This is a genomic window from Roseitalea porphyridii, assembly GCF_004331955.1.
GTDB classification, from domain to species: domain Bacteria; phylum Pseudomonadota; class Alphaproteobacteria; order Rhizobiales; family Rhizobiaceae; genus Roseitalea; species Roseitalea porphyridii.
In genome coordinates, this window is the sequence record NZ_CP036532.1 from 566,818 (window position 1) to 793,955 (window position 227,138).

Annotated in this window: 214 protein-coding genes, 2 tRNA genes, 1 other RNA gene and 2 pseudogenes (2 of these 219 only partly in view); 115 read left to right on the top strand and 104 right to left on the bottom strand. The window is 66.8% G+C overall.

The genetic code is table 11. The annotated features are described in order from the left end of the window. From E0E05_RS02630 to E0E05_RS02645, 4 genes are all read left to right on the top strand, one after another. On the top strand, positions 1–362 hold the 3' portion of the coding sequence (locus E0E05_RS02630) for an ATP-dependent zinc protease family protein (protein WP_131615301.1). The gene continues 145 nt to the left of window position 1, outside the view; only the last 362 of its 507 coding nucleotides appear in the window; its start codon lies beyond the left edge, outside the window; it ends in the stop codon at positions 360–362. Beyond that, positions 359–1,279 (top strand): 30S ribosomal protein S6--L-glutamate ligase, encoded by a 921-nt coding sequence (rimK, locus tag E0E05_RS02635; protein ID WP_131615302.1) that lies wholly within the window; start codon positions 359–361, stop codon positions 1,277–1,279. The genes E0E05_RS02630 and rimK overlap by 4 nt, the downstream gene beginning before the upstream one ends. Positions 1,280–1,353: 74 nt before the next feature. Next, entirely contained in the window at positions 1,354–1,743 is a 390-nt protein-coding gene (locus E0E05_RS02640; RefSeq protein WP_131615303.1) for a hypothetical protein, read from the top strand. Positions 1,744–1,821: 78 nt separating this feature from the next. Further along, entirely contained in the window at positions 1,822–2,310 is a 489-nt protein-coding gene (locus tag E0E05_RS02645; protein ID WP_131615304.1) for a copper chaperone PCu(A)C, read from the top strand. Positions 2,311–2,335: 25 nt separating this feature from the next. On the opposite strand, the gene E0E05_RS02650 is transcribed toward E0E05_RS02645, so the two are convergent. After that, positions 2,336–2,971 (bottom strand): cation efflux transmembrane domain-containing protein, encoded by a 636-nt coding sequence (locus E0E05_RS02650; RefSeq protein ID WP_131615305.1) that lies wholly within the window; start codon positions 2,969–2,971, stop codon positions 2,336–2,338. A gap of 72 nt (positions 2,972–3,043) precedes the next feature. On the opposite strand from E0E05_RS02650, the gene E0E05_RS02655 reads away from it, so the two are divergent. Both E0E05_RS02655 and E0E05_RS02660 read left to right on the top strand, forming a co-directional pair. Further along, positions 3,044–3,457 (top strand): MerR family transcriptional regulator, encoded by a 414-nt coding sequence (locus tag E0E05_RS02655; protein WP_131615306.1) that lies wholly within the window; start codon positions 3,044–3,046, stop codon positions 3,455–3,457. A gap of 137 nt (positions 3,458–3,594) precedes the next feature. After that, complete coding sequence (locus E0E05_RS02660; RefSeq protein WP_131615307.1) at positions 3,595–4,023, top strand: DUF4399 domain-containing protein; 429 nt, start codon at positions 3,595–3,597, stop codon at positions 4,021–4,023. Between the two features lie 89 nt (positions 4,024–4,112). Here the strand turns inward: E0E05_RS02660 and E0E05_RS17870 are convergent, their stop codons facing one another. The 7 genes and pseudogenes from E0E05_RS17870 to E0E05_RS02690 all read right to left on the bottom strand — a co-directional run bounded on the left by E0E05_RS17870 (position 4,113) and on the right by E0E05_RS02690 (position 10,277). After that, positions 4,113–4,265 carry a PIN domain-containing protein gene (locus tag E0E05_RS17870; protein ID WP_428977589.1) on the bottom strand — a complete coding sequence of 51 codons (153 nt, stop codon included), beginning with the start codon at positions 4,263–4,265 and terminating at the stop codon, positions 4,113–4,115. Between the two features lie 95 nt (positions 4,266–4,360). Continuing rightward, entirely contained in the window at positions 4,361–4,519 is a 159-nt protein-coding gene (locus tag E0E05_RS17875) for a PIN domain-containing protein (protein WP_428977590.1), read from the bottom strand. After that, the gene (locus E0E05_RS02670; RefSeq protein ID WP_131615309.1) at positions 4,516–4,815 is read right to left on the bottom strand and encodes an AbrB/MazE/SpoVT family DNA-binding domain-containing protein; all 300 of its coding nucleotides are present in this window, start codon (positions 4,813–4,815) and stop codon (positions 4,516–4,518) included. Before E0E05_RS02670 ends, E0E05_RS17875 begins: the two co-directional genes overlap by 4 nt. 139 nt (positions 4,816–4,954) lie before the next feature. Then, positions 4,955–6,778: pseudogene (edd, locus tag E0E05_RS02675) on the bottom strand (phosphogluconate dehydratase); the annotation flags it as partial. A 41-nt stretch (positions 6,779–6,819) separates the two neighbouring features. Further along, the gene (gene pgl / locus E0E05_RS02680; RefSeq protein ID WP_131615311.1) at positions 6,820–7,521 is read right to left on the bottom strand and encodes a 6-phosphogluconolactonase; all 702 of its coding nucleotides are present in this window, start codon (positions 7,519–7,521) and stop codon (positions 6,820–6,822) included. Between the two features lie 4 nt (positions 7,522–7,525). Continuing rightward, on the bottom strand, positions 7,526–8,998 hold the full coding sequence (gene zwf / locus E0E05_RS02685; protein WP_131615312.1) for a glucose-6-phosphate dehydrogenase: 1,473 nt from the start codon (positions 8,996–8,998) through the stop codon (positions 7,526–7,528). A 145-nt stretch (positions 8,999–9,143) separates the two neighbouring features. Further along, positions 9,144–10,277, bottom strand: coding sequence for a type III PLP-dependent enzyme (locus tag E0E05_RS02690; protein WP_131615313.1), 1,134 nt, complete (start codon positions 10,275–10,277; stop codon positions 9,144–9,146). Between the two features lie 574 nt (positions 10,278–10,851). Between E0E05_RS02690 and E0E05_RS02695 the strand changes: the two genes are divergently transcribed. From E0E05_RS02695 to E0E05_RS02705, 3 genes are read left to right on the top strand one after another with little or no spacing between them, the layout of a single operon-like run. Beyond that, positions 10,852–12,339, top strand: a complete 1,488-nt coding sequence (locus E0E05_RS02695) for an aldehyde dehydrogenase family protein (RefSeq protein ID WP_131615314.1) — start codon at positions 10,852–10,854, stop codon at positions 12,337–12,339. Between the two features lie 5 nt (positions 12,340–12,344). After that, positions 12,345–13,094 (top strand): SDR family oxidoreductase, encoded by a 750-nt coding sequence (locus tag E0E05_RS02700; protein WP_131615315.1) that lies wholly within the window; start codon positions 12,345–12,347, stop codon positions 13,092–13,094. A gap of 54 nt (positions 13,095–13,148) precedes the next feature. Beyond that, positions 13,149–14,108 (top strand): Gfo/Idh/MocA family protein, encoded by a 960-nt coding sequence (locus E0E05_RS02705; RefSeq protein WP_131615316.1) that lies wholly within the window; start codon positions 13,149–13,151, stop codon positions 14,106–14,108. Here the strand turns inward: E0E05_RS02705 and ligD are convergent. The 15 genes from ligD to E0E05_RS02780 form a co-directional block, all read right to left on the bottom strand. Beyond that, entirely contained in the window at positions 14,090–16,612 is a 2,523-nt protein-coding gene (gene ligD / locus E0E05_RS02710; protein ID WP_131615317.1) for a DNA ligase D, read from the bottom strand. The genes E0E05_RS02705 and ligD overlap by 19 nt on opposite strands. A 3-nt stretch (positions 16,613–16,615) precedes the next feature. Beyond that, positions 16,616–17,536 (bottom strand): non-homologous end joining protein Ku, encoded by a 921-nt coding sequence (gene ku / locus E0E05_RS02715; protein WP_131615318.1) that lies wholly within the window; start codon positions 17,534–17,536, stop codon positions 16,616–16,618. Between the two features lie 6 nt (positions 17,537–17,542). Beyond that, positions 17,543–17,965 carry a sugar dehydrogenase complex small subunit gene (locus E0E05_RS02720; protein WP_131615319.1) on the bottom strand — a complete coding sequence of 141 codons (423 nt, stop codon included), beginning with the start codon at positions 17,963–17,965 and terminating at the stop codon, positions 17,543–17,545. Continuing rightward, on the bottom strand, positions 17,962–18,612 hold the full coding sequence (locus E0E05_RS02725; protein ID WP_131615320.1) for a c-type cytochrome: 651 nt from the start codon (positions 18,610–18,612) through the stop codon (positions 17,962–17,964). The genes E0E05_RS02720 and E0E05_RS02725 overlap by 4 nt, the downstream gene beginning before the upstream one ends. After that, positions 18,609–20,231, bottom strand: coding sequence for a GMC family oxidoreductase (locus E0E05_RS02730; protein WP_131615321.1), 1,623 nt, complete (start codon positions 20,229–20,231; stop codon positions 18,609–18,611). The genes E0E05_RS02725 and E0E05_RS02730 overlap by 4 nt, the downstream gene beginning before the upstream one ends. A gap of 164 nt (positions 20,232–20,395) precedes the next feature. After that, positions 20,396–21,157 (bottom strand): cytochrome c oxidase assembly protein, encoded by a 762-nt coding sequence (locus E0E05_RS02735; RefSeq protein ID WP_131615322.1) that lies wholly within the window; start codon positions 21,155–21,157, stop codon positions 20,396–20,398. A gap of 1 nt (position 21,158) precedes the next feature. After that, positions 21,159–21,476, bottom strand: coding sequence for a hypothetical protein (locus E0E05_RS02740; protein ID WP_131615323.1), 318 nt, complete (start codon positions 21,474–21,476; stop codon positions 21,159–21,161). Next, positions 21,473–23,989, bottom strand: coding sequence for a cytochrome c oxidase subunit I (gene ctaD, locus E0E05_RS02745; RefSeq protein ID WP_131615324.1), 2,517 nt, complete (start codon positions 23,987–23,989; stop codon positions 21,473–21,475). Before ctaD ends, E0E05_RS02740 begins: the two co-directional genes overlap by 4 nt. Then, on the bottom strand, positions 23,986–24,915 hold the full coding sequence (gene coxB / locus E0E05_RS02750; protein ID WP_131615325.1) for a cytochrome c oxidase subunit II: 930 nt from the start codon (positions 24,913–24,915) through the stop codon (positions 23,986–23,988). The genes ctaD and coxB overlap by 4 nt, the downstream gene beginning before the upstream one ends. After that, complete coding sequence (locus tag E0E05_RS17525) at positions 24,912–25,445, bottom strand: c-type cytochrome (protein ID WP_244598031.1); 534 nt, start codon at positions 25,443–25,445, stop codon at positions 24,912–24,914. Before E0E05_RS17525 ends, coxB begins: the two co-directional genes overlap by 4 nt. A 9-nt stretch (positions 25,446–25,454) precedes the next feature. Further along, positions 25,455–26,255: a c-type cytochrome gene (locus E0E05_RS02760; protein ID WP_131615326.1), complete on the bottom strand. Its 801-nt coding sequence runs from the start codon at positions 26,253–26,255 to the stop codon at positions 25,455–25,457. 10 nt (positions 26,256–26,265) lie between these two features. Continuing rightward, positions 26,266–28,053, bottom strand: a complete 1,788-nt coding sequence (locus E0E05_RS02765) for a GMC family oxidoreductase (RefSeq protein WP_131615327.1) — start codon at positions 28,051–28,053, stop codon at positions 26,266–26,268. Continuing rightward, positions 28,054–28,758: a gluconate 2-dehydrogenase subunit 3 family protein gene (locus E0E05_RS02770; protein ID WP_131615328.1), complete on the bottom strand. Its 705-nt coding sequence runs from the start codon at positions 28,756–28,758 to the stop codon at positions 28,054–28,056. It abuts the gene before it with no gap. Positions 28,759–28,830: 72 nt separating this feature from the next. Continuing rightward, positions 28,831–29,490, bottom strand: coding sequence for a potassium channel family protein (locus E0E05_RS02775; RefSeq protein ID WP_131615329.1), 660 nt, complete (start codon positions 29,488–29,490; stop codon positions 28,831–28,833). 3 nt (positions 29,491–29,493) lie between these two features. Beyond that, entirely contained in the window at positions 29,494–30,942 is a 1,449-nt protein-coding gene (locus tag E0E05_RS02780; RefSeq protein WP_131615330.1) for a TrkH family potassium uptake protein, read from the bottom strand. A 165-nt stretch (positions 30,943–31,107) separates the two neighbouring features. Between E0E05_RS02780 and E0E05_RS02785 the strand changes: the two genes are divergently transcribed. The 4 genes from E0E05_RS02785 (at position 31,108) to E0E05_RS02800 (ending at position 35,823) form a co-directional block, all read left to right on the top strand. After that, the gene (locus E0E05_RS02785) at positions 31,108–32,100 is read left to right on the top strand and encodes a PRC-barrel domain-containing protein (RefSeq protein WP_158629257.1); all 993 of its coding nucleotides are present in this window, start codon (positions 31,108–31,110) and stop codon (positions 32,098–32,100) included. A 130-nt stretch (positions 32,101–32,230) separates the two neighbouring features. After that, positions 32,231–33,838, top strand: coding sequence for a sodium:solute symporter (locus E0E05_RS02790; protein ID WP_131615332.1), 1,608 nt, complete (start codon positions 32,231–32,233; stop codon positions 33,836–33,838). Between the two features lie 6 nt (positions 33,839–33,844). Then, complete coding sequence (locus E0E05_RS02795) at positions 33,845–34,960, top strand: mechanosensitive ion channel family protein (RefSeq protein WP_210215749.1); 1,116 nt, start codon at positions 33,845–33,847, stop codon at positions 34,958–34,960. A 65-nt stretch (positions 34,961–35,025) separates the two neighbouring features. Next, positions 35,026–35,823, top strand: coding sequence for an SDR family NAD(P)-dependent oxidoreductase (locus E0E05_RS02800; protein WP_131615333.1), 798 nt, complete (start codon positions 35,026–35,028; stop codon positions 35,821–35,823). Here the strand turns inward: E0E05_RS02800 and E0E05_RS02805 are convergent, their stop codons facing one another. Together E0E05_RS02805 and E0E05_RS02810 are read right to left on the bottom strand one after the other, a co-directional pair. Further along, positions 35,824–36,321: an MgtC/SapB family protein gene (locus tag E0E05_RS02805; RefSeq protein ID WP_131615334.1), complete on the bottom strand. Its 498-nt coding sequence runs from the start codon at positions 36,319–36,321 to the stop codon at positions 35,824–35,826. 124 nt (positions 36,322–36,445) lie between these two features. Further along, a tRNA-Leu gene (locus E0E05_RS02810) sits at positions 36,446–36,532 on the bottom strand. Positions 36,533–36,712: 180 nt separating this feature from the next. On the opposite strand from E0E05_RS02810, the gene E0E05_RS02815 reads away from it, so the two are divergent. Further along, positions 36,713–37,609, top strand: a complete 897-nt coding sequence (locus E0E05_RS02815) for a ribokinase (RefSeq protein ID WP_131615335.1) — start codon at positions 36,713–36,715, stop codon at positions 37,607–37,609. Between the two features lie 6 nt (positions 37,610–37,615). Here E0E05_RS02815 and E0E05_RS02820 read toward each other — a convergent pair whose 3' ends face one another. Next, the gene (locus E0E05_RS02820; protein ID WP_131615336.1) at positions 37,616–38,557 is read right to left on the bottom strand and encodes a nucleoside hydrolase; all 942 of its coding nucleotides are present in this window, start codon (positions 38,555–38,557) and stop codon (positions 37,616–37,618) included. A 153-nt stretch (positions 38,558–38,710) separates the two neighbouring features. On the opposite strand from E0E05_RS02820, the gene E0E05_RS02825 reads away from it, so the two are divergent. The 7 genes from E0E05_RS02825 (at position 38,711) to E0E05_RS02855 (ending at position 47,357) form a co-directional block, all read left to right on the top strand. Continuing rightward, positions 38,711–39,130, top strand: a complete 420-nt coding sequence (locus E0E05_RS02825; protein WP_131615337.1) for an Hsp20 family protein — start codon at positions 38,711–38,713, stop codon at positions 39,128–39,130. 149 nt (positions 39,131–39,279) lie between these two features. Then, a complete protein-coding gene (locus tag E0E05_RS02830) occupies positions 39,280–40,461 on the top strand; it encodes an ABC transporter substrate-binding protein (protein WP_428977599.1) in 1,182 nt (393 codons plus the stop codon). Between the two features lie 84 nt (positions 40,462–40,545). Continuing rightward, positions 40,546–42,225, top strand: a complete 1,680-nt coding sequence (locus E0E05_RS02835) for an ABC transporter permease (RefSeq protein ID WP_131615339.1) — start codon at positions 40,546–40,548, stop codon at positions 42,223–42,225. 11 nt (positions 42,226–42,236) lie between these two features. Continuing rightward, complete coding sequence (locus E0E05_RS02840; RefSeq protein WP_131615340.1) at positions 42,237–42,920, top strand: ATP-binding cassette domain-containing protein; 684 nt, start codon at positions 42,237–42,239, stop codon at positions 42,918–42,920. After that, positions 42,917–45,382, top strand: coding sequence for an ATP-dependent helicase HrpB (hrpB, locus tag E0E05_RS02845; protein ID WP_131615341.1), 2,466 nt, complete (start codon positions 42,917–42,919; stop codon positions 45,380–45,382). The genes E0E05_RS02840 and hrpB overlap by 4 nt, the downstream gene beginning before the upstream one ends. Positions 45,383–45,435: 53 nt before the next feature. After that, complete coding sequence (locus E0E05_RS02850) at positions 45,436–46,761, top strand: ActS/PrrB/RegB family redox-sensitive histidine kinase (protein WP_131615342.1); 1,326 nt, start codon at positions 45,436–45,438, stop codon at positions 46,759–46,761. A 23-nt stretch (positions 46,762–46,784) separates the two neighbouring features. Next, positions 46,785–47,357, top strand: a complete 573-nt coding sequence (locus E0E05_RS02855) for an ActR/PrrA/RegA family redox response regulator transcription factor (protein WP_131615343.1) — start codon at positions 46,785–46,787, stop codon at positions 47,355–47,357. Positions 47,358–47,373: 16 nt separating this feature from the next. On the opposite strand, the gene E0E05_RS02860 is transcribed toward E0E05_RS02855, so the two are convergent. Beyond that, positions 47,374–47,844 (bottom strand): MmcB family DNA repair protein, encoded by a 471-nt coding sequence (locus E0E05_RS02860; protein WP_131615344.1) that lies wholly within the window; start codon positions 47,842–47,844, stop codon positions 47,374–47,376. 174 nt (positions 47,845–48,018) lie between these two features. On the opposite strand from E0E05_RS02860, the gene E0E05_RS02865 reads away from it, so the two are divergent. Beyond that, positions 48,019–48,645: a L,D-transpeptidase gene (locus tag E0E05_RS02865; protein WP_131615345.1), complete on the top strand. Its 627-nt coding sequence runs from the start codon at positions 48,019–48,021 to the stop codon at positions 48,643–48,645. 93 nt (positions 48,646–48,738) lie between these two features. Here the strand turns inward: E0E05_RS02865 and E0E05_RS02870 are convergent, their stop codons facing one another. The 6 genes from E0E05_RS02870 to mutS form a co-directional block, all read right to left on the bottom strand. Beyond that, positions 48,739–49,308, bottom strand: coding sequence for a NifU family protein (locus E0E05_RS02870; protein ID WP_131615346.1), 570 nt, complete (start codon positions 49,306–49,308; stop codon positions 48,739–48,741). A 110-nt stretch (positions 49,309–49,418) separates the two neighbouring features. Further along, a complete protein-coding gene (locus E0E05_RS02875; RefSeq protein WP_131615347.1) occupies positions 49,419–49,910 on the bottom strand; it encodes a universal stress protein in 492 nt (163 codons plus the stop codon). Positions 49,911–49,964: 54 nt separating this feature from the next. Continuing rightward, on the bottom strand, positions 49,965–51,032 hold the full coding sequence (trpS, locus tag E0E05_RS02880) for a tryptophan--tRNA ligase (RefSeq protein ID WP_131615348.1): 1,068 nt from the start codon (positions 51,030–51,032) through the stop codon (positions 49,965–49,967). 77 nt (positions 51,033–51,109) lie between these two features. Continuing rightward, positions 51,110–52,675 carry a murein biosynthesis integral membrane protein MurJ gene (gene murJ / locus E0E05_RS02885; protein ID WP_131615349.1) on the bottom strand — a complete coding sequence of 522 codons (1,566 nt, stop codon included), beginning with the start codon at positions 52,673–52,675 and terminating at the stop codon, positions 51,110–51,112. A 3-nt stretch (positions 52,676–52,678) separates the two neighbouring features. Further along, positions 52,679–55,486 (bottom strand): [protein-PII] uridylyltransferase, encoded by a 2,808-nt coding sequence (locus tag E0E05_RS02890; RefSeq protein WP_131615350.1) that lies wholly within the window; start codon positions 55,484–55,486, stop codon positions 52,679–52,681. A gap of 2 nt (positions 55,487–55,488) precedes the next feature. After that, the gene (gene mutS, locus E0E05_RS02895) at positions 55,489–58,197 is read right to left on the bottom strand and encodes a DNA mismatch repair protein MutS (RefSeq protein WP_244598037.1); all 2,709 of its coding nucleotides are present in this window, start codon (positions 58,195–58,197) and stop codon (positions 55,489–55,491) included. Positions 58,198–58,339: 142 nt separating this feature from the next. Here mutS and E0E05_RS02900 point away from each other — a divergent pair, with 142 nt between their 5' ends. Continuing rightward, a complete protein-coding gene (locus E0E05_RS02900; RefSeq protein WP_131615352.1) occupies positions 58,340–60,637 on the top strand; it encodes an NADP-dependent malic enzyme in 2,298 nt (765 codons plus the stop codon). Here E0E05_RS02900 and olsB read toward each other — a convergent pair. The 10 genes from olsB to sppA form a co-directional block, all read right to left on the bottom strand. After that, positions 60,572–61,483, bottom strand: a complete 912-nt coding sequence (gene olsB / locus E0E05_RS02905; RefSeq protein WP_131615353.1) for a l-ornithine N(alpha)-acyltransferase — start codon at positions 61,481–61,483, stop codon at positions 60,572–60,574. The two genes, E0E05_RS02900 and olsB, sit on opposite strands and share 66 nt — an antisense overlap. A gap of 96 nt (positions 61,484–61,579) precedes the next feature. Continuing rightward, positions 61,580–63,136, bottom strand: a complete 1,557-nt coding sequence (locus tag E0E05_RS02910; protein WP_131615354.1) for an ATP-binding protein — start codon at positions 63,134–63,136, stop codon at positions 61,580–61,582. Positions 63,137–63,258: 122 nt separating this feature from the next. Then, positions 63,259–64,254, bottom strand: coding sequence for an acrylyl-CoA reductase (NADPH) (acuI, locus tag E0E05_RS02915; RefSeq protein ID WP_131615355.1), 996 nt, complete (start codon positions 64,252–64,254; stop codon positions 63,259–63,261). A 52-nt stretch (positions 64,255–64,306) separates the two neighbouring features. After that, positions 64,307–64,783, bottom strand: coding sequence for a signal peptidase II (lspA, locus tag E0E05_RS02920; protein ID WP_131615356.1), 477 nt, complete (start codon positions 64,781–64,783; stop codon positions 64,307–64,309). Continuing rightward, positions 64,780–65,631: a TrmH family RNA methyltransferase gene (locus E0E05_RS02925; protein WP_131615357.1), complete on the bottom strand. Its 852-nt coding sequence runs from the start codon at positions 65,629–65,631 to the stop codon at positions 64,780–64,782. Before E0E05_RS02925 ends, lspA begins: the two co-directional genes overlap by 4 nt. Beyond that, on the bottom strand, positions 65,628–66,728 hold the full coding sequence (locus tag E0E05_RS02930; RefSeq protein ID WP_131615358.1) for an RsmD family RNA methyltransferase: 1,101 nt from the start codon (positions 66,726–66,728) through the stop codon (positions 65,628–65,630). Before E0E05_RS02930 ends, E0E05_RS02925 begins: the two co-directional genes overlap by 4 nt. A gap of 46 nt (positions 66,729–66,774) precedes the next feature. Continuing rightward, a complete protein-coding gene (gene lhpI / locus E0E05_RS02935; protein ID WP_131615359.1) occupies positions 66,775–67,719 on the bottom strand; it encodes a bifunctional Delta(1)-pyrroline-2-carboxylate/Delta(1)-piperideine-2-carboxylate reductase in 945 nt (314 codons plus the stop codon). Further along, the gene (locus E0E05_RS02940; protein WP_131615360.1) at positions 67,719–68,066 is read right to left on the bottom strand and encodes a lipopolysaccharide assembly protein LapA domain-containing protein; all 348 of its coding nucleotides are present in this window, start codon (positions 68,064–68,066) and stop codon (positions 67,719–67,721) included. Before E0E05_RS02940 ends, lhpI begins: the two co-directional genes overlap by 1 nt. A 31-nt stretch (positions 68,067–68,097) precedes the next feature. Next, entirely contained in the window at positions 68,098–68,382 is a 285-nt protein-coding gene (locus tag E0E05_RS02945; protein WP_131615361.1) for an integration host factor subunit beta, read from the bottom strand. A gap of 22 nt (positions 68,383–68,404) precedes the next feature. Then, positions 68,405–69,394: a signal peptide peptidase SppA gene (gene sppA, locus E0E05_RS02950; protein WP_131615362.1), complete on the bottom strand. Its 990-nt coding sequence runs from the start codon at positions 69,392–69,394 to the stop codon at positions 68,405–68,407. Between the two features lie 213 nt (positions 69,395–69,607). Here sppA and lptC point away from each other — a divergent pair, with 213 nt between their 5' ends. The 6 genes and pseudogenes from lptC (at position 69,608) to ptsN (ending at position 74,525) form a co-directional block, all read left to right on the top strand. Continuing rightward, positions 69,608–70,276: an LPS export ABC transporter periplasmic protein LptC gene (gene lptC, locus E0E05_RS02955; protein WP_158629258.1), complete on the top strand. Its 669-nt coding sequence runs from the start codon at positions 69,608–69,610 to the stop codon at positions 70,274–70,276. A 5-nt stretch (positions 70,277–70,281) separates the two neighbouring features. After that, entirely contained in the window at positions 70,282–70,842 is a 561-nt protein-coding gene (locus tag E0E05_RS02960; RefSeq protein WP_210215750.1) for an LptA/OstA family protein, read from the top strand. Positions 70,843–70,949: 107 nt separating this feature from the next. Next, a pseudogene (gene lptB, locus E0E05_RS02965) lies at positions 70,950–71,672 on the top strand (LPS export ABC transporter ATP-binding protein); the annotation flags it as partial. A 104-nt stretch (positions 71,673–71,776) separates the two neighbouring features. Next, positions 71,777–73,258, top strand: coding sequence for an RNA polymerase factor sigma-54 (gene rpoN / locus E0E05_RS02970; RefSeq protein ID WP_131615365.1), 1,482 nt, complete (start codon positions 71,777–71,779; stop codon positions 73,256–73,258). Between the two features lie 142 nt (positions 73,259–73,400). After that, the gene (hpf, locus tag E0E05_RS02975; RefSeq protein WP_131615366.1) at positions 73,401–73,976 is read left to right on the top strand and encodes a ribosome hibernation-promoting factor, HPF/YfiA family; all 576 of its coding nucleotides are present in this window, start codon (positions 73,401–73,403) and stop codon (positions 73,974–73,976) included. An 84-nt stretch (positions 73,977–74,060) separates the two neighbouring features. Beyond that, complete coding sequence (gene ptsN, locus E0E05_RS02980; RefSeq protein ID WP_131615367.1) at positions 74,061–74,525, top strand: PTS IIA-like nitrogen regulatory protein PtsN; 465 nt, start codon at positions 74,061–74,063, stop codon at positions 74,523–74,525. Positions 74,526–74,534: 9 nt separating this feature from the next. Here the strand turns inward: ptsN and E0E05_RS02985 are convergent, their stop codons facing one another. Next, positions 74,535–75,617, bottom strand: coding sequence for an ABC transporter ATP-binding protein (locus tag E0E05_RS02985; protein WP_131615368.1), 1,083 nt, complete (start codon positions 75,615–75,617; stop codon positions 74,535–74,537). Between the two features lie 34 nt (positions 75,618–75,651). Further along, on the bottom strand, positions 75,652–76,458 hold the full coding sequence (locus E0E05_RS02990) for an IclR family transcriptional regulator (protein ID WP_131617868.1): 807 nt from the start codon (positions 76,456–76,458) through the stop codon (positions 75,652–75,654). A gap of 231 nt (positions 76,459–76,689) precedes the next feature. Between E0E05_RS02990 and E0E05_RS02995 the strand changes: the two genes are divergently transcribed. From E0E05_RS02995 to trmB, 21 genes are all read left to right on the top strand, one after another. Further along, positions 76,690–77,925: an ABC transporter substrate-binding protein gene (locus tag E0E05_RS02995; protein WP_131615369.1), complete on the top strand. Its 1,236-nt coding sequence runs from the start codon at positions 76,690–76,692 to the stop codon at positions 77,923–77,925. A gap of 58 nt (positions 77,926–77,983) precedes the next feature. After that, positions 77,984–78,928, top strand: a complete 945-nt coding sequence (locus tag E0E05_RS03000) for a carbohydrate ABC transporter permease (RefSeq protein WP_131615370.1) — start codon at positions 77,984–77,986, stop codon at positions 78,926–78,928. Continuing rightward, entirely contained in the window at positions 78,928–79,296 is a 369-nt protein-coding gene (locus tag E0E05_RS03005) for an MmcQ/YjbR family DNA-binding protein (protein WP_131615371.1), read from the top strand. The genes E0E05_RS03000 and E0E05_RS03005 overlap by 1 nt, the downstream gene beginning before the upstream one ends. Further along, positions 79,296–80,150: a carbohydrate ABC transporter permease gene (locus E0E05_RS03010; RefSeq protein ID WP_131615372.1), complete on the top strand. Its 855-nt coding sequence runs from the start codon at positions 79,296–79,298 to the stop codon at positions 80,148–80,150. Before E0E05_RS03005 ends, E0E05_RS03010 begins: the two co-directional genes overlap by 1 nt. 2 nt (positions 80,151–80,152) lie before the next feature. Then, positions 80,153–81,529: an alpha-glucosidase/alpha-galactosidase gene (melA, locus tag E0E05_RS03015; RefSeq protein ID WP_131615373.1), complete on the top strand. Its 1,377-nt coding sequence runs from the start codon at positions 80,153–80,155 to the stop codon at positions 81,527–81,529. Between the two features lie 30 nt (positions 81,530–81,559). Further along, a complete protein-coding gene (locus E0E05_RS03020; RefSeq protein WP_131615374.1) occupies positions 81,560–82,327 on the top strand; it encodes an SDR family NAD(P)-dependent oxidoreductase in 768 nt (255 codons plus the stop codon). Next, entirely contained in the window at positions 82,324–83,289 is a 966-nt protein-coding gene (locus tag E0E05_RS03025; protein ID WP_131615375.1) for a 2-dehydro-3-deoxygalactonokinase, read from the top strand. Before E0E05_RS03020 ends, E0E05_RS03025 begins: the two co-directional genes overlap by 4 nt. Beyond that, positions 83,289–83,957 (top strand): 2-dehydro-3-deoxy-6-phosphogalactonate aldolase, encoded by a 669-nt coding sequence (locus E0E05_RS03030; RefSeq protein WP_131615376.1) that lies wholly within the window; start codon positions 83,289–83,291, stop codon positions 83,955–83,957. The genes E0E05_RS03025 and E0E05_RS03030 overlap by 1 nt, the downstream gene beginning before the upstream one ends. Then, positions 83,944–84,813: an SMP-30/gluconolactonase/LRE family protein gene (locus tag E0E05_RS03035; RefSeq protein ID WP_131615377.1), complete on the top strand. Its 870-nt coding sequence runs from the start codon at positions 83,944–83,946 to the stop codon at positions 84,811–84,813. The genes E0E05_RS03030 and E0E05_RS03035 overlap by 14 nt, the downstream gene beginning before the upstream one ends. 20 nt (positions 84,814–84,833) lie before the next feature. After that, positions 84,834–86,825: a beta-galactosidase gene (locus E0E05_RS03040; RefSeq protein WP_131615378.1), complete on the top strand. Its 1,992-nt coding sequence runs from the start codon at positions 84,834–84,836 to the stop codon at positions 86,823–86,825. Positions 86,826–86,878: 53 nt separating this feature from the next. Further along, the gene (gene tsaB, locus E0E05_RS03045; protein ID WP_131615379.1) at positions 86,879–87,556 is read left to right on the top strand and encodes a tRNA (adenosine(37)-N6)-threonylcarbamoyltransferase complex dimerization subunit type 1 TsaB; all 678 of its coding nucleotides are present in this window, start codon (positions 86,879–86,881) and stop codon (positions 87,554–87,556) included. Continuing rightward, positions 87,553–88,062, top strand: a complete 510-nt coding sequence (rimI, locus tag E0E05_RS03050) for a ribosomal protein S18-alanine N-acetyltransferase (protein ID WP_131615380.1) — start codon at positions 87,553–87,555, stop codon at positions 88,060–88,062. Before tsaB ends, rimI begins: the two co-directional genes overlap by 4 nt. Further along, positions 88,062–88,892: a lyso-ornithine lipid O-acyltransferase gene (gene olsA / locus E0E05_RS03055; RefSeq protein ID WP_131615381.1), complete on the top strand. Its 831-nt coding sequence runs from the start codon at positions 88,062–88,064 to the stop codon at positions 88,890–88,892. Before rimI ends, olsA begins: the two co-directional genes overlap by 1 nt. Then, positions 88,889–90,286 carry a tRNA (N6-isopentenyl adenosine(37)-C2)-methylthiotransferase MiaB gene (gene miaB, locus E0E05_RS03060; RefSeq protein WP_131615382.1) on the top strand — a complete coding sequence of 466 codons (1,398 nt, stop codon included), beginning with the start codon at positions 88,889–88,891 and terminating at the stop codon, positions 90,284–90,286. The genes olsA and miaB overlap by 4 nt, the downstream gene beginning before the upstream one ends. Before the next feature lie 22 nt (positions 90,287–90,308). Beyond that, positions 90,309–91,337 carry a PhoH family protein gene (locus tag E0E05_RS03065; RefSeq protein WP_374729259.1) on the top strand — a complete coding sequence of 343 codons (1,029 nt, stop codon included), beginning with the start codon at positions 90,309–90,311 and terminating at the stop codon, positions 91,335–91,337. An 8-nt stretch (positions 91,338–91,345) separates the two neighbouring features. Continuing rightward, the gene (gene ybeY / locus E0E05_RS03070; protein WP_131615384.1) at positions 91,346–91,858 is read left to right on the top strand and encodes an rRNA maturation RNase YbeY; all 513 of its coding nucleotides are present in this window, start codon (positions 91,346–91,348) and stop codon (positions 91,856–91,858) included. Beyond that, positions 91,824–93,059, top strand: a complete 1,236-nt coding sequence (locus E0E05_RS03075) for a hemolysin family protein (RefSeq protein WP_428977591.1) — start codon at positions 91,824–91,826, stop codon at positions 93,057–93,059. Before ybeY ends, E0E05_RS03075 begins: the two co-directional genes overlap by 35 nt. Positions 93,060–93,132: 73 nt before the next feature. Then, positions 93,133–94,791, top strand: coding sequence for an apolipoprotein N-acyltransferase (gene lnt / locus E0E05_RS03080; RefSeq protein WP_131615386.1), 1,659 nt, complete (start codon positions 93,133–93,135; stop codon positions 94,789–94,791). A gap of 136 nt (positions 94,792–94,927) precedes the next feature. After that, a complete protein-coding gene (locus E0E05_RS03085) occupies positions 94,928–95,341 on the top strand; it encodes a helix-turn-helix domain-containing protein (RefSeq protein WP_131615387.1) in 414 nt (137 codons plus the stop codon). A gap of 220 nt (positions 95,342–95,561) precedes the next feature. Further along, entirely contained in the window at positions 95,562–96,836 is a 1,275-nt protein-coding gene (gene metK / locus E0E05_RS03090; RefSeq protein ID WP_131615388.1) for a methionine adenosyltransferase, read from the top strand. A 16-nt stretch (positions 96,837–96,852) separates the two neighbouring features. After that, a complete protein-coding gene (gene trmB / locus E0E05_RS03095) occupies positions 96,853–97,551 on the top strand; it encodes a tRNA (guanine(46)-N(7))-methyltransferase TrmB (protein ID WP_131615389.1) in 699 nt (232 codons plus the stop codon). On the opposite strand, the gene E0E05_RS03100 is transcribed toward trmB, so the two are convergent. Then, positions 97,552–98,388 (bottom strand): polysaccharide deacetylase family protein, encoded by an 837-nt coding sequence (locus tag E0E05_RS03100; RefSeq protein WP_131615390.1) that lies wholly within the window; start codon positions 98,386–98,388, stop codon positions 97,552–97,554. A 188-nt stretch (positions 98,389–98,576) separates the two neighbouring features. On the opposite strand from E0E05_RS03100, the gene rimP reads away from it, so the two are divergent. The 13 genes from rimP (at position 98,577) to E0E05_RS03165 (ending at position 113,128) form a co-directional block, all read left to right on the top strand. After that, entirely contained in the window at positions 98,577–99,218 is a 642-nt protein-coding gene (gene rimP / locus E0E05_RS03105) for a ribosome maturation factor RimP (RefSeq protein ID WP_244597895.1), read from the top strand. An 11-nt stretch (positions 99,219–99,229) separates the two neighbouring features. Continuing rightward, positions 99,230–100,867 carry a transcription termination factor NusA gene (gene nusA, locus E0E05_RS03110; RefSeq protein WP_131615391.1) on the top strand — a complete coding sequence of 546 codons (1,638 nt, stop codon included), beginning with the start codon at positions 99,230–99,232 and terminating at the stop codon, positions 100,865–100,867. A gap of 55 nt (positions 100,868–100,922) precedes the next feature. Beyond that, positions 100,923–101,600 (top strand): RNA-binding protein, encoded by a 678-nt coding sequence (locus E0E05_RS03115; protein ID WP_244598039.1) that lies wholly within the window; start codon positions 100,923–100,925, stop codon positions 101,598–101,600. Further along, the gene (gene infB / locus E0E05_RS03120; RefSeq protein WP_131615393.1) at positions 101,597–104,143 is read left to right on the top strand and encodes a translation initiation factor IF-2; all 2,547 of its coding nucleotides are present in this window, start codon (positions 101,597–101,599) and stop codon (positions 104,141–104,143) included. The genes E0E05_RS03115 and infB overlap by 4 nt, the downstream gene beginning before the upstream one ends. Before the next feature lie 9 nt (positions 104,144–104,152). Continuing rightward, positions 104,153–105,466: a hypothetical protein gene (locus E0E05_RS03125; protein WP_131615394.1), complete on the top strand. Its 1,314-nt coding sequence runs from the start codon at positions 104,153–104,155 to the stop codon at positions 105,464–105,466. 7 nt (positions 105,467–105,473) lie between these two features. After that, the gene (gene rbfA, locus E0E05_RS03130) at positions 105,474–105,860 is read left to right on the top strand and encodes a 30S ribosome-binding factor RbfA (protein WP_131615395.1); all 387 of its coding nucleotides are present in this window, start codon (positions 105,474–105,476) and stop codon (positions 105,858–105,860) included. Between the two features lie 6 nt (positions 105,861–105,866). Further along, positions 105,867–106,208, top strand: a complete 342-nt coding sequence (locus E0E05_RS03135) for an HNH endonuclease (protein WP_244597897.1) — start codon at positions 105,867–105,869, stop codon at positions 106,206–106,208. 39 nt (positions 106,209–106,247) lie between these two features. Beyond that, positions 106,248–107,186 (top strand): tRNA pseudouridine(55) synthase TruB, encoded by a 939-nt coding sequence (truB, locus tag E0E05_RS03140; protein WP_131615396.1) that lies wholly within the window; start codon positions 106,248–106,250, stop codon positions 107,184–107,186. Positions 107,187–107,279: 93 nt separating this feature from the next. Continuing rightward, entirely contained in the window at positions 107,280–108,710 is a 1,431-nt protein-coding gene (locus tag E0E05_RS03145) for an aldehyde dehydrogenase family protein (protein WP_131615397.1), read from the top strand. Between the two features lie 17 nt (positions 108,711–108,727). After that, entirely contained in the window at positions 108,728–109,195 is a 468-nt protein-coding gene (locus E0E05_RS03150) for a GNAT family N-acetyltransferase (RefSeq protein ID WP_131615398.1), read from the top strand. 138 nt (positions 109,196–109,333) lie between these two features. Beyond that, positions 109,334–109,603 carry a 30S ribosomal protein S15 gene (rpsO, locus tag E0E05_RS03155; RefSeq protein ID WP_131615399.1) on the top strand — a complete coding sequence of 90 codons (270 nt, stop codon included), beginning with the start codon at positions 109,334–109,336 and terminating at the stop codon, positions 109,601–109,603. A gap of 274 nt (positions 109,604–109,877) precedes the next feature. Beyond that, on the top strand, positions 109,878–112,016 hold the full coding sequence (gene pnp / locus E0E05_RS03160) for a polyribonucleotide nucleotidyltransferase (RefSeq protein WP_131615400.1): 2,139 nt from the start codon (positions 109,878–109,880) through the stop codon (positions 112,014–112,016). Positions 112,017–112,084: 68 nt separating this feature from the next. Beyond that, positions 112,085–113,128: a class I SAM-dependent methyltransferase gene (locus tag E0E05_RS03165; RefSeq protein WP_131615401.1), complete on the top strand. Its 1,044-nt coding sequence runs from the start codon at positions 112,085–112,087 to the stop codon at positions 113,126–113,128. Between the two features lie 6 nt (positions 113,129–113,134). Here E0E05_RS03165 and E0E05_RS03170 read toward each other — a convergent pair whose 3' ends face one another. The 4 genes from E0E05_RS03170 to fabA form a co-directional block, all read right to left on the bottom strand. Beyond that, on the bottom strand, positions 113,135–114,661 hold the full coding sequence (locus E0E05_RS03170) for a putative bifunctional diguanylate cyclase/phosphodiesterase (protein ID WP_158629259.1): 1,527 nt from the start codon (positions 114,659–114,661) through the stop codon (positions 113,135–113,137). 159 nt (positions 114,662–114,820) lie between these two features. Then, positions 114,821–115,627, bottom strand: a complete 807-nt coding sequence (fabI, locus tag E0E05_RS03175) for an enoyl-ACP reductase FabI (protein ID WP_131615403.1) — start codon at positions 115,625–115,627, stop codon at positions 114,821–114,823. A 26-nt stretch (positions 115,628–115,653) separates the two neighbouring features. Then, positions 115,654–116,874 (bottom strand): beta-ketoacyl-ACP synthase I, encoded by a 1,221-nt coding sequence (gene fabB / locus E0E05_RS03180; RefSeq protein WP_131615404.1) that lies wholly within the window; start codon positions 116,872–116,874, stop codon positions 115,654–115,656. 26 nt (positions 116,875–116,900) lie between these two features. Continuing rightward, entirely contained in the window at positions 116,901–117,407 is a 507-nt protein-coding gene (gene fabA, locus E0E05_RS03185) for a 3-hydroxyacyl-[acyl-carrier-protein] dehydratase FabA (RefSeq protein WP_131615405.1), read from the bottom strand. A 236-nt stretch (positions 117,408–117,643) separates the two neighbouring features. Here fabA and irrA point away from each other — a divergent pair, with 236 nt between their 5' ends. Beyond that, positions 117,644–118,087, top strand: coding sequence for an iron response transcriptional regulator IrrA (irrA, locus tag E0E05_RS03190; RefSeq protein ID WP_131615406.1), 444 nt, complete (start codon positions 117,644–117,646; stop codon positions 118,085–118,087). A 55-nt stretch (positions 118,088–118,142) separates the two neighbouring features. On the opposite strand, the gene E0E05_RS03195 is transcribed toward irrA, so the two are convergent. Continuing rightward, complete coding sequence (locus E0E05_RS03195) at positions 118,143–118,688, bottom strand: SH3 domain-containing protein (protein ID WP_131615407.1); 546 nt, start codon at positions 118,686–118,688, stop codon at positions 118,143–118,145. Positions 118,689–118,980: 292 nt separating this feature from the next. Between E0E05_RS03195 and E0E05_RS03200 the strand changes: the two genes are divergently transcribed. After that, on the top strand, positions 118,981–119,916 hold the full coding sequence (locus E0E05_RS03200; RefSeq protein ID WP_244598040.1) for a 2-hydroxyacid dehydrogenase: 936 nt from the start codon (positions 118,981–118,983) through the stop codon (positions 119,914–119,916). 150 nt (positions 119,917–120,066) lie between these two features. Here the strand turns inward: E0E05_RS03200 and E0E05_RS03205 are convergent, their stop codons facing one another. From E0E05_RS03205 to E0E05_RS03245, 9 genes are all read right to left on the bottom strand, one after another. Then, entirely contained in the window at positions 120,067–120,969 is a 903-nt protein-coding gene (locus tag E0E05_RS03205; RefSeq protein ID WP_244597899.1) for a helix-hairpin-helix domain-containing protein, read from the bottom strand. Positions 120,970–121,052: 83 nt separating this feature from the next. Then, positions 121,053–121,817, bottom strand: coding sequence for a HesA/MoeB/ThiF family protein (locus tag E0E05_RS03210; RefSeq protein WP_131615409.1), 765 nt, complete (start codon positions 121,815–121,817; stop codon positions 121,053–121,055). Further along, positions 121,810–122,964, bottom strand: a complete 1,155-nt coding sequence (recF, locus tag E0E05_RS03215) for a DNA replication/repair protein RecF (RefSeq protein ID WP_131615410.1) — start codon at positions 122,962–122,964, stop codon at positions 121,810–121,812. The genes E0E05_RS03210 and recF overlap by 8 nt, the downstream gene beginning before the upstream one ends. A gap of 54 nt (positions 122,965–123,018) precedes the next feature. Further along, positions 123,019–124,137 (bottom strand): DNA polymerase III subunit beta, encoded by a 1,119-nt coding sequence (gene dnaN / locus E0E05_RS03220; RefSeq protein WP_131615411.1) that lies wholly within the window; start codon positions 124,135–124,137, stop codon positions 123,019–123,021. Between the two features lie 225 nt (positions 124,138–124,362). Continuing rightward, a complete protein-coding gene (gene dnaA, locus E0E05_RS03225; protein ID WP_428977592.1) occupies positions 124,363–125,949 on the bottom strand; it encodes a chromosomal replication initiator protein DnaA in 1,587 nt (528 codons plus the stop codon). Between the two features lie 897 nt (positions 125,950–126,846). Continuing rightward, complete coding sequence (gene rpsT / locus E0E05_RS03230; RefSeq protein ID WP_131615413.1) at positions 126,847–127,113, bottom strand: 30S ribosomal protein S20; 267 nt, start codon at positions 127,111–127,113, stop codon at positions 126,847–126,849. Positions 127,114–127,296: 183 nt separating this feature from the next. Further along, the gene (locus tag E0E05_RS03235; RefSeq protein ID WP_131615414.1) at positions 127,297–128,070 is read right to left on the bottom strand and encodes an enoyl-CoA hydratase; all 774 of its coding nucleotides are present in this window, start codon (positions 128,068–128,070) and stop codon (positions 127,297–127,299) included. A 34-nt stretch (positions 128,071–128,104) separates the two neighbouring features. Next, complete coding sequence (gene mutM, locus E0E05_RS03240) at positions 128,105–128,998, bottom strand: bifunctional DNA-formamidopyrimidine glycosylase/DNA-(apurinic or apyrimidinic site) lyase (protein ID WP_131615415.1); 894 nt, start codon at positions 128,996–128,998, stop codon at positions 128,105–128,107. Further along, positions 128,991–130,229: a phosphopentomutase gene (locus E0E05_RS03245; protein WP_131615416.1), complete on the bottom strand. Its 1,239-nt coding sequence runs from the start codon at positions 130,227–130,229 to the stop codon at positions 128,991–128,993. Before E0E05_RS03245 ends, mutM begins: the two co-directional genes overlap by 8 nt. Positions 130,230–130,379: 150 nt before the next feature. Between E0E05_RS03245 and E0E05_RS03250 the strand changes: the two genes are divergently transcribed. Further along, entirely contained in the window at positions 130,380–131,267 is an 888-nt protein-coding gene (locus tag E0E05_RS03250; protein WP_158629260.1) for a phosphate/phosphite/phosphonate ABC transporter substrate-binding protein, read from the top strand. Between the two features lie 6 nt (positions 131,268–131,273). Here E0E05_RS03250 and E0E05_RS03255 read toward each other — a convergent pair whose 3' ends face one another. The 3 genes from E0E05_RS03255 to E0E05_RS03265 all read right to left on the bottom strand — a co-directional run bounded on the left by E0E05_RS03255 (position 131,274) and on the right by E0E05_RS03265 (position 133,078). After that, positions 131,274–131,912, bottom strand: a complete 639-nt coding sequence (locus tag E0E05_RS03255; protein ID WP_131615418.1) for a TadE/TadG family type IV pilus assembly protein — start codon at positions 131,910–131,912, stop codon at positions 131,274–131,276. Further along, positions 131,912–132,460, bottom strand: coding sequence for a TadE/TadG family type IV pilus assembly protein (locus E0E05_RS03260; protein ID WP_131615419.1), 549 nt, complete (start codon positions 132,458–132,460; stop codon positions 131,912–131,914). The genes E0E05_RS03255 and E0E05_RS03260 overlap by 1 nt, the downstream gene beginning before the upstream one ends. 147 nt (positions 132,461–132,607) lie before the next feature. Further along, positions 132,608–133,078 carry a pilus assembly protein N-terminal domain-containing protein gene (locus tag E0E05_RS03265; RefSeq protein ID WP_131615420.1) on the bottom strand — a complete coding sequence of 157 codons (471 nt, stop codon included), beginning with the start codon at positions 133,076–133,078 and terminating at the stop codon, positions 132,608–132,610. 261 nt (positions 133,079–133,339) lie between these two features. Between E0E05_RS03265 and E0E05_RS03270 the strand changes: the two genes are divergently transcribed. From E0E05_RS03270 to E0E05_RS03310, 9 genes are all read left to right on the top strand, one after another. After that, entirely contained in the window at positions 133,340–133,498 is a 159-nt protein-coding gene (locus tag E0E05_RS03270; protein WP_131615421.1) for a Flp family type IVb pilin, read from the top strand. 171 nt (positions 133,499–133,669) lie between these two features. Further along, the gene (locus E0E05_RS03275) at positions 133,670–134,179 is read left to right on the top strand and encodes an A24 family peptidase (RefSeq protein ID WP_131615422.1); all 510 of its coding nucleotides are present in this window, start codon (positions 133,670–133,672) and stop codon (positions 134,177–134,179) included. Positions 134,180–134,306: 127 nt separating this feature from the next. Next, positions 134,307–135,101: a Flp pilus assembly protein CpaB gene (cpaB, locus tag E0E05_RS03280; RefSeq protein WP_131615423.1), complete on the top strand. Its 795-nt coding sequence runs from the start codon at positions 134,307–134,309 to the stop codon at positions 135,099–135,101. Positions 135,102–135,175: 74 nt separating this feature from the next. After that, on the top strand, positions 135,176–136,657 hold the full coding sequence (locus E0E05_RS03285) for a type II and III secretion system protein family protein (RefSeq protein ID WP_131617872.1): 1,482 nt from the start codon (positions 135,176–135,178) through the stop codon (positions 136,655–136,657). A 17-nt stretch (positions 136,658–136,674) separates the two neighbouring features. Beyond that, a complete protein-coding gene (locus tag E0E05_RS03290; RefSeq protein ID WP_131615424.1) occupies positions 136,675–137,346 on the top strand; it encodes a CpaD family pilus assembly protein in 672 nt (223 codons plus the stop codon). A gap of 51 nt (positions 137,347–137,397) precedes the next feature. Further along, positions 137,398–138,681: a CpaE/TadZ family protein gene (locus E0E05_RS03295; protein WP_131615425.1), complete on the top strand. Its 1,284-nt coding sequence runs from the start codon at positions 137,398–137,400 to the stop codon at positions 138,679–138,681. A 9-nt stretch (positions 138,682–138,690) separates the two neighbouring features. Beyond that, positions 138,691–140,217: a TadA family conjugal transfer-associated ATPase gene (locus tag E0E05_RS03300; protein ID WP_131615426.1), complete on the top strand. Its 1,527-nt coding sequence runs from the start codon at positions 138,691–138,693 to the stop codon at positions 140,215–140,217. A 33-nt stretch (positions 140,218–140,250) separates the two neighbouring features. Beyond that, positions 140,251–141,270 carry a type II secretion system F family protein gene (locus E0E05_RS03305; RefSeq protein ID WP_131615427.1) on the top strand — a complete coding sequence of 340 codons (1,020 nt, stop codon included), beginning with the start codon at positions 140,251–140,253 and terminating at the stop codon, positions 141,268–141,270. A gap of 9 nt (positions 141,271–141,279) precedes the next feature. Continuing rightward, positions 141,280–142,287 (top strand): type II secretion system F family protein, encoded by a 1,008-nt coding sequence (locus tag E0E05_RS03310; RefSeq protein ID WP_131615428.1) that lies wholly within the window; start codon positions 141,280–141,282, stop codon positions 142,285–142,287. A gap of 88 nt (positions 142,288–142,375) precedes the next feature. On the opposite strand, the gene E0E05_RS03315 is transcribed toward E0E05_RS03310, so the two are convergent. Further along, positions 142,376–143,188, bottom strand: coding sequence for a tetratricopeptide repeat protein (locus E0E05_RS03315; protein WP_131615429.1), 813 nt, complete (start codon positions 143,186–143,188; stop codon positions 142,376–142,378). Positions 143,189–143,319: 131 nt separating this feature from the next. Here E0E05_RS03315 and E0E05_RS03320 point away from each other — a divergent pair, with 131 nt between their 5' ends. The 3 genes from E0E05_RS03320 (at position 143,320) to E0E05_RS03330 (ending at position 146,023) form a co-directional block, all read left to right on the top strand. After that, positions 143,320–144,714: a leucyl aminopeptidase family protein gene (locus tag E0E05_RS03320; protein ID WP_131615430.1), complete on the top strand. Its 1,395-nt coding sequence runs from the start codon at positions 143,320–143,322 to the stop codon at positions 144,712–144,714. Positions 144,715–144,788: 74 nt separating this feature from the next. Next, positions 144,789–145,139, top strand: coding sequence for a MarR family winged helix-turn-helix transcriptional regulator (locus tag E0E05_RS03325; protein WP_131615431.1), 351 nt, complete (start codon positions 144,789–144,791; stop codon positions 145,137–145,139). Then, positions 145,136–146,023, top strand: a complete 888-nt coding sequence (locus E0E05_RS03330; RefSeq protein ID WP_131615432.1) for a C40 family peptidase — start codon at positions 145,136–145,138, stop codon at positions 146,021–146,023. Before E0E05_RS03325 ends, E0E05_RS03330 begins: the two co-directional genes overlap by 4 nt. On the opposite strand, the gene E0E05_RS03335 is transcribed toward E0E05_RS03330, so the two are convergent. The 9 genes from E0E05_RS03335 to E0E05_RS03375 all read right to left on the bottom strand — a co-directional run bounded on the left by E0E05_RS03335 (position 146,017) and on the right by E0E05_RS03375 (position 156,209). Further along, on the bottom strand, positions 146,017–146,973 hold the full coding sequence (locus E0E05_RS03335; protein ID WP_131615433.1) for a 2-hydroxyacid dehydrogenase: 957 nt from the start codon (positions 146,971–146,973) through the stop codon (positions 146,017–146,019). The genes E0E05_RS03330 and E0E05_RS03335 overlap by 7 nt on opposite strands. Positions 146,974–146,997: 24 nt before the next feature. Continuing rightward, entirely contained in the window at positions 146,998–148,626 is a 1,629-nt protein-coding gene (locus E0E05_RS03340) for an ABC transporter ATP-binding protein (RefSeq protein WP_131615434.1), read from the bottom strand. Next, entirely contained in the window at positions 148,623–149,018 is a 396-nt protein-coding gene (locus tag E0E05_RS03345) for a type II toxin-antitoxin system VapC family toxin (protein WP_131615435.1), read from the bottom strand. The genes E0E05_RS03340 and E0E05_RS03345 overlap by 4 nt, the downstream gene beginning before the upstream one ends. Beyond that, a complete protein-coding gene (locus E0E05_RS03350; protein ID WP_158629261.1) occupies positions 149,015–149,278 on the bottom strand; it encodes a type II toxin-antitoxin system VapB family antitoxin in 264 nt (87 codons plus the stop codon). Before E0E05_RS03350 ends, E0E05_RS03345 begins: the two co-directional genes overlap by 4 nt. A 49-nt stretch (positions 149,279–149,327) precedes the next feature. Further along, positions 149,328–150,518 carry an ABC transporter permease gene (locus E0E05_RS03355; protein ID WP_210215752.1) on the bottom strand — a complete coding sequence of 397 codons (1,191 nt, stop codon included), beginning with the start codon at positions 150,516–150,518 and terminating at the stop codon, positions 149,328–149,330. 1 nt (position 150,519) lies between these two features. After that, positions 150,520–151,632, bottom strand: coding sequence for a microcin C ABC transporter permease YejB (locus tag E0E05_RS03360; RefSeq protein WP_131615437.1), 1,113 nt, complete (start codon positions 151,630–151,632; stop codon positions 150,520–150,522). Between the two features lie 49 nt (positions 151,633–151,681). Beyond that, on the bottom strand, positions 151,682–153,559 hold the full coding sequence (locus E0E05_RS03365; protein WP_131615438.1) for an extracellular solute-binding protein: 1,878 nt from the start codon (positions 153,557–153,559) through the stop codon (positions 151,682–151,684). Next, positions 153,556–155,412, bottom strand: a complete 1,857-nt coding sequence (locus tag E0E05_RS03370; protein ID WP_244597904.1) for an extracellular solute-binding protein — start codon at positions 155,410–155,412, stop codon at positions 153,556–153,558. Before E0E05_RS03370 ends, E0E05_RS03365 begins: the two co-directional genes overlap by 4 nt. A 122-nt stretch (positions 155,413–155,534) precedes the next feature. Then, positions 155,535–156,209 (bottom strand): c-type cytochrome, encoded by a 675-nt coding sequence (locus tag E0E05_RS03375; protein WP_131615439.1) that lies wholly within the window; start codon positions 156,207–156,209, stop codon positions 155,535–155,537. Between the two features lie 156 nt (positions 156,210–156,365). On the opposite strand from E0E05_RS03375, the gene E0E05_RS03380 reads away from it, so the two are divergent. Then, entirely contained in the window at positions 156,366–157,091 is a 726-nt protein-coding gene (locus tag E0E05_RS03380) for a 3-deoxy-manno-octulosonate cytidylyltransferase (protein WP_131615440.1), read from the top strand. 21 nt (positions 157,092–157,112) lie between these two features. Then, a complete protein-coding gene (locus E0E05_RS03385; RefSeq protein WP_131615441.1) occupies positions 157,113–157,979 on the top strand; it encodes a prephenate dehydratase in 867 nt (288 codons plus the stop codon). A gap of 2 nt (positions 157,980–157,981) precedes the next feature. Here the strand turns inward: E0E05_RS03385 and nudC are convergent, their stop codons facing one another. Beyond that, positions 157,982–158,926: an NAD(+) diphosphatase gene (nudC, locus tag E0E05_RS03390; protein WP_131615442.1), complete on the bottom strand. Its 945-nt coding sequence runs from the start codon at positions 158,924–158,926 to the stop codon at positions 157,982–157,984. 38 nt (positions 158,927–158,964) lie between these two features. Then, positions 158,965–159,369 carry an HIT domain-containing protein gene (locus E0E05_RS03395; RefSeq protein WP_131615443.1) on the bottom strand — a complete coding sequence of 135 codons (405 nt, stop codon included), beginning with the start codon at positions 159,367–159,369 and terminating at the stop codon, positions 158,965–158,967. A gap of 71 nt (positions 159,370–159,440) precedes the next feature. On the opposite strand from E0E05_RS03395, the gene ffs reads away from it, so the two are divergent. The 6 genes from ffs to E0E05_RS03425 all read left to right on the top strand — a co-directional run bounded on the left by ffs (position 159,441) and on the right by E0E05_RS03425 (position 164,283). Then, an RNA gene (ffs, locus tag E0E05_RS03400) (signal recognition particle sRNA small type) lies at positions 159,441–159,538 on the top strand. 24 nt (positions 159,539–159,562) lie between these two features. Next, positions 159,563–161,482, top strand: a complete 1,920-nt coding sequence (locus E0E05_RS03405) for a DNA polymerase III subunit gamma/tau (RefSeq protein WP_428977593.1) — start codon at positions 159,563–159,565, stop codon at positions 161,480–161,482. 14 nt (positions 161,483–161,496) lie between these two features. After that, the gene (locus E0E05_RS03410) at positions 161,497–161,820 is read left to right on the top strand and encodes a YbaB/EbfC family nucleoid-associated protein (protein WP_131615444.1); all 324 of its coding nucleotides are present in this window, start codon (positions 161,497–161,499) and stop codon (positions 161,818–161,820) included. 62 nt (positions 161,821–161,882) lie between these two features. Continuing rightward, complete coding sequence (gene recR / locus E0E05_RS03415; RefSeq protein WP_131615445.1) at positions 161,883–162,491, top strand: recombination mediator RecR; 609 nt, start codon at positions 161,883–161,885, stop codon at positions 162,489–162,491. A 148-nt stretch (positions 162,492–162,639) separates the two neighbouring features. Continuing rightward, entirely contained in the window at positions 162,640–163,860 is a 1,221-nt protein-coding gene (locus E0E05_RS03420; protein ID WP_244597906.1) for a lytic murein transglycosylase, read from the top strand. Between the two features lie 150 nt (positions 163,861–164,010). After that, positions 164,011–164,283: a hypothetical protein gene (locus tag E0E05_RS03425; protein ID WP_131615446.1), complete on the top strand. Its 273-nt coding sequence runs from the start codon at positions 164,011–164,013 to the stop codon at positions 164,281–164,283. On the opposite strand, the gene E0E05_RS03430 is transcribed toward E0E05_RS03425, so the two are convergent. After that, positions 164,252–165,124, bottom strand: coding sequence for a helix-turn-helix domain-containing protein (locus tag E0E05_RS03430; RefSeq protein ID WP_244597909.1), 873 nt, complete (start codon positions 165,122–165,124; stop codon positions 164,252–164,254). The two genes, E0E05_RS03425 and E0E05_RS03430, sit on opposite strands and share 32 nt — an antisense overlap. Positions 165,125–165,259: 135 nt before the next feature. On the opposite strand from E0E05_RS03430, the gene E0E05_RS03435 reads away from it, so the two are divergent. Both E0E05_RS03435 and E0E05_RS03440 read left to right on the top strand, forming a co-directional pair. After that, entirely contained in the window at positions 165,260–166,270 is a 1,011-nt protein-coding gene (locus tag E0E05_RS03435) for a fatty acid desaturase (RefSeq protein WP_131615447.1), read from the top strand. 6 nt (positions 166,271–166,276) lie between these two features. After that, positions 166,277–166,993 carry a phosphate/phosphite/phosphonate ABC transporter substrate-binding protein gene (locus E0E05_RS03440; protein WP_131615448.1) on the top strand — a complete coding sequence of 239 codons (717 nt, stop codon included), beginning with the start codon at positions 166,277–166,279 and terminating at the stop codon, positions 166,991–166,993. On the opposite strand, the gene E0E05_RS03445 is transcribed toward E0E05_RS03440, so the two are convergent. Further along, complete coding sequence (locus E0E05_RS03445) at positions 166,994–168,232, bottom strand: DNA recombination protein RmuC (RefSeq protein WP_131615449.1); 1,239 nt, start codon at positions 168,230–168,232, stop codon at positions 166,994–166,996. 74 nt (positions 168,233–168,306) lie between these two features. On the opposite strand from E0E05_RS03445, the gene def reads away from it, so the two are divergent. Together def and fmt are read left to right on the top strand one after the other, a co-directional pair. After that, positions 168,307–168,837, top strand: coding sequence for a peptide deformylase (def, locus tag E0E05_RS03450; RefSeq protein WP_131615450.1), 531 nt, complete (start codon positions 168,307–168,309; stop codon positions 168,835–168,837). Positions 168,838–168,861: 24 nt separating this feature from the next. After that, complete coding sequence (gene fmt, locus E0E05_RS03455; protein ID WP_131615451.1) at positions 168,862–169,791, top strand: methionyl-tRNA formyltransferase; 930 nt, start codon at positions 168,862–168,864, stop codon at positions 169,789–169,791. 5 nt (positions 169,792–169,796) lie between these two features. Here the strand turns inward: fmt and E0E05_RS03460 are convergent, their stop codons facing one another. Then, positions 169,797–171,374 carry a glycosyltransferase family 39 protein gene (locus tag E0E05_RS03460; protein ID WP_131615452.1) on the bottom strand — a complete coding sequence of 526 codons (1,578 nt, stop codon included), beginning with the start codon at positions 171,372–171,374 and terminating at the stop codon, positions 169,797–169,799. A 107-nt stretch (positions 171,375–171,481) separates the two neighbouring features. Here E0E05_RS03460 and truA point away from each other — a divergent pair, with 107 nt between their 5' ends. After that, entirely contained in the window at positions 171,482–172,252 is a 771-nt protein-coding gene (gene truA, locus E0E05_RS03465; RefSeq protein ID WP_131615453.1) for a tRNA pseudouridine(38-40) synthase TruA, read from the top strand. On the opposite strand, the gene E0E05_RS03470 is transcribed toward truA, so the two are convergent. Together E0E05_RS03470 and dapE are read right to left on the bottom strand one after the other, a co-directional pair. Beyond that, the gene (locus E0E05_RS03470; RefSeq protein ID WP_131615454.1) at positions 172,219–172,806 is read right to left on the bottom strand and encodes a hypothetical protein; all 588 of its coding nucleotides are present in this window, start codon (positions 172,804–172,806) and stop codon (positions 172,219–172,221) included. The two genes, truA and E0E05_RS03470, sit on opposite strands and share 34 nt — an antisense overlap. Next, positions 172,803–174,008, bottom strand: coding sequence for a succinyl-diaminopimelate desuccinylase (dapE, locus tag E0E05_RS03475; protein WP_131615455.1), 1,206 nt, complete (start codon positions 174,006–174,008; stop codon positions 172,803–172,805). Before dapE ends, E0E05_RS03470 begins: the two co-directional genes overlap by 4 nt. A 459-nt stretch (positions 174,009–174,467) precedes the next feature. On the opposite strand from dapE, the gene E0E05_RS03480 reads away from it, so the two are divergent. The 3 genes from E0E05_RS03480 to E0E05_RS03490 all read left to right on the top strand — a co-directional run bounded on the left by E0E05_RS03480 (position 174,468) and on the right by E0E05_RS03490 (position 175,880). Beyond that, complete coding sequence (locus E0E05_RS03480) at positions 174,468–174,770, top strand: hypothetical protein (protein ID WP_131615456.1); 303 nt, start codon at positions 174,468–174,470, stop codon at positions 174,768–174,770. Positions 174,771–174,819: 49 nt separating this feature from the next. Further along, positions 174,820–175,122, top strand: a complete 303-nt coding sequence (locus tag E0E05_RS03485) for a hypothetical protein (RefSeq protein WP_131615457.1) — start codon at positions 174,820–174,822, stop codon at positions 175,120–175,122. A 173-nt stretch (positions 175,123–175,295) separates the two neighbouring features. Continuing rightward, on the top strand, positions 175,296–175,880 hold the full coding sequence (locus E0E05_RS03490) for a transglutaminase-like cysteine peptidase (RefSeq protein ID WP_131615458.1): 585 nt from the start codon (positions 175,296–175,298) through the stop codon (positions 175,878–175,880). A 16-nt stretch (positions 175,881–175,896) separates the two neighbouring features. On the opposite strand, the gene E0E05_RS03495 is transcribed toward E0E05_RS03490, so the two are convergent. The 3 genes from E0E05_RS03495 to dapD are packed head-to-tail and all read right to left on the bottom strand — an operon-like array spanning position 175,897 to position 177,902. Then, positions 175,897–176,613: a hypothetical protein gene (locus tag E0E05_RS03495; RefSeq protein ID WP_131615459.1), complete on the bottom strand. Its 717-nt coding sequence runs from the start codon at positions 176,611–176,613 to the stop codon at positions 175,897–175,899. A gap of 33 nt (positions 176,614–176,646) precedes the next feature. Beyond that, a complete protein-coding gene (locus E0E05_RS17310; RefSeq protein WP_158629262.1) occupies positions 176,647–177,033 on the bottom strand; it encodes a DUF805 domain-containing protein in 387 nt (128 codons plus the stop codon). 5 nt (positions 177,034–177,038) lie between these two features. Then, on the bottom strand, positions 177,039–177,902 hold the full coding sequence (gene dapD, locus E0E05_RS03505; protein WP_131615461.1) for a 2,3,4,5-tetrahydropyridine-2,6-dicarboxylate N-succinyltransferase: 864 nt from the start codon (positions 177,900–177,902) through the stop codon (positions 177,039–177,041). Positions 177,903–178,042: 140 nt separating this feature from the next. Between dapD and E0E05_RS03510 the strand changes: the two genes are divergently transcribed. Further along, positions 178,043–178,888 (top strand): LOG family protein, encoded by an 846-nt coding sequence (locus E0E05_RS03510; protein WP_131615462.1) that lies wholly within the window; start codon positions 178,043–178,045, stop codon positions 178,886–178,888. A gap of 25 nt (positions 178,889–178,913) precedes the next feature. On the opposite strand, the gene E0E05_RS03515 is transcribed toward E0E05_RS03510, so the two are convergent. Continuing rightward, positions 178,914–179,801: a LysR family transcriptional regulator gene (locus E0E05_RS03515; RefSeq protein ID WP_131615463.1), complete on the bottom strand. Its 888-nt coding sequence runs from the start codon at positions 179,799–179,801 to the stop codon at positions 178,914–178,916. 120 nt (positions 179,802–179,921) lie between these two features. On the opposite strand from E0E05_RS03515, the gene E0E05_RS03520 reads away from it, so the two are divergent. The 8 genes from E0E05_RS03520 to ertE all read left to right on the top strand — a co-directional run bounded on the left by E0E05_RS03520 (position 179,922) and on the right by ertE (position 189,693). After that, positions 179,922–180,848, top strand: coding sequence for an N-carbamoyl-D-amino-acid hydrolase (locus E0E05_RS03520; RefSeq protein WP_131615464.1), 927 nt, complete (start codon positions 179,922–179,924; stop codon positions 180,846–180,848). 49 nt (positions 180,849–180,897) lie between these two features. Then, a complete protein-coding gene (locus E0E05_RS03525; protein WP_131615465.1) occupies positions 180,898–182,403 on the top strand; it encodes an amidohydrolase family protein in 1,506 nt (501 codons plus the stop codon). A 169-nt stretch (positions 182,404–182,572) separates the two neighbouring features. Beyond that, complete coding sequence (locus tag E0E05_RS03530; protein WP_131615466.1) at positions 182,573–183,562, top strand: TAXI family TRAP transporter solute-binding subunit; 990 nt, start codon at positions 182,573–182,575, stop codon at positions 183,560–183,562. Continuing rightward, positions 183,559–184,059 carry a DUF1850 domain-containing protein gene (locus tag E0E05_RS03535; protein ID WP_158629263.1) on the top strand — a complete coding sequence of 167 codons (501 nt, stop codon included), beginning with the start codon at positions 183,559–183,561 and terminating at the stop codon, positions 184,057–184,059. The genes E0E05_RS03530 and E0E05_RS03535 overlap by 4 nt, the downstream gene beginning before the upstream one ends. A gap of 47 nt (positions 184,060–184,106) precedes the next feature. Further along, positions 184,107–186,356: a TRAP transporter permease gene (locus tag E0E05_RS03540; RefSeq protein ID WP_131615468.1), complete on the top strand. Its 2,250-nt coding sequence runs from the start codon at positions 184,107–184,109 to the stop codon at positions 186,354–186,356. Between the two features lies 1 nt (position 186,357). After that, complete coding sequence (locus tag E0E05_RS03545; protein WP_131615469.1) at positions 186,358–187,026, top strand: aspartate/glutamate racemase family protein; 669 nt, start codon at positions 186,358–186,360, stop codon at positions 187,024–187,026. A 38-nt stretch (positions 187,027–187,064) separates the two neighbouring features. Next, on the top strand, positions 187,065–188,414 hold the full coding sequence (ertD, locus tag E0E05_RS03550; RefSeq protein WP_131615470.1) for a hydantoin-5-propionate amidohydrolase: 1,350 nt from the start codon (positions 187,065–187,067) through the stop codon (positions 188,412–188,414). Between the two features lie 10 nt (positions 188,415–188,424). After that, positions 188,425–189,693, top strand: a complete 1,269-nt coding sequence (ertE, locus tag E0E05_RS03555; RefSeq protein ID WP_244597911.1) for an N-carbamyl-l-glutamate amidohydrolase ErtE — start codon at positions 188,425–188,427, stop codon at positions 189,691–189,693. A 30-nt stretch (positions 189,694–189,723) separates the two neighbouring features. On the opposite strand, the gene E0E05_RS17315 is transcribed toward ertE, so the two are convergent. The 4 genes from E0E05_RS17315 to E0E05_RS03570 all read right to left on the bottom strand — a co-directional run bounded on the left by E0E05_RS17315 (position 189,724) and on the right by E0E05_RS03570 (position 192,331). After that, positions 189,724–189,873 (bottom strand): hypothetical protein, encoded by a 150-nt coding sequence (locus E0E05_RS17315; RefSeq protein WP_158629264.1) that lies wholly within the window; start codon positions 189,871–189,873, stop codon positions 189,724–189,726. A 102-nt stretch (positions 189,874–189,975) separates the two neighbouring features. Beyond that, the gene (locus tag E0E05_RS03560) at positions 189,976–191,319 is read right to left on the bottom strand and encodes a sensor histidine kinase (protein WP_131615472.1); all 1,344 of its coding nucleotides are present in this window, start codon (positions 191,317–191,319) and stop codon (positions 189,976–189,978) included. After that, positions 191,316–191,981, bottom strand: a complete 666-nt coding sequence (locus tag E0E05_RS03565; protein WP_131615473.1) for a response regulator transcription factor — start codon at positions 191,979–191,981, stop codon at positions 191,316–191,318. The genes E0E05_RS03560 and E0E05_RS03565 overlap by 4 nt, the downstream gene beginning before the upstream one ends. Beyond that, positions 191,981–192,331, bottom strand: a complete 351-nt coding sequence (locus E0E05_RS03570) for a PepSY domain-containing protein (RefSeq protein ID WP_131615474.1) — start codon at positions 192,329–192,331, stop codon at positions 191,981–191,983. The genes E0E05_RS03565 and E0E05_RS03570 overlap by 1 nt, the downstream gene beginning before the upstream one ends. Before the next feature lie 126 nt (positions 192,332–192,457). Between E0E05_RS03570 and E0E05_RS03575 the strand changes: the two genes are divergently transcribed. Continuing rightward, positions 192,458–192,751, top strand: coding sequence for a PepSY domain-containing protein (locus tag E0E05_RS03575; RefSeq protein WP_131615475.1), 294 nt, complete (start codon positions 192,458–192,460; stop codon positions 192,749–192,751). Positions 192,752–192,836: 85 nt separating this feature from the next. Here the strand turns inward: E0E05_RS03575 and E0E05_RS03580 are convergent, their stop codons facing one another. The 4 genes from E0E05_RS03580 to E0E05_RS03595 form a co-directional block, all read right to left on the bottom strand. Next, positions 192,837–195,959, bottom strand: a complete 3,123-nt coding sequence (locus E0E05_RS03580) for an efflux RND transporter permease subunit (RefSeq protein WP_131615476.1) — start codon at positions 195,957–195,959, stop codon at positions 192,837–192,839. 7 nt (positions 195,960–195,966) lie between these two features. Further along, positions 195,967–197,127, bottom strand: a complete 1,161-nt coding sequence (locus E0E05_RS03585; protein ID WP_131615477.1) for an efflux RND transporter periplasmic adaptor subunit — start codon at positions 197,125–197,127, stop codon at positions 195,967–195,969. A gap of 159 nt (positions 197,128–197,286) precedes the next feature. Further along, positions 197,287–197,361: transfer RNA gene (locus E0E05_RS03590), tRNA-Gln, on the bottom strand. Between the two features lie 74 nt (positions 197,362–197,435). Beyond that, positions 197,436–198,491: a LacI family DNA-binding transcriptional regulator gene (locus E0E05_RS03595; protein WP_244597913.1), complete on the bottom strand. Its 1,056-nt coding sequence runs from the start codon at positions 198,489–198,491 to the stop codon at positions 197,436–197,438. Positions 198,492–198,743: 252 nt separating this feature from the next. On the opposite strand from E0E05_RS03595, the gene E0E05_RS03600 reads away from it, so the two are divergent. From E0E05_RS03600 to E0E05_RS03625, 6 genes are all read left to right on the top strand, one after another. Further along, positions 198,744–200,102: an ABC transporter substrate-binding protein gene (locus tag E0E05_RS03600; protein WP_131615479.1), complete on the top strand. Its 1,359-nt coding sequence runs from the start codon at positions 198,744–198,746 to the stop codon at positions 200,100–200,102. A 110-nt stretch (positions 200,103–200,212) separates the two neighbouring features. Next, complete coding sequence (locus E0E05_RS03605) at positions 200,213–201,445, top strand: carbohydrate ABC transporter permease (RefSeq protein WP_131615480.1); 1,233 nt, start codon at positions 200,213–200,215, stop codon at positions 201,443–201,445. A gap of 119 nt (positions 201,446–201,564) precedes the next feature. Further along, on the top strand, positions 201,565–202,689 hold the full coding sequence (locus E0E05_RS03610; protein ID WP_131617878.1) for a carbohydrate ABC transporter permease: 1,125 nt from the start codon (positions 201,565–201,567) through the stop codon (positions 202,687–202,689). Between the two features lie 31 nt (positions 202,690–202,720). Then, positions 202,721–204,388: a beta-galactosidase BglA gene (bglA, locus tag E0E05_RS03615; RefSeq protein ID WP_131617879.1), complete on the top strand. Its 1,668-nt coding sequence runs from the start codon at positions 202,721–202,723 to the stop codon at positions 204,386–204,388. A gap of 36 nt (positions 204,389–204,424) precedes the next feature. Continuing rightward, positions 204,425–205,543, top strand: a complete 1,119-nt coding sequence (locus E0E05_RS03620) for an ABC transporter ATP-binding protein (RefSeq protein WP_131615481.1) — start codon at positions 204,425–204,427, stop codon at positions 205,541–205,543. A 316-nt stretch (positions 205,544–205,859) separates the two neighbouring features. Next, positions 205,860–206,546, top strand: a complete 687-nt coding sequence (locus E0E05_RS03625) for a hypothetical protein (protein WP_131615482.1) — start codon at positions 205,860–205,862, stop codon at positions 206,544–206,546. Positions 206,547–206,604: 58 nt separating this feature from the next. On the opposite strand, the gene E0E05_RS03630 is transcribed toward E0E05_RS03625, so the two are convergent. From E0E05_RS03630 to E0E05_RS03640, 3 genes are read right to left on the bottom strand one after another with little or no spacing between them, the layout of a single operon-like run. Further along, on the bottom strand, positions 206,605–208,404 hold the full coding sequence (locus E0E05_RS03630) for an IlvD/Edd family dehydratase (protein WP_131615483.1): 1,800 nt from the start codon (positions 208,402–208,404) through the stop codon (positions 206,605–206,607). A gap of 45 nt (positions 208,405–208,449) precedes the next feature. Further along, positions 208,450–208,662: a helix-turn-helix domain-containing protein gene (locus E0E05_RS03635; RefSeq protein ID WP_131615484.1), complete on the bottom strand. Its 213-nt coding sequence runs from the start codon at positions 208,660–208,662 to the stop codon at positions 208,450–208,452. 2 nt (positions 208,663–208,664) lie between these two features. Beyond that, positions 208,665–209,210 carry a DUF2975 domain-containing protein gene (locus E0E05_RS03640; protein WP_158629265.1) on the bottom strand — a complete coding sequence of 182 codons (546 nt, stop codon included), beginning with the start codon at positions 209,208–209,210 and terminating at the stop codon, positions 208,665–208,667. Between the two features lie 84 nt (positions 209,211–209,294). Between E0E05_RS03640 and E0E05_RS03645 the strand changes: the two genes are divergently transcribed. Then, complete coding sequence (locus tag E0E05_RS03645; RefSeq protein ID WP_131615486.1) at positions 209,295–209,897, top strand: hypothetical protein; 603 nt, start codon at positions 209,295–209,297, stop codon at positions 209,895–209,897. Here E0E05_RS03645 and pgi read toward each other — a convergent pair. The 3 genes from pgi to E0E05_RS03660 form a co-directional block, all read right to left on the bottom strand. Then, positions 209,894–211,534 (bottom strand): glucose-6-phosphate isomerase, encoded by a 1,641-nt coding sequence (gene pgi / locus E0E05_RS03650; protein ID WP_131615487.1) that lies wholly within the window; start codon positions 211,532–211,534, stop codon positions 209,894–209,896. The two genes, E0E05_RS03645 and pgi, sit on opposite strands and share 4 nt — an antisense overlap. Positions 211,535–211,613: 79 nt before the next feature. Further along, positions 211,614–213,344 carry a long-chain-fatty-acid--CoA ligase gene (locus E0E05_RS03655; protein ID WP_131615488.1) on the bottom strand — a complete coding sequence of 577 codons (1,731 nt, stop codon included), beginning with the start codon at positions 213,342–213,344 and terminating at the stop codon, positions 211,614–211,616. A gap of 196 nt (positions 213,345–213,540) precedes the next feature. Beyond that, entirely contained in the window at positions 213,541–214,086 is a 546-nt protein-coding gene (locus E0E05_RS03660; protein ID WP_428977594.1) for a DUF924 family protein, read from the bottom strand. Between the two features lie 363 nt (positions 214,087–214,449). Between E0E05_RS03660 and E0E05_RS03665 the strand changes: the two genes are divergently transcribed. After that, the gene (locus tag E0E05_RS03665) at positions 214,450–214,908 is read left to right on the top strand and encodes a plasmid mobilization protein (RefSeq protein WP_131615489.1); all 459 of its coding nucleotides are present in this window, start codon (positions 214,450–214,452) and stop codon (positions 214,906–214,908) included. After that, positions 214,905–216,176, top strand: a complete 1,272-nt coding sequence (locus tag E0E05_RS03670) for a relaxase/mobilization nuclease domain-containing protein (protein WP_131615490.1) — start codon at positions 214,905–214,907, stop codon at positions 216,174–216,176. The genes E0E05_RS03665 and E0E05_RS03670 overlap by 4 nt, the downstream gene beginning before the upstream one ends. Here E0E05_RS03670 and E0E05_RS03675 read toward each other — a convergent pair. After that, a complete protein-coding gene (locus tag E0E05_RS03675) occupies positions 216,161–216,667 on the bottom strand; it encodes an antirestriction protein ArdA (RefSeq protein WP_131615491.1) in 507 nt (168 codons plus the stop codon). The genes E0E05_RS03670 and E0E05_RS03675 overlap by 16 nt on opposite strands. Before the next feature lie 546 nt (positions 216,668–217,213). On the opposite strand from E0E05_RS03675, the gene E0E05_RS03680 reads away from it, so the two are divergent. Beyond that, complete coding sequence (locus E0E05_RS03680) at positions 217,214–219,772, top strand: SIR2 family protein (protein WP_131615492.1); 2,559 nt, start codon at positions 217,214–217,216, stop codon at positions 219,770–219,772. Next, on the top strand, positions 219,738–221,240 hold the full coding sequence (locus tag E0E05_RS03685) for an argonaute/piwi family protein (RefSeq protein WP_145964491.1): 1,503 nt from the start codon (positions 219,738–219,740) through the stop codon (positions 221,238–221,240). Before E0E05_RS03680 ends, E0E05_RS03685 begins: the two co-directional genes overlap by 35 nt. Before the next feature lie 12 nt (positions 221,241–221,252). Here E0E05_RS03685 and E0E05_RS03690 read toward each other — a convergent pair whose 3' ends face one another. The 5 genes in view from E0E05_RS03690 to E0E05_RS03710 are tightly spaced (each overlapping or abutting the next) and all read right to left on the bottom strand, a layout consistent with a single transcriptional unit that may run on beyond the window. Beyond that, the gene (locus tag E0E05_RS03690) at positions 221,253–222,458 is read right to left on the bottom strand and encodes a GIY-YIG nuclease family protein (RefSeq protein WP_131615494.1); all 1,206 of its coding nucleotides are present in this window, start codon (positions 222,456–222,458) and stop codon (positions 221,253–221,255) included. Beyond that, the gene (locus E0E05_RS03695) at positions 222,451–224,523 is read right to left on the bottom strand and encodes a pseudomurein-binding repeat-containing protein (RefSeq protein ID WP_131615495.1); all 2,073 of its coding nucleotides are present in this window, start codon (positions 224,521–224,523) and stop codon (positions 222,451–222,453) included. The genes E0E05_RS03690 and E0E05_RS03695 overlap by 8 nt, the downstream gene beginning before the upstream one ends. Next, positions 224,520–225,698: a hypothetical protein gene (locus E0E05_RS03700; RefSeq protein ID WP_131615496.1), complete on the bottom strand. Its 1,179-nt coding sequence runs from the start codon at positions 225,696–225,698 to the stop codon at positions 224,520–224,522. The genes E0E05_RS03695 and E0E05_RS03700 overlap by 4 nt, the downstream gene beginning before the upstream one ends. Next, a complete protein-coding gene (locus E0E05_RS03705; RefSeq protein WP_131615497.1) occupies positions 225,698–226,552 on the bottom strand; it encodes a hypothetical protein in 855 nt (284 codons plus the stop codon). Before E0E05_RS03705 ends, E0E05_RS03700 begins: the two co-directional genes overlap by 1 nt. Beyond that, positions 226,549–227,138: the 3' end of a class I SAM-dependent DNA methyltransferase gene (locus E0E05_RS03710; RefSeq protein WP_131615498.1), read on the bottom strand. Its footprint extends 2,173 nt past the window's final position; only the last 590 of its 2,763 coding nucleotides appear in the window; its start codon lies off the right edge, out of view; it ends in the stop codon at positions 226,549–226,551. Before E0E05_RS03710 ends, E0E05_RS03705 begins: the two co-directional genes overlap by 4 nt.

The following is a 227,138-nucleotide window of genomic DNA, read 5'->3' on the forward strand; positions in this document are numbered from 1 at the left end:
CGGCCCTTCATGTCGAGGATCTCGCCTATTTCGAGCGCAACGGCCGGCGCTGGGTGCGTTTCCACCCGCCCGGGCCGGACGGCAGGCCGCTGGCTAAGCCGGCCGAGGCGCGCCTGCGCGATTCGCGCGAGGTGCGTTCGAGCAGCGGTCAGGTCGAGCGCCGCTGCGTCATCGCCACGCCGTTCGTCATCGGCGCGGAAATGTTCCGCGCCGAGGTGACGCTGACCGACAGGACCGATATGGTCTACAACATGCTGGTCGGGCGCAGCGCGATGCGGATCGGCAAGCTGATCGTCGATCCGACCCGCTCGTGGATGGCCGGATCGCCCCGCCTCGAACCGCAGGCCAGTGAGTCCCCATGAAGATCGTCATGCTCGCCCGCAACGCCGACCTTTATTCGCACAGGCGTCTGAAGGAGGTCGCCGAGTCGCGCGGGCACACGTTCGACATCGTCAACACGCTGCACTGCTACATGAACATCACGTCGCGGCGGCCTTCGGTCTATTACAATGGCGAGAAGATGACCGGCTACGACGCGATCATCCCGCGCATCGGCGCCTCGATCACCTTCTACGGCATGGCGGTGCTGCGCCAGTTTGAGATGATGGGCGTCTATCCGCTCAACGAATCGGTCGCCATCGGCCGCTCGCGCGACAAGCTGCGCTCGATGCAGCTTCTCGCCCGCGACGGGGTCGGCCTGCCAGTCACCGCCTTCGCCTATGATCCCAAGCGCGCCGAGGACATCATCCGCATGACCGGCGGCCCGCCGGTGGTGATCAAGCTTCTGGAGGGCACGCAGGGCATCGGCGTCGTGCTGGCCGAGACGATGCAGTCGGCCAAGTCGGTGATCGAGGCGTTTCGCGGCGCCAAGGTGCACATCATGGCGCAGGAGTTCATCCGCGAGGCCGGCGGCACCGACATTCGCGCGCTCGTCGTCGGCGGCAAGGTCGTCGCGACCATGAAACGCTCGGGCAAGGCCGGCGAGTTCCGCTCCAACCTGCACCGGGGCGGCGCCGCCGAGACCGTGCGCATCACCCCGGTCGAGCGCGCCACCGCCGTGCAGGCGGCCAAGACGATGGGCCTGAACGTGTGCGGCGTCGACATGCTGCGCTCGAACCACGGCCCGGTCGTCATGGAGGTCAATTCCTCGCCCGGCCTCGAGGGCGTCGAAAAGGCGACCGGCAAGGACGTCGCCGGGCGCATCATCGACCTTCTGGAAGCCAATGCCGAGCGCGCCAGGGCCAAGCGCGTCAAGTCCAAGACGCGCGGGCAGGGCTGATCGCGCCTGCGGTCCGCTGCCGCAGCGCGGAGCGGCCGCTTGCGCGCGCCGCGCTTTCGCGCCAGACAGCCTTCATGAACGCCCGCCATCGCATCGCACGCCCCGGCACACGCGCCATCGCGGCGCGGCTGGCGCTCGTCATGGCGCTGGTGCTTGCCGCCTTCGCCCACCGGCCCGCCGCCGCGACGCCATCGGGCATGACGGCGCTGCAGATCGCCCGATACGTGCTGCCGGACGGCTCGCTTCCGGTGCTGTGCCTGCCCGGCCACGAGGGCGTCACCGCCGATGTCTGCGAGTTCTGCCTGATTGCCGGAAGCGCTGCTCCGCCGGGTCCGGGCGCCTGCCTTCCGGTCCGGCATCGTTGCGTCGCGGGCGCAGTCGGCGCGTTTGCGCAGGCGGGCCCGCCGGTGGCGGCCACCCATCTTCAGACGGCGCCCTCGCGCGGCCCGCCGCCCGCCGCCTGACGCGCCTCCGACCCACGATCCCTTTGAAGGCCGGCGCCACCGAGCGGTGGCCGGCACCTCATCCATGAGAGAACGACCATGAAGAGAACCATACTGACCCTCGCCGCCGCCCTGATGACGATCGGCGCTGCCTTCGCGCATGAAGAACACACGGCCGGCGATCTGGTCATCGACCATCCGATCGCGCGCGCGACGCCGGCCGGGGCCCCCGTCTCCGGCGGCTATATGACGATCCGCAACACGGGCGATCAGGCCGACCGGCTGGTCGGCGGCAGCGCCGGTTTCGCCGGCAAGGTGGAGATCCACGAAATGGCCATGGACGGCGACGTCATGAAGATGCGCGAGATCGAAGGCGGCATCGAAATCCCCGCCGGCGGCGAGATCGTGCTGAAGCCGGGCGGCCTGCACGTGATGTTCATGCAGCTCGGCGAACAGCTCGAGGAGGGCGCCGAACTGCCGGCGACGCTGACCTTCGAAAGGGCCGGCGATGTCGACGTCGTCTTCAGCGTCGAAAGCCTTGCCACGATCCGTGAGCACATGGACGGCGGCATGGATGACGCCGACTGACCGACCGGACCGGCCGTGGCGGCGCCTACTCAGCCGCCACGGCCGGCGTCTCTCGACGCTTTTCGGCGAGCGCCTGGCGGACGATCTGGAACGCCGAGGACAGAAACAGCGCCGCCATCAGCCCGGCGACGATCAGGTCGGGCCAGCCGGTCGCCGTGCCCCAGACGCCGAGCGCGGCGACCATGACCGCCACATTGCCGATCGCATCGTTGCGCGAGCACAGCCACACCGAGCGCACATTGGCGTCGCCATCCTTGTAGGCGACCAGCAGCAGCACCGATGCCAAATTGGCGGCCAGCGCGACGAAGCCGATCGCGCCCATGATCGGCGCCGAGGGCACGCCGGCGACGAACACCTGATGGACCGTCGAGCCGAACACCCAAAGGCCCATCACGAGCAGGCTGAAGCCCTTGAACAGCGCCGCGTTGGCGCGCACCGACAGCGACGAACCGATCACCGCCAGCGAGATGCCGTAGGTCAGGGCGTCGCCGAAGAAGTCGAGCGCGTCGGCCTTCAGCGCCTGCGACCCGGCCATGTAGCCCGCGCCCATCTCGACCGCGAACATGGTCGCGTTGATCGCGATGACGGCCCAAAGGCGCCGCTTGTAGTCGGCCGACATGCCGTCGAACGGTGCGGGATCGTGGTTGCAGCAGCCGGCCATGGAACGCTCCTTGATTGGCGGTTGCAGCCAACCTAATCTCTCTAGCGACTAGAGCTTCAAGAGGGTCCTGTCATGTATTCGATCGGTGAACTGTCCCGGCGCACCGGCGTGAAGGTGCCGACCATCCGCTATTACGAGCAGATGGGACTGCTCGCCGCCGCCGGTCGCACCGAGGGCAACCAGCGCCGGTATGACCGGGCCGGCCTGGAGCGGCTGAGCTTCATCCGGCACGCGCGCGATCTGGGCCTTTCGATCGAGGCCATTCGCGAACTGGCGGACCTGTCCGCACGGCCCGACGCGCCCTGCGCCGACGCGCACCGGATCGCCCGCGCGCACCGGTCGGCGATCCGCGCCCGGATCGACAAGCTGACCCGGCTCGAGGCCGAGCTCGGCCGGATCGAGACGGTGTGCGACGCCGACACGGTCGGCGAATGCCGGATCATCGAGGCGCTGGCCGACCATGGCCTGTGCGCGGGAGAGCATTGACGCAAGTGTCTCGTGCGGCGGCCCGGCACCGCCTCTGTCACAGGCGAGGCGACATCTGTACCATGGCGGGACGGCACTGCCGCCTTTGCCTCGCGCTGGCGGGCCCTATCTGTGGTGTCTCAAGGGAGGAGAAAACCATGATCAAACAGCTCAGTCTCGCCATTCCGCTTGCCGCCGCGTGCCTTGCGCCGGCCTTCGCCCAGCAGACGCCGGCGCCCGAAAACGCCGAGGTCTATTTCATCGCGCCCGAGGACGGCGCGACGGTGCAGGCCCCGGTGACCGTCCTGTTCGGGTTGCGCAACGCGGGCGTTGCTCCGGCCGGCGTCGAGATGGAAGGCACGCTCCACCATCATCTGTTCGTCAATCGCGCCCCGTTCGGCGAGGACGACGCGGCGATGAACATTCCGTCCGATGACAATCATCGGCACTTCGGCGGCGGACAGACCCAGACCACGCTCGATCTGGAACCGGGAGAGCACACGCTGCAACTCGTCGGCGGCGATCACAACCACATCCCGCACGACCCGCCGGTCGTCTCGGACGTGATCACGATCACGGTGGAGTAAGCCGGCGCGCGGCAGAACCGCGAGCGCCATTGCGCGGGCTGTTCCGGCGACCAGCCGGAACCCGGAGGCACCTCAAATCGCCTCGCAGTTCACGCAGCGGCGTCGAGCAACAGGGTTTCGTGACCGCTTTGCGTCAGGAGCCGGACGGCCTCTCGGTCGAAGCTGGCGAAGACGGTGCCGCACATTGCCTTGCCCCGGGCCGCGATCGCGCCATCGGCGAAGTCGCCGCCGGCATCGAGCACGGCAAGGCCGGCATTGACAGCGGCGCGGTCGACGATGAGCGCATGATCGTCGACAATAGCCGGATCGATGCGGCAATCTGGACACGTGTCTTGCGTTATGCACTGCGGGCAACCCAGACGAACTCGCACAGAACCGGGAGCGGGACGAACAGTTCGTCGGCACGCATGATCGTCTCCAGCGCCGCGCGCGCCTGATCGACATCGTCCTGCAAAGCGACCCTCAAGAGGACGTTGGTATCGAGCGTCGGTCTCAACGCTCGCCGGCCCAGGCACGTTCGGTCGCTTCCTTGATCTCTTCGATCGTCAGCTTGATGCCGTCGTCGCTCTTCAGCGAGCCGGCGAACTTGCTGATACCCCGCTTGGGCGTGCCTTCCGTCGTGTCGGGCATGAACGATTCGATTTCGGCGTGCTCGTTCGTGGCCGAGACGAGCGCCACGCCGTCTTCCTCAAGCGACACATCGACCTTGTCGCCGGGCTTGACGCCCAGATGCTTCAGCACTTCCTTCTTGAGCGTGATCTGGCCCTTGGCCGTGACCGTCAGTTTCGCCATTACCTTACTCCTTGCGAAAAAGTAAGGCACCCGGCCTGTCTTCGCAAGGCGACGCCGCTTACCGAAACGCGTCGTCGGCGAGCTTGACGTCGACCGCGCGGTCCTGGGGCGCCGGTCCGGTCGCGGCGGGCGCGGGCATGAACACGCTGGCGCCCTGGTCGGCGCGGCTCGCCACCCGGCGGAACGTCTCGAACAGTTCACGCCCCACGCCATGCGTGTTGCCCGAAAGATCGGCTTGCGCCGGCGCGCGCGCCTCGAACTCGGCCTGATCGACCAGGACGTCGAGCCGGCCCGTCGCCGCGTCGACGCGCACCATGTCGCCCTCGCGGACCCGGGCGATCGGCCCGCCATCGACGGCCTCTGGCGTCACATGGATCGCAGCCGGCACCTTGCCCGAGGCGCCCGACATGCGCCCGTCGGTGACCAGCGCCACCATGTGCCCGCGATCCTGCAGAATGCCGAGCACCGGCGTGAGCTTGTGCAGTTCGGGCATGCCGTTCGCCTTGGGCCCCTGAAAGCGGATCACCGCGACCATGTCGCCGTCGAGTTCCCCGGCCTTGAAGGCGGCCTGCAATTCGCTCTGATCGTGGAAGATCTTCGCCGGCGCCTCGATGACGTGGCGCTCGGGCTTGACCGCCGAGACCTTGATGACGGCGTGGCCCAGATTGCCGGTCAGCATCTGCAGCCCGCCGGTCGGCTGGAACGCCTTGGCGAACGGGGCCAGCACCTTCTCGTCGCCCGAGACCTTCGGCGCGGGCCGGCGCGTGACGGTTCCGTCCTCGGCGCCGAGCCCCGGTTCGATCATGTAGGGATCGAGCCCGTGCCCCCAGACGGTGCGCACGTCGCGGTGCAGAAGGCCCGCATCGGCCAGTTCGCGGATCATGAAGCCCAGCCCGCCTGCGGCGTGGAAATGGTTCACGTCGGCAAGCCCGTTCGGATAGACCCGCGCCAGCAGCGGCGTGACGTCGGACAGGTCCGAAATGTCCTGCCATGTCAGCGTGATGCCGGCCGCGGCGGCCATCGCGATCAGGTGGATGGTGTGGTTGGTCGACCCGCCGGTCGCGTGCAGGCCGACGACGCCGTTGACGACGGACCTCTCGTCGATCATCTCGCCGACGGGCGTATATTCGTTGCCGAGCGCGGTGATCGCCAGCGCCCGTTTGGTCGCCTCGCGGGTCAGCGCCTCGCGCAGCGGCGTGTTGGGGTTGACGAAGCTGGCGCCGGGAATGTGCAGGCCCATGATCTCCATGAGCATCTGGTTGGAGTTCGCCGTGCCGTAGAAGGTGCAGGTGCCCGGCCCGTGATAGGAGGCGCTTTCGGCTTCGAGCAGTTCGTCGCGGCCGACCTTGCCTTCCGCATAGAGCTGGCGGATGCGCGCCTTCTCGTCGTTCGGCAGGCCCGAGGTCATCGGCCCGGCCGGGATGAACACCGCCGGCAGATGGCCGAAGGTGAGCGCGGCGATGACGAGGCCCGGGACGATCTTGTCGCATACGCCCAGATAGACCGCCGCGTCGAACATGTCGTGCGACAGGCCGACGCCGGCGGCCAGCGCGATCACGTCGCGCGAGAACAGCGACAGTTCCATGCCGGCCTGCCCTTGCGTGACGCCGTCGCACATGGCCGGAACGCCGCCGGCGACCTGGGCCACCGCGCCGGCCTCGCGCGCGGCCTGCTTGATCACCTGCGGAAAGGTCTCGAAGGGCTGATGCGCCGACAGCATGTCGTTGTAGGCGGTGATGATGCCCAGATTGGCGACCACGTCCCCCTTCAGGTTCGCCTTGTCGGTGGTCCCGCAGGCGGCGAACCCGTGCGCGAGGTTGCCGCAGGACAGTTTCGTGCGCTTGGGTCCCTGGCTGGCGCGTTCCGAAAGCCGTTCGAGATAGATCTCGCGCCCGGCGCGCGAGCGCTCGCGAATGCGATCGGTCACGGCGGCGATGGTGGCGTTGACGTCCTGGGCGGTCATATCGGGTCTCCAGCGAGCGTTTGCGGCAGCCTATCGGGCGCTTATGGCGCCCAGAAGACATGGACGGGTGCGGCGCTCTGGTGCAGCACGGCGCGCACGGGCATTTCGGCCGTTTCGGTCCCCGCCAGCGCGGTTTCGAGCACGCCGCGCTTTTCGTCACCCTCGATATGGAGCGCGACGAAGCGTGCATCGAGGATCGGCCCGAGCGTCAGGGTCAGGCGCGGCTCGCCGGCCCCTTGCGCGTAGATCGGCAGGACCTTGCGGTGCGACCGGGTGTCGAGCGCCTCGGTCAGAAGATCGCCGCCGGGAAAGAACGAGGCGGTGTGCCCGTCCGTGCCCATGCCGAGCACGCAGGCATCCAGCCGGTGGCCGTCCTGGGCGAACGCTTCCTCGGACAGGCGGGCGCACTCGGCCGGCGTGTGCGCGTCCACCACATAGGGCACGAAGCGGGCGTCGGCGGCGCGGTTCTGCAGAAGGTGCCGGCGCACCAGGCCCGCATTGGCGCGCTCATGGTCCGGCGGCACCAGCCGTTCGTCGACCAGCAGCACCATGACCGAGCCCCAGTCCAGATCGGCCCGCGAGAGCGCCTCGAAGAAGCGCCGGGGCGTCGAGCCGCCCGAGACGGCAAGCGACGCGTGGCCGCGCGTGGCGAGCCCGCCGGCCAGCTTGGCGGCGACGCCGGCGGCCAGCGCCTCGGCCAGTCTCTCGCGATCGGCATAGTCGTGGCGGTGGATGTCGGCCATCGCCTCACACGCTCTCGTGCCAGGTGCGCCCGTCGCGCTCGATCAGCGCGATCGAGGCGGACGGGCCCCAGGTGCCGGCGGTGTAGCGCTGGCACTGCTGGCCGGTGTCCTCCCAGGCCGACAGGATCGGGTCGATCCAGCGCCAGGCGGCCTCCACCTCGTCGCGCCGCATGAACAGCGTCTGATTGCCGCGGATCACGTCCATGATCAGCCGTTCATAGGCGTCCGGATTGCGCACGTTGAAGGCCGACGCGAAGCTCATGTCGAGCGGCACGTGCCTGAGGCGCATGCCGCCGGGGCCGGGGTCCTTGATCATGATCCACTGCTTGACGCCCTCGTCGGGCTGCAGGCGGATGACCAGATTGTTGGCCAGCAGCCGCCCGGCGCCGTCGCCGAAGATCGAGTGTGGCACCGGCTTGAAGGCGATGACGATCTCGGAGACGCGCGTGGTCATGCGCTTGCCGGTGCGCAGGTAGAACGGCACGCCGGCCCAGCGCCAGTTGCCGATTTCCGCCTTCACCGCGACGAAGGTCTCGGTGTTGGAAGCCCCGCCCTCGATCTCGTCGAGATAGCCGGGCACCGGCCCGCCGGCCGAGGCGCCGGGCCCGTACTGGCCGCGCACGGTGAGCTTTTCGACATTGGCCTCGTCGATCGGTTCGAGCCCGCGCAGCACCTTCAGCTTCTCGTCGCGCACGGCGTTGGCGTCCATCGAGGAGGGCGGCTCCATCGCGACCAGGCACAGAAGCTGCAGCAGATGGTTCTGCACCATGTCGCGCAGCGCGCCGGCCTTGTCGTAATAGTCCGCCCGGCCCTCGACGCCGACGCCCTCGGCGACAGTGATCTGCACATGGTCGATATGGGCCGAGTTCCACAGCGGCTCGTAGAGCGTGTTGGCAAAGCGCAGCGCCATCAGGTTCTGCACCGTCTCCTTGCCCAGATAATGGTCGATCCGGAACGTCTGGTACTCGTCGAACACGCTGCCGAGCGTGTCGTTGAGTTCGCGCGCCGACTTCAGATCGCGGCCGATCGGCTTTTCGACGATGATCCGCGTCTCCGGCGTGATCAGGCCGTGATCGCGCAGCCGCGTGGCGATGTCGCCGAACAGCGACGGGCCGACGGCCAGATAGCAGGCGCGCTTCTTGCCGGTATCGGCGCCCAGAACCGCGCCGAGCGAATCCCAGCCGCGCTCGGATTTGACGTCGACCGACACATAGTCGAGCTTGCCGAGGAACTTCTCCACCTCGTCACTGTCGAGATCGTCCTTGACGTGCGTCTTCAGCGCCTCGTGCGCGAAGGCGCGGTATTCGTTCGTCGAAAGGTCCGACCGTGAGGCGCCGATGATGCGCGTCGGCTCGGTCATCTGGCCGTCCTTCTGACGATGGTAGAGCGCCGGCAGCAGCTTGCGCTCTGCAAGGTCGCCGGTGCCGCCGAAGATGATGCAGTCGAACGGATCGACGGGAATGATCTGGCTGGACATGGTTCCGTCCGGGGTGCGGGATTTCGGCCCGAGCATAATCTAATCGATTTAGTCCGACCAGACCCCGTCACGAAAAAAGGCGGGCCGGAGCCCGCCTTTCGTCTGCCGTCTGGTCGGAACGCCCTCCGTCGGGCGCGTCCGCGCCTCAGATCACGTAGGTCGCAAGCGGCGAAAAACCGTTGAACGCGACAGTCGAATAGGTCGTCGTGTAGGCGCCCGTGCCGTCGATCAGGATCTCGTCGCCGGCGGTCAGCGTGATCGGCAGCGCATAGGGCGTGCGCTCGTAGAGCACATCCGCGCTGTCGCAGGTCGGCCCGGCGACAATGCACGGCGCGTGCGGGTCGGCGTCCTTTTCCGTCAGCAGCGGGTAACGGATCGCCTCCTCCATGGTTTCGGCGAGCCCGCCGAACTTGCCGATGTCCAGATAGACCCAGCGCGCCTGATCGGTGTCGGATTTGCGCGAGACCAGCACGATCTCTGCCTTGATCGTGCCCGCCGCGCCGACCAGGCCCCGGCCGGGCTCCATGATGGTCTCGGGAATGCGGTTGCCGAAATGCCGGCGCAGGGCGCCCGAAATCGCCTGGCCGTACTCCCGCGCCGCCGGCACGTCGTTCAGGTACCGGGCCGGAAAGCCGCCGCCCAGATTGACCATCCCGAGTTCGACGCCGCGCCCGGCCATCTCGCCGAAGATCGCGGCGGCCGAAGCGAGCGCGCTGTCCCAGGCGTCGGGATCGGTCTGCTGCGAGCCGACATGGAACGAGATGCCGTACGGTGTCAGGCCGTGATGGCGCGCATATTCGAGCACCGACACGGCCATCGCGGGCTCGCAGCCGAACTTGCGCGACAGCGGCCAGTCGGCGCCGGCGCCGTCGCACAGGATGCGGCAGAACACGCGCGCGCCCGGTGCGGCACGGCCGAGCTTTTCGACTTCCTCATATGCGTCGACGGCAAACAGGCGTACGCCGAGCGCGAAGGCGCGCGCGATGTCGCGTTCCTTCTTGATCGTGTTGCCATAGGAGATGCGGGCCGGCGGGGCACCGGCTGCCAGCGCCATCTCGATCTCCGGCACCGAGGCGCAGTCGAAGCTCGAGCCCATCGATGCGAGCAGTTCGAGCACTTCCGGCGCCGGGTTGGCCTTTACCGCGTAGAAGATCGCCGTGTCCGGCATCGCCTTGCGGAAGGTCCGGTAGTTGTCGCGCACGACATCGAGGTCGATGACGAGGCAGGGTCCCTCCGGCCGGCGCTCGGCGAGGAAGGAGCGGATGCGTTGGGTGGTCATGGTCGGTCCTCCGGACCCACGATTGGCGTTACGGGCTCGTGCCGCCGGCGATCGTGATCCTGCGGGTGAACCCCGCGCGGAATCCGATACCGGCGACATCGGGACGAGCCCCGCGAGCGGGGACCGTCCCTTGCGTCGAATTGCCAATGCGTCATCCGGAGCGAACCGGCCGCTTCACTTGGCAAGACTGTGTGTTGCCTCTTCGATCCTGCGCGGTGGAGACGCAGGTCCAGCAAAAGGCCCTCACCGTCGTTGCTTCAAGGCGCCCGGCGGGACATACGACCTTCCCGCCGCAATCCCGGTCATCGCCGGGCTTGCTTGTACCTTCGCCTGACATCGCCTCCTGTCCCTCCCCCTCGCCGGAAACCAGCTTTCGGGGGCGACCCACCCGCCTTCGCGGTTGCGAGGCGGATCGACGAGCCCTGCGTGGGCGCCCATGGGGCACGTGCGACCTTGGGCTGATGCGACAAATGCTCCAGAACGGGCGGAAATTCAAGTCCGCCTTGCATTGAGCGGGTTGCAAAGCACGCAATTGCGGGCACTGTGGCGCGACCATCACATCGGGAGGTTTTCCATGCTCGATACAGTCGACCGATCGACGGCCAGGACCGCCGGCGAGGGCCTTGCGGCCGGCAACGTCATCGACGGACGCACAATCCCGGCGCGTTCGGGCGCGACGATCGATGTCACCTGCCCGTCCGACGGCGCGGTCTTCGCGACCATCGCGCGCTCGGATGCGGCTGACGTCGACGCAGCCGTCGCCAGCGCCCGCGCCGCCTTCGAGACCGGCCCTTGGGCCCGCATGAGCGCGCTCGAACGGGGCCGGCTGCTGTTCGCGCTGATGGACCGGATCGAGCAGAACGCGGCAGAACTCGCCGCGCTCGAAAGCCGCGATACCGGCAAGCCGGTCCGCCAGGGCATCGCGGACGTGAAGGGCGCGATGCGCTATTTCGAGTTCAACGCCGGCGCCGCCGACAAGCTGAACGGCGACCAGATCCCGTTCCTGGACGGCTACACCGCGCTCGCCCTGCGCGAGCCGCACGGCGTCGTCGCCGGCATCATCCCGTGGAACTACCCCATGCAGATCCTCGGCCGCGTCGCCGGTGCGGCGCTCGCCATGGGCAACACGCTGGTGATCAAGCCCGCCGAGGACGCCTCGCTGACCACGGTGCGGATCGCCGAACTGGCGCTCGAGGCGGGCTTTCCGCCAGGCGTCTTCAACGTCGTCACCGGCTACGGGCAGGAGGCCGGCGCGCCGCTGTCGGCCCACCAGGACGTCGATTACGTCACCTTCACCGGCTCGCCCGTGACCGGCACCGCGATCCAGCAGGCCGCCGCCGTCAACAATCGCGGCGTGACGATGGAGCTGGGCGGCAAGTCCCCGCAGATCGTCTTCGCCGACGCCGATCTGGACGCGGCGATGCCGGTTCTGGTCAATGCGATCATCCAGAATGGCGGCCAGACCTGTTCGGCCGGCAGCCGCATCCTGGTCGAACGTCCGCTCCATGACGAGGTCGCCGGCCGGCTCGCCGAACGCTTTGCCGGACTGGTCGCCGAGCCGCACTGGGCCGACGGCGATCTGGGCCCGCTCGTCAACGCGACCCAGGCCGAACGGGTCAACCGCTTCGTCGCCGCGGCGCGCGCGGCCGGAACGCCGGTGCTGGCCGAAGGCCGGATCGCCGACGACGCGCCCGCCGCCGGCCACTATGTCGCGCCGGTCCTGTTCGGCGGCGTCGATCCGCAAAGCGATCTGGCGCGCGAGGAGGTGTTCGGCCCGGTCCTGTCGATGCTCGCCTTCGACGACGAGGCCGAGGCGATCCGGCTAGCCAACGCGACCGATTACGGGCTCGTCGCGGCGGTGTGGACACGCGACGGCGGCCGCCAGTTCCGCGTCGCCCGCGCGATCCGGTCGGGCCAGGTCTTCGTCAACTGCTTCGGCGCGGGCGGTGGCGTCGAACTGCCGTTCGGCGGGGTCAAGAAGTCGGGCCATGGCCGCGAGAAGGGGCTCGAGGCCCTGCGCGACATGAGCGCGACCAAGGCGATCGTCTTCAACCACGGATAGCATGCATGGGAAGACTTGAAGGCAAGGTCGCCATCGTCACCGGCGGTGCCGGCGGCTTCGGCGAGGGCATGGTGCGGCGCTTTGTCGAGGAGGGCGCGCGGGTGCTGATCGCCGATCTGAACGGCAAGCGGGCCGAAACGCTCGCCGCCGAACTGGGTTCGGCGACGGTGCCGCTGAAGGTCGATGTCTCGCTCGGTTCGGACATCGCGGCCATGGTCGAGACCGCGCACGACGCCTTCGGCCGCATCGACATCATGGTCAACAATGCCGGCTACAGCCATCGCAACGGCGATCTGGCCGCCGTCAGCGAGGACGATTTCGATCTCATCTTCGCGGTCAACATGAAGGCGATCTACCGCTCGACGCTCGCCGTGGTGCCGATCATGGAGGGCCAGGGCGGCGGCGCGATCATCACCACCGCCTCGACCGCCGGGCTCCGGCCGCGTCCGGGCCTGACCTGGTACAACGCCTCCAAGGGCTGGGCGATCACCGCGACCAAGTCGATGGCCGTCGAGCTTGCGCCCAGGAACATCCGCGTCAACTGCCTGGCGCCCGTCGCCGGCGAAACCGGCATGCTGGCCACCTTCATGGGCACCGACACGCCCGAAATGCGCGAGAAGTTCAAGTCGGTGATCCCGCTGGGGCGCTTTTCGACGCCCGCCGACATCGCCAACGCCGCGCTCTATCTGGCCTCGGACGAAGCCGCCTTCATCACCGGCGTGGCGCTGGAGGTCGATGGCGGCCGCTGCGTCTGACCGGGCGGCGGCCTCGTCGCGGGAACCCGGGCCCGCCGGCCGCGTTCTGTCGCAATGCGCGACAAGACCCTCGCCATCGTCGGTGCCGCCCACGTCCACCTGCCCGATCATGTGCGGGTGGCGGGCGAGGCCGGCTTTGCGATCGGCGCCGTCTTCGACCGGAACGCGGCACGCGCCGAGCACTGGTCCGGCGAAACCGGCGCCCCCGCCGTCGCCGACCGCGCCGCGATCACGTCTGGCGACATCGCCGGCGCCGTCGTGTGTTCGGAGACCGCCCATCACGAGGCCGACATCGCGTTCCTGCTCGAGGCGGGCATTCCGGTCTTCACCGAAAAGCCGCTCGCCGGCGACGCCGCCGCCGCGCGCCGGATCGCCGAGGCGGCCGCGCGCACCGGCACGCTGCTGCATACCGGCTTCTTCATGCGCACCAATCCGCCTCTCGCCGAACTGCGCGACAGGGTTCGGGGCGGCGAACTGGGCGATGTCGTCGAAGCGCGCGGGCGCTTCGCCCATGACGGCGCCTACGCCGACTGGCTCGACCTGTCCGGCTGGATGACGACGCCCGATCTGGCCTGCTATGGCGGGTTCGCCGACGAGGGAGTTCATGTCATCGATCTTCTGATGTGGATGGCCGGGCCGGTCGCCGGCGGCGCGGCATGCCTGGGCCACGCGCGCGGCTTTCCGGTCGACGACCATGGCGCGGCCGCGCTGAGCTTCAAGAGCGGCGCAACCGGGGCGGTGCAGGCCGGATGGACGGACCGCACGATGCGGCTCGAGATCGAACTGATCGGCACCGAGGCCGGCGCGACGGTCGGCGACGGCAAGGTCGCGATCACGGGCAGGGGCGAGGAAACGCCGCACTGGTCCGCCGGGTTGAGCCCGCTCGATGCGGGCCAGGGCTTGGTGCCCTTTCTCGCCGCCCTCGAGGGCCGTCCAGCCGACGCGCTTGTGACGCCCGACGAGGCGGCCGCCGTCAACGCCGTGCTCGACCTGCTCTACGACCGCGAGGCCTGACCGGCCTGCTCTTCCAGTTTCGTGATGATGTCGCGTGTGATCGCCTGATCGGCGTCCGCCGCCTCGAGCGGGCACGGCTTCGAAAGCCGCTCTCGGGCGCTTTTCATCGTAAAGGCGTTGGCCGCCTTCAACTGGCCGAGCGCCCGCCAGGTGACGGGCATGGCGACTGGTGCGCCCGGTCGCGACCGCACCGAATAGGGCGCGATCGCCGTCGATCCCCGCTCGTTGCGCAGCCAGTCGATGAACACCTTGCCCTTGCGCTTGGCCTTGGACATCGTGGCGACATAGCGGTCGGGCTCGGCCTCGGCGAAGATCGTCGCGACGGTCCGGGCGAACAGCGTCACGGTCTCCCAGCCGGCCGTGCGGCGCAGCGGCACGATGACGTGCACGCCCTTGCCGCCGGTGACCATGGCGACGCTTTCAAGGCCGAGCCCGGACAGGAAATCGCGCACGTCCTTGGCCGCGTGCCTGACCGCGTCGAAGTCGACGCCGTCGCCCGGATCGAGGTCGAAGACGACCCGGTCGGGCTTTTCGAGATTGTCGGTCCGCGCGCCCCAGACATGGAATTCGATCGCCCCCATCTGCGCGGCGGCGACGAACCCCTCCGGCCGGTCGATGACCAGATAGTCTTCGGTGTCGCCGGACTTCTCCTCGATCGGCACCGATGCGATCTCGTCGGGAAAGCCCTTGCCCGCATGCTTCTGGAAGAAGCAGTCCCCCTCGATGCCGCGCGGGCAGCGCACCAGCGAGACAGGACGGCCGCCGGCGAGCGCCAGCATGCGTTCGGCCACCGCGCCATAGTATCGGGCGACGTCGGCCTTGGTGCAGCCGGCCTCGGGGAAGACCGTGCGGTCGCCGCTCGAAATGGCGATCGACCGGACGGTCAGCGTCCCGTCGTCGCCGCCGGCATTGTCCGCTTCGGCCTGCGTGTCGTTGTCCATGCTCACGGTCCCGGCCTCCTTGTCCTCGCGCAGGCCCTCGAAGCGGCCGTGCCGGATGCGTCCGTCGGCGGTCAGTTCGGCATAGCCGATCTCGGCGACCAGCTTCGGCGTCAGCCAGCGCGCGTCGCGGGCGATCTCGCGCGGCACCTCGTCGTCGAACGGCGCGGTCTTGCGTTCGAGCCTTGCGAAACGGCTCTCGAGCCGGTCGAGCGTCGCCGCGTCGTACCCCGTGCCCACGCGCCCGCGATAGACGAGCCTGCCGTTGTCACGCGTGCCAAGCAGGATCGAGGCGAAGGGCCGCCCCTTTGCTGACGACGGCGTCGTGCCGGCGATCACGAACTCACGCCGCCGTTCGGCCTTGACCTTGCGCCACTTGCCCGACCGCTTGCCCGTATAGAGGCTGTCGGCGCGCTTTGAGATGATGCCCTCGGCGCCGCCGTCCGCAAAGCCAGCAAAGACCTGGCGCCCGCGCCCGCGAATATGGTCGGTATAGCGCACCGGTCCGCCCCCGGGCGCGCTGTCGAGCAGTGCGGCGAGCTTTTCCTTGCGCTCGGCGAGCGGCGTCTTCTTCAGCGATGCGCCGTCCAGTTCGATCAGGTCGAACGCCATGAACCGCACCGGCCGGCCGGTCTTCAGATCGGACTGCAGATCGGAAAAGCCCGCCGTCGCCGGATCGCCGGCCTGACCCGAAACCACCTCGCCATCGATCAGCGCGCTGTCGCAGTCGATGAACGCGAACGCCTCGGCGAGCCCGTGAAACCGGTCGGTCCAGTCCTTGCCCGAGCGCGTGTAAAGGCGCACCCCGCCCGTGCCGAGCGCGGCGAGGCAGCGATAGCCGTCGAACTTGGGTTCATGCAGCCAGTCGTCGCCCTCGGGCGCCTCGTCGACGAGGACGGCCAGTTCCGGCGCGGTGAATTTCGGCGTCTTCTTGCGGAAATGCTCGGCCGGATCGGGCGGCTTGCCATGATCGCCGGCGGGGACGTCCTCGGCGATCTCGTCCATCGTCCGGCCGGTCAGCGCGCTGGTGTCGAACGCCTCGGTCAGGTGATCCTCGTCTTCGGTCGCCGCCGCGTCGCGCTCCTTGATCAGGAGCCAGTTCTCGCGCTTTTCGCCCTTGCGGCGGCGCATCCGCACCAGCGCCCAGGCGCCGCTCATCCGCGCGCCGTGCAGGTCGAACCCAAGCTTGCCCTTGTCGAGGCCCTCCTCGACATCGCCGTGCGGCGCCCACCAGCCCTTGTCCCAGACCATGACGGTGCCCCCGCCATACTCGTCCTTGGGGATGGTGCCCTCGAAGTCCTGATAGTCGAGCGGGTGGTCCTCGGTGCGCACGGCCAGCCGCTTGACCGACGGATCGTCGCTCGGCCCCTTCGTCACCGCCCAGCTCAGCAGCACGCCGTCCCATTCCAGCCGGAAATCGAAATGCAGGCGGGTCGCATCGTGCTTCTGGACGACGAAGACGGGCTTGCCGCGCTTTTTGGGTATCGCTTCCCCGGACGGTTCGCGCGTGACCGAGAAATCGCGCCTGGCCGCATAGTCGGACAGCCTGTCGGACTTCTGCGCCATCGCTCAGGCCGATTTCTTCTTCTGCGAGCCCGAAGAGCGCGACGATTTGGTGCCGCCCTTGGACGAGGACTTCGACCTTGACGACGCTTTGGACGACGAACCGGACGACCGCTTGCCGCGCGCCTTGCCCGGTTCGGCCTCGTCGAGGCTTTCCTTGAGCGCGCTCATCAGGTCGACCACATTGTCGCCGCGCGGGCGCGGTTCGGCGTCCTCGGATTCGACGCGCCTTGTCGACTTGTTCTTGAGTTTCCGGTCGATCAGCGCCCGCAGCGCTTCCTCGTAGCTGTTGGTGAAGGCCGACGCGTCGAACGGCGCGGTCTTCCGGTCGATCAGCGAGGTGGCGACGTCGAGCAGTTCGGCGTCCGGCTCGGCATCGCCGACCGACGAGAACATCGGCTCGGCCTCGCGGATTTCCTCCTCATAGTGCAGCGTCTCCATCAGCAGCCCGTCGCCGCACGGGCGGATCGCCGCCAGATATTCCTTGCCGCGCATGGTGATCTGGCAAAGGCCGGTCCTGGAACTGTCGCGCAGCGCGTCGCGCACCACGCGGTAGGCGTCCTCGGCGAGCTCGTCGGCCGGCGTGATGTAGTAGGGCTTGTTGAAGTAGATCGGCGGGATTTCGCCCTGCTCGACGAACTGGACGATCTCCATCGTCTTCTTCGTCTCCAGCTTGATCGCGTCGATCTCGTCGGGGTCGAGCAGGATGTAGCTGTCGTCGTCATATTCGAAGCCCTTGACGATCTCGTCGCGATCGACGGGCCCCATGCCGGGCACGGTCTTTTCGTAGCGGATCGGCTTGCCCGACGGCTCGTGGATCTGCCGGAAGCGGATCTTCGCCGACGATTTCGTCGCCGAATAGACCTCGACCGGGATCGAGACGAGCGAGAGCCGCAACTGGCCCTTCCAGATCGGCCGCGCCGCCATGACGCCTCAGGCCATTTCCGGCTTCTGCGCCCAGAAGCCTGGCAGGCCGCCGCAATAGCTCGGCACGTTGATCGTGTCCTCGACGGTCGCATACATCAGCGCGTCGGGATAGGCGATGCGCTCGCCCTCGTCTTCGCCGCGCGGCGTGTAGACGCCCGTATAGAGCGCGGTGAGCACCCGCTTGCGCAATTCGTCCGGCAGCGCATCGCGCCCGATGATCGCGCGCTTTTCCAGTTCGCTCATCCTGTCGGCCAGCGCGGCGACCAGCGGCCGGGGCAGGGGATCGAACCCGGAAAGCTCCCTGAGCCGGGCGGCGAACCGTTCGAACTCGGCAAAAGGCTGCGCGCGCGCGGCGGCGGTCGGCGCCAGCATGGCCGCGGTCGTCAGGAGCGCGAAGCGGCGCCGTGTCAGGGGTGCGATGGTGCTCATGGTTCGTCCTCCTGCGAACGCCAGGCTCCGTAATAGTCGGCGACCGCGTCGATCTCGGAAGGGGTCAGTTGCGCGGCGAACGCGCGCATCCGGCCCATCGTGTCCGACCGGCGGTCGCTATCGGCATAGGCGCGCAGTTCGTGCGCCAGATAGGCGGGATCGCGGCCGATCAGGATCGGCGCGAGGCGGCCGGTATCGTCGGCCGAAACCCCGTGGCACGAGGCGCAGGGCGGCACGCCGCGCTCCCAGGCGCCGTTGACGACGAGCGACCAGCCGGTCGTGTCGGCCTCTTCGCGCGCGGGCGGACGAAGGTCTGGCTGCGGCGCGTCGGCATAAAGCCGTGCCATCGCCGCCGCCCCGCCCTCGCCGAGCGCGGTGGCGGTCTTTTCCATCTGGCGATGCTGCCTGAGCCCCTTGCGGTAGGCTTCGAGCTGATGGGCGATGTAGCGCGCCGGCTGGCCGGACAGGTCCGGGAACGGGCCGGGCACGGAGGGGCGCGCCGGCGTCGAGGCGGTGCTGTCATGGCAGGCCGAACAGTCGAGCAGCACATCGGCCGACTGGGCGTGTGCGGTGCCGACGGCGGAAAGGGACACCGCGGCGGCGGCAAGGGCGATCGGCGCAAAACGGGAAGGCAAGCGGCAGGTCATTGCGTCCGCGCCTCCGCGACGATGTGTGCGGCCATGCGCGTGGCGAGCGCGGCGATGGTCAGCGTCGAATTGACCGACGAGCCCGACGGGAAGGTGCTGGACGAGGAGATCCACAGGTTCGGGTGATCGTGGGTGCGACAATCGCCGTCGACGACGCTGTCGCGCGGATCATCGCCCATGATGGTCGCGCCCATGATGTGGTTGTTGGGATAAAAGCCCTCATTGTGCCGGACGCTTTCGGGCTTGGCACCGAACAGCGGCATCATCGCCTCGACGCGGCGACGCGTGTCTTCGGCCGCCCGGCGCACATAGTCGTCGATGGCATAGTGAATTTCCGGGCGTGGTATGCCGAGCTTGTCGGTGAGTTTTTCGGTCGATGGCACGATCCGGTTGGCCGGATCGGGGAGCTGTTCGTTGAACGAATAGATGATCTGCCGGCGCGCGGCGCGATAGCGCACCGCCTCGCGCAGTTCGTCACCGGTCAGCCCTTCCTCGATGGCCTCGCTGGTGACTTCGCCGACATGGGTCTTGTTGTCGGGCATGAGCTTGCGGGCGGCATGGTCGCGGCGGAACTCGCCGTCGCGCAGATTGACGATGCCCGAAAGGATGTTCGGTCCGCGCCCGGGCCACAGCGGCATCTCACTGTCGAACGTGTGGCCGGTGCCGGGGTGATCCATCAGGTTGCGGCCCACCATGTCCGACGAGTTGCCCACGCCATCCGGCGCGTTCTCCTGCGTCGACATCAGCATGATCTTCGGTGTCTCTATGCCGTTGGCCGCCAGGACGAAGCGTTCGGCCTCGATGCGGAACTCCTCGCCGTCGGGCGTCAGGTAGCGGGCGGCGGCGATGCGCCCGTCCTCGCCGACCTCGAGGAAATGGACGACCGCGTTGACGATCAACTCCGCGCCGGCGGCCTCGGCCTTTTCGACCGACATGTTGCCCGAATATTGCGCCCCGATCGGACAGATCGGCATGCAGTTGGCGTTGCCGCAGCACGGCGGCCGGCCGTCATAGACCTGCTGGTTGTTGCGGCATTGCGGGGCGGGGATGAGGGTGTATCCGGCCGAGGTCAGCTTTTCCGCAAAGACCTGGTCGAGATAGGAATAGGGCGCCGGCGGCATCGGATAGGGCTTGGAGCGCGGCGCATCGAACGGCGCGTTCTCCGGACCGGCGACGCCCAGTTCGACTTCCGCTTCATAGTACCAGGGCTCGATGTCATCGTACGAGATCGGCCAGTCGCGGCCGACGCCGTAGAGCGACTTGATGCGCATGTCGTTGGGCAGGTAGCGCCAGGTCGCCGCGCCCCAGTGCCAGGTGGTGCCGCCGACCGCGCGGATATATTGCTGCTCGTAGGGGTCAGGCCCTTTCTGGATCAGATAGGCGCCCGGGTCGGACGGGTCAGGCTGCGGTGCGTGATCATTTTCCGGATATGGCGACATCAGGTCCTGGGGGTGGGCCTGCCGGAACCGCTTGACGAGTTCGGCGCGGTCGAGCCGCGGGCCGCAATCGAGGATCGTCACGCGCATGCCGGCCTCGGCGGCGCGCTTGGCCACCAGCCCGCCGGCGACGCCCGCGCCGATGACGCACAGTTGCGGGCTTTGCGGCAGTGTCGTGACCATCTGATAACTCCCTCCGGCTCCGGTCAAACGCGCGTCGTTCCGTCCGGTTCCCGGTTCGTCGCCCCATACGCGCGTGCTGGAACCGAATCCGGCCGGTGAAGTTGACGCGGCGCGGTCGTCACGGTCATGGTTGGCGTAAACGAGACGATTGCCGGCGACGCCCTTCACCCGGCGCGGTTGGGGGCGGGGCGGCCATCGCCGTCCTCGGCCTGCACCAGAACCCGTACGATCAGAAGGCCGATCGCGGCGACGAACACAGCCGCGCCGAACACCCACATCATCCCGCCGGCGAGCGCCTGATCGGTCAGCGCCGTCAGCCCGTAGGGCGGTGTGGTCGCCTCGTGCCACAGGTGCCAGGGCTCGCCGGAAAAGACCAGCAACGCCGACAGCACCGACATCTGCGTGCCGACCACGATGGCCGACAGGAAGCTCTGGAGCGGCCGAGGTTCCATCTGCGTGATGATGGCGGCCCAGTACGCCACCGCCGCGCCGAGAAGGCTCAGATGCATGGCCCAGTAGGTCCAGTCGCTCTCCAGCGTCGCCTGGTACGGCGTCGGCAGATGCCAGAACCAGAAAAAGCCCGAAAAGACGATCGCGGCCGCCATCGGCGACACGCGGCGGCCGTTGAAGGCGCGGGCAAGCAGCGGCGCGGCGATCAGCGTCAGCACCAGGTGCTGGCCGACGCGGGCGGAGAACAGCGCCATGGACAGGGCGCAAAGCGGCGAGACGAACATGATCGCGGTGATCGCCAGCCCGGCGAAGTAGCTCGTGCGGCGCGGGCCCTTGGCCAGGCGCCAGAACCCGAATGCCCATGCGGCGGCGAGGCCGGCCAGCAGGAACGGGTCCAGCGTCCAGCGCGCCATCAGTTCGGCCGGCACCGGTGGCATGCCGCAGAAGGGAACATAGTCGGGATCGGCGGTGAACATGTCAGCCTCCGCAGTTGGCAAAGAAGGGAAAGGCGACCGCATTGAGCACGATGGCGATCACCGCGATGACCGCCGCCAGCCGGATCGCGGTCGCCATGTCGTCGTTCTTGCGGCGCACGGGCACGCGCACGATCGGCAGGCCCGCGCCGATCAGCGCGATGATCGTGGCGATGAAGCTGAGCGTCTGCATCGTCGCTATCGACATCAGCGCGCGCGGCGAGCAGGCCGCCGAGACCAGCGCGTAGAGGATGGTGAAATGGATCGCCCACAGCGTGATCGGCGCTGCGAGCGCCAGAACCTGGTTGCGACGTATCGTCATGGGATCACTCCATGGGCGGCCAGCAGCAGCCCGCCGGTGATGACGGCGAACAGCGCGACGCCCTTCGCATAGGGTGAGAGGTTGAAGTCGGCGACGTGCTGGCCGGGCCGGGTCTGCCCGGTCAGCTTGCGCAGCGCGTTGAACAGCGCCCACCAGACCAGCACGAACACGAGCACGCCGACATAGGCGACGATCGCCCAGGCGGTCGCGCCGAGCGCGGTCGCCTCGCGGTCGATGTGCGCGATGGCGAGATAGAGAAGCCCGCCCATTGCGCCGCCGAGCGCGGCCGTGACGAGGCCGGACAGCGCGGCCGGGATGAGGCTGTCGCGCAGCGTCAGGGCCCGGGTCAGCGTGGCAAAGCCGACCATGAAGATCGCCGCGACGATCGCGCCTGCGGCCATCAGCGGGTCGGGCCGCGCCACTTGGTCGGCGAAGGCCGGGAACGTCAGCCACAGATAAAGAAGGCCAAACACCAGCGAGAAGTAGAGCGCGCCCAGGATCAAGAGCGTGCCGATCACGGCGATATAGGTGTGGCTGCGCCGGTCCGCCTTGTCGACCGGAAGCCGGTAGCCGAGCCCGGCGTCACGCGTCACGCCGCTGTCGGACGGCTCCCACGCCCAGGCGGTGAAGCCGGCCATCATGGCGACGAAGCCGGCCGCCGTGACCCAGTAGGCGCTGGCGAGCGTCGCGCCGAACATCACAGCGACCGCAAAGGCGGTGAAGAGCGGCACCCATGTCGGGTGTGGCAGGCGGGCGATGTGCAGCGGTTCGCCGGTCAGCGGATCGCAGCCGAGCGTCTCGCGGCGATGGTCCGGATAGGCGCGCAGGACACCGTTCACGCGGGCCGGATCGGTGCCGGTCAGCTCGGGCTGGTCCCACAGCGGCTCGCGGCTGGTCACCGGCGGGATCGCGCGGAAATTGTAGCCCGGCGCGACGGTCGGATAGAGCCATTCCATCGTGCCGGCACCCCACGGGTTGCGGCCGGCCGGCGCGCCACGCGACAGGTGGCGGAAGAAGTCGAAGATGAACAGCGCCACGCCGGCGGCGAGAATGTACGAGCCGATCGAGGACAGCATGTTCAGCCGGTCCCAGCCGATGTCCTCGGGATAGGTGGCGATGCGGCGTGGCATGCCGCGCAGGCCTGTGACGTGCATCAGGAAGAAGGTGGCGTTGAAGCCGATGAACATCAGCCAGAACACCCATTTGCCGAGCGCCTCCGACATCATCCGCCCGGTGAAGTGCGGCACCCAGTAGTAGAACGCGCCGAACAGTGGGAACACCATGCCGCCGATCAGCACATAGTGCAGGTGCGCGACGACGAAATAGCTGTCATGGGCCTGGAAATTGAACGGCACCGAGGCGAGCATGACCCCGGTCAGCCCGCCCAGCACGAAGATGAACAGGAAGCCGAAGATGAACAGCATCGGCGTGGTGATACGCGGGCGCGCCTGGGCCAGCGTCGCGATGAAACAGAAGATCTGTATCCCGGTCGGGATCGCCACCATGGTCGATGCGGCCGAAAACAGCGACAGCGATATCGCCGGAATGCCGGTCGTGAACATGTGGTGGGCCCAAAGGCCGAAGCTGATGAAGCCCATGGTGACGACGGCCGCGACCGTGAAGCCGTAGCCGAACAGCGGCCGGCCGACGAAGGTCGGCAGCATGGTCGCGACCATGCCGGCGGCGGGCAGGAAGATGATGTAGACTTCCGGGTGTCCGAAGATCCAGAACAGGTGCTGCCACAGGAGCGGATCGCCGCCGGCGGCCGGATCGAAGAAGGGCAGGCCGAGCAGGCGCTGGCTTTCGAGCAGGATCGAACCGATGATCAGCGGCGGAAAGCCGATCGCGATCATGAAGGCGGTGATCAGCAGATACCAGGCGAAGATCGGCATCCTCGTCAGGCTCATGCCCGGCGCGCGGGCGCACAGGATCGCCGCGATCAGCTCGACCGCCGCGGTCACCGAGGCGATCTCGGCGAACGTGATGCCGATCAGCCAGAAGTCGGCCGAAAGGCCGGGCGTGTATTCCTTGGTCGAAAGCGGGGTGTACATGAACCAGCCGCCGGCCGGCGCCGCATCGAACAGGAACGACGACAGCACGATGATGCCGCCGAACAGGTAGCAGAAATAGCCGAATGCCCCCAGACGCGGGAAGATCAGGTCGCGTGCGCCCAGCATCAGCGGCAGGAAGTAGACGCCGAACCCCTCAAGAATCGGAATCGCGAACAGGAACATCATCAGTGTTCCGTGCATCGTGAAGAACTGGTTGTAGGTCTCGCTGTCCAGGAACGTGTTGCCCGGCACGATGAGCTGGGTGCGCACGCCGAGCGCCAGAAGCCCGGCGATCAGGAAGAAGATGAAGCCGGTGACGATGAACCGCTTGCCGACGACGCGGTGCGAGACCGAGGTCAGCGCGCGGATGCCGGAGGGCTGCGCCCAGATCTCCTCGAAGTTCTTGTCCGGCTCGCCCTTGCGCGCGCCGGTATAGTCCTGGCGTTCGGCGCTGGCGCTCATTTCAGGCTCTCCAGCCAGGCGGCCAGCGCGCGCAGATCGGGCCCGCTCAGATGGTTGTAGTCGGGCATCTGTGCGCCGGGCTTCATGTCGGAGACATCGGCGATCCAGCCGGCGAGATTGCCCTTGTTCATGCGCCACATGCCGGCCCCGAGCGCGGCCCGTCCGCCGACGCGGGTCAGGTCCGGACCGATCCTGGCGCCCTCGGCGACGCCCCTGATCTGGTGGCAGGCCGCGCAGCCGGCATCGAGGAAGACCTGCTTGCCGTCGAGCAGTTCCGGCCTTGCCGCGTCACGCGCCTCGCCTTCGAGGCGATCGAGGAAGGCGGCAAAGTCCTCCGGCGGCACGGCGACCACCTCGAACGCCATCTTGGGGTGCGACAGGCCGCAGAACTCGGCGCACTGGCCACGGAACCGGCCGGCCTCGGACGCGGTCAGCGTGAAGCTGTTCGTGCGGCCGGGGATCATGTCGAGCTTGCCGCCGAGCGAGGGCACCCAGAACGAGTGGATGACGTCGGCGGTCTTCAGGCGGAAGGTGACGGGCTCGCCGACCGGAACGACGATCTCGTTGGCGTCGCGGATCGCCCGACCGTCCGGATCGTAGATCACGTCCCACCAATATTGATGGCCGGTCACCTCGATCACCGTGGCGTCTGGATCGGTGCGTGCGATCGCGCGCAGCGTGATCGACGAGAACACGAACAGGGCCAGGATCGTCACCAGCGGAAAGACGAGCCCGCCGCCCCAGATCCACCAGGTGCGCGGCTGGCCGCCGCGCCGCGCCGCCAGCCAGACGAACGCCATGACCAGCGCGAAGATGGCAAGCCCGACCGCCGTCATGATGACGGTCAGCAGCAGCGCCGCCTCGGCGTTGGGACCGAAGACACGCAGTGCCGACTGCGCGCCGAATTCGCCCAGTTCGGAGGTCATCGGGCGTCACCGAGCGTATAGAGATAGGCCGCCATGTCGCGCGCCTCGTCCTCGGTCAGGCCCAGATCGGGCATCGCGGTATCGGGCGCGTGGACGGTCGGCTGCACCAGCCAGCTCGTCAGGTCGCCGGGGCGGTTCGGCAGGATGCCGGCGACATAGGCGCGCTCGGCGAAATCGGTCAGGTTGGGTCCGACGCTGCCTCGGGCGTTGGCCACACCCGGTATGGTGTGGCAGGACCCGCACCCGTTCTCGGCGATCAGTTGCCGGCCGCGCGCGGGGTCTGCGCCGGGGATGTCGAGGCTCTGCGCCTCCCAGTTCAGCGGCTGTCTGGGCGCGACCGGCCAGTATCGCGCGATGAGCGGAACGATATCGTCGCGCCATGCGGCGTAGACCGGCGCCAGCGGACCGTCGTCGGGATCGGCGAGCGCCCAGATGCCCACGAGCACGGCCACGGCGATGCCGGCCAGCGCCGTCAACGCCGTGATCGCTGTCGCCCGCCGGCTGCGGTGCGGCCTGTCCTCCACCGCCACGGCCAAGACCTACTCCGCGATCACGATGTCGGGGCGATCGTCCTGGACGCGCTCGGCGCGCACGCGGGCGTAATACTCGCTGACCGCGCGCATGTCCTCGCGGGTCATCTTCTGGGCGATGGCCGACATCACGTTGAGCGGATCGTTGTCGCGGATGCCCTCTTTCCAGAGCTGGAGCTGATACTCCATGTAGCGGGCGTACTGGCCGGCCAGATACGGAACCGACGGCGCAAGGCCGGTGCCGTTCGGCCCGTGGCAGTTGACGCAGGCCGGAATGCCGGCCTCGGCCGAACCGGCCGCGCCCAGTTGCGCGCCCCATTGCAGCAGTTCGCCGTCGATCTGGCCAAGCACCGGCGCGTGCGGCGCTTCGAGCACGGAATAATAGGCGCTGACCGCCTCCATCTCGTATTCGGTCAGGCGCTGGGCGATGCCGGTCATGACGCGGTTCGGGCGGTCGCCGGATGCGTAGTCGACAAGCTGCTTGTACATGTACCAGGCCGGTTGGCCCGTCAGGCGCGGAAAGGCGCCGGAGCCGTCGCCTTCCCCTTGCGCCCCGTGGCAGGTGATGCAGGCCATCCCCGAGCCGCCGTTCTCGGCGCCGCCCATGGCGACCAGCTGCCCTGCCTCCAGAAGATCATCGTCGACGGGCTGGTTGACGCGGGCGTTGAACATCGTTTCGTCCGATTGAAGGCTCGCCTCCAGCGTCGCCGCACCGGGCGCTTCCTCGAAGTTCTGCGCGCTGGCGACCATGGTCAGCCCGATGGCGGCGGCGGCCGTGGTTGCGATCAGTGTCTGGACAAGCGTCCTCATGGCGAACTCCTTACGCGTCCATCAGCGGGCGCGGGTTTTCGAGATAGTCGGTCTTCATGTAATGCAGCGTCCAGTAGGCCAGCCCCATCAGCGGGCCGGTCGGGTTGTAGCCGAGGTTCTGCGGGAACAGGCAGGCGCCGAAGACGAAGACGTTGTGGTGGTCCCACATCTGGCCGTAGCGGTTGACGACGCTGGTCGCCGGATCGGTGCCGATCACCGCCCCGCCCGTGTTGTGCGTGGTCTGGTAGGGCACGATCGAATAGGACTGGCCGGGCGCGGCGCGGTTCCAGTCCGCGATGGTTTCGACATGCCCCATCGCTTCGGCGATCTCGCGCGCTCTGGCCTGACCCCACTGGGCCATCCGCCGGTCGTTCTCGGGGAAGTCGAAGGTCATCCGCAACAGCGGCCGGCCGAACGCGTCGACATAGGTCGGATCGAGGTCGAGATAGTTGTTGGGCGAGGCGACGGACGAGCCGTGCAGCAGCACCCCGCCGCTGCGGGAATAGTATTCGCGCACCGCCCGTTTCCACTCGGCGCCGTAGGCGGGCGTGTCCGGCGGTGTCGGCTGGTGGCCGATCGGCCGGCCGTTGGTCTGCGTCGAACCGATATAGCCGCCGCCCACGAAGCCCAGTTCGGCCGCGTCGTAATTGCCGGTGTTGAACTCGTCGATCGCCATGCCGAGCGCGCCGGCGCCCATGAACGGGTTGGTGATGATCTCCTCGTCGAACAGCACGTTCGCACCGGCCAGCGTCTGGTAGGCGTAGTTGCGGCCGACCGTTCCGGTGCGGCTTTGCGGGTCGTACGGCGTGCCAAGGCCCGAAACGAGCATCAGGTGCACGTTCCACAGCCCGTAGGCGTTCATGCAGACGATGTCGGCGGGCTGGAAGACCTCGCGGCCGTCCTCGTCCAGATAGGTCACGCCGGTCGCCGTCTTGCCGTCGGACGATTTATCGACCCGCATGACCCAGGAATTGAACCGGATCTCGAAGTTCTCGTGATCCCTGATGCGGTCGTAGATGCAGATGATCGGGTCGGCCTTGGCATAGTAGCCGCAGCCGAAGCGCTCGCAGAACCCGCAATAGGTGCACGGGTGAAGCTGCGCGCCATAGGGGTTCTCGTAGGCGCGGGTCATGTTGGCCGACGGGATCGGGAACGGCTTGTAGCCCAGTTCGGCCGCGCCTTCCGCAAAGAGGGTGGTTGCGACCGGCTGCTTCATCGCCGGGTTCGGATAGTCCTCCGAGCGCGGCCCCTCGAACGGGTTGCCGCCGTCGCGGATCTCGCCGTTCAGATTGCCGGCATTGCCGCCGATGCCAGCGACCTTCTCGTAGAAGTCGAGGAACGGTTCGAGTTCGTCATAGCTGACGCCCCAGTCCTGCACGGTCATGTCGTCATCGTCGAGAAACTGCTCGCCGTAGCGCTCGACATAGTGGCTGCGCATTTCGAGGTCGGCCGGCAGCGGCCGCCAGCTTTGCCCGTTCCAGTGGATGCCGGCACCGCCAAGTCCCTGGCCGGGCAGGAACGAGCCGAGCCGCCGCATCGGCAGCGCGGTCTGGTCGGAATTGTTGCGGAAGGTGAGCGTCTGTTCCCTGACGTCCATCATGTGCCCGTACTGGTGGGCGTATTTGAGGTCGTCATGCTCTTCGGGACCGGCGAAGCTGGTTGCGTCATGGCGCGGCTTGCCGCGTTCGAGGACCACACAGCGCTGGCCGGCCTGGGCCAGTTCGTAGGCGGCGGCAAGGCCGGTCCAGCCGCTGCCGATGATCACCACGTCGGTCTTTGGCAGTGTGCGCGCGGCCATTCAGCCCTCCCTTCCGTTCGTGCGCAGGAATTGCGCCGGCCCCTGGCCGGGAACGTGCGCGATGCCCTTGGGCGGCATGTCGAAGGGCCGGTTGTGGTCGTCGACGAAGCTCGTGTAGTAGGCGTGCGCCCCCGGGAACCCGACCATTTCCCAGCCGGCATAGTCCTTGTTGCCGCCATAGATCGGGTCGGCGAAATAGCCCCAGTTCGCCAGCTTCAGCAGTTCCTCGTAGAACGCGGACTGGAACACGTCCTCGGACTGCGACAGCGAGCCGACGAAGGCGCGCCGCCCTTCCGCGTCGCGATCGACCAGCTTGAGCCCGCCGTCGGCCTGATCGGTCTCGGCGATGCCCCGGCGGATCAGCGCGGCCGGCACATGTTCGGCCTGATAGCCCTGGGTCGGTTCGCCCTCGCGGAACGGGCCTTCCATGTAGAGCCCAGCGCCCCGGCCGTAGGGGCCGGCCAGTTGCAGGTCGATGAAGTCGACGACGCCGGCCTGGCTGGCCGACGGAAATTCGTCCTCGGGAATGAAGATGTCGGTGACGGCGGCGAGATAGCGCGCCTCGTCGTCGGTCAGGAAGAACCAGGGCCGGCCTTCCAGTTCGGCATAGGCGTTCTGGGCGATGGCGCGGACCGGAAGTGCGGCGCTGACGCCGGCCGCGCCGATATGGGCGAGGATTGCCCGGCGTGAAAACTGCGTGACCATGGATCCCCCGCGACGGTTCGTAGGTAAGTGTGCGACCAACGCGCGTTCGCCGGCCCGGTTCCATGCAAGGGGCTATTCGTCCGTGTCCGGCGCGAGCGCCTTTTCGAGCGCGTCGACCGCCTCGGTCGCCACCGCGACGATCAGATGGTCGCCCTCCGCGAGCCGGGTCTCGTCGTCGACCAGGCTCTCCTCCTCGCCGTGCGCGCGGGCGATCACGCGGCTCGCCGCGGGCAGGTCCAGTTCGCCGACGGTCTGGCCGTCATGGGCGGCGGTGATCGCGTAGCCGACCACGCGTATGCCCTTGTGAAGACGAAGGTCCACCGAGGTGTCGGACTTGTCCTTGAGCGCCTGCACGATCGAGCGGGCCACCGTCGAATGCGGGGTGATGACGTCGTTCAGTTCCAGCTCGTCGCACACCGAAAGGAGTTCGGCCCTGACGATCTGCGGTATCACCCGTTCGAAGCCGATCGACCGGCCGACCAGCGCTGCGAGGATGTTGACGTCGTCCTCGTTGGTCAGCAGCACGAGCGAGTCGGCGTGATCGCCGAACGCGTCGCGCAGCACCGACGGCAGCGTGCCGTCGCCATGGATGAAGCCGCAGTCGAGCTGGTCGGCGAGCTGTTCGAGCTTGGCCTCGTCGGTGTCGACGATGACGACCTCGTGGCCGTCATCGGTCAGTTCCCGCGCCGTCGCGATGCCGAACCGCGAGGCGCCCACGATTACCGTGCGCATGGTCTATGCCCTCCTTTTCCAGGTGGCGGGGAGAATGACGGCGAGCAGGGCGAGAAATTCGAGACGGCCCGCCAGCATCGCCACGATCAGATAGGCCTTCAGGTGGGCCGGCAGGTCCGGCCCGACGACGCCGGTGCTGAGCCCGACGGTCGACAGCGCCGAGACGATGTCGAACACCGACGCAAGCGGGGCCAGCCCCGCGGTCAGGAACAGCAGCCAGCCGATCAGGCCGGTCAGCGTGTAGAGCGCAAGGATCGCCGCGATGGAGATGACCCGGTCGGCGGCGACCGTCTTGCCGTTCGACTCGAGCCGCGTCACCGAGCGGCGCGGCGAACGCAGCCGCAACAGGCTCAGTCCGACCATGCCGCCCAGCGTCATCACGCGGTCGAGCTTGATGCCGCCGGCGGTCGAGCCGATGCCGCCGCCGACGACCATCGCAAACAGGATCAGCGCGACGAGCGCGTCGGCCTGGGCGATCGGGGCGACGGCGAAGCCGGCGGTGGTGAAGCCGCTGAGGAAGTTGAGTGCCGTGTCGAGCACGCCCTCGGTTTCCCAGCCGTTCAGCGCCGCCGCCGCAAGCGCGACAAGGGCCGTGCCGGTGCCGAGCGCGACAAGGACCGCGCCTGCATTGCTGCTTGAGAGCGCGCGCCGCACGCCGGACTGGCGGGCGACGACATAGGCGTAGAGCGAGACCGTCGTGGCGACGCACACGGCCATGACCGCCGACTGCGCCAGCGGCGAATAGCTCGCAAGGCTGTCGGCGCGCGGCGTGAAGCCGCCCGTCGATGCGGCGCTCAGCGCGACGACGACGCCCTCCCACCAGCTTGGCAGCAGCGCGGCGAGAATGGCGATGGCGATCAGCGTGATCACGCAATAGGCCGCCAGCAACTGGCGCGCCTGGGCGCGGGTCGAGGCGACGAGGTCGCGACCGTTGATGCCCACTTCGCCCATTTCGTGCGAGGCGGCGCCGGGACCGAGGATCAGCGCGACGCCGGCGACCGCGATCGCGAAACCGCCGGTCCATTGCAGCCAGGCCCTCAGGAAATGGCCGGCGATCGGCCAGTCCATGGTCGCTTCGGCCACCGTCAGACCCGTGGAGGTGACGCCCGACACGCTCTCGAACAGCGCATCGAGCGGCGTCATGCCGAGGGCGAGAAAACCGGGCGCGGCGAACACGCTGACGATGAGGAAAAGCGCGACGAAGGCGGCGACCGCCTCGATCTGGCGGACATTGTCCAAGCGCGGGCGATAGTGCGCCACGAGCGCACCGGCCAGACACAGGACGACGGCCGGCACGAGCGCCAGCGCGAGGTCGGTCGCGCCCTCGAGGGCTGCGACCAGAAGCGGCGGGCCGACGGCGGCGAGCATGATCAGCGAATGGGCCGCCACCGTGCGCGCGACCACGCCCGGCCGCGCCGTCCAGGCGACACTGGCCTGTCCCCGTGCCGTCACGATGCCTGCCGAACCAATCTCTCGCCCCTGATGCGGTTGAAACCCCCTCGATAACGAACGGCGCGGCGCCCGGTTCCGTGCCGGGGCGCCATGCAACTTCGGTCGGTCTTGTCCGTTCTGGCTGCAGCGACATCCGAATTGGACACCGAGAAGGAGGACCCACACATGAAACGTCTGCTTGCCACAACCGCACTTTGTTTCGCCATGGCCGTGCCGGCGATGGCCGACAGCCACACCGGCGGCGCGATGGCGACGCCCGAACAGGTCAATGCGGCCGAATACGGCGCCGGCGACATGACCGTCGGCGTGCCCGACCTGATGGGGCGCACGCTCTACATGTCCGAGCAGGGTGCCGACGAAGGCCCCTACGAAGAAGCGTCCGACCAGTGGCGCACGATCGGCGAGATCGGCGACGTGCTGATCACGTCCGAAGGCCAGATCAGCGCCGTCGTGGTCGACGCGGGCGCGGTGATCGGCTCCAACGATGCCCGCAAGCGCATCGCCATCGAAGACCTGAACCTGGTTCCGGACGCCGACGATGAGGGCGAATTCTTCGCCGTGTTCACCGGCGACCGCAGCCTGCTCGAGGAGGCGCGCACCTTCCTCGACGGCCGGGATGTCTCGGACATCGACCCCGAGGAGACGGGCTACGCCGAGCTTTCGACGCGCGACACCTATGCCCGCACCGAGGGCGACACGCTCGGCGAGGGCGAGATGACCGGCGACGGTGTCGCCGCCCCGACCGCCGACGAAAACACGATGACGGCCGAGAGTGACAACTCCGATGCCGGCAGCAATCCGGACGGCGAGCGTCTCAACGCCGACCAGCAGGTGGCCGAAGGCGAACGTGGCCGCGAGCCGCAGATGCTCGAGCCGGTCGATATCGCCGACCTGACGGCCGAGGACCTCGAAGGCGTGCGCGTCTTCGGCGCCAACAATGACTGGATCGGCGATGTCGGTGAACTGGTGATCTCCGAGGACGGTCGCATCAGCCACGCCATCGTCGATGTCGGCGGCTTTCTCGGCATCGGCGAGAAGCCCGTCGCGGTCTCGTTCGACGAGGTCGACATCCGCAGCAACGGACGTGCCGGCGGCGTCAGCGTCTATCTCGACGCCACCGAGCAGGAACTCGATGCCATGGAACGCTGGGACGGCTGACCGCCAACTGGCGTCCGCAACGGAGGGGCTTCGGCTCCTCCGTTTTTTTTGGCCTCGGGCGGATCGGGGGCGGGAACGGTCCGCAGGGGGTCGCGTTGAGGGCACACTCTGAAAAGGCGGGAGATGATCGATGGAAGAAGCCAGATTTGACCTTCACTGGATCGACTACGCCATTGTCGTCATCTACTTCCTCGGCATCGTTGCCCACGGCGTCTATGTCTCGCGCAAGAATTCGGGCGGCGGGTCGGATGGCTATTTCCTGGCTGGCCGCACCATCCCCTGGTACCTGATCGGCTTCTCGCTGTTTGCGTCCAACATGTCCGGCTCCAGTTTTGTCGGTCTGATGGGCGGCGCCTATGACAACGGCGTCGTCATCTTCAACTATGAGTGGACGGCAGCCTTCGTCCTGATCATCTTCGCGGTTTTTGTTCTGCCTTCCTATCTGCGGGCGAAGGTCTCGACGGTTCCCGAGTTCCTCGAAGAACGCTACGACGTGCGCTCGCGTCGCGCCTTCTCGGTCTTCACGATCCTCGCCATCATGTTCATCGACACCGCTGGCGCGCTCTATGCGGGCGGGCTGGTGATTGCCAACGTCACGGGCTTCCTCAACCTCTGGACGGCGGTGGCGGTGCTGGCGCTGGTCGCCGGGCTCTATACGATCCTGGGCGGACTATCGGCGGTCGTCGTCACCGACACGGTGCAGGCGATCCTCCTGATCGCCGGCGCGGCGGCGCTGTTCTGGCTCGGGCTCGATGCGGTCGGCGGCTGGGAGGAACTGTTTGTCGATCTCGACGACAGCAAGACCCATCTGATCCTGCCCGCCAGCAATGATTTTCTTCCCTGGACCGGTCTTTGGGGTGTCGTGCTGCTCGGCTTTTACTACTGGACGATCAACCAGTTCGTCGTGCAGCGCACGCTGGGCGCAAAGAACCTCAAGGAAGGCCAGATCGGCGCGATCTTTGCCGGTTTCCTGAAGCTGCCCAACCTGTTCCTGATGATTCTGCCCGGCCTGATCGCCCTGAAACTCTATCCCGATCTGGAGACACCCGATCTGGCCTTTCCGACGCTGGCTTTCGAACTGATGCCGATCGGCTTGCGCGGCCTGATCATGGCGGCGCTGATTGCCGCGATCATGTCCTCGCTCGACTCCGCGCTCAACTCGGCGGGCACGCTGGTCGTCAAGGATTTCATCGAGCCGCTCAAGCCCGATCTGAGCGAGGACACGCTGGTCAAGATCGGACGGATCGTCACGGGCATCGCCATGGTGATCGGCGCCGTCTATGCGCCGATGATCGCCGGCTTCGAGAGCCTGTTCAGCTACTTCCAGTCGTCGCTGTCCTACATCATTCCGACGATCGTCGTGGTTTATATGGCGGGGCTGTTCGTGCCCTGGCTGAACGGCAACGGCGCATTCTACACGATCCTTCTGGGCCTGGTTGTCGGCATCCCGCTGTTCATCCTCAAGGAAGTCACGGGGATCTGGGAGAGCTGGGGCCTGCCGGCGATCCACTACACGATCATGTCGACGATCATGATGTTCATCGGCATTGCCACCCATTTCGGCATCAGCGCGGCGACGCGTCGCAAGGACAAGGAAGGCATCGACAAGCTGGTCTGGTCGGGCGCCGAGGCCAAGCAGGTCTTCACGCAATGGGAAGAACCTATCTGGCTCGACCGGACGCTTCTGTCGGGTCTGCTGATCGTCTCGATGGTCGGCTTCATCATCTGGTTCTGGTAGGCGCGCATGGCCGGCCTCGAAGCGGTCATCGCGAGGATCGAGGCGTTCGCCGGCTCCGTGCCGGCGTTCGCCGTTCCGCCGCTGGTGCTCGTGCTGACGGTGGCCGCCGGGCTCTTCGCCCACTGGCTCACCTTCCGGCTTGCCCTGCGCTGGGCGGAGGGCCGCACCGGCGCCTGGTCGTCCGTTGTGCGCAAGGCGCGCCGGCCGATGCGGCTGGCGTTCGTGCTGGCCGCGCTGGTGCTGGTCATGCCGCGCGTGCGGCTGCCCTTCGTCTGGAACGAGACGATCCAGCACGGCGCGCTGATCGTGCTGATCATCCTCGTCGGCTGGACGGTCGTGCTGCTGACCGACCATTTCGGCGAACGGGCCGTGCGCCGCTTCCGGATCGACACCGACGACAATCTGGCCGCGCGCAAATACGTCACCCAGGTGCGCGTGCTGCGGCGTGCGGTCAACATCATCGTCGTCATCGCCACCATCGGCGCGGTGCTGCTGACGTTCGAGAGCGTGCAGCGCTACGGCGTGAGCCTGTTTGCCTCGGCCGGTGCCGCCGGCCTGATCCTCGGCCTTGCCGCCCGGCCGGTTCTGGCCAATCTGATCGCGGGCATCCAGATCGCCGTGACCCAGCCGATCCGGATCGAGGACGTTGTCATCGTCGAAGGCGAGTGGGGCTGGATCGAGGAGATCTTCTCGACCTACGTCGTCGTGCGCCTGTGGGACTGGCGGCGCATGGTCGTGCCGCTGAGCTATTTTATCGAGGAGCCGTTCCAGAACTGGACGCGCGAAACTGCGTCGATCCTCGGCGCGGTCCACTGGCACGTCGACTACACGGTGCCGGTCGACCGGGTCCGCGAGAAGATGACCGAACTGGTCGAGAACTCGCCCTACTGGGACGGCCAGGCGGTGGTCCTGCAGGTGACCGACACCGACAAGGACACGATGACCCTGCGCGGTCTGATGAGTTCGCGCACGGCGCCGCAATCGTGGGACATGCGCTGCGAAATCCGCGAGAAGCTGCTGGCCTGGCTGCAGGCGGAATATCCCCAGGCGCTGCCGCGCCTGCGCGGTGAACTGCGCCTTCAGAACGACGCGCACACCGGCGCGCGCGACGTTTCGGCCTGACGGTGCTTCGGAACCGGCGCATGCTGCCTGCGTTGGCCCCGAAACCGCAATCATCGGAGATCATCATGGACATGGGCATCAGCGGCAAGACCGCGCTCGTCACCGGCGGCGCATCGGGTATCGGCCGGGCTACGGCCCGGGCGCTGCTGGACGAGGGCGCCTCCGTGATCCTGGTCGATCTGAAGGGAGACGCGGTCTCGCGCGCCGCCGACGAACTGGGCGACAATTGCCACGGCCTGCAGGCCGACCTGCGCGAGGCCGGCCAGGTCTCGGGCCTCGCCGAGACCGTGCGCGAGCGCTTTGCCATGCCCGACATCGCCGTGTGCGCGGCCGGCGTGACCGGCGCCAAGGGACATCCGTTGGAGCTCAAGGACGCCGACTGGCAGGAGGCGTGGGAGGCCGACTTCATGTCGGTCGTGCGCACCCTGCGGGTCTTCGTGCCCACCATGACGCAGCGCGGCTGGGGCCGGGTGGTCGTCGTCACCAGCGAGAACGCGGTCCAGCCCTATTGGGAGGAGGCGGTCTACAACGTCGCCAAGGCGGCGCTGCTGAACTTCTCCAAGGGCCTGTCCCGGGTCTGCGCCCGGGACAATGTGCTCGTCAACGCGGTGTCGCCGGCCTTCATCGAGACCCCGATGACCGACGCGATGATGAAGAAGAAGGCTGAGAACGAGAATGTCTCGAAGGATGCGGCGATCGCCGACTTCCTCGAAAACGAGCGCCCGTTCCTCGAGCTGGGCCGGCGCGGCAAGCCCGAGGAGGCGGCCGCCGCGATCGCGTTCCTGTGTTCGGAGAAGGCGAGCTTCGTGGTCGGCGCCAACTATCGTGTCGATGGCGGATCCGTCGCGGCGATTGCGACCTGATCAGTCCTCGCCGTCCTTTTCCTTGAAGCCGGCGCGCGCCTCGACGGCGCGGACGACGCGCATGATCAGCAGCGACAGCAGCGTGGTCAGCGACGCGATCGCCCAAAGGCCGAGACCGCAGGCAAGGCCGACCGACGCCGACAGCCAAAGGCTGGCGCCCGTGGTCAGGCCGCGCACCTTGCCGCTGGCGAAGATGATCATGCCCGCCGCAAGGAACGCAACGCCGCTCGTCACCGCCTCGATGATGCGCACCGGATCGACGCGCACCGGATCGGGATAGTCGGCGGCGCGGTCGAGCAGTTCGAGCATCAACATGCAGTAGACGCTGGCGGCGAGGCCGACCAGCATGTGCGTGCGCAGGCCCGCCGGCCGGTCCTGGCTCTCGCGCTCGAAGCCGATCAGCCCGCACAGGACCACCGCGCCGCCAAGCCGCACGATCAGCACCGGCCAGGCCTGCGTCGGCGAATTCGCCAGTTCGTTGAGAAGCGTCTCGAACACCGGCCCCTCCGTGAAACGATACGGAGAAAACCCGTCCGGCCGGCGTTCGTTCCCGCACGACGGCTCGCCGCATCCCACAGCAAAGAGGGGCACGAACGGTCGATCGGCAGTGATCGGAGATAGATGGTGCCCAGAAGAGGACTCGAACCTCCACGGCCTTGCGGCCACTGGCACCTGAAGCCAGCGCGTCTACCAATTCCGCCATCTGGGCACGAAATCGAGCCGTCACATATGCGGTCGGCCGGGGGCTGTCAACCAAACAGCGCACGCCCGCCACCGGTTTCCCTTGCCCGGCGCGGGCCGCTTCGCTAACGCCTCCCATCGGGCCATGTCGGGCTGTCGAACGCGCCGGTCGGACGGGCCGGAAGCCGCAGCGCAGGGGGACGTCGCCATGATCACCATCGCCGGATCGGTCAATCTCGACCTCGTCGCCCGCGTCGAGCGGCTGCCTGGTCCCGGCGAGACGGTGACGGGCGTCGCCTATGCGGAGGCGCCCGGAGGCAAGGGCGCCAACCAGGCGCTCGCCGCGCGCCGGGCCGGCCACGCGGTCGCCATGGCCGGCGCGGTCGGCGACGACGCCAACGCCATCGCCGCGCTGTCGCTGCTGCAGGTGGCCGGCGTCGATCTGTCCGGCGTCGAGCGGCTGGCGGCGGTGCCGACCGGCGTCGCGCTGATCCTGGTCGACGACCGGACCGGCGAGAACCAGATCGCCGTGGTGCCGGGCGCCAACGGGCGAGCGATGGAAAACGGCGCGCCCGAAGCGCCGGGCGCCGGCGCCTGGCTCCTGCAGATGGAAATCCCGGACCAGGCGATCGCCGCCGCGCTCGATGCGGCGGCCGCGGCGGGGGCGACACGCTATCTGAACATCGCGCCCTATCGCGCCTCCGCGGGCGAACTCGCCCGCAAGGCGGACGTCGTCATCGCCAACGAGACCGAGTTCGACGCGCTGGCCGCCTCGCTCGGCATCGAGCCGGGCCGTGTCGAAGACCGCATGGCCGGGGCCGCCAACGCGTTGGGCGTCGTTCTGGTTCTGACGCTGGGCGCTGACGGCGCGCTGGCGGTGACGGGCGAGGGGATGGTTCGCGCCACGGCGCCGGCGATCGAACCGGTCGATACGGTCGGCGCGGGCGACACTTTCTGCGGCTATCTGGCCGCCGCCCGGGCCGAGGGCATGGCCTGGCCCGATGCGCTCGATCTGGCCTGCCGCGCCGGCGCGCTCGCCTGCCTGACGCAAGGCGCCCAGCCCTCGATCCCAGAACGCGCCGCCGTCGACGCGTTCACCGGCTGACGGGCCTTAAAGCCGCGCCAGCCGCTCGGTGATCAGATCGAAGAACCCGGCCGCATCGATATCGCCGAGCACATGGGCGTTCGGCGCCTTGCCGGTCACGCCCCACCAGTCGATCACCGTCATGCCGAGCGTCAGCTCCGAGCCGGTCTCGATCGCCACATGGCAGTCGCGGCCGGTGAACAGCTCCGGCTTGAGAAGGTAAGCGATCACACACGGATCGTGCAGCGGTCCGCCATCGGTGCCGTACTTGTCCTCGTCGAACCGCTCGAAGAAGTCGATCAGCGACGCCGCCGCATCGCACACCGGCGTGCGCTTGGCGCGCAGCGCGTCGATGCGCGCCTGCGTCGTCAGCGCCTTGTGGGTGACGTCGAGCGGCGCCATGACGATCGGCACGCCCGAGGTGAAGACCGTGTGCGCCGCCTCGGGGTCGACATAGATGTTGAATTCGGCCGTCGGCGTGACGTTGCCGCCCTCGAAGAAGCCGCCGCCCATCAGCACGATCCGGTCGATCCTGGCCGCGATGTCGGGCGCCTTGATCAGCGCCAGCGCGATGTTGGTCAGCGGGCCGAGCGGGCACAGCGTCACCGTTCCCTCCGGGCGGTCGCGGATCGCCTCGATGATGAAGTCCGGTGCGAACTGGTCCTCAAGCGCCATGGTCGGCTCGGGCAGGTCCGGGCCGTCGAGACCGGTCTTGCCGTGCACATATTCGGCCGTCACCAGCTTGCGCATCAGCGGCCGCTCGGCGCCGGCAAAGACGCGCGTGTCCGGTTTGCCGGCCAGTTCGCAGATCTTGCGCGCGTTCTTCTCGGTCAGCGCCAGAGGCACGTTGCCGGCGACCGCCGTGACGCCGAGCACGTCCAGTTCGTCGCTGGCGAGCGCCAGCAAAAGCGCGATCGCATCGTCCTGGCCCGGATCGGTGTCGATGATGATGGCGCGTTTTCCGGTCATGCCGCTCCCCCGGGAATTCCTTGATCAACGGCCGGCGACCCCGCATAACGGGGCCGGCGGATGCCGAACGGGTTCGCCGCGCCGGGCGCCGATTGCAAGCAAAATCGTGTCACCGCGGCAAAGTCGCTTGATGAGGACGAAAGGGCCGAGCCCATGACCAACTTCTCCAGCCCGCTGCTGGTCGGCTTCGAGACGATCGAGAAATCGCTCGAACGCGTCGCCAAGTCCGGCGAGGGCTATCCGCCCTACAACATCGAGCGCATCCGCGACCCGGACGGCAAGACCGTCATGCGGATCACGCTGGCCGTCGCCGGCTTTTCCGCCGACGATCTCGAGGTCAGCACCGAGGAGAGCCAGCTCGTCATTCGCGGCAAGCGGGCCGAGGCCGACGATCCGGGCCGCGAGTTCCTGCACCGGGGCATCGCCGCGCGCCAGTTCCAGCGCGCCTTCGTGCTCGCCGACGGCATGCGTGTCATCGGCGCCGATCTGGAGAACGGGCTGCTAATGATCGATCTCGAACGGCCAGAGCCCGAGCGCCTGGTCCGAAGGATCGCGATCAACGATCGCGGCTGAGCCGCTCGGGTCACTCGTTTGTGAGGGGTGGTGAACAGGGCTTTGTTGACCTTGCACGCCGGCGCGTGATGTCTTCGCGCACCAGGATCAACGGAGTGACCAGCGTGTCCCATTTTCTGCGCGCCACCGCCCTTTCGCTTGCCGTCATGATGCCCGCCGCGACGGCCCTGGCCGAACCGGATCCGTCCGACTGGCAGGGCGTGCTCGACGCGGCGCGCGGTCAGACGGTCTACTTCAACGCCTGGGGCGGCTCGACGCAGATCAACGCCTATATCGAATGGGTCGCCGCGACGGTCGGGGAGCGCTTCGGCGTCGAACTCGAGCACGTCAAGCTCGAGGACACGGCCAACGCGGTCGCCACGGTCGTCGCCGAAAAGGCTGCCGGCCGGGAGACGGGCGGCTCGATCGATCTGATCTGGATCAACGGCGAGAATTTCGCCTCGATGAAGCAGCAGGACCTGCTTTTTGCGCCCGACTGGACGACGAAGCTGCCCAACTGGGCCTATGTCGATCACGAGACCAAGCCCACCATCACCGTCGATTTCACCCTGCCGACCGACGGGCTCGAATCGCCCTGGGGCATGGCCAAGCTGGTCTTCTTCTACGACAGCGCGCGCACCGACGCCGCTGATCTGCCGGACAGCGCGTCCGGGCTTCTTGCGTGGGCCAGCGCCAATCCGGGCCGGTTCTCCTATCCGCAGCCGCCGGACTTCATCGGTTCGAGCTTTCTCAAGCAGGTTCTGATCGAGACGGTCGACGATCCCTCCGTGCTGCAGGAGCCGGTCGACGAGGCGAGCTTCGAAACGGTCACCGCGCCCCTTTTTGCCTATCTCGACGACCTGCACCCGCATCTGTGGCGCGGGGCGCGCACCTTCCCGAAGGACTATCCGTCGATGAGCCAGCTTCTGGCCGACGGTGAACTCGACATCACGTTCGCCTTCAACCCGGCCGAAGCCTCGAACGCGATCGCCAACCAGCTTCTGCCGGACACGGTCCGCTCCTTCACATTCTCGGGCGGCACGCTCGCCAACACGCACTTCGTCGCCATCCCCTACAACGCCAACGCCAAGGCCGGCGCGCTGGTCGTCGCCGACTTCCTGATCTCGCCCGAGGCCCAGGCGCGCAAGCAGGACCCGAACGTGTGGGGCGATCCGACCGTGCTCGCCATGGACAAGTTGTCCGAGGACGACCGGGCGCGGTTCGAGGCGCTTGATCTCGGCGTCGCCACGCTCAGGCCCGACGAACTCGGCCCGGCGCTCGAAGAGCCGCATCCGAGCTGGATGACCCGGATCGAGCAGAAATGGACCGCCCGCTACGCGGTCGGCAATTGACGGGCGGCCGGTGACGCCGCGCCGTGCCGACGCACCTGCCGAGCTTCTTGCTGCCTGGCTTCTTGATGCATTGAGTGCCCGCTGATGCTGCGTCTGGCGCCGCCGCTCGCCCTGTTCGTGCTGGCGGTGCCGCTCGCCTGCGGCCTGTTCGGCACGATCCTGCCGGCCTTCGGCTTCCTGCCGGCGATCGGCGGCACGACCCTGACGCTCGATCCGTTCGCCGACCTGTTCGCCCAGCCCGGCATCGCACGCTCGGCCGTCCAGTCCCTGCTGATCGGGCTCGTCACCACGGCGATCTCGCTCGCCATGGTGGCGGGCTTCGTCTGCGCCTGGTACGGCACCCGCGCCTTCGCGCTGATCCAGCATCTGGTCTCGCCGCTGCTGGCCGTGCCGCACGCGGCCGCCGCCTTCGGCTTTGCCTTCATGATCGCCCCGTCGGGCTATCTGGCGCGGCTCTTCTCGCCCTGGGCGACCGGCTGGGAACGGCCGCCCGACGCACTGATCGTCAACGATCCGATGGGCCTGGCGCTGATCGGCGGCCTCGTCATCAAGGAAGTGCCGTTCCTTTTGCTGATCACCCTCGCCGCCCTGCCGCAGGTGCCGGCCATGCGCGCGCTGAACCTTGGCCAGTCGCTCGGCTATGGCCGGCTGATGGGCTTCATGTTCACAACCTGGCCGGCGCTCTACGGCCAGATCCGGCTCGCCGTCTTCGCCGTGATCGCCTACGCCTCGGCCAATGTCGACGTCGCCTTCATCCTCGGCCCGACGACGCCGGCCACGCTGCCGGTACGGCTGGTCGACTGGATGAACGATCCCGACCTTTCCATGCGCTTCATGGCCTGCGCCGGCGCGGTGCTGCAGGTCGCCGTTACGGGCGCGGCGCTTGTGATCTGGGTCGGGCTCGAACGCGTGGTGGGCGCGCTCGCCGAACGGGTCTGCGAGACCGGACGCCGCTTCCGGCGCGACGGCTGGGCGCGCACGGCCGCCGGCGGCGCGATGACCATCTCGGCGTTGCTCGTGTTCGGCGGGCTTGCCGTTCTGGCGCTGTGGTCGGTGGCCGGCCTTTGGCAGTTTCCGGACGCGCTGCCGGACGGGCTCTCGCTGCGCGCCTGGATGCGCAGCGCGCCCGCGCTCGCCGAACCGTTCGCGACGACCGTCATCATCGGGCTGGCGGCGACGCTCATCTCGGTGGCGATCGCGCTCGCCTGCCTGCAGCGCGAGAACCAGACCGGCCGCACCGGCGGCAGCCGGGCGCTGGCGCTCGTCTATCTGCCGCTGGTCGTCCCGCAGATCGGCTTCCTGTTCGGCCTGCAACTGCTGCTGGTCGCCGCCGATGCCGACAAGAGCTGGGCGGCGCTGATCTTCGTGCACACCATCTTCGTGCTGCCTTACGTGTTCCTGTCCCTGTCGGCGCCCTGGCGCGCCTATGACCGGCGCTACGAGGCGCTCGCCATGGCGCTCGGCGCGGGCGAGGCGCGCACCTTCTGGCGTATCCGCCTGCCGATGCTTACGCGCGCCGTGCTCGCCGCCGGTGCGGTCGGCTTTGCCGTCTCCGTCGGCCAGTACCTGCCGACCCTGCTGATCGGCGCCGGCCGCTTTCCGACGATCACCACCGAGGCCGTCGCGCTCGGCTCGGGCGGCGACCGGCGGGTGATCGGCGTCTATGCGTTCCTGCAGATGCTGCTGCCGCTGATCGGCTTTGCCCTCGCCAGCCTCGTGCCGGCCTTGCTTTTCCGCAATCGCCGGGCAATCAGGGCGATGTGAGAACGCGCCCCATGCCCGATACGCACACCGAGCAAGCCGCCGGCCTCAGGCTCGACGGGATCGCCATTTCGCTCGATGGCCGCACGCTGGTAGAGGCCGATCACACGATCGGGCCCGGCGAGGTGCTCACCGTTATGGGGCCCTCGGGATCGGGCAAGTCGACGCTTCTGGCTTTCATCGGCGGCTTTCTCGATCCCGCTTTTGCTGCGTGCGGCCGCGTCATCTGCGAGGGCGTCGACATCACCGACGCGCCGCCGCAGGAGCGCCATGCCGGCCTCCTGTTCCAGGATCCGCTCCTGTTCCCGCACATGTCGGTCGGCGGCAATCTGGTGTTCGCGGTGCCGCAGACAGTCAGGGGTCGCGCCGCGCGCCGCGCCGTGGCCGAGGCCGCGCTCGGCGACGTGGAGCTCGAAGGGTTCTTCGACCGCGATCCGGACACGCTGTCGGGCGGCCAGAAGGCGCGCGTGGCGCTGGCCCGCGTGCTGGTGTCCGAGCCCCGCTTCATGCTGCTGGACGAGCCCTTCTCCAAGCTCGACGCGGGCCTGCGCGATCAGGTGCGCCGGCTGGTGTTCGAGCGGGCAGGCGTCCGCCGCCTGCCGGTGCTGCTGGTCACCCATGACGAGGCGGACGCCAAGGCGGCCGGCGGCGCGCTGATCGAGGTCGAACCCGCGCCGGGCCCCGGCAACGGCTCATGATCGACGCCGCTTCAACCGGCCTGCCCGTCGCCGAGGTGCTCGGCGCGCTGACCGGCGCGCTCGAAGGGGGCCCGAACGCGGTGCTGGTCGCGCCGCCCGGCGCCGGCAAGACGACGCTCGTCCCGCTGGTGCTGCTTGATGCACCCTGGGTCGAGGGCCGGCGGATCGTCATGCTCGAACCGCGCCGGCTCGCCGCACGCGCCGCCGCCCGGCGCATGGCCGCCATGCTCGGCGAGACCGTCGGCGAGACGGTCGGCTACCGGATGCGGCTCGACAGCAGGGTCGGCCCGGCCACGCGCATCGAAGTGGTCACCGAGGGCGTGTTCGCGCGCATGATCCTCGTCGATCCCGAACTGACCGGCATCGCCGCGGTGATCTTCGACGAGTTCCACGAACGCTCGCTCGATGCCGACTTTTCGCTGGCGCTGGCGCTCGACGTGCAGTCTGCGCTGCGCGACGATCTGCGGCTTGTGGTCATGTCGGCAACGCTCGACGGCGGCCGCGTCGCCGCGCTGATGGACAAGGCGCCGCTCGTCGAAAGCGCCGGCCGGTCCCATCCCGTCGACATCCGTCATGCCCCGCGCCGGCCCGACCAGCGGATCGAGGATGCCGTGGCCGAGGCGATCCGCGCCGCGCTGCGCGACGAACAGGGCAGCATCCTCGCCTTCCTGCCCGGACAGGCCGAAATCCGCCGTACCGCCGAGCGGCTCGAGGGCGCGCTGCCGGCCAGCGCCTATCTGGCGCCGCTGTTCGGCGCCATGGACATAAGGGACCAGGATGCGGCGATCCTGCCGCCCGAGCCCGGCCGCCGGAAGATCGTGCTGGCGACCGCGATCGCCGAAAGCTCGGTCACCATCGACGGGGTGCGCGTGGTCGTCGATTCCGGCCTTGCGCGCCAGCCCGCCTTCGAACCCGGCATGGCGATCACCCGGCTTCAGACGGTCCGGGTCAGCCGCGCCTCGGCCGATCAGCGCGCCGGCCGCGCCGGGCGCACGCAGCCGGGCGTCGCGATCCGCCTGTGGCACGAGGGGCAGACTGCAGCGCTCGAACCGTTCGATCCGCCCGAGATCGCCCGCACGGACCTGTCACGCCTTCTGCTCGATTGCCTGGCATGGGGCGTTTCCGACCCGCGCACGCTGCGCTTTCTCGACGCGCCGCCCGAGCCGGCGCTGAACGAGGCGCGCGCGGGGCTCGCCGCGCTCGGCGCCATCGACGGGCAGGGCGGCCGTCTCACCGCAAAGGGCGAGCGCCTGCGCGCCATTCCATTGCCGGTGCCGCTTGCCGCCATGGTCGCCGAAGCGGGCACGGTCGCCGATGCCGAACGCCGCGCCCGGCTCGCCGTGCTGATCACCGAGCGCGGTCTTGGCGGGACATCGACCGATCTCGATCGACGCCTTGCGGCATTTGACGCCGACCGGTCGCCGCGCGGCAGGCAAAGCCGCCAACTGGCCGAGCGGATCGCCGGACAGCTCGACCTGCCGGGCGGCAAGACCGAGGACAACGCGACGGCCGGCAACATGCTGCTCGATGCCTTTCCGGACCGCGTGGCGCGGGCGCGGCCGGGTCGGCCGGGCCATTTTGTCATGGCCGGCGGGCGCGGCGTCGTCGCCGACGAGGCCGATCCGCTGGCGGGCGCGCCCTTCATCGTCGCCGCCGATGTGTCCGGCGCGGCCGCGGGCGCACGCCTTCTGGCCGGCGCGGCGATCGCCGAAGCCCAGATCGAGGATCGTCTCGGCGACCGGATCGAAACGCGAACCGAGATGCGCTTCGACGCGCGCACCGGTCGTCTCGCCGCGCGCCGGGTGCGGACCCTTGGGGCGATCACCCTGTCTTCGGCGCCGCGCCCGGTCGAACCCGGCCCGGAAGCGGAAGCGGCCCTGCTCGAAGGCGTGCGCGGGCATGGCCTCGGCAGCCTTCCATGGGACAAGGCGACCGAGAGCCTGCGTGCGCGGCTTTCCTTCCTGCATGCGCGGCTCGGCGATCCGTGGCCCGATGTCGGCGACGAAGCGTTGATGCAAGCGCTCGATGCGTGGCTCGCTCCGTTTCTGCCCGGTCGCACCGGACTGGACGATGTGCCGCTGCGCGACGCGCTGATGCTGCGCGCCGGACCCGAGCGGCAAGCCGAACTGGACCGGCTGGCGCCGTCGCACCTGACCGTGCCCACGGGGTCGCGCCTTGCGCTGACCTATCCACCGGGCGGCGCGGCGCCCGAACTGGCCGTGCGCGTGCAGGAACTGTTCGGCCTGACCGAGCATCCTGCCGTGCTCGGCGGCGCTGTGCCGGTCCTGATAGAGCTGCTCTCGCCGGCGCACCGGCCGATCCAGCGCACCGCCGACCTGCCCGCCTTCTGGGCCGGATCGTGGTCCGAGGTGCGGGCCGAGATGCGCGGCCGCTATCCCAAGCATGTCTGGCCCGACGATCCCGCCAGCGCCGCGCCGACGCGTCGCGCCAAGCCGCGATGATTTGAACGATTCCAATCTGGCGAACGGACCCTCGCAGGTCCATATAAGCGGGCATGGATCAGCAGGTCACACGACCGACGGTCGGCGTCGGCGAGCGCTTCGCGCGCCGTCGCCTGCGCATGTCGACATTGACGAACACGCGCTGGATTGCCGTGTTCGGCCAGAGCGTCGCCGTCGCGGTCGTCTCCGGCTGGCTGGGCTTTGCCTTCCCGATCGTCGCCTGTTTCGTGCTGATCGCCGCCTCGGCCCTGCTCAACCTGATCCTGACCTGGAATTTTCCGGCCAACCGCCGGCTCGATCCGCTCGCGGTGTTCGCCGTGCTCGCTTTCGACATCGCCCAGCTCGCCGCGTTGCTGTTCCTGACCGGCGGTCTCGAGAACCCGTTCTCGGTCCTTCTGATCGTGCCGGTGATCATTTCGGCCGCAACGCTCCCCGCGCTCTACACCGCCGCGCTCGGCGTCGTGGTCGTCGTGGCCGCGACCGTTCTCGTCTTCACCCATCTGCCGCTGCCCTGGCACCCGGATATCCCGTTCGACATCCCGTTCGTGTTCGTTGCAGGCATGTGGGCGGCGGTCCTGTCATCGGTGGCGTTCACCGCCTTTTACGTGCACCGCGTCGCCGACGAGGCGCGCAGCCTCGCCGATGCGCTCGCGGCGACCGAACTGGTGCTGCAGCGCGAACAGCACCTGTCGGCGCTCGACGGGCTTGCCGCCGCTGCCGCCCATGAATTGGGCACTCCGCTCGCCACGATCTCGCTGGTCTCAAAGGAGATGGATCGCGCCACCACCGAGGCCGATCCCCTCAAGGAAGACGTGCGGCTGCTGCGGGCCCAGGCCGACCGGTGCCGGGAGATCCTGTCGCGCCTGTCAACGCTCAACACCAGCAGCGAGGAGATGATCTCGCGCATGTCGCTGCGGGAGATGGTCGAGGAGGTGGCCGACCCGCATCGCGCGTTCGGCGTGGAGATCACGACACGCCACAGCGATGACGGTTCGCCCGAACCGGTGCTGCGCCGCAACGACGGCATCATGCACGGGCTCGGCAACCTGGTCGAGAACGCCGTCGACTTCGCGCGCGAGCAGGTGACGATCGATCTGGACTGGTCGAGCGAGCATGTGCGCATCGCCATCGTCGATGACGGCCCGGGCTTTCCGACCGATCAGCTCGAAAAGCTCGGCGAGCCGGACCTTGGCGCGTCCCGCTCGATCATACGCAGCCGCAAGGGCGGGCCGGGCCTGGGTCTGGGGATATTCATCGCCAAGACGCTGCTCGAGCGCAGCGGCGCGACCCTGCATTTCCGAAACGCCGGACGGCCCGATGCCGGCGCGGCCATCACCGTGCGCTGGCCGCGCTCATCCATCGAGGCCAAAGCGGCGTAGAACTGGCAAAGAAAGGTGTGACAATGGCACTTCAGGAAACTCTCGCCGATCCGGTGGCCGTCGAGCCCGGGCCGGACGCAACGCTTCTTCTGGTCGATGACGACGTGCCGTTCCTGCGGCGTCTCGGCCGGGCCATGGAAACCCGCGGGTTCACCGTCGAAATGGCCGAATCGGTCGCCGACGGGCTCGCCAAGGTCGATGCCGAACCGCCGGCCTACGCGGTGGTCGACATGCGGCTCGACGACGGCAACGGGCTCGAGGTCATCAAGGCGCTGCACGCGCGGCGCCCGGACGCCCGCGCGATCGTTCTGACCGGCTACGGCAACATCGCCACCGCCGTGAACGCGGTGAAGCTGGGCGCGATCGACTATCTGGCCAAGCCGGCCGATGCCGACGACGTCTACAACGCGCTGACCGTGTCGCCCGACCAGACGCCGCCGCCGCCGGAAAACCCGATGTCGGCCGATCGCGTGCGCTGGGAACACATTCAGCGCGTCTACGAGATGTGCGACCGCAACGTCTCCGAGACGGCGCGCCGGCTGAACATGCACCGGCGCACGCTGCAGCGCATCCTCGCCAAGCGCGCCCCGCGCTGACGCGCTTCGGCAGTGGTCAGGACGACGCCCATTCGGCGACGAGCAGCCGCTCGGCGGCAAAACGCGCGAATCTGAGCGTCATCGCCTTGCGCCGCGCCGGCGCCAGCCTGTGCTCGGGCGGTTCGACCAGACAAGCCGCGCCATGCGCGTCGGCGCGGATGAAGCCGCAATCAGCCGGAAACAGCGCCTGCGGCACGTCGGGCAGCGTGGCGAAACACAGCCGGTCGCAGAACCCGCGATAGTCGGGCCATTTGCGATCGGCGAGCATGTCCTCGGGCGAGGACTTGATCTCGACGATCATGATCGTCCCGTCGCCGCCCAGCGCCACCAGATCGGCCCGGCGGCCGTTGGCGAGCGTCATCTCGGGCACGTGCGAAAAGCCCATCTCCGTGAGCATGATCTGAACGCCCCGGCGCACGGCGAGCGCGCGGTCGGACTGGCGGCCGTCGACGAGCGGATGCGCCGTTGCGGCTGAAACGAGCGGCATGGCACCTCCCGGACGCAGGGGAAACTGTGGTTCCTTTGTGACAGTGTGTGCCAAAGCGCACAGCCACACAAGAACCGGCCCCCTAATCCTTGCGGGTATCGGGGTCCTTCATGTAACGTGGTCTTAACCATGTTTGGGGCCAATGGGCATGGATTTTTTCGGTTGAGGGGTATCATGCAACGACGCGCATTCCTTGGCGGCATCGCCGCGATCGCCGCCACCGGGCTTGCCGGCTGCTCGGCGACCACGAATTCGAGCTACTTCGCCAGCGCCTATGCCGGCATGTCGGACGGGGAATACACCCTGCCGAAGATCCCGGTTTCCAAGGTGCCGGCCGAGTTCCGCCGCCAGGTCGTCGACTACGACACGCCGCACAGGCCGGGCACGATCATCGTCGATACGCCGAACCGGCACCTCTATCTGGTCCAGGAAGACGGCAAGGCGCTGCGCTATGGCATCGGCGTCGGCCGTGACGGGTTCCGCTGGTCGGGCACCGCGCGCGTCGGCTGGAAGCGCAAATGGCCGACTTGGACGCCGCCCGAGCCGATGATCCGCCGCCAGCCGGAACTGGCCAAGTATCGTGGCGGCATGGAGCCGGGCCTGCACAATCCGCTCGGCGCCCGCGCGCTCTATCTGATGCGCGGCGGCCGCGACACCGGCTACCGCCTGCACGGCACGCCGCAATGGCAGTCGATCGGCAAGGCCGTCTCGTCCGGCTGCATCCGCCTGATGAACCAGGATGTGGTCGATCTCTACAACCGCGTGGAGCCGGGCGCCAAGGTCGTCGTCCTGCAGGGCTGACCGGCCAAAGAATTCGCTGGAAAGACGAAAAAAAGCCGGGCGCTTTGCCCGGCTTTTTTCGTTTCGGTGGATGGTTGCGCGATCGGGCGCCGGTCAGACGGCCTCGACCTGCTCGACCTCGGGAATGAAGTGGCGCAACAGGTTCTGGATGCCGTGCTTGAGCGTCGCCGTCGAGGACGGGCAGCCGGCGCAGGCGCCCTTCATGTGCAGGAAGACAACGCCGTCACGGTAGCCCTGGAAGGTGATGTCGCCGCCATCCTGCGCGACGGCGGGCCGCACGCGGGTCTCGATCAGTTCTTTGATCGTCGCCACGATGCTCTCGTCGCCCGCGTCGAAGAATTCCTCGTCGGCAGCCGGGGCCGCGCCATCCTGCTGCTCGGCCATCACCGGCGCGCCGGCCATGAAATGCTCCATGATCGCGGCCAGAACCGCCGGCTTCATGTGCGGCCATTCCAGCGCATCGTCCTTGGTCACGGTGACGAAGTCGTAGCCGAAAAACACGCCTTTGACGCCGTGGACCTCGAACAGGCGCGCGGCGAGCGGCGATTTTGCTGCCGCTTCCTGCGGCTCGCGGAAGTCGGCGGTGCCCATATCCATGACCACCTGGCCGGGCAGGAATTTCAGCGTCGCGGGATTGGGCGTCGTTTCGGTCTGGATGAACATGGCTTGCCTCGGATTGGAATGATTCCAAAATAGGATCAAAACACCGCCCCATCAAGCATGGGGGCGAACACAAATCGTCGCGCGTCTGTCACCGGCCCCGGCGGGCCGGGTCATGAGAGGCTCTCGATATCCTCGTCGGTCAGGTTGGCGGGAACCACGGTGACGGGGATCGGAAACGCCGCTTCGCGCCCGGCGATCGACGAAACCAGCGGTCCGGGGCCTTCCTTGGCGGCGCTGGCGGCGAGAACGAGGATGGCGATGTCCTGGTCCTCCTCGATCAGCGCATGGATCTGCTCGGCTCCGTTGCCCTCGCGGATGACCGTCTCCGCTTCCACGCTACATTTCTCGCGGGCGAGCGTCGCATATTTCGAGATCACCTGTTCGGCGCGCTCGAGCGCCTCCTCGCGCATGACCTGCTCGACGCCGAGCCAGTGCTGGAAGTCGCCCGGCGCGATCACGAACAAAAGGATCAGCCCGCCATGGGTGTTGGCCGCCCGCCGCGCGGCATAAAGAACCGCGCGCTCGCATTCCGGCGTCTCGTCGATGATCGCCAGGAACTTGCGGCGATGTCCGGCTTCGCCGGAAAGTCGTCTTGTGACCATGGGCAATGTTTGGCACGGGGCGCTGGCGCCCGCAAGATATCCGCTCGGACCGGTTCAGGCGCTCAGACCGACGATCCGTTTGACGTCGTCCATCACCGGTCCGGCGATGGCCGTCGCCTTGTCGGCGCCCCCGGCGAGAACCCCGTCGATATAGGCCGGATCGGCGAGCAGACGGCGCATCTCGCCGGCCACCGGGTCGAGCGCCTCGACGGCGAGATCGGACAGGGCCGGCTTGAACTCCGAGAACGCCCGGCCGCCGAACTCGGACAGCACATCCTGCCGTGTCCGGCCCGAAAGGGCGGCGAAGATGCCGACGAGGTTGGCCGCCTCGGGTCGGCCCTCGAGCCCGTCCATCTCCGACGGCAGCGGCTCGGGATCGGTCTTGGCCTTGCGGATCTTCCTGGCGATGTCGTCGGCCGTGTCGGTCAGGTTGATGCGCGACATGTCCGAGGGGTCGGATTTCGACATTTTCTTGGTGCCGTCGCGCAGGCTCATGATGCGCGTCGCCGGCCCCTCGATCACCGGCTCGGTGAGCGGGAAATATCCGTGCACGCGCTCGCGCCCGACCTCCATCGGAACGCCAAGACCGAGCTCGGCGATGCGGTCGGAAAAGTCGTTGTTGAACTTCTGCGCTATGTCGCGGGTCAGTTCCAGATGCTGCTTCTGGTCCTCGCCCACCGGCACGTGCGTGGCGCGGTAGACGAGGATGTCGGCGGCCATCAGCGCGGGATAGACGAACAGGCCCGCCGAGGCGTTCTCGCGGTCCTTGCCGGCCTTTTCCTTGAACTGCGTCATCCGGTTCAGCCAGCCCATGCGGGCAACGCAGTTGAACACCCAGGCCAGTTCGGCATGCTGGTGCACGCGCGACTGGTTGAACACGATATGGCGCGTCGGATCGATGCCCGAGGCCAGGAACGCGGCGGTCACCGAGCGGGTCGCATCGACCAGCGCCTTCGGGTCCTGCGGAAGGGTGATCGCGTGCATGTCGACAACGCAGTAGACGCAGTCGTAGCGCTCCTGCATGGCGACGAAGTTCTTGATCGCGCCAAGGTAGTTGCCGAGCGTCAGATTGCCCGTCGGCTGGACGCCTGAGAAGACGCGTTCGGAAAAGGTGTCGGTCATCGGATGGTCCGGTGGGAATGGCCGCTGAAGGCGTCGGCCTTATGCAATGGCCCGGGCAGGCACGCAAGTGGTGCGGGTCAGGCGCGGCCCCTGACCAGCATCGTGCGCAACATGCCGAGCCGCGCAGCGCCGGTCACGTGCGCGAAACCGAAGAAGCTGACGACGCCGGCGCCCACGACCACGAGCAGCGCGGCGGCGCGGACCGGCAGCGCGATACCGCTTTCGAGCTGGCCCGAGAGCCCTTGCGCGGCGCCCCACACGCAAAGGCCCATCAGCGCCGCGCTGAGCCCCATCAGCGCCAGCAGCCGTGCCATCGCCGCGTCGATCGTCCACAGGCCGCGCCGGTTCAGGAGCCAGTAGAGCAGCAGCGCATTGACCCAGCCGGCAAGGCTGGTGGCGATGGCGATGCCGACATGGCCGAAGAACGGGAACAGGGCGAGGCTGGCCGCGACGTTCACCGCGACCGCGGCGGCGCCCACCTTCATCGGCGTCACCGTGTCCTCGCGCGCGAAGAAGCCCGGCGAGAACACCTTGACCAGCACGAAGGCGGGCAGGCCGAAGGCGAAGGCCCGCAGCGCCGCCGCCGTGCCGCGCGCGCTCTCGGCATCGAAGGCCAGCCGTTCGAACAGCACCGAAACCAGTTCGAGCGGGATGACGGCGAGCGCCACGGCGGCGGGCAGCGTCAGCATCATCGAAAATTGCAGCGCCTTGGCTTCGACGGCTTTTGCGCGCTCCATGTCGCCGGCCTTCAGGCGTCGCGACAGTTCGGGCAGCAGCACGACGCCGATCGCGATGCCGACCACGCCGAGCGGGAGCTGATAGAGCCGGTCGGCGAGGTAGAGCATGGTCACCGCGCCGGCCTGCATGGAGGCGATGATCGTGCCGACGACGATGTTGATCTGGATGATGCCGCCGGCGATCACACCGGGAATGCCGAGCGTGACCAGCCGCTTCATCCGCGCGTTCCAGCGCGGCCGCACGAGCGTCAGCGGAAAACCCGCGCGCCGCAGCGCGATCACCACCATGGCAAGCTGCGCCACCCCGCCGACGACGACGCCGACCGACAGCCACAGCCCGGCCGCGCGCGTGCCGGCGAGCCCGGAGGCGACGATCCATGCCAGCACGGCGACGAGCACCACGTTCAGCAGCACCGGCGCGAAGGCGGCGGCCGCGAACCGGCCAAGCCCGTTCAGAACGCCCGAGACCAGCGCCATCAGCGAAACGAGCACCAGGTAGGGAAAGGTGATCCGCGTCAGTTCGACCGCCAGGTCGAACTTGTCGCGATCCTCGGCGAAACCGGGCGCCAGGCCGTACATCAGGACCGGCATGGTGACGATCGCGATGACGGTCAGGATCGCCAGGATGAACAGAAGCCCGGCCATCGCCTCCTGGGCGAAGCGCCGCGCCGCATCGTCGCCCTCGCCCTCGAGCCGTCGCGAGAACAGCGGAATGAAGGCCGAGTTGAACGCCCCCTCGGCGAACACACGGCGAAAAAGGTTCGGAAAGCGGAACGCGACCACGAACGCGTCGGCGACCGGGCCGGTGCCGAGCGCCGCCGCAAGGAAGATGTCGCGCACGAAGCCCAGCACGCGGCTGACCAGCGTCGCGCCGCCGACGGTGGCGAAGTTTCGGGCGAGGCTCATCGTCTAGTCGGCCGTCGCCGCCGCTGCCCGTTTGGGCTTGTCGGCGTCGTCCTGCCGGAGCACGGCCATCAGCGCCTTGCGGATCCGTCCCTGCCGGCTTGCGTCCTCGATCTTCTGGCCGATCAGGTCGGTGACGTAGAAGCTGTCGATCACCTTCTCGCCGAACGTGGTGATGTGGGCCGAGCGGATGTCGAGCTTGAGATCGGAGATCGCCCCGGTCAGCCGCGATAGCAGCGCCGGTCGGTCGAGCCCCTCCACTTCGATCACGGTGAACCGGTTCGACAGCGTGTTGTTGATCTTGACCGCCGGTTCGACGTGAAAGGCGCTCAGCGCGCGGGCGCGCTTCTTGGTCGCCTGCACGGCGGGCAGGCTCACCTTGCCGCGCAGCACGTCCTCGATCAGCCGGCCGATGCGCCGGGCGCGGCGCAATTCGTCCTCGTCCGCCTCGAACTCACGCTCGATCTGGATGACGTCGAGGGCGCGGCCGTCGGTCGTCGTGAAGATGTGGGCGCCGTCGATCGAGGCGCCGGCGCTCGAACAGGCGGCCGCGATCACCGACAGAAGACGCGGATGGTCCTGCGCCAGGATTGTGATTTCGGTCATCGCCTGGAACGCGTCGGTGCGCACGGCGCTGGCGAGCGGCCTCGCCTCGGCGTCGGACCGGCGGATGAACTCCGCGTGTCGAACCTGATCCTCCAGATCGGTGGTCAGAAGATAGTTGTCGTAGTGAAGCCCCAGGATCGCCGCGCGCTCGGCCTCCGGCCAGTCGGCCAGCCGCTCCGAGAGCGCCGCGCGCCGGCTTTCGGCGCGGCTCTTGCGGCTGGTTTCCGAGAACCCGCCGGTCAGCGCCAGTTCCGCTTCCGCATAGAGCGTGCGCAGAAGCTGGCCCTTCCAGCCGTTCCAGACGCCCGGTCCGACCCCCCTTATGTCGCACACGGTCAGCACCAGCAGCAGCTTGAGCCGCTTGACGGTCTGCACGCGGGCGACGAAGTCCTCGATCGTCTTGCGATCGGACAGATCGCGCCCCTGCGCGGTCATGCTCATCAGCAGATGATCCTCGATCAGCCAGGCGATCGTCGCCGTGTCCTCGGGCGAAAAGCCGAGCCGCGGGCACAGCTTGCGCGCCACATCGGCGCCGGCGACCGAATGGTCCTCCGGCCGCCCCTTGGCGATGTCGTGCAGGAACAGCGCCACATAGAGGATCGCCCGGTCGTCGGTGAGCCCGGGCATCAGTTCGGCGGCGAGCGGATGATCCTCGGCCAGATTGCCCTTTTCAATGTCCGCCAGGACGCCGATGGTGCGGATCAGGTGCTCGTCGACGGTGTAGTGGTGGTACATGTTGAACTGCATCATCGCGACGATGCGGCCGAAGTCGGGCACGAACCGGCCGAGCACGCCGGCCTCGTTCATGCGCCGCAGGTTCAGTTCGGGATCGTTGCGCGAGGTCAGGATGCGCACGAACAGCGCATTGGCGTTCACGTCGGTCCGCAGCGTCTTGTCGATAAGCTTCAGCGACCGCCGCACCAGCTTGAGCGCCTCGGGATGATATTCGAGCCCGTAGCGGTCGGCGAGATAGAACATGCGGATCAGGTTTACCGGATCGCGCGCGAACACCTCGTCGTCGGCGACGTTGATGCGCTGGCGGTCGATGACGAAATCCTTGATGCCGCGGATGGTCGTCGACCGGCGCGCGAACGGCAGCGCCTGGATCAGCCCGGACAGGACCGGGGCGTTCTTGATCTCCTGCTCTTCGAGCGCGGCGCAGAAGATGCGCGTCAGATCGCCCACATCCTTGGCGATCAGGAAATAGTGCTTCATGAAGCGCTCAACGTCCTCGAGCCCCGGATGGGACTGGTAGCCGAGACGGTCGGCGAGTTCCCGCTGCAGGTCGAACGACAGCCGTTCCTCGGCCTTGCCGGTCAGGAAGTGCAGGTGGCAGCGCACCGCCCAGAGGAAGTCCTCGCACTTGACGAACAGGTTGTAGTCACGCCGGGTGAACACGCCCAGCTTGACCAGTTCGGCCCGCCGCCGCACGCGGTAGACATACTTTGCGATCCAGAACAGCGTGTGCAGGTCTCTCAGGCCGCCCTTGCCGTCCTTGACGTTCGGCTCGACCACGAACCGCGCCTCGCCCATGCGCTTGTGGCGGGCATCGCGCTCGGCCAGCTTGGCCTGGATGAACTGGCTGGCGGTGCGCGAGACGACATCCTTGTCGTAGCGCTCCATCAGTTCGTCGAACAGGGCCCTGTTACCGGTCAGGAAACGCGCTTCGAGGATGGTCGTGGCGATGGTGATGTCGGACTTCGACAGGCGGACGCAGTCGTCGATGTTGCGGGTGGCGTGGCCCACCTTCAGCCCCATGTCCCACAGCATGTAGAGCATGTATTCGGCGAGCTGCTCGCCGAGCGGGGTCTGCTTGTAGGGCAGAACGAACAGAAGATCGATGTCCGAACCCGGCGCCAGCGTGCCGCGGCCGTAGCCGCCGACGGCCGCCAGCGCAATGCGCTCGCCCTGCGAAAGGTTGGCCACCTGGAACACATGGACCAGCGCGAAATCGTAGATCGCGCCGATGATCGCGTCCTGAAGGTCGGAAAGGCGACGGGCGCAGCCATGGCCCTTGCCGTCGGCAAAGAGCTGGCGCTCGGCTTCGGCCCGTCCGGTTTTGAGCACGGCCTTCAGATGGGCGAGCACCTTCGCCCGGACATCGGAAGCGCTGCCGTCGCCGCCGGCCTCTTCGGCGATCGCCGCCAGCGCCGCCGTGATCGTCTCGGCGTCGGGCAGCGCTCCGGGGTCGGCGACGGGCTTGTCCAAGATCAGTCCTTCTTCGACGCCAGCGCCTTGAGGGCGTAGAGCGCCTCCAGCGCGGTGCGTGGCGTCATCTCGTCTGGCGAAAGGTCCGCAAGTGCCGCTTCGATAGCCGATTGCGCGGACTTTGGCACGGTCTTCTTTTGCGGCGGGGCGGCCGAGAAGAGCGGCAGGTCGTCGATCAGCGAGGCCGTGCCCTTGTCGCGGTTCTGCGCCTCGAGCTGGTCGAGCACCGCGCGGGCGCGCTCGACCACCGCCTCGGGCAGGCCGGCGAGCCGCGCCACCTGCACCCCGTAGGACCGGTCGGCCGCGCCATGGCCGACCTCGTGCAGGAAGACCACGTCGCCCTGCCATTCCTTGACCCGCATGGTGACGTTGGCCAGGCGGTCGAGCTTTTCGTGCAGCGCGGTCAGCTCGTGAAAATGGGTGGCGAAAAGCGTCCGGCAGCGATTGTGCGCATGCAGATACTCGATCGTCGCCCAGGCGATCGACAGCCCGTCGAAGGTGGCCGTGCCGCGTCCGATCTCGTCGAGGATGACGAGCGCGTTCTCGCCGGCCTGGTTGAGGATCGCGGCGGTCTCGACCATCTCGACCATGAAGGTCGACCGGCCCCGCGCCAGATCGTCCGAGGCGCCGACACGGCTGAACAGCCGGTCGACGACGCCGATATGGGCCTGGCCGGCCGGCACGAACGAGCCGGTCTGCGCGAGGATGGCGATCACCGCGTTCTGGCGCAGGAAGGTCGACTTGCCGCCCATGTTCGGCCCGGTCAGCAGCCACAGCGCGCCATGGTCCGCCCCTTCGGCGGGTGAAAGGTCGCAATCGTTGGCGACGAACGGGTCGGCGGCCTGGCGCCTGAGCGCCTGTTCGACCACCGGGTGCCGTCCGGCGACGATGCGGAACGTCCGGCTGTCGTCCACCAGCGGCCGGCAATAGCCCTGCGATGTCGCCAGATCGGCGAGCGCGGCCGAGACGTCGAGGACGGCCAGCGCGTGGGCTGCCTCGCGGATCGGGTCGGCGTGGGCGACGGCGAGCGCCCGCAACTGCTCGAAGACCGCAAGCTCGATTTCGAGCGCCCGGCCGGCGGCGTTGGCGATCCGGCTTTCCAGATCGGCCAGTTCGGTGGTCGTGAAGCGCATCGCGCTCGCCAGCGTCTGCCGGTGGATGAAGCGGCCCCTGGCCTCGTCCGTGCCGGTCAGCGCGTCGGCATTGCCGGCGGTCACCTCGATGAAATAGCCCAGCACGTTGTTGTGCTTGATCTTCAGCGACCTGACGCCGGTCTCGGCGGCATAGTCGGCCTGCAGCGAGGCGATGACGCGGCGCGATTCGTCGCGCAACCGCCGCATCTGATCGAGTTCGTCATGATGGCCGGCGCGCACGAAACCGCCGTCGCGCGCCATCAGCGGCACCTCGTCGGCAAGCGCGGTACCGAGCGCATCGCTCACATCGGCGGGCGCGTCGGCCAGCGCCGTGCGGGCCGCGGCAAGTTCGGCGGGCAGATCGGCTGACTTGAGCAACTGGTGCACGTCGCCGGCGACAGCGAGCCCCTCGCGCAGCGCCAGGAGATCGCGCGGGCCGCCCCGGTTCAGCGACAGGCGCGACAGGGCGCGCGCCATGTCCGGCAGCGCCTTCAGTTGCGCGCGCAGCCCTTCGCCCAGAAGGTCGTCGGCAACGAAGGTGGCGACCGAATCGAGCCGCTCGCCGATCGCCTGCGGATCGGTCAGCGGTGCGCGCAGGCGCCCCGCCAGTAGCCGCGCGCCCGGCCCGGTGGCGGTGCGGTCGATCGCCTTCAGAAGGCTGCCGTCGCGCTGGCCCGACAGGGTGCGTTCGAGTTCGAGATTGGCGCGCGTCGCCGGATCGATGAACAGGGTCCGGGCCGAGGATTCGCGCTGCGGGCGCTGCAGGGCGGGCCGCTCGGACACTTGCGTCTTCTCGACATAGGCGAGCGCGCCGGCGGCGGCGGCCAGTTCGGCGCGGGAGAAGTCGCCGAACCCGTCGAGCGTCGACACGCCGAAATAGTGCGCCAGCCGGTCCGGCGCGGTGGCGCTGTCGAAGATCGCCGCCGGATGCGGGCTGACGGCGCGCCCGAACAGGTCGAACGCCGGCCGGAACTCGGGATCGTGGAACAGCGGTTCGGGCACGACGATCTCGCGCGGGCCGATCCGCGTCAGGTCCGGCAACAGCCGCTCTGGCGCGGTCTCGCCGAGCCGGAACTCGCCGGTCGAGATGTCGATGAAGGCATAGGCCATCTGCCCCGAGGCGCGGATCCGCGCCAGTGCCAAAAGATAGGCGTTCTCGCCCGGTTCGAGCAGCTTGTCCTCGGTGATCGTCGCCGGCGTGACGAGCCTTGTGACATCGCGCCGGACGACCGATTTCGAGCCGCGCTTCTTCGCCTCGGCCGGGTCCTCGAGCTGTTCGCACACGGCGACCCGGTGGCCGAGCCCGATCAGCTTTTGCAGATAGTCGTCGGCGGCGTGGACCGGCACGCCGCACATCGGGATGTCCTTGCCCTGATGCTGGCCGCGTTTGGTCAGCGTGATGCCGAGCGCGCGGGCGGCGATCTCGGCGTCCTCGAAGAACAGCTCGTAGAAGTCGCCCATGCGGTAGAACAAGAGATACCCCGCATTGAGCGCCTTGATCTCCATGTACTGGGCCATCATCGGCGTGACGGCGCCGCCGGCCGGTGCCGCCGACCGGTCTTCGCCCTCTTCCGCCATGCCCCGATGTTCGCTTGCGCGTTCCATGCCGCTCCGTCGTGCGCCCTCGCGCCGGCCAGTTTATGCGTGTTTGCAGGCCGGCGCGACAGGGACTACACAGTCTTTTCCCAAACAAGCCGCGCCATTCGCCAGGAACCGTCCCATGAACAAGGCCCACCGTCCGCCGCAGTCCCCGCAGGACAAGCGCCCGGCGGTGAGCGAGCGCGAGGCGCTCGAGTTCCACGCGCGCGGCCGGCCGGGCAAGCTCGAGGTCACGCCGACCAAGCCGATGGCGACCCAGCGCGACCTGTCGCTGGCCTATTCGCCCGGCGTCGCGGTTCCGGTCAAGGCGATCGCGGAACGGCCCGAGGCGGCCTTCGAATACACCGCGCGCGGCAACATGGTCGCGGTCATCTCGAACGGCACGGCGATCCTCGGCCTGGGCAATCTCGGCGCGCTCGCCTCCAAGCCGGTGATGGAGGGCAAGGCGGTCCTGTTCAAGCGCTTCGCCGATGTCGATTCGATCGATCTTGAGGTCGACACCGAGGACATGGACGAGTTCGTCAATTGCGTGCGCCTGCTCGGCCCCTCCTTCGGCGGCATCAATCTGGAGGACATCAAGGCGCCCGACTGCTTCATGATCGAGGACCGGCTGCGCGAGGCGCTTGACATTCCGGTCTTCCACGACGACCAGCACGGCACCGCGATCATCGCCGCCGCCGGCCTGATCAACGCGCTGCACCTGACCGGCCGGTCGCTGCGCGACATCCGGATCGTCTGCAACGGGGCCGGGGCGGCGGCGATCGCCTGCATCGAACTGGTCAAGGCGATGGGCGTGCCGCACGACCATGTCATCCTGTGCGACACCAAGGGCGTCATCCATCAGGGACGCGGCACCGGCATGAACCAGTGGAAGTCGGCGCACGCGGTTGCCACCGACCGGCGCACGCTCGCCGACGCGATGGAGGGAGCGGACGTCTTCTTCGGCCTGTCGGTGAAGGGTGCGCTGGACGCCGACATGGTGCGCTCGATGGCCGACAATCCGATCATCTTCGCCATGGCCAATCCCGACCCGGAGATCACGCCCGAGGAGGTGGCCGAAATCCGCGACGACGCGATCATGGCGACCGGCCGGTCGGACTATCCCAACCAGGTCAACAACGTGCTCGGCTTTCCCTACATCTTCCGCGGCGCGCTCGACGTGCAGGCGACGACGATCAACGATGCGATGAAATCGGCCGCCGCCCACGCGCTGGCCGCGCTCGCCCGCGAGGACGTGCCCGACGATGTCGCCATCGCCTATGGCGGCACGCGGCCGCGCTTCGGGCCCGACTACATCATCCCCGTGCCGTTCGATCCGCGCCTGATCTCCGCGGTCCCGGCGGCGGTGGCCAGGGCCGCGATGGAGAGCGGCGTCGCCCGCCGGCCGATCGAAGATTTCGACGCCTACAAGGTGGAACTGTCGGCGCGCCGCGATCCGCTGGCGGCCACGTTGCAGCGGATCTTCGACCGCGTGCGGCGCCAGCCCAAGCGCATGTTCTTCACCGAGGCCGAGGAAGAGCAGGTGGTCCGCGCCGCAGTCGCCTACGTCAACCAGGGTCTGGGCACGGCGATCCTTCTGGGCCGCGAGAACCTGATCGCCGAGGCCGCCCGCAATGCCGGCGTCGATCTGGCGCGCGACGACATCGAGATCGTCAATGCGCGCCTTTCGGACCGGGCCGGCGCCTATGCCGATCATCTTTACGAGCGGCTGCAGCGCGACGGCTATCTGTTCCGTGACTGCGTGCGCATGGTCAACAACGACCGCAACATCTTCGCGGCGACCGCCGTGGCGCTCGGCGATGCCGACGGCATGGTCACCGGCGTCACGCGCAACTATGCGACCGCGCTCACCGACGTGCGCCGGGTGATCGACACGCGCCCCGGCCACCGCGTCGTCGGCGTCTCGCTCGCCCTGTGCCGTGGCCGGACGGTGCTCGTCGCCGACACCGCTGTGCACGACATGCCGAGCGCCGAGGAACTGGCCGACATAGCCGAGGAGGCCGCCGGCATGGCCCGCAGGCTCGGCTACGAGCCGCGCATCGCCATGCTCGCCTATTCCACCTTCGGCCAGCCGCAGGGCGAGCGCTCCAATTCGGTGCGCGATGCGGTGCGCATCCTCGACCGGCGGCGCGTCGATTTCGAATATGATGGCGAGATGGCCGCCGACGTTGCGCTGAACGCCGAACTGATGGCGCAATACCCGTTCTGCCGTCTGTCGGCGCCGGCGAACGTCCTGGTGATGCCGGCCTTCCACTCGGCCTCGATCTCCACCAAGATGCTGCAGGAACTGGGCGGCTCGACCGTCATCGGGCCGCTGCTGGTCGGGCTGAACAAGTCCGTTCAGATCGTCTCGCTAAACGCGCGCGACACCGACATCGTCAACATGGCCGCCATCGCCGCCTACAATGCCGGCGGATGAGCGCGCCGCGAACCGGTTCGCGTCGACCCCGTAGTAGGTCAGGTAGCGCGGGCTGATCTGCTCGACGGGCAGCACCACCAGCACATCGACCGAGCCGAACTCGTGATCGATCACCGCGCCGTCGCCGAACCGGGCGCCGAGCCGCAGATAGCCCTTGATGAGCGGCGGCAGGGCGCCCATGGCCGCCTTCAGGTCGATCGCCTCGGGCGGCATCATGTTCATGTCGACACGCACGCCATCCCGCGCCGAAACGGCCCAGGCGCCGTCGGCGCGCGCGTGGTGATGCAGGAAGGCGAGCGCCATGGCGTGGTCCTGCGGCGCCGCCCCGGCGAACGACGCACAGCCGAACATCACGTCGATGCCCGTCTGTCGGCAATAGGACCAGATGCCCTGCCACAGAAGCTCGATCGTGCGCTTGGACCGGTAGTCCGGCAGCACGCAGGACCGGCCGAGTTCGAGCAGGTGCCGGCCGGGATGGCGCGCAACCAGCGGGCCGATCTCGTAGGTCGCCTCCGAATAGAAGCTGTCTTCGCCGCCGAGCCGGTGTTGCGGCAACAGGCGATAGGTGCCGACGATCCGGTCGGCGTCGGTGCCGGCGATGCGCGAGTCCAGCACGATCAGATGATCGCAGATCGCGTCGTGGGCATCCTCGTCGACCTCGGATGCGCCGATTCGGGCGCCGAACTCCTCGGTGAAGATGCGGTAGCGCAGACGCTGCGCCGCACGGATTTCCCTGTCGCCGACGGCCAGACGGGCTCTAAGGGGCCCGATTTCGCCCAGAATGCCGACCGGTGTCGGTGTCTGCCTTTGCAGCGGACGATTATCGGCAAGCTCGGTGATGCCCATCGCACATGCCCGATTGCGTGATCCGGACGCGGATATGACCGCGCGATGACGGATGTATGACACGGATCGCGGGGCGGCGCGAGGCGGCCGGTTGCCTCAGGCGGCGCGTTCGTCCCTGACCCCGAAGAAACGCTGCAGGTGCTCGACCGTCAGAGGCTTGTGGATGACGTCCTGCGCGCCGATCGCGATCATCGCCTGGCCGAGTTCGGCGTCATCGTCGGCGGTCAGTGCGACGATCGGCAGGCGATCCTCGCCGCCATGGGCGTCCTCGTGCGTGCGGAACAGGCGGATCGCCTCGGCGCCGTCGAGCACCGGCATGTGCACGTCCATGAGCACGAGGTCGAAGGGAGCGTCGGGCGCGCTCATCTTCTCGAAGGCCTGCTGCCCGTTCTCGACGACGGTGACGAAATGGCCGGCCCGTTCGATGATCTTGGCGGCGAGCAGCGCGTTCACCGGATTGTCCTCGGCGAGCAGCACATGGCCGGTCCGCAGCGGCACCAACGGCTTGCGCGGCTCCGGCGCGAGGCGCCGGTCGGCCGCCTCGGCCTCCACGGCGCGCCGGAGAACGCGGAGAAGGCTCGTCTCGCGCACCGGCCGGGTCAGGAAGGCGTGGCCGGCCGCCTTGAACTGGGCGCCCAGCGTGCCGCGCTCCTGCGGCTCGATCAGGATGACCGCATGGGCGCCGTTCGCCGCCACCCGGTCGGCAAGATCGAGCGCCCCGGTCAGGTCGCGTTCGAGACGGCTGTCGATCAGGAGGGTCGCGCCGCTTGCGCGCCCAATGTCCTCGACGGCCGCAAGCCGGTCGGCGGCGCGCGTGACAGCGCCGCCATGGGCGGCGATCGCGCCGGCCAGCATGTCCGCTTCCGAGCCCTGGCGCATGTAAAGGCAGAAGCGGGTGCCCGAGAGCGCATCGGTCTCCGGATCGACCCCGAGCGCGGGATCGATGCCGGCCGGAACGCGGATGTCGAAGCGCGTGCCTTCGCCCCTTCGGCTGCTGCAGGCGATCGTGCCGTCCAGCCGGTCGATGATCCGCTTGGCGATGGCGAGACCGAGCCCGGCGCCCTCGTGCCGCCGCGCCAGGCTCATGTCGACCTGCTCGAACGGCTCGAAGATGGTCGCCTGCTTTTCGGGCGGCACGCCCGGGCCGGTGTCGGTGACCGAGACGGTCAGATCATGCGCGCGCCCGCCATCGGCCGACGGGGCGTGACCGATCGCCACCTCGACCCCGCCCTCGGCGGTGAACTTGATCGCGTTGGCGACGATGTTGAACAGCACCTGCCTGAGCCCCTTGGCGTCGGTGCGCAGCGTCAGCGGGATGCCCGGCGCGATCGTGTAGCTCAGATCCAGGCCCTTTTCGTGGGCCCGGCCGGCAAGCAGTTCGATCACGCCGCTGGTCAGAGCCCGCAGATCGGTGTGGCTGAAGGCCGGCGCGCTGTTGTCGACGCCGCTGCGGCCGAACTCGAGCAGATCGTTGACCAGCAGCATCAGCGCCTCGGACGACGATGTGATCGCCTCGACATAGTTGCGCTGTTCGGCGGTGAGTTGCGTGTCGGCGAGCAGCTTGCCCATGCCGACGATGCCGTTCAGCGGCGTGCGGATCTCGTGGCTGACGATCGCCAGGAACTGCGATTTCGAGGTCTTGTCGTCGCTCATGTCGCTTGCCTTCCACCGAACGGAACCTTCCGTCCGCCGGAGGGTACGCGGCCATGGTTATCAAGCCGTTGCGATGGAAGCTGCGATTTGCCACGACGGACCGATCGCCGGGCAAGGCGGCCTCAGCCCGCCATGTCGACCACCACGCGGCCGCGCACCCGGCCTTCGAGAATGGCGTGGGCGGTGTCGATGATCTCGCCGAAGCCGATCGTCCGCGACAGGGCTTCCAGCTTGACCATGTCGAGATCCTCGACGAGCCGCGCCCAGGCCTGTTCGCGCAGCGCCCGGGGCGCCATCACCGAATCGATGCCCAGAAGCGACACGCCGCGCAGGATGAACGGCGCGACGGTCGTCGGAAGGTCCATGCCCTGGGCGAGCCCGCAGGCGGCGATCGCGCCGCCCTGCATCGTCTGCGCCAGCACGTTGGCGAGCGTCACCGAACCGACCGAATCGACGCCGGACGCCCAGCGTTCCTTGCCGAGCGGACGTCCGGGCTCGGACAGTTCGGCCCGGTCGATGATCTCCGATGCGCCGAGCGAGGTCAGGAACGCGCTTTCGCTGGTCCGGCCGGTCGAGGCGATGACCTCGTAGCCGAGCTTGGACAGGACCGAGATGGCGACCGTTCCGACACCGCCGTTGGCGCCGGTGACGATTGCCGGGCCGCGTTCGGGCGTGATGCCGTGCCGTTCGAGCGCCAGCACCGACAGCATCGCGGTGTAGCCGGCCGTGCCGATCGCCATCGCCTGATGCGGGGTCAGCGCGTCCGGCAGCGCGATCAGCCAGTCGCCGTTGACGCGGGCCAAGCCCGCATAGGCGCCGTAATGGGTCTCGCCGACGCCCCAGCCGTTGAGGATGACCTTGTCGCCCTCCTTCCAGTCCGGATGCTCGGAGGCGGCGACCGTGCCGGCGAAATCGATGCCGGGGATCATCGGCCAGCGGCGCACGACGGGCGACTTTCCGGTGATGGCGAGGCCGTCCTTGTAATTGACCGTGGTCGCCTCGACGGCGACGGTGACGTCGCCTTCCATCAGTTCGGCGTCGGTCAGTTCGGCGATGTCGACATGCTGGTTCTTGTCGTCGTCGCGCGAGACCAGGATCGCCTTGAAGGTTTGCGCCATCATCATCTCCCCGATTGGTCGTGCCCGAAGGTGCAGCGGGCGTCTGCCCGCGTCAATCGGCCTTCCGGCCCGACCGCCACTGCAGCAGTTCGTCGAGGATCACCAGCCCCGCCCCGACGGTGATCGCCGCGTCGGCCAGGTTGAAGATGGCGAACGACCAGCCCGGCGTGTGGAAGAGGAAGTAATCGATCACATGGCCGTACAGGACCCGGTCGATCAGATTGCCGATCGCCCCGCCGATGATCAGCGCAAAGCCGAAATGGGCGATCACCCGTTCAGGCGGGCTGGAGACCCAAAGCCAGGTCACGAAGGCCGACACCGCCACGCTGATCGCGATCAGCGGTCCGGCGCCCAGGCCCGACAGCATCGAAAAGGCGATGCCCGGATTGTAGGTCAGGAACAGGTCGAGGAAGGGCAGCAGCGCGATGCGCTCCTGATAGTCCATCAGCTGCTCGACGCCGATCTTGATCGCCTGGTCGATGGCGACTATGGCGCCGACGGTGGCGATGGCGGTCGGCAGGCGCTTCATGACCGTGCCCCGTCTGAGATCGGAAAGGCGTGCCGTCGCGCCTCGTAAAGGCACAGCGCCGTGGCGACGGCCAGATTGAGCGAATCGGCGCGCCCGGACTGCGGAATGCGCACCAGCGTCGTGCACATCGCGGCGAGATCGCCGGGCAGCCCGGCCTGCTCGTTGCCCATCAGGAGCAGGATCGGCCCTTTTTCATAATCCGGCACGCGGTAGTCGACCGATCCCTCGAGATGGGTGCCGACGATCTGCCCGGGCCACCGGCCGGCGAAACCGGCGAAACGGTCCGTGTCCATGCGCGCCAAGGGCACCGCGAAGATCGAACCCATGGTGGCGCGCACCGTCTCGGTGGAAAACGGATCGGTCGTCTCGCCGACGAGAATCACGCCGCTGGCGCCGCCCGCATCGGCGGTGCGGATGATCGTGCCCAGATTGCCCGGATCGCGCACGCGGTCGAGCGCGATCCAGACATCGTCCGGCCCCGGCGACAGGCGCGCCGGATCGGCGAAGCGCCGTTCCAGAACGCCGGCGACCATCTGCGGATTGTCGCGCCGGGTGATCTGGCCGAGCACGCGTTCGGGCACGATGATCACGTCCGCCCCGAGCGCGACGGCCCGCGCGGCGAGCTTCGTCACCGCCTCGTTGTCCCTGGCCGAGGCGGCATGGATCAGCGTCTTCAGCCTCCAGCCATTGTCGATCGCATCGATGATCAGCTTCATGCCTTCGGCGAGGAAGCTGTTTGTCTCCTCGCGGTGCCGCTTCTTTTCAAGCAGCCTGATCTGCTTGACGATCGGGTTGGCGGCGCTCGAGATTTCCTTGACGCGGCCCGGCGCGCCGGCGGGCCTGTTCATGATGCGCGCTCCGGCGTCCAGCGGCTGAACATGGAGGTCGACAGCGCCCGTCCGGCCGCCTGTTCGCGGATGATCAGTTCGCCCGATTCGACCCGGCCTTCGGTGCCGAACCCCGTCATCGCCTCCATCATCGCCTCGTGCACGGCGAACATCGAAGCGCGGATCGCATAGGCGGTCAGCACCATCATTACCGGCCGGTCCGAAAGGATCGCGCGGCAGCCGTCGAGCAGGTCGGGCAGATGGTCGAAGAGCTGCCAGACCTCGCCGGCCGGCCCGCGCCCGTAGGCGGGCGGGTCGGCGAGGATGATGTCGTAATCGTTGCCGCGCCGGCCTTCGCGCAGGACGAACTTCATCGCGTCCTCGCAGATCCAGCGGATCGGCCGGTCTTCAAGGCCGGCATGGGTCTGGTTCTCGCGCGCCCAGCCGATCGCCTTCCTGGACGCATCGACATGGGTGACATGGGCTCCGGCGGCCGCCGCGACCAGCGAGGCGACACCGGTATAGCCGAACAGGTTGAGCACCTTCAGCGGCCGGTCGGCGGCCTCGATCGCGCCGCGCATGGCGCGCCAGTGCGCCGCCTGTTCGGGGAACACCCCGACATGGCGGAACGAGGTGAACCGGCCGAGATAGCCGACGCCGTCGAAGGCCATCGGCCAGGTTTCGCCGCGATCGCCGCGCGCAAAGCGCCAGCGGCCCATGCCTTCCTCGTCGGTGTCGCCGGTGAAGATCGCATCGACCGCGTCCCATTGCGCCTCCGGCAGCGCCTTGCCCCATATCGCCTGCTGTTCGGGCCGCACCAGCGTGAGCGGGCCGTAGCGTTCGAGCTTGAGCCCGTCGCCGGTGTCGAGCAGCGCGTAATCGGCGTCGGCCTCGGTCTGAAGGATCAGCGGCACGGTCTCGGCCGGACGCGCGCCGGAACGCCGTTCGCGCGGCGGACGGGCCCCGACCGCCACATCGGTCGTCGCTTGCGCATGCTTGGGCTTTGGCCGGAAGCCGGACCGGTCGGCGCGTGACGCCCCGTCGCGGCGCTTGGCCTCGCCCCGGGGGCGCGCCTGCGGCCGCTTGCTGCGGCCCTTGGGGGCTCGGTCCTTGCTCATGACGGCGGATATGTCCGGTTTGCGCGGTCTTGTGAAGGGCGTGCCGTCAGAGCCCGCACCGTTCGGCGATCAGCGACGCGGCCGCCAGATCCTCGAGCGATGCGCCGGTCGACTTGAACAGCGTGATCTCGTCGTCCGATGTCCGCCCCCGGTGGTCGCCGCTCGTCAGTTCCATCAGTTCGGCGCGCACATGGCCGCGTTCGATCAGTCCGGCATTGATCGGCTGGACCAGATCGCCGCCCTCGTGCAGCGCCCCGGCATAGGTGTCGACGAACAGCGTCGCACGCGTCACGCAGGCGTCGTCGCTCTCGCGCATGTGTGGCGTGAACGCGCCGACCAGATCGACATGGGTGCCCGGCCGCAGCTTTTCGCCCCTGATCAGCGGCTCGGTCGACAGCGTCGCGCAACTGATCACGTCGGCCGCGCCGACCACCGCGTCGAGACTGCCGGTGGCGGCCGCCTCGGCCTTGTGACCTTCATCGCGCAGTGCCGCGGCCAGCCGGTCGGCGCCCTCCTGCGACCGGTTCCAGACCAGAACGTGCTGATAGGGGCGGACGCTCAGATGGGCGCGCGCAAGAAACGGCGCCAGCGCCCCCGCGCCGACGATCAGCAGCGTGTCGGGCTCGGCCGGCGCCAGATAGCGCGCGGCGAGCGCCGAGGCGGCCGCCGTGCGCCACAGCGTCAGCCGGGCGCCGTCGATCAGCGCGACCTGTTCGCCGGTCGTCTTGTCCATCAGGATCACCGAAGCCATCACGGCGGGCAGGCCGCGTGTGCCGTTGTCGGGCGTCACGGCGACCAGCTTGACCGCCATGTGTCGGTCGTTCCAGGCCGGCATCAGCAGCAGCGTCTGGTCGTCGGCCTCGTTGTTGGCGATGGTGTGGTGATGGCGCGGCGGCGCATGGACGCCGCCGCGGAACGCCTCGGCGAGCGCGTCGGTCAGCGCCGGGAAGTCGAGCGCCGCATCGACATCGTCGGCGGAGATGATCCTCATCAGCGCTGCAGGACGAGCGACTGGCCTGTCGTGCCCTTGTCCTGCCCGGACTTGCGCTTGGTCTCCTCGACCTCGTAGCGCAGCTTCTGCGCTTCCTTCTTGAACGTGCGCTCCTGCTTGCGGTGCTTGCCCTGGGTCAGCCAGGTGCCGACGCCGCCGCAGACCACACCAAGCGCCAGCGCGCCGAACAGCCACACGAACAGGGGCGCTTCGTAGGTCAGCGCCGGGTTGCCCGGATTGAACACGTCGATCGAGAGCGGCACCATGGTGCGGTTGGCGACCGTCAGGGCGATCAGCACGATCGCCAGCGGGATCAGGATCAGGACGTTGAATATGCGGCGCAGCATGGGCGGCTCGGCGGTTCGCTCCGGGTCCGACCTACTTAATGCCGTTCAGCCGGTTCCGCAATTCCTTGCCGGTCTTGAAGAAGGGGACCCACTTCTCCTCGACCATCACCTTTTCGCCGGTGCGCGGATTGCGGCCCTCGCGGGCGGGTCGGTTCTTGACCGAGAACGCGCCGAAGCCGCGCAGTTCGACGCGGTTGCCCTCGGCCAGCGTTCCGCTGATCTCGTCGAGCACCGCGTTGACGATGTTCTCGACATCGCGCTGGTAGAGGTGCGGATTGCGGTTGGCGATGATCTGCACGAGTTCGGACTTGATCATGGGAGCGCTCGCGGGCTTGCGGTCACCGGTCACTGACGCCCGGCGGGAACAGGCCGTCAGCGTGCCAAAGCGAGATCAGACCGTCAAGGAAAAGCCTTTGTTCGAGCGCGTTTGCGACGACCGGGCCGGGACCGGACAGGCCGAGGCCTGACGCGACGTTCCGCGCCACCGCCGCCAGCGACAGCCAGCCGATGTTCTCCTCGCGCCGTTCCCACTGGATCGTCTCCAGATCCTCGTCGACGCCCTGCTCGGTCAGCCAGGCGCGCGCGGTCTCCTCGCCGCCGAGCGCGTCGACGAGCCCGTTGTCGAGGCTGATCCGGCCCGAATAGACCGAACCGTCGGCCAGCCGGTCGATCGTTTCGGCATCGAACCCGCGCCGGTCGGCGACAAGGTCCTTGAACCACTGGAAACTGTCGAGCACCAGTTCGCGCAGCATTTCCTCGGCGCCTTCGGGCGGTTCGCCGAAGAAGGAGGGCTCGGCCTTCAGCGGCGAGGACTTGATCGCCCGTACGTCGATGCCCCAGTCCTCGAGCAGGCCCGTGAAGTTCGGATATTGCACGATCACGCCGATCGAACCGACGATCGAGGAATGGCGCGCGACGATGTGGTCGGCGGCGATCGCGGCCATGTAGCCGCCCGATGCGGCCAGCGTCTCGACCTGCGCCACCAGCGGCTTGTCCTCGGCCAGCTTGCGCAAGGCGACATGGACGGCCTCGCTTCCCGCCGTTGTGCCGCCCGGCGAATCGATCCGCACGATCACAGCCTCGACGCGCTCGCTCTGCCGGACCAGTTCGATCAGGTCGAGGGTGCGCTCGTCGCCGGTAATGGTGCCGGCGATGTCGATGCGGGCCACGTGCGGGCGGGTCTGCTCGCCGAACCGGTCGCCGCTGAACCTGGCGGCGACGCCGATCAGCAGCACGACAATGATCGCGGCGCTGACGATGCGCCAGAACGTGACCTTCCGGCGCAGGCACTGCCGGTCTATGATGTCGTCCGCGCGCAACGGTTCCATGAGCTTTTCATCTCCGTTCGTGCTCCGGCGGGCACCGAGTAGCACATCCAAAAACGACCACAATGGGAAACTATGCGCAGCCGCACGGGAATCCAGCCTGCCGAAAGTCACCTCGGGCAGGATCGGACGCGTCGGTCCCGTATGGCGACGAGCCGCGCCGTGCGGCGGGGCAGGGAACGGCGCGACAGGGCGACAAGGGGCCAGGAACCGAAGATGCAGCCAGCACCGCCACATGACGGCCGGTCGCGCGCCGACAGGAGCCGCCGGTTCGCCAGCGCCGCGCGGCATTCGGCGCGGGTGCGCGTGCTGCGCTGGCTGGTGCCCGCGATGGCGCTTGCCGTGACCGGGGTCGTCGTCGCGGTCATGGTCGCCTCGCGGCTGCTGCTGCCCGGTGTCGACATCGAGCTTGCCTCGCGGGCGATCGTCGACGGCCGGCTGGTGATCGGCGATCCACGGCTCGAGGGCTTCACGCCCGACGAGCGCGCCTATCGCGTGTCGGCGCAGTCGGCCAGCCAGGCGATCGGCGGCGACACGCTGAGCCTGCGCAAGATCAGCGCCGACATGGAGCTCGAGGACGGCTCGACCGCCTTCCTGACCGCCGAGAGCGGCACGTTCGACCCCAGTTCCAACAAGCTGACGCTGGACGCCGAGGCGGTGCTCGAAACGACAGCCGGCCTGCGCGCCCAGTTTTCGCAGGCCGAGATCGACGTCGGCGCCGGTAGTTTCGTCACCCGCCAGCCGGTGCGCGTCAGCCAGCCCGGCACGCAGATCGTCGCCGACAGCCTTTCGGTCGAGGACGCGGGCAAGCGGCTGGTGTTTGAAAACAATGTCAGCGTGGTGATAGAGCCCTCGGCCATCACAGCGCGGGCCGAAACGGAATGAAACACATGCACATATCATCGCCGCGCGCCGGCGCCGGCATCATCGTGCCGATCCTGGCGGCCATGCTGGTCTGGGCGCTCGCGCTCCCGGCCGCCGCCCAGCTCGCCGGCGGCGACTTCAACCTGTCGGGCGAGGGTCCGGTGCAGGTCGACGGCGACAGGCTCGAAGTGCTGGAAGATCAGGGACTTGCGATCTTCGAGGGCAATGTCCGCGTCGTCCAGGGCGAGACGGTGCTGCGCACCGGCCGGCTCGTCATCCACTATGTCCGCGACGGAAGCGGCGCGGCGACGACGGCCGCCGGCGCCTCGCAGATCGACCGACTCGAGGCGAGCGGCGGGGTCAACATCCAGGCCGGCAATCGCGTCGCCACCGGCGAGGCCGGCACCTACGACATGGGCACCGAAGTGCTGACCCTGACCGGCAAGCGGGTGACGCTCTCCGAGGACGGCAACGTCGCCACCGGCTGCCGGCTGACGGTCGACATGCGCGCCAACCGGTCGCGGCTCGAGGGCTGCGCCGACGCCGCCTCGCGCCCGACAATCCTCATCCAGCCGCAGAACCGTTGACGGCCGGCGCGGTGAAGGGGCGGAGCTTGTGGTCGATGTTCAGGCGCGCCGGTGACACAGTGCCCGCGCAACTGGCAGCCGCGCCCGCCGCCGGCAGCGCGTCGATGACCGGAACGCTGGTCGCGCGCGGCCTGACCAAGAGCTATCGCGGCCGCAAGGTGGTCGACGGCGCGTCGATGGCGGTGCGCGCCGGCGAGGCGGTCGGCCTTCTCGGCCCGAACGGGGCGGGCAAGACGACCTGCTTCTACATGGTCACCGGCCTCGTTCCGGTCGATGCCGGCCAGATCCTGATCGACGGACACGACGTCACCGCCATGCCGATGTATCAGCGCGCGCGCCTCGGCATCGGCTATCTGCCGCAGGAAGCGTCGATCTTCCGGGGCCTGTCGGTCGAACAGAACATCATGGCGATCCTCGAGGTCGTCGAACCCGATACCGCCGCGCGGGCCCGCAAGCTCGACGCGCTGCTCGACGAATTCTCCATCGCCCATCTGCGCAAGTCGCCGTCGATCTCCCTTTCGGGCGGTGAACGCCGGCGCTGCGAGATCGCCCGGGCGCTGGCGTCCGATCCCGCCTTCATGCTGCTCGACGAACCGTTCGCCGGCGTCGACCCGATCGCCATCTCCGACATCCAGGGCCTCGTGCGGCATCTGACGCGGCGCGGCATCGGCGTTCTGATCACCGATCACAACGTCCGCGAGACGCTGGGGCTGATCGACCGGGCCTACATCATCCACGCCGGCGCGGTGCTCACGCACGGCAGGCCCGAGGAGATCATCGCCAACCCCGACGTGCGCCGTCTTTACCTTGGCGACCAGTTCAGCCTTTGATCGCGCCGAACGGGCTGGCCTTCGCCGCGCGAACCCGCTTTAATGCAGCATGCAAGAGTTGGGCCAGATCGGCCCATGCGAGTGACGCGTAGGATGACATTTTCATGGCGCTGACGGCCCGCCTCAATCTGCGCCAGGCGCAGTCGATGACGATGACGCCGCAGTTGCTGCAGTCGATCCGGCTGCTGCAGTTCACCCATGCCGAACTGGAACAGTTTATCGAAGACCAGATCGAGCGCAACCCGCTGCTCGAACGACCCCAGGAGACGGCCGAGCCGCAGGACGGGGGCGGCGAGGCGCAGGGGCTGCCGCAGAGCGCCGCCGGCATGGCCGACCGGCTCGACGCCTCGCTCGAGAACGTCTTTCCCGACGATCCGGGCCGCAGCGAGCCGGACGGGCATCGCGTGCGCGGCGGGCCGATGCCCGGCCTGCCCTCGATGGGCGTCCCGGACGGCGACTGGCCGATCGAGGACTTCGCCGCCGGCAAGCCGACCCTTCGCGATCACGTGATGGCGCAGGCGGCGCTCGCCTTTCGCGAGCCGGCAAAGGCCGCCATCGCCGCCGAACTGGCCGACCGGCTCGACGAGCGCGGCTATCTCGAGGCCGACCTCGATGCGCTGGCGGAGCGGCTCGGCACGTCGGCTGAAAGCGTCTCGGACGTGCTTTCCGCGCTGCAGGGTTTCGAGCCGGCCGGCATCTTCGCCCGCGATCTGGCCGAGTGCCTGGCCCTTCAATGCGCGCGCCGCGACCGGCTCGACCCGGCCATGCGCATGCTGCTCGACAATCTCGATCTTCTCGCCCGCCGCGACTTCCGCGCGCTCAGCCGCCTGTGCGGCGTCGATCAGGCCGATCTCGTCGACATGCTGGCCGAGATCAGGACGCTCGATCCAAGGCCGGGCCTGGCCTATGACACCGCGCCGGTCCAGGCGGTCGTCCACGATGTCGAGGTCCGGGCCGGCGCCGACGGCGCATGGCAGGTCGAACTCAACCGCGATGCCCTGCCGCGCGTGCTGGTCGACCGCGACTACTACGCCACCGTCACCGCCGGCGCGCTGAACGGCGAGGAGAAATCGTTCATGACCCAGTGCCTTCAGGACGCGCACTGGCTCGAGCGCAGTCTGGACCAGCGCGCCAACACCATCCTGAAGGTTGCCGCGGAGATCGTCCGCCGGCAGGACGGCTTCCTCGTTTCCGGCGTCAGCGGTCTCAGGCCCCTGACGATGAAGGCGGTCGCCGAGGAGATCGCCATGCACGAATCGACGGTCAGCCGTGTGGTCGCCAACAAGTACATGCTGACGCCGCGCGGCATCTTCGAACTGCGCTTCTTCTTCACCGGCGCAATCGGCGGCACCGAAGGGGAGGGCGGCGATCATTCGGCCGAAAGCGTGCGCCAGCGCATCCGCGCCCTGATCGACGCCGAGCCGCCCGAGAAGATCCTGTCGGACGACGCGCTGGTCGGCCTGTTGCGGGGCGAGGGCGTCGACATCGCCCGGCGCACCGTCGCCAAGTATCGCGAATCGATGAACATCGCCTCCTCGGTGCAGCGCCGGCGCGAAAAGCGCGCCCGCGCGCTGATCGGCGCGTGAACCCGGGCCGGGCCCCCGCGCGAATTGACCCTTCACATCGCTTGATGATTGCATCAGTCTTGTCCGATGGAGGATCCTGCACCGGCGCCTATCCGTTTGCCGGCATAACAAGAACATGGGTATCAACTAGAGAGGACACACCATGAGCCTGCGCGTATCGGGAAAGCACATGGAGATCGGCGATGCGTTCCGCACGCGCATCGAGGACCGTATCGACGAGGCGGTCGACAAGTATTTCGGCGGCCGCGCCTCGGGCCACGTGACGGTCGAGAAGTCGAAGTCGCGTTTTACGACGGACTGCATGCTGCATCTCGATTCGGGCGCCATGCTGCAGGCCACCGGCGAAGCCCAGGATCCGCAGGCCTCCTTCGATGCCGCCGCCGAGCGGATCGAAAAGCGCCTGCGCCGCTACAAGCGCCGGCTGAAGTCCCACCACGCCAACGGCGCGGCCAACCGGGTCGAGGAATATGCCTACCGCGTGCTTGAGGCGCTGCCCGAGGACGAGGACGAGGACATCCCCGAGGACTACGCGCCGCTGGTCATCGCCGAGACCAAGATGGGTTTGTCCACCATGCCGGTTTCATCGGCGGTTTTGCAACTGGACCTTCAGGACACTCCGGTCTATGTGTTCCGCAATGCTGGGAGCGGTGATGTCAACCTTGTGTACCGCCGCCCCGATGGACATATCGGCTGGATCGACCCGGGTACGTTGAAGTAGCGACGGCGCGCGCGCCCGCTGCAAGAGATTTGTCGTGACGCGGTCACGGCGCCGGTCAGGCCGACGGCCCAAGAGGGAATGACGATGGATCTGGGCGATATCATCGCGGAAAACGCCGTGATCGGCGATCTGCGCGCCAATTCGAAGAAGCAGCTTCTCCAAACACTGTCCGAACACGCCGCCGACCTGACGGGGCTTTCGGCACGCGAGATCTTCGATACCGTTCTGCAACGCGAAAAGCTCGGCTCGACGGGCGTCGGCAACGGCATCGCCATTCCGCACGCCAAGTTTCCCGGCTTCGACCGGATCGCGGGCGTGTTCGCGCGGCTGGCCGAGCCGATCGATTTCGATGCGCTCGACGAACAGCCGGTCGATCTGGTGTTCCTGCTGCTGGCGCCGGAGAACGCCGGCGCCGATCATCTCAAGGCGCTTTCGCGCGTCGCCCGGCTGATGCGCGAGCCGGCGCGGGTGGCGCTGCTGCGCGCCACCACCGACCCGCACACGCTCTATCATCATCTGGTCAGCGCGCCCGCCTCGAACGCGGCCTGACCGCGCGCGTCAGCGGATGCGGCGCTCGGACTGCGGGTCGAACAGCATAGCGCGGGCCGGGTCGAACCGCGCCTTGAACGACTGGCCGGGCTTGATGCCGTGCCCTTCCTCGAGCGCGATCGTCAGCGGATTGTCCGTGTCGGCGCCCGAATAGCCGTAGGACACGCCGCCCAGATCCTCGATCACCTCGATGCGCGTCTCGATGGCCGCCGTGCCCTGGCTGGTGAAATGTTCGGGGCGGATGCCGAGCAGCACCTCGGTGCCCGGTTTCAGCGTACCGCTCACCGGCACCTTTGCCGTGGCGCCGTCGAACTCGGTCAGGGCGATCACGGATTCGCCGTTCGCCGATTCGCTGACCGTGCCGGCGAGAAAGTTCATCTTTGGCGAGCCGATGAAGCCGGCGACGAACAGATTGTCCGGGTCCGCGTAGAGGTCGAGCGGCGCGCCCGCCTGCTCGATCCGCCCCGCACGCAGCACGACGATCTTGTCTGCCAGCGTCATCGCCTCGACCTGGTCGTGCGTCACATAGATCATCGTCGCGCCGAGATCGTTGTGCAGCTTGGCGATCTCCAGCCGCATTCTGACGCGCAGCTCGGCGTCCAGGTTGGACAGCGGTTCGTCGAACAGGAACACCTTCGGCTCGCGCACGATCGCCCGGCCGATCGCCACGCGCTGGCGCTGGCCGCCCGAAAGCTGCTTGGGCTTGCGCTCGAGAAGCTGTTCGAGATGCAGGATTTCGGCCGCCCGCTGCACGCGCTCCCGGACGAATTTCGGGTCCGAGCCGGTCATCTTCAGCCCGAACCCCATGTTCTCGGCGACGGTCATGTGCGGATAGAGCGCGTAGGACTGGAACACCATCGCAACGCCCCGGTCCGCCGGCTCGACGTCGGTGACGTCCTCGCCGCCGATCGAGACCGTGCCGCCGCTCGCTTCCTCGAGCCCCGCAACGAGGCGCAAAAGCGTGGACTTGCCACAGCCGGACGGGCCCACGAAGACGGCGAACTCGCCCGCCTCGATGGTCAGGTCGACGCCGTGGATCACGTCCACATTGCCGAATGATTTCTTCAGTTTGGTCAGTTGAACGTCGGCCAAGTCGTCTCCCCCGCGATTGGCTTGCCGCGGCCGGTTAGGCGCGCGGGCCGAGCTTGATTTCGATGTCTGTGATGATCGCCTGCGCCGCCGCGCGCACCTCGTCCTCCCACCGGGCAAGCTGCTCGAGCGGAATCCGGTAGCTCGGCGCGGTCACCGAGATGCCCGCGGCGAACGACCGGTCGTGCGACCAAAGCGGCGCGGCCACGCAATGGATGCCCTGCTCGTGCTCCTCGCGGTCGTAGGCAATGCCGGACGTGCGGATACGCGCCACCTCGGCTTCCAGCGCGGCGGCGTCGGTGATCGTGTTGTCGGTGTGGCGAACGAAGCCGATCCGGGCAATCCGCGCCCGCGCCTCGGCCGGGGGCAGCGCGGCAAGCGCCGCCTTGCCGACGCCGGTGCAGTAGCAGGGCGAGGCGTTGCCGATCTGGCTGTGCATGCGCACCGCCTGGCGCGATTCGACCTTGTCCAGATAGATCACCTCGAGATCCTGAAGCACCCCCAGATGAACGGTCTCGCCGGTCTTCTCGTGCAGCGCGGTCAGGTGCGGTTCGGCGATCTCGCGGAAGCGGTTGCCCGACCAGGCGCGCGCCGCGAACTGCAAAAGCCGCAGACCGAGCCCGTAGGACTGGTCCGGGTTCACCTGCAGCAATCCCTCGGAGATCAGGTTGGAGACCTGCCGGTGCAGCGTTCCCGGCGGCTGCCCGACCGCATCGCGCAGGTCGCGAAAGCGCATCGGCCGGTCGGCGCGCGCCACCGTATCGAGCACCGCGATCGCCTTGCCCAGCGTGCCGGTGCCGACATCCGCCCGGCCACCCGTTTCCGGTGCCCGGCGCACGGCCATCTGCCTGTCAGTGTCCGCCGACATCATCCTCCCCCGGACGCGGCGCACCCTGGCCGCGCCCTTGACTTGGCTGCGACGTTAGCCCAATAATTCGACATAGTCAAACTGCGTTCCATTATACGGAATGACGGAACGCATTTGTCTGCTTTTGAACCGCGCCCGACGTCTTCGCTGACGGCGCGTCAAGCAACGGCGGATGGCAGTCCATCCGCACTCGGGAGGAAAATCGGGATGAAACCCATTATCAAGAGCGCCGTGATCGGCGCGGCCGTCGCGGCGACGATGTCCGGCACGGCGTTCGCGCGCGATCTCGTCATCACCTACGACGATCTCAATCCGGCACCCAAGGAATCGTTCGAATGGGTGATCGAGCAGTTCAAGGCCGAAAATCCGGACATCAACGTCATCACCAACATCAACGACCGCGAGGCCCACAAGACCGCGATCCGCAACTTCCTGTCGGCCGACGCGCCCGACGTGACGTCCTGGTATGCCGGCAACCGCATGGCGCCGTTCGTCGATGCGGGCCTGTTCGAGGACGTGTCCGACGTGTGGACCGACAACGGTTTCGACGAGACGCTTGCCTCGACCATGCCGTCCATGACCATCGACGGCAAGCAGTGGGGCGTGCCCTATACCTACTATCAGTGGGGCGTCTACTATCGGAAGGACATCTTCGACGAGCTGGGCCTTGAAGAGCCCGAGACCTGGGAAGAGCTGCTCGAGGTCTCGCGCACCCTGTCGGAGAACGACATCACGCCCTTCACCATCGGAACCCAGTTCCTGTGGACCGCTGCCGGCGTGTTCGATTATCTGAACCTGCGCCAGAACGGCTACGAGTTCCACAACGATCTGACCGCCGGCCGCGTCGCCTACACCGACGAGCGTGTCCGCGCGACCTTCGAGCGCTGGAACGAACTGATGGAGGCCGGCGGCTTCATCGAGAACCACGCCACGATGAGCTGGCAGGACGCGCTTGCGCCGTTCGTCAACGGCGAGGCAGCCATGTACGTGATGGGCAACTTCGCCGTCGCGGCCATGCGCGATGCGGGCCTGTCGGACGACCAGATCGACTTCTTCCAGTTCCCGGTCATCAACCCGGACATTCCGAACGCCGAGGAAGCGCCGACCGACACCTGGCACATTCCGGCCAACGCCCAGAACAAGGAGGACGCCCGCAAGTTCCTCGCCTTCGTCGCGCGCCCGGACATCCAGACCGAGTGGAACAAGCGGCTCGGCCAGCTTCCGGTCAACTCGCAGGCCGAAGTGGGCGACGACAAGTTCCTGCAGCAGGGGTTCGAGGTCCTGAACGCGGCGGCCGGTATCGCCCAGTTCTATGACCGCGACGCGCCCGCCGAGATGGCCAAGGCCGGCATGGAAGGCTTCCAGGAGTTCATGATCAACCCCGATCGCCTGGACCGCATCCTCGAGCGCCTCGACCGCGTCCAGGAGCGGGTCTACAACTGACCCTGTGACGGCCGGGCGCCACCGGGCGCCCGGCCCCTTCTTTCCGCGAGGTCCGGACATGACCGACGCCGTCGCACCCCCCATCGCCGGATCGCCGGCCCGCACCCGCAAGCCGCGCTCGTGGATGCGGCGCAACCGGGTGACGATCGCGCCCTGGCTGTTCCTCGCGCCGGCGCTGATCATGTTCGCGATCTACGTGATCATCCCGATCTTCCAGTCGATCTGGATTTCCTTTTACGAATGGGACGGGCTCGGCGAAGCCGAATGGATCGGCCTGCGCAACTACGAGGACCTGTGGTACGACGACCGGTTCTACACCTCGCTGAAGAACAACGTCATCTGGCTGGTGCTCTACATGCTGGCCGTGCCCGCCGGGCTCGGCATCGCGCTTTTCCTGAACCAGACCGTGACCGGCATCCGCGTCTACAAGTCGCTTTTCTTCTTTCCCTTCGTGATCAGCCAGGTCGTCGTCGGGCTGATCTTCGCCTGGTTCTACAACCCCAATTTCGGCATCGTCGGCCAGGTCTGGGAGTTCTTCGGCGCCAACCCGCCCTCGATCCTCGGGGACGAGGATCTGGTTACCTACGGCATCATCTTCGCCGGCCTGTGGCCGCAGATCGCCTATTGCATGATCCTGTACCTGACCGGGCTGAACAACGTGTCCCCGGACCAGATCGAGGCCGGTCGGCTCGACGGTGCCAGGGGTTTCCGCATGCTGTGGCACGTCATCCTGCCGCAGCTTAGGCCGGCCACCTTCATCGCCGTCGTCGTCACGGTGATCGGCGCGTTGCGCTCGTTCGACCTGATCGCCATCATGACCCAGGGCGGACCGTACGGCTCCTCCAACGTGCTGGCCTACTACATGTACGAGGTGGCGCTGTCCGAATACGGCTTCCGCTACGGCTACGGCTCGGCCATCGCCACGGTGCTGTTCACCATCATGCTGATCTACATCTCCTATTTCCTGTGGCGCATGTACCAGGACGAAAAGGGGGACCGGTGATGAGCGAAGCCTTCCGCGCCCGTGTCGCCGACATCTGTTCGGCCATGCCCGGCAGCGAGGTCTCCGACCCCTGGGGCGGCGGCCACGACGCCTACAAGGTCGCCGGCAAGATGTATGCGTGCATCGGCGCGATCACGCCGGGCGTTGCGGTCAAGTGCGCCGACATCGAGACCGCCGAGATGCTCAAGCAGGTCGGGGCGGCCGCGCACGCGCCCTATTTCCACAAGAGCTGGGTGCTGGTCGCCGAGGATGCCGACGGCGACGAATTGCGTCATCGCATCGAGACGTCCTACGACATCGTCCGAGCCAAGTTGCCCAGGAAGGTGCGCGACGCCCTGCCGGCGCGCCCGGCGATGGAGGCCGGCTGATGTTCCCCGCACCCATCGAAAAGGCCCCGGCGTCCGCGCAGATCGCCTACAAGGTCGCGCTGCCCGTCGCGCTGTTCATCTGGCTGCTGCCGCTTCTGGCGATCTTCGTCACCTCGATCCGGCCCGCCGCAGACATCAATGCCGGCAACGTGTTCGGCTGGCCGTCCAACTTCCAGCTCATCGAGAACTACGCGACCGTGTTCCGCACGTCGGACGCGGCAACCTATCTCTGGAATTCGCTGCGCATCACCGTGCCGACGGTGATCATCTCGATCTCGCTGGCCTGCCTTGCGGGCTATGCGCTTGCCATCTATCGCGGCTTCCGCTGGGCGCTGCCGCTGTTCTTCCTGTTCGTCGCCGGCAATTTCGTGCCTTTCCAGATCCTGATGATCCCTGTTCGGGACCTGTCCGTGCGCGCCGATCTCTACGACACGATCACCGGCCTCGTCCTGTTCCACGCCGCGTTCCAGACCGGCTTCTGCACGCTGTTCATGCGCAATTTCATCAAGGCGCTGCCCTATGAGCTGATCGAATCGGCGCGCATCGAGGGTGTCGGCGAGTTCAAGATCTTCTGGTATCTCGTCCTGCCGCTGGTGCGGCCGGCCATCGCCGCCCTGTCGGTGCTGATCTTCACCTTCGTGTGGAACGACTTCTTCTGGGCGACGGTGCTGATCCAGTCCGACGAACTCTTGCCGATCACCGTCGGCGTGCGTTCGCTGAACGGCCAGTTCGTCAACCAGTGGCAACTGGTCTCGGCCGCCTCGCTGCTCGCCGCGCTGCCGCCGATCTTCATGTTCTTTGCCATGCAGAAGCACTTCATCGCCGGGCTGACGCTCGGCGCGACCAAGGGATGACCATGTCCGCCTCACCGACCATCGCCTTCATCGGCGCCGGCTCGACCGTCTTCATGAAGAACCTCGTCGGCGACATCCTGCACCGGCCGGCGCTGGCCGGCGCCACGGTCCGCCTGATGGACATCGACGCCGAGCGCCTCGGCCAGTCCAAGCTCGTCGCCGAAAAGCTGATCGCCACGCTCGGCGCCCCGGCGACCGTGACCGCGACCACCAGCCAGCGCGAGGCCGTCGACGGCGCCGATTTCGTCATCTGCGCCTTCCAGATCGGCGGCTTCGAGCCGGCGACACGGGTCGATTTCGACGTGCCCAAACAGTTCGGCCTCGAACAGACCATCGCCGACACGCTCGGTCTGGGTGGCATCATGCGCGGGCTGCGGACGGTGCCGCATTTGTGGGCACTGTGCGCCGACATGGAGGAACTCTGCCCGGACGCGATCCTGCTTCAATACGTCAACCCGATGGCGATCAACACCTGGGCGATCGCCGAGCGGTTCCCGCGCATCAGGCAGGTGGGCCTGTGCCATTCCGTTCAGGGGACGGTGAAGGAACTCGCCCGCGATCTCGACATCGATCCGGCCCGCATTCGCTATCAGTCCGCCGGCATCAACCACGTCGCCTTCTTCCTGCGGCTCGAGGAGCGCCTCGAGGACGGCGCCCACCGCGATCTCTACCCCGCCCTGCGCGAGGGCTACCGCGCCGGGCGCATCCCCAAGCCGTCCGAATGGAACCCGCGCTGCCCCAATCTGGTGCGCTACGAGATGATGATGCGGCTTGGCTATTTCGTCACCGAGTCCTCGGAGCATTTTGCCGAATACGTGCCATGGTTCATCAAGCGCGACAGGCCCGACCTGATCGAGCGCTTCCAGATCCCGCTCGACGAATATCCCAAGCGATGCGTCGAGCAGCAGAGCGCCTGGGCGGCGCAATATGCCGAATATCAGTTGGCTGACTCAATCGGCATCGAGCCGAGCCACGAGTACGCCTCCGACATCGTCAATTCGGTGTGGACGGGCGAGCCTTCGGTGATCTACGGCAACGTGCCAAACCACCGGCTGATCGACGGCCTGCCCGATGGCTGCGCGGTCGAGGTGCCGTGCCTGGTCGATGCCAACGGCATCCAGCCGACCCGCATCGGCGCGTTGCCGCCGCAGCTCGTCGCGCTGATGCGGACCAACGTCAACGTGCAGGAGTTGACGGTCCGGGCGCTGATGGAAGTGAACCGCGAACACGTCTATCACGCCGCGATGATGGACCCGCACACCGGCGCCGAACTCGATCTCGACCAGATCTGGAACGTCGTCGACCGGCTGATCGACGCGCATGGCGCCTGGCTTCCGGACTGGCTGCACGATCCGGCCGCACGCATCGCGGCGCAATGAACCGCCGCGCAAGGAAATGACGAGGACCCGATGACCGATTTGCCGACCTATCCCGACCTCAAGGGCGCCTCGGTGCTGATCACGGGCGGCGGTTCGGGCATCGGCGCCGCGTTGACCGAAGGGTTCGTCGCGCAGGGCGCGCAGGTTGCCTTCATCGACATCGCCGAGGAACCAAGCAGGCGCCTCGCCGCCGAACTGCACGACCGCTACGGCCACGCCCCGCTCTATCTGAAGGCCGACCTGACCGATGTCGACGCGGTTCGCGCCGCCGTCGACGAGGCGGCCCGCGACCATGGCCTGATCAGCGTCCTGGTCAACAACGCGGCCTGGGACGACCGGCACGAACTCACCGATGTGGATGCCGGCTACTGGGACAAGAACCAGGCGATCAATCTGCGCCACGCCTTCTTCACCGCCCAGGCGGTCGCCGAGGGCATGAAGGCGTCCGGTGGCGGCTCGATCATCAACTTCACCTCGACCTCGTTCATGCTCAACATCGGCGAGATGCCGTCCTACACGGCCGCCAAGGCGGGCATCATCGGCCTGACCAAGGGTCTGGCCGGCAAGCTTGGCCCATTCGGCATTCGCGTGAACGCGATCGCGCCGGGCTGGGTGATGACCGACCGGCAAAAGCAGCTCTGGGTGACCGAGGACGCGCTCAACGAGATGCTCGAGCGGCAGACGCTCAAGCACGCGCTGCAGCCCGCCGAGATGGCTGGGCCCTGCCTGTTCCTCGCCTCGAACGCCGCAAGCGCCATCTCCGCCCAGGTCCTGATCGCGGACGGTGGTCTGTTGTGACGCTCGACGCGGCCATCGCGGCTGTTCTGGTCGACTGGGGCACCTCGCGCCTACGCCTTTGGGCGATCGGGACCGATGGAGCCACGATCGATGCGATCCGCAGCGCCGAGGGCATGGGCGCCACCGAGCCGCGCGCCTTCGAGGGCATCCTCGAACACCATCTTGCCGAACTGGGCGCCCGCGCCGACGTGCCGGTGATCATGTGCGGCATGGTCGGCAGCCGGCAGGGCTGGCAGGAAGCGCCCTATGTCGCGGTTCCGGCGCGGCTCGACACGATCATTGCCCGCGCCGTGCGCGTTACGGGCACTCCGCGCGACGTGCGCATCCTGCCCGGCATCGCCGACCGGTCGGCCGATGCGCCCGACGTGATGCGAAGCGAGGAGACGCAGTTGCTCGGCCTTTCGCGGCTTGCCGGGCCGACCGCCGACGGGCTCGTGTGCATGCCGGGCACGCACGCCAAATGGGTGCTGCTTGACGATGGGGCGCGAACGGTCGCCGCCTTCGCCACCGCGTTGACTGGCGATCTGTTCGCGGCGCTGTCGACCGCTTCGGTCCTGCGCCACTCGATCGCCGATGGCGCGGGCACCGATGGCGACGCGTTCGACGCGGCCGTTGCAGCTTCACTCGCCGAACCCGCGACGACGCTCATGCGCCTTTTTGCGATCCGCTCGCGCGGGCTGCTGGCCGGGCAGGACGCGGCCCACGCCCTCGGGACGCTGTCGGGCACGATCATCGGCCATGACATTGCCGGCGCGCTGGCGCGCTTCGGCCGGCCCTCCCGCCTGACGCTGGTCGGCGGCGGCACGCTCGGCACGCTCTATGAACGCGCCCTGCGGGTCGCCGGGATCGCCGCGACGCCGATCGACGGCGAGGAACTGGCCTGCGAGGGTCTTCTGGCGGCCGCCCGTCAGATCTGGCCGGACCGGCTGCCCGCCGCCCCGGCCGCGGCGATGGCGCACTGATGTCCGCCACCCCGCACCAGACCGTCACCGCGCCCTGGCCGAAGCTCAATCGCGGCCTCGTCGCGATCCTGCGCGGCCTGACCCCGGACGAGGCGCCCGATATCGCGAGCGCGCTCGTCGAGGCGGGCTTCGATGCGATCGAGGTGCCGCTCAACTCGCCCGACCCGTTCGCTTCGATCGAAACCATTGCCGCGCGCTTCGGCGACCGCGCGCTGGTCGGCGCCGGCACCGTGCTGACCCCCGAGGCCGTCGACCGGCTCGCCGATGCGGGCGGGCGGCTGCTGGTCTCGCCCAACATCGACGCAGCCGTGATGGCCCGCGCCGCCGAACGCGGCCTCGTCACCATGCCCGGCGTCTTCACCGCGACCGAGGCGCTGGCGGCGGTCGCTTCCGGCGCTAGCGCGCTGAAATTCTTCCCGGCCAGCGCACTCGGGCCGGGGGGCATCAAGGCGATCGCGGCGGTGCTGCCGCCCGAGACCGTGATCGGTGCGGTCGGCGGCGTTTCCGACAAGCATTTCGCGGCCTATGCCACGGTCGGCGTCCGCACCTTCGGGCTCGGTTCGTCGCTTTTTGCCCCCGGCGCGAAACCGGACGACGTGCACGGCCGCGCCGTCGAGGCGGTCGCCGCCTATGACGCGATCTTCGGGGGCGACGATGCCGACCGTTGAGTTCGTATCGCAGACGCGCTGCCATCTGGGCGAGGGGCCCTATTACTGCCCGCGCCGCGACACGCTGTTCTGGTTCGACATCCTTGCAAGGCGGCGCCACGCCTTCGACTTCGGCACCGGCGCGGAGACGGTCCTCGACCTGCCGGAGATGGCGAGCGCCATGGGCATCACCGGGTACGGCCGCGACGTGCTGTTCACCGAAACGGGCCTGTGGCTGTGGGACGGATCGGAACTGACCCGCCTCGCCGCCATCGAGGCGGATGATCCCGATACGCGTTCCAACGACGCCCGCGTCCATCCTTCCGGCGCGTTCTGGCTGGGCACGATGGGCAAGAAGGCCGAACCGGGCGCCGGCGCGATCTACCACTGGTTCGCCGGCCGGCTGGAATGCCTCTACCGGGACATCACCATCCCCAACGCGATATGCTTTGCGCCGGACGGCAGGACTGCCTTCTTCGCCGACACCAAGGACGGCCGGCTGATGAAGGTCGCCGTCGATCCGGCCAACGGCCGGCCGGTCGGCACCCCCGAAGTCTTCGTCGATCATCGCGACGGTCAAGGCGGCCTCGATGGCGCGGTGTGCGATGGGGACGGCCATGTCTGGAACGCCCGCTGGGGCGCTTCGGCGCTCGACCGCTACGCGCCGGACGGAACCCGCCTTGCGACGATCGATCTTCCGGTGACACAGCCTTCGTGCCCGGCCTTCATCGGCGGCAACCGCATCGCGGTGACCTCGGCCTTCGAGGGCATGGACGAGGCAGCCCGCGCGGCCGATCCGGACGCCGGCGCGACATTGATCGTCACGCTCGACGAACCCGTTGAACCGCGCTTCGAGCCGCCTGTCCTTCTGCTCTGAGCCGCCCGGAAACCACGCCCATGACGCCCTATCGCAAGCAGCGCCTCGGCACCTGCTACTATCCCGAACACTGGCCGCAGGAGCGCTGGCGCACCGACGCCGCGATGATGGTCGAGGCCGGCCTGTCCGCCGTTCGCATCGGCGAATTCGCCTGGTCGCGGCTCGAGCCCGAGCCGGGGCAGTACGATTTCGGCTGGCTCGACGCGGCGTTCGACGTGCTGTCGGAGGCGGGCCTTTCGATCGTGCTGGGAACGCCGACGGCGACGCCCCCCAAATGGCTGGTCGACACCATGCCCGACATGGTCGCGATCGATGCCGAAGGCCGGCCGCGCGGTTTCGGATCGCGCCGGCATTACTGCTTTTCCCATGCCGGCTACCGGGCCGAATGCGCACGCATCGCCGAGGCGCTGGCGCGGCGCTATGGCGATCATCCGGCCCTCGAAGCCTGGCAGATCGACAATGAATATGGCTGCCACGACACGGTACTGAGCTATTCGCAGGCCGCGCGCGCGGGCTTTCGCGACTGGCTGGCGCAGAAGTACCAGTCGCCGCAGGCGCTCAACCGGGCCTGGGGCAACGTGTTCTGGTCGATGGAGTATCGGAGCTTCGAGGAAGTCGAACTGCCCAACCTGACCGTCACCGAGCCGAACCCGGCCCATGTGATGGATTTCCGCCGCTACAGTTCCGATCAGGTCGTCAGCTTCAACCGGCTGCAGGCCGACATCATCCGCCGCCATTCGCCGGGCCGGCCTGTCAGTCACAATTTCATGGGCTCGGAGACCGGTTTCGACCATTACGCGGTGAGCGACGATCTCGACATCGTCACCTGGGACTCCTATCCGATCGGCTTTCTCGACCGGGACACGACCGACGAGACGGCGAAGCAGCGCTACATCGGCGTGGGCGATCCCGACCTTCAGGCCTTCCACCACGACCTCTATCGCGCCTGCGGGCAGGTGCGGAACGGGCCGGATGAGGGCCGCTGGTGGGTGATGGAGCAGCAGCCCGGCCCGGTGAACTGGGCCCCGTACAATCCCGCCCCGACGCCGGGCGCGGTGCGCCTTTGGGCATGGGAGGCGTTCGCCGCCGGCGCCGAACTGGTCTCCTACTTCCGCTGGCGCCAGCCCTCCTTTGGGCAGGAACAGATGCACGAGGCGCTGCTGCTGCCGAACGGCGAGCCGAACGAGGGCTGGCACGTCTGCCGGCAGCTTGCACAGGACCTTGCCGATCTCGATGCGGCCGCAGCGCCCCCGCGGGCCGATGTCGCGCTGGTGTTCGACTATGAGAGCGCCTGGGCCTGGGACATCCAGCCCCAGGGCGCCGATTTCTCCCATCTCGACATGGCGTTGCGCTTCTACCGCGCCCTGCGCCGCGCCGGTGTCAGCGTCGATGTCGTGCCGCCGACCCCCGAGGCGGTGCAAGGCCGCAGGCTCGTCATCCTGCCCGCCCTGTTCGCGGGCTCGCAGGCGCTGGCCGACACGCTCGCGCAAGGCGATGCGCATGTGCTGATCGGGCCGCGCACGGGGTCCAAGACCGACGATTTCCGGATCCATCCCGACCTGCCGCCCGGACCGTTCGGCGCGCTCGCCGGCATCACGGTGACCCGCGTCGAAAGCCGGCCGCCCTTCGCGCCCGTCGCGCTCGCGGACGGAACGCGCTTTCAGGGCTGGCGCGAATTCGTCCGGATCGCCGCCGAAACCGTCAGGGTCGAACTGGAAAGCGCCGACGGCCACCCGGCCTGGATCGTCAATGGCCGTGTCCTCTATCTGGCCGGCCGGCCGGACGAAGCGCTGGCCGACAATGTCGTTCGCCACCTTATGGACGATGCGGGTCTGACGGCGCACGCGCTTCACCGCGACGTCCGCATCCGCGACAATGGCGATCTGCGCTACGTCTTCAACTACGGCCCCGAGACGGTCGACGTGTCGGATCTGGTCGAAGACCATGCCATCGTGCTCGGCGCGGCGGCGCTCGAACCGCGCGGCGTGCTCGTGCTGCGCCGACGCCGGTGACCGCGTCCAACTTCGACCTTGCCGGCGCGTCGCCCGCGCAATAGCAAGATGCGATGGCCGTTCTGGTACTCGACACCGCCGCGCGCTTTTGTTCCGTCTGCCTCTTCGACGAGACGGCGGGCGAGGTCGTCTCGGCGATCGAGGACGAGATCGGCCGCGGCCATGCCGAACGTCTGATGGACACGATCGAGGCGGTCATGGCGAAGGCCGGGACAAGCTTCGACGCGCTGTCCGGCATCGCGGTGACGATCGGGCCGGGCTCGTTCACCGGCATCCGGGTCGGCGTCGCCGCCGCGCGCGGCTTCGCGCTGGCGCGGGACCTGCCGGTGACCGGCGTGACCACGCTGGAGACGATCGCCATGCAGGCGCTTTCCGGGACGATGCCGGACGGACCGCTGGCCGTGCTGATCGGCGGTGGACGCGGCCAGATATTCCTGCAGCATTTCGCGCCGGACGGTACCGTCCTCGACGCACCGGGCGCCGTGCCCGAACAGGGTGCGGGTCGGCACGTCCGGAACGATTGCGCGCTGCTGGCCGGCGATGCGGCCGAACGCGCCGGCCTTGACCTGCCCCGCGCCGTCGACCGGCCGGTCGGCACGATCGAAGCGGTGGCGAGGGCGGCGCAGCGCTATGCCCATCCGCCGTCGCCGCTCTATCTGCGCGGTGCCGACGCCAAGCCGCAGCAGGGCTCCGTGTTGCCGCGCCGCATGGCCGGGGAAGCCGTGTCATGAAATGGTGGCAGGGTTTGTGGGCCTCGGCCGAGGTGACGCTGGTGTCGCTGACCGCCGAGCATGCGCGCGATGCCGCCGACGTCCATGCGGCGACCTTCGCGCGGCCCTGGACCGACGGCGAGATCGCCGATCTCCTGTCGCGGCCGAACGTCTTCGGCTATGCGGCCCGCCCGGCGCAGGGCGGCGTGGCCCTGACGGGCTTCGTGCTCGTCCGCCTCGCCGCCGACGAGGCCGAGATCCTGACCATCGCGGTGCGCCCGGACTGGCAGGGGTATGGGGTCGGCCGCCGGCTGATGGATCAGGTGCTCGCCCACGCCCATCGCGAACGGCTCGCCTCGCTCTTCCTCGAGGTCGACGAGGCCAACGCCGCCGCCCTTGCGCTTTATCGCAAGCTGGGCTTCGCAGCGGTCGGCGAACGGCCGGGCTATTATCGCGACCGCCAGGGCGACCGTCGCCGCGCCATCGTCATGCGCCGCGATCTGGCGTCTCCGCGCAAGGGGCGCTGATGGACACCGTGCGCGGGGCGTTCGTCGTCGCCCAGGTGCTGGCCATCACGGCGATCCTGTTGCCTATTCATCTCTTCGCGCAATGGCGGCGCTGGCCGCTGCGAAAGCGGACCGCGCTCGCCTGGCATCGTGCCACGGCGCGCGCCATGGGCCTGCGCATCCGCGTCCATGGCGAACTCGCGGCCACCTCTGACCATGGCGTGCTGATCGCCGCCAATCACGCCTCCTGGCTCGACATCGTGGCACTGGGCGCGACCGCGCCGGTCAGCTTCATCGCCAAGGACGAGGTCATGCAGTGGCCGTTCTTCGGCCATCTCGCGCGCTGGCAGGAGTCCGTCTTCGTGACGCGTTCGGTCCGCGCCAGCACGCGCGCCCAGGCCGAAACCATCGCGGCCAGGCTCGCGGGCGGCGACACCATGGTGCTGTTTCCCGAGGGGACCACGTCGTGCGGCAACTTCCTGCTGCCGTTCAAGTCGGCGCTGTTCGGCGCGGTCGGCATGGGAGACGGCGTGGCCGGCGTGAAGTGGGTCCAGCCGGTCGCCATCGCCTATGTCGGCGTCGACGGCATTCCGATGGGCCGCCAGGGCCGGCCGCTCGCCGCCTGGCCCGGCGACGTGGCCATGGCCCCGCATCTGGGCCGCATCCTGCGCGAGGGGCGCATCGAGATCGCCATCGGCTTCGCCGATCCGATCCGCGTGACGGCGGGCACCGACCGCAAGCGCCTGGCGGCCGAAGCCGAGGCGGCTGTCCGCGCAACCTTTTCGGACCTGCTGCGCGGGCGCGAACCGCCTTTCGCGCGTGGCCAAAACCCGCTAAGGACGGGCCCATGAGTGACGGTGAAACCGCAAGCAATTCCGGCGACGGTCAGCGCAAGGTCTTCGTGAAGACCTATGGTTGCCAGATGAACGTCTATGACAGCCAGCGCATGGCCGATGCGCTGGCGCGCGACGGCTTTGTCGAGACCGATAAGGCCGACGATGCCGACATGGTGCTGCTGAACACCTGCCACATCCGCGAGAAGGCGGCCGAGAAGGTCTATTCGGAGATCGGCCGGCTGCGCCAGTTGCGCGACAGGCGTCGCAAGGGCGGCGCCGACATGATGATCGGTGTCGCCGGCTGCGTCGCCCAGGCCGAGGGGCGCGAGATGATCGCGCGCGCGCCGGCCGTCGATTTCGTCATCGGGCCGACCACCTATCACCGGCTGCCGGACGTCGTGGCCCGGGCGCGCGGCGGCGAGAAGGTCGTCGAGACCGAGTTCGCCGTCGAGGACAAGTTCGAGCATCTGCCGCGCCAGCAGGCTCGCCAAGTGCAAAGGCGCGGCGTCGCCGCGTTCCTGACCGTGCAGGAGGGTTGCGACAAGTTCTGCACCTTCTGCGTGGTGCCCTATACGCGTGGCGCCGAGGTCTCCCGCCCCGTCGCGCAGATCGTCGAGGAAGCGCGCCGGCTCGTCGCTGCCGGCGTGCGGGAGATCACGCTTCTGGGCCAGAACGTAAACGCATGGCATGGCGAGGGCGCCGACGGCCGGTCCTGGGGTCTCGGCGAACTGCTGCACGAACTGGCCGGGATCGAAGGGCTCGCCCGGCTGCGCTACACGACCAGCCATCCGCGCGACATGGACGATGCGCTGATCGCCGCCCATCGCGATCTCGACGTGCTGATGCCCTACCTGCATCTGCCCGTGCAGGCCGGTTCGGACCGGATCCTGAAGGCGATGAACCGCCGCCACACCGCCGAGGACTACCGGCGTCTGGTCGATCGTATCCGCGCCGCCCGGCCCGATATCGCCCTTTCGGGCGACTTCATCGTCGGCTTTCCCGGCGAGACCGACGATGATTTCGAGGACACGATGCGGCTCGTGCGCGATGTGACCTATGCGCAGGCGTTCTCGTTCAAATATTCGCCGCGCCCCGGCACGCCCGGCGCCGACATGGCCGGCCATGTGGATGAACAGGTGAAATCCGAGCGCCTCGCAAGGCTCCAGGCGCTTCTGGCCGAACAGCAGGCCGGTTTCATGCAACAGCTTGTCGGCAAAGAGGTTTCCGTTCTCCTCGAAAAGCCCGGCCGGGAACCGGGACAGCTTGTCGGCCGTTCGCCCTTCCTGCAGCCGGTGATCTGTGATGAAACTGTCGGGAAGATCGGTGACATTGCCACCGTGCGAATCGGGCGGGCTTCGGCCAACAGCCTGATCTCGGAACCCGTGGAACGCCGCAGGCATGCGGCATGAAGACAAGGGCAGGGCAGAGCGCTTGACGACGCAAACCGGTGTCAGAACGCAAGTCGCGCCGCACGGCGCATCCGATCTCGCCCACATCGTCATGACCTTCGACAACAACCACCATGCACGTGCGTTGTTCGGTCAGTTCGACCAGAACCTGGCGCTGGTCGAGCAGAAGCTGGGCATCGATGTGCGGGCGCGCGGCAACCAGGTCACGATCAAGGGCGAACCGATGGCGACCGAACAGGCGCGCCGGGCGCTCGACTGGCTCTACGATCGGCTCGAGGAGGGCGGCCGCGAGCCCGAGGCGTCCGATGTCGAGGGCGCCCTGCGCATGGCGATTGCCGCCGACGACCAGCTTTCGCTGCCGACCATGGATGGCGGCTCGCCGCGCCTTGCCGCCGCCCAGATCGCCACGCGCAAGCGCACCATCCTGGCGCGCACCCCCAACCAGGACGCCTATATGCGCGCGCTCGAGCGGGCCGAACTGGTGTTCGGCGTCGGTCCGGCCGGCACCGGCAAGACCTATCTGGCCGTCGCCCATGCGGCGATGCTGCTCGAACGCGGCCAGATCGACCGCATCATCCTGTCGCGCCCGGCGGTGGAAGCCGGCGAGCGGCTCGGCTTCCTGCCCGGCGACATGAAGGAGAAGGTCGACCCCTATCTGCGGCCGCTCTACGACGCGCTCTACGACATGATTCCCGGCGACAAGGTCGAGCGTGCGCTCGCCGCCGGCGTCATTGAGATCGCCCCGCTCGCCTTCATGCGCGGCCGCACCCTGTCGAACGCGGCCGTGATCCTCGACGAGGCGCAGAACACGACCTCCATGCAGATGAAGATGTTCCTGACGCGGCTTGGCGAGAACGCGCGCATGATCGTCACCGGCGATCCCAGCCAGGTCGACCTGCCGCCCGGCCAGAAGTCGGGTCTGATCGAGGCGCTCAACCTGTTGCGCGAGGTCGAGGGCATCGTCACAGTGCGCTTCAGGGATTCCGACGTCGTGCGCCACCCGCTGGTCTCGCGCATCGTCGCCGCCTACGACCGCGAAACGGGCGGCTGACCCCGACCATGCATCTGCACATCGATATCGCCATCGAGGGGGGCGGCTGGCCCGGCGATGCCGAGGTGCGACCGCTCGTCGAACGCGCGCTCACCGTCGCCGGCGACCACCTCGGCCTTGGCGGCCACGCCTCGGAAGTGTCGCTCGTTCTGACCGACGACGCCACGGTCCGCACGCTCAACGCGCGCTGGCGCGGCAAGGACACGCCGACCAACGTGCTGTCGTTTCCCGCCTATCCCGTCGCGGCCGGCGACCCGCCCGGTCCGCTGCTCGGCGACATCGTGCTCGCGCGCGAGACGATCGCCCGCGAGGCCGCCATTGACGGCAAGCCGTTCGATGCCCATTTCCGTCATCTGATTGTTCATGGTTTTTTGCATCTTCTCGGCTATGATCATCAATCTGACAAAGATGCCGAGCAGATGGAGCGCCTTGAACGCGCAATATTGGCCGACCTGGGAATAAGCGACCCCTACGCGCCGGTATTGGATGACCCGAAAGACGATGGAAGACCGACAACCTGAAAAAAGGGCGCAGAGCGCGCCCGCCGACGCGGACGCCGAGCCCTCAAGTCCGGGCTTGCCCGCCATCATCCCTCCCCGAAAACAGCCGGGCTTCTTCCAGCGCCTGGCCTACCTGTTCCGGCCGCAGGCGAACGCGACCATTCGCGAGAACCTGCGCGATGCGCTTGCCGCCTCCAGCGCGGCCGGCGACCAGACGATCTCGGCCGACGAACGGGCGATGCTCGACAACATCCTGCGGCTGCGCGAGGTCCGCGTCTCCGACGTGATGGTGCCGCGCGGCGATGTCGAGGCGGTCGACCTGTCGACCACGCTCGGCGACCTGCTCAAGCAGTTCGAGACCTCGGGCCACAGCCGCATGCCGGTCTACAACGAGACGCTCGACGATCCCCGCGGCATGGTCCACATCCGCGACGTGATGGGCTATCTGACGCGCACGGGCAGGCGCCGGCCGCGCCGCTCGCGTGCCGCCGCGAGCAACGGCTCGACGGCCAAGACCGCGACCAGAACCGGCTCCTCCATCAAGACCAACGGCAACGGCAAGCCGAACGGCAGCGCCGGCGCGAAGGGATCGCTCGACTTCTCGCGCATCGATTTCTCCCGCACGATCGGCGATCTGAAGCTGATGCGGCCGGTCCTGTTCGTGCCGCCCTCCATGCTGGCCTCGGACCTGATGGCGCGCATGCAGACCCAGCGCATCCAGATGGCGCTCGTCATCGACGAGTATGGCGGCACCGACGGCCTTGTCTCGCTCGAGGACGTGGTCGAGATGGTCGTCGGCGACATCGAGGACGAGCATGACGAGGTCGAGGTGCAGATCGAGCGCACCGACGAGAACACCGTGATCGTCGATGCGCGTCTCGAACTGGAGGAAGCGCGCGCCGAACTGGGCGATCCGTTCGTCGAGGCAGCGCAGCGCGAGGGCGAGGGCGACGTCGACACGATCGGCGGGCTCATCTTTTCGCTGCTCGGCCGCGTGCCGGTGCGCGGTGAGGTCATTCCCGCCTTCGCAGGCTACGAGATGGAAGTCCTGGCGGCTGATCCGCGCCGCATCAGACGGGTTCGCCTTGTGCGTGCGCGCCAGCATCAGCGTCGCGCCGCGGCCCGTCGCGAGGCGGTCGCCGGAAATGCGGCCAGCCAACCGCGGCTGCCCGCACCCGCCTCCGAGGAAACCAAGCCGGAGGCCGAGCCGGTCAACGTCTGAGCGGGCGCTTGCCGTCGCGCCCGGTCGGCAAGCCTGATATGGCTTGTGGCGACGTGATTCGGTTCGGCAGTTCATGCAAGCCATCGCCCAGCGGATCCTGCTTCTGCACGGCTGGCGACGCGCCCTGGTGGCGCTTGTCGCCGGCGCGCTGACGGCGCTTGCCCAGGCGCCGTTTCACCTGTTCGCGGTCGGATTCGTGACATTCCCGGTGCTGGTCTGGCTGCTCGACGGGGCGACCGGAGCGACGCCGGGCCGCCCGGCCGGGGCGCTGCGCTCGGCCTTCGCGATCGGCTGGCTGTTCGGCTTCGGCTATTTCACCGCCGGCCTTTGGTGGATTGCAAACGCACTGCTGGTCGAGGCGCCTGAATTCGCCTGGGCGATACCGCTCGCCGTGACGGGCATTCCGGCGCTTCTTGCCGTGTTCTGGGGCCTTGGCTGCGTCCTTGCCCGCCTCGTCTGGTCCGACGGTGTCGGCCGTATCGCCGCACTTGCCGTCGGGCTCGGTCTTGCCGAGTGGGCGCGGACGTTCGTCCTGACCGGATTTCCCTGGAACGCGATCGGCTACGCGCTGATGCCGTCGCCGGTGATGATGCAGTCGATCGTTCTGGGCGGGCTGTTCGCGATGAACGCCGCCGCCGTCCTTGTCTTCGCGCTGCCCGCGCAGCTTGGCGCCGAACGCCGCCGCTCGGCCGCCGCTGCGCTGGTGCTGTGCGCGGTCCTGCTCGCCGGCCATGTCGGGTTTGGCGTCTGGCGGCTCGGCCTCGCGCCCGATCGGGCGGCGATCGATGCCGAAGCGCCCGTCATCCGGCTCGTTCAGCCGGCGATCGCCCAGCAGCAGAAGATGGATGCCTCGGCGCGCCAGGACACATTCACGACGCTGCTCGACCTGTCCGCGCTTGACGCCGCGCCCGCTTCGTCAGCCGAGACCGGCGCGGCCATGGCGGCCGAAAGCCCGCGTCGCCCTGATATCGTCATCTGGCCCGAAACCTCTGTGCCTTATCTTTTGACCCGCGAGGCGGCGGCGCTGGCGGCGATCGGCGACACGCTGGGGCCGGAACAGATGCTGCTGACCGGCGCGGTGCGCGAGGAGCCGGGCGAAGAGGACGGAACGGTCACCGGCCGCTACTATAATTCCGTCATGGCGGTGTCCGGCGACGGCGTGATCGCCGGCGCGGCCGACAAGGTGCACCTGGTCCCGTTCGGCGAGTATCTGCCGTTGGCGCCGCTGTTCGAGCGGATCGGGCTGAACGCCGTCGCCGCGGCCGACCGCGGCTATTCGGCCGCGCCCGCCCGCGCGGTGATCGATCTGCCAGGCGGCCCGACCGTGCTGCCGCTGATCTGCTACGAGGCGATCTTCCCGCACCTTTCCGCGGCGCCCGCCGGCAGCGATGTCGACGCCATCGTCAACGTCACCAACGATGCCTGGTTCGGGCGCACGCCGGGACCCTGGCAGCACATGCACCAGAGCCGCCTGCGCGCCGTGGAGACCGGCCTGCCCCTGGTGCGCGTCGCCAACAACGGCATATCGATCGCCGTCGATCCGTTCGGGCGGGCGCTCGCGCGGATCGGTCACGACGAACGCGCCGTGGCCGACGTGCAACTGCCCGCGCCGACGGAGCCGTTGCGCCTCGGCATGGGTCGCCACGGCAACTTCTGGTTGTTTTTGGCGACGCTGACGGCTATTGCTCTAGCGGGACGTGCGGGCTGGGGCGCTTCGCGTGGCAGGCCGTGAGCGACGGCGTTGACAGCGGCAACGGCGCCGGCACATAGGTATCGCGCCAAGCTGACATCATGCGTTTGGGGGAACGCGTCGGCGCGGTTTCTGGTCCTGAACCGACGGTGTCACAGGGGCAGTTGCGGGACGCAGGATGAACGCCAAGAAAAAGAAACCCAACCCGATCGATATCCATGTCGGAAGTCGCATCCGGTTGAGGCGCACGATGCTGGGCATGAGCCAGGAGAGGCTGGGCGAAAGCCTCGGCATCACCTTCCAGCAGGTCCAGAAATATGAAAAGGGCACCAACCGCGTTGGCGCCAGCCGCCTGCAGAACATCTCCGCGGTCCTCAACGTGCCCGTCTCCTTCTTCTTCGAGGATGCGCCCGGCGAGCAGGGAGCCGAAAGCGGTTCGGGCATGGAAGAGAACGCGGCCACCTATGTGGTCAACTTCCTGTCGAGCTCCGAGGGCCTGCAGCTCAACCGCGCCTTCGTGAAGATCACCGATCCGAAGGTCCGGCGCCGCATCATCGACCTGGTGCGCACGCTCGCCGAGGAAGAAGGCTAGGACCTTTCCCCTTGCGCCCGACCCGTTTCGAACGCCGGAGCGATCGCTTCCGCGATCGCGACAGGCCGCGTGAAGCCCTGCCATGTCAGAGGATATGCGCTTATGCTTATATCTTTGTATTGTTGTGCGCCGGCTTGACCTCACCTTGCTTGTCCCGTAACGACGGCGCGATCGGGCGTCCGCCCGACCGATCGGCCAGCAGAGGGGCGAAGAGAACGCGATGGCGCGCCAGGACTATCTTTTCACCAGCGAATCGGTGTCCGAGGGGCACCCCGACAAGGTCTGCGACCGCATCTCCGACGAGATCGTCGACCTGATCTATCGCGAGGCGCGCAAGCAGGGCGACGAGGCGCTGTGGAAGGTGCGCGTGGCCTGCGAGACGCTGACCACCACCAACCGGGTCGTTATCGCCGGCGAGGTCCGCGTGCCCGACACCTTCTTCAAGAAGGACAAGCAGGGCAACGTCGTCACCCTGCCCAATGGCGAACCGGCGATCGCGCCGGGCCGCTTCCGTTCGGCCGCGCGCCGGGCGATCCGCGACATCGGTTACGAGCAGGACGGCTTCCACTGGAAGACCTGCAAGATCGACGTGCTGCTGCACGCCCAGTCGGCCCACATCGCGCAGGGCGTCGACAGCGCCGCCGACGCGCAGGGCGCCGAGGGGGCCGGTGATCAGGGCATCATGTTCGGCTTTGCCTGCGACGAGACGCCCGAACTGATGCCGGCGCCGATCTACTACGCTCACAAGATTCTCGAACTGCTCGCCGATGCCCGCAAGACCGGCGACGGCGAGGCTGCCCGGCTTGGCCCGGACGCCAAGTCGCAGGTCACCGTGCGCTACCGCGACGGCAAGCCGGCCGAAGTCACCAGCATCGTCCTGTCGACCCAGCATCTCGACGAGGACTGGGATTCGCGCAAGGTGCGCGCCGTGGTCGAGCCCTATATCCGCCAGGCGCTGGACGGCCTGCCGATCGCCGACGACTGCGTGTGGTACATCAATCCGACCGGCAAGTTCGTCATCGGCGGCCCTGACGGCGATGCCGGCCTGACCGGCCGCAAGATCATCGTCGACACCTATGGCGGCGCCGCGCCCCACGGTGGCGGCGCCTTCTCGGGCAAGGACACGACCAAGGTCGACCGCTCCGCCGCCTATGTCGCCCGCTATCTGGCAAAGAACGTGGTCGCCGCCGGCCTTGCCGGCAAATGCACCATCCAGCTTTCCTATGCGATCGGCGTGGCCCAGCCGCTTTCGGTCTACGTGAACACCCACGGCACCGGCTCAGTCCCCGACGAGGCGATCGAGGCGGCGATCCGCGAGGTGATCGACCTGTCGCCCTCGGGCATCCGTCGCCACCTCAACCTGAACCGGCCCATCTACGCCAGGACGGCCGCCTACGGGCACTTCGGCCGCAAGCCCGGCCGCGACGGATCGTTCTCCTGGGAGAAGACCGATCTGGTCAAGTCGCTGCGCCAGGCGGTCAAGCAGGCGGCCTGACCGGCGCCCCGGCGCGATGGCAGATGACCACCCAAGCCGCGCCACCGAGGCCTTCTTCGGACGGCGGCGCGGCAAGCCGTTGCGCGGGCGTCAGGCCGAAGCGCTCGAACGGCTGCTGCCGGAACTCAAGATCGATCTCCAGCGCCCGCCGCCCGCCGATCCGGCGACGCTGTTTCCGCACCGGCCCGAAACGATCATCGTCGAGATCGGCTTTGGCGGCGGCGAGCACCTGCTCGCCCATGCGCAGCGCCGGCGCACGGCCGGGTTCATCGGCGTCGAACCCTTCGTCAATTCGATGGCCAAACTGGTGGCGGCGATCGACGGGACCGGGCCCCACAACATCCGCCTTCACGACGACGACGCCACGCAACTGCTCGACTGGCTGCCCGATGCGTGCGTCGACGGGATCGATCTGCTCTATCCGGACCCCTGGCCGAAGAAGAAGCACTTCAAGCGTCGGTTCGTGAACCCGGTCAATCTCGACCGGTTCGCCCGCGTCATGAAGCCCGGCGCCATCTTTCGCTTCGCCTCCGACATCGACAGCTACGTCAACTGGACGCTGCGGCACATCGACCGGCATGCCGATTTCGCCTGGACCGCGCGGCGCGCGGCGGACTGGCGCGAGCCGTACCCGCACTGGCCCGGCACGCGCTATGAGCAAAAGGCGCTGCGCGAAGGCCGCGCCCCGGCCTATCTGACCTTCGAGCGCCGCTGATCAGCGGCTGCCGGCCAGGATCGCCGTCGGCGGGCCCTCGCGGGCCGGCCTGAGCGCGACGACCCGGTAGCCCTCGCGCTCCAGCATGTTCAGGAAGCTGGGCAGCATCGTCGCGGTGCGCGCGTGCAGATCGTGGAACAGGATGATGCCGGAGCCGCGCCCCCGCAGGCGCGCCATCGTCTGCGAGGCGACGCGGGCCGGGCTGATCCTGAAATAGTCCTTGGAATCGATGTCCACATCGAGCACGACGATCCCGCGCTCGGCCAGATGCCGCCTGAGCGCGGCCGTGTCGGCCAGATAGGGAAAGCGGAAGAACGGCACGTCGTCGATCCCCGCCTCGCGCAGCGCCCGTTCGCCGCGCGCGATCTCGTCGATCGCCCGGCCGTGGCTCATCGCGGCGAGGTTGGGATGGCCATGGGTGTGGCTGCCCACCGTGTGGCCGCGTGCGACCACTTCACGCGCCAGCCCTGGCCGGCTGCGCGCCATCTCGCCGACCATCAGGAAGGTCGCCTTGACGCCCTTGTCGTCGAGCGCGTCGAGGATGCGGCGCGTGTTGCCGCCGGCCGGGCCGTCATCGAACGTCAGGATGACCTCGCCCGGCGCGAGCCTGATGTCCTCGATCGTGCCGACCCGCATGACGCGGCCGGTCAGCGGCGTGCGGCGCAGCGTATCGAGGGTTCGCTGGTTCTGTTCCCGGTCGACCCGACCCGGCGCGAAGCCGGCCTCGGTCACAGCCGCCGGTTCGGGCCCGGGATTACGGGCGCAGGCGGTGGGAAAGGCGGCGAGCACCGCCAACAGGACAAAGAGCCTGAGGGGCCGGGCGAACGCAGAACTCATGACGCAAACCACGCTTGACGGACGAACTCGCCACGCATGGTAAACCGGCATGGTTAACAAACACTGGCGCCACAGCGCCGCGCGGCCTCTTGCAACCGGGCCCCGCTCGGCGTATATGGCGATTACATCTTGGTCATTGACGAAGAGTGGGCCCGCCGGACCCGCTCTTTTTTATATTCCGGAAGACCGTGACGCCGAACCAAGCCGACTGGCCACCGATCACCGACGACGAACCCCGCTTGGTCACCGAGACCGGGGTGGATGCGCGCGTCGCCGCCCGGATCGAGCCGGTGATGAACGCCGAAGGGTTCCGGCTGGTGCGCGTGCGCCTGTCCGGCCAGAACGGCGCGACGCTGCAGATCATGGCCGAGCGGGCCGACGGCACGATGACCGTCGAGGACTGCGAGGCGCTCAGCCGCATGATCTCGCCGATCCTCGACGTCGACGATCCGATCGACCGCGCCTATCATCTCGAAGTGTCCTCGCCGGGCATCGACAGGCCGCTCGTGCGCCGGTCCGACTTCGCCCGCTGGCGCGGCCACATCGCGAAGGTGGAGACGTCCGTTCTGGTGGGCGGCCGCAAGCGGTTCCGCGGCACGATCACCGATGTCGACGATCAGGCCGTGACGCTGTTCCGCGACCAGCCCTCGATGGGTGACGAGAACACCAACCAGATCCCGTTCAACGCGATCGCCGATGCACGGCTGATCCTGACCGACGATCTGATCCGCGCCTCGCTGAAGGCGGACAAGGCGGCCCGCGCCGCGCGCGGCCTTGAAGACGAATTCGACGAATTCTCCGGCGAAGGGCCGGACCCGGAAGTATCCTAAGGGAGACGAACATGGCCGTCAGTGCAAACAAGCTCGAACTGCTGCAGATCGCCGACGCGGTCGCGCGCGAAAAGCTGATCGACAAGGACATCGTGATCGGCGCGATGGCCGACGCGATCCAGAAGGCCGCCAAGTCGCGCTACGGGCAGGAGACCAATGTGCGCGCCGACATCAACGCCAAGACCGGCGAGATCAAGCTGCAGCGGCTGATGGAAGTGGTCGAGGAGGTCGAGAACCCCGACAACCAGATCGCGCTCGAAGAGGCGCGCGCCAAGAACCCGGACGCCCAGTTCGGCGACTTCATCGCCGAGCCGCTGCCGCCGCTCGACTTCGGCCGCATCGCGGCGCAGTCGGCCAAGCAGGTCATCGTCCAGAAGGTGCGCGAGGCCGAGCGCGACAAGCAGTACGAGGAGTTCAAGGACCGGGTCGGCGAGATCGTCAACGGCACGGTCAAGCGGGTCGAATATGGCAACGTCATCGTCGATCTGGGCCGCGGCGAGGGCATCATCCGCCGCGACGAACTGATCCCGCGCGAGATGTACCGCTACGGCGACCGGGTGCGCGCCTACATCTACGACGTGCGCCGCGAGCAGCGTGGTCCCCAGATCTTCCTGTCGCGCACCCATCCGCAGTTCATGGCCAAGCTCTTCCAGATGGAAGTGCCCGAAATCTATGACGGCATCATCGAGATCAAATCGGTCGCCCGCGACCCCGGCTCGCGCGCCAAGATCGCCGTGATCTCCAACGATTCCTCGATCGACCCGGTCGGCGCCTGCGTCGGCATGCGCGGCAGCCGCGTGCAGGCCGTCGTCGGCGAACTGCAGGGCGAGAAGATCGACATCATCCCCTGGCAGCCCGATGCAGCCTCCTTCATCGTCAACGCGCTGCAGCCGGCCCAGGTGGTCAAGGTCGTGCTCGACGAGGATGCCGAGCGCATCGAGGTGGTGGTGCCCGACGAGCAGCTTTCGCTGGCCATCGGCCGCCGCGGCCAGAACGTCCGGCTTGCCTCGCAACTGACCGGCTGGGACATCGACATCCTCACCGAGGACGAGGAATCGGCCCGTCGTCAGAAGGAATTCACCGAACGCACCCAGCTGTTCATGGACGCGCTCGACGTCGACGAGATGGTCGGCCAGGTGCTGGCCTCCGAGGGCTTTTCCTCGATCGAGGAAGTGGCCTTCGTGGACTCCGAGGAAGTCTCCTCGATCGAGGGCTTCGACGAGGAGACCGCCGAGGAGATCCAGGCCCGCGCCCGCGAGCATCTCGACCGGATCGAGGCCGAAAACGATGCCAAGCGCAAGGAACTGGGCGTCGCCGACGAAATCCGCGAGGTCCCCGGCGTGACCACCGCCATGATGGTCGCGCTCGGCAAGGACGACATCAAGTCGCTCGAGGACTTCGCCGGCTGCGCGGTGGATGATCTGGTCGGCTGGCGCGAGCGCGTCGACGGCGAGACCAAGATCTACGAGGGCACGTTCACGCCGTTCGGCACGACCCGTGCGGAGGCCGAGGAAATGGTCCTGTCGGCGCGCCTGGCGGTCGGCTGGATCACCGAGGAGGACCTTGCCGCCGAATATGCCGAGGAAGTCGAGGAGGGTGCCGAGGGCGAAGCCGCCGAGGCCCCGACCACCGAAGGAGCTCCGGCGTAAGCCGGGGTTCGGGAGATGGCTCTCCGGCATGGTGCAGGACGCGGCGGACAGCGCGATGAACGATCGCCGATGCATCGTCACGGGCGAGAGCGCCGATCCTGACGGGCTGATCCGGTTCGTCGCCGGGCCCGACGGCATCGTCGTGCCCGACCTCAAGCGCTCGCTGCCCGGTCGCGGCTGTTGGGTTTCGGCCCGCCGTTCCTATATTGAGAAGGCCGCCGCCAGGAACCTGTTCTCCCGGGCGCTCCGGCGCAAGGTGACGGTCCCCGACGATTTGGCGGGGATGGTCGATGCGCTCCTGACGCGGCAGACGACCGGCGCGCTCGCCATGGCCCGCAAGGCCGGCGATCTCGTCTCCGGCGCGATGCAGGTGGACAAGACCCTGCGCGCGGGCCGCGCGATCGCGCTCTTGCACGCCGGTGAGGCCGCCGCCGACGGGGTGCGCAAGCTGGACCAGGCACGGCGTGCCACGGTGCATCTGGGTGGGTCCGATGTGCCGGTCTTCATGCTCCTGAGCGCCGAACAAATGGGTTTGGCATTCGGGGGTGGTAATGTAATACATGCAGCCGTGCTTGACGGCAGGGGTGGCCATGCCGCATTGCGGCGGCTCGAAGCACTGCGCGACTACAGGACTGGTTCGGATGGGCGCCCGCGGGCGGCGGGCGCGGACACCGGTCATTTGGCTGTAGCTGCCGGCGGGCATGGGACCGCGAAGGAAACGGATCAGGAATGAGTGATACGACATCGGACGACAAGAAGACGGCTGGCCGCACGCTTTCGCTGAGACGCGACGGCGGCAAGGGCACCGTGCGCCAGAAGATGGGCGGCGGACGCACCAACACCGTTGTCGTCGAGACCCGCAAGCGCAAGTTCACCAAGCCGGCGGAGAAGCCGGCTTCGGGCTCGCTTGCCGGTGGTCTGAAGCCGCGCGCGCGCCCCGCGCCCGAGACACCCGAACCGTCCGCCGAAAAGCCCGCCGAGTCCGCCGATCGCGGCGGTGCCGTGCTCAAGGAGCTTTCCCAGAGCGAGATCGACGCGCGCCGGCGTGCCCTTGAGCAGGCCAAGGCCCGCGAGGCCGAGGACCGCGAGAAGTTCCATGCCGACGAACAGCGTCGCAAGGAAGAACTCGAGCGTGCCGAGCGTGAACGCATCGAGCGCGAGGAAGCCGAAAAGGCCGAGCAGGCACGCCTGGCGGCCGAAGCCGAAGCCAAGGCGCAGGCCGCGCTGAAGGCGGAACAGGAAGGCGCCCGCCGTGCGCCCGAAAAGCCGGCCGCCGACGCCCAGCGCGACGACGAGCAGGGCGACCGGCGTGGCGGTGCGGCGAAACGCCCGTCCAAGGCCGATGCCGCCCCCAAGCCGTCACGCGGGCGCGAGGACAACCGGCGTCGCGGCAAGCTGACGCTCGCCAACGTGACCGGCGACGGCGAAGGCCGCGCGCGTTCGCTGTCGGCGATGCGCCGCCGCCAGGAGAAGATCAAGCGCGCCCAGATGGGCTCGTCGGAGCCGCGCGAGAAGATTTCGCGCGAGGTCACCCTGCCCGAGACGATCACCATCCAGGAACTGGCTCAGCGCATGACCGAACGGGCCGTCGACGTGGTCAAGTTCATGATGAAGCAGGGCCAGATGATGAAGCCCGGCGACCTGATCGACGCCGATACCGCCGAACTGATCGCCGAGGAATTCGGCCACACGGTCAAGCGCGTCTCGGAATCCGACGTCGAGGAGGGCATCTTCAACATCGAGGACAAGCCCGAGGACCTCAAGGGTCGTCCGCCCGTTGTCACCATCATGGGCCACGTCGACCACGGCAAGACGTCGCTGCTCGACGCGATCCGCAACGCCAACGTGGTCTCCGGCGAGGCCGGCGGCATCACCCAGCACATCGGTGCCTATCAGGTGGAAAAGGACGGCCAGAGGGTCACCTTCCTCGACACACCCGGCCACGCGGCCTTCACCGCCATGCGCGCACGCGGCGCGCAGGCGACCGACATCGCCATTCTGGTGGTGGCGGCCGACGACAGCGTGATGCCACAGACCATCGAGTCCATCAATCACATCAAGGCGGCCGGCGTGCCGATGATCGTGGCGATCAACAAGATCGACAAGCCCGACGCCGATGCCAGCAAGGTGCGCACCGAACTGCTGCAGCACGAGGTGTTCGTTGAATCGATGGGCGGCGAAACCCAGGATGTCGAGGTCTCCGCGCTCAAGGGCACCAATCTCGACGGCCTGCTCGACGCCATCCTGCTGCAGGCCGAAATCCTCGAGCTGAAGGCCAATCCGGACCGCACCGCCGAGGGCGTCGTGGTCGAAGCCAAGCTCGACAAGGGCCGCGGCGCGGTCGCGACCGTGCTCGTGCAGGCCGGCACGCTGCGCACCGGCGACATCGTCGTCGCCGGTGACGAGTGGGGCAAGGTGCGCGCGATCATCAGTGATCGCGGCGATCAGCTCGCCGAGGCCGAACCGTCCCTGCCGGTCGAGATTCTCGGGCTGAACGGGACCCCGCAGGCCGGCGACAAGGTCGCCGTGGTCGACAGCGAGGCGCGCGCCCGCGAGATCTCCGAGTACCGCCAGCGCAAGGCGCGCGAGATCGCCGTGGCCCGCCAGGCCGGCGCGCGCGGCTCGCTCGAGCAGATGATGGCGGCCGCCCAGGCCAGCGAGACGGCCGAATTCCCGCTCGTCATCAAGGGCGACGTTCAGGGCTCGGTCGAGGCGATCCTCGGCGCGCTCGAAAAGCTGGGCACCGACGAGGTGCAGGCGCGGATCGTCCATTCGGGCGCCGGCGGCATCACCGAGACCGATGTCTCGCTCGCCGAATCCACCGGCGCGGCGATCATGGGCTTCAACGTGCGCGCCAACAAGCAGGCCCGCACCCTGGCCGAACAGTCCGGCGTCGAGATCCGCTACTACAACATCATCTACAACCTGCTCGATGATGTGAAGGCGGCGATGGAGGGCCTGCTGTCGCCCGAACGCCGCGAGACCTTCCTCGGCAATGCCGAGATCCTCGAAGTGTTCAACATCACCAAGGTCGGCAAGGTCGCCGGGTGCCAGGTCACCGAGGGCAAGGTGGAGCGCGGCGCTGGCGTGCGCCTGATCCGCGACAACGTCGTCATCCACGAAGGCAAGCTGAAGACGCTCAAGCGCTTCAAGGACGAGGTCAGCGAAGTGCCCGTCGGCCAGGAATGCGGCATGGCATTCGAGAACTACGAGGACATCCGCGCCGGCGACGTGATCGAGTGCTTCCGCGTCGAGGAAGTCGCCCGGACGCTTTAGGAGCTGCTCATGCTGGCTCGTGCCAAAGCAGTGGCGCAGCGGCTTGTTGTCACCGCCGCCACGACGGCCTCGCTTGCGGGGTTTGCTCATGCGCAGTCCGATACCGCCGATGTCCAGGCGCTTTCGGCTGCCTATTTCGGTGCATCGACGCAGACCGGGCGGTCAGACGCCTTCGCCGAGATCACCCGTCTTGCAGAAGACGACAACGCGGCCCGGTTTGTTCTGGGCAGCGCGCAGTTCTTCGCTGCGATCGAGAACCTCGCACAGGGGCTTCACCGGCACGGCATGCGCAGCGGCGGGACTATGGTGATGTTGTTCCGCTTGCCGCTTCCGCCCAATCCCGATCCAGAGCCCCTCGATTACGAAGCGTTCCGGCAGTTGCTGGAGACGTTTCATGCCGACCTCGATCTTGCCCGGGCCACGCTCTCGACGGTCGAACCGGATGTGGGCTTCAAGATCGTCTCCGACATGCAGCAAACGAGACTGAACCTGACCGGTGCCGAGGTCATCCCGCCCGAGGCCAACCTGAAGGCGGTCGCGCTGGCGCTGCGGATGCTGCGGGGCAATGCCGGTGAAGCGCAGCTCGTGTTCGCCTATGACAATGCCGACGCGATCTGGCTTGAGGGCTATGCCAATCTGCTGATGGCGCATCTCGACTTCGTTTTGGCGCATGATTTCAGGCGCGCGTTCGAGACGACCATGCACGCGGCCTTCCCCGACGCCGACCTGCCGCTTGCCGGCTACCTGGTGCCGGAACAAGAGGGCGGCCAGGACCCCTGGTCAGACGGCCGGATCTTCGACCTCGTCGCGCTGCTGCATCTGATCGACTTTGAGGTCATTGCGCCCGAGCGGCGCGCGGCGGTTCGCACGCGCCTTCTGGACGTGATCGAACTGAGCCGTGCGAACTGGGCCGCGATCGGCGCGGAGACCGACGCCGACCGCGAATGGCTGCCCGGTCCACAGCAGGGAGGAAGCCACCCGGTGGAGGGCGTTGTCGTCACGGCTGAGGCGGCCGAGGCCTGGTTGGAGGCGCTCGACCTCTTCGAGGCAGTGCTGCAGGGTGAGCTTCTTGTCCCGCACTTCCGACTGTCCACCTCTCGCGCGGCAGCCGATATTGCGCGAAACGAGGGCGTCGGGTTCGGTCTGGACATGCGCGCCTTCTTCGAGCGCGGCGACCGGTTCGACCTTGTTCTTCTTCTCACCGGCTCTGCTCTGATCCCCTATGCGCGGAACGGTGATGTCATCGACATGGAGGAATGGCAGCAGACCCGCAGGGCACTGGGCCGGCGCGGCCTCTTCGGTTCCGCTGTGTGGTTCAACTGAGGGCGTTATGGCAGGTTCCGCTCCCACCCAACGTCAGCTTCGCGTCGGCGAACATGTGCGTCATGCCCTGACCGGCCTGCTGCAGCGCGGCGAGATCGCCGATCCCGATCTGGACGGCGTGGTCGTCTCGGTCAACGAGGTGCGCATGTCGCCCGACCTGAGGATCGCGACCGCCTATGTCACCGCGCTCGGCCGCGACGACCAGCAACCCATCGTCAAGGCGCTGGCCCGAAATGCCCGGTTCATCCGGGGCCGGCTGTCGCCCGAGCTTGGCCAGATGAAGTTCATGCCCGAGTTCCGCTTCCGCGCCGACACGAGCTTCGACAATTTCGACCGCGTCGACGCGCTGCTCAGATCGCCCGCCGTGGCGCGGGATCTCGATGATGATGAGTGAGCCGGCATGGCGCGCCGCGACCGCACCGTGCAGGGGCCCTTCAGCGGCAGTGCCGGCACGCGCAGGGCCGAGCGGGTGTCCGGCGGCTGCTGGCTTTGCGGCCGGCCGCTCGGACGCAGGGTCCAGTGGCATCACCCGGTCCCGAAGAGCCGCGGCGGCCGCGACACGGTGCCGATACACCCGATCTGCCACGCCACCCTTCATGCAAACCTGTCCAACCGGGCGCTCGCCGATATCGGTTGGAACGTGGAGCGGTTGCGGTGCCAGCCGGACATAGCGACCTTCCTGCGCTGGATCGCCGGCAAGCCGCCCGACTTCCACGCACCGACCCGCCGCGCGCGGCCCTGAAACCTTGTCCATGAACCAACCCTCCGCGACGTTCCGACCATGAGCCGCCAACGCAAGAAGAAGGGCCGCGCCGTCTCCGGCTGGCTGGTCCTGGACAAGCCGCTCGAGATGGGCTCGACCCAGGCCGTCTCGAAGGTCAAATGGCTGTTCGGTGCGCAGAAGGCCGGACACGCCGGCACGCTCGACCCGCTCGCCACCGGCATCCTGCCGATCGCGCTGGGCGAGGCCACCAAGACCGTGCCCTACGTGATGGACGGCACCAAGGCTTACAGGTTCTCGGTCCGCTGGGGCGCGCAGACCACGACCGACGACGCCGAGGGCGAAACGGTGGCGCGATCGGACGACCGGCCTTCGCGCGAGGCGGTCGAGGCGATCCTGCCGGACTTCGTCGGCAAGGTCCGCCAGACCCCGCCGCAATTCTCCGCCGTCAAGGTCGATGGCGAGCGGGCCTATGCGCTGGCCCGGCAGGGCGAGGAAGCCGCGATCGCCGAGCGCGAGGTGGAGATCGACACGCTCGCGATCGTCGCCCATGACGATCAGACGACCAGCTTCGACGTCGAATGCGGCAAGGGCACCTATGTGCGCGCGCTCGCCCGCGACATGGGCCGTGTGCTCGGCTGCTTCGGCCATGTGGCGGCGCTGCGGCGCACCTTCGTCGAGCCGTTCGACGAGGAGGATGTGGTCACGCTCGACGAACTGAGCGCGGCCGCCGGGGAGGCGGGAGACGGGGAAGGCGCGCGCCATGCCGCGCTCGATGCGTTTCTTCTCGACACGGGCGAGGCGATGGAGGGGTTCCCCCGCGTCGATCTGGGCGACGAGCAGGCGCAGAAGGTCAGGCTCGGCAATCCGGCCCTGTTGCGCGGGCGCGACGCACCGGTCGCCGAGGACGAGGCCTGCGCCTTCCACAAGGACCGGCTCCTGGCGATCGGCGAGATCGCCCGGGGCGCGTTCCGGCCCAAGCGCGTCTTCAGGCTTTGAGACCGTGACAAGAATCGTGCCCGGCGGCGATTGCATTCGCCGCGCCGGCGCGCCAAGGATTCGCTCAAACCCCCATTCCGACCGGAGTATCCGATGATCGAAAAACGCCAGTTCTACATCGATGGCAAGTGGGTCGATCCGACCCAGCCGAACGATTGCGACGTCCACGATCCGGCGACCGAAGAGGCATGCGCGGTGATTTCGCTCGGCACCGCCGCCGATGTCGACCGCGCCGTCGTGGCCGCGCGCGCCGCATTCCCGCGCTGGGCGGCGACGCCGCTCGCCGAGCGGCGGGCCCTGCTCGAAAAGCTCGGCGAGGTGATGAAGCGCCGCCATGACGATCTGGCCGAGGCGATCTCGCTGGAGATGGGCGCGCCGATCGATTTCGCCAGGGGCGAGCAGGTGGGGGCGGGGCCCTGGCACCTGAAGGGCTTCCTGAAGGCGATGGACGAATTCGCCTGGGAGGAGAAATTCACCGACCGCGAGACGATCGTGCGCGAACCGGTCGGCGTGGTCGGGCTGATCACGCCATGGAACTGGCCGATCAACCAGATCGCGCTGAAGGTCATTCCGGCGGTCGCCGCCGGTTGCACCTGCGTGCTCAAGCCCTCCGAGATCGCGCCCCTGTCGGCGCTGGTCTGGGCCGAGTTGATGGACGAGGCCGGCTTCCCCGCAGGCGTGTTCAACCTGATTAACGGCGACGGACCGACCGTCGGCGAAGCCATGTCCAACCATCCGGGCATCGACATGATGAGCTTCACCGGCTCGACGCGGGCCGGCAGCGCGGTGATGCGCGGGGCGGCCGGCTCGATCAAGCGCGTCACGCTCGAACTCGGCGGCAAATCGCCGAACATCGTCTTCGCCGACGCCGATCTGCAGAAGGCGGTCAGGCGCGGCGTGACCGCGATGATGGAGAACACCGGCCAGTCCTGCAACGCGCCCTCGCGCATGATCGTCGAGCAGGATGTCTACGAGGAGGCGGTAGGCCTGGCCAAAGATGTCACCGAGAGCATCACTGTCGGCAATCCGCGCGAGGCCGGCGACCATATCGGCCCGCTCGTCTCGGCCGCCCAGTTCGACAAGGTCCAGGGCCTGATCGAGACCGGCATCGCCGAGGGCGCCCGGATCGTCGCCGGCGGGCCCGGCCGTCCCGAGGGCTTCAATCGCGGCTGGTATGCAAGGCCGACCGTCTTCGCCGACGTGAGCAACGACATGACCATCGCCCGCGAGGAGATCTTCGGGCCGGTCCTGTCGATGATCCCGTTCTCGGGCGGCGAGGACGAGGCGGTCGCGATCGCCAACGACACGCCCTACGGTCTTGCCGCCTATCTGTGGACCGGCGACGCCGAAAGGGGCGACCGCGTCGGCCGCCGGCTGCGTGCAGGGATGGTGCGCGTCAACGGGGCGGGCCTTTCGGCCGGCCATCCGTTCGGCGGCTACAAGCAGTCCGGCAATGGCCGCGAGGGCGGCGTGTGGGGCCTTGAGGACTTCACCGAGGTCAAGGTGCTCAGCCAGCGCTACTGACCGGCAGGCCAGATGCGATGACCGCGATCGACATCCGCACCGATGATCTGCGTGGCCCCGAGATCGCCGCGCTTCTGACGCGGCATCTCGACCACATGTTCGCGGTCACGCCGGCCGGCAGTGTCTACGCGCTCGATCTGGACGCGCTGCGGGTGCCGGCCATCACCTTCTGGAGCGCGTGGATCGACGGCGGACTGGTCGGCTGCATCGCCCTGAAGGACCTCGGCGGCGGCCATGGCGAGATCAAGTCGGCGCACACGGTCGAACAGATGCGCGGCAGGGGCATCGGCCGGGCGCTGGTCGCCCATCTGATCGACCAGGCGCGGGCGCGCGGCATGACAAGGCTGAGCCTTGAGACGGGACAGACCGACCATTTCCGGCCGGCCCAGGAACTCTACCGCCGCTTCGGGTTCGTCGAATGCGGCCCGTTCGGCGACTATGGCCCCGACCCGCACTCCTACTTCATGACGCGGACACTGGACTGAATGAAACAGGTTTGCGTTTCCTTGCCTTTTCCACTATAGCGCCGCCAGCGCCGCCGTTCTCGGCCGCGCCCTTGGCCCTTGCTGGACGACATCCCGGCAATGGGCGTCCCAATCCTCCCGATCAAGAAAGGAAGTCCGATGTCGATCACTGCCGAGCGCAAGGCCGAGCTGATCCAGAAGTTCGCCACCAAGTCGGGCGACACCGGTTCGCCGGAAGTTCAGGTCGCCGTGCTCACCGAGCGGATCAACAACCTCACCGAGCACTTCAAGGACCACAAGAAGGACAACCATTCCCGTCGTGGTCTTCTGAAGATGGTGTCGCAGCGCCGCAAGCTGCTCGACTATCTCCGAGGCAAGCAAGAGGAACGCTACCAGTCCCTGATCAAGGAACTGGGCATCCGCCGCTGACGAATTCGGGCGGGCTCCGGCAAGGAGCCCGCCCTTGCCCTATTCAGGCGGGGGACAAACGCCTGGACCGGCCGGCGCGCACGCAACCAGCGGCGTGCCGGCCACCGAACCGAGTTGGAGCCGCGGGGCAGGATTGCCGGCTGCTTGGATAAAGGGGCGCTCGAGCGCCACGCTGCAACAAGCATCCAGTCGTCTTGCCCGGGCTCAGTTCGATCGCTGACCCATGGCGCGCTGGCCGCAAGGCCGGCGGCGCGCCGCATACAAAGGACAAGACATGTTCGATCACCACAAAGTTGAACTGGAATGGGGCGGGCGCACGCTCACCCTGGAAACGGGCAAGATCGCACGGCAGGCCGATGGCGCCGTGCTGGCCACCTATGGCGAGACGATCGTTCTCGCCACCGTGGTCTCGGCAAGGGATGCAAAGCCCGGCCAGGACTTCTTCCCGCTGACCGTCAACTACCAGGAAAAGACCTTCGCCGCCGGCAAGATCCCGGGCGGCTTCTTCAAGCGCGAGGGCCGTCCGACCGAAAAGGAAACGCTGACCTCGCGCCTGATCGACCGGCCGATCCGGCCGCTGTTCGCGCCCGGCTACAAGAACGAGACGCAGGTCGTTCTGACCGTGCTGCAGCATGACCTCGAAAACGATCCCGACATCGTCGCCATGATCGGCGCCTCGGCCGCGCTGACCCTTTCGGGCGTGCCCTTCATGGGTCCGATCGGCGCGGCCCGCGTCGGCTACATCTCCGGCGAATATGTGCTCAACCCGCACATCGACGAGATGGTCGAGACCAATCTCGACCTCGTCGTCGCCGGCACCTCCGATGCCGTGCTGATGGTCGAATCCGAAGCCGGCGAACTCGACGAGGACACCATGCTCGGCGCCGTCATGTTCGGCCAGAAGGCGTTCCAGCCGGTGATCAACGCGATCATCAAGCTGGCCGAGGTCGCCGCCAAGGAACCGCGCGACTACCAGCCCGAGGATCTGTCCGAACTCGAAGCCACCATGAGCGGCCTGATCTCGGACGAACTCGCCGAGGCCTACCAGATCACCGACAAGGGCGCGCGCTACGAGGCCGTCGACGCGGCCATGCGCAAGGTCTTCGAAACGCTCTATCCCGAAGGCGCCGAGGACCCGGCCTGGAACCCCGAGCAGATCAAGTCGGTCTTCAAGTCGCTGCAGGCCAAGGTGGTGCGCGGCAACATCCTGAAGACCAAGAAGCGCATCGACGGCCGCGATCTGGAAACCGTCCGCCCGATCGTCTCCGAGGTCGGCGTCTTCCCGCGCACGCACGGTTCGGCCATCTTCACCCGCGGCGAGACGCAGGCGATGGTCGTCGCCACGCTCGGCACCGGCGAGGACGAGCAGTTCGTCGACGCGCTGACGGGCACCTACAAGGAAAACTTCCTGCTGCACTACAACTTCCCGCCCTATTCGGTCGGTGAAGCCGGCCGCATGGGCTCGCCGGGCCGCCGCGAGATCGGCCACGGCAAGCTGGCATGGCGCGCCGTCCACCCGGTGCTGCCCGAAGCCGAGGAGTTCCCCTACACGCTGCGTGTGGTCTCCGAGATCACCGAATCCAACGGCTCGTCCTCGATGGCGACCGTCTGCGGCACCTCGCTGGCGCTGATGGATGCGGGCGTGCCGATCAAGGCGCCGGTCGCCGGCATCGCCATGGGCCTGATCCTGGAAGGCGACGACTTCGCCGTCCTGTCGGACATTCTGGGCGACGAGGACCATCTGGGCGACATGGACTTCAAGGTGGCCGGCACCGAAAAGGGCATCACGTCGCTGCAGATGGACATCAAGATCGCCGGCATCACCGAGGAGATCATGAAGGTCGCACTCGGCCAGGCCAAGGGCGGCCGCAGCCACATTCTCGGCGAGATGGCGAGCGCCCTGTCCGAGAGCCGTGCGGAACTTGGCGAATTCGCCCCGCGTATCGAGGTGATGAACATTCCGGTCGACAAGATCCGCGACGTGATCGGCGCGGGCGGCAAGATCATCCGCGAGATCGTCGAGAAGACGGGCGCCAAGATCAACATCGAGGACGACGGCACGGTCAAGATCGCCTCGTCCTCGGGCAAGGAGATCGAGGCCGCCAAGCAGTGGATCCACACGATCGTCGCCGAGCCGGAAGTGGGCGAGATCTACCAGGGCACGGTCGTCAAGACCGCCGACTTCGGCGCGTTCGTGAACTTCTTCGGTCCCAAGGACGGGCTGGTCCACATCTCCCAGCTTGCGCAGGAGCGCGTCGGCAAGACCACCGATGTCGTCAAGGAAGGCGACAAGGTCTACGTCAAGCTGATGGGCTTTGATGAGCGCGGCAAGGTGCGCCTGTCGATGAAGGTCGTCGATCAGGAGACCGGCAAGGAGATCGAGCGCAAGAAGAAGGAAGCGGCCGAGGAGTGATCCCGGCAGCACACTGAAACGACGAACGCGGGGGCATCGCTCCCGCGTTTTTTCATGGAGAAGGGCGCATGGACAGGGCCGCTGGCACGCTTGCATTGCCGTTCGCGCGTGATGCACTGCCGACGCCGACCGGGCGCTGGGTGTTCCTGAACGCGGTCGCCGACCAGACGCTGGCGATGCTGTTCGCCGATGCCGAACTCGTCTGCGAACAGCCCGAGCGGCCAGCCTTTCTGGCGCTCGAAAGGGCGGGTCTTGCGGTCGCTCCCGCGATCGACGATGCGCCCGCCGGCCGTTTCGACGGTGCGATGGTTCTGCTCGGCCGGCACCGCCGGTTGAACGAGGCCCGCATCGCCCGGGCGGCGCGTCTGGTCCGCGCCGGCGCGCCGGTTCTGGTCGCCGGCGATAAGATGGTCGGCGCGGCGAGCGCACGCAAATGGGTCAAAGGACGGCTCGACGTTTCGGGCGCGCTCTCCAAGCATCACGCGCAACTGTTCTGGTTTGCGGCCGAGGCCGCCGCTTTCGAAGACGTCGTCCTGGCACGCACCGAACCGGCCCCCGGCATGGCCGCCGCGCCGGGCATGTTCTCGGCCGACGGCATCGACGCCGGTTCGGTGCTTCTGGCCCGATCGATCGACGCGCGCGTGACCGGCACGGTCGCCGATCTCGGCGCCGGCTGGGGCTTTCTTACGGCCAGGGTCCTGCAGGCCGGCAGGCCGTCCGCGCTGACGCTGGTCGAGGCCTACAAGCCCGCGCTCGAGGCCGCGCTCGAAAATGTCGAGCCGCTGGCGGGCGCGGTTCCGGTTACCGGTCTGTGGCGGGACGTCACCGCCGAGCCGGTGCCCGGCCCGTTCGACTGGATCGTCATGAACCCGCCGTTCCACACCGGTCGGGCAGGGGAGCCCGAACTGGGTCGACGCTTCATCGAAGCTGCCGCCGATGCACTTGCGCCGCGCGGCCGGCTGCTGATGGTCGCCAACCGGCAGCTGCCCTATGAACGCACGCTCGCCGAGCGTTTCGCCGACGTGCGCACGCACGCCGAAGCGGACGGTTACAAGGTGATCGAGGCGGGTGGTGTGCGGCGCGGGGCCGAAACGGGCCGGCGCCGGCGCTGAGGCCGCTCAGCCGGTGGCCGCAAGAAGCTCTTCATTGTCGCTGGCGAGGAACGGCATGTTCGCATCGCCGGTCGCGCGGGCCTCGCCGGCACGCGCCTTGATCGCCGAAAGCGGCATCGGCTTGCCGAACAGATAGCCCTGCATGACCGTGCAGCCGGCGGCCTTGAGCAGGGTGAACTGCTCCTGAGTTTCCACGCCCTCGGCGACCACGCCGGCATCGATCGACCGGGCCATGCCGACGATGGAGGCGACCATGGCGCTCGCCGAATCGTCGCTCTCGGTCAGCCGGTCGACGAACGACTTGTCGATCTTCAGCGTGTTGAAGCGCAGTTCGCTCAGCGTCGACAGGTTCGAATAGCCGGTGCCGAAATCGTCGATCGCAAGCGAGATGCCCAGTTCGCGCAGACCGTTCATGATCCGGCGCACCTCGGCGAGATTGCGGATCAGCAGCGTCTCTGTGACCTCGATCTCCAGCCGCTCGGGCCGGGTCTCGGTCTCGGTGAGAAGCCGCCCCAGATTGGCGACGAAGCCGTCGCGGTTGAACTGCGCGGCCGACACGTTCGCCGACACGGTGATGTGGTCGGGAAGTTTGCCCAGATCCTCGCAGACCCGGCGCAACACGAAATCGCCGATCTGCTGGATCAGGCCGCACTGTTCGGCAACGGGGATGAATTCGGACGGCGGGATCGAGCCCTTCTGGTGATGGTTCCAGCGCAACAGCGCCTCGTAGCCGATCGTTTCGCCCGTCGCCGCCAGCACCTTGGGCTGATAATGCAACGACAACTCGTCGCGCTGCAGGGCGCCGTAGAGTTCGGCCTCGACCCAGTGGCGGTAGGCCGCCATCTGGCTCATCTCCGGGTGGTAGATCGACCATGTGCCGCGTCCGGCCGCGCGCGAAGTCGAACGCGCCAGGTTGGCGTGACGCAGGATGCGCTCCAGCGACGGCCGCGACTGGTGCACCTCCGCCACTCCGGCGTTCCAGAACACCGAGTGGGAGGCCTTGCCGACGCGGACGGGCAGCGCGAGAACGCCGAGCAGCGCGTCGACGGCCGCGCGCAGTTCGCGCTCGTCGTGATTGACGCCCAGCGAAACGACGAACTCGCCCCCGCTCGTGCGCGCGACGAGGCCCGTCTCGCCGACCACCCGGCGCAGGCGTTCGCCGAAGACGCGCAGCAGCGAGTCCCCGGTCTCGACGCCGTAGATCTCGTTGAAGTCGCGCAGCGTGTCGAAGTCGAGACTGATCAGGAAGTACCGGTTCATCCGGGTCGGCCCGCCCTGCTTGCCGACATAGTCGGGCAACGCCTTGGCGAGCCCCTTGCGCGACAGAAGGCCGGTGACCGGATCGGTGTTGAGGATCTCCTCGTAGGCCTCGGTCGTGTCGTCGCTGCCGACGAAATAGGCATGAGCCGTGCCGGCGCCTGCAAGCGATGCGAGGCCGAGCACGATCGCACCGAAGGTCGCCGCCTCGCGGTACGAATTCAGCGTCAGGCCGACCATGTCCAGCGCCCAAAGGGCCAGCATCGCGGCGCCCATGCCGCTCGCGAAAATCGTAACTGCCCGGAATATCCTGGTCCGCTGGGGAACGGTGGTGCGCTTCATGATGCCCTCATCACGCAAAAAGTCGCACCAAATCCCTAAGAAGGGATGAAATGCGGACCCCTGCGGACGCGCGGGCGGGGCCGTTCGACCGGCCTATTCCTCGGTGCGCCGCAACTCGTCGAGCCGGGGCATGGAGACGATGTTGTAGCCGCTGTCCACATAGTGGATCTCGCCGGTCACGCCGCTTGAAAGGTCCGACAGAAGGTACAGGCCGGCCCCGCCGATGTCCTTGAGGTCGACCGCACGCGCCAGCGGAGAATTCTTCTGCTGGAAATTGTACATCAGCCGGGCATCCGAGACGCCCGCGCCGGCCAGCGTGCGGACCGGACCGGCCGACAGCGCGTTCACCCGGACGCCCTGGCCGCCGAAATCGGCGGCCAGATAACGCACGCTCGCCTCGAGCGCCGCCTTGGTCACCCCCATCACGTTGTAGTTGGGCATCACCCGCGTCGAACCGCCATAGGTCAGCGTCAGCAGCGATCCGCCCGGGTTGAGCATGTCCGCGGCGTGCTGGGCGACCTCGGTGAACGAATAGGCCGAGATCACCATGGTCCGCACGAAATTCTCGCGCGTGGTCACGTCGACATAGCGGCCCTTGAGCTGCGAACGGTCGGTGAAGCCGATCGCATGGACCACGAAGTCCAGTGTGCCCCATTCGTTCTTCAGCGTTTCGAACACTTCGGCGACGGTCTCCACCCGTTCGACGTCGCAGGGCATGACCAGCTTCGAGCCCGCCTCGGCCGCCAGCGGCTTGACGCGCTTGCCCAGCGCATCGCTCTGGTAGGTGAAGGCCAGTTCGGCGCCCTGTTCGGCCACCGCCCGCGCGATGCCCCAGGCGATCGAATGGTTGTTGGCGACCCCCATGATCAGGCCGCGTTTTCCGGCCATCAGTCCCGCCATCGCTGTCTCCCGCTTCCGCTTTTTGGTTATTGGTCGTAGCGCTGGAAGGCCAGCGTCGCGTTGGTGCCGCCAAATCCGAACGAATTGGAGATGGCGATGTCGAAGTCCACGTCGTCGAGCCGCGACCGGGCGATCGGAACGCCGTCGAACTTCTCATCGAGCTCGTCGATATGAGCGCTCTCGCAGATGAATTTGTTGTTCATCATCAACAGCGTGTAGATCGCCTCCTGAACGCCGGTCGCGCCGAGCGAATGGCCGGTCAGGGACTTGGTCGAGGAGATGTGCGGCATCGTCTCGCCGAACACGGTGCGGATCGCGTCGATCTCGCGCTCGTCGCCGACCGGCGTCGAGGTCCCGTGCGTGTTGATGTAGGTGACGGTCCCGTCGATGGTCGACAGCGCCATCTTCATGCAGCGCACCGCGCCCTCGCCCGAAGGGGCGACCATGTCGTAGCCGTCCGAGGTGGCCCCGTAGCCGACGATCTCGCCGTAGATCTTCGCGCCGCGCGCCTTTGCGTGTTCGAGTTCCTCGAGCACGAGGACCCCGGCGCCGCCGGCGATGACGAAACCGTCGCGGCTGACGTCATAGGCGCGCGAGGCGGTTTCGGGCGTCCCATTGTGCTTGGTCGACATCGCACCCATCGCGTCGAAAAGGTTCGACATGGTCCAGTCGAGGTCCTCGCTGCCGCCGGCGAACACCATGTCCTGCTTGCCCATCTGGATCAGCTCGTAGGCGTTGCCGATGCAGTGGTTCGAGGTCGCGCACGCCGACGAGATCGAATAGTTGATGCCCTTGATCTTGAACGGCGTCGCCAGCGTCGCCGAAGCGGTGGAGCTCATCGCCTTGGGGACGGCGAACGGGCCGATCCGCTTGGGCGAATTGTTCTTCTGGGTCAGAAGGGCCGCTTCGAAGATGGTCCGCGTGGACGGCCCGCCCGAACCCATGATGATGCCGGTGCGCTCGTTCGAAACGAGATCCTCGCCGAGCCCGGCATCCTCGATCGCCTGGCGCATGGCAAGAAAGTTCCAGGCCGAGCCCCGCGCAAGGAACCGCGCCTCGCGCCGGTCGAGCACCTCGAACGGATCGAGCGAGGGCGCGCCATGCACGTGGCACTTGAAGCCCAGTTCCTCATATTCCGGCGCGTGGCTGATGCCTGAGCGCGCCTCGCGCAGCGAGGCCAGAACCTCGTCCGTGTCGTTGCCGATGGACGAGATGATCCCCATGCCGGTGATGACGACGCGTTTCATGATGGTTTCCCGTTTCTGTGCCGGCGTCAGGCCTGGAACAGGCCGACGCGCAGGTCGCTGGCCTGGTAGATGGTCTCGCCGTCGGCCTTCATCCAGCCGTCGGCGATGCCGAGCACCAGCCGGCCCCGGCGCACCCGTTTCAGATCGACGCCGTACTCGACCAGCTTGTTGTCGGGCGTGACCATGCCGGTGAACTTGACCTCGCCCGTCGACAGGGCGCGCCCCTTGCCCGGCTCGCCGAGCCAGCCGAGGTAGAAGCCGGTCAGCTGCCAAAGCGCGTCAAGGCCGAGGCAGCCGGGCATCACCGGATCGCCGATGAAATGGCAGTCGAAAAACCAAAGGTCCGGCGTGATGTCGAACTCGGCGCGGATCTGGCCCTTGTCGTGGGCGCCGCCCTCTTCGGAAACATGCGTGATCCGGTTGAACATCAGCATGGGCGGGGCGGGAAGCTGCGCGTTGCCCGGTCCGAAGAGCTCGCCGCGCGCGCATTCGAGAATTTCCTCGTAGGTGTAGCTGGATTTCTGGTCGGCCATGCCGCTGGGAGACCTCCGATCGATTGTTCTTTTCGGGCGAGCTCGGCAGCCGGTCCGGCCGGTTTGGTCGTGCGCCCTGTCCGCGCTCCCTACGCGTCGGGGCAACATGCCGCAAGGCCCGCTCCGATTGGCGCTATTGCGAATGCGCGCCATTGCGAATATATGAAAATGGTTCGTGGTGACAGGGGAAATCCCTGCCCGCAAAGCTGTTTTTGGGATCGAATCCGGGATCGACGATGACCCAGACCCGCGGCGCCGACATCGAAAGGCCCGATACGCGAGACCTGCTCCAGGGCGTCGGTCTGCGGCCGACGCGTCAGCGCGTTGCGCTCGCGTCGATGCTGTTCGGCGAGCAGGACCGGCACATCGCGGCCGAGGATCTGCACCGGCAGGCGGTCGACAACGGCATACCGGTGTCGCTGGCGACGGTCTACAATACGCTGCACCAGTTCACCGAGGCCGGTCTTCTGCGCATTCTCGCGGTCGAGGGTCAGCGCACCTATTTCGACACCAACACCTCCGACCACCACCATTTCTTCTTCGAGGATACGGCCGAGGTGATGGACGTGCCCGATGGCGCGGTGACGGTCGACAACCTTCCCGCGCCGCCCGAGGGCATGGAAATCGCCAATGTCGATGTGGTGATCCGCCTGCGTCCGGCGCGCAAGACCCGGCGCTGAAGCGCGGTCTTTTCCTCTCCAGTATTGCCGCTGCGTCGGAACGAACGGTCCGTCCCTATTCGATGATCTCGTCGGGGTAGGCGCCCCACAGGTCCGCCTGCGCCGTGAAGCCGCGCAGCGTTCGGTCGCCGTGACGCACTTCCAGTTCGCACCAGGCGCCGTCGCAAGCCTCCACCCTGCCGACCACGCCCGGCTGCAGCATGGCGACGGCATCGGCGCCGCCGCGCGGCTCGCTGTAGAGCGTGATCACGCTGCGCGCGTCGCGCGCATTGCGCCATGGCGTCGCGATCACGGTCCGCGTGCCCGACAGCAGCGAGCCGTGGATCCAGCCCGTATCACCTTCGGAATCGCGGACGCGGCGCCAGTTGTCGTATTCCTGGATCACCTCGAGCGGCAGCCCCGATTTCATGTAGCGCCAGGCCACGGCATATTGCTTGCCCGGGCCGACGCGCATGTTCACCCGCTCGGCCTTCAGCGAGACGAAGCGCGGAAGCGGCAGGCCGCTCGGGCCGCGCGATACCGAACTTGTCGTCTGGGCGGCCGCGACATCGGCCAGGCCGCAGGGAATGAACGCCAGCGCGGCGATGAGAACCCAACGCATCGTGTCACCATCGGTTTCGGCGGGAACCGGCCGCCGTGTCGTCGCGGGGCGCGGCCCGGGACGGGCGCAGACCCCTTTGCACCGGCGGGCGCGCTTGCTAGACAGAGCGCGTCTGCCTGACCGGCGTCGACCGTCGCACGGGTTGGTTAACAAGCCATGAACCGGCGGCCCCGCCGGATGTCCCGATCCCGCGCTCGGCCGGCGGAACGGGGGCGAAGGAAAGGTCTCAATCTTGGACAAGAAGCCGTTCGTCGTCGTCACGCGCCGCCTGCCGGACCGGGTCGAAGCGCGCATGCGTGAACTGTTCGACGTGCGGCTGAACGGCGATGACCGCGCCTATGGTCGCGACGATCTGGCCCGCGCCATGGCCGAGGCGGACGTGCTGGTTCCCACGGTAACCGACCGCATCGACGCCGAACTGATCGAGGCGGCCGGGCCGCGCCTGAAGTTGATCGCCAATTTCGGCAATGGCGTCGACAATATCGACGTCGCCGCCGCCCACGCGCGCGGCATCTTCGTAACCAACACGCCCAACGTTCTCACCGAGGACACCGCCGACATGACGCTGGCGCTGATCCTCGCCGCGCCACGCCGCATCGTCGAGGGCGCCGGCTACCTTCTGGGCGAGGATCGCTGGGCGGGCTGGTCGCCGACATGGATGCTCGGCCACCGCATCCACGGCAAGCGGCTTGGCATCGTCGGCATGGGACGGATCGGCATCGCCGTCGCGCGGCGCGCGCGCGCCTTCGGGCTTGCGATCCACTATCACAACCGCAAGCGGGCCGCCCAGGCGATCGAGGAAGAGCTCGGCGCCACCTATTGGGAAAGCCTCGACCAGATGCTGGCCCACATGGACATCGTCTCGGTCAACTGCCCCTATACGCCGGCGACGTTTCACCTTCTGTCGGCGCGCCGGCTCGAACTGCTGCGGCCGAGCGCGTTTCTGGTCAACACCGCGCGCGGCGAGATCATCGACGAGGACGCGATGATCCGTCTGCTCGAGGATGGCCGCCTTGCCGGTGCCGGTCTCGACGTTTTCGAGCACGAGCCGAAGGTCGACGAGCGGCTCTGCAAGCTGGCCGAGAAGGGCCGGGTCGTGCTGCTGCCGCACATGAGCTCGGCCACGATCGAAAGCCGCATCGAGATGGGTGAGAAGGTGATCATCAACATCCGCATGGTGGCCAGCGGCGACCGCCCGCCCGACCGGGTCCTGCCGTCGATGGTCTAGGCACGTCCTTGCCGAGTTCGGCAAGGCGACCGCGGCGTGTTCACCCCGATCCCCGGAACACTCGGATGATTGAATGCTGGTTCGCCCGCGAGCGGGCGTAAAGGGCGGGGCCAGCCCATCAGGGGCCGGCCCGTCGCCTTGCCTGCCGCCTCAGGCCTTCTTCTTGGCCTGGGCCTGCCAGTCGCGGATCTGCCGGTCGCTGAACGGCATGTAGTCGTCGATCCGCTGGATGTCGGCCGCGCTCAGCGCCGCGATCTGGGCGAACGTGGTGATGCCCTGTTCGTTGAGCTGGCGCTCGGCGACCGGGCCGATGCCCTTGATGTCGGTGAGCTTGTCCTTGGCGCCGGTCGGCGCCGTGAAAAGCGGTCCTTCCGGAGCGGGTTTGGTCGGCGGCGTGCCGGCGCTGGCGGCAGCAGCCTTGGCGGCGGGCTTGGCCTTGCCACCTGCCGCGGCGGAGCTGGTCGCCGCCTTTCCTTTGCTCTTTGCCGGCTTGGCGGCTGCGCTGGCCGAGGTCGTACCGGCCGTCGCCGCCTTGTTTTTGCCCTTGGCCGGCTTGGCGGCTGCGCCTGCTGCCGTGGCGCCCGTCCCCGCCTTGCCCTTCGTGCCGGCTGCCTTGCCCTTGGCGGCCGTACCGCCGGTCGCTGACGCCGCGCCGGCAGTCTTGGCCGTGGCGCCCGCGGACTTGGCTTTCCTGGCCGGCTTGGCCTTGCCGGCGTCGCCGGTGGTCGTCGTCCGGATCACGGCCGGTTCGGGGACCGCCGACGGCGCGGTCGAAACCGTCTCGGCCGGCATCGCCGAGCCTGCCGCCGGGGTGCCCGCGCGGCTCGGTGCGCCCGTCCTCGCCGTCACGCCGCCCGGGTCGGGCAGCGCATAGTCCTTGGCGCCGCTCGCGGCCGCCCGGCTCGTTCCCGGCATCCGCACCAGCGGCTTGCCCGCCTGTTCGTTGTCCGGTCGCAGGGAGCCGTCGAGCGCCTTGCGCGACAGCAGCAGATAGAGCCACGCCACGATCGCGATCGCGACGACGGCCAGGCAGATCATCAAGAACAAGAACATGGTCCGAACCCCTCGGCTTTGTCGGCGCCATGGTCAGCCAGTGGCGCCCCTCCGGCCCTTAATTGCGTGCGAGCCCATTGCCGTCAAGCGCGCCTTCCGTAACGCATCGTCTCGAACCGGCAAGACAGTGCGTCGTATAGCAGCAGCCGGCCGAACAGCGGCTCGCCGGCTCCGGTCAGCAGCTTGATTGCCTCGGCGGCCATCAGCGAACCGATGACGCCGGCCAGCGCGCCAAGGACCCCCGCCTCGGCGCAGCTGGGCACCGTGCCCGGCCGCGGCGGTTCCGGAAACAGGTCGCGGTAGCGCGGCAGGGCGCGGCCGTCGCCGTCGGCGCGGTGCGGCGCCAGAACGGTCACCGATCCGTCGAAACGCTGGATGGCCCCGGCGACCAGCGGAATCGCAAGGCGTTCGGCGGCATCGGCCACGCAGTACCGCGTGTCGAAATTGTCGGATCCGTCGAGAACGACGTCATGGCCTTCGAGCAGCGCATCGGCATTGTCCGGCGCGATCCGGTTCCGCTTCGTGTCGACCCGTACGTGCGGATTGAGCGCGGCGATCTGCGCTGCGGCGCTGTCGACCTTGAAGGCGCCGATGTCGCCGGTCGCGTGCAGCGTCTGCCGCTGGAGGTTGGAGAGCGAGACCACATCGTCGTCGATGATCGTCAGATGCCCGACGCCGGCGGCAGCCAGATAGGTCAGGACCGGCGAGCCGAGCCCGCCCGCGCCGACCATCGCCACGCGCGCGCCGGCAAGCGCCTGCTGGCCGCGTCCGCCGATCTCGGGCAGCACGATATGGCGCGCATAGCGCTCGATCTCGTCGGGTCCGAGCGTACGCGGTCCGTCAGCCATCCTCGCTCACCGTTCCTTCAGTGACGCGGAAATACTGGGCGCGCGGACCGAGTGCGTCAAACAGCGACCGGTCTGTGCCTGTCATGAAGGCCTGCCCGCCCAGATGATCGACCCGGTCGAACAGCGCCGCCCGACGCTCGGGGTCCAGATGGGCGGCGATCTCGTCGAGCAGCAGGATCGGCGTCATCCCGCTCACCCGCGCCGTCAGGCCGGCATGGGCGAGGACGAGACCGGTCAGCAGCGCCTTCTGCTCGCCGGTCGAGCAAAGGCCCGCCTCGATGCCCTTTTGCGCGTGAAGGACATGCAGGTCGGCCCGGTGCGGCCCGGCCAGCGTTCGCCCGGCCGCGCGATCGCGATGGCGCCCGGCGGCCAGGTCCCCGGCGAGCATGGTTTCGATCTCGCCGGCGCTCGCGCCGTGCGCGTGGGTTTGCTCGAGTTCGCCCGAAAGGACGATCGCCGCGCGCGCGAACGGGCCGTCATCGCCGCCGGCCGCGATCAGGTCCGAGAGCAGCGTCACCAGTTCCTGCCGGGCGGCGATCATCGCCGTTCCGAGCGCGGCGAGCTGCGCCTCGATTGCCGCGAACATCGCCTCGGTCTGCGCGCCGTGGCCCGATTCCAGCAGCCGGTTGCGCTGGCGCATGGCCTGCTCGTAGTCGCGCGCCCGCTTGCCATGGGCCGGATCGATGGCCAGCACCATGCGGTCGACGAACCGCCGACGATCTGCGGCCGGTCCCGTGAACAGCCCGTCCATCGCCGGCGTGAGCCACAACACGCGTGCCAGCCCGAGCAGTTCGTCGACGGAGCGGGCCGTCGTTCCGTTGATGCGCACCCGCCGCAGTCGCGCACCGTCGTCCCCCGGTGTCCCGCCGGCCGTCCCGGTGCCGACCGCGAAACTGTCATCGTCGCGGTTCAGGCGCATGAACACCGAAAAGCCGTCCGGCGCGCCCTTGCGCGTCATGTCGGAAAGCTGTGCCCTGCGCAAGCCGCGCCCCGGCGACAGCAGCGAGATCGCTTCGATCAGGTTGGTCTTGCCGGCCCCGTTCGGCCCGGCCAGCACCACGTGCCGCCCGTCGAGCGTCGCCGAGGCCCGGCCGTAGTTGCGGAAATCGGTCAGCGTGACTTCGGCGAGACGGACCCTGACGCTCATGACGGACCGTCTGCCCGGCGCGACCGCGTGATGCAAGCGCGCGCCCGGCGGCGATCACACGCGCATCGGCATGAGCACATAAAGCGCGTTCTTGTCGTCGGGGTTCTCGATCAGCGTCGGTGAGCCGGCGTCGGCGAACGAGAACTTGACGTCGCTGCTCGAAAGCTGGCTGGCGATGTCGAGCAGGTAGCGCGCGTTGAAGCCGATCTCGAGCGGATCGGACTCGTAGCCGGCCGGCAGTTCCTCGGTCGCCGAGCCCGAATCGGGATTGTTGACGGCAAGCGTGAGCTGTCCTTCGGCGAGCGCCAGCTTGACCGCCCGCCCGCGCTCCGAGGAGACGGTGGAAACCCGGTCGACGGCCTCGGTGAACACCTTGCGGTCGATCACCATGTCCTTGTCGTTGCCGGTCGGGATGACCCGCTCATAGTCCGGGAAGGTGCCGTCGATCAGCTTGGAGGTGAGCACCACCGAGCCGATCGTCAGGCGGATCTTGCTCTCGGACAGTTCGACCTGCACCGACACGTCCGGATCATCGACCAGCTTCTGCAGCTCGCCGACGGTCTTGCGCGGCACGATCACGCCCGGAATGCTCTCGGCTCCGTCGGGCGCCTTGGTCTCGGCGCGGGCCAGCCGGTGTCCGTCCGTCGCCACCGCGCGCAGGACGATGTCACCGTCGCGCTCGGCGGTGTGCAGATAGATGCCGTTCAGATAGTAGCGCGTCTCCTCGGTGGAGATGGCGAACTGCGTGGCCTCGATCAGCCGGCGCAGCGTCTCGCTGTCGAGCCGGAACGTGTGGGAGAATTCGCCGGCGGCCAGTTGCGGAAAATCGCTCTCGGGCAGGCATTGCAGCTTGAACTGCGACCGGCCGGTGATCACGGTCATCGTGGCGCCGTCCGGTTCGGTCGCCAGCATCACTTCCGATCCGTCCGGCAGCTTGCGGACGATGTCGTAGAGAAGGTGCGCCGGCACGGTCGTCGCGCCGCCCTGCTCGACATGGGCGGGCACCGCCTCGTTGATCTCCAGATCGAGGTCGGTGGCGGTCATCGCCAAGCTGCCGCCATCGGCCCTGAGCAGCACGTTGGACAGGATCGGGATCGTGTTGCGGCGCTCCACCACGCGATGGACATGGTTGAGGGATTTCAGGAGGTTGGCTCGCTCGAGAGTAACGCGCATTGTGTGACAGATCCGGATCCGGCATTCGAGGGCCCGCCGGCAGACGGCGAACCCGGCGGTGACGGGTTGAGGCGTTGCGCCGGCGTGATCGCCGCGCAAATCGCCCGCCCCCTCGGGATCGCGAATGTGGCGGCTTGCCCGCCGAAAAGCAAGCCGAACGGCCGGCGCTCGCACGCCGGCCGTTTCATTGATTGGGGAAAACGAAACCGTTGTCGGCGAAGCGCGCTATTCGCGGATCAGCCGGCGCAGCAGTTCGATCTCCTTGGCCAGTTTCGCATCGTCCTTGATGAGCTGTTCGACCTTGCGCACGGCGTGGAGCACTGTGGTGTGATCCTTGCCGCCGAAGCGTCGGCCGATCTCGGGCAGCGATCGGGGCGTCATGGTCTTGGACAGGAACATGGCGATCTGGCGCGGCCGCACGACCGAGCGCGTGCGACGGTTGGACAGAAGCTCCGACCGGGCGACGTTGTAATGGTTGGCGACCGCCTTCTGGATGTCCTCGATCCGGATCTTCTTTTCATCGTCCACCCGCACCAGATGGCCCAGAATGTCGTCGACCCGGTCGAGCGCGATGTTGGGCTCGAAGGAGTGGCGGAAGACGAGCTGGTTGAACGCGCCCTCGAGCTCGCGGAAGCTCGACGTGACGGTCCGCGCCACATGGGTCAGCACCTCGCTGGAGATGTCCAGCGACGTGTCGTCCTTGCGCGCGTCGGCAAGCCGGCGCTCCAGCATGGCGAGCCGCATGCCGAAGTCCGGCGACTGGATTTCCAGCGCCACGCCGCCCTGCAGCCGGGAGCGCACGCGCGGGTCGAGCGATTCAAGTTCCGAGGGCGGGCGGTCGCCGGCGACCACAACCTGTCGGGCGCTGTCGAGCAGCGTGTTGATCAGGTGGCAGAACTCGGACTGGATCTTCTCGCCCTGCAGGAACTGCATGTCGTCGATGATAAGAAGGTCGATCTCGTGCAGGGTCTCCTTCAGGCGCAGCGCGCTCTGGTCGCGGATCGCGCTCGCAAAACGCCACATGAAGTACTCGGCCGTCAGGTAGACGACGCGCTTGGACGGATCCTTGGCCTTGGCGGCGTTGGCGATCGCCTGCAAGAGGTGGGTCTTGCCGAGCCCGACATTGGAATGAAAGAACAGCGGGTTGAAGCGGGCCGCGTTTGGCCCCTTCTCGACGGCCGCGCGCGCCGCCGCCAGGCACACCCGGTTCGACGGTCCCTCGACGAAGCTGTCGAACGTGTAGCGGCTGTCGACGGGCGAGCCGAGCATTTCGCCGTTCTTGCCGATCTCGGGCGTCGTGCGCCCCTGCGCCGGCGTCGCGGCGCGGTCGGTCTTGGCCAGCGCGTTCGCCTTGGCCCGCTCGGCGCTCGCCTTGGCGGCGTCGGCCGCCTGGCCGGCCCGCGCCGAAGCGCTCGCCGCCCCGCGCGCCGCGCTGCGCACCACGATCTCGACCTTGAGCACGTCGCCGTCCTCGGCCTGCCAGAGCGCGACGATCGTGTCGAGATAGTGGTTGTTGATCCAGTTGCGCAGGAACGGGGTGGGGACCGACAGCTGGACCACGGGGCCGTCCGCATCTTCCAGTTTGAGCCGTTTGAACCAGCTCTGATAGACCTCTCCGCCGAGCTTGGCCCGCAATTGCTGGCAAATCTTCTCGAACGTCCTGCTTCCCGCCGACGCCTTCCTGGCATCGCTGGGTGCGTCCTTGCCGTCTTCGTCCGGCTTCTTGTTGCTCATCGTTCCACCCTCTCCGATCGCTGCCTTGCTTCGTTCGATTGTCTGGCGCGTCTCGGATATGGCCGCTCGCCCGGCCATGGGGGTGTGTGCTGGCGGATGCGTCATTGCGTGCGCAACCCTTTCGACTTCCCCTCGCATATTGTGTTCTCGCCTCCTGTCGTTGGCCGGCCGGGCCCCGCACATCCCGCGCCGTGCATATCATTGTCAGAGCGGATCCCGCTGGCCCTGTGCCCGACCGGCCGGCGCCAAACACAAACATGCGCCGGTGGTGATCCGCGATCGTTCTTCGATGTCGCCCCGTGGCCTTTCTGTCGCTTCCGGCTTTCCGGGACCGGCATGCTCCTCCTTCCTGCCCCGGGCGCAGGGCGATCGATCCCGTTTGCCGGAATCGCCCGATTCCGGCACGCATTCAGCTACCCGACTGTTGAAGTGGTCCTGCCCCAGGACCGCTGGACATACGCACGCCTCACCGCATGCAACCATGGGTCGCAGCCGCCAATTCGACTTGCTTCTGGTGTGGGAGCGTCCGCCCGTCTTGTGATCCTAAATTAGCCCCATCGCGGCCCGTCAGACAAGGCCCGCTAACGGTAAATTAACGCTTGTGCGGGCGCGAATCGGAGAACAAAAAGTGCCCGGTTTCGATCGCGAAAAGATAAGCTTTTGGGATTCCACAGCTTCTTTTCGGGCGTCGAAAAACGCACCCGCCGTGAAAAAAAATCGGAAAAAATCGGTTGACTCGGAGGCCCTTATGGACAGGCGGGAAAACCGCGCTCCGATCCGGGCGCGAGTCTCCTAAATATATGAAATATAAAGAAAAAGTCGGATCAAGGCGGGCGACCGCGGATGCAGGGGCGATCGGCGGGCTCAAGCGGGAGCGGCTAAATCTTTGTGCCTCAAGGCAAATTTTTCATTAGCCGCGCAACAAAAAACCCGGCCGAGGCCGGGTTCCGGTCATTGATGAGCCGACGAAGGAAATCAGGCGCCGATCGTCTTCACCCGATGGGCGAGCCGGGAGACCTTCCGCGCGGCGGTGTTCTTGTGCATCACGCCCTTGCTCGCTGCACGCATAAGTTCAGGCTGCGCGGCGCGCAGCGCGGCATCGGCCGCGCTCTTGTCGCCGGCGGCGATCGCCTCCTCGACCTTGCGGACGAACGTGCGCACGCGCGAACGGCGTGCGGTGTTGACCTGGGTGCGCGTTGCGATCTTGCGCGTTGCCTTCTTGGCCGACCTGGTATTGGCCATGGGTGCCTCTCTCGATGTGATCCGGGAACCGGACAGGGGCCGTGCGGGGTCTGGTCGACCGGTCCACCGTGCCCATGAACAAGTGTGGCGGCCACACAGCCGCCAAGTTGGCGCCGCTATAAGCGCAAACGCCTTTCCAGTCAACGCCGACCCGGCAGAAAGCGACAGCCGGACGCCGCCGGCTCAGCGGTTGCGGAAGCTCGGCGTGCGTTTCTCGATAAACGCGGACATGCCCTCTTCCTGATCGTCCAGCGCGAAGGCGGAATGGAACAGCCGCCGCTCGAAACGCAGCCCTTCGGAAAGACCGGTCTCGAAGGCGCGGTTGATCGCCTCCTTGGCCATCATCGCCGTCGGCAGCGAATAGCCGGCGATCTTCTGCGCGGCGCTCAGCGCTTCCTCGATCAGTTCCGTGTCCGGGACGACGCGCGCCACCAGACCGCAGCGCTCGGCTTCCTCGGCGTCCATCTGCCGCCCGGTCAGGCACAGATCCATGGCCTTTGCCTTGCCGATCGAGCGGGCGAGCCTTTGCGTGCCGCCCATGCCGGGCAGGATGCCCAGCGAGATTTCGGGCTGGCCGAACTTGGCGCTTTCGGAGGCGATGATGAAGTCGCACATGCAGGCCAGTTCGCATCCGCCGCCCAGCGCGTAACCGCTGACCGCGGCGATCATCGGCTTGGGAAACGCGGCGATCCGCTCCCAGCCGCTCAGGGAATCGTGCATGTAGGCGCTGGCGAACTCGAACGCCTGCATCTCCTTGATGTCGGCGCCGGCCGCGAAGGCCTTCTGCGATCCGGTGATGACGACCGCGCCGATCTTGCCGTCCTCGCGCAGCGCGTCGAGCGCGGCGGTCAACTCGTCCAGCAGCTTTGCGTTGAGCGCGTTGAGCGCCTTGGGGCGGTTGAGCGTGACGAGCGCGACTTCGCCGCGTTTTTCGACATTGATCGTGTCGTAGGCCATGCGCTGAGTGCTCCGTGGCTTTCGGTTGAGGCGGCTATCTCTGGCACGCCGGACAATGGAAAGTCGACCGTCCGCTTTGCACGAAGCGGCGGATCGTTCCGCCGCACCCGTCGTGGCGGCACGGCTCGCCCTCGCGCCCGTAGACCGCGAAGCTGTGCTGGAAGTAGCCGAGCGAGCCGTCCGTGCGGGAGTAGTCGCGCAGCGACGAGCCGCCGGCCGCGATCGCTTCGGCGATGACGGCGCGGATCGCATCGGCAAGCGCGGTGCAGCGGGCCGTCGGTCGTCCCGCGCGGGTGACCAGGGTGCCCGCCCTGCGGCGCGGCGAGAGCCGGGCCCGCCACAGCGCCTCGCAGACATAGATGTTGCCGAGCCCGGCGATCAGGCGCTGGTCCAGAAGCGCGGCCTTGAGCGGCGCGGCCCTGCCGGCAAGCAGCAGCGCCAAATGATCGCCGTCGAGCGCGTTTCCGGTCGGCTCCAGCCCCAGTTCGCGCAGATACCGGTTGTCGGCCAGCGTCTCCACCCGGTCGAGATCGACGAAACCGAACCGTCTGGGATCGTTGTAGGTGATCGCGCGACGCGTCCCGTCCGGGCCGGTCAGATGGAACACCAGATGGTCGTGCGCTTCCGCTTTCGACCGCGCATGGCGGAACGCGCCGGGCAGGGCGTCGCCGTCCTCGTCGGCGATGCGATAGGAGCCCGACATGCCAAGATGGCTGATCAGAACCGCGCCATTGTCGAAATGCATCGTCAGGTACTTCGCCCGGCGGCCGATCGCCGTCACGGTGCGGCCCTCTATGGCGGTAGAAAGCCCGGCTGGAAGCGGAAATCTCAGGTCGGGCCGGCGCAGCTCGAGCCGGTCGAGACGCGCGCCCTCCATCGCCGGCGCCAGACCACGCCGCACCGTTTCGACCTCGGGAAGTTCAGGCACCGGCCCTGATCTCGCCCAGAACCGAGGTGCCGTCGGCGCCGGCGGGCAGGCCGAGATGATCGGCGACCGTCTCGCCTATGTCCGCATAGGTCTTGCGGATGCCGATGCCGGTGGCGGGCAGCCCAGGCCCCCAGGCCAGAAAGGGCACGCGCTCGCGGGTGTGGTCGGTCCCCGTCCAGGTCGGATCGCAGCCATGATCGGCCGTCACGATCAGCAGGTCGCCCGGCTTCATCTTCGCCTGGATCTCCGGAAGGAAACGGTCGAACGCCTCAAGCGCGGCCGCGTAGCCGGCCACGTTCCGCCGATGTCCGTAGAGCATGTCGAAGTCGACGAAGTTGGCGAACACCAGATCGCCGTCCTCAGCATCGTCCATCGCCGCGAGCATGGTCGCTCCGATCGCCGCGTTGCCCGAGGCCTTGCGCACCTCGCTGACGCCCTGATGGGCGAAGATGTCACCGATCTTGCCGACCGCGATCACCCGGCCGCCGGCCTCGACGGTGCGGTCGAGCAGGGTCGGCGCCGGCGGCAGGACCGAATAGTCGCGCCGGTTGCCGGTGCGCTCGAAACTCGCCCGGTCCTCGCCGACGAAGGGCCGTGCGATGACGCGGCCGATGTTGAGCGGATCGACGAGGTCGCGCACCGTCTCGCACAGCGCATAGAGGCGGTCGAGGCCGAACCGGGTTTCGTGTGCGGCGATCTGGAAGACCGAATCGGCCGAGGTGTAGAAGATCGGCTGGCCCGTTCGCAGATGCTCCTCGCCCAGTTCGGCGATGATATCGGTGCCCGAAGCGTGCTTGTTGCCGAGCGAACCGTCGAGCCCGGCCTTCGCGTAGATGGCTTCCAGCAGGTCCTGCGGAAACGCGGGCACCTCGTGCGGAAAATAGCCCCAGTCGAAGAGCACCGGCACGCCCGCGATCTCCCAGTGGCCCGATGGCGTGTCCTTGCCGTGCGAAACCTCTTCGGCCGCACCCCAGATGCCCTGCGCATCGTCGGGCTTCAGCGCGGCCGCTCCGGCATGGGCAGAGGCCAGGTCGACGGCGTGGAACAGGCCCAGCGCCGCCAGGTTCGGCAGTCGCAGCGGCCCTTTCCGATCGGCATTGTCGGCTTCGCCTGCGGCCGCCGCATCGATGATGTGGCCGACCGTGTTCGCGCCGGCGTCGCCGAAGGCCTCGGCGTCGGGCGCTCCGCCGATGCCGACCGAATCCAGCACGATGAGAAATGCGCGCGCCATGACGTTCCTGCCTTCCCGGGCCGCCGTGGCGGGCCCGTACCCTGTTGCGGTGTTTTCGTTCGCGGCCGGATCGCCATATAAGCATGCGCGTGGTCAAGGTCCATCATGGTCGTCGGACCACCGAGGGCGACGCGACCGGGGAGGGCAATCATGCGCAGGCCGATACTCGCACTGCTGGCGGCGATCATCGCGACCATGCCCGTGGCGGCCGACTGGCGCGCCGAAACCGGCGTGTTCCGGATCGGCGTCGTCGATCCGGGCGGGGGAACGACGTCTCCGGCCCGTTACGAGCCGTTCCGCGAGGCGGTCAGTACAGCGATCGACATGCCCGTCGAGGTCCTGGTGCTGCGCGACGCACCCAGCCTGATCGACGCGCAGACCAGCGGCCGCATCGAATATGCAATTCTGTCGGCGCTCGGCTACGCGGCCGCGCAGGAGATGTGCGCCTGTCTGGTGCCGCTGGTCGTGCCGCGAACGGCCGGCGGCGCCACCGGCGTGCGCTCGGTTCTGGTGGTCGATGCGGCCACAGGCGAAGAGGCGGTCGGCTCGGGACCGATCGGCTATGGCCCGGAAGGTTCGCTGACCGGCGCGCTCGCCCCGCAGGTCGCCTTCACCCATCAGGGACAGCCGCTCGGCGAGGCCGGGCTCGATCTTGTCGTTCAGCCGAGCTTCGAGGCCGCCCGTGACGCCTTCCTTGCCGGCGATCTCGCCGGCCTCTTTGCCTGGGACTATGCGGTGGCCGACCCGGACCGGGCGATCGGCGGCGGCCTGGGCGCGGCGCTGGTCGGCGACGCGGCGGTCGGCGCGTCGATCCTGTGGCGTTCCGAACATGTGCCGTTCGGCCCGCACGCGGTGCGCGATACCGTGCCGGCGGACGTCCGTACCGCGCTGCGCGAGGCGCTCGTCGCGCTCGAGGAGGCGGCGCCGGACGCCTATGACGTCATCTCGCCGACGCTCGGTGGCGGGTTCGTGCCGGTGGAAGCGGCCGACTACGCGTTCGCCGCGCGCATCGTGAAGGCGCTGGCGGAGACGCCCTGACGGACGTCAGCAGTTCGAGCAGGGGATGTGGTCGACGAGCCGGGGATGGAACCAGTAGGTTTCTTCCATGTCGATGCCGACAGCCGATCCGTCGGCGTTGCGCCCCGTCACCCAGGTGATGAGCGGCAGATACCGGATCTCGACCTGCACCATCACCACGAACGTCTCGTCGATCCGCAGCCGGTCGGGAACCCAGGTTTCGTCGCCGGCCGGCCAGCCGCCGTCAAACGAGCCGTCCTTGTTCATCCGGCGCGACCAGACGATCTGGCCGCCAAGCGCGTGGTCGTCATCGACATCGATGCCGACGATGGTGATGCGCGGCGTGTCCGCCTGATAGGGAAACAGGATTGATTCGCCGACCTTCATGATCGCTTCGAGCCGGTCCTTGTCGACCGCGCTCTGCTGCGTGACGAGGTCGGCCGTGGTCGATGCGACCCGCGCGACGCGCTTGTTCAGCGAGACACCGGACGAGATCTCCATCGTGCCCAGATAGAGCATCAGCAGCAGCGGAACGATCAGCGCGAACTCGACCGCGGCGACGCCCCGCCGGTCCGCCCGGTAGCGGCGCCACAGTCCGAACACCCCGCCGTGGCGCGGCCGGTTCGCGGAGTTGCCTGTCCGTCCGACTGTGGGGGTGGTGACCATCAGAAGGGCTCGTTCTGCCAGGTGGTGGTGGTGTAGAGCAGCACGCGGCCATCATCGAGGCCGGCGATGCGGGACTTCATCAGGTCCGTGTAGACCGGCCATTCGTAGATGATCCGCAGATTGTTGATCGATCCGGCGCCTCCGGGCGCGTACTTGAAGCCGCTGGTGTCGATCTCGCCGGGGCCGGAGAACGGAATGGAGGTCGGCACGTCATCGAAGCTGGCATAGCTCTGCAGGTCGAAGTGCAGGTCCGGACAGCCCGCGGCGACGAACACGTCGATGTCGTCGCAGATCATCTGCCGGAAGGCGGCCTGGTCCGTTACCGCCGGAACGATCTGGCCGGTCCGGATCTGGCGGGCGAGCCGATCCATCGAATTGGCCATCACCTGTTCGGCCGTGAACGAAACGGTCGTTTCCAGAACCGCGAAGATCAGCAGGAAGAAGGGCAGCGCAAGGATGGCGAACTCGATCGCGGTCGCCCCGCGCCGGTCGCGCAGAAGGCCCCATCGCCGTCTGCGGCAAGCCCGTTTCCTTGTGCCGTGGGACACGCCTGAACTCCTGTCCGGAACTGAACCCGGTCAGAATAGGACACAGAAATTGACAATCGGTTTGCGCGATCGGTCGAACTTGCAACGCACCGGCGGCGCCGGCCGCGGCCGCGGTCAGAGGGCGATCAGGCCGTCCGGAGCGGGACCTCAGAACAGGTCGGCGTCGGCGTTCTCCTCGAACATCGCATTGACGCGGGCGCGTTCGCGGGTCGATTCGATCTCGGCGGGGGTCTGATAGGCCGATTCGCAGTACGGATCGCACGACAGCGTCTCGATGATCGAACGCCGGTAGATGCGCACGGTGGCGAGCTGGTCGCGGCTGACCGAGATCTGTTCGTCGAAGATCGGCGCGCCGCCCTGGTCGAGGACGACGATGTTGGTCCGCCCGAAGGCCTGACCGGTGAGCACGATCGTGTTGGCATCGTGCACGGTGGCGTCGGCGACGGCGGGATTGCCGATGATCACCGTTGCCGCCGGCCGCGACATCTTCAGAATGCGGGCCTGGTTGAGGATGACCTCGATGCCGCCCTGCGCGGGCGGCTCTGCGTGTGCAGGCGCGGCGGTGAACGCAACGGCCATGAGCGGCAGGGCTGCAAGGAAGGCGGCGCGAAGGGCCATCGGCGGACTCCAGCGGTTCGGTGGTTACCGAACATTCAGCGAGATTGGTTGAGGAACGGTTAAGCGCGCTTGGCGGTACGGGATCGGCGCGCTGCGGGCACAACCGGCGATTAACCATCGCGCGTGGAAAGGGCCGTTAACGATCGGGCAACCACGCCCGTTAAGGGCCCCGCAATCGGCGCGGCGTATGGTGAGCCTACTGACCGCGACAGGACGACAGGCGGCAGGACTGCTGTTCGCCAACGAATAAGGAGCTCACCAATGTTTGCACGTTTTCTGAAAGACGAGTCGGGCGCAACCGCCATCGAGTATGGCCTGATCGCTGCGCTCATCGCCGTCGCCATCATCGCCGGCGCCACCACGCTGGGCGAAACGCTGAACACCCAGTTCCAGGAAATCTCTGACGAGATCTCCGGCTAAGGCGCCGTTCGCAACTAATCCGATCACGGCCCGCCCGGCAACGGACGGGCCGTTTTCCTTGGCGCGATCGCGCGGCCTCGCCGCCAAGGGTGCTGGTGCCCGCTCAGGAAGTCTTAACAGGGCCGGGTTAGGCTCGGTTTCAAAGCATCGCAGCGAGATACGGACCAGATCATGCTCTCAGCCATCATCTTCGTCGTCTTTCCGTTCGCCATGATCTACGCGGCCGTCTCGGACATGTTCACGATGACGATCGCCAACCGGGTGTCGCTGCTGCTGATCGTCACCTTCTGCGCCATCGCCCCGTTCATCGGTCTGACTTGGATGCAGTTCGCCATGCATCTGGCCGCCTTCGCTCTCGTGCTGACGGTGACCTTCGGCCTGTTCGCGCTCGGCGTGATGGGCGGAGGCGACGCCAAGCTGATGGCATCGACGGCGCTGTGGTTCGGACTGGGGGCGGGGCTGATGAACTACCTGCTTCTGGCGACGATGGCCGGGGGCGCGCTGACGCTCGCGCTGCTCATCTTCCGCAAATCGCCGCTCGCCACCGTCGCAGGCGAGGTGCGCGTCCTGCGCCGGATCATCGACGAAAAGGACATACCGTATGGCATCGCGTTGGCGATCGGCGGGCTTGGCGCATTCCAGCACTCCCCCGCCATGATCTGGGCGCTCAGCCAGGCCTGAAGCGGCCGCGTCCGGCTTTACCGGCGGTTAAGCATACCGCTCCAGCCATCGTTAACCATAAGTACACCATTGCTCGCCGAATATGGGCCCTGTGGCGGAACAATCCGCCGGCAGATCGGGTGTGCCCATGTCGATGCGTATCGTAATCCTGGCTATAGCAATCGTGGCGGCTGGCGCCGCCGGCTACCTCGCCATGAACATGATGGGGTCCAGCGGCCCGACCCAGCAGGTCACCGTCGCTCCGCCCCCGCCCTCCATCCAACTCGACGAGGTGCTGGTGGCGACAGAGACGCTGACCACCGGTGCCCGCGTCGAGAACCGCATGCGCTGGCAGAAATGGCCGACCGACGCGCTGTCGCCCGATTTCATCACCCGCGAAAGCCGCCCTGACGCGATGGTCGAACTGTCCGAGTCGGTGGTCCGCGCGACGATCGCCCAGGGCGAGCCGATCCGTCCGATCAAGCTTCTGGGCGCCGACCAGAGCTTCATGTCCTCCATCCTGCCCGCCGGCAAGCGCGCCGTTGCGACCGAGATCGCAGCCGATACCTCGGCGGGCGGCTTCATCCTGCCCGATGACTATGTCGACGTGATCATGGTCTCGCGCGGCCAGGACGGCGGCTTCGAGACCGAGACCATCCTCAACAACATCCGCGTTCTGGCGATCGACCAGACGATCCGCGAGGACGAGGAGGGCCGGCTTGTCCAGGTCGGCCAGACCGCCACGCTCGAACTGACCCCGCGTCAGGCCGAGATCATCACCGTCGCCCGCCAGATGGCCGACCGGCTGACGCTGTCGCTGCGTTCGGTCAAGGACGTCAATCCCGATGACGCCTCCGACGCCGCCGAGCATCTGGTCGGCGCCGGCCCGGACGGCACGATCACCATCATCAAGGGCGGGCAGAGGAGCACGGCGGCGCAATGACCAAAGCAACCGTCAAGGCCGGCCAGTTCCCGATGGGCGGCACAATCCAGACACGAACCCACGGGCATACCACCATGGTCGCCAAAACGTTCAAGACCCTGCTGGCGGCGGCCGCCGCCTTCGTCCTTCTCACGGCCGCTCCGTCCGGATCGCATCTGGCCGGCGTTTCCGACGCGCAGGCCCAGAGCATCGTCAAGGTCGGTCGCAAGGGCGCGGGCACCGAACGGATCGTCCTGGGCCTCGACAAGTCGCTCGTCATCGACCTGCCGGCCGACGCCCATGACATCCTGGTCGCCAACCCGGAGGTCGCCGACGCCGTCAGCCGCACCTCGCGCCGCATCTACCTGTTCGGCAAGTCCGTCGGCGAAACGAACATCTTCGTGTTCGACCGCAGCGGCAACCAGCTCGTCAGCCTCGACCTTCAGGTCGAGCGCGACGTCGCCGGCCTCGACCGCTACCTGGCCCGCTTCATCGAAGGGTCCGAGATCATCAACGACAACATCGTGCTGACCGGCTCGGTCCTGACGCCGCAGGACGCCGCCAAGGCCGCCAAGCTGGCCGAGATCTTCGTCAAGGGCGGCGACGCGACCACCCAGGAGACCGGCTTCTTCTTCGGCCGGATCGGCGACAGCCAGATCGTCAACCTTCTCGAGATCACCGGTGGCGATCAGGTCATGCTCAAGGTGACGGTCGCCGAGATCCAGCGCTCGGTGATGAAGCAGCTCGGCACCAGCCTGAACGTCAGCGGCAACGCCAATGGCGGCGACATCACCTTCGGCGTTGTCAACGAGGGCAGCTTCGGCGCCCTTGGCAAGCGCATCAACAGCGGCAATGGCCTGTCGCTCGGCGCCAACCTCGGCAGCGTGAACCTCTCCGCCCAGTTCCGCGCCATGGAAGAGGCGGGCGTCATGAAGACGCTGGCCGAGCCGACGCTGACCGCCGTCTCCGGCGAAAAGGCGATCTTCCGCGCCGGCGGCGAATACAACATCGTCAACGGTTCCTCGGTCGACGACAACGGCCAGATCGTCGTCAACTACCGCGAAATCGAATACGGCGTCGGGCTGGAGTTCACGCCGGTCGTGCTGTCGCCGGGCCGGATCAGCCTGAAGGTGCGCACCTCGGTTTCCGAGCCAACGGCCGAAGGCGCGGTGCCCGGATTTGTCGGCAACGTCTCCGTGCTGTCGCTGCGCAAGCGCCTTGCCGACACCACCGTCGAACTGCCGTCGGGCGGCTCGATGATGATCGCCGGGCTGTTGCGCGACGACGTGCGCCAGGTGGTCTCGGGCTTCCCGGGCCTGTCCAAGGTGCCGGTTCTGGGCGCGCTGTTCCGCAGCCAGGATTATGTGCGCAACGAGACCGAGCTTGTGATCGTCGTAACGCCCTATCTGGCCCGTCCCGTCGCACCGGCCAAGCTCGCCAGGCCGACTGACAATTTCAATCCGCCCAGCGATGCGCAGGGTGCGCTGCTGAGCCGCGTCAACCGGATCTATGGCGGCCAGAGCGAGCAGCTCCCGCCCGGCCGGTACCACGGTGCAATCGGCTTCATCTACAAGTGACCGGAGTACAGCAAGCCATGTCAGCCTCCAAGTTCAAGACGGTGACCGGCCTTGTGGTCGCGGGCGGCCTGCTGGCCGGCTGCGCGTCCACCGACAAGATCGCTGTCGGTTCGGTTTCCGACGACTATCGGACCAACCATCCCATCATCGTCTCCGAGCAGGAACAGACGCTCGACGTACCGGTCGCCTCGGGCGCGCGCACGCTGAACGGGCCGACCCGCAGCAACGTGACCGCCTTCGCCACCGCCTTCAGCGGATCGGGCACGAACGTGCTGCACATGCTGATGCCGGTCGGCTCGGCGAACGAACATGCCGCAAAGCGCGTTCGCGAGGACATCCTGGTCGCGATCGAGCGCGGTGGCGTCAGCCGCCACGACGTGTCGGTCCAGCACTACGATGCCACGGCCCATGACGCCGTCGCGCCGGTCAGGCTCTCCTATCGCGGCGTGACCGCCACGCTGCCGCATCCGTGCGGCCAGTGGACCGAGAACCTCGTCGACACGACCTCGAACAGGCATCACCGCGACTATGGCTGTTCCACGCAAAACAATCTGGCCGCCCAGGTCGAGAACCCCGGCGACCTTCTGGGACCGCGCGCCATGTCCCCGATCGACGCGACCCAGCGCGGTGCCGTGATCGGCACCTACCAGCAGGGTCCGCAGCCCAAAGCCTCAGAGGTCAACTACTGATCCGGCGGCCGCCGATGCGCTGGCCCCAAAACCGAAGCGGAAGCAAGTGACATGTCCGATACCGCTCTGAAGCACGAGTTCGATGACGGCCCCGCAGCGCCGACCGCCGACGAAGCGGCCGCGCTGCAGGAGGTTCGACCCGTCCCGCGCATTTCCGTGCAGGCGTTCTGCGAGACACAGGCCGTCGCCTCGACCATCGAGCGCATGTCCGAGGACCGGCGGATGGCCAAGGCGCAGACCCGCGTCTACATGGGCGGCATCGCCGCGGCCATCGAGTTCTACCAGACCGCGCCGACCCCCAACCTGATCTTCGTGGAGATCACCTGCGGGCCGGACGAGCTTCTCGCCCGCCTGAACGATCTCGCCGAGGTGTGCGACCCCTCCAGCCGGGTCGTGATCATCGGCCACCACAACGATATCGCCCTTTACCGCGAACTGATCCGCACCGGCATCTCCGAATACATGGTCGCGCCGGTCACCATCGCCGATCTGATGAACACCATCTCGGGCCTGTTCGTCGATCCGGAGGCCGAGCCGCTCGGCCGCTCGATCGCCTTCATCGGCGCCAAGGGTGGTGTGGGTGCCTCGACCATCGCGCACAACGTGTCCTGGGCGATCTCGACCCTGTTCCAGAACGAGGTCATGGTCGTCGACATGGACCTGCCGTTCGGCACGGCCAACATCAATTTCGACCAGGATCCCGCCCAGGGCATCGCCGAGGCGGTCTTCTCGCCCGAGCGTCTCGACGAGGTGTACCTCGACCGGCTGCTCGCCAACTGCGCCGACCATCTGGCGCTGCTTGCCGCGCCCTCGACGCTCGACCGCGCCTACGACTTCGACGCGTCCGCCTTTTCCAACCTGATCGACATCGCCCAGCGCACAGCGCCCGCCGTGATCCTCGATGTCCCGCACGTCTGGTCGGGATGGACCAAGGCCACGCTGACCCAGGCCGACGAGGTCGTCATCGTCGCCGCGCCGGAGCTGGCCAACCTGCGCAACACCAAGAACCTGGTCGACACGCTGCGCTCCCTGCGGCCCAACGACGCGCCGCCGCGTCTGGTGGTCAACCAGGTCGGCGTTCCCAAGCGGCCCGAGATTTCGGTCGGCGATTTCGTCGACCCGCTCGAACTCCAACCCGCCGCCGTCATCCCGTTTGATCCGCAGCTGTTCGGCAATGCCGCCAATTCGGGCCGCATGCTGGCCGAGACGGATGCCGGCAGCCCGGTCGTCGCCACGCTCGGTGAACTGGCCCATCTGGTGACCGGCCGGACCACGGTCGCACCGAAACACAAGCCGGGACTGCAGGGCCTGCTGGCGCGGCTCAAGAAAAGCTAAGGACAGGACATGTTCGGCAAGAGAGGCACATCGGCAACGCCAGGCAATGCCGGGTCCGGCGGCGGCGAGAGCGCACCGGCGCCCGAGCCGGCCCAGTCCGCGCCGCCCGCGCCGACGGTAGAGCCGGCCGCTCCGAAGGCCGAGCCGGCGCCTGCGCCCGCGCCCGCCGCAAGTGCGCCCAAGCCGGCCGCCAAACCTGCTCCGATGCCTGCGCCGCAGCCGGCAGCGCCCACGCGGTCGATGTCGCAGCGCAACGAATCCTACTACGACACCAAGACGCAGGTCTTCTCGGCGCTGATCGAGACGATCGACCTGTCGCAGCTCGCCAAGCTCGACGCCGATTCGGCGCGCGAGGAAATCCGCGACATCGTCAACGACATCATCGCGATCAAGAACTATGCGATGTCGATCGCCGAGCAGGAGGAACTGCTCGAGGACATCTGCAACGACGTGCTCGGCTACGGCCCGCTCGAGCCGCTGCTCGCCCGCGACGACATCGCCGACATCATGATCAACGGCCCCGACAGCGCCTACATCGAAGTCGGCGGCAAGGTGCAGCCGGCCGACATCAAGTTCCGCGACGCCCAGCAGCTTCTGTCGGTGTGCCAGCGCATCGTCAGCCAGGTCGGCCGCCGCGTCGACGAATCGAGCCCGATCTGCGACGCCCGCCTCGCCGACGGGTCCCGCGTCAACGTGATCGCGCCGCCGCTCGCCATCGACGGCACCGCGCTGACCATTCGTAAGTTCAAGAAGGACAAGCTGACCCTCGATCAGCTCGTCAATTTCGGCTCGATCTCGCCGGAGGGCGCGACCCTTCTTCAGATCATCGGACGCGTGCGCTGCAACGTCGTCATCTCCGGTGGTACCGGCTCGGGCAAGACGACCCTGCTGAACTGCCTGACGCGCTACATCGATGCCGACGAGCGCATCATCACCTGCGAGGACTCGGCCGAACTGCAGCTCCAGCAGCCGCACGTTGTCCGGCTTGAGACCCGGCCGCCGAACCTCGAGGGCGAGGGCCAGATCACCATGCGCGATCTGGTCAAGAACTGCCTGCGCATGCGGCCCGAACGGATCATCGTCGGCGAGGTGCGCGGCCCGGAGGTGTTCGACCTGCTGCAGGCGATGAACACCGGTCACGACGGTTCGATGGGCACCATCCACGCCAACTCGCCGCGCGAGTGCCTGTCGCGTATCGAATCGATGATCGCCATGGGCGGCTTCTCGCTGCCGCAACGGACGGTGCGCGAGATCATCGTCGGCTCGGTCGACGTGATCGTCCAGGCCGCCCGCCTGCGCGACGGCTCGCGCCGCATCACCCACATCACCGAGGTGGTCGGCATGGAGGGCGATGTGATCATCACCCAGGACCTGATGGTCTATGACATGCAGGGCGAGGACGCCAACGGCAAGATCATCGGCAAACACCGCTCGACCGGCATCGGCCGGCCCGCAATGTGGGACCGGGCGCGCTACTACAACGAGGAGCAGCGCCTGGCGGCGGCCATGGACTCCATGGAAACGGTGCAGAACTGAGATGGGCGCCATTGACCGAAACGGGGTCCGGCCATGACGTTCCTGGGCATTCCGGTCATCGTCATCGCCATCTTCGCCCTCGCTGCGCTCGGCGTGGGCGGTGTGCTCTATGCGCTGTTCTTCAACCGCCTCGAACAGGAGGAAAAGGCCGGCAAGCGGCTCGCCGCGGTCAAGAGCGCCAGCACCGACGCCGGCAAGCGCAGCGCGGCCGCCGAGCGGCTCAGCGACAGCCAGAAACGGCGCAAGCAGGTCAGTGAATCGCTTGAGGACCTCGAGCAGCGCAACAAGGACCGCGAAAAGCACATCACCAAGCCGCCGCTGAAGATGCAGATCAAGCAGGCGGGGCTCACCCTGGACATGCGCACCTTCTACATGCTGTCGGCTGGCTCGGGCGTGGTGTTCGCACTGCTCGGCTTCATCGCCGGCATCGGCATGCTGGCGGTGCCGGCCCTGTTCTTCGCCGGCGCCTTCGGCGTGCCGCGCTGGGTGGTGTCGTTCCTGCGCAAGCGCCGCATGAAGCAGTTTCTCGACGAGTTCCCGAACGCGATCGACGTGATCGTGCGCGCCATCAAGTCCGGTCTGCCGCTCAATGACGGCATCCGCCTGATCGCCAACGAGGCCAAGGAGCCGGTGCGGACCGAGTTCCGCCGCATCGTCGAGGCCCAGCAGCTGGGCGTGCCGACGCCGGAGGCCTGCCTGCGCATGTACAATCACATGCCGATACCGGAGGCGAACTTCTTCGCCATCGTCATCCAGATCCAGCAGCAGGCCGGCGGCAACCTCTCGGAGGCGCTGGGCAACCTGTCCAAGGTGCTGCGCGCCCGCAAGCAGATGAAGAACAAGGTCGCCGCCATGTCGATGGAGGCCAAGGCGTCCGCGGCGATCATCGGCGCCTTGCCGCCGATCGTCACGTTGCTGGTCTACCTGACCAGTCCCGAATACATCATGCTGCTGTTCACCACCGACACCGGCCTGTTCATCATTGGCGTGTCGCTGGTCTGGATGTCGATCGGCATCTTCGTGATGCGCCAGATGATCAATTTCGATGTGTGAGGTGGACCGATGATTGAAACGATCGTTCAGACGGCCACCTCGCCCGAATTCATCTTCGCCGCCCTGGTGTCCGTTGCCGTCTTCGCCACGTTCCTGACGCTGCTCACCTCGGTGCTGGGCGGCAGCCAGCTCAAGAACCGGATGCGGCTCGTCGCCACCGAACGCGACGAGATCAGGGCCCGCGAGCGCGCCCGCATCGCCAGCGAGAAACAGAGCGGACGCGCGTCGCTGCGTGTCGACGAGAGCAGATATTCCGGCATCAAGGGCATCGTCGACCGGCTCGACCTGCGCAAGGCGCTTGCGGACGACGACACGGTCAAGAAACTGCGCATGGCCGGCTTCCGCGGCCAGCAGCCGCTGAACCTGTTCCTGTTCGCCCGGTTCGCGCTGCCGTTCGGCTTCTTCCTGGTCGCCGTGTTCTACGTCTTCGGGCTCGGCAACTTCACCGACCACTCGACCATGATGCGCTGGTTCATGTGCATCGGCGCCGCCTATGCGGGCTTTTATGCGCCCAACCTCTACATCCGCAACCTGGCCAGCAAGCGCGGCGATTCCATCCGCAGGGCCTGGCCGGACGCGCTCGACCTGATGCTGATCTGCGTGGAATCGGGCATGTCGGTGGAAGCGGCGTTCCGGCGCGTTTCGGTGGAGATCGGCACGCAGTCGATCCCGCTCGCCGAGGAGCTCGTGCTGGTCGGCGCCGAACTGTCCTATCTCAGCGAACGGCGCCAGGCCTACGAGAACCTCGCCGCGCGCACCGGGCTCGATTCGGTGCAGGCGGTTTCTCAGGCGCTGATCCAGGCCGAGCGCTACGGCACGCCCGTGGGCGCCGCGCTGCGCGTGCTCGCCAACGAAAGCCGCGAGCAGCGCATGACCGAGGCCGAAAAGAAGGCCGCCGCGCTGCCGCCCAAGCTCACCGTGCCGATGATCGTGTTCTTCCTGCCTGTCCTGTTCGGCGTGATCCTGGGCCCCGCCGGCATCCAGATCTCGCAACAGGGCGGCATCTTCGGCGGCTGACACCGCCGCCGGCCATCATCCCAACGAGAAAAGGCCCGGCCTTGGCACCGGGCCTTTCATCGTGTGGAACGGTGCAGGATCGGCGCGGTCAGTTGGTCGCGCGCCGATCCTCTTCCTTGATCAGGTTCCAGGCGGCCTGCTGGGCCAGCATCTGTCGCAGATAGGCGATGTTGGTTTCGGCCTGCTGCGGCGACAGTTCGCGCCGGGCGATGTCTTCTGCTTCCTCGAAGCGGCCCTGAAGGCCGACGACCAGAGCCAGGTTCTGACGCACGCGGCTGTCCGCGCCGGGCTGCTGCACGGCCTGGCGCAGATAGCTCTCGGCGGTCGAAAGGTCGCCCTGCAGCATGTGGCTCATCGCCAGGTTGGACAGGATCGACGGCTCGTTCGGCGCCAACTGGAGCGCCTTCTCGTAGCGCAGGCGCGCCTCCTCGGGGCGGCCCGTCTGGTCGTAGATCGCGCCCTCCGCCGACAGCAGTTCCCAGTCCGGCTGGGTCGGATCCTGGGCGCGCTGGATCGCATCGAGGGCGGCGGGGAACTGTCCGGCGCCGGCCAGCGCCTTGCCGTAGGCGGCGAGCACCTGCTTGTCGCGCGAATGGGTGATGGCCGCCTTGCGCATCACCGCAAGGGCCTGATCGTTGTTGCCGTTCATCCGCAGGATCGAGGCGTAGCGGATGGCCACCGCCTTGTCGTCGGGATTGCGTTCATAGCGCTGCCGGTAGCTTGCGAGCGCCCCCTGCAGTTCGCCGCCCGACATCTGCGCGATCGGCTTTGACGAGGAGGGGTTGACCGACCCCGTGGTCAGGCTGTTGTTGGCGCAGCCGGCCAGGAGCGCGGTTGCGACCAGCGCCGCCGCCATCGCGGCGGGCCGGCGCTGCCGAAGGGGGTGGGACAGGATGACCATAGCGACACTCCATGAATGGGGCGCCCGCGCGGATCGCGAAAATACCCCGCGTAACCCGACGTTAACCTCTGTTAACCATGGATAATCTGTTAACCCTAACGGTTGGTTAACCAGCCCGAACCGAGGACGAGATGGCGGAGACAATTCAAGTGCTGGCGCCCGAAGAGGCGCGCGGGAAGGCGCGGCCCGTCTGGATCGTCGGCCCGGAAGGCGACGCGGCGGACGGCGCCGGCGTGCCCGCGGAGGTCACCCGATGGCTCGAGGCGATCGGCTTCGAGCGCGAGCCGGGCGCCGTCGCGCTCGTGCCCGGCGCGGACGCATCCGGGCCGGCATCGGCGGCGATCGCGCTCGGAACGCCGGGCGATCCGCTGGCGGCCGGCGCCCTGGCCGGCCGGCTGCCGGAAGGCGACTGGTTCGTCGCCAATCCCGAGGCGACCGACATCGAACTGGCAACGCTCGGCTTCTGCATGGGCGCCTATCGGTTCGACCGCTACCGTGCGCGGCCGGAAAAGCCGGTGCGGCTGGTTCCCGACGCCTCGCTCGATCGCGAACGGCTCGCCGCGATGGCCGGCGCGGTCGCGCTGACCCGCGACCTCGTCAACACGCCGGCCAACGACATGGGTCCCGACGCCATCGAGACTGCCCTGCGCACGCTCGCCGGGCAGCACAAGGCGGCGGTCCGGGCGATCGCCGGCGATGCCCTGATCGCCAAGAAGTTGCCGATGATCCATGCGGTCGGCCGCGCCGCGGCGATCCCGCCGCGCCTGCTCGACATGTCGTGGGGACGCAAGGACGCGCCGAAGGTCACGCTGGTCGGCAAGGGCGTGTCGTTCGATTCCGGCGGGCTGGGCATCAAGCCGTCGGGTTCGATGCGCAACATGAAAAAAGACATGGGCGGCGCGGCGAACGTGATCGGTCTCGCCAGCCTGATCATGGAGCTGGGGCTCGACATCCGGCTGCGCGTTCTGATCCCGGCGGTCGAGAACGCCATCGCGGGCAATGCCTTCCGGCCCGGCGACGTCTATCCCACGCGCAAGGGGATCACCGTCGAGATCGGCCACACCGACGCCGAAGGGCGTCTCGTCTTGGCCGACGCACTGACCCTTGCCGACGAGGACGATCCCGACCTGATCGTCGACATGGCGACCCTTACGGGCGCCGCGCGCGTCGCGCTCGGACCGGACGTGGTGCCGTTCTTCACCGAGGACAACAAGCTGGCGACGGCCCTCGCGGCGGCGTCGGAGGCGGTGCGCGATCCGGTCTGGCGCATGCCGCTGTGGCAGCCCTATGCGCGCAATCTCGCCTCCACCGTCGCCGACTGCGCCAACGTGACGACCGACGGCTTTGCCGGGTCGGTCACGGCGGCGCTGTTCCTGCAGAAATTCGTCTCGGCCGATCGGCGCTGGGCGCATTTCGACCTGTTCGCATGGAACCCCAAGCCGAAGCCGCACGCGCCGGTGGGTGGCGAGGCGCAGGCGATCCGGGCGATCTACGCGGTGCTCGAGGAGCGCTATGGCGGTTCCTGAGCCGGCTTGCGCGCGAAGCCGCACCGGGCCATATTGATACGGTTCCGAAACGTTCCCGCGCGGATCGCCGACTCATGACCGTCAATCTCAGGCCGAGCCAGGCGCTGTCGCTGTGGCACAAGGTGTCGCTTTCCGAGGTTCGCGACAGCGCGCCGGATCTGACGATGCGTCAGGCCGCGATCCTGCTGACCATCTATCTCGACCCGCCGCCGCACACCGTTCGCGGCTTGGCGGCGCATCTGGGCGTGACCAAGCCGGTGATCACCCGCGCGCTCGACACGATGGGCACGATGAAGCTGGTCACGCGCCACCGCGACCCGCGCGACCGGCGCAACGTGGTCATCGCGCGGACCGTCGAGGGCGCGCTCTATCTGGAGCGGTTGGCCGATGTGATCATCGCCCGGGCGCGGGAGCTGCCGACGTGAGCGCCGAACCGCTCGACCGGCGGCTGCACGCCTGGCGGGACGATCTCGCCGACGCGCGGCTGAAGGGCCGGGTTAAGGCCGCCGCCTTCGCCGAAGGCCGGCCGCACCGGATCGCCGTCCCCTTCTGCGATCTGCGGCGGACGCCCTCGGACGATGGCGGGGTCGACACGCAGCTTCTGATGGGCGAGGCGGTCCGCGTCTTCGACCGATCCGGCGGATGGGCCTGGGTTCAGGCGGCCTTCGACGGTTATGTGGGCTACCTGCCGGAAAACGTCCTGACGCCTGACGACGGGGAAGGGGACGACCCGCCATTGCGGGTCGTCGCGCCGTGGGCGTCCCTGTTCTCGGGGCCGGACATCAAGCGTCCCGTTGTCGGCAGCCTGCCGATGGGCGCCCGGTTCCGGAGTGCCGAAACGGTCGAGCATGCCGGGCGCCGGTTCTTCGCCACCGGAACCGGCGGTCCGTTCGTGCTGGCTGCGTCGGTTGGAGGGGCGGATGCGCCGGCGACCGACTACGTCTCGATCGCCGAGACGATGCGCGGCACCCCCTATCTTTGGGGCGGCCGGACACCCTTCGGGATCGACTGCTCGGGGATCGTCCAACTGGCGATGATGATGGCGGGCATGGACGCGCCCCGCGACAGCGACATGCAGGAAGCCGGCCTCGGCCGGCCGCTCGCGCCCGACGCCCCGCTGCGGCGCGGCGATCTGGTCTTCTGGAAAGGCCATGTCGGCATCATGCGCGACGGCGAAACCCTGCTGCACGCCAACGCTCACACCATGGATGTCGCGAGCGAACCGCTCGCCCAGGCGGTCGACCGGATCGCGACGCTGTACGGCCAGCCGACCTCCCGCCGCCGGCCGGAGGGCGGGTCGCCTCAGTAGCCGGCCTGTCTGTCGACGAGGTTGGTCAGCGGTTCGCCGCGCTCGTAGGCTTCCATCTGCGCGATCATCGGCGGGATCAGCGCCGCCGGCACCGAGGTCGCGGCCGCGTGCGGAGTGATCGTCACGCGGGGATGGGTCCACAAGGGGCTCGTCTCGGCCAGCGGTTCGGTCTGGAACACATCGAGACTGGCGGCGCCGAGCCATCCGTTCTCGAGCGCGGCCAGAATGTCCGCCTCGTTCTGCAGGCCGCCGCGACCGGCATTGATCAGCGTGGCCGGGCCGAGCGGGCCGCGCCGCTTCATGCGCGCGAAGAACGGCTTGGATAGAATGCCCTCGGTCGCCGGCGTCAGCGGCAGCAGGCAGACGACGATGTCGCTGACCGCCAGAAACCCGTCCAGCCCCGCCTCGCCGGCATGGGTGTCGACGCCTTCGACGGTCTTCTCGGTGCGGCTCCAGCCGGCCACGTTGAAGCCCAGAAGCCGAAGCTTGCGCGCCGCATCGAGGCCCAGAAGGCCAAGGCCCAGTATGCCGACGGTGACATCGCGCGCGGCCGGCTGCATCCGGTCCTCGCTCCAGACCCGGTCGGCCTGCTGGCGGCGGTAGCGCGGCCCCTTGCGATGATGGTCGAGCACCTGCCAGACGATGTACTCGCTCATCCGCTCGGTCAGATCGTCGGCAACCGCGCGCACGATCGGCACGTCGGGCACTTCGGGGTCCTTGAAGATGTGGTCGACGCCCGCGCCGATCGAGAAGATGGCGGCAAGGTTCGGCAGCCGGTTCAGGATGCCCGGGCGCTGCTTCCACACCACGGCATAGCGGATCGACGGATCGCCGTCGCCGTCCGGTTCGGTGACGATCCGGCGGCCAGGCGCCTGGCGCTTGAGTTCTTCGAGCCATGCGGCGGGGTCGAAGCCCGTGACGGACAGGAGAATTGCGCCGGGTTCGGCCATCGTAGGTCCTCGCTTACCGATTGATTACTGGCTGACCGCGCCGGGCTTGCTGGTCTTGATGTCGAAGGCGGCGGCCATGAGGGCCTTTGTGTAGTCGGTTTCGGGCGCTTCGAAAATGGCCTGGGCCGACCCCTGTTCCACAATCCGGCCATCGCGCATGACGATGACATGGTTGGCCAGCGCCCGCACGACCCGCAGATCGTGGCTGATGAACAGGTAGGCGAGATCGTGCCGCTTCTGCAGGTCGCGCAAGAGGTCGACCACCTGCGCCTGCACGCTCATGTCGAGCGCCGAGGTGGGCTCGTCCAGCATGATGAATTTCGGCTTGAGCACCATGGCGCGCGCGATCGCGATGCGCTGGCGCTGGCCGCCGGAGAATTCGTGTGGGTAACGGAAGCGGGTCGAGGAATCGAGGCCGACCTCCTCGAGCGCGCCGACGACGCGTTCGTCGCGCTCGTCCGGCGACAGGTCCGGCTCATGGATCGCCAGCCCCTCGGCGATGATCTCGGCGACCGACATGCGCGGGCTGAGCGAGCCGTAGGGGTCCTGGAAAACGATCTGCAGATCCTTGCGCAGCGGCCGCATCTCCCGGAACGAACGCGTGTCGATTGCGTCGCCGCCGAACCTTATGTGCCCGTCCGAGGAGATCAGCCGGCTCAGCGCAAGCCCGAGCGTCGTCTTGCCCGAGCCGCTCTCGCCGACGACGCCGACCGTCTGGCCGGCACGCACCCAAATATCGATGCCGTCGACGGCCTTCACATGGTCGACCGTGCGGCGCATGAAACCCTTCCGGATCGGGAACCAGACCTTGACGCCTTCGCCCTCCATGACGACGGGCGCGTCGTCGTTGGCGGCCGGCGGCTGGCCCTTCGGCTCGGCCGCGAGAAGGTGGCGCGTGTAGGCGTGCTGGGGATCGGAGAAGATCGCCTCGGTCGGCCCGGCCTCGACAATCTCGCCCTTGGTCATCACGCAGACGCGGTCGGCGATGCGCCGCACGATCCCGAGATCGTGCGTGATGAACAGCATCGACATGCTGCGCGCCCGCTTGAGCTCGTCGAGCAGTTCGAGGATCTGCGCCTGCACGGTAACGTCGAGCGCCGTCGTCGGCTCGTCCGCGATAAGGAGCTTTGGCTTGTTGGCGAGCGACATCGCGATCATCACGCGCTGGCGCTGGCCGCCCGAAAGCTGATGAGGATAGGCGCCGAGCCGTTTTTCGGCATCCTGGATACCGACCTGGTCGAGCAGTTCGAGCGTGCGCGCCCGCTGCGCGCTCTCGCCCATGCCCTGATGCAGCCTGAGCACCTCGCCGATCTGCTTTTCGATCGGATGCAGCGGGTTCAGCGAGGTCATCGGCTCCTGGAAGATCATCGCGATCTGGTTGCCGCGCACCCGGCGCAGATCCGTCTCGCGCGCCGCGAGCAAATCCTTGCCGCCGAAGATGATCTCACCCGACGGGTGGGAGGCGGGCGGATATTGCAGCAGTTTGAGCACGGACAGCGCCGACACGGACTTGCCCGATCCGCTCTCGCCGACCAGCGCCACGGTCTCGCGCTCGCCGATGTCGAACGAGATGTCGCGCACGGCATGCGTGGTCTCACCGCCCTGGGTGAAGTCGACCGAGAGGTTGCGCACGGAAAGCAGCGGTTCTGTCACAGCGCGGCCCGGACATCGGTGTGTTGGAAGTCGTCCCCCTCGAAGAGCAGAGGCTCGTCTCGGGTCTTGGCAAGCGCGTAGGCGAAGCAGTCGCCGAGATTGAGCCTGGCCGGATGGCCGCGGCCCTTGCCGAAGCGACGGAAGGCTTCGATGGCGGCGTTGGTCTGGCTGCGATCGACCGGCGCGACGACGTAATCTGTTGCGGTCATGAAGATACGCAGCCCTTCGGTCAAGTTAGGCTCATCCTGCCAGATCACCTTCGCGTGCACCTCCCACCAGTTGACGGCCGAGATTGTCAACGGGATGTCCTCGCTCAGCAGATACTCTTCGTAGATCAAGCCGTCCTCTTCCTTCATCAGATAGGCAAGAATGGCTGAAGCATCGACGATCATGCGGGAAAGCCGTCATCGTCGTAGAAGTCGCTGTGGTCGCTGCTCACGCCCGCCGGCAATTCGTCCATGGCCCTTATGTGGGCCATCAATTCTTGCTTTGCCTCGATACGCGCAAGCCTGGCTTCATCATCTCGATTGCGTTCGCGTTCCAGCTCGTTTTCGAGCGCCTTCTTGATAACGCTTGTCATCGATTCATTGCGTAGCGCGGCAAGTTCTCTCGCCAGTTCGTGGACGCGCTCGTTCTTGATGTTCAGGCCCATCGCGGCCTCCATGGTAGAATTCTACCCTCATATAGCATCGCGACAGCCCCTACCCAAACGTCTTCCGTGGATCGAAGGCGTCGCGCGTCGCCTCGCCGATGAAGATCAGCAGCGACAGCATGATCGAGATGACGATGAAGCCGGAGAAACCGAGCCACGGCGCCTGCAGATTGTTCTTGCCCTGCAGGATCAGTTCGCCAAGCGACGCAGAGCCTGGCGGCAGGCCGAAGCCAAGGAAGTCGAGCGAGGTGAGCGTGGTGATCGACCCGTTCAGGATGAAGGGCAGGAAGGTCAGCGTCGCGACCATCGCATTGGGCAGAAGATGGCGGAACATGATGGTCCGGTTGGGCACGCCGAGCGCGCGCGCCGCGTTGACATATTCGAAGTTGCGCGCGCGCAGGAACTCGGCCCGCACCACGCCGACGAAGCCGACCCAGGAGAAGATCAGCATGATCCCCAGCAGGATCCAGAATCCCGGCGGCAGCACGGCGGCCATGATCAGCAGCACGTAGAGCACCGGGATCGACGACCAGATCTCGATCACGCGCTGGAAGATCAGATCGGTCCAGCCGCCGAAATAGCCCTGGATCGCCCCGGCGGTGACGCCGATCACCGCCGAAGCGGCCGTCAGGATCAGCCCGAACAGAACCGAGATGCGGAACCCGTAGATGACGCGGGCGAGCACGTCGCGGGCCTGGTCGTCCGTGCCCAGCCAGTTGAAATTGCCCCAGTGGCAGTTGGGATCGTCGACACCGGCCGGATAGCGCGCGCACAGTTCCTCGCGGCTGTCGAACATGAAGGCGGGTTTGGAGGGCGCGGTGGTCGGCACCTCCTTGTTGACGGTCCGGTAGGAGTAGCGCACCGGCGGCCAGATCATCCACCCATTGGCGTTGATCTCGTCCTGGATGAACGGGTCGGTATAGTCGGTGCGGGCCAGGAAGCCGCCGAACTTCTCCTCGGGATAGTTGACGAACACCGGTGTCAGGATCTCGCCCTTGTAGGAGACCAGGATCGGCTTGTCGTTGGCGATGAACTCGGCGCAGAGCGACAGGCCGAACAGCACCAGAAAAATCCACAGCGACCAGTAGCCGCGCCGGTTCGCCTTGAAGTTCTGCCAGCGGCGCTGGTTGAGCGGCGACAGGGCGAAGCGCCGCCGCCGGCGCGGCAAGGCGCCGTCGCGGCCGAAGGTCGGGCTCTTGGCGCCGGTCTGCTGGAGCTGGTCCTGGACGCGCTGGTCCATCTCAGACCTCCCGGCTCTCGAAATCGATGCGCGGATCGATCCACGTGTACATCAGGTCCGAGAGCAGGCCGATCAGCAGGCCCATCAGCGAGAAGATGTAGAGCGTGGCGAAGACCACCGGATAATCGCGGTTGACCACCGAGGTGAAGCCCAGAAGGCCGAGCCCGTCGAGCGAGAAGATGGTCTCGATCAGAAGCGAGCCGGTGAAGAAGGCCGAGATGAACGCCGCCGGAAAGCCGGCGATGATGATCAGCATCGCGTTCCGGAAGACGTGGCCGTAAAGCACCTGCCGGTCGGTCAGGCCCTTGGCGCGGGCGGTGACGACATATTGCTTGCGGATTTCGTCGAGGAACGAGTTCTTGGTCAGAAGGGTGGTCGTCGCGAACGCCGACAGGACCATGGCCGTCAGCGGCAGCGCCAGATGCCAGAAATAGTCGAGGATGCGTTCGGGCCAGGACAGTTCCGACCAGTTGTCCGAGACCAGCCCGCGCAAAGGGAACCAGTCGAAGAACGAGCCTCCGGCGAACAGGACGATCAGCAGGATCGCGAACAAAAAACCCGGGATCGCATAGGCGACGATGATCACGCCCGACGTCCACACATCAAAGCGCGAGCCGTCGCTCACCGCCTTGCGGATCCCGAGCGGAATGGAGATCGCGTAGGAGATCAAGGTGATCCACAGACCCAGCGACACCGACACCGGCATCTTCTCGAGGATCAGGTCGATCACGGTGATGTCGCGGAAGTAGCTCTCGCCGAAATCGAACCGCAGATAGTCCCAGATCATGTTGGCGAAGCGCACATGCGCCGGCTTGTCGAAGCCGAACTGGCGCTCGAGGTCTGCGATGAATTCCGGATCGAGACCCTGCGCGCCGCGATAGCGCGAATTGGCGCCGCCGCCCTCCAGACTGTCGCCGAACTCGTCGCCGGTCCCAAGTTCGCTGCCGCCGCCGGTGAACCGGTCGGTGGCGTCGCCGCCCTGTCCGGTGAGTTGCGCAATGACCTGCTCGACCGGCCCGCCGGGCGCGAACTGCACCACGACGAACGAGATCAGCATGATCCCGAAGATGGTCGGGATCATCAGGATCAGCCGGCGTGCGATATAGGCGCCCATCGTTCAGCGCCCCCGGCGCCGGAGCGGCGTGGCTCCCGTTATCGTCGCGTCATGCCCTGCCAATCGCCTTTGCCCTGTCTTCGTCAAACCACCACAGCGCTTCGACCGGCCAGAAATAATCGGGTTTGGGATCGAAGCCGAACATGTCCCAGTGGGCGATGAACTGATTCGCCGAGCGCCAATTGGGTATCCAGTCCCGGCGCAAACGCAACACCCGGTCGAGCACGCGCATGGCGGTCTCGTGCCCGGCGCGGCTTTCAGCCGCGCCGACTTCGGCGATCAGCGCATCGATCAGCGGGTCGGCGACGCCCGGCCAGTTGCGAGACCCGGGCAGATCGGCGGCGGCGGAACCGAACACGCCCTCGATGCTGCTTTCGGTCGGTGTCGGGGTCCAGCCGATGGCGAGCCCGGCCATGTCGAAATCGAACTCCGAGGTCCGCGCCTGGTACTGCGCCGGATCGACGAGCCGCAGGCCCGCATTGATGCCGACCATGCGCATCACCTCGACGAACGGACCGTAGATGCGTTCGAACACCGAAGAGCGGATCAGGAACTCGACATCGAGCGTCTCGCCCGCCGCATTGCGCAGCAGTCCCGCGCCATCGTCGGTCCAGCCCGCTTCGCCCAGAAGCCGGGTCGCCTCGCGCAGCCGGGCACGATCACGGCCCGAACCGTCCGAGGCCGGCTGCAGCCAGGCTTCCTCCATGATGCCCTCGGGCAGGTCGTGCTCTGCCCCCAGCCGTTCGATCAGCGCGGTCTCGGCCGCGTCGGGCGCGCCTTTGGCCTCGTACTGCGAGCCGGCGAAAAGCGAATGGCTGCGCTCGTAGAGCCCGTAGAAGAGGTTCTCGTTGGTCCACTCGAAATCGAAGCAGAGCCCGATCGCATCGCGCACCCGCCGGTCGCCGAACCGTTCGCGTCGCTGGTTCAGCGTCCAGGCCTGCATGCCCGGGCGCACATCCGCCGGAAACTCGCCCGTCAGGACCTGGTCCTGCTCGATGGCGGGGAAATTGTACTCGGTCGCCCAGGTCTTTGACGTGAATTCGCGCCGCCAGTGCACCTCGCCCTTCTTGAAAGCCTCGAACCCGGCCTGCCGTTCGGCATAGAACTCGATGCGGATGGCGCCGAAATGGTTCTGGCCGGCGCCGGTGCCGATCGCGCGCGCCCAATAGTCCTCCACGCGCTGAAATTCGATGAAGCTGCCGGCGTTGAGGTCGCCCACGCGGTAGGGGCCCGAGCCGAGCGGCGCGTCGAGGGTGGATTCGTCAAAGGTCCGGTCGGCATAGTAGGCCGCCGAGAAGATCGGATAGTTGGCCGCCACCGACAGGATCGCCTGGGCCGACTGGGTGCCGTCGAAGACCAGCGTCACGGTCCGTTCGTCCTCCTCGATCACCTCGACCAGCGGGTCGAGCGGCAGTGACAACTGCGGATGGCCGTCCGCCTTCAGCGTGTCATAGCTGAACCTGACGTCGGCGGCGGTGATCGGAGTTCCGTCATGAAAACGGGCGATGTCGCGCAGCCGGAACGTGAACCGGTCGCCATCGTCGGAGATGGTCACGGTCTCGGCGACATGGCCGTAGATCGCGTCCGGCTCGTCATGGGCGCTCACCATCAGCGTGTCGAAGCAAAGCTCCATGCGCGGTGGCGCGTCGCCCCGGCGCACGAAGGCGTTGAGCGTGTTGAAGGTCTGGGTGTTCTGGTTGAAGTACCAGTACCAGGGCTGGAAGTTGAACGTGCCGCCGACCGGTGCGTCGGGGTTGGCATAGTCGAAGGCGGCAAAGCCCTCGGGATACTTCAGATCGCCGAAGGCGGACAGGCCGTGCCGCGGCACGCCGGCCGGGTTGGCCGCCAGCGACAGTTTGGGAAAGGCGGCCGAGGCGACGTAGCCGCCGGCGGCGACGGCGAGGAACCGGCGGCGGTCGATGATCACCGGATCGCCTCCGCCTTCTCGGCGTCGTACCACCAGATCGTCGGGAAGCCGATCGAGTAGGTCGGCAGCGGATCGGGATGGTCGAACCTGTTCCAGTAGGCGATGCGCGAGTTGCGCGCCGTGTAGGACGGGATCACGTACTGGTTGGCCATCAGCACGCGGTCGAGGGCGCGCGTGGCGTCGATCAGCCGGTCCCGGTCCTCGGCGAACACGACCTCCTCGATCAGCGCGTCGACGGCCGGATCGGCGATGCCGCCGAAATTGCGCGAGGCCTCGCGGTCGGCGGCGCGCGAGCCGAAATAGTCGAACTGCTCGTTGCCCGGCGACAGCGACTGCGCCCAGCCCGAATAGATCATGTCGAAGTCGCGCGCCCTCAGCCGTGTGACGAACTGCGACGGCTCCACCGAGCGCACGTTCATCGTCACGCCGATCTTGCGCAGATCCTCGGCATAGGGCAGGGCGACGCGCTCGATGATCGGCCCGTTCAGCAGCAGTTCGAACTCGAACGGCTCGCCGGTTTCCGCATTGACCATCCGTCCATCGCGCAATTCGTACCCCGCTTCCCGGAACAGCCCCACCGCCTCGCGCAGATTGGCGCGCAGCGCCTGCTGGTCGCCGGCGACCGGGTTGACATATTCGCCCTCGAACACTTCGGGCGGCACCTGATCGCGCACCTGTTCGAGGATCTCCAGCTCGCGACCCTCGGGCGCGCCCTCATGGGCGAGCGGCGTGCCGTAGAAGAACGAGTCCACCCGTTCATACTGGTCAAAGAAGATCGTCTCGTTGAGCGTCTCGAAGTCGAACGCCATGTTCAGCGCCCGGCGCACGCGCCGGTCCTGGAACATCTCGCGCCTGAGGTTCGGAATGAAGCCGACGAGGATGCCACGCGTGCGATATTCGTTCTCGAGCACCTCGCGCTTGATCCTGCCTTCCTCCACCGCCGGGAAATCGTAGGCGGTCGCCCAGCGCTTGGCCTCGTTCTCGTTCCAGTAGTCGAATTCGCCCGCCTTGAACGCCTGGAACTCGACGTCGCGGTCGCGGAAATAGGTGTAGCTGATCTCGCCGAAGTTGAACTTGCCGACATTGACCGGAACCTCGGCCCCCCAATAGTCCTCGACCCGCGAGAAGGTCACGGTCGAGCCGGGGCTGACGTCGGTGATCCGGTAGGGCCCCGAGCCGAGCGGCGGCTCCAGCGTCGAAGAGGCGATGTCGCGCTGATTGCCCTGGGGGTCCGTGCCGGTCCACCAGTGCTCGGGCATCACCAGCACCTGGCCGACGATGTGCGGCAGTTCCTTGTTGTTGAGTTCGTCGAAGGTGAACCGCACCGTACGCGCGTCGACCGCTTCGGCCTCGACCACGTGCTGGTAGTAGAAGCGCTGGGTCGGGTTGAGCTCGACGAGCCGGTTGAACGACCAGACCACATCGTCGGCCGTGACCGGTTCGTCATCGTGCCAACGGGCGCCCTCGCGCAGCCGATACTCGACCCAAGCATAATCGTCCGGATAGCGCAGTGCTTCGGCGAGCAGCCCATAGTCCGCCGAAATTTCGTCGAGCGACGATGTGGTCAGGCTCTCATAGACGAGGCCGAGGCCGGTCGCCGCCTCGCCCTTGGGCAGGATCGGGTTGAGCGTGTCGAACGAGCCGGTCTCGGACAGGCGCAGCGTGCCGCCCTTGGGCGCGTCGACATTGACATAGTCGAAATGGGCGAAATCGGGCGGGTATTGCGGCTCGCCGACCAGCGCCGAGGCGTGCTTCCATTCAGGCTCGGCCTGCGCGGCGGGCGCCCCCAGCGCCAGGGCGCCGCTTGCGAGCATGATGGCGAAGAAGGATCGGGCGAACCTCGTCGATGGCAATTGAGCACCTCCACTTGATGGATATCCCATCACAGTAGGGGCCTTTGCGGCGATTCAAAGCCCTAAACGGCAAACGGCCCGGCGAGAACCGGGCCGCATGCGTTCAAATCCGTGTCAGATCGCTATTCGGTGGTCGTTTCGGCCTCGTCTTCGGCCGGCTCGGAGCCATCCTCGGCGGTCTCGGCCGGCGCGTCGCCTTCGGCGCCCTCGTCCGCAGCGCCTTCGGCTGCCTCTTCGGTAGCGCCGTCCTCGGTCGCTTCGTCCGGCGAGGGCAGGGGCACCGGATTGTCGTTCTGGGTGGCGAGCCAGGCGATCAGGTCGGCGCGCTCACCGTCGCGGTTCAGCCCGGCAAAGCCCATCGACGTGCCGTCGATATAATCGCTCGGCGCGGCAAGGAACTTGTTCAGCGATTCAAAGTCCCACTCGGTGCCGCCCTCGGCATAGGCCTGCATCGCGGGCGAGTAGCGGAAGTCGTCGTAAAGCGCGACCTGCTTGCCGACGATGTTCCAGAGGTTCGGGCCGGTCTTGTGCGCAGCGCCTTCCTCGACATTGTGGCAGGACTGGCACTTGCGGAACACGCTCGGCCCGTTGCTCGGGTCGGCGCTCGCGAGCAGCACGGCGATCGGGGTTTCCGCCTCTTCCTCGGCGGGTGCAGCGCCCTCGTCCTCGGCTACGACGATGGCGAAACCGGGCTCCTCGGGCGTCTCGGTGTGGAAGATCGCGTCGCTTGCGATTCCCACCGTCATGACGACGAACACCGTCGCCAGGAACGCGCCCGCATACATGGTGTAATTCATGAAAGGCCTCTACACGATCGGATTGGTCCGGAACGCGGTCCCCCGGCCGCGCGAAGTGGCCGTTTCCTATGTCTTTTGCCCCTTGCTTGCAACAGATATAAGGTCGAAGCCCATGAGACGTTTTGCCACTTCAACAAGCGCCCCGCTCCTTCGCCCATGAACCCCGTGATCATCGTTCCGGCCCGGATGGCGTCGACGCGTCTGCCGGGCAAGCCGCTCGCCGACATTGGCGGCAAGCCGATGATCGTCCACGTCGCCGACCGCGCGCGCCAGGCCTGTGTGGGCGCGGTGATCGTCGCCGCCGCCGAGCGCGAGATCGTCGACGCGGTGGAGGCGCACGGCCACCGGGCGGTGATGACTGATCCCGACCATCCGTCCGGCTCCGACCGGGTGTTCGAGGCGCTCGGCCTGGTCGATCCGAAGGACGGGTTCGACACGGTGGTGAACCTTCAGGGCGATCTGCCCGCCATCGAGCCGGCGATGATCGCCGCCGCGCTCGCCCCGCTCGCCGATCCGGCCTGCGACATCGCAACGCTCGGCAATCCGATCGAGGACGAGGCCGAGAAGACCGATCCGAACGTCGTCAAGATCGTCGGCTCGCCGGTCGGCGACGGCACGCTCAACGCGCTCTATTTCACGCGCGCCACGGCCCCATGGGGCGAGGGCCCGCTTCATCATCACATCGGCATCTACGCCTGGCGGCGCGAGGCGCTGGCGCGCTTCGTCGCCCTGCCGCCGTCACCGCTCGAAAAGCGCGAGCGGCTCGAACAGTTGCGCGCTCTCGAGGCCGGCATGACCATCCATGCCCGCCTTGTTGACACGGTGCCCTTCGGGGTCGATACACCGCGCGATCTGGAGCGGGCGCGCGCGCTCCTTGCGTGAGCGCCGAAGAAAGACCGTCCCATGAACGATGACGCCAGAACGCTGATCGCCTTCCAGGGCGAGCCGGGGGCCAATTCCGACACGGCCTGCCGCAACATGTACCCGGCGATGACGCCGATGCCGTGCCCGACCTTCGAGGACGCGTTCACGGCCGTCGACAGGGGCGAGGCCTCGCTCGCCATGATCCCGATCGAGAACACGATCGCCGGCCGGGTGGCGGACATCCATCACCTGCTGCCGGAGTCCGACCTGCACATCGTCGGCGAGTATTTCCTGCCCATCCATTTCCACCTGATGGCGCTGCCGGGCACGGACCGCTCGGCGATCCGGACCGTCCACAGCCATATTCATGCGCTCGGACAATGCCGGAAATATCTAAGGGCCAACGGCTGGGAGGGCATCATTGCCGGAGACACGGCCGGCGCGGCCAAGAAGGTCGCCGAAGCGGCCGATCCGTCGATGGCGGCCCTGGCGCCGGAACTGGCCGCGCAGTTGTACGGGCTCGACATCGTCGAGCGCGACGTCGAGGACCAGTCCAACAACATCACCCGCTTCGTCGTTCTGTCGAAGGCCCCCTTCATTCCGGCGCGCCGTTCCGAGGACGAGCTGATCATCACGACCTTCGTCTTCCGGGTGCGCAACATTCCCGCCGCGCTCTACAAGGCGATGGGCGGGTTCGCGACCAACTCGGTCAACATGACCAAGCTCGAAAGCTACCAGATCGGCGGCCTGTTCGTGGCGACCCAGTTCTACGCCGACATCGAGGGACACCCGGACGACGCGAACGTCAAGCTCGCCTTTGAAGAGCTCAACTTCTTCTCCGACCATTTCCGTGTGGTGGGCGTCTATCGCGGTTCGGATGTCCGCAAAACGCACAGCGGGTCCTGACGCTAGTCCGAGCGGGCCCAGTCGCGCACCAGCAACGATGCGATCGCGCCGCGCGGCGGCATGCGAAAGCCGGTCTCATCGCCGTTCAGAACGGACCGCACCTCGGCCCGCGGGAACCAGCGCGCATCTTCGAGCTCGTCGTCGATGGCGATGTCCTCGCTCAGCGCCTCGGCAAAGCAACCGATCATCAGCGTGTGCGGAAACGGCCATGGCTGGCTGGCGTGATAGGCCACGCGCCCGATTGCGATGCCCGCTTCTTCTTCGGTCTCGCGGCGCACCGCGTTCTCGAGCGTTTCGCCCGGTTCGACGAAGCCGGCCAGGCACGAATACATGGACGGCGGAAAGTGGGGGCTGCGGCCGAGCAGGCAGCGCTGATTGTCGCTGCTCACCGCAAGCATGATGACGACTGGATCGGTGCGCGGGAAATGCTGCGCGCCGCAGGCGCCGCACACGCGCTTGTAGCCGCCGTCGGCCATCGTGCTCGGCGCGCCGCAGCGCGAGCAGAACCGGTGCGTGCGGTGCCAGGCGATCAGGGCGGCGGCCTGCGCGAGCGCGCCGAGCGTGGGTTCGTCGAAGAGCCCCTGCACATAGATCGACCGGTAGTCGATCGCCTTCAGCTCGTCCGGAGCGTCGTCCGCGTCGACCGAAACGGGCGCGGCGAGGATCGGCGTGCCGTCCGCCTGATAGCCGAGCAGCACGCTATCGCCGGCGCGGGCGCCAAGTCCGGTCGCCTGGTCGATCGTGAACCACGGATCGGCCGTATCGCCGTTGGGGCGCAGCAGGGCCCGGCCCTCGCCGAGCAGCAAAAGCCGCGCGCGCGGATCGGCCAGCGCGTCGGGCACCGACGTCTCGCTGCGCTTTTCGGAAAGCCGCACCAGCCTGTTTCCGGCGAACCCGGTCAACGCCGAGGGTTCGGGGACGGTCCGGCTGGCGAATAGGTCGGACATGAAGGCTCCGGCGTGTCGCTCGATGCTGTCCTACCCGGTCAGAAGGTGCTTGAGAACCGCTCGATGAAAGCCTTCGCGCTGCCATTCTTGTAGGGCTCGGCGTCGCCCGCGCACCAGACCGGCCCCGGCCACGCCGGATCGGTCTTGAAGCGGGCGATGACATGGACGTGCAACTGCGGAACCTGGTTGCCGAGCGCGGCGACGTTGATCTTGTCGGCGCCGGTGAAATCCTTGAGCGCTTCGGCGATCTGCGCGGTCTCGAAGGTCAGCATGGTCTGATCGAGCGGGGTAAGCTCGTGCACTTCGGTCACACCCGTCCGGCGCGGCACCAGGATCAGCCACGGAAAGCGCGAATCGTTCATCAGCCGCACTTCGGTCAGGCCGATTTCGGCCACCGGGAAGCTGTCGCGTTCAAGGGTCGGGTCGAGCTCGAAGTCTGTCATGCGGCGACGATAGCAGGTTCTCGGGCCAATGCGACTTGCAAAAAAGAGCCATAGGGCCGATATGGGGCTCGGGAGGTTGGTGGCGGACGCGCCACTCGCCAACCGGGTCAGGTCCGGAAGGAAGCAGCCCTAACGAGCAAAGGCACGGGTCGCCGTGCCAGCCTCCCACCCTTTTCCCTCCCCCGTTTTGCGAATGCGCTTCTGGTCAAGCGCTTCGCATCTGCGCTACACCCGTTCCATGATCGACACCCCGTCCGGTTCGAACGACTATCGCGTGCTGGCGCGCAAATACCGGCCCGCCGACTTCACCGCGCTGATCGGCCAGGAGCCGATGGTGCGCACGCTGACCAACGCGTTCGCCACCGACCGCATCGCCCAGGCGTGGATGCTCACCGGCGTACGCGGCGTCGGCAAGACCACCACGGCCCGCATCCTTGCCCGCGCGCTCAATTACAGGACCGACACGGTCGACCGGCCGACCATCGATCTGTCGGTGCCGGGCGAGCATTGCCAGGCGATCATGGAAGGCCGGCACATCGACGTCGTCGAGATGGACGCGGCGTCCCACACCGGCATCGAGGACGTCAAGCAGATCATCGATTCGGTGCGCTACGCGCCGGTCTCGGCCCGTTACAAGGTCTACATCATCGACGAGATCCACATGCTGTCGGAGAAGGCGTTCAACGCGCTTCTGAAGACGCTGGAGGAGCCGCCCCCGCACGCCAAGTTCATCTTCGCGACCACAGAAATCCGCAAGGTGCCGATCACGGTGCTGTCGCGCTGCCAGCGCTTCGACCTGCGCCGCATCGAGATCGCCGAACTGACCGCGCACCTGCGCGCCATCGCCGGCAAGGAGGAGGTCGCCGTCGACGACCGGTCGCTGGCGATGATCGCGCGCGCCGCCGAAGGCTCGGTGCGCGATGCGCTGTCGATCCTCGACCAGGCGATCGCCCATGGCGGCGGCACGGTCGACGAGGAGGCGGTCCGCGCCATGCTCGGCCTTGCCGATCGCACGCGCATCGTTGATCTGTTCGAGCACCTGATGGCCGGCCGGGTCACCGAGGCGCTGGACGGGTTCAAGGAACTGCACGATGTCGGCGCCGACCCGGTCGTCGTCCTCAACGATCTGGCCGCCTTCACCCATCTGGTGACCCGGCTGCGCTACGTGCCCGGCGCGGCGCACGACGACCCTTCCCTGTCGCCCGACGAGCGCGAGCGGGGCATCGCCTTTTCCGAGCAACTGCCCGTCACCGTTCTGGCCCGCGCCTGGCAGATGCTGCTCAGGGGCATCCCCGAATGTGAGACGGCCGCGCGCCCTTTCGCCGCCGCCGAGATGCTGCTGATCCGCCTCGCGCACGCCTCGACGCTGCCGACGCTCGACGAGGCGCTGAAGAAACTCGACACCGCGCCTTCGGGCCAGGCCATTGCCGGTGATTCGGCGGGAGGCCATCCGCAGGCCCCATCCGCGTCGGCGCCGTCGGCGCAATCACACGGCGCTCCGCAGCCTCACCCGCAACGTTCCGAGCCCGCTTCGCCGCAACCGGCAACGACCATGGCCGCGCCGCAGCCGGGCGGCGGCGCTTCGGCCATGCGCCTTGTTGCCGACAATGCCGATCCCGAACCGGCGTCGGCACAAGCACCCCCTGCCGCCGCTCCGGCGCAGCCGGCCGTGTCGATTACCGGGCTTCAGGATTTGGCAGACCTCGCCGATCGCCACCGCGACCTGAAGATGAAGGTCGCGATCCGCAACTATGTGCGCCTCGTCTCCATCGAGCCGGGGCGGCTTTCGATCAACCTGACCGACGGCGCCACGCCCGAACTGGTCGGCGAACTGTCGAACCGGCTTGGCGAGTGGACCGGCACGCGCTGGATCGTCTCGGTCAGCCGCGACCCCGGCGGGCCGACGCTCGACGAGGAAGACCGCGATCGTCGCAACGCTCTGTTCGCCGACGCCTCGCGCGATCCGGACGTCAAGGCGATTCTCGACACCTTTCCCGGCGCCAAGGTGGTCGACGTGCGGATCAACGAAATTGTGGACGAAGCCGGTCTCGATGCCGATATGAGCGGCGAGGAAGGCCTCGCCGATCCGGACGAGGCGACCGACACCGACTGATTGGGAGACCCGCCATGCGCGACATCATGGGCCTTATGAGCAAGGCCAAGGAAATGCAGGAAAAAATGCAGGCCATGCAGGCCGAGATCGAGACGATGACTGCCGATGGCACGGCCGGCGGCGGCATGGTCACGGTCACGCTCAACGGCAAGGGCCAGATGCAGGCGATCAAGATCGACCCGTCCGTCTTTTCCGAGGACGATGTGGAGATCCTCGAGGATCTGGTGATCGCCGCCCATGGCGATGCCAAGACCAAGATCGAGCAGCTCGTGCAGGAAAAGACCCAGGAAGTCACCGCCGGCCTGCCGCTGCCGCCCGGCATGAAGCTGCCGTTCTAGGCGGGCGGCACCAGCATTGCGGCCGGCTTTGAATGGCACGCCGATCCGGCTAGACCGCCATCATGTCTGACAAGCGAATCGCAGGGCCGGAGATCGAGCGGCTGATCCAGCTTCTGGCCAAGGTGCCCGGGCTCGGCCCGCGCTCGGCCCGACGCGCCGCGCTCGCCATGATCAAGAAGCGCGAGCAGCTGCTCGAACCGCTTGCCGCCGCGATGAGCGAGGCGGCGGCCAAGGTCGTGGTCTGTTCCAATTGCGGCAATGTCGACACCGCCGACCCGTGCTCGATCTGCACCGATCCGCGCCGCGAGGACGCGACCATCATCGTTGTCGAGGATGTCGCCGACCTGTGGGCGCTCGAACGCGCCTCGGAGATGAGCGTGCGCTATCACGTGCTCGGCGGCACGCTGTCGCCGCTCGACGGCATCGGCCCCGACGACCTGACGATCAGGGCCCTGGTCGACCGTGTCTCGGCCGGCGCGGTGCGCGAACTGATCCTTGCGGTCAACGCCACCGTCGAGGGGCAGGCGACCGCCCACTACATCATGGGCCAACTCGACGGCACCGAGATCAGGATCACGCGGCTGGCGCACGGCGTGCCGGTCGGCGGGGAACTGGACTATCTCGACGAGGGAACGCTTTCGGCGGCGCTGCGCGCGCGCACGGGCTTCTGAGATGAAGCCCCGGCCACCACACCGTCGTAAGATGACGCGCCAGGCCCGAATGCGGCCAATGCCGGAAGCACGCGGTGCCCATGCCCACCCTGTTCCATCCCGGAACGGAGCGATAAGGTAGCCCCGAAGCACGCAGACGGAGAGCCCGATGGTCCGCCTCGCCATAGTGATGATTGTCTTCATGTTCGGCGCCTCGGGGTCCGCCCATGCCGACCTTCAGGGCCAGTACGAGACGTTCCTCGAGAACACGATCTGGCCGAAGGCGCGGAGCGCGGGCGTATCTCGCGCCACCTTCGACCGCGCCATGGGCCAGAAGCGCCTGAACACCGACATCCCCGGCCTCGTCCGACCCGGCCAGTCGACGCCGCAGCGCATCCGCCAGGCCGAATTCTCCGCGCCCGCACGATATTTCAATGAGAACAATGTCGGCGCCATCGTCGCGCAGGGTCGCCGGCTCGCCGCCCAGCACGCCTCCATGCTCGCCGCGCTCGAACGCCGCTACGGTGTGCCGGGCCGCATCATCCTCGCCATCTGGGGCCGCGAGAGCGCCTTCGGCCGCGTCGACATTCCGCATGACGCGTTCCAGGTGCTCGGCACCAAGGCTTTCATGTCGACCCGACCCGAACTCTTCCAGGGCGAACTCGTCGCCGCGCTTGCGATGGTCGAACGCGGCATGGCGACGCCGGACCAGATGAAGTCGTCCTGGGCCGGCGCGCTCGGCCAGCCGCAGTTCCTGCCGACCTCCTATCTCGAACACGCCGTCGACGTGGACGGCGACCGCAGGCCGAACATCTGGACCTCGGTGCCCGACACGCTCGGCTCGATCGCCGCCTACCTGAACCATTTCGGCTGGCAGCCCGGCCGCGACTGGGGCTACGAGGTGACCGTGCCCGCCGAAATCTCGTGCAGTTTCGAGGGACCGGACCAGGGCCTGAAGATTCGCGACTGGGAGGCGATGGGCATCGCCCGCATTTCCGGCCGACCCTTTCCCGATGCCGAACGCGACCGGGAAGGCTACCTCCTGATGCCCGCCGGGCGCAGCGGGCCGGCCTTCATCGTCACGCCCAACTTCTACGTGCTCAAGCAGTACAATGAGAGCGACCTTTACGCCCTGTTCGTCGGCCATGCCGCCGACCGCATCGAATGGGGGACGGGGCGGTTCAAGGCGTCGTGGGGCCGGGTCGACGCGCTCTACCGGTCCGAGATCGCGGCGATGCAGCGCGTGCTGGAAGGCAAGGGCTACGATGTCGGCGGCGCCGACGGACTGCCCGGCTTCAAGACGCGCCGCTCGATCGGTGACTGGCAGAAGAGGAATGGCCAGGCGCCGACCTGCTTCCCCTCCAAGGCCCTTGTCGGCGCGATCCGCTGACCGGCAAGACGCGCGTTCGTCGGCCATCGCGCCGCACAATCCATGTTGCGGCGTGCTTAGACCAAAGGCGACTACCGGCGCGACATTCTGTCAGGAAGAGTTGACGCTGATCAAAGTGAACCCGGCCGGGCAGTCCCAGTCTGCATTCCCATGTCCAATCGCCTCGTCCATGCCGACAACCAGATCTGTTACCGCGCGCTGTGCGGCATGGAGGCCGAGCGCTCCGGGTCCGCGGACCGCCGGGCCGGCATAATCGCGCTGGCGATGCGTGCGCTGCGCCGCGTTTCGCGCAAGAAGGGCTGCTGCATCGACTGTCCCTATAGCGGCCGGTGCGCCGAGCCCGATGCCGACCTCGTCGTCGATGCCGCGCTGGTCGACACGCATGTGACGCTCAACCCGGTTCGTCCCCGATCAGCCCACTGATCACCCGTCCCGCCTCGTGCGGCCGGACGGTCGCCGACCGGATGAGCTGGTCGAAATGCCGCGTCAGCGCGCCGATCGCCTCCTTGGCGTTCAGCACCAGGTACATGTCGCCCATATAGACCGCCGCGCGGGTCTGCCCGAACACGGTGTAGGGCGCAGAAAAGGTCTTGCGGCCGTCGAACAGGAAGATGCGCAGGCCCGGATAGAGGTCGTCCGCCAGCCTCGCCATCTGCGCGATCTGCGCGCGGCGCGCTTCGGCCTCGAGCGTCGCCCAGGGCCCCGAACCTTCCGCCAGCGCCTGCAGCGTCTGAAGCGGCATACACACTTCGGTGTCGTTTTCCGGCTTGCGGCTGTAGGCGAGCCGTTCGCGCGCATCGTCGATCTGGTATTCGACCGAAGGCTTTGTCGCGCGCGTCTCGAACGCGATCACCGCTTCGGTGCGCAGGAAGTCGGGGATCGTGGCGGGGACGTAGCGGATCTTCATGCCGGCCGCGTCCTGGTGCCATCGCCTGAGTGCGGCGTCGTTGCCCGCGTCCTGCGCTTCCTCCAGTTCGAGCGCCGGCTTGATCTCGGCCGACACGCCCTCGTCCTGGCTGATGCCGAGCAGCCAGTCCAGGCTCACCCCTTGCGTGGAGGCGATCCGGATCAGCGTGTCCGCACGCGGCAGGCGCGTCGTCTCGCCCGAGAGCAGTTGCGACAGCGCCGACCGGTCGAGCCCGACAGCGGCGGCAAAGCGCGAACGGTTCATGCCCGACCGGTCGAGCAGCCGCGCCAGACGCTCGCGGAACAGGCGGGACGCGTCACGCTTGTCGATCCGCTCCGTTGTTTCGTTGATGGTCATTTGCCGCAAATGCACCTGCGTGTTGATATTACACAACAGATGCGTGATTTGATGACCAAACGCAATGTTCAGTGCGCATTCCCTCCTTCATCCCGCTGGCCCGCCCTGACATAACCCTGTCAGGGGGTAGGATTCGTGACGCAGATTCAGAAGGTTGAATGGCCAACCCTTGCCATGTTGGCCGCTTGCTACGGCATCTGGCTGGGCGCCGGACTATGGCTCTATCCGGTTGCGCCCTGGGGCGCGCTGGCCGTCATGGCCGTCATGGCGGGCTTTCACACCTCGCTGCAGCACGAGGCGCTGCACGGCCACCCGACGCGCAATGCCAATCTCAACGAACTGCTCGTCGCGCTGCCGCTCGCGGTCGCCTATCCTTATCGCCGGTTCAAGGCGCTGCATCTGCGCCATCACCGCGACGAGAGCCTGACCGACCCCTATGACGATCCCGAAAGCTGGTATGTCGCCGAGGGCGATCATGCCCGGCTCCCCGCGCCGATGCGCCGGCTGCTGGCGATCAACAACACCTTCCTCGGGCGGCTGGTGATCGGCCCGCCGCTCATGGTGTTCGGCTTCCTGCGCGACGAGGTTCGCAATCTCATCGCCGGCAGTCGCGGCGTGCGGCGCGCCTGGGTCCATCACGGGCTGGGCCTCGGTGTCCTTTTCGCGATCGTCTGGGGCGTGATGGGCATCCACCCGCTCGTCTATGTCGGCGTGGTCGCCTGGGGCGGCATGTCGCTGATCGCGATCCGCACCTATTGCGAGCACCGCTGGGAGGAGACGCCGGACGGCCGCACCGTGATCGTCGAGGACAGCCGCATCCTGTCGTGGCTCTTCCTCAACAACAATCTGCATCTGGTCCACCACCGGTTGCCGCGCGCGCCCTGGTACGCGCTGCCGCGCCTTTACCGCGAACGGCGTGCGCAATGGATCGCCGCCAACAGGGCCTATGTCTATCGCAGCTACTGGGACATCGTCCGCGCCCACGCGCTTTCGCCGAAGGATCCCGTCATCCACCCGGCGCTTCGCCGGGCCACCCGCGCGATCGACAGGCCTGCTTCGGTCGCGGGCGGGTTCCAGCCGTCAGGCCGCACGCCCAGTGCCGGCCCGGCCGAGGCCTTGCCGGTCGCCGCCAGACCCGAACACTGAGCCCGCATGATCGCCGGCCTGCCCATGTATGACTGGCCCGAGCGCCGGGCCGGGACCGATGCGCTCTGGGCGCGGCTGCGCGACGCGTTGCGTGCAGCCGGCTTCGATGCGCCCGATGCGCTGACCCGCACCAACGATCCGCGCAATCTGTGGCTGAGCGACGAACTTCTGCTCGGCGAGACCTGCTCCTATCCGCTGGAAACCATCCTTGCGGGAAAGGTCCGCTATGTGGCGACACCGGTCCACGACGCGGCCGGCTGCGGGCAGGGGACCTATCACTCCGTGCTGGTCGCGCCGGGCGACGGAGCCGACGCGCCGCCGCCACCGGACTCTGGCGCGAAGTTGCCGGACCGGCTTGGCGCCACGCTTGCCGCCAACGAGCCTGGCTCGATGTCCGGTTACATCGCCCTTGCCCGCGACTGCGAGCGTGCCGAACGCGATATGCCGGCGGACATCGTCTGGACCGGCTCTCACCGTGCCTCGATCCGCGCCGTCGCCGCCGGCAGGGCGGACATCGCCGCCATCGACTGCGTGACCTGGCGGATCGCCCGGACCCACGAGCCCGCCGCCGCCGAACTCCACGTCGTCGGCTGGACGGCCGAACGTCCCGGCCTGCCGCTGATCACCAACAACGCGATGACCGATACCGACATCGCACAGCTGCGCGAGGCCGTCGCCACGGTCATGCCGGTGGTGGTCCTCGATCCGCCAACGGAGTGCTGATCACTCCGGCTCGCCGTCGACCACGCGCAGCCGCAGCCGGCCGGTTTCGCTTTCGGCGCCCGTCTCCGGCGCATCCTTGTCCGGTGCCGCCTGAGGCTTCTCGTCGAACTCGAGCCCCTCGATCTTCTGGCTGCGCTTGGTCAGCTTGCCGGTGGTTATCAGGATGTCGTCGACATCCTTTGCCGTCTGGCCGAAATGGGTCTGCAATTTGCGCACCCGGTCGTCGAGCCTGCCCAGATCCTCCATCAGCCGCATCACCTCGCCCTGGATCAGGTGGGCCTGCTCGCGCATGCGCGCGTCCTTCAGAAGCGCCTGGATGACCTGGATCGACAGCATCAGGAGCGACGGCGACACGATCACGACCCGCGCCCGGTGCGCCTTCTGGACGATCTGCTCGTGATGTTCGTGAATGTCGGCAAAGATGCTCTCGGAAGGCACGAACAGGAAGGCGGTGTCCTGCGTCTCGCCGGCGATCAGATATTTCTCCGAGATCGCCTTGATGTGCACATCCATGTCCGACCGGAACCGTTTGGCGGCGGCGGTCTCGGTCGCCTCGTCCTTGGCTTCGCGCACCGCGTTCCAGGCTTCGAGCGGGAACTTGGCGTCGATGACGAGGTCAGGCGCGCCGTTCGGCATGGCGATCACGCAGTCGGGCATCGAGCCGTTCGACAGCTTGGTCTGGAACCGGTAGCCGCCCATCGGCAGCCCGTCCTCGATGATCGCCTCCATCCGGCTCTGGCCGAAGGCGCCGCGGGTCTGCTTGTTGGACAAGATCGACTGCAGCTCCACCACCTGGCCGGCGAGCTGCTGGATGTTGGTCTGCGCGGTGTCGATCACCGCCAGCCGTTCGTGCAGCTTGGACAGGTTGTCGTGCGCGTTCTTCTGCTGCTCGCTGATCGACTGGCCGATGCGCGAACTCATCGCGTCGAGCCGCTGCGACAGCGTCGTGCTCATTTCCGAGTGCCGGGCGCCGAACATGTCGGTCATCGCCGCCAACCGCCCCTGAAGGTCGGTCTGCGCCTTCAGAATATCCTCGACCCGCGCTTCGGCACGGACCGCGCGCTCGCGCGCCGCCGCCAGATCGCGCCGCTGGTGCGTCGCGCTGCGCCAGACGGCGATCAGCGTCAGCAGCACCAGAAGGGCCATCACAGCCCCGCCGATGAACAGCACATCGCCCAGAGCGAGGGTGCGTCCGCCGAGCGTCAGAACGGTCTGGTCGAGGTCAAAACCGGTTTCCATGCCGCCAGCATAGGTGATTCGCACCCGTCCTGCCGATTGACGCGGCGGGCGCGACTGCTTAACTCCAGCCCGTCATGGCAAAGCGGCCCATCATCGTCATTCCCGATCCGATCCTGCGCGAGACCTCCGCGCCGGTCGAGCGGGTCGACGACCAGGTGCGCGCCTTCGCCGACGACATGCTCGAGACGATGTACGAGGCGCCGGGCATCGGCCTGGCCGCGATCCAGGTGGGCGAGCCGATCCGCATGCTGGTCGCCGACGTTTCCAAGGAAGACGAGGAGCGCGCGCCGCACGTGCTGATCAATCCCGAGATCGTCGCCCGTTCGGACGAGGCGAACGTCTACGAGGAAGGCTGCCTGTCTATCCCGGACTATTATGCCGACGTCGAACGGCCGGCCTCGGTCACCGTTTCCTACATCGACCGCGACGGCGAAAAGCGGACGCTCGACGCCGACGGCCTGCTCGCCACCTGCCTGCAGCACGAGATCGACCACCTCGACGGCATCCTGTTCGTCGACCACATCTCGCGGCTCAAGCGCGACATGGTCTTCAAGAAGTTCCGCAAGCTCGCCCGCCAGCGCGGCGACAGCCCCGTCGTCGCCTGACCGGCCTCAAGGCCCTCGTCCGCCATGCGCATCATCTTCATGGGAACGCCGGCCTTTTCCGTGCCGACACTGAAGGCGCTGCACGCGGCCGGCCACGAGATCGTTGCCTGTTACACGCAGCCGCCCCGCCCGGCCGGCCGGCGCGGCCTGACCCTCAGAAAATCGCCCGTGCACGAGACCGCCGAGGCGCTCGGCATTCCGGTTCGCACGCCCAAATCGCTCAAGGGTGCTGACGAACAGGCCGCCTTCGCAGCGCTCGACGCCGATGTGGCCGTGGTCGTCGCCTACGGCCTGCTGCTGCCCGGCCCGATCCTCGAGGGCACGCGGCTTGGCTGCTTCAACGGCCACGCTTCGCTTCTGCCGCGCTGGCGCGGCGCCGCGCCGATCCATCGGGCGATCATGGCCGGCGACACCGAGACCGGCATGATGGTCATGAAAATGGACGAAGGGCTCGACACCGGCCCCGTGGCGATGACCGCGCGCGTGCCGATCGGCCCGGACATGACCACCGGCGAACTGCATGACCGTCTCGCCGAAACCGGCGCCGCCCTGATGGCCAAGGCGATGATCGCGCTCGAAGCGGGCACGCTCGAACTCGTGCCGCAGCCCGCCGAGGGCGTCACCTACGCGGCCAAGATCGACAAGGGCGAGACCCGCGTCGACTGGTCCGGGTCGGCGCGCGGGGTGCACAACCACATCCGTGGGCTTGCCCCGTTTCCGGGCGCCTGGTGCGAGATGCGCCTTGGCGGCGACTGGCAGCGCGTCAAGCTGCTCGGCTCCGCGCTGGAAGGTGGCGCGGGCCAGCCCGGCACCATCATTGACGGCCCGCCGATCACCGTCGCATGCGGTGACGGCGCGGTCCGCCTGACGCGCCTGCAAAAGGCCGGCGGCAAGGTGCTTGACGCCGAGGCCTTCCTGCGCGGCAATCCGCTCGGGCCCGACGACGTTCGCTGAACGGATCAGCCGCCGAACAGCGGCCGCTCGGGACGTTCCATGCGGTAAAGGTCGACCGCGCCGGCCGGCACACCGTCCGCGCCCGGGCGGATCAGGCGGGTGAACCATTGCGGTGCCGGCGTGATCCGGTCGAGCGTCGCCGGAGGGACCGGTTGCCGGTCCGGATCCGATGGCACGGCCACCAGGACCGGCCATTCCACCGCATCGTCCGAGGCGGGCAGGTCGACGAAGCCGTAGCGATGGAACTCGTCGAGCGGCAGCGCCCGATAGCCGTGCGCGCCGAACCGGCCATAGGTCTCAAGGTAGCCGTAGAGGCCATAGTCGCGCACCAGGACCGTCTGCACGCCCGCGCGGCGCCGCTCGGCCTCCAGTTCGGTTGCGATCGCACGCCAGCCATGCATGCCGAGCGTGTGGTCGGAGACGGGCAGGCGCACCGGCTGCCAGAGCGCCTGGGCGAAGATGAGCGCCGCGAGCACGAGGCCGATCGGCACCTGCAGCTTGCGGGTCCAGCGCTGGAGCCAGCGCATCGGCGCCGAAGCGGGCTCCCATCGCAGCGCCGCCCAAGCGCCGAGGATCGCCCATTGCGGATAGAGCGGCCAGGTCCAGTTGCCCTGCGGCGCCGAATGCAGGCTGAACAGCAGGAAATAGGCGAGCGCCGGCACCGACGTCCAGACGAGCAGCCCGAACGCGGCATCGGAACGATAGGCCCGCTTGGCGAAGAACAGGGCCAGAGCCGCCGTGGCGAGCACGAAAAGGCCCGGCAGCAGCAATGCCATCTGGCTGGCCAGGAACTCGGGCAGATGCCGCGTGTCGGTCCACTCGAACCATTGCAGCCCGCGCGTCGACCGGCCCATCTGGAAGCTGAACGAGGACAGATCGTTGCCCAGGTTCCATGCGATCACCGGCGCGAAGATGGCAAGCGCCAGCATCCCGCCCGCATAGAGCCAGACCGAGGCGAACCAGCGCCGGTTGGCCCGATGCGCGATCAGCCACAGCACGATCCCCGCGCCGAGGAACAGGCCCGTATATTTCGCAGAAAGGCCAAGGCCTGCGAACAGGCCGAAGGCGAGCCACCAGCGCCCGTCGCCCGATCGCATCAGTTCGGCCGCCGCCCAGATCGACAGCGCCCAGAACAGCATCGACGGCGCGTCCGGCGTGATCACCACAAGCCCGACCATCGCGCCGGGGGTCGAGGCGAAGAAATAGACCGATAGCGCGGCGATCCGCCGGTCACCGAAAGCGATCGACGCGGTGCGGTGTATCGCAAGGCAGACCGGGATCGTCGCAAGCACGGCGAGCAGCCGGGCGGCGAGTTCGCTCTGGCCCGCAATGGCGTAGCCGGCCGCGATGAACCAGGCGACCGCCGGCGGATGGTCGAAATAGCCCGCCGCCAGCGGATGCAGCGCCCACAGCGAGTAATAGGCCTCGTCGCGGATGAACGCGGTCGAGCCCGCAACGGCCAGCTTGACGATCACGAGCGCGGCGACGAACGCGGCGACCGCCAGCGGCCGGGCCCACGCCGGATCGGCCGCCGGCGAGACGACGGTTGCGCGATCTGCGGCCGGGGCGGCACGTTCGTTCATGGCCGGGGCTCTTCGGCGATTTCGGCCGGCCCGTCAATTGCGGCGAAGGGGCCGCGTCTGGACATGGCCGATGCCTGTGCATAGAGCGGGCGCGCCACGAGGAGCCCATGCCCCGCTATCGCCTGACGATCGAATATGACGGAACGCCCTATGTCGGCTGGCAGCGCCAGAAGAACGGCCATGCCGTGCAGGAGGCGGTCGAGAAGGCCGTCTTCGAATTCTCCAAGCAGACCGTCACCTTGCAGGTCGCCGGCCGGACCGACACCGGCGTGCACGCTATCGCCCAGACCGCCCATGTCGACCTTGACCGCGACTGGGACCCGGTGCGCGTGCGCGAGGCGATCAATGCCTATCTGGTGCTCGATGAGGAGCGCATCGCGGTGGTGGCTACCGACAAGGTCGGCGAGGATTTCCATGCCCGCTTTTCCGCGCAGGCCCGGCATTACCTCTATCGCATCCACAACAGGCCGGCGCCGTTGACGCTCGACCACCGCCGCGCCTGGTGGTGCAAGCGTCACCTCGACATCGATGCCATGAACGACGCCGCGCGCGTGCTCATCGGCACGCACGATTTCACGACGTTCCGCGCCGCGCAGTGCCAGTCGAAATCGCCCGTCAAGACGCTCGACGCGATCACGTTCAGCCGCGACGGGGAGTTCGTCACCGCGCACGTGTCGGCGCGCTCGTTCCTGCACAACCAGGTGCGCTCGCTGGTGGGAACGCTCAAGCTGGTCGGGGAGGGGCGCTGGACCAGGGACGACGTCCGCCGCGTGCTCGAGGCGCGCGACCATCAGAAGTGCGGCGCGCTCGCCCCGCCGCACGGGCTCTATCTCTTGCGCGTCGACTATCCGGAGCCGCCGACCCCCGGAGCGACATAGAGGGCAAGGCCGACGCTGATGATCAGTTCGGCCGCCACGAAGGCGATCGCGGTCGGCGGCGAACAGTCGAGCGCGGCCCGCATCAGCCGCACGGCGGCGACGAGCACCGCCACCAGCAACACGATGCCCAGAAGTCCGAGGATCGCATGGCCCTGGGGCAGGACCAGGTAAGGCACGAACAACGCCGCCATCACGTAGCTGAAGAAGGCGTTCGCCCAGTTGCGCACGATGATCAGGTGGGCGAAGCGATGGCCGAGGCCCAGCGGCTTGAGGATGACCGCGAACACCGCGACCGGCAGGAGCCAGCCGACCAGCGCGAGGATCGCTTCGGTCGCCACCAGAGCGGCGAGGCTCGACCCAGGCGCCGCCGCGACGTTGGTGGTCGCCGTGATCACCCAGATGAAGAACAGCGCGGGCAGCGCCACGACGATCGCCGAGAACGAACGCCAGAACCCCTCCGCCGAGATGTCCATCCGGTCGAGCGCGCCCGGTCGCCCCACGATGATGCCGAAGACGCTCTCGAGGTGATGGAAGGCGTAGTCCAGACTGATCATTCGGCGCCTTGTCCGGCGAACCAGCGGGTGATGAAATCGGCGTAGATGGCGGTCAGGGTCTCCAGATCGTCGAGCGCGACATGCTCGTCGATCATGTGCATCGTCCTGCCGACCAGGCCGAATTCGACCACGGGGCAGTAATCCTTGATGTAGCGCGCATCGGACGTTCCGCCCGAAGTCGACAGTGCCGGCGTCCGGCCGGTGACCGCCGTCACGCTCTGTGCCAGCGCCTCGGTGAGCGCGGCATTGCGGGTCAGGAAAACCGGGCTCACCGGCGCCATCCAGTCGAGCCTGAATTGCACGGGGCCGGCCTTGCCGGGACGCAACGCGCTGTCCTCTGCGGCGCGCGCGAGCCGGCCCTCGATCTCGGACTTCAGCGTCTGCTCGGTCCACCGGTCGTTGAACCGGATATTGAAGGTCAGCGTGGCCGTCGCCGGAATGACGTTGGTCGCCCGGTTGCCGGTGTCGATTGTCGTGATCTCGAGGTTCGAGGGCTGGAATTCGGCGCTGCCATCGTCGAGCGGCGGTGCGACCAGCGCGGCCCCGAGCGCCAGGGCCCCGCGCAGCGGATTGTCCGCGCGATGCGGATAGGCGACATGGCCCTGCGTTCCGCTGACCGTGATCGTACCGGTCAGCGAGCCGCGCCGGCCGATCTTGATCATGTCGCCCATCGCGTCCGGGTTGGTCGGCTCGCCCAGAAGACAGGCGTCCCATGCTTCGCCGCGCTCGGCCGCCCATCGCAGCAGCTTGGCGGTTCCGTTGATCGCCGGGCCTTCCTCGTCGCCGGTGATCAGCAGCGACACCGCGCCGGCGGGCGCCTCGCCACGTTCGACCAGCCTAGCGAGGGCCGCGACGAAACAGGCGATGCCGCCCTTCATGTCCACCGCGCCGCGCCCGAACATGGCGCCATCGGCGATCGCCGCGCTGAACGGATCATGGCTCCATCCCGACACATCGCCCGGCGGCACCACGTCGGTGTGCCCGGCGAACATCAGGTGCGGTCCGTCGCCGCGACGGCGCGAATAGAGGTTTTCGATGTCGGCGGTGCCTTCCTCGGCGAAGACCGGCCGCTCGCTGACGAAGCCGAGCGGCGCGATCATCCGTTCGAGCGTTCCGAGCGCGCCGGCATCGTCCGGCGTGACGGACGGGCATCGGATCAGGGCGGCAAGGTTTTCGGCGGGCTCGGTCGGCAGCTTGGTCATGGGGCGCACTTAGCCAAAGGCAACGTTCCTGTCACGCGCGATGGCCGGCCTCAAGACGGCCGGTCCGATCACATCGCTCACGAAACGCGTGAGAACGCCCTTCTTCATCCCGCTGGCCGCGCTTCATGGCGGTCCAGTCTTGCGCCTCGGGGGTAACGACAAACCGGTTTGCGTTCACACATCGCTGAACGCAATGGCTCCGGTACGTGAACGACGCGGCGCGGGTCACGTGACACGTGATTGTCCCATTTCATTCAAGTCATTGGTATTAAAAAGGAAAATTGTGTCGTAAGGCGCACCCCGCAGCAGGTCAAGAACACAGAGGCGTGAGCCGGCTTACGATTTCGTCATTGGCAGTTTGCCGACCCGCCGCCCCATCTTCCGGTCAGCCAAGGCGAACAGACGAAACGTCGCCGAAGCGCCCCGAACGGGGATGAAACCAACCGAATGGAGATGAACATGAAAACCATCCTGATCGCAGCCGCCGTTGCTCTGACCGCCACCACCGGCGCCTTCGCCCAGTCCACGGCTCTGGACGTGTACATGCCCGCACCGAGCCAGTCCGGCGTCGACTTCTCGGCAACCGCCTCGATCGGCGAAACGATGGACTATGTCGAGCGTGGCCGCCTCGGCGATGGCTCGCCGGTCTACATCAACCGCGACCGCGGCATCGACTTCACGCCGACCGCATCGATCGGTGGCGGCAATGCCGACGAGCCGTTCCGCGCACGCCTTGGCGACGGTTCGCCCGTCTACAACTGAACCAGGCACCTGAGCGTGCTTCGGACATCGACCCAACAGGAGAAATGACATGAAAACGATCCTTCTCGCGGCAGCCTTTGCTGTCACTGCCACCACCGGCGCCTTCGCCCAGTCCACGGCTCTGGACGTGTACACGCCCGCACCGAGCCAGTCCGGCATCGACTTCTCGGCAACCGCCTCGATCGGCGGAACGATGGACTATGTCGAGCGTGGCCGCCTCGGCGATGGCTCGCCGGTCTACATCAACCGCGACCGCGGCATCGACTTCACGCCGACCGCATCGATCGGTGGCGGCAATGCCGACGAGCCGTTCCGCGCACGCCTCGGCGACGGTTCGCCCGTCTACAACTGACGGTCCGCCCGGTGGGCCTTACAAGACGGGACCGCACGCCCTACGCCGGCGCGCGGTCCCGCAGTAAACTGATTTTGATTGGCTCCCGATGCATCCCCGTCTCAAGGTGGACTACAGTTGGATGAGGACCACGACGCCCACACCGGGCGTCAGGTCATGGTGGGGTTGGGGCCATGTTGGTAAGGACCGGACTGTCGATCGCACTGTTCCTGTCGCCCTTGGCTCTGTCGTCCGCGCTTGCCTCCTCCTGGCTGACCACCGGCCGCAGCGCCTCGGTCCCCTACGGACACATGGAATACTGTCAGCGCCACCGCTACGATTGCGGCCGCCATGGCGGCGTCGGCGCACTGGCGGATGCGCGTCTTGCCACGCTCAACCAGGTCAATCTGGCCGTGAACCGCTCCATCGAGCCGATGTCCGATCAGAAGGCGCACGGGACGCGCGAGATCTGGCTCGCGAGCACAAGCGCCGGAGATTGCGAGGATTATGTCCTTGCCAAGCGCAACAAGCTTCTGCGTCGCGGCTTCAAGCCCGGCCATCTTCGCATCGCGGTTGGCCGCAGTCGCGGCGAGGTGCATGCGGTGCTTGTCGTCAGGACGACGCAGGGTGATCTGGTGCTGGACAACAACACCGACGAGGTGCTTCCGGTAAACCGATCGCGCATGCGTTTCGCCAAGCTTCAGTCGGCGACCGACGCAGCGAAATGGGTGCGGGTGACGGGCCGCACGGGCGACCCCGATCGCGTCACGCTGCGCTGACGACGCATGAACGCGTTCAGGCGGCCACTGCCGTCTCGTCGCGGCTGATCAGCATGATCTTCTGCCAGATCTTGCGCGACAGGTTGGTTGCCAGCGCCTCGATGTCGTTGACCGCCTCCACGACGACGCTGTCGTTGAGCGCCTGTGCGTAGAGCGCGGCCAGCTTGCCCGCGATCGACAGCATTTCCGAGCAATAGTCGAGATAGCGTTCGAGTTCGCCTGGCGTCAGCACGCGTTTGGGAGAACTGGCCGTAGGCATGATACCGGGCCTGGACGCCGCCGGATCCTTCGTCAGCTGGTGCATGTCGATGATGTGGATGACCGAACGCAGCGCGTGCAGGCTCTTGAGCGCCCGGCGCCGTTTCAACCGCTCCTCGAGCGAGATCAGCGTCCACAGCCCGATGCCGGCGAACACGGCCGTGTTGATCGCCGCCTCGAGCCCCTGCACGAAGTCGAACGCTTCACCGGGCGCGAGCAGGCGGTCGAACGAAAGAAACGTGCCGACGAAGGCGAACATCACCGCCGCGAGCGCGACGAAGACGGCCACGATGAGCCGGAGCCACACGAGAGGCTGTCCCAGCGTCTGCGCGTCCTCGCCCAGGTCCTCTGAGAGAGAGACCAGTTCCTCGGCCACCTCGCGCAGGCTGGAGCGCGGAAAACGCTCGGCGATGCGGCGCTCGAGCCGTTCGGCGGTCCTGGAGATCTTGGCCCGGTCGAGCGTGCGGTAAGGCATCGCCCATCCTCGCACGCCGAGCTTAATCGCCGCTTACTGGGCGCGCGGGAAGGGCGGCGGGCCGTGCTCGTTGGTTTCCTGCGTCGACGGCCAGAATGCCAGCACGAGAAAGGCGATGTAAGAGACCGGCTGGATCAGCAGCACGATCGCGAGGATCGCCGGCAGGCCGATATCGTGCAGCCGCTTGACGGCGAGCGCGACCAGCACCCAGGCCGAGGCGATCCACACCGCCAGCAGCACCAGACCCCACAGCGCCTGCCGGCCGCTGTCCTCGGGCGCGCCGAGGATCTGCGCGATCACCGCGCCCTGAAGGAGCAGCATGCCCAGCGCGCCGAGCCAGAACGACTTGCGCCCGATCCGGCCCCGGAAACCGAACAGGACCCAGGGAACCGTGACGGGATGGTCGGGCGCGCCGCTCACGCCGGTCAGTCCCTGAGCAGTTCGTTGATGCCGGTCTTGGCGCGGGTGCGCTCGTCGACCTGCTTGACGATCACCGCGCAGTAGAGGTTCGGGCCCGGCTCGCCGTTCGGGAACGGCTTGCCCAGCATCGAGCCGGCGACGACGACCGAATAGGGCGGCACCTCGCCATAGGAGATTTCGCCGGTGGCGCGGTTGACGATCTTGGTCGACTTGCCGATGAACACGCCCATGCCGAGCACCGAGCCCTCGCGCACGATGCAGCCCTCGACCACTTCCGAGCGCGCGCCGATGAAGCAATTGTCCTCGATGATGGTCGGGCCGGCCTGCATCGGTTCGAGCACGCCGCCGATGCCGACGCCGCCGGACAGGTGCACGTTCTTGCCGATCTGCGCGCACGAGCCGACCGTCGCCCATGTGTCGACCATCGTGCCCTCGTCGACATAGGCGCCAAGATTGACGAAGCACGGCATCAGCACCGCGCCCCTGGCGACGAAGGCCGACCGGCGCACCGTGCAGTTGGGCACCGCGCGGAACCCGGCGCGCTCGAACTCGGCCGCCGACCAGCCGTCGAACTTGGAGGGCACCTTGTCCCACCAGGTCGCTTCGCCGGGCCCGCCCTTGATGATCTCCATCGGGTTGAGCCGGAACGACAGCAGGACCGCCTTCTTCAGCCATTGATGGACGGTCCAGTTTCCGTCGGCCTCGCGCGAGGCGACGCGCGCCTTGCCCGAATCGAGCAGGTTCAGCGCGGCCTCGACCGCCTCGCGCACTTCGCCGCGCGTTTCGGTGGTCACGCCCTCGCGTTCGTCGAAAGCGGTCTCGATGGTCTTTTCGAGGCTTGCATGGTCGTGGCTGGCGGCAGCGGACATGAACACATCCTTTGATTGTGGGAGGCCGTGCGCGGTGCTAACAGCTGCGCCCGGCGGCGGGCATGTCCTAGGCGAGGGCGGCCCGCAAGGTCAATCGAAAGCGGCGGGGTGCGCCGCGCCACGGTCAGGGAGGCACGCCGATGAGCGCTTACCGACGCGACGAGGTCTGGGATCCGCTGGTCCCCTCGCACCGCGACAAGGATCGCGCCCGCAAGGTGCCCGACACGCCGCAGACGCGCGCGCCGGCCTACCGGCTCGCCTTCGACGACACCGATTTCCTGTGCCGAGAGGAATTGCGGCCCGTGCGGCTGCAGCTCGAACTGCTCAAGCCCGAACTGCTGCTGGCCGAGCGCGGCATCCGCTCGACCGTAGTCATGTTCGGCGGCGCCCGCATTCCCGAACCGGGCGGAGAGGCCTGGGCGGCCAAGAACGAAACGCAGAAGAAGAACCTCGAGGCGAACGCGGTCTATTATGACGAGGCGCGCGAGTTCGCCCGCCTCTGCTCGCGCCATGCCGCCGCGACGCTCTACAAGGAGTTCGTCATCGTCACCGGCGGCGGGCCTGGCGTGATGGAAGCGGGCAATCGCGGCGCCGACGATGTCGGCGCGCCTTCGATCGGCCTGAACATCGTGCTGCCGCACGAGCAGGCGCCGAACGCCTACGTGACGCCCGAACTGTGCTTCAACTTCCACTATTTCGCGATCCGCAAGATGCACTTCCTCTTGCGCGCCAAGGCGATCGCGGTGTTCCCCGGCGGCTTCGGCACGATGGACGAACTGTTCGAATCGCTGACGCTGATCCAGACCGGCCGCATGGAGCGGGTCCCGTTCCTTCTGTTCGGCAAGGCGTTCTGGCAAGGCGCGATCAACCTCGATTTCCTCGCCGAACAGGGCACGATCTCGCCGGCCGATGTCGAGCTGATCTCGTTTGTCGACACCGCCGCCGAGGCCTGGAACGTGATCGCGGACTTCTACGCGCTGACCTAGACGGCGCGGCGGGGGTGGCCGCTCGTCAGCTGCCCTGTCTGATCTCCTCCTGCAGGATCTCCGAGAAGTTCTGGGCGATCCTGCTCAGGGGCGTCTCGCGTGAATGGACCAGATACGCCACGACCGGAACGACAGGCTCGAAGGGCCGCTTCTCCAGGTGCGCGAACTCGGTGGCGCGCGCAATGAACTCGTCGACCAGGGCGACACCGATGCCCATGCCAGCCATGCAGCACGCCGTATAGCCATACCGGGTCTCCACCGAGCACTTGTAGTCCACTTCGGAAGCCTTGAACGCCCGCGCCACCTTCAGGCCGAGCGGAGTGCCGCGCTCCATCGATATGATCGCATGCCCGTTCAGAAGTGGTGGCGTGACGACGGCTTCGGCGGCGAGCGGATGCCCCTTCGGCAGGACGGCGACGAAGCGGCCCTCGTGGATTGGCTCGGTGTGCATCGACGGATGCTCCTCGAACGACAGCGCGACGCCGACCTCGGCCTGGCGCGTCTGGATCTTGTCGATCAGGTTCTCCATACGGCGAATGTCGAGCGTGACGTGGATGTTCGGCCAGCGCTCGAGGAAGCGCTTCAGTGCGTGCCCGACGATTGAAGACGCCATGCTGGGCGTGGCGACGACGCGCAAGGATCCCGCGTTCAGTTCACGCAGGTCCGAAATGCGCTGCTCGACGCCCTTGAGGAGCGAAAACACCGGCTCGAGGTCCTGGTAGATTCGCTCGGCCTCGACCGTCGGGATCAGCCGGCCGCCGCGCCGGGCGAACAGTTCGATACCGATCTGGTCCTCCATGTGACGCACCAGATTGCTCACATTGGGCTGTGACACGCCCAGTTCGTGAGCGGCTGCGGCGGTGGTTCCATTGCGGACCACCGCGTAGAAGGCCTCGAGCTGTCTCAACTTCATTGCCTGGCTTCCTCATGGCGTCGCTCCTGGCTCATAACCGGACATTATATTATAGGGCCACTATTTCATACGACATAATAGGTCGGCGCCGCTAGTTTCCGCAAAAACGGTGGGACTGCGATGACGCGGATAGTCAGGGTTGGCGGCGCCCAGATGGGCCCGGTGGCGAGATCGGACACGAAGGAACGGACGGTCGAACGACTGATTGCACTGCTGCGCGCCGCGCACGGGCGCGGCTGCGAATTGGTGGTCTTTCCCGAACTCGCCCTGACGACCTTCTTTCCGCGCTGGTATGCCGAACCGGGCGAGATGGACGGCTATTTCGAGACTGAGATGCCGGGGCCGGCCACGCGGCCGCTGTTCGAAGAAGCGCGCCGGCTCGGCGTCGGCTTCTATCTCGGCTATGCGGAACTGTCGGTGCAAGCAGCCGGCGCCAGGCGTTTCAACACCAGTATCCTCGTCGACGGGTCCGGCGTCATCGTCGGCAAGTACCGCAAGATCCATCTGCCCGGTCATTCCGACTATGAGAACGAGCGCCGGCACCAGCATCTCGAAAAGCGCTACTTCGAGGTCGGCGACACCGGCTTCCGCGTCTGGGACGCGTTCGGGGGCCGGGTGGGTATGGCGATCTGCAACGACAGACGCTGGGTCGAAACTTATCGCGTGATGGGTCTGCAGGATGTCGAGATAATCCTGATCGGCTACAACACGCCGGCCGCCGATTCCCTGTCGGACGAGCCTGAAGAACTGCGCATGTTCCACAATCACCTGACCATGCAGGCGGGCGCCTACCAGAACTCGACCTGGGTGGTCGGCGTCGCCAAGGCCGGCATCGAGGATGGCCACCGGCTGATCGGCGGCAGCGCGATCATCGCGCCGACCGGCGAGATCGTGGCTCAGGCCTCCACCGATGCAGACGAGCTAATTGTTGCCGATTGCGATCTCGATCGTTGCCACTACTACAGGGCCAACATCTTCAATTTCGCCAGGCATCGTCGCCCGGAATTCTATCAGCGCATCGTTTCGCAGGCCGGCGCCGACCGGTAATCCGCCCGAAGCCCCTACGCGCCCATGCGCCAAACGATCAGGAGAAACGATGAGCGAGAAAATCTGCGTTCGCGGCGGACGGGTGCTCGAACCTGACGGGTCCTCCGCTCCCTATCGCGACCTGATCATCGACGACGGCACGATCGTCGACATTGTCAGTCCCGAGGAGAGTCGCGGTGTGACGACACAGATCGTCAACGCGACCGACCGGCTGCTCATTCCCGGTCTCGTCAACGCGCACACGCACGGCCACGGCAGCCTTGGTCGCGGAATGGGCGATCGCTGGACGCTCGAACTGCTGCTCAATGCCGGACCCTGGCTTTCCGGCAAGCGCACGATGGAGCACAAATACATCGCCGCCGCGCTCAATGCTGCGGAGATGATCCTGAAGGGCTGCACGTCCGCCTACGATCTCTATTTCGAGTTTCCCGCACCGACGCCCGAGGGCATGGGCACCGTCGCGCAGGCCTATCGCGACGTGGGTGCGCGCGTCGTGATCGCCCCCATGCTCGCCGATATGAGCCTTTACGAAGCCGTGCCGGGCCTCATGGACAGCCTGCCCGAGCCGCTGCGGCGGCAGGCCGGACAGTTCGCGCTGAACCCGTTCGAGGAGACGGCGGCGGCATGCCAGACCTTCCTGGAGAGTTGGACGCACCCGGCCGACGAGGCCAAGCCCGCGCTCGCGCCGACCATACCCCTGCATTGCAGCGACCCGTTCCTGGAACGCTGCCGGGACCTTGCGAGGGCGCACGGGGTGGGGCTGCATACCCATCTTGCCGAGTCCAGGACCCAGGCCGTCTCGGCGCTCAAGCGATACGGCCGCACCCTGACCGCCCATCTGGACGCGCTGGGTGTGCTCGGGCCGAACTTCACCGCTGCCCACGGTATCTGGCTCGATGATGACGACATCGCCCGTCTTGCCGCCAACGGATGCGCGGTGGCGCACAATCCGGGCAGCAACCTGCGCCTTGGAACCGGCGTCGCACCGATCCGCAAACTGCTCGACGCGGGCGTCCGGGTCGGTGTCGGATCGGACGGCACCAACTCCTCGGACAATCAGAACATGTTCGAAGCGGTCCGCCTTGCGGCGAACGTGTCGCGCGTTGCCGATGTCGACCCGGACCGCTGGGTGTCGGCAGGCGAGGCCCTGAAGATGGCGACATCCGAGGGGGCCGCGATCCTCGACCTTGCCACGGCCACGGGGCGCATCGAGATCGGCGCAAGGGCGGACATCGTCTTTCTGGACCTCGACAACATCAATCTGGTGCCGTTCAACGACCCGGTGAACCTGCTCGTCTATTCCGAGGACGCCACCTCGGTGAAGAGCGTCATGGTCAACGGGCGCATGGTTCTCGATAATGGCCGTTTCACACGGTTCGACTGCCGGAGCCTGGTCCGCAGGGCCCAGGATGCCGCCGAGGAGCTTCGTGCGCGAACGGCGGAGAACCGGCAGATTTCCGCGCAACTGGAACGTCATGTGGCGAAGCACTGCCTGTGCCTCTGCAGGGAACCCTATCCGGTCGAACGGCTCATATGCGATCCTGTCAAAGAATAGGTTTCCATTATAGATAGTGCCCCTGAATTTATTAGACATTATAGGAAAGCGGTTGCGATAGTGGTGCCGGACGCGCCTTGCGTCCGGCATTTCGGGTCAGGCCGACGCCGTCTTGGATGCGGTTTCTCACCCGGTCGCCGGAGCAAAGCAGCACACAACGGAGGAAGCGATGTCATTTGCAAACTGGAAATCGAAGGCGGCGGCAGTCGCCGCGAGCATGGTCGTGGCTGTAGCGGCCGTCGGTCCGGCGGCTTCGGCCGAACGGATATTTTTCGGCATAGCCACGGGATCGACCGGAGGGGTCTACTATCCGCTCGGCGGCATGATCGCCCAGGTGATCTCCAACAACGCCCAGGTCGACGGCGCGCGCATCATCGCGACCGCCGAGACCGGCAACGCGTCGGTCGCCAATGCGCGCCTTCTGCAGGACGAGGCGATCGAGGCCGGCATGATGGGCGCCGACATTGCCGATCAGGCCTATCGTGGCACGGCCCAGTTCGATGACGGGGCGGTGACCAACCTGCGGGCCATCGGCGCGCTGTTCCCCGAAACGGTTCAGGTCGTCGTGCGCAGCGAATCCGGCATCGAGAGCTTTGAAGATCTCGCGGGCAAGACCGTTTCGTCCGGCCCCGCCGGCTCGGGCATGTATCAGCTCTTCGGCGACGTGCTCGACGTCTTCGGCATGGAGCGGGACGATGTCCGCGAAGACTTCTCCAGCTTCAGCCAGGCTGTCGACAAACTCCGCGACGGCAACATCGACGCCTTCTTCGCGATCGGCGGTTTGCCGACCGTTGCGATCCAGGATCTCGCGAGCAGCCATGATATCCGCCTGCTTGCCCTGACCGACGATGAGATCGCGCGGATCCGCGAAGCCCAGCCCTATTACTCGTCCACCGTGGTGCCGGCCGGCACCTATGAAGGTCAGGACGAGGACATCCAGACGCTCGGATTGCGTGCCCTGCTGGTGGCGCATGACGGCCTGGAGGATGATGTCGTCTACGCGGTGACCAAGGCGATCTACGACAACACCGAGACGCTGGCGAAGGTGCATGTCCAGGGCCGAAATGTGGCCCTTGAGAGCGCGCTCGACTCTGTCTCCATCCCCGTTCATCCGGGCGCCGCGCGTTTCTTCGAAGAAGCCGGCATCGAGCTCGAGTGATCTCGACGACGCGCATCCGCCGCGGCTTGCCGATGCTTGCCGCGGCCATGCTGACCTCCCCGGTCCTGGGCGCGGCGTCCGAAAAGGCCGATTGCCGGTGGCAACTCGAACTTTTCGACCCGCGCTCGGACACGGTGGTCGGCATGGTGCCTCTCGCGGTTGGCGAACCGGGTTTCCGGCTTGCCTACACGCACTCGGTGTTCGGCACCGACGTTGTCAGCCGGTACCGGATTCGGGGCGGCCAGATCGTGCAGATCGGCGAGGTCTTCACCGATCCCGGATACGGCATGGCCAGTTCAACGGTTGACGGTGAAGGCCGACTGACGCACGACGACGGGCGCCTGCATCTCGAACTTGATCGGCCGATCCCGGCGCTCACGGTTCGCGTGCAGAAGTCCCAGAACAACCGGATCGAAGGCGCCATGAGCGTCGACCTTGGCGAAGCGGTCGGCGACGGGCCGATCGGCATACGGCCGGTTCAGACCTGCCGAGGCTGACCGGGCCTGCCAGCGCACAAAGCCAACAGCCAGGAGACCACCGTGTCATGAGCGGCGCGAGTTCGACACAAGGCCAGGCGCGGCCATCGGGTGACGACGTCGCCCATCTCCAGGAAATCGTCGATCCCGAGACGAACTTCCGGTCCGTCATGGGGTTCACGGCAAGGTTCGTCACCGTGCTGGCGTTCGGACTGTCGGCATACCATTTCTATACGGCCGGCTTCGGCGTCCTCACCGAGGTGATCCACCGCTCGGTGCACCTGGCCGTCTCGATGGCGCTCATCTTCCTGCTGTTCTCGCGCGCGGACAGCCTCTGGACCACCCGCTCGACGGTCGCCACGGCGTTCTTCTCGGGCTGCTATCTCTGGATTAGCTGGAACGTGTGGACCGAGCTCGAGCTTGCGGCGGCGGCGCCCGAATCGATCCTGTTCTGGCTCGCCGTTGCCCTGATCGTGCTCCTGTCGCTGCCCAACCTGACCGGCAACCGGATCGCCGGGCGACGTGAAAGCGGAATCGGGCCGACCGACTATCTGCTGATGATCGTGGCGGCCAGCTTCTCTCTCTACCTGATCGTCTTCTTCGACGAGATATTCATCGCTCGTGTCGGCCAGCCGATCGCCCGCGATTATCTCATGGGCGCGCTCGCCCTGATCCTCGTGGCCGAGGCGACGCGCCGCACGATCGGCTCGGCATTGCCGGCGATCGGCATGTTCTGCCTGTTCTATGCCGTGCTCGGGCCGGACCTGCCCGCCGAGATCGCCCATCGCGGCTTCAGCATGCAGCGCATCATCAACCATCTGTATCTGGGCACCGAAGGCATCTATGGCGTTGCGACGGGCGTCGTCGCCACGTTCGTCTTCCATTTCATCCTGTTCGGCGTCGTCGCGCAGATCTCGGGTCTCGGCCAGCTCTTCATCGGCCTTTCCACGGCCATCGCGGGCCGATTCTCCGGCGGTCCGGCCAAGGTTTCGGTCGTCTCGTCGTCCATGTTCGGCATGATTTCCGGATCGACCGTGGCGAACACCGTCACCACCGGTTCGCTGACCATTCCGCTGATGAAGAAGACTGGCTTCCGCGCCCCGTTCGCGGGCGCCGTCGAGGCGTCGGCCAGCGCCGGCGGCCAGATGACCCCACCCATCATGGGCGCGGCGGCCTTCGTGATGGCCGAGTCGCTGGGCGTGCCTTATGTGGAACTGATCCTGATCGCCATCCTGCCGGCCGCCTTCCACTATCTGTCGGTGCTGCTGTCGGTGCACTTCGAGGCGAAACGGCTGGGGCTGGGCGCGCTGCCGGCCGACCAGATACCGAGCGCCCTGGCGGTCGCCCGCCAGTACTGGCACCTCGCCTTGCCGCCGATCGCCATGGTGACGCTGCTTCTTATGCGCTTCACCCCGTTCACGGCCGCCTTCTGGGGCATCATCCTGGTGATCGTGGCGTCCTACATACCGCTGCTCGCCCGGTCCGTCGGCGTGCCGGCTCTGGCGGGCGGCGGCGATGGTAACGCGCTCACGCCGCGGCGGATCGTCGGCGCGTTCGAAGAAGGAGCGCGCTTCACGCTCGCCATCACGGCGACCTGCGCCTGCGTCGGCTTCATACTGGGCACGGTGACGTTGACCGGCATCGGCTTCAAACTGTCGGCAGCCGTCCTGTCGGCCGCCCAGATGGGGGCCGACCTGATCGCCCTGGTCGATCCGTTCGACCTGATCAGCGACCGTGGCGCTATCCTGTTCTGCGCGCTCGTTCTGACCGCGATGGCCTGCATCCTGATGGGCTGCGGCATGCCGACCGTGCCGCTCTACATCATCCTGTCGGCGATCGTCGCACCGGCGCTTCTGGAGTTCGGCGTTCCGCTGCTCGCGACCCATTTCGCCGTCTTCTATTTCGGCCTTCTGTCGGACCTGACGCCGCCGTTCGCGCTTGCCGCGTTCGCCGGTGCGGCGGTCGCTCAAGCGGACCCGATGCGCACCGCCATCATCGGTTTCCGTCTGTCGATCGCCAAGCTGCTGGTGCCGTTCATGTTCGTCTACAGCCCTGCGCTGCTGCTGATCGACTTCGAGCCCGCCACGTTCGCGCTGGCGCTCGCGAGCGGCATCCTGTCCATTGTGTCGCTGGCAGTCGGCTTCACCGGTTTCGCATTCGCCCCGCTGGGCAAGGCCCGTTCGCGCATCCTCATGCTTTGCGGTCTCTGCCTGGTGTTCGATCACGTGCCGACGATCGCAGTGGCAGCCCTGGTTGCCATCGTGATCCTGGCCAGCAACTTCCGCGACGCACGGCGCGCGGTGACCGGGGAGGTCTGACATGGTCATTCTCAGCAACGCGCGGGTATTGATCATCAACCCCAACTCCAATGCGGCGGTCACCGGCGCCATGGCAAAGGCCGTTGCTGGCCTTTCGGGCTCGACGGGAGTGGACTTCGACACACGGTCCCTCGACGGCGCGCCGCTCGGGATCGAAAGCGACCTCGATGCCGCTGTCGTTGCGCCTCTTCTGGCTCAGATGGTTCGCGACGAGGACGACCGCTACGACGCCTTCATCATCGGATGCTTTCTCGACCCGGGCCTTCAGGCGTGCCGCACGGTGACCGACAAGCCCGTGTTCGGCATCGGTGAATGCGGTGTCTTCGCCGCCCTGACGCATGCCGACCAGTTCGGCGTGCTGGCATTGTCCGAGGCATCGGTGGGTCGCCACAAGCCGATCTTTCGCCGGCTCGGCGTGGCCGACAGGCTGGCCGGCGAGTTGCCGCTGTCGATCAGCGTCGCCGACGCGGTCGGCAATGAGGCGGTCTATCCGAAACTAGGCGAGGCGGCACGGACACTGCGCGACACGCACGGCGCCGGCGCGGTCGTTCTGGGATGCGCGGGCATGGCCGGGCATCGCAGCCGGCTTCAGCGCGACACCGGCATGGTCGTGATCGATCCGGTCCAGGCCGCGGCGGCGCGGGCCCTCGGTGCGCTTCTGCCGACATGAACCCCCGCGAGGGGCAGATCTCTAAGGAAAGGTGAAACATGTTCGATCTTGTGGTGCGCGGTGACGTGGTGACGACGCAAGGGGTCCGGCGGGGACATTATCTGAGCGTCCTCAACGGCGAGGTCGTCGGTGTCACCGCCAGTGACCCGGGTTCGTCTCGGGAGCGGGTCGATGCCGATGGGGCCTATATCTTCCCCGGCGCCGTCGACGCGCAGGTGCATTCGCGCTCGCAAAAGGGCAGCGAAGGGCTCGCCGCGTGCACGCGTGCCGCGGCGGCGGGTGGCGTGACGACCATCGTCGAGATGCCCTATGACGAGGGTCTGCTCGTCTGCAGCGCTGATGCGGTCCGGTCCAAGGCCGATGATGCCGAACGACAGTCACATGTCGATGTGGCCATCTACGGCACCATTCATCCCGACGAAGGCACGGTGCGCATCCAGGAGCAGATCGAGGCAGGGGTCTGCGGCTTCAAGTTCTCGACCTTCGGAACCGATCCCGTCCGCTTTCCGCGCATCCCGCCGTGGCTGATGCGCGATGCGTTCGCCGCGATCGCGCCGTCGGGCCTGGCGGCCGGCGTTCATAACGAAAACCACGAAACGGTCATGCACGACCTCGAAATGGTCAAGAAGGCGGGTCTCACCGACCATACCGCCCATGGCAAGAGCCATACGGACTTCGCCGAGGCGCTGGCGATGGCGGAAATATACGAGATCGGCGCATACACCGGCTGCCGCGCCCATGTCGTCCATTGCTCGATCGGGCGCGGCATCGAGATCTGCGAGGGCTATCGCCGTCAGGGGTTCGACGCCAGCGTCGAGGTTTGCATCCACTATTTCGTATTCAGCGAGGACGAGGACGGCGCGCGCCTCGGCGGCAAGGCCAAGATCAACCCGCCCATCCGTCCGGCCAGCGAGCGCGAGGCGCTCTGGCGCCATCTTGCGGCGGGCAACATCGATCTCGTCTCGACAGACCATGTCGCCTGGTCGCTCGACCGCAAGAACGATCCGGACATGCTCAAGAACGCCTCGGGCGGACCCAGCATCGAGGTGATGGTGCCGCTGCTGGTCAAGGGCTGCCTGGAGCGCGGTGTCGATCTGTCGATGGCCGCCCGGGTCCTGTCGGGCAATCCGGCCCGTCATTTCCGCCTGCAGCCCCGCAAGGGCGCCCTCTGGGCCGGCGCGGAGGCCGATTTCTCCATCATCGATCCGACCGAGGCGCCATGGACCGTGGAGGCAAGCCAGACAGTTTCCGACTGGAGCCTCTACGACGGCATGTCGCTGCCGCAGGTCAGGGCCACCTATGTGCGCGGCCAGAAGGTCTGGGACGGCAAGGATGTCGTCTCCGCCGAGGGTTTCGGCGGATTCGTCAAACCCTTCGGCCGTGCTTGAGGGGGCGAACGTGCTTTCAGGTCAGACCCCATCCACGCTTTCGATCAATGCTGACCGGCTGTGGCAGCGCATCGCGGAACTCGCCGCGATCACGGATCCGGATCGGCCCTACAGCCGCGTCGCCTTCAGCGATCTCCACGCGGAGGGCAGGCAATGGCTGACCGGGCAGATGAAGCAGGCCGGCCTCGATGTGCGCATCGACGCCGGTGCGAACCTGATCGGCCGGCTGGCCGGTTCGGAGAACGGGCGCGCCGCCATCGTCAGCGGTTCGCACACCGACACGGTTCCCCGTGGTGGCCGCTTCGACGGCATCGCCGGTGTGCTTGTGGCACTGGAAGTGGCCCAGACGCTGGCGGAGAACGGCGAGCGGCTGCGTCATCCATTCGAGGTGGTCGATTTTCTTGCCGAGGAGCCGAACAAGTATGGCTTCTCCTGCATCGGCAGCCGCGCGATTGCCGGCGTACTCACCGAGCAGCAACTTGCCTACGTCGCCGCTGACGGAACCAGCACGGCCGAGGGCATCGCCGCCATGGGCGGCGACCCGGAACGTCTCGGCTCGCCCCTGCGCGACCGGGACGATCTGGCCGGGTTCTTCGAACTGCATATCGAACAGGGCGTGGTCCTTGAACAGGATGCGGTCGATATCGGCATCGTCACGGACATCGTCGGTATCACGCGCTACCGGATCAGGCTTACCGGGGAGGCGGCCCACGCGGGCACCACGCCCATGAACCGGCGCAAGGACGCGCTCGTCGCGGCGGCGATACTGGTTCAGGAAGCCGAGACGCTGGCGTCGACCCAGCAGACCGACGGAGCCTATCTGGTCGCCACCGTGGGCAAGCTGGATGTCGTTCCCAACGGATCGAATGTCGTGCCCGGCTTCGTCGATCTTGCGATCGAGGTCCGCTCCAACAGCAACGAACAGGTCGATCGCTTCTACGAGACATTTCTCGCCAGATTTCGGGAAGTCTGCAATCGGCGCGACATCGCGCTCCAGGCGGACAGGATCAGCGACGGCGCCGCGATCGGCTGCGATCAGGCCGTGCAATCGGCGCTGGTGGAGGCGGCCGAAATGAACCGGGCAAGCTATGTCCGGATGCCGAGCGGCGCGGGCCACGATGCGGCCTACATGGCGCGGATCGGCCCGAGCGGCATGATCTTCATTCCGTGCCTGAAAGGCCGCAGTCACTGCCCGGAAGAGTGGGCGGACAAGAAGGCCCTCGCCACGGGCGCGCAGGTCATGCTCGACGGCATACGTCTGTATGACCGGCGGCTGTGACAACCGCGCTGCGGCGGGGGTGGCAGCGCGTCAGTCGAGCGCCACGGCGACCAATCCGAGCGCGGCGATCGCGGCGACGACCGGCCACCAGCGCGGCAGCGACACGGTGATCTCTTCCTTCAGCCAGTCGATCGGGCGGCGCGGTTCGTTGTCGTTCGGGGTCACGTCGATCTGTTCCATCCTTGTCTCCATTGGGGTGTCGGCGCCGCCGTTCGGCGCCCGTGTGCGACCCTGATAGCAACCTCCGGCTGACAGCACGCTGACGAGAGACGTTGTCGCGCCCTATGATGCCGCCGCCGGCAGGACCAGGCGCGCCTCGAACCCGTCGGGACGGTTGGCAAGTGCCAGCCGGCCGCCGGCCGCCTCCGCGATGTCGGCGGCGATGGCAAGCCCGAGCCCCGTCCCGGTCTCATCAAGGCGAATGCCGCGCGCGGTCACCTTTTCGAGAAGATCCGGCGCGATCCCCGGCCCGTCGTCGCGCACCGCAACGCTGACCGCGCCGTCCGCGTGCGCAACCACCAGGTCGACCCGGTCGCGCGCATGGCGGGCCGCGTTCTCGACCAGCGCGCCGAGCGCCTCGGCAAGGTCCGCCGCGTCGATCGCGGCCATCGGAACCTGCGGTCCGGCGTCCACGTGCCAGGTCAGCCCTTCGCCCGTCGCCGTCCGGCGCGCGACCTCGACGACCCGGCGGCCGACCCCGGCCGCATCGCAGCGGGAGGCGACCGCCTCGGCGGCGACGCGCGTGCGCGCCAGTTCACGGTCGACATGGCGCTGCATGGCGCGGGCGATCGCCTCGATGCTCCCGGCATGCGCGCCATCGCCGGCCTGCGACAGGCGCCCGGCTTCGCCCATCAGCGCCTGCAGCGGTGTCTTCAGCCCGTGCGCGAGATCGCCCGCGCGGGCGCGGGCACGGACGATGTCCGCCTCGCGCGCGGCGAGAAGTCCGTCGAGTTCGGCGGCGAGCGGTCGCACTTCGGCCGGCCAGTCCTCGCCGATCCTGTCGGCGCGGCCCGAACGGATGGCGGCGACGCGCGCGCCGATCCGCCGCATCGGTCTGAGGCCGACGCCGACCTGGACCCAGCCGGCCGCGATCAGCACGACCGCGAGCAGACCCAGATACGGCGCCAGATCGGCGAGGAAGGCGTTGCGCGCGGCGTCGAGCTCGGCCGCATCGAGAGCCACAGCCGCACGCACGCGTCCGCCGCCGAGCGGCGCGGGCAGCGACACCATGCGTTCGAGCGCCAGCAGCGACGCCTCGCCCGGCCCGCCGATCCTGTGGACATGGACGGCCCCGTCGGCGACTTCGTCGGCCGGCAGGTCGAGACGGTAGTCCCACAGCGACCGCGAGCGCAGCGTGTCGGTCGCCAGGTCGATCTGCCAGTAGAGCCCGCCATAGGGCCGCTGGAAGCGGGGATCGGCGGGCGGCGCGACGAAAAGAGCGCCCATTTCGTCGCGCGCGAGCCCGGCCAGCACCTGATCCAGATGCACTTCCAGTTCGGCGATGGCGCGCCGTTCGACGTGGCCGGCGAACAGGGCGGCAAGCCCGGCCGCCGCAAGGCCGAGCGCGACGATGATCGCCGCCGCCCCCGCGACGACCAGACGCCAGCGCAGCGACAGCCGCGTCAAGCCGCTGACCCTTCCAGGAAATAGCCGAAGCCGCGTCGCGTGCCGATGATCCCCGCGCCCAGCTTGCGGCGCAGCCGCGCGATGATGGCTTCGAGCGCGTTGGCCTCGCGCGCATCGTCGTCGCCGTAGAGATGTTCGAGCAGTTCGCCGGGCGGCACGACGCGGCCATTGCTCAGCGCCAGATAGGCCAGCAGCCGGTATTCGAGCGCTGTCACCCGCACCGGAACGCCGCGAACGGCGACGCTCATCCGGTTGGTGTCGACCGTCAGCGCGCCGATGTCGTGCACCGCCGCGCCCTGGCCCGCCGCGCGCCTGACCAGCGCCCGCGCCCTGGCGACCAGTTCCTCCATCCGAAACGGCTTGGGCAGATAGTCGTCGGCCCCCGCCTCGATGCCTTCGACGCGCTCCATCCACGCGCCCCGCGCGGTCAGCACGAGCACCGGCATGTTGCGCCCGTTCGCGCGCCAGCGCTTGAGCACGCTCAGCCCGTCCATTCCCGGCAGGCCCAGATCGAGCACGATCAACGCATAATCCTCCGTGTCGCCCAGGAACCAGGCGTCCTCGCCATCCGCACAACTCTCGACGACGAACCCCGCCGCGCCGAGGGCGGCGTCGAGATCGGACGCGATCCGCTGATCATCCTCGACGACGAGTGCCCGCATCAGTCCCGGTCGTCTTCATAGTCTTCATAGTCTTCGTAATCGTCGTCATAGGAATCATCTTCGGCTTCCAGTTCGATGATCCGTCCGCTCGCGGCGTCCACATAGACCTCGTAGAGCCGCCCTTGCGCGCTGACCAGTTCCATTTCGTAGACGTAGAGGCCGTCGTCCCGGTCCAGTTCGATCTCGATCACCCGACCGCCGAACCGTTCGTCGACGATGGCGAGGATTTCGGCGAGCGGCATGATCTCGCCGCGCTCGACGGCCTGAAGCGCGCGATCCTGATCGTCGGCACCGACCGTCCCGGGAACGACGAGCATCGCGACGAGCAATGGCAGGAGGGATTTGCGCATGACGCCTTCTAGGTGAGCGCGGCTGACAGTTCGCTGACAGATCCCGTCAGGGGGCCATCAGCACCGGTGGTGCACAAGGGAACCGTAAACGCGGCAATCGCCGCTCCCGAAGAAAGGATATCGATCATGAAACACGCAACCCTCATCGTCACCGCCGCCGCACTCGCCATCGGCAGCTTCGCCATCACCGCACAGGCCTCCGACGGCAAGGTCCTTGAAGCCATCCCGGCGACCGGCGAAAGGATGAGCATGTCCGAAGTCATCGGCAAGCTCGAGGCGGAGGGCTACCGGGTCGACGAGATCGAGTTCGACGACGACGGCTACTACGATGTCGATCTGTACGATGCCAATGGCCGCGAGATCGATGTCGATATCCATCCGGTCACCGGCAAGGTGCTCGAGTGGAGGGTCGATCGCTGACGCCATCCCTCCGCCGTCAGGGGCGGATCGGCGAAAGCCCTTCCGCCCCGCGGCCGTGCGCCCCGAGCGGCCGAACGCCGGCCTGTTATTCGGCGGGCTCGGGGCTTTCGAGCGCTTCGCCCAGTTCCTCCTCGAGCCGGCTTTCTTCGGTCGCGCGGGGGCGGGTGAAGCGGGCGAGCAGCAGGAAGGCGACCGGCGTCAGGTAGAGCGTCGCCACCGTCGCAAGGCCGAGGCCGCCAACGATGACCCAGCCCAGCGCCTCGCGCGCCTCCGCCCCGGCACCCGTCGACAGGATCAGCGGCACGCCGCCGAACACGGTCGAGGTCATCGTCATCATCACCGGCCGAAGGCGGATCGTCGCCGCGTCGGTGATCGCCGAGCGCACGTCCTGTCCCGCGTCGCGAAGCTGGTTGGCGAACTCGACGATCAGAATGCCGTTCTTGGCCATGATCCCGATCAGCATGACGAAGCCGATCTGGCTGTAGACGTTCAGCGACAGGCCCGTCAGCAGCAGTGCGAAGATCGCGCAGGCGATGCCGATCGGAACGGTCACCATGACCACGATCGCCGAAACGAAGCTTTCGAACTGCGCCGACAGCACAAGGAAGACGACGACGATCGCAAAGCCGAACGTCAGAAGCAGCCCGGAACTCGTCTGGTCGAGCGTCGCCGCTTCGGCCAACGGCACGATCCGGTTTTCCTCGGCGAGGACGCCGTCGGCGAGCGTGCGCACCTCGGCAAGCGCGTCGCCGAGCGCGAACTCCGGCGTCAGCGAGGCCGATATCTCGACCGACCGGTTCTGCCCCTCGCGCGCCAGTTCCGGGGCCACGGCCCGTTCCTCGAGCGTGACGAACGTCGCCATCGGCACCATCGTGCCGTCGCCCGCCCGCACGAAGATGTTCCGAAGATCACCCGGATCGTCCACCCGGTCGGAGGTCGACACCATCTGGATGTCGTAGCTGAGATCGTTGATGAAGACCGAGCCGACGGTGCGGCCGTCGAGCACCGCGCCGAGCGCCTCGCCCAGGCCGGAAATGTCGACGCCGAGGTCCGAAGCGCGCTCCCGGTCGATCTCGATGAAAAGCTGCGGCTGGGTCAGCTCGTATTCGAGCCGCACCTGGCCGAAGGCGGTGTTCTCCTGCATCCGCGCGACCAGATCCTGGGCGACCGTGGCGAGCTGCTCGTAGCTGTTGCCGGTGACCGCGAAGCTCAGCCCCCGCCCGGCGCCGCGAATGCCGAGCGAATTGGGCTGGATCGCAAACGCGCGCACGCCGATCACGCTGCCGAGCGCGCGATTGATATCGCCGACGATCTCGTTCTGGCTGCGCGCGCGTTCATCCCAGTCGGCCAGCGTGAACACCATGAAGCCGCGATTGCCCGACCCGAAGCCGGCGATCGAGAACGTGTTGGTGATCTCCCCGCTTTGCTGGAGCGGCGCGACCAGTTCCTCGATCTGGCGCATCTTCGACGTCGTGTATTCGAGCGAGACGCCCTGCGGCGCCGACACCGACAGCAGCGCCACGGCGCGATCCTCGCGCGGCGTCAGCTCCTGACGGATCGTGCCGAAGACCATCGCCGCGGTGGCCGCAAAAAGCAGCGATGCGACGATGACGACCAGCGGATAGGACAGCGCCGCCGACAGCGAGCCGCGATAGAGCGCGGCCAGCCGTGCGCCCAGCCAGATCATCGGCCCGCGCCGGCCGGCATCGCTCTCGGTCGTCAGCAGCCGGCTCGCCAGCATCGGCGCCAGCGACAGCGCGACGAACGATGAGATCAGCACCGCGATCGCCAGCGTGAAGCCGAACTCGCGGAACAGCCCGCCGGCCTGTCCGGGCAGGAAAGACAAGGGCACGAACACCGCCGCCAGCGTCGCCGTCGTCGTGACGACCGCAAAGAACACCTGGCGCGTGCCGAGCACGGCGGCCGCGCGCGGGCCCATCCCCTCGTTGCGCCGCCGCACGATGTTCTCGAGCACCACGATCGCATCGTCGACGACAAGCCCGGTGGCGAGCACGAGCGCGAGCAGGGTCAGGATGTTGACCGAGAACCCGACCAGATAGATCGCCGCCAGCGTTCCGATCAGCGCGACCGGGATGGTCAGGGCGGGGATCAGCGTGGCGCGCCAGTCGCGCAGGAAGACGAAGATGACGACGACCACGATCGCCACGGCAAGGCCCAGCGTGCGCAGCACCTCGCGGATCGAGCCGTTGATGAAGGTGGCGTCGTCGGAGGTCACGAAGATCGAGATGTCGTCGGGCAGCGACGCATCGAGTTCGGCCACGACCGCGCGCACGTCGGCCGAGATCTCGAGCGTGTTCGAGGTCGCCTGCCGGATCACGCCGATGCCGAGCCCGGTCTGGCCGTTGGTGCGCAGCAGCGTCTCGTTGGTCGCCGGCCCGAGCAGCACGTTGGCGACATCACCAAGGCGGACATCTTCGGTCAGCTCGAGCGCCTCGAACGCTTCCTCGGTGGCGACGGTCGCCGTGGTCCTGACGTTGATCGACTGGCGGTCGCCGGCCAGATCGCCCGCCGGCGCGTCATAGGCGACGTCGGCGAGCGCGGTCCGGACATTGCCGAGCGTCAGCCCGCGGCTGGCCAGCCGGTCGAGGTCGATGTCGACGCGGAACACGGGCTGGCGATCGCCATAGACCTGAAGGTCCGCCACGCCCTCGATCGAGATCAGCCGGTCCTCGACCCGTTCCTCGACGATCCGGGTCAGGTCCTGCGGCGAGCGCAGGGTCGAGGTCACGCCGATGCGGATCACCGGCTGGGCGTTGGCGTCGGCCTTGACCACGCGCGGTGTCTCGGCGCCTTCGGGCAACTGGTTGGCGATGCGGGCGACCGCGTCGCGCGCGTCGGTTGCCGCAACGTCAAGGTCCGCGCTGTCCTCGAACTCCAGCGTCACGCGGCTGCGGCCGAAGCGCGAGTTCGACGAGATCGTGCGCACGCCCGGCACGCGGCCGAGCGCCCCCTCGATGCGGCTGGTCAGTTCCTGGTCGACGCTTTCGGGCGAAGCGCCCGAATATTCGGTCGTGACGGTGATGACGGGACGGTCGACATTTGGCAGTTCGCGGATCTCGACACCGAACAGCGAGGCAAGACCGGCCAGCACGATCAGCGCGCTGATCACGAGCGTGACGATCGGCCGTCGCACGAAGAAGGCCGTGCCTGATCCCGCTATCGCCGAAAGGTCCCTGTCGCGCGCCATGACCGGTCTATCCCTGGCTTGGGACGGTGCCGCCGCTCTCGGCCACCGGCCCGTCGGGCACGTCGACCTCGGCGCCGGGGCGCAGGTTCTGGACCCCTTCGGTGACCACGAGTTCGCCCGGCGACAAATCGGCCGCCACGATCACGCTGTCGGCGTTGCGCTGGCGGATCGTCACCGGAACCCGGACGGCCTTGCCCTCGCGCACCGCCCACACGAACGAGCCCTCGTCGGACCATTGCACCGCGAGCGGGTCGACCGAGGGAAGGCTCTCGCCGGGAAAGCTCATCGTCACCGTGAAAGCCATGCCGGCGCGCAGCCGGTCGCCGCTGTTGTCGACCTCGCCCTGAACGCGCAGCGTCCGGCTCTCGCGGTCGACGATGTTGTCGATGGCGCGCACCGTGCCCTGAAGCTCGACACCCGGCAGGCTGAGCGGCCGGACCGTGATCGGCATGCCGTCGTCGATGAAGGCGACGGCGCGTTCGGGAACCTGGAAGTCGATCAGGATCTTCGAGCGGTCGGTGATCGTTGCGACCACGTCCTGGCTGTTGAGCCGGTCACCGACGGCGAGGTCCAGAACGCCCATCCAGCCCGAAAGCGGGGCGCGCAGGGTGCGCTGCGCGAGTTCATATTCGGCCTCGCGCAGGGCCAGTTCGGCGGTCTGGACGGCGAGACGCGCCTCGCGCAGGCTGACTTCCGTCACCGCGCCCGAATCGCTGAGACGCGACAGGCGTTCGGCGTCCTCGGTCGCGCTCTGAAGGTTCAGCCGCGCCCGCTCGACGGCGATTTGCCGGGCCTGGTCATCGAGGCGCAGCACGACGTCGCCCTGTTCGACGAAGCTGCCGCCCATAACGGCGATCTCGACGATCACGCCGGTGACATCCGACCGCAGCGTGACCGTGTGCAGCGCCCGCCCGTCGCCGATCGCCTCAAGCCTGTCGTCGATCTTGCCCTCCGCGACCGGCGCGACCACGACCGAGGTCGGACCGCCGCCGCCCCAGCCGCCGCGTCCGGCGGTTTGCGTCGCCGGCTCGGCGGCCTCGAGACCCAGCCGCTCGGCGAGCCCGAACCGCTCGAGATACCCCGCCGCCGACGGAACCTGGGTGATCCAGACGTAGAGCGCGACCGCGACGAGACCGAGGGACAACAGCACCTGGCTGAGAAGTTTCATGAACGGGCCTGCGAGAAGTGGAACGTCGCCGAACATAGGGCGGCGAGCCCCAAAAGAGTAGGGCGAAGTTGCCGGGTCTCGACCGCGACGGGCGGTCGAAGGGCCGGGCCGAACGGCCAACGGTGGCGCCGTATCCATGCCGGCGCATGACGGAGGAGGTGGCTGGGGCGGCAGGATTCGAACCTGCGCATGGCGGTACCAAAAACCGCTGCCTTACCGCTTGGCTACGCCCCAACGCGCTGTTGCCGCGGCCCTAAGAGAACATAGGGCCGGGTGGAGGCGGGATAAACCTGCATCGGTCCGGCCTGTCAACGGTCGGCCGACGTTTTTCCCGCCACGAGCGCCGCCGGCGGCGGCCCGGTGCTGGAACCCTGCACCAGTTCGGCTTCCAGCAGCATCTGCGACGGCGTCGCCTTGCCCTCGATCCGGTCGATCAGCATCATCGCGCAGTGGCGGCCCGCCTCGCGGATGCCCGAACGCATGACGGTCAGGCCCATGCCGCCCGGCCCGATGTCCAGAAACGACAGATTGTCGTCATAGCAGATGATCGACATGCCGGTTCCGGGCATCAGGTCGAATTCGCGTGCCGCGCCCATCACCCCGAGTGCGGGCAGGGCGCTCGAGCATATCACCGCCGTGGGCGGATCGGGCAGCATCAGGAAGCGCTTCATCGCCTCGTAGCCGGCCGGCTCGATCATCTCGTTGCTGGACATCAGCGCCGGATCGGGCTCCAGCCCGGCCTCGCGCAGCGCCTCCTCGTAGCCTTCGCGCCGGCGCTGGGCGAACACCATGTGCTCCCAGCCATTGACCAGGCCGATCCGCCGATGGCCGAGCGCGATCAGGTGCCGCGCCGCTTCACGGAAGGCGCGTCGGTTGTTGACGTCGACCCAGCTGTAGCTGTCCTCGGCCTGCAGGGTGCGGCCATGCACAAGGAACGGCAGTCCGATCTCGGCGAGCAGCGGCAGCCGCTCGTCATGCGCCATCGGCCCGTGCACGATCACCCCGTCGACGCGGCGGTTGCGGCTGAGCGCCCGATAGGTCTCCGCCTCCTTGTCGCCGTCGACCACCGAGATGAGCATGTCGTAGCCGCGCTGGCTGTAGACCGCGCCCGCCCCGGCGATGAAGTCGGTGAAGTGCGGGTTGATCATGTCGTGCTTGGCGACGGGAATCACATGCCCGATCGTGCGCGCCTTGCCTGTTGCCAGACGCCTTGCGCTGGAGTTGGGTTCGTAGTCATATTGACGGGCCGCTTCGATCACGCGCTGGCGCGTCGCCTCGCTGACTTCCGGATAGCCGTTCAGGGCCCGGCTGATGGTGGTCTGCGAAAGCCCCAGCTTTTCCGAAAGCTGTCTGAGGTTGGCCAATATTCCCTCCCGCACGTCCGCTCAAAGGGCTTTGAACGGCATATCAAGCCGCACAAAGGGCCCGCTGGCAAGCCCCGGCATCGCTATCGCCTTTTTCGCGCCGCAGCGAAACCCGGGACCGCGCACGGTGTGGACAAAGCGCTTGACTCGGACCGTCCGCATGCTCAATGTCCGCGAAGCCAAAGCGCTTTGACCGCGCCTGGTTTGAGGCAACGTTCAGTGAGCGTAACAATCGATCTGGGAGGATCACCGATGAAAAGAACTCTTCTGGCCGGCGTGGCCGGCCTTGCAGTGCTGGCTGCCGGCAGCGTCCATGCTCAGGATCTCGTTTTCCCCGTCGGCGAAGGAGATTTCAGCTGGGACAGCTACAATGAATGGGCCGAGTCGGCGCCCGACCTGAGCGGCCAGACCGTGACGATCACCGGACCCTGGCTGCAGCCAGAAGACGGCGTCTTCCGCTCGGTGATCGCCTATTTTGCCGAAGCCACGGGCGCCGAAGTCATCTACACCGGCTCGGACTCGTTCGAGCAGCAGATCGTCATCGACGCCGAAGCGGGTTCGGCACCCAATGTTGCGGTCTTCCCGCAGCCCGGCCTTGCCGCCGACATGGCGAGCAGGGGGCTGCTCCATCCCCTGCCCGAGGGCATGGGCGAATGGGTTGCCGAGAACTATGGCGCCGGCGAATCGTGGGTCGATCTGGGCACCTATCCGGACGAGGACGGCAACGAGCAGCTCTTCGGCTTCTTCTACAACGTCAACGTCAAGAGCCTGGTCTGGTACGTCCCCGAGAACTTCGAGGACGCCGGTTACGAAGTGCCCGAAACCATGGAAGAGCTGAAGGCGCTGACCGAACAGATCGCGGCCGAAGGCGAAACGCCCTGGTGTATCGGCCTTGGTTCGGGCGCCGCCACGGGCTGGCCGGCCACCGACTGGGTCGAGGACATCATGCTTCGCACCCAGCCCGCCGATGTCTATGACGACTGGACGACGAACGATATCCCCTTCAACGACGAGCGCGTCGTTGCGGCCATCGAGGAGTTCGGCTGGTTCGCCCGCAACGACGACTATGTGTCGGGCGGCGCCGGCCAGGTGGCCTCGACCGACTTCCGCGACTCGCCCAAGGGCCTGTTTGCGTCGCCGCCGCAGTGCTACATGCACCGCCAGGCATCGTTCGTGCCCGCCTTCTTCCCGGAAGGCATCGAGTTCGGCGAGGATGTGGACTTCTTCTACTTCCCGTCCTTTGCCGAGAAGGATCTGGGCAACCCGGTCCTTGGCGGCGGCACGCTGATGTCGATCACCGATCCGTCGGACGCGACCGATGAGTTCTTCGAGTTCCTGAAACTGCCGTTGGCCCATGAGGTCTTCGGGGCGCAGTCGGGCTTCCTGACGCCGCTCAAGACCGTCAATCCCGATACCTATCTCAACGACGCGCTGCGTGGTCAGGCGGAGATTCTCGTCAACGCCACCACCTTCCGCTTCGACGGCTCTGACCTGATGCCCGGAGGTGTCGGTGCGGGCACCTTCTGGACCGGCATGGTCGACTATACGGGCGGCAAGGACGCCCAGGCCGTGGCCGACGAGATCCAGGCAAGCTGGGATGCGCTGAAGTAAGCGTCGCATCCGCTTGAGTTGCGCGGGAGGCGGTCTGCCGCCTCCCGAAATCCCAGGACAATGAGCGCACGCCGGCCATTGTGCCGGTCGTCCGGCGCCGGGAGGGCACCATGAACCCAGCACTGCAGGGTCTCATCACAGTATTGTTAGGCGTTGGCGGCTGCGTCGGATACTTCTACTTCTCCAACCAGATCCTCGACCGGGTGATCTTTCCCGCCAAGGGACCGAACGCCGGCGACAACATCAATCGCGCAAATCAGGTGCGCCCCTGGCTGTTCCTGTTTCCGGCCATCTTCGCGCTCGGTCTCTATCTCGGCTATCCCGTGTTCGAGACGCTGCGCCTGTCGCTGACCGACCGTGCCCAGGGCGGCGCTTTCGTCGGGCTGGCCAACTACAGCCAGATGATGGCGGAGCCGAAATTCTGGGAGGCCATCCGCAACAACATGCTGTGGCTGATCGTCGTTCCGGCCGCGTCGACGGCGTTCGGCCTTCTCGTTGCCCAACTCACGGACAGGATCGCCTGGGGGAACATCGCCAAGTCGCTGATCTTCATGCCCATGGCGATCTCGTTCGTCGGCGCGTCGGTGATCTTCAAGCTGATCTACGACGCCCGTCCGGCCGACGTGCCGCAGATCGGCGTCATGAACGCCATCTGGATGAGCTTTGAGGGCGGGCCGATGTCAATCCTCATGCTCAGGATCCTGCCGACGATCATTCTTGCGGCCTTTGCCGGCATCGTCGGCTACGTCGTCTATCTGTCCGCACGTGCCATCATCGAGCCCGGCCGGCAGAAGTCGGTGGGCATGTCGCTGCTGCGCGCCGTGGTCGTCGTAGGCGGTGCCTGGCTGGTCTGGCTGTCGCTCAAGTCGATCCTTGGCGTATGGACCGTCGAACTGGCTTATGGCGTGCCGCAGCAATGGCTGACCATTCCGTTCTGGAACAGCTTCTTCCTGATGGTCGTCCTGATCTGGATCCAGACCGGCTTTGCCATGGTGATCCTGTCGGCGGCTCTGCGCGGCATTCCCGAAGAGACGATCGAGGCGGCCGTGATCGACGGCGCCAATCCGTTCGATATCTTCTTCAGGATCAAGGTCCCGCAGATCATGGGTACGATCATGGTGGTCTGGACGACGATCACGCTGGTCGTGCTCAAGGTGTTCGACATCGTCTTCGCGATGACCAACGGCCAGTGGGAAACACAGGTGCTGGCCAACTACATGTACGACAAGCTGTTCCGCGCCAATGATTGGGGGGTCGGGTCGGCCAGCGCGATTGTCATCATGCTGCTGGTGACGCCGATCCTTGTCTGGAATGTCTATCAAGCCCGCAAGGAGATGCGCTGATGGCCGATCAAGACGTCGACCGCGGTCAGATCCAGTCATCGGCCACTTCGTTCATCCGGGGCTGGTTCCGGGACCGTTCAAAGACCTCCGAAGGGGCGGCCGGGGGCAAGTCCAGCTTGATGTGGGCCGTGCACATCTCCGTCGCTGCCCTGGTGCTCCTGTGGCTCTTCCCCACGGTCGGCCTGTTCGTTTCGTCCTTCCGGACCGCCGACCAGATCTCCGCATCGGGCTGGTGGGCTTCCCTGTCGACGTCCGAGCAGGTCCTGCAGCTGCGAACCGGCGGCCGTGACGACGCCCGCGAGGATGACGGCGTCTTCGTCGTCGAAGGCAACATCCTCACCGATGGCGAGGATGCGCCCGGTGTCGTCGAGATGCGCGATTTCGGCATCTCCTCGCGTGACATCGGCGCCTACCAGATCGGCGAAACGGCGGAGTTTGGCGACGGGGAAACGTTGACCCTGAATGCCGATGGCTCCTATCTCTACACCAGCGTCGAGGAGCCGGGCCGGCGCGGCCAGCGCGTCTTTGTCACCGCGCTTCTGCCGCCTGACTTCACGCTCGAGAACTACCAGACGGTCCTGTTTTCCGGCAGCGGCCAGGACAACATGGCCAAGGCGTTCTACAACACGCTGACCGTGGTGATCCCGGCGACCATCATCCCGATCCTGATCGCCGCGTTCGCCGCATACGCGCTCGCCTGGATGGATTTTCCCGGCCGCGCGCTGCTGATCGCGGCCGTCGTCGCCCTCTTGGTCGTGCCGTTGCAGCTCGCGCTCATTCCGCTGTTGCAGCTTCACAACAATATCGGCATCGGCAAGGGCTATCTGGGCGTGTGGCTGGCCCATACCGGCTTCGGCCTGCCGCTGGCGATCTACCTGTTGCGCAACTACATGGTCGGCCTGCCGCGCGACATCATCGAGAACGCCCGCGTCGACGGCGCCACCGATTTCCAGATCTTCGTGCGCATCATCCTGCCGCTGTCGTTCCCGGCGCTGGCCTCGTTCGCGATCTTCCAGTTCCTTTGGACATGGAACGACCTGCTCGTGGCGCTGGTCTTCCTGATCGACGCCACCGGCGAGACGACCGTGATGACCCGGCAGATCGTCGAACTGCTCGGCACGCGCGGCGGCAACTGGGAGATCCTGGCGACGGCGGCCTTTGTGTCGATCGCCGTGCCGCTGGTCGTCTTCTTCGCCATGCAACGTTATCTCGTGCGCGGCCTGCTGGCCGGCTCTGTCAAATAGCAAAGAGGCGTTCGTGAACGTGATCTACGACATGGCCGACCAGGCCCCCGGCCTGGTCACCAGCCACGAAACCGACCGCGACTGGTGGCGCGGCGCGGTGATCTACCAGATCTATCCGCGCTCGTTCCAGGACACCAACAATGACGGCATCGGCGATCTGCGCGGCATCACGCGCCGGCTGCCCTACGTCGCCGCCCTGGGTGTCGACGCGATCTGGGTGTCCCCCTTCTTCAAGTCGCCGATGGAGGATTTCGGCTACGACGTCTCCGACTACCGGGCCGTGGACCCGATGTTCGGAACGCTGGCCGATTTCGACGCGATGATCGCCGAGGCGCACCGGCTCGGCCTGAAGGTGATGATCGACCAGGTCATCTCGCACACCTCCAACAAGCACGAATGGTTCGTCGAGAGCCGTTCGTCGCGCGAGAACCCGCGCGCCGACTGGTACGTCTGGGCCGACGCCAAGCCGGACGGCACGCCGCCCAACAACTGGCTGTCGGTGTTCGGCGGATCGGCGTGGGAGTGGGACACCTCGCGCCGGCAATATTATCTGCACAACTTTCTCGCCAGCCAGCCGGACCTGAACTTCCACAATCCGGCCGTGCAGGACGCGCTGCTCGACGAGGTCCGTTTCTGGCTCGACCGCGGCGTCGACGGCTTCCGGCTCGACACGATCAACTTCTACGTCCATTCGGCCGGCCTCGAGGACAACCCGCCGCTGGCGCCCGAACACCGCAACGCCTCGATCGCGCCCGAGGTCAATCCCTACAACTACCAGGATCACATCCACGACCGGAACCAGCCCGAGAACATCGCCTTCCTAAAGCGGTTCCGGGCGCTTCTGGACAAGTACCCGGCGGCCGCCGCGGTCGGCGAGGTGGGCGACGCGCAGCGCGGTCTGGAGATCATCTCCGAATACACCTCCGGCAACGACCGCATCCACATGTGCTATTCGTTCGATTTCCTGGCCGGCACCTCGCTGACGGCAAGGCGCGTGCGCGAGGTCGTCGAGCGGTTCGAGCGCGTCGCCCCCGATGGCTGGTCCTGCTGGGCGTTTTCCAACCATGACGTGGTGCGCCACGCCAGCCGCTGGGCCGATCATGTCGTCGACCGCAACGGTTTCCTGAAGATGGCGGCCACGCTGATCATGACGCTGCGCGGCTCGGTCTGCCTCTATCAGGGCGAGGAACTGGGCCTGACCGAAGCGGTGCTCGACTTCGAGGATCTGCAGGACCCTTACGGAATCCAGTTCTGGCCCACCTTCAAGGGACGTGACGGCTGCCGCACGCCGATGGTCTGGAGCCACAACGAGCACAATGGCGGCTTCACCGAAGGAAAGCCGTGGCTACCGGTGCCCTACGAACATCTGACCGGCGCGGTCGACCTTCAGGCCGGCCGCGAGGGCACGATGCTCGAACATTACCGCCGGATGCTCGCCTTCCGCCAGCGCTACCAGGCGTTCGCCAAGGGCACGATCGCGTTCTTCGATGCGCCCGACAACATCCTGATGTACGAGCGGCACCATGAGGACATGCGCATTCTCGTCGTCATCAACACGGGCGACCGGGCGCAGTCGGTGGAACTGGAGAGCGACGCGTGGCGGACGCTGGAGGACAGTCCCCACGAGGACGGCGTGCGCGAGGGACGCCGGCTGACGCTGTCCGGCTTCGGTGCCTGGTTCGCGATGATGGACAACTAGCAGACCGCGCGCTTAACTGGCGGTCGGGAGGAGACTATGGCTGATTTGAAACTGACCAAGATCGTCAAGGCCTATGGCGATGTGGAGGTGCTGCACGGCATCGACCTCGACATCAAGCGTGGCGAATTCGTCGTCTTCGTCGGCCCTTCGGGCTGCGGCAAGTCGACCCTTCTGCGCACCATTGCCGGGCTCGAGCGGATCACCGCCGGCACGATGGAGATCGACGGGCAGGTGGTCAACAACATCCCGCCGTCCGAGCGCGGCATCGCGATGGTGTTCCAGACCTACGCGCTCTATCCGCACATGACCGTCTACGACAACATGGCTTTCGGCATGCGGCTGGCCAAGAAGTCCAAGGAAGAGATCGAGGAGCGCGTCAAGAACGCCGCCGACATCCTCCAGCTCGGCCCCTATCTGGACCGGCTGCCGAAGGCGCTGTCGGGCGGCCAGCGCCAGCGCGTGGCGATCGGCCGGGCGATCTGCCGCGATCCGAAGGTGTTCCTGTTCGACGAACCGCTGTCGAACCTCGACGCGGCGCTGCGCGTGGCCACCCGCATCGAGATCGCCAAGCTCAACGAATCCATGCCCGACACGACGATGATCTACGTCACCCACGACCAGGTCGAGGCGATGACGCTCGCCGACCGGATCGTCGTGCTGCGCGCCGGCTATGTCGAGCAGGTCGGCGCGCCGATGGAGCTCTACCACCGTCCGGCCAACCTGTTCGTCGCCCAGTTCATCGGTTCGCCGGCCATGAACATCATGGACGCGACGGTTACCGCGGCCTCGTCGAGCGGTATCAGCGTCGACGTGCAGAGCGGCGGCAAGGCGACCGTGCCGATCGCAGGCGCCGCGTCGCTGAAGGGCAATGCGGTCAAGCTCGGCGCCCGTCCGGAGGATCTGCGCATCGCCGCCGATGGCGAGGAGGCGATCATCAACGGCAAGATCGACATCGTCGAGGCGCTCGGCGAGGTCACGCTGCTCTATGTCGACGTCGAGGGCCATGAAGATCACGTGCTGGCCAAGCTGTCGGGCTATCACGAGGTCGAACGCGGCACCGAGGTCCACCTGACGGCCGATGCCGAACAGCTGCATTTGTTCGACGCAGACGGCCAGTCCATGCGCGAGAGCGCCGAAGCCAAAAAGGCCGCCTGAGCGCGGCCCGTTTGAGGCCCTTGCGGGCTGCCACTCGGCGCCACGAGCGCGAGCGGCGTTCGCCGGCCGCTAACCCTGCCGGCAGTTCCCGCTGTTCGCATCGTCGCAATGGGCGTACTCTGATCACGCATGGAACAGCGGATCGGCGTCGCAAGCGGCGGTCGGGACGCGCAGCGAAGGGTGAGTCGCGGCATGCGCCGAACAGTGTGCGAGCGGGGTCCGAGCGGCCCGGCGAAAGATTTGTCGTCGCCCCTGCGGGCATCAGGCCACGGCTGCCTGGCCGCGGCCGCATCATCATGGTCGCGGGGCTGGGCTCATGCCCGCTAGCGTCTCTCCGGCACGGCTCGGCCTGACGCTGGCGTCCCTTGTGGCGGCCGGGCTGGCGCTTGCCGGGTGCGGCGAGAGCGTTTCATGGCACCAGAAGCTGACCGTGACGGTGGACACGCCGGACGGTTTCCGCAGCGGCAGCGCGGTGCAGCGCGTGCGCATCTACGACAAGGCCGGCATTCTGGAGCCGATCTTACCGCACGAGGCGCGCGGGGTCGCCAACGAGGTGACCGGCGAAGCGGTGGTCGTCGACCTGGGCCAGGGCCGCTATATGTTCATGCTGGTTCCCGGCGCTTCGCTCCTGACGCAGCGGGTACTGGAATGGCCCAAGCCCTGGTTCCCCGACGGAGCGCGGGCGGTGGCACGGTTCGAGGGCGTCGCGCACGTGCCCCCCAATCGGGCGCCAACGCTCGTCACCTTCACCAGCATCGATGCGCCGAAGACGGTCAAGCGCATCGATCCGGGCAACCTCGCCGCGACGTTCGGCTCCGGCTACCGGCTCCACTCCATCACGCTGGAGATCACCGACGAACCGGTGACCGAGGGAAGGGTCGAGCAGGTGCTGGGGTGGTTGCTTACGATTGGCAATGACCAATTGGATGGCGAGCGATATCAAGATGCCCGATCGCAACTCTTGGCCAGCCAGCTAAACAGCCTCGATTTCAAGAGGGATTGAAAATGACGATCTCGAAGGACCTCTTTCTCGCCATTCTCTCGATGGACGCCTACAATCCTCAATGGCTGTCGCGCGGCAGGCCTTTCGACTGGGCGATGGCCCGATATTTCCCGGCCGGCTCGAGCACCATGCCCTCGTCGAGCTGGCCCACCATGGCGCGCTGGATTTCCTGCCATGGCGTCTGCGCCTCGGGGAACGGGTAGCCGCCCTTTTCGGCGAGCGCGGCGCGCCGGCTTTCGAGTTCGGCCTCATCGAGCAGCACGTCGACCCGACCGGCCTTCAGATCGACCCTGAGCCGGTCGCCGTTCTCGAGCAGCGCCAGCCCGCCGCCGGCCGCCGCCTCGGGCGAGGCGTTCAGAATGGACGGCGAGCCGGACGTGCCCGACTGGCGCCCGTCGCCGATGCAGGGCAGGGAGGTGATGCCGCGCCTGATCAGCGCGTCCGGCGGGCGCATGTTGACCACTTCGGCGCCGCCCGGATAGCCGATCGGCCCCGCCCCGCGCATGACCAGGATCGTGTTCTCGTCGATCCCCTCCGCCGGATCGTCGATGCGCGCGTGATAGTCCTCCGGCCCGTCGAAAACGGCCACCTTGCCCTCGAACGCATCGGGGTCGTCCGGGTTGGAAAGGTAGCGCTTGCGGAACGCGTCCGAGATCACCGAGGTCTTCATGATCGCCGAGCGGAACAGATTGCCGCTCAGGTCGATGAAGCCGGCCTCGGCCTTCAGCGCCTTGCCGAGCGGCCGGATCACGTCCTCGTTCAGGTTCGCCGCATTGGCGCAGTTCTCGGCGATGGTCCTGCCGTTGATCGTCGGCGCGTCCGGATGCGGCAGAAGATCGTTGCGGATCAGTTCTGCGATCACCGCCGGCACGCCGCCGGCGCGGTGATAGTCCTCGCCCAGATAGGCGCCGGCCGGCTGCAGGTTGACCAGCAGCGGGATCGTGTGGCCCAGCCGCTGCCAGTCCGCCGGCGTCAGTTCGATCCCCAGATGCCGGGCGAGACCGTTCAGATGGATCGGCGCGTTCGACGAGCCGCCGATCGCCGAATTGACGACGATCGCGTTCTCGAAGGCGCGCCGCGTCATGATCGCCGCCGGCGCGCGGTCCTCGAGCACCGTCTCGACCGCCATCCGGCCGGTCTCGAAGGCCATCTGGCCGCGCTCGCGATAGGGCGCAGGGATCGCCGCCGATCCGGGAAGCTGCATGCCGAGCGCCTCGGCCAGCGAGTTCATCGTCGTCGCGGTTCCCATCGTGTTGCAATAGCCGACCGACGGCGCCGAGGCGGCGGCCGCGTCCATGAACTGGTCGTAGTCGATCTCGCCGGCAGCGAGCTTTTCACGGTATTCCCAGATGATCGTGCCCGAACCGGCGCGCTTGCCCCGGTGCCATCCGTTGAGCATCGGGCCGACCGAAAGCGCGATCGCGGGAATGTTGACCGTGGCGGCGGCCATCAGCAGCGCCGGCGTGGTCTTGTCGCAGCCGATCGTCAGCACCGCGCCGTCGATCGGATAACCATACAGCACCTCGACGCAGGACAGGTACTGCAGGTTCCGGTCGAGCGCGGCGGTCGGCCGCTTGCCGGTCTCCTGGATGGGATGGACGGGAAACTCCAGCGGCACGCCGCCGGCCGCGATGATGCCGTCGCGCACCCGCTTGGCCAGCTCCACATGGTGCCGGTTGCAGGGCGCCAGATCCGAACCGGTCTGGGCGATGCCGATGATCGGCTTGCCCGACTGCAGCTCCTCGCGCGTGATGCCGTAGTTCAGATAGCGCTCAAGATAGAGCGCGGTCATGTCCGGATTTTCGGGATTGTCGAACCAGGCCTGGCTGCGCAGCTTGGTGGTTTGCTTGATCGTCATGGCGTTTCCCCTTCGGCCTACGGGTAGGCACAAAGGGGGCGCCGATCAAGCGTCCCCCGTCCGGTATTCGAGGATGTCGCCGGGCTGGCAGTCGAGCGCGGCGCAGATCTTGTCGAGCGTCTCGAAGCGCACGCCCTTCACCTTGCCCGACCTCAACAGCGACACGTTCTGTTCGGTGATGCCGACGCGCTCGGCCAGTTCCTTCGAGCGCATCTTGCGCCGGGCCAGCATGACATCGAGATTGACGATGATCGCCATGGTCACACGAACGCCCGGTTTTCCGCCTCGATCGCCGCGGCGACCGAAAGTACGTGGCCGATCGCGAACAGCACGCCGGCCAGGAGCAGCGGGAAGAGCTGGTCGCTCGAAAGGCCGATCGCCAGTTGCCGTTCGCCGACCGGATTGTTGAGCGTCAGCAGAAGGATGCTGAGCGTGTGCGCGATTGCGCTCCAGACCGCGGCCAGAACGAACGCGCCGCCCGCCCGCCGCATCAGGTCTGCGGTGCGTGACGAGACGAGATCGCCCTTCCTGAACGCGCCGAACAGCGCCCAGAGGGCATGAAGCGCATAGGCGATCAACGCGATCGTCGGCGCGTTGACGAGAACCGCCATGACGGCCTGCGTCATGGTGATCCGCTCGGCATGGACATAACCGCCGTCGAAGAAGGTGGCGAGGGCGCCCGGCTCGGCCATGACGCGCATCGCCGCATCGGCCGAGCCGATCAGCACCAGCACGATCGCTCCGACGCAGAACCACTGCATGGTCCGGCTGACGCGCACGAGTTCTCGGGGAGGTTCCTGTTGCATGTGAATTCCTGACAAGGCTTGCATTAATTATCGCAAAACAATAATTAATAGTGGAATTTCATGAACGCAAGAGGATTCTTCACCGTGTCACCGAAACCGTCCCGATCCCTCAGCGCCATCGCCCTTGGCGGGCTCGTCGCGCTTGCGGGTTGCCTGACGACGCCGCCCTCGTCCATGCTCGAACTGTCGCGGCTGAGCCCGCTCAAAGCCGATCCCGGCGCGATCCGGCTTGCGGCGCGGCTGCCCGACCCGCTGCAGGTCCGCGACGGCGACATAAGGTTGCGCATCAGCTTTGACGGCGGCACCGACGCGACCCGTCTGGTCGAGGAATATGCCGCGATCATCGTCGATGCGCCGGCGGGCACGCCCGGCATCGCGCCGGGCTCCGCCGGGGAGCGTACCTATGTCGCAGCGCTCAGTGGCGAGGATGCGGAGAGCCTGCGCGCCGTCCAGCGGCGCATCCGGGATTGGCGGGCAGGCGGCATGGAAGGAGAGGGGCAACTGGCCGTGAGCGCGACCGCCTGCGCGGCGGGACCATTGCCGGACGGGCCGATCCGTCTGACCACATGGATGCGCACCGAGCCCGACGCGCCGTTCTTCGTGCTGACCCGGGGCGTCGATCTGCGCCGGCAGATCGAACGCCGCGGCGCGCCGGCCGACGCGATCGAGCGGTGCGCTTCCGGCTAACCGTCCTTGCGCAGCGCGCGGACATGGGCAACCAACGCGGCAGTCGAGCCGTCCCGCTCGCCGGCGCCTTCGCCGGTCTCGACCACCGGCAGCAGCGCGGTGGCGAGTTCCTTGCCCAGTTCGACGCCCCACTGGTCGAACGCGTTGATGCCGAACAGTTGCGCCTCGACGAAGACGCGATGCTCGTAGAGCGCGATGATCCGGCCGAGCGTAAAGGGGTCGAGCCGGTCATAGACGAGCGTCGTCGAGGGCCGGTTGCCGGAAAACACCTTGTGCGGCGCAAGCGCGTTGGCCTCCTCCTCATCCATGCCCCTGGCGATGAGCTTTTCGGTCGCCTCGGCGAGCGTGCGGCCCTTCATCAGCGCTTCGGACTGGGCCAGGCAGTTGGCAAGCAGAAGCTGGTGGTGATGGGCAAGGTCCGGCTCGTGCCCGTTCGCCGCGACGAGGAATTCGACGGGAACCACATCGGTGCCCTGGTGCAGAAGCTGGAAGAAGGCGTGCTGGCCGTTGGTGCCCGGCTCGCCCCAGACGATCGGGCCCGAAACGCCCGCCACCGGCGAGCCGTCAAGCCGCACGCCCTTGCCGTTACTCTCCATGTCGAGCTGCTGCAGATAGGCCGGAAGCCGCGCCAGCCGCTCGTCATAGGGAATGATCGCGCGCGACGGATAACCGCAGATCGCCCGGTGCCAGTAGCCGATCAGGCCGGCCATGACCGGAAGGTTTTCGCGCATCGGCGCGGAGCGGAAATGGATGTCCATGGTGTGGCCACCATCGAGGAACCGGCCGAAGTCCGCAGGTCCGACCGCCATCATGATCGGCAGGCCGATCGCGCCCCACAGCGAATAGCGCCCGCCGACCCAGTCCCAGAAGCCGAAGGTGCGCTCGGCGCCGATGCCGAATTCGGTGACCTTGTCGAGCGCGGTGGAGACCGCGCAGAAGTGGGCGCCCACCGCCGCTTCGCCGAGCTTGTCGACGAGCCAGGCCCGCGCCGTTGCCGCATTGGTCATCGTCTCGATCGTCGTGAAGGTCTTCGAAGCGACGACGAACAGCGTGCGGGCCGGGTCGAGACCGGCGAGCGTGTCGGCGATGTCGGCCGCATCGACATTGGAGACGAAGTGACAGCGCGGCCCGTCATGGTACGGCGCAAGCGCCCGAACGGCCATCGCGGGTCCGAGGTCCGAGCCTCCGATGCCGATATTGACGACATCGGTGAACGCCGCGCCGGTTGCGCCGGTGAGCGTGCCGTCGCGCACGCCGTGGCAGAAATCGGCCATCGCGGCCAGAACCGCGCGCACGTCCGCCATCACGTCGTGACCGTCGACCGGCACCGGCGCGTCGGAGCGGTTGCGCAGCGCGGTGTGCAGCACGGCACGGTTCTCGGTCGTGTTGATCGCCTCGCCCGCGAACATCGCATCGCGCCGCGTCTCCAGCCGGCAGGCCTGCGCCAGACCGGTGAGCAGGTCGAGCGTCTGCCCGTTCACCCGGCACTTCGACCAGTCGAGCAGCATGTCATCGAGCCGCGCCGAATGGGTCCGCGCCCGGTCCGGATCGGCGGCGAAGGCGGCGCGCATGTCGGCCGGCGCATCGTTGGCGGCATGTTCGCGCAGGGCGAGCTTGGCGGTCTGCTTGTCGGTCATCGGCGGGCCCCGTTGCTGGAGCCCGCCCAATATCAGACGCGGCCGGTCAGGTCATCGGCCAATGCGGGGATCGGCCCCGTCAGCGCAGTTCGCGGCGCAGGATCTTGCCGACATTGGTCTTCGGCAACTCGTCCCGGAACTCGATATGCTTGGGCCGCTTGTAGTTGGTCAGGTGCTGGGCGCAGTGGTCCTTGACGTCCTTCTCGGTCACGCCGTCATGGGCGCGCACGACGAACAGCTTGACCGATTCGCCCGAATGCTCGTCCGGCACGCCGACCGCGGCCGCTTCCACCACGCCCTCGCAGCCGGCCGCCACTTCCTCGATCTCGTTGGGATAGACGTTGAAGCCCGACACCAGGATCATGTCCTTCTTGCGGTCGACGATCTTGGTGTAGCCCTCCTCGTTCATGAAGCCCATGTCGCCCGAGCGGAAGAAGCCGTCATGGGTCATCACCTTTTCGGTCTCGTCGGGACGGTTCCAGTAGCCGGCCATCACCTGCGGCCCACGAATGCAGATTTCGCCCACCTCGCCGACGGGCAGGACGTTGCCGTCGTCGTCGCGGATCGAGATGTCGGTCGACGGCATCGGCAGGCCGATCGTGCCGGTGAATTTGGTCGCGTCGAGCCGGTTTCCGGTGGCCACCGGCGAGGTTTCCGAAAGGCCGTAGCCCTCGGTGATCATGCAGCCGGTCAGGTCGTACCAGCGGTCGGCGACGGGCTTCTGCACGGCCATGCCGCCGCCGAAGGTCATGCGCAGGTGCGAGAAGTCGAGCTTCCGGAATTCATCATTGTTCAAGAGCGCGTTGAACAGCGTGTTCAGGCCCGGGAAGAAGTGGAACTGGTGGTTGCCCAGCTCCTTGACGAAGGCCGGAATGTCGCGCGGGTTGGGGATCAGGATGTTGTGCCCGCCCTCCTTGATGCCGACGAACGCGTTCACCGTGAGCGCGAAGATGTGATACAGCGGCAGCGCGCAGATATAGTTGATTTCGTTCGGCTTTCCCTTGGCGCGATAGCCGACGTCCAGCCAGGTCGAGCACTGCTCGATGTTGGCGAGGATGTTGGCGTGGGTCAGCGTCGCCCCCTTGGAGACGCCCGTCGTGCCGCCGGTATATTGCAGGAACGCCACGTCCTCGTGGCCGAGTTCGGGCCGGTTCGGGCGCTTGCCCTGCGCGGCGGCCAGCGCCGCCTTGAACTTGTGATGGCCGTCGATGTGCCAGGCCGGCACCATCTTCTTGACCCGCCGCACGACCAGATTGACGATATGGCCCTTCAGCCCCATCAGGTCGCCCATGGCGGTCACGAAGACATGGCTCACCTGGGTGCGCTTGACCACCTGCTGCAGCGTGTTTGCGAAATTCTCCAGGATCACGATCGCCTTGGCGCCCGAATCGTTGAGCTGGTGCTCGAGTTCGCGCGGCGTATAGAGCGGGTTGACGTTGACCACCGTCAGTCCGGCCCGCAGCACGCCGGCCATCGCCACCGGATATTGCAGGATGTTGGGCATCATCAGCGCGACGCGGTCGCCCTTTTGAAGGCCGAGCGACTGCAGATGCGCGGCGAACGCGTTCGAGGCCGCGTCCAGTTCGCCGTAGGTGATCGACTTGCCCATGCACGAGAAGGCGGCCCGATCGGCATAGTGCGCAAACGACGCGTCGAGCAGGTCGGCGATCGAGGCGTGGGCCAGCGGGCCGATCTCGGCCGGCGTGCCCTCGGGATAGGATTTCAGCCAGATGCGGTCGAGGCCTGAGCCGCCCGTGTCCTGTTCGGGCGCTGCGGTCTCGGCGGCACGGGTAGCGGCGGTTTCTGCCATAGTTTCCTCCCAACTATGATGTGACGCGCACCGAACCGATGCCGGACCACATGGCAAACGGCCGGCCGCTCGAACCGCGCCGGCCTCCCCGCAAGGGCGGGATTGTCATCGATCAGTCATAGTGGGATTAGCCGAAAGTCGCAAGCAATTCTGACGTAAACGTCAATGGCGATCGGCAGGGGCGGGACGCACCCCGTCAGAACCCGCCATGCTCGTCCAGATGCGCCTTTTCGGCCTCGGTCGTCTGCCGGCCGAGCACCGCGTTGCGATGCGGAAACCGGCCGAACCGGGCGATCACGTCGCGATGCAGCTTGGCGTATTTGATGCCCTGTTCCTTGCCCAGGGCCTCGAACAGGGCGACGCACCGTTCCTGGTGCGCAAGATCCTCGGAATGCATGAACGGCATGTACAGAAAGTGCCGTTCGTCCTCCGAAAGCGCCGCATCATGGCCCTCCGAAAGCGCCACCTCGGCGACCGTGAGCGCCTTGGCGTCGCTTTCGTAGGCGCGCGGGCTGTCGCGGAACATGTTGCGGGGAAACTGGTCCAGCACGATCACGGCGGCCAGCGCCGCCTTCGGCGATGCGGCGAGCGCCGCCACTGGCTCGGCCCTCGCCGTCTGATAGGTCGCCATGAAGCGCGCGGTGATCGTCGCGTCGACGGCGGCGTCCTTCTTGAACCACTGCTCCTGTGTCAGTTCGCCGAACCAGAAGTCCAGCACGGTCTCGGACCAGTGCGCCACCATCATCGTTCTCCCGCCGCAAAGCCAATCGTCACCGCACGCTCCGGCCGCGTGCCCGGTCGCGCGATGATTGAAGACCGTGGCGGGCAAAAGCAAGTGCCGCGCGCACGAGAGGTCGCGGGAAGGGCGGCGGTGAGCGATGCAAGGCCGGAGACTGGCGCGCCCGGACGGAGAAAGTTCAAACGCGCTTTTCGAGACTTTAGAGACATGGGAAGGTATCCTCAAAACCGAAAAAATCAGTTTCCAGACTGATGCGCGCGCTACCATTTCAGAGACTGCGACAGATCGCGAAAAACGAAGTCAGAAACCGGCAACGCAGCGCCGGTCACGCAAGCTCTCCGGTCCTCAGTTGCGGGGGCCATCGCGATGAACCAGGTCCCTCAGAAAATTCAGGCGAATGCACCGCGCATCCGGAATGATTTCGTTTCCGCTGCGAGTGAAAAAGACGTCCGGCGGCGAAAGAGACCCTCCCCGATCACATGGCGCGTGACGGAAGAAGAGCGTGAAAAGCTCAAATGCCTCGCCGAAGGCATGCCCGTCAGCGCGTATATCCGCCAATGCGTTTTCGGGAAGGATGCGGTGCGGCGCAAACGCCGAAGCCATACCCCGGTGCAGGACCAGGAAGCATTGGCCAAGATTCTTGCCATGCTGGGGGCGTCACGCATCGCCAACAATCTGAACCAGCTTGCCTACCACGCGAACACGGGATCGCTGCTTCTGGACGAGCACACGCTCGGCCAAATCAATGAAGCCTACGACCACGTGTGCGCCATGCGCGAACTGCTGATCCAAACCCTTGGCCTGGTGGAAGACCGCAAACAATGATTCTCAAAGCTTCGCAACGCGGCGGCGGCATGCAGCTTGCCCGCCACCTTCTCAATTCCCGCGACAATGATCATGTCGAGGTCCACGAGCTGCGGGGCTTCGTTTCAAGCTCGCTGGAGGGCGCATTCAAGGAAGCCTACGCGGTGTCGAGGGGGACCAAATGTACACAGTTCCTGTTCTCGCTTTCGCTCAACCCGCCTGAAACGCAGCGCGTGCCGGTCGAGGTTTTCAAAACAGCCATCGCCGACATTGAAAGGAGCGTTGGCCTGGAAGGACAACCCCGCGCCATCGTCTTTCATGAAAAGGAAGGACGAAGGCATGCCCATTGTGTCTGGTCGCGCATCGATGCGGAGAAAATGAAGGCGATTAACCTGCCGCACTTCAAACTGAAGCTGCGTGACATGTCGCGGGAGCTTTATCTTGCACATGGCTGGCAGATGCCGCGTGGCCTGCTGAACCCGTCCGAACCCGATCCGCTCAGTTTCACGCTGGAGCAATGGCAACAGGCGAAACGAACCAGGCAGGACCCGCGTGTCATCAAGCAGATATTTCGAGACTGCTGGAACCGCTCGGATTCCATGGCCTCCTTTGGCCATGCACTGAAAGAAAACGGCTTCTGGCTCGCGCGCGGCGATCGCCGGGGCCATGTGGCCGTGGATTGGCGCGGAGAGGTTTACGCCATCAATCGGTGGACGGGCATTAAAGCCAAAGAAGCCCGGGCACGCCTCGGCGATCCTGCCAAGTTGCCTTCAGTGGAAAAGACAAGAGCGCTGATAGCTGAGCGCTATGCCGGAAAGCTCCGGGAGTTCGTCGATGCGGAAATCGAAAAGTTCGCGCAGACGAACTCGGCCATCCGCCAGGAACAGACCCGGCTTGTTACCGCCCATCGCCATTCCCGCCACCTGTTGCGGAAACAGCAGGAGCAACGCGCAATAGATGAAGCGAAAGCAAGGGCGGCCCGTTTGCCGACCGGGCTCAAGGCGCTCTGGTTTCGGCTGAGCGGGAAATATCGCCAGCTATGCGCTCAGAACGAGCGAGAGTTTAGCGAAGCGAAGGCGCGCGACATACAGGAACGCCAAAACCAAATCGATGAGCAAATGCGCGAACGCCGAGCCTTGCAGGATGAACTGCGCGAACATCGTCAGCGCCATAGCCTGACGATAAAAAAGCTTTACCGGTATATCGGTCACATCCTCAGTTTGAGCGAGCAGGAAAAACGCCAAAGCGCGACACATCAGCGATCAAGAAAGCGTCAGCCAAGCCGATAAACGTAAGAAGTGCCGGCGATTTCGGTTGCCGCGTATTCAACGGCCAAGTCGCGAGCGATAGCATCAAAATCAATGTAGAACTGGAGCCGTTCCGGGATATCGCCGAAGATGCCTTCATCGACAAATTCCTGCGCCAGTTCCCGCAGCGAATTCATCTCGTAGAGGTCGATTTCCAGAGCGTCGATATCGTCGGATTCAACATCGAAGCTGTAGCCGCCTTCACCAACGGCGATAATGAAGCGGACCTTTTGCCCCTCGTCCCATTCCTCCGTGAGGTCGAAGAACCGGGCAAAGTTGGACTGGTTCAGACCAAGCGCCCTGGCCATTTCGCAATCGATGCGCTCCCCATCGATGAACTGAATCTCATATTCCTCGACGAACTGACCGAAGCGGTCGAAATTGCTTTTTGCCTTGGCGTTGTATTCCTCTGCGTTGTCGAAATAGAAGCCTTGGGCCTCGATATTGTATGGTTGGGCGTAAAGTGTAGTCATAGTCACCCCGCTCGTCTCAAAGGTTCAGGTCCCGCGAAGCTTCCCGACAAGGGAACACCCCGCGCATGAACCTCTGCCCAGCGGCGAGCGCCCGAATGACAAACCAAGAAAAACGGCGCCGGCGTTTGTCGCCGGCGCTCCGCAAACGGGCTGCGAGATCAAAAACAAAACGCCCCAAAGGACAACCGCTTGCGGCGCGTGGCACCACGCGATCCGACTACACGGGAGCCGGACTTGTTCCGGCGAATGGAGCGGGCCGGAGGATTTGGCCTATTGGAAAGGCGTTTTGTGTTGATGCAAGCTGAAAAGACAGGTTCACTGCGCATGGAACAGGCGCAAGCCAGAGAAATGGCGGCACAGATGCCGCCTCCGCTCATCAATCTGTCAGGGATGGAAGCCGAATGGCCAAGACCGGAAACAGGCTTGGTTCACGACAGCCCGCCTGGACAGCAGTGTAATAGCGATTTCCGTGTGTAGGTATGAATTAGCGGTGGGTATCGGTTATATATTCTTGTTTTGTTCTTTCGAATCGGTAACCATGTTTTCATGAGCCATAATGCCAGCATCAAAATTCTCGCTTCGTTGCTGAGACCAGAGAATGATGCCCGACCGACCTTCTTGCTTGGGGCCGGTGCTTCTTTTTCATCGGGCGTGCCGCTCGCCGCGGAAAGCGTGCGGCGCCTAGCAAAGCAGGTTTATGCCGAAAGGGAACTGGGCGGGCAGACGCTTCCCGAACATATCAAACCCACGGAATGGATGAACTGGCTCCAGCGACAGGACTGGTTCCTCCACGGCGATGACCGGCTGGCTGAGAATTTCCCTCTGATCATCGAACATCTGCTGAAGCCGCAGGCGTACCGCCGGCGTATTCTGCTGGAGCTGATGAGCCTGAAGGGGGAGCTTGGCGAGGGTTACCGGGCGACGGCGGATCTTGTGCTACGGGGCCTTGCCGGTACGGTACTGACGACGAATTTTGATCTCTGTCTGCCCAAGGCGCTCGGCGAGAAACATCCGCATATCCGGCACGTCTGCGAAGTGAACCGAGGCCCGGATGATTTTAACGAGTTCAATCTTTTCGCCAGGGCGCAGATTGTTTGGCTCCACGGCAAAGCGGAACAATACACCGACCGAAACCTGATCGAGGAAACGCGGGCGCTGGACGGCAAGCTTCTTGATTGCCTCAGGCCGCTTCTGGATTCCGCGCCGCTGATCGTGATGGGCTATCGGGGCGCGGAGCCCTCGATTACCACGTCCCTTCTGGGCGAGGCAGATAGGAAATTCCGGCACGGGATTTTCTGGTGCATGAGGCCGGGAGATCAGCTGCACCCGAACGTGGCCGCGCTGTCCGAGAGACTGGGGCCAAACTTCCAGAGGCTGGAGATAAATGGCTTCGATGAAGCCATGAGCGACCTGAACGTTGAACTGGCAGGCGTTCAGCGATTTGTAACGACGCCCGCGGGAACGCAGGATGTGCGCTTCGACGATCAGCTTTGTGACGGCGCGACCTGGGCGGATATCGATGCGGACCTGGCGCTCTCCACGCTCAAGAAATACTGCCAGAAGCTGAACCGCGGCGACATCAGTTCTGAGCAGCTAAGGCCGCTGATGCGCGAGATCGGGCTGCTTGTCCAAGACAAGAATGGCGCGGCCGTGCCGAGCAATGGATGTGTGCTGCTATTTGGGAGGACCCCGGCGCGCTTTTTCCCCTGCTCAGTCATTTCCGCAACGATAGCAGGGAAGAAAAGAGCCGTGTTTGAAGGCAACCTTATGGATCAGTATAAGGCGGCCCTGGAATGGCTGGAAAGCGACGAGGTCAATCCCCCGATCAAGGTCAAAGGCAAGCACAGGCACAGCATGCGGCGGGCCTATCCGGAGCGTGCGCTTGTTGAGCTTCTCGTCAACATGATCGTACACAGGGACTATGAGTCGGATGAACCGTCGCTGATCAATGCTGGCGGGAATGCCGAGATACGGTTTGCCAACCCCGGCGGCATGTCGGAGCGCCTGAAAAACCGGCTCAGGACGGATGATGAAGGCGCGTTTGTGCCAGTTGCAGAATTCAGCGATCTCAGAAACCGGGCGCTATGTGACGTATTTTTTGGGATCAGTGCCATGGAGCGGGCCGGTACGGGACTGAGCGATGCCATGGATCTGAGCACCCAGGCCGGCGGGGCGGCGCATTTCGCTTTCCCGCCCGGGAACACGGGGTTCGTCGCCAGGATTCTCCGGCCTGGTGCCTCTGCCGGTTCGGCCTCTATTGCGATCGATACACGGCCGGTGGGCACCTATACGATCAACTCTCTTATGTTTACCGCGCTGCCGGAGACCGTAACTCGGCTGAAAATCAACGGCGGATGGCGTGATCTGGAAAGCCATGTCCCGCTGGAGCAGGCCGGGACATTTGTTTTTGAGTATCGCAGCGGCGATCTGTGGACCTTCCTGCCGCCGGCAATGGCCAATGTGCTGTTCGATGCCGTCATTGCCGAGAAAGCACGCTCCATCCCGTTATCGGAGGCCGACAGCGATCCAATTCTTCATAGGAAAGTGGCCTGGCTGATCCGGAAACATTTCGAAGGTCACATCAGGACGTTCGCGGATGACGGGCTGATCATTGAACTTACGAAGAACCGTCGGCCCGCGAAACGTGCGTATTTCAAGAGCCGCAACAAGGACAACCGGACCCTCACATACGACACGCCCCACCGGAAGGGGATCCGGCGGGACGTGGTAAAAAAGCGCGGAGACAACGGCAAACCGTGGTTCGAATGCGAAGGATTTGGATATGAGGTTATTCGCCTCGGCAGCGGCTGGGGTGTGCGGATAAAGCCGTTTTACATGTTCACGAAACAGGACGGCGTCACGCCCCTGCCGGGTTACCTGAGGACGCGGCGCTCAACGCGGCGTATCCGTTTTGACCGGAACACCAATGTCGATAGCGATCTGGTTTTCTGGGGCCGGTTTCTCTCGCGCGGCCAGCAGACGATCAATATTGGCGGCGACCACGTTCCGGACCTTTTGCTGGAGGGAAGTTTTTTCACACAGGATGTAACTGAAGAAGGGCTCATGGATCATGACGATTCAGATGAAAATCGACGTACTGCATGAGCCCCGGATCGAGTTTTCGAATGCGAAAACCGACATCGATCCGCGGCGTGGGCTGCCCCGAAACGGTCCTTCGGATAACCGGGGTCTGCGGCGCGTAAGACTGGGATTCGTCGGACTTGCCGACGACGTCCAGGCGACGGTGGGATGGTTTTCGAAACTGGAGCAGTTCATTCCCGCCAAGGAAAGCAATTCGGCGCGATTTCGCAACTGGCCCGGCCTGAAGAAGGCCCTGAACGCGGAATTCCTGATGGAGGAGCGGCACCAGCGGCATATCAATGCCTCGAAATATGAGCTGTTTTTCAAGGAAGCGCAGCGCGGCCAGAAATTCGGCGAACTGGTTGAATTGTTCGAGGACGAGATAAGCGGTCTGTATGGGGATGAGGCGCCGGACTGCATCATTGTCTGCATCAGGCCCGAACTAGGCGATCTGAGAGTTATCAATCCGGGTCTGACGCCCGAAGAGCGCCATGCGCTAGAGATGCTGCGGGCAGAGGAGGAAAGTGATCAGCTTGCGCTTTTTCAGCCCTCGCCCGACGAGCTTGAGGCTGCGAGTGCCCTCTACACCATGGCGGACGACCTTCTGTTCCGGACTTTTTACCGCGCGCTGAAAGCGCGGATCATGTCGGACAGTCAGGCGGTGCCCATACAGGTCATTCGCCGCGACACGATCGATCGCCCGGACGACAAGGGTCATAGTCATGCGACGCGCGCGTGGAATGCGGCCGTGTCAATCTACTACAAGGCCAAGGGGATACCCTGGCGGCCCGCCGACCTGCCAAAGAATGTGTGCTTTGTCGGCGTGTCGTTCCATCACATGAAAAAGCGGGGCGGCCATCTCGTTTATGCGAGTGTGGCGCAGGCATATTCAACGGATATCGAACCCTACGCGATCAAAGGCGCCAACATCGATCACAGCCAGAAGTGGGACCGGCAGCCTTATCTGAACGAGGCCCAGGCCAGGGACCTGATGGAACAGATTCTGGAGGAATACGAAAAGCGCGCGGGCGTCAGTCCCGACCGGGTAGTGATCCACAAGACAACGCACTACCAGCCGGAGGAGGAAGCCGGGTTTATGCAGGGTGCCAAAGGCCGCGTCGCCAACTGCGATCTGATCTGGCTGCGCAGCACGTCGTTCCGCATTGTCCGGAAAGGAACCGAAGAGCCCTGGCGCGGAACGCTCTGCTCTGTAGATGGGCACAACTACCTGTTCACAAGCGGCTATATACCCTGGTGGAATGAATTTCCGGGTATGCATATTCCCGCTCCACTTGAAATCGGCAGCATGAACCATACCGATATAGCAGCGCGCTCTCGGGAAATTCTGGCTCTCACCAAGATGAACTGGAACTCAAGCGACGGAATTACGCGCCTTCCCATTACCCTGCTGTTTGCGCGCCGTGTGGGCGAACTGATGTGTGAACTGTCGGACAACGCGACGCCCAATCCGTCCTTCCGCTTTTATGTTTAGGTCGCGGGCTGCTTATCCGGCCTGCTTCAGCCCTGCTGTCTTTGGGTCATAGACGTAGCCGGCGATCGTACCGTCCTTGATCTTTTCGACTACTTCATCGATCACAAACAGCGGAACCAGGAACCATTCGCGCGGAATGACCGGATTACCGAAGCGGTCCTTGATCTCGATATCAAGCCGCGCCGGGCCGAAGACACGGTGCAGCAGGTTCTCCAGTCTGGTGCGGTTGATGTTGTAGAGTTCATAGGTCGCGACGATTTCGACATCAGCCAGCAAAAATGTAGCATCAAGCTTGGCATTCGCAATGCGTCGTTCGACGCTGCCGCCCGTCACGCCGATCTTGTGCAGGACATCGCGGTTTTCAGCCACAAGCGGATGATCGGATTTGCTGCGCAGGACATAGATAGTTCCGCTGGCATTATCGCCTTCTGTAGTCTCACCAGCAAATAACGGCCCTGCCACGGGATCAGTAATGCGGCGTCCCGCCTCGTCCTTGTAGAGCGCCCGCTGGAGCGAGCGCAGGAGCAGGTTGCTCTCGGTAGCGTTGGAATAAATTACGCGAAGGCGCGCATCGGTTTCCCCGTTCGGTGCCTTGAAGGATTCTCCCACGTCCGCGACGTATGCAGTCTGGCCGCCCAGAATGAAAAACTGGCCGGCCGTGATCTCCGCCTTGAGAAAACCGGCATCTTTGACAAAACGCCGCGTCGTGCGTACGCCCATATCAAGGTCTTTCTGCACCTGCTCGAAAAGCGGCTTGAATATCGGAAAATCCTCGCAGCGTTCGCGATTGGCGATATCATCGGCAGCTTGCTTTTCTGCATTCGAACGAACATGGCGAAGCTCCGTGATCGGCGCCATTTCCGCTTCCACGCCAAGTTCGGCTAGGAGCGCATCATCATCCATCGCGTCTGTAAGCGGGGTGGTGGTGATTGCCTGTCCGCCAAGGATCCCTTGAAGGTCAAGGGGCTCAAGCAGTTGGCGGCAGTCTTCCTGCTCCCGGAGCCGGTCCAGCCGAACAGCATACAGCCGCTCAAAAATGTCCCGGTCTTCACCATGCTGCGGGGTGCGGCCATGCTCCTCGACGAAGCGCTGAATATCCTCAAAGCCGGCGATGATGCGTTCGTCCCGCGGCGTGCGCCTGGCGGCCGTGTTCATCTCGACCTCAACGCCAAGTTCACTCAGCAGTTCATCATCTTCCTGCGTAAATTCCCTAGCCATTCGCGGCCTCCGCCTTCATTCGGGCAAGAAAGGTAACGCCTTCGGCCATGCGCTTTTCCCAGGCATCGGGGGACGTGATTGAAGGAAGCCGCCCGCGCTCCTGCTTGAATTTGAGCGCGCGCCTTGCCAGATCGCGAGCTTCTTCCGGTGTCAGCTGCACCTTCTTGGCAGAGATAATTGCCGCCACCTGTTTTAGGCTCTCTTCGCTCATGGTCTTGGCGAGGATGGCATAAGCCTCGCTGAACGGGTTGATACGATCAATCAGGTCAATATCCAGTTCGCGCACATCCATGGCGAACTTGCGCACGCCATCGACAAAAGCGGTGTTGGCGCTCTTTTCACCCTCGTTTCCGTCACTGCCAAGTGCGATTTCCTTGGCTTTCTGCGTCAAGCTGAGGGCCGCAATGGCGTGCTGGCGCACGGCTTCCTGATCCTCATCATCTAATTCGGGGTACTTGTCTTTAATGATCTTGCCCAGGCGTACCTGGGTCAATTCTTCAGGCAGGGTCTCACCGCCGGAGTGTTCGCTGTCAAACAGGCCGCGTTCCAATGCCTGCTTATCCTGAACGAAAGCAGCGATCACCTCGTTGAGGTCTTCCTGACAGATACGCGCCGCTTCCTTGCTCTTCGGTTCGGCAAGACCCTTGATTTCAATCTGGAACTGCCCGCTGTCTTCATCGAAGCCGACATTGCAGGCGTTGGAATCATAGCCTCCCTCGCCATAGTCGAACCCCTCAATCGGTCCGCTGTTTGGGTTCTTGGGAACGAAATTGAATCGCGGCGCCAACACCTGTTCCATCAGCAGGCTGGCTGCGATCGCTTTCAGTGTGTCGTTCACGGCTTCCGTAACAGCCTCTTCTGATGCATCCGGTTCGGCGATTAGATTGGTGAAACGGGCACGTGTCTTGCCGGGCGCGTCACGCGTCGCGCGGCCGATGATTTGCACAATTTCGGTCAGGCTGGAGCGGTAACCGACGGTGAGCGCATGTTCGCACCAGATCCAGTCAAACCCCTCTTTGGCCATGCCCAGAGCAATGATGATGTCCACATGATCGCGGTTATTCTTCTGACTGGCATCTTTTAGTGCCGCTGACACCCTGTCGCGTTTGGCTGGATCATCATCGACCAGATCGGCGATCCTTAAGGTGCGCCCGTCCGCTGCCTCTACCAGCTGGAAGCCCGTCGCCGGGTCGGTGCCCTGCCACTCGCCCAGCTCCTCGATGATGTGTTCGACTTCCCTGATCTTGTCCTTTGTGCTTTCGCGCGAATTAACCGATGGAATGTGAATGATGGTCTTTTCGGATGGATCAAGAACGCTCAGGATGTCGTCCGAGTAGGCCCCGGAATAGAAGAAATAGCCGATATCAAGTGACTTGAGATATTTGTAGCCGTTGAGCTGCTCATAATATGTGTAGGTAACCGTATCGAAGCGTGCCTCGTCATGGGGCATTAACACCGGCTCGGCATCGCCACGGAAGTACGATCCGGTCATGGCGACGATATGCACCATGTCCCGGGCAATGAACTCTCCCAGATGGGTGCCTAGCTTGTTGTCAGGATTAGCCGAGACGTGATGGAACTCGTCCACCGCGATCAGCCGGTCGTCGAAGGCATCTACGCCAAACTTGTCCACGGCAAAGCGGAAGGTGGCGTGAGTGCACACCAGCACACTGTCATCACTGGTAAGGAAAGTGCCGACCGAACTGACCTTGCCGCCATTGTCCGATCCCGGCGCATTGCAGAGGTTCCATTTCGGCTCGACGGTCCAGTCGGCCCAGAAACCGTGTTTGCTCAGCGGCTCATCATGGAAACTTGAGCCGATGGATTTTTCCGGAACGACAATGATCGCCTGGCGCAGGCCCTGATTGTTGAGCTTGTCGAGCGCGATGAACATGAGCGCCCGGCTCTTGCCGCTGGCCGGCGGCGATTTGATAAGAAGATACTGCTCCCCCCGTTTCTCATAGGCGCGCTCTTGCATCGGGCGCATGCCAAACTCGTTGGACCTGGTTGAGCTGCCGTTCTGGGCATAGGTAACGGATACGGATGGAACAGATTTTGCCTTCATTGCTTATGGTCTTTCGCTGTTAAATTACCTTTCTGCCAGGCCTCATCGATCAGATCCGGACCGGCCAGGAAAAATTCACCGCCCAGTGAAGCGCCTGCCGGCTGTCGGCAAAGAACTTCCTGCATGGCACGCTCGCCGGCTTTCGCATGGTTGGAACTGGGATGCGGGTCAAAGCCAGACAAAACGCCCGAATAGAGTACTTCCCACCGGTACGCGCCGCGCGGCAGGGCGCGATTGTGATCATCACAGCGCGTCTGTGGGCTTTTGGAAAACCCTGCCTTTACGATCATCCGGCCCCGGGCCGGTTCGCCCAGAAAGACATCGGCATCACCGCGCAGCGTGAGAACGTAAAGATGCTTGGGGCCTTCAGACTCGCGTGTGACAAAGGGATTCTGGGAGACAGGGCCGGCCTTGCTCGGCGCGAGGATTTCCTTCGCGGTTCCCGGCGTTGAGCCGATGATGGGGTTTTCTCCGTAGACATCGACCTCCTGAAGATCGAGGTTCAGGATATTGAGCGCCTCCTGACGCGAGAGCCTTACCCCGCGCGCCCCGATATGCTGCCAAGCCCCGGAAGAGGTTGCCTTGGGGGCAAACTCACGCACATCCATCCGGCTTTCCGGCGTCACGCGCCAGGCGCGCGTTGCCTTCACGGCAAAGTTCCATTTGCCGGTTCGCTCGGGATCGCGCTCCTTGGCATCCCATTCATGGGGCGCCATGAACTGGCGGGTATGGCCAAGCCGGTGAGAACATTGCTGTATGCCGATCACCTGGCCGAGATCGTCTTTCGACGCCTTTCCAGCTCCGTATACGACAACCAGCACGCCGGGCCTGCTGCCATCGAGAAAGCTTTTCCGGCGGCCCTCGTCGGCAAAGCCCAGCAATCCCCACTCCTCTGGCCGGAAGCCGTAGAAGCTTGTCAACCAGACATTCGGCGGATCGCTATAAATCGCCTCCATCGGCGACATCAGCTCACCGGGCGCGTGCAGCTCCTCAAATCGCTGGATGCTGCCATAATCGCGGACAATCAGCCCCGGTGCCGATATCATCATCTTGTTGCCCGGGGCGTCCCAACCATGCACCTCGAACATGTTGCGATAGCTTCCGTAATAGCTATTGGCGATTCTTTGGATCGCCTGCGCATCGCCTCCTTGTGTGAAATTCGCCGCCTTTGCCATCACCCACTCCTTTGGTCAAAGCGGCGCAGAAACAGGCGTGCTGTCACCAGATTGATCTGAAGGCGGAAGGTCGCGTCTTCTTCTTCAGAAAGCCCGGGATGCCCGCCATGCGGATGCATCCGGCTCATCAGTCCCTGGACAAACTGCGGCTTCTGATTGTTCGCATTCCATTCGTTATAATCAGCCAGAAGGAATGGCGGCTGAAGAGCGCCGAGAAAGTCACGCTTGGCTTTGCTGTCGCCTGTACCTGTATAGCCAAGCCGGTCGGCGATTTCGTTCAAGTAGCTCTCATAGAGATTGCGCAGGGCACCATTTGCCGATGCCCATTCGCCTCTGCTGAAAGCCGAAACCGCCTGCTTGAGGTGTCCCTTGGCAACGGTGAACCCATGCCGGTCCAGAAGCTGTTCGATTTCGCTTTCAGCTTCGCGAAACTCCAGTCCCGGCACATCGGAGGGGAGCATGCGCACAAGCTGAACCGAGGTTTCTACCTGCGGACTTCCCCAAGGGTGATCGGCGTCAATCTCGGTCTGTGTCTCAGCAATTTCAAATCCGTCGAATCGAAGGCCAGCCACAAGCCTTCTCCAGTTATCGGAACTCTTTACGCCTGGCGGTGCCGTGATTGCTCTTTCGACCAGCGCCCTTGCAAGGCCAACGCGGCCGGACTCGGTGACAACTTCTCCGTTCTCCTCAATAGCGAACTTTGCGAGACCCGCCACGCGCGCAGATTTGCTGCCCGTTGCATAGCGGCCGGCAAGCTCCCACTCCACTTCGAGGATTTCCATGTCACTGTGCGAACTGAACGCGGAAATCACCTCAGCTGCGGCGACGACGGTCATGCGGTTGAATTCGCTCATGCCGCGCCTGCCTTTTGTTTTGCCGGCTTGGCCGCAGTCATTTTAGTGTAGAGCTCGAAGAGCTTTTCCAGCCGCTCGGTATCATTCTTGAACCGCCGACCGATATAGATGCGCTCCAGCACCTCATCGTTACGGTCATGCGCAGAGCGCAGATCGTCCGGCATTTTCGACATGCCGTTAGAAACTTCGTACAATTCAGCAATAGTAGCTGGAAAATATAATTCACGAATAAGTAATAATTCTTTCGCACTATAAATTAGATCAGCCTTATTTTTCTCCGTTAGCCGAGGGACGGGAAATGTATTCCATCCAAGTGTGTTTGAGTACGAATAATCGGATCGTAGACGCCCACAAATCGCTGCAATCCACGATAAATGAAGCCTAGAAGACAAGATAGCTAAGCACCATAGCGGTGCATCCCGCATAAAGAATGTCTTATTTGTTGGTATTGTGCGCTCGTCCACTAGACCGATAGGCAGATACTCGCGGTTTTCTGACGACACGATAGGTATGAGGATTTTTCTATGCTCCTCACCCTTACGCTCACGAAATTGATGTGGTTTGGCGGCTAGTTTGTTTACCGCAG

Coding starts and splice junctions, on each gene's coding strand:
- E0E05_RS02990 (WP_131617868.1), bottom strand. CDS start 76,458: ATGGCCGTGCGCCGGGCACCGGAAACGGGTGGCCGGGCGGATGTCGGC.
- E0E05_RS03625 (WP_131615482.1), top strand. CDS start 205,860: ATGCCCGCTAGCGTCTCTCCGGCACGGCTCGGCCTGACGCTGGCGTCC.
- E0E05_RS02725 (WP_131615320.1), bottom strand. CDS start 18,612: ATGACCTGCCGCTTGCCTTCCCGTTTTGCGCCGATCGCCCTTGCCGCC.
- nusA (WP_131615391.1), top strand. CDS start 99,230: ATGGCCGTCAGTGCAAACAAGCTCGAACTGCTGCAGATCGCCGACGCG.
- E0E05_RS03480 (WP_131615456.1), top strand. CDS start 174,468: ATGAAAACCATCCTGATCGCAGCCGCCGTTGCTCTGACCGCCACCACC.
- E0E05_RS03000 (WP_131615370.1), top strand. CDS start 77,984: ATGACCGACGCCGTCGCACCCCCCATCGCCGGATCGCCGGCCCGCACC.
- E0E05_RS03170 (WP_158629259.1), bottom strand. CDS start 114,661: ATGGGCGCCGCGATGCTGGCCCTTTGGGCGCTGGACATGGTCGGCCTG.
- E0E05_RS02740 (WP_131615323.1), bottom strand. CDS start 21,476: ATGACGATACGTCGCAACCAGGTTCTGGCGCTCGCAGCGCCGATCACG.
- E0E05_RS03150 (WP_131615398.1), top strand. CDS start 108,728: ATGACCGCGATCGACATCCGCACCGATGATCTGCGTGGCCCCGAGATC.
- E0E05_RS02900 (WP_131615352.1), top strand. CDS start 58,340: ATGAACAAGGCCCACCGTCCGCCGCAGTCCCCGCAGGACAAGCGCCCG.
- E0E05_RS03680 (WP_131615492.1), top strand. CDS start 217,214: ATGAGCCATAATGCCAGCATCAAAATTCTCGCTTCGTTGCTGAGACCA.
- E0E05_RS02660 (WP_131615307.1), top strand. CDS start 3,595: ATGATCAAACAGCTCAGTCTCGCCATTCCGCTTGCCGCCGCGTGCCTT.
- trpS (WP_131615348.1), bottom strand. CDS start 51,032: ATGACCGACACCTTTTCCGAACGCGTCTTCTCAGGCGTCCAGCCGACG.
- pnp (WP_131615400.1), top strand. CDS start 109,878: ATGTTCGATCACCACAAAGTTGAACTGGAATGGGGCGGGCGCACGCTC.
- miaB (WP_131615382.1), top strand. CDS start 88,889: ATGAGTGACGGTGAAACCGCAAGCAATTCCGGCGACGGTCAGCGCAAG.
- lspA (WP_131615356.1), bottom strand. CDS start 64,783: ATGAAGCGCCTGCCGACCGCCATCGCCACCGTCGGCGCCATAGTCGCC.
- E0E05_RS03165 (WP_131615401.1), top strand. CDS start 112,085: ATGGACAGGGCCGCTGGCACGCTTGCATTGCCGTTCGCGCGTGATGCA.
- E0E05_RS02760 (WP_131615326.1), bottom strand. CDS start 26,255: ATGAGGACGCTTGTCCAGACACTGATCGCAACCACGGCCGCCGCCGCC.
- melA (WP_131615373.1), top strand. CDS start 80,153: ATGTCCGCCTCACCGACCATCGCCTTCATCGGCGCCGGCTCGACCGTC.
- E0E05_RS03655 (WP_131615488.1), bottom strand. CDS start 213,344: ATGGCAGAAACCGCCGCTACCCGTGCCGCCGAGACCGCAGCGCCCGAA.
- truB (WP_131615396.1), top strand. CDS start 106,248: ATGAGCCGCCAACGCAAGAAGAAGGGCCGCGCCGTCTCCGGCTGGCTG.
- E0E05_RS03030 (WP_131615376.1), top strand. CDS start 83,289: ATGTCCGCCACCCCGCACCAGACCGTCACCGCGCCCTGGCCGAAGCTC.
- E0E05_RS03145 (WP_131615397.1), top strand. CDS start 107,280: ATGATCGAAAAACGCCAGTTCTACATCGATGGCAAGTGGGTCGATCCG.
- E0E05_RS03005 (WP_131615371.1), top strand. CDS start 78,928: ATGAGCGAAGCCTTCCGCGCCCGTGTCGCCGACATCTGTTCGGCCATG.
- E0E05_RS02930 (WP_131615358.1), bottom strand. CDS start 66,728: ATGAGCAAGGACCGAGCCCCCAAGGGCCGCAGCAAGCGGCCGCAGGCG.
- E0E05_RS03685 (WP_145964491.1), top strand. CDS start 219,738: ATGACGATTCAGATGAAAATCGACGTACTGCATGAGCCCCGGATCGAG.
- E0E05_RS03125 (WP_131615394.1), top strand. CDS start 104,153: ATGCTGGCTCGTGCCAAAGCAGTGGCGCAGCGGCTTGTTGTCACCGCC.
- E0E05_RS02925 (WP_131615357.1), bottom strand. CDS start 65,631: ATGAACAGGCCCGCCGGCGCGCCGGGCCGCGTCAAGGAAATCTCGAGC.
- fabA (WP_131615405.1), bottom strand. CDS start 117,407: ATGGCCGACCAGAAATCCAGCTACACCTACGAGGAAATTCTCGAATGC.
- E0E05_RS02775 (WP_131615329.1), bottom strand. CDS start 29,490: ATGCGCACGGTAATCGTGGGCGCCTCGCGGTTCGGCATCGCGACGGCG.
- E0E05_RS03495 (WP_131615459.1), bottom strand. CDS start 176,613: ATGCCTTACCGCACGCTCGACCGGGCCAAGATCTCCAGGACCGCCGAA.
- dnaA (WP_428977592.1), bottom strand. CDS start 125,949: ATGGCCGGGCGAGCGGCCATATCCGAGACGCGCCAGACAATCGAACGA.
- E0E05_RS03310 (WP_131615428.1), top strand. CDS start 141,280: ATGATTGAAACGATCGTTCAGACGGCCACCTCGCCCGAATTCATCTTC.
- E0E05_RS03510 (WP_131615462.1), top strand. CDS start 178,043: ATGAGCGCTTACCGACGCGACGAGGTCTGGGATCCGCTGGTCCCCTCG.
- E0E05_RS02770 (WP_131615328.1), bottom strand. CDS start 28,758: ATGGTCACGCAGTTTTCACGCCGGGCAATCCTCGCCCATATCGGCGCG.
- E0E05_RS03245 (WP_131615416.1), bottom strand. CDS start 130,229: ATGGCGCGCGCATTTCTCATCGTGCTGGATTCGGTCGGCATCGGCGGA.
- rpsT (WP_131615413.1), bottom strand. CDS start 127,113: ATGGCCAATACCAGGTCGGCCAAGAAGGCAACGCGCAAGATCGCAACG.
- ybeY (WP_131615384.1), top strand. CDS start 91,346: ATGCATCTGCACATCGATATCGCCATCGAGGGGGGCGGCTGGCCCGGC.
- def (WP_131615450.1), top strand. CDS start 168,307: ATGGCAAAGCGGCCCATCATCGTCATTCCCGATCCGATCCTGCGCGAG.
- dapD (WP_131615461.1), bottom strand. CDS start 177,902: ATGTCCGCTGCCGCCAGCCACGACCATGCAAGCCTCGAAAAGACCATC.
- E0E05_RS03540 (WP_131615468.1), top strand. CDS start 184,107: ATGAGCGGCGCGAGTTCGACACAAGGCCAGGCGCGGCCATCGGGTGAC.
- E0E05_RS02695 (WP_131615314.1), top strand. CDS start 10,852: ATGCTCGATACAGTCGACCGATCGACGGCCAGGACCGCCGGCGAGGGC.
- E0E05_RS03195 (WP_131615407.1), bottom strand. CDS start 118,688: ATGCGTTGGGTTCTCATCGCCGCGCTGGCGTTCATTCCCTGCGGCCTG.
- E0E05_RS03205 (WP_244597899.1), bottom strand. CDS start 120,969: ATGTTCTTGTTCTTGATGATCTGCCTGGCCGTCGTCGCGATCGCGATC.
- E0E05_RS02820 (WP_131615336.1), bottom strand. CDS start 38,557: ATGACCGGAAAACGCGCCATCATCATCGACACCGATCCGGGCCAGGAC.
- E0E05_RS03385 (WP_131615441.1), top strand. CDS start 157,113: ATGAACGATGACGCCAGAACGCTGATCGCCTTCCAGGGCGAGCCGGGG.
- E0E05_RS03490 (WP_131615458.1), top strand. CDS start 175,296: ATGTTGGTAAGGACCGGACTGTCGATCGCACTGTTCCTGTCGCCCTTG.
- E0E05_RS03690 (WP_131615494.1), bottom strand. CDS start 222,458: ATGGCTAGGGAATTTACGCAGGAAGATGATGAACTGCTGAGTGAACTT.
- E0E05_RS03445 (WP_131615449.1), bottom strand. CDS start 168,232: ATGGAAACCGGTTTTGACCTCGACCAGACCGTTCTGACGCTCGGCGGA.
- E0E05_RS02720 (WP_131615319.1), bottom strand. CDS start 17,965: ATGAGCACCATCGCACCCCTGACACGGCGCCGCTTCGCGCTCCTGACG.
- olsB (WP_131615353.1), bottom strand. CDS start 61,483: ATGGGCATCACCGAGCTTGCCGATAATCGTCCGCTGCAAAGGCAGACA.
- E0E05_RS02840 (WP_131615340.1), top strand. CDS start 42,237: ATGCCCGATACGCACACCGAGCAAGCCGCCGGCCTCAGGCTCGACGGG.
- E0E05_RS03375 (WP_131615439.1), bottom strand. CDS start 156,209: ATGAATTACACCATGTATGCGGGCGCGTTCCTGGCGACGGTGTTCGTC.
- E0E05_RS03620 (WP_131615481.1), top strand. CDS start 204,425: ATGGCTGATTTGAAACTGACCAAGATCGTCAAGGCCTATGGCGATGTG.
- E0E05_RS02855 (WP_131615343.1), top strand. CDS start 46,785: ATGGCACTTCAGGAAACTCTCGCCGATCCGGTGGCCGTCGAGCCCGGG.
- E0E05_RS03665 (WP_131615489.1), top strand. CDS start 214,450: ATGAACCAGGTCCCTCAGAAAATTCAGGCGAATGCACCGCGCATCCGG.
- ptsN (WP_131615367.1), top strand. CDS start 74,061: ATGGATCTGGGCGATATCATCGCGGAAAACGCCGTGATCGGCGATCTG.
- E0E05_RS03335 (WP_131615433.1), bottom strand. CDS start 146,973: ATGGCCGAACCCGGCGCAATTCTCCTGTCCGTCACGGGCTTCGACCCC.
- E0E05_RS02835 (WP_131615339.1), top strand. CDS start 40,546: ATGCTGCGTCTGGCGCCGCCGCTCGCCCTGTTCGTGCTGGCGGTGCCG.
- E0E05_RS03315 (WP_131615429.1), bottom strand. CDS start 143,188: ATGGTCATCCTGTCCCACCCCCTTCGGCAGCGCCGGCCCGCCGCGATG.
- E0E05_RS03570 (WP_131615474.1), bottom strand. CDS start 192,331: ATGCGCAAATCCCTCCTGCCATTGCTCGTCGCGATGCTCGTCGTTCCC.
- infB (WP_131615393.1), top strand. CDS start 101,597: ATGAGTGATACGACATCGGACGACAAGAAGACGGCTGGCCGCACGCTT.
- fabB (WP_131615404.1), bottom strand. CDS start 116,874: ATGAAACGCGTCGTCATCACCGGCATGGGGATCATCTCGTCCATCGGC.
- E0E05_RS03485 (WP_131615457.1), top strand. CDS start 174,820: ATGAAAACGATCCTTCTCGCGGCAGCCTTTGCTGTCACTGCCACCACC.
- ctaD (WP_131615324.1), bottom strand. CDS start 23,989: ATGAGCGCCAGCGCCGAACGCCAGGACTATACCGGCGCGCGCAAGGGC.
- E0E05_RS02825 (WP_131615337.1), top strand. CDS start 38,711: ATGACCAACTTCTCCAGCCCGCTGCTGGTCGGCTTCGAGACGATCGAG.
- E0E05_RS02960 (WP_210215750.1), top strand. CDS start 70,282: ATGCACATATCATCGCCGCGCGCCGGCGCCGGCATCATCGTGCCGATC.
- E0E05_RS03255 (WP_131615418.1), bottom strand. CDS start 131,912: ATGGTCACCACCCCCACAGTCGGACGGACAGGCAACTCCGCGAACCGG.
- E0E05_RS03515 (WP_131615463.1), bottom strand. CDS start 179,801: ATGAAGTTGAGACAGCTCGAGGCCTTCTACGCGGTGGTCCGCAATGGA.
- E0E05_RS03355 (WP_210215752.1), bottom strand. CDS start 150,518: ATGGACCAGCGCGTCCAGGACCAGCTCCAGCAGACCGGCGCCAAGAGC.
- E0E05_RS02645 (WP_131615304.1), top strand. CDS start 1,822: ATGAAGAGAACCATACTGACCCTCGCCGCCGCCCTGATGACGATCGGC.
- E0E05_RS03660 (WP_428977594.1), bottom strand. CDS start 214,086: ATGGTGGCGCACTGGTCCGAGACCGTGCTGGACTTCTGGTTCGGCGAA.
- trmB (WP_131615389.1), top strand. CDS start 96,853: ATGGCAGATGACCACCCAAGCCGCGCCACCGAGGCCTTCTTCGGACGG.
- E0E05_RS03135 (WP_244597897.1), top strand. CDS start 105,867: ATGGCGCGCCGCGACCGCACCGTGCAGGGGCCCTTCAGCGGCAGTGCC.
- E0E05_RS03420 (WP_244597906.1), top strand. CDS start 162,640: ATGGTCCGCCTCGCCATAGTGATGATTGTCTTCATGTTCGGCGCCTCG.
- irrA (WP_131615406.1), top strand. CDS start 117,644: ATGACCCAGACCCGCGGCGCCGACATCGAAAGGCCCGATACGCGAGAC.
- E0E05_RS02940 (WP_131615360.1), bottom strand. CDS start 68,066: ATGCTGCGCCGCATATTCAACGTCCTGATCCTGATCCCGCTGGCGATC.
- hpf (WP_131615366.1), top strand. CDS start 73,401: ATGAGCCTGCGCGTATCGGGAAAGCACATGGAGATCGGCGATGCGTTC.
- E0E05_RS02690 (WP_131615313.1), bottom strand. CDS start 10,277: ATGACCACCCAACGCATCCGCTCCTTCCTCGCCGAGCGCCGGCCGGAG.
- E0E05_RS02830 (WP_428977599.1), top strand. CDS start 39,280: ATGCCCGCCGCGACGGCCCTGGCCGAACCGGATCCGTCCGACTGGCAG.
- olsA (WP_131615381.1), top strand. CDS start 88,062: ATGGACACCGTGCGCGGGGCGTTCGTCGTCGCCCAGGTGCTGGCCATC.
- pgl (WP_131615311.1), bottom strand. CDS start 7,521: ATGGCCGACATCCACCGCCACGACTATGCCGATCGCGAGAGACTGGCC.
- E0E05_RS03085 (WP_131615387.1), top strand. CDS start 94,928: ATGAACGCCAAGAAAAAGAAACCCAACCCGATCGATATCCATGTCGGA.
- E0E05_RS03440 (WP_131615448.1), top strand. CDS start 166,277: ATGATCGCCGGCCTGCCCATGTATGACTGGCCCGAGCGCCGGGCCGGG.
- E0E05_RS03605 (WP_131615480.1), top strand. CDS start 200,213: ATGAACCCAGCACTGCAGGGTCTCATCACAGTATTGTTAGGCGTTGGC.
- fabI (WP_131615403.1), bottom strand. CDS start 115,627: ATGGCGGGACTGATGGCCGGAAAACGCGGCCTGATCATGGGGGTCGCC.
- E0E05_RS02870 (WP_131615346.1), bottom strand. CDS start 49,308: ATGTTCATCCAGACCGAAACGACGCCCAATCCCGCGACGCTGAAATTC.
- E0E05_RS02995 (WP_131615369.1), top strand. CDS start 76,690: ATGAAACCCATTATCAAGAGCGCCGTGATCGGCGCGGCCGTCGCGGCG.
- ertD (WP_131615470.1), top strand. CDS start 187,065: ATGTTCGATCTTGTGGTGCGCGGTGACGTGGTGACGACGCAAGGGGTC.
- E0E05_RS03695 (WP_131615495.1), bottom strand. CDS start 224,523: ATGAAGGCAAAATCTGTTCCATCCGTATCCGTTACCTATGCCCAGAAC.
- E0E05_RS03295 (WP_131615425.1), top strand. CDS start 137,398: ATGTCCGATACCGCTCTGAAGCACGAGTTCGATGACGGCCCCGCAGCG.
- E0E05_RS03235 (WP_131615414.1), bottom strand. CDS start 128,070: ATGGCCTACGACACGATCAATGTCGAAAAACGCGGCGAAGTCGCGCTC.
- E0E05_RS03705 (WP_131615497.1), bottom strand. CDS start 226,552: ATGAGCGAATTCAACCGCATGACCGTCGTCGCCGCAGCTGAGGTGATT.
- lnt (WP_131615386.1), top strand. CDS start 93,133: ATGCAAGCCATCGCCCAGCGGATCCTGCTTCTGCACGGCTGGCGACGC.
- E0E05_RS03270 (WP_131615421.1), top strand. CDS start 133,340: ATGTTTGCACGTTTTCTGAAAGACGAGTCGGGCGCAACCGCCATCGAG.
- sppA (WP_131615362.1), bottom strand. CDS start 69,394: ATGGAACCGTTGCGCGCGGACGACATCATAGACCGGCAGTGCCTGCGC.
- mutS (WP_244598037.1), bottom strand. CDS start 58,197: ATGGCGGAAGAGGGCGAAGACCGGTCGGCGGCACCGGCCGGCGGCGCC.
- lhpI (WP_131615359.1), bottom strand. CDS start 67,719: ATGAGGATCATCTCCGCCGACGATGTCGATGCGGCGCTCGACTTCCCG.
- E0E05_RS03545 (WP_131615469.1), top strand. CDS start 186,358: ATGGTCATTCTCAGCAACGCGCGGGTATTGATCATCAACCCCAACTCC.
- E0E05_RS02640 (WP_131615303.1), top strand. CDS start 1,354: ATGAACGCCCGCCATCGCATCGCACGCCCCGGCACACGCGCCATCGCG.
- coxB (WP_131615325.1), bottom strand. CDS start 24,915: ATGACCTCCGAACTGGGCGAATTCGGCGCGCAGTCGGCACTGCGTGTC.
- tsaB (WP_131615379.1), top strand. CDS start 86,879: ATGGCCGTTCTGGTACTCGACACCGCCGCGCGCTTTTGTTCCGTCTGC.
- E0E05_RS03360 (WP_131615437.1), bottom strand. CDS start 151,632: ATGGGCGCCTATATCGCACGCCGGCTGATCCTGATGATCCCGACCATC.
- bglA (WP_131617879.1), top strand. CDS start 202,721: ATGGCCGACCAGGCCCCCGGCCTGGTCACCAGCCACGAAACCGACCGC.
- E0E05_RS03630 (WP_131615483.1), bottom strand. CDS start 208,404: ATGACGATCAAGCAAACCACCAAGCTGCGCAGCCAGGCCTGGTTCGAC.
- E0E05_RS02800 (WP_131615333.1), top strand. CDS start 35,026: ATGGACATGGGCATCAGCGGCAAGACCGCGCTCGTCACCGGCGGCGCA.
- E0E05_RS03380 (WP_131615440.1), top strand. CDS start 156,366: ATGAACCCCGTGATCATCGTTCCGGCCCGGATGGCGTCGACGCGTCTG.
- nudC (WP_131615442.1), bottom strand. CDS start 158,926: ATGTCCGACCTATTCGCCAGCCGGACCGTCCCCGAACCCTCGGCGTTG.
- E0E05_RS03290 (WP_131615424.1), top strand. CDS start 136,675: ATGTCAGCCTCCAAGTTCAAGACGGTGACCGGCCTTGTGGTCGCGGGC.
- E0E05_RS03265 (WP_131615420.1), bottom strand. CDS start 133,078: ATGGCCCTTCGCGCCGCCTTCCTTGCAGCCCTGCCGCTCATGGCCGTT.
- E0E05_RS03470 (WP_131615454.1), bottom strand. CDS start 172,806: ATGATCAGTCTGGACTACGCCTTCCATCACCTCGAGAGCGTCTTCGGC.
- E0E05_RS02735 (WP_131615322.1), bottom strand. CDS start 21,157: ATGTTCACCGCCGATCCCGACTATGTTCCCTTCTGCGGCATGCCACCG.
- E0E05_RS03100 (WP_131615390.1), bottom strand. CDS start 98,388: ATGAGTTCTGCGTTCGCCCGGCCCCTCAGGCTCTTTGTCCTGTTGGCG.
- E0E05_RS03610 (WP_131617878.1), top strand. CDS start 201,565: ATGTGGGCCGTGCACATCTCCGTCGCTGCCCTGGTGCTCCTGTGGCTC.
- E0E05_RS03430 (WP_244597909.1), bottom strand. CDS start 165,124: ATGACCATCAACGAAACAACGGAGCGGATCGACAAGCGTGACGCGTCC.
- E0E05_RS03635 (WP_131615484.1), bottom strand. CDS start 208,662: ATGGCGATCATCGTCAATCTCGATGTCATGCTGGCCCGGCGCAAGATG.
- E0E05_RS03010 (WP_131615372.1), top strand. CDS start 79,296: ATGTTCCCCGCACCCATCGAAAAGGCCCCGGCGTCCGCGCAGATCGCC.
- E0E05_RS03300 (WP_131615426.1), top strand. CDS start 138,691: ATGTTCGGCAAGAGAGGCACATCGGCAACGCCAGGCAATGCCGGGTCC.
- fmt (WP_131615451.1), top strand. CDS start 168,862: ATGCGCATCATCTTCATGGGAACGCCGGCCTTTTCCGTGCCGACACTG.
- E0E05_RS03640 (WP_158629265.1), bottom strand. CDS start 209,210: ATGCAACAGGAACCTCCCCGAGAACTCGTGCGCGTCAGCCGGACCATG.
- acuI (WP_131615355.1), bottom strand. CDS start 64,254: ATGGCGCAAACCTTCAAGGCGATCCTGGTCTCGCGCGACGACGACAAG.
- murJ (WP_131615349.1), bottom strand. CDS start 52,675: ATGAGCCTCGCCCGAAACTTCGCCACCGTCGGCGGCGCGACGCTGGTC.
- E0E05_RS02650 (WP_131615305.1), bottom strand. CDS start 2,971: ATGGCCGGCTGCTGCAACCACGATCCCGCACCGTTCGACGGCATGTCG.
- E0E05_RS02875 (WP_131615347.1), bottom strand. CDS start 49,910: ATGGTCACAAGACGACTTTCCGGCGAAGCCGGACATCGCCGCAAGTTC.
- E0E05_RS03210 (WP_131615409.1), bottom strand. CDS start 121,817: ATGGCTGACGGACCGCGTACGCTCGGACCCGACGAGATCGAGCGCTAT.
- E0E05_RS03325 (WP_131615431.1), top strand. CDS start 144,789: ATGACCGTCAATCTCAGGCCGAGCCAGGCGCTGTCGCTGTGGCACAAG.
- E0E05_RS02655 (WP_131615306.1), top strand. CDS start 3,044: ATGTATTCGATCGGTGAACTGTCCCGGCGCACCGGCGTGAAGGTGCCG.
- E0E05_RS03075 (WP_428977591.1), top strand. CDS start 91,824: ATGACCCGAAAGACGATGGAAGACCGACAACCTGAAAAAAGGGCGCAG.
- rpsO (WP_131615399.1), top strand. CDS start 109,334: ATGTCGATCACTGCCGAGCGCAAGGCCGAGCTGATCCAGAAGTTCGCC.
- dnaN (WP_131615411.1), bottom strand. CDS start 124,137: ATGCGCGTTACTCTCGAGCGAGCCAACCTCCTGAAATCCCTCAACCAT.
- E0E05_RS03405 (WP_428977593.1), top strand. CDS start 159,563: ATGCGCTTCTGGTCAAGCGCTTCGCATCTGCGCTACACCCGTTCCATG.
- E0E05_RS02785 (WP_158629257.1), top strand. CDS start 31,108: ATGAAACGTCTGCTTGCCACAACCGCACTTTGTTTCGCCATGGCCGTG.
- E0E05_RS03585 (WP_131615477.1), bottom strand. CDS start 197,127: ATGAAACTTCTCAGCCAGGTGCTGTTGTCCCTCGGTCTCGTCGCGGTC.
- E0E05_RS02705 (WP_131615316.1), top strand. CDS start 13,149: ATGCGCGACAAGACCCTCGCCATCGTCGGTGCCGCCCACGTCCACCTG.
- E0E05_RS03345 (WP_131615435.1), bottom strand. CDS start 149,018: ATGATCGTCGATGCTTCAGCCATTCTTGCCTATCTGATGAAGGAAGAG.
- E0E05_RS02730 (WP_131615321.1), bottom strand. CDS start 20,231: ATGGTCACGACACTGCCGCAAAGCCCGCAACTGTGCGTCATCGGCGCG.
- E0E05_RS02790 (WP_131615332.1), top strand. CDS start 32,231: ATGGAAGAAGCCAGATTTGACCTTCACTGGATCGACTACGCCATTGTC.
- pgi (WP_131615487.1), bottom strand. CDS start 211,534: ATGACCGACAAGCAGACCGCCAAGCTCGCCCTGCGCGAACATGCCGCC.
- E0E05_RS03425 (WP_131615446.1), top strand. CDS start 164,011: ATGTCCAATCGCCTCGTCCATGCCGACAACCAGATCTGTTACCGCGCG.
- E0E05_RS03525 (WP_131615465.1), top strand. CDS start 180,898: ATGAGCGAGAAAATCTGCGTTCGCGGCGGACGGGTGCTCGAACCTGAC.
- E0E05_RS02945 (WP_131615361.1), bottom strand. CDS start 68,382: ATGATCAAGTCCGAACTCGTGCAGATCATCGCCAACCGCAATCCGCAC.
- E0E05_RS03395 (WP_131615443.1), bottom strand. CDS start 159,369: ATGACAGACTTCGAGCTCGACCCGACCCTTGAACGCGACAGCTTCCCG.
- E0E05_RS03580 (WP_131615476.1), bottom strand. CDS start 195,959: ATGGCGCGCGACAGGGACCTTTCGGCGATAGCGGGATCAGGCACGGCC.
- recF (WP_131615410.1), bottom strand. CDS start 122,964: ATGAGCGTCAGGGTCCGTCTCGCCGAAGTCACGCTGACCGATTTCCGC.
- E0E05_RS03520 (WP_131615464.1), top strand. CDS start 179,922: ATGACGCGGATAGTCAGGGTTGGCGGCGCCCAGATGGGCCCGGTGGCG.
- E0E05_RS02670 (WP_131615309.1), bottom strand. CDS start 4,815: ATGGCGAAACTGACGGTCACGGCCAAGGGCCAGATCACGCTCAAGAAG.
- E0E05_RS03565 (WP_131615473.1), bottom strand. CDS start 191,981: ATGCGGGCACTCGTCGTCGAGGATGATCAGCGGATCGCGTCCGATCTC.
- E0E05_RS03460 (WP_131615452.1), bottom strand. CDS start 171,374: ATGAACGAACGTGCCGCCCCGGCCGCAGATCGCGCAACCGTCGTCTCG.
- rbfA (WP_131615395.1), top strand. CDS start 105,474: ATGGCAGGTTCCGCTCCCACCCAACGTCAGCTTCGCGTCGGCGAACAT.
- dapE (WP_131615455.1), bottom strand. CDS start 174,008: ATGACCAAGCTGCCGACCGAGCCCGCCGAAAACCTTGCCGCCCTGATC.
- rimI (WP_131615380.1), top strand. CDS start 87,553: ATGAAATGGTGGCAGGGTTTGTGGGCCTCGGCCGAGGTGACGCTGGTG.
- rimK (WP_131615302.1), top strand. CDS start 359: ATGAAGATCGTCATGCTCGCCCGCAACGCCGACCTTTATTCGCACAGG.
- lptC (WP_158629258.1), top strand. CDS start 69,608: ATGCAGCCAGCACCGCCACATGACGGCCGGTCGCGCGCCGACAGGAGC.
- E0E05_RS17315 (WP_158629264.1), bottom strand. CDS start 189,873: ATGGAACAGATCGACGTGACCCCGAACGACAACGAACCGCGCCGCCCG.
- metK (WP_131615388.1), top strand. CDS start 95,562: ATGGCGCGCCAGGACTATCTTTTCACCAGCGAATCGGTGTCCGAGGGG.
- E0E05_RS03115 (WP_244598039.1), top strand. CDS start 100,923: ATGAACGATCGCCGATGCATCGTCACGGGCGAGAGCGCCGATCCTGAC.
- E0E05_RS03200 (WP_244598040.1), top strand. CDS start 118,981: ATGCGTGAACTGTTCGACGTGCGGCTGAACGGCGATGACCGCGCCTAT.
- E0E05_RS03020 (WP_131615374.1), top strand. CDS start 81,560: ATGACCGATTTGCCGACCTATCCCGACCTCAAGGGCGCCTCGGTGCTG.
- E0E05_RS03600 (WP_131615479.1), top strand. CDS start 198,744: ATGAAAAGAACTCTTCTGGCCGGCGTGGCCGGCCTTGCAGTGCTGGCT.
- E0E05_RS03320 (WP_131615430.1), top strand. CDS start 143,320: ATGGCGGAGACAATTCAAGTGCTGGCGCCCGAAGAGGCGCGCGGGAAG.
- E0E05_RS03675 (WP_131615491.1), bottom strand. CDS start 216,667: ATGACTACACTTTACGCCCAACCATACAATATCGAGGCCCAAGGCTTC.
- E0E05_RS03700 (WP_131615496.1), bottom strand. CDS start 225,698: ATGGCAAAGGCGGCGAATTTCACACAAGGAGGCGATGCGCAGGCGATC.
- E0E05_RS02815 (WP_131615335.1), top strand. CDS start 36,713: ATGATCACCATCGCCGGATCGGTCAATCTCGACCTCGTCGCCCGCGTC.
- E0E05_RS02910 (WP_131615354.1), bottom strand. CDS start 63,136: ATGAGCGACGACAAGACCTCGAAATCGCAGTTCCTGGCGATCGTCAGC.
- rpoN (WP_131615365.1), top strand. CDS start 71,777: ATGGCGCTGACGGCCCGCCTCAATCTGCGCCAGGCGCAGTCGATGACG.
- E0E05_RS03250 (WP_158629260.1), top strand. CDS start 130,380: ATGCGCAGGCCGATACTCGCACTGCTGGCGGCGATCATCGCGACCATG.
- E0E05_RS03670 (WP_131615490.1), top strand. CDS start 214,905: ATGATTCTCAAAGCTTCGCAACGCGGCGGCGGCATGCAGCTTGCCCGC.
- E0E05_RS02865 (WP_131615345.1), top strand. CDS start 48,019: ATGCAACGACGCGCATTCCTTGGCGGCATCGCCGCGATCGCCGCCACC.
- E0E05_RS03275 (WP_131615422.1), top strand. CDS start 133,670: ATGCTCTCAGCCATCATCTTCGTCGTCTTTCCGTTCGCCATGATCTAC.
- E0E05_RS02795 (WP_210215749.1), top strand. CDS start 33,845: ATGGCCGGCCTCGAAGCGGTCATCGCGAGGATCGAGGCGTTCGCCGGC.
- recR (WP_131615445.1), top strand. CDS start 161,883: ATGTCTGACAAGCGAATCGCAGGGCCGGAGATCGAGCGGCTGATCCAG.
- E0E05_RS03350 (WP_158629261.1), bottom strand. CDS start 149,278: ATGGGCCTGAACATCAAGAACGAGCGCGTCCACGAACTGGCGAGAGAA.
- cpaB (WP_131615423.1), top strand. CDS start 134,307: ATGTCGATGCGTATCGTAATCCTGGCTATAGCAATCGTGGCGGCTGGC.
- ku (WP_131615318.1), bottom strand. CDS start 17,536: ATGGCGGCGCGGCCGATCTGGAAGGGCCAGTTGCGGCTCTCGCTCGTC.
- zwf (WP_131615312.1), bottom strand. CDS start 8,998: ATGTCCAGCCAGATCATTCCCGTCGATCCGTTCGACTGCATCATCTTC.
- hrpB (WP_131615341.1), top strand. CDS start 42,917: ATGATCGACGCCGCTTCAACCGGCCTGCCCGTCGCCGAGGTGCTCGGC.
- E0E05_RS02765 (WP_131615327.1), bottom strand. CDS start 28,053: ATGGCCGCGCGCACACTGCCAAAGACCGACGTGGTGATCATCGGCAGC.
- E0E05_RS03285 (WP_131617872.1), top strand. CDS start 135,176: ATGGTCGCCAAAACGTTCAAGACCCTGCTGGCGGCGGCCGCCGCCTTC.
- E0E05_RS03040 (WP_131615378.1), top strand. CDS start 84,834: ATGACGCCCTATCGCAAGCAGCGCCTCGGCACCTGCTACTATCCCGAA.
- E0E05_RS03575 (WP_131615475.1), top strand. CDS start 192,458: ATGAAACACGCAACCCTCATCGTCACCGCCGCCGCACTCGCCATCGGC.
- ligD (WP_131615317.1), bottom strand. CDS start 16,612: ATGGCGCAGAAGTCCGACAGGCTGTCCGACTATGCGGCCAGGCGCGAT.
- E0E05_RS03035 (WP_131615377.1), top strand. CDS start 83,944: ATGCCGACCGTTGAGTTCGTATCGCAGACGCGCTGCCATCTGGGCGAG.
- E0E05_RS03305 (WP_131615427.1), top strand. CDS start 140,251: ATGACGTTCCTGGGCATTCCGGTCATCGTCATCGCCATCTTCGCCCTC.
- E0E05_RS03530 (WP_131615466.1), top strand. CDS start 182,573: ATGTCATTTGCAAACTGGAAATCGAAGGCGGCGGCAGTCGCCGCGAGC.
- E0E05_RS02700 (WP_131615315.1), top strand. CDS start 12,345: ATGGGAAGACTTGAAGGCAAGGTCGCCATCGTCACCGGCGGTGCCGGC.
- E0E05_RS02860 (WP_131615344.1), bottom strand. CDS start 47,844: ATGCCGCTCGTTTCAGCCGCAACGGCGCATCCGCTCGTCGACGGCCGC.
- truA (WP_131615453.1), top strand. CDS start 171,482: ATGCCCCGCTATCGCCTGACGATCGAATATGACGGAACGCCCTATGTC.
- E0E05_RS03410 (WP_131615444.1), top strand. CDS start 161,497: ATGCGCGACATCATGGGCCTTATGAGCAAGGCCAAGGAAATGCAGGAA.
- E0E05_RS02850 (WP_131615342.1), top strand. CDS start 45,436: ATGGATCAGCAGGTCACACGACCGACGGTCGGCGTCGGCGAGCGCTTC.